Source organism: Jidongwangia harbinensis (genome assembly GCF_020216025.1).
Lineage (GTDB): Bacteria > Actinomycetota > Actinomycetes > Mycobacteriales > Micromonosporaceae > Actinoplanes > Actinoplanes harbinensis.
In genome coordinates this window covers 1-230,029 of sequence record NZ_JAIWNC010000001.1, presented here as the reverse complement: position 1 = coordinate 230,029, position 230,029 = coordinate 1, and the positions used below count along the sequence as shown (strand labels likewise).

The window sequence follows — 230,029 nt, the reverse complement described above, 5'->3', positions numbered from 1 at the left end:
CGTCCGGACTGATCCGGTGCCGCGCGGCGGACACGTCGACCGACAGCGTCAGCGCGCCGGCCGCCGCGGCCGGCGCCGCGGCCACCTGCGCGGTCGCCACCGTCGCCAGCAGCGACAGCGCTACCCCGGTGGCGGTGACCTGACGTCGGTTCCGATGCCGTCGAACGCGCATTCCGGGCCCCTTCACTGGCGACTATTCATCGATGTCCATCGAATGAAGGGTGGCCGGGCGCCCCCCGATAGTCAATGCCCGCCGCTCAGCGCACCCGGACCAGCCCCTGCTGGTAGGCGACGACGACCAGCTGGGCGCGGTCGCGGGCCCGCACCTTCGTCATCGCCCGGTGGATGTGCGTCCGGACCGTCAACGGGCTCACCACCAGCCGCTCGGCGATCTGCTGGTTCGACAGGCCGTGGGCGGCCAGGGCGGTGATCTCGCGCTCCCGGTCGGTCAGCGTCGCCAGCGACCCCCGGGGCGGCCCGCCGGCGCTGCCCGGACCGGACAGGAAGCGGTCGATCAGCGCGCGGGTCGCCGACGGCGAGAGCAGCGCCTCCCCGCCGACCACGGTCCGGATTCCGGCGAGCAGCCCCTCCGGCGTGACGTCCTTGCCGAGGAACCCGCTGGCCCCCGCCTCGAGCGCGCGGGCCACGTACTCGTCGGTCTCGAACGTGGTCAGGATCAGCACGCGCGTGCCCGCCAGGTCGGGCGTGGCGCAGATGCGCCGCGTCGCGGCCAGCCCGTCCAGGACCGGCATCCGGATGTCCATCAGCACCAGGTCCGGCCGGAGCCGCCGAGCGAGCTCGGCCGCTTCCGCACCGTCCGCGGCCTCGGCGACGACCGTCATGTCCTCGCACGAGTCGATCAGCAGGCGGAACGTCGAGCGCAGCAGCGCCTGGTCGTCGGCGAGCAGAATCTGGATCATCGGGCTACCTGGTCTTCCTGCCATGGGGCCAGCGGGATGGTGACGGAGACCTCGTACCGGTCAGGACCGGCCGGGCCCGCCCGCACCGACCCGCCGACCGCCAGCGCCCGCTCGCGCATGCCGATCAGCCCGTAGCCGCCCGTTCCCGCGGGACCGGGGCCGGCCGAGGTGTTGACCACGCGAGCGGAGAACTCCTCCGCGCCGTACGCCAGCGAGATGGTGACCGCCGGGCGGACCGCGTGTCTGGTGACGTTCGTCAGCGCCTCCTGCACGATCCGGAACGCGGTGAGGTCGACCAGCGCCGGCAGGCGCCGCGGCGTCCCGGCGCACACCACGGAGACGTCGATCCCGGCCCCCCGGCAGCCCTCGACCAGATCCGGCAGCTGGTCGAGGCCGGGCGCCGGCGTGGTACCCGCCGGCGGGTCGTCGCCCGGGTTGCGGAGCAGCCCCACGGTCGCCTTGAGTTCCCGCAGGGCCGCCGACGTCGAGCCGCTCAGCCCGGTGAGCAGTTCGGGGACCTGCTCGGGACGCTTCGCCAGCAGATGGGCCGCGGTCCCGGCCTGCGCGTTCGCGACGGCGAGGTGATGCGCCACGACGTCGTGCAGATCACGCGCGATGCGCAGGCGTTCCTCGCTCAGCCGGCGGCGCACGTCGTCGTCCCGGCCGCGTTCGGCGTCCTCGGCGCGGGCCTGGACCATCCGCAGGTACGCCCGCTGGGCATGGGTCATCCGTCCGGCGAACACCGCCGGCAGCAGCCACAGGGCGACGCCGACGGTCCGCAGGAGCAGGGACCCGCGCGTCGGGTCCGGGTCGCCCAGCGTTCCGCTCACGATCACCGCGCTCACCGCGATCCCGGTCCACCAGGCGTCCGCCGCCGGGCCGGCGAGAACCGTCAGCCGGTACAGGCATCCGATCAGCGGGGCCAGCAGCAACGGCGTCGGCAGGTAGCCGGCCGCGCAGGCCGCGGCCGCGCAGCCGATCGCCACGACGGTCGCGGCCCGGGGGTGGCGGACGGACGCGAACAGCGCCACGCTGGCGACCAGGCTCAGCACCGCACCGGGAAGCAGCTCGGCCGGCCGGAAGATGCCCTCGGTGCTGAGGCTCACGCCGAGGGCGGCGAAGACGAACGCGACCAGCGCGGTCAACACGTTCATCGGACCGACGGTACCCGGTTGATCAACGCGCGCTCAGCGCGTGCACCGGCTCCGGCTCCGGCCGCTGCCGGTTCAGCGACTCGCCCTCCACGTCGACGCGCGGCAGGACCCGGTCCAGCCATCGCGGCAGCCACCAGGCCCGCTCGCCGAGCAGGTGCAGGACCGCGGGCACCAGCGTCAGGCGGACCACGAAGGCGTCGAAGAAGACCGCGCAGGCGAGCCCGAGGCCCACCATCTTGATCAGCGGTTCGTCGGCCGCCGCGAACCCGCCGAACACCGCGATCATGATCACCGCGGCCGCCACCACGACCGTCGAACTCCGCTGGAAACCGGTGACGATCGCGTCGCGCGCCGGACTGCCGTGCGCGTGGGCCTCGCGCATCCGCGACACCAGGAAGACCTCGTAGTCCATCGCCAGCCCGAACACGATGCCCACCAGCAGGATCGGCATCAGGCTCAGCACCGGCCCGGTCTGCTCGACGCCCAGCAGGTCGGCCGCCCAGCCCCACTGGAACACCGCGACGATGACGCCGAGCGCGGCGAACAGCGACAGCAGGAAGCCGAGCGCCGCCTTGACCGGAATCCAGACCGACCGGAACACCACCAGCAGGAGCAGCACGGCCAGGCCGATCACGACCGCCACATACGGTACGAGCGCCGACCGCGTCTTGCCCGCCATGTCGATGTCCAGCGCGGTGCTGCCGGTGATCTCGTACCGGACCTGTCCGGCCGCCTGCACGCCCGGGCGCGCCGCCCGCAGCGTCTGCACCAGCTTCTCGGTGCGTTCGTCGGTCGGCCCGGTCGACGGCACGGCGGTGAGGATCGCCGTGTCGCCCCGCTGATTGAAGGTCGCCTTCGACACCGACACCACGCCGCCGGTGGCCCGGACGCTGTCCGCCACGGTCGCCACCGCGGCCCGCGGGTCCGCGGCACCCCGCGCGTCGACCACCACCGTCAGCGGACCGTTGTACCCGGGGCCGAACCTCTCGGCCCGCAGGTCGTACGCGCGCCGCTGGGTCTCGGTGACCGGCAGCGACGCGTCCCCGGGCGTGCCGAGCTGCAGCGACACGGCCGGAACCGCGATCGCGGCCAGCAGCGCGACACCGGTCAGGGTGAGCACCAGCGGGCGGCGCAGCACCAGCCGGACCCAGGAGCGCGCCACCGAACGGCGGGCCGGGGAGTGCGCCGCGCCACGGCGGTGCGCCCGCGCCAGCACCCGGTTCGGCGCGAAGCCCAGCAACGCCGGGACCAGGGTCAGCGCCACCAGGACGGCCACCACCACGGCGCCCGCGGCGGCCAGGCCCATCTTCGCCAGGGACGGGATCCCGACCACCGACAGGCCGGCGAGCGCGATCACCACGGTGGCCCCGGCGAAGGTGACCGCCGAGCCGGCCGTACCCACCGCGCGACCGGCCGCCCGCTCGGCGTCGTCGTCGTGGCCGTGGCGTTCCTCGCGGAACCGGGAGACGACGAACATCGCGTAGTCGATGCCGACCGCCAGCCCCAGCATCAGCGCGAGCATGCCGCTGGTGATCGCCATGCCCAGCGGGCCGGCCACCACCCAGACGCCGAGGAACGAGATGGCCACCCCGAGGACGGCCGTGAGGAGCGACAGACCCGCCGCCACCAGCGAGCCGAACGTCATCACCAGCACCACCGCGGCGACCGCGACACCGGCGAGTTCCATGGCACTCATCCTGGTGCCGGTCTTGAGCGCCGAGCCGGACATCTCCGCCGTCAGTCCGGCACCGCGCGCCTGTTCCACCGCGCCGGCCAGCGCGGCGCGGGACTCCTCGGTCACCTCGGCCGACGGCACCCCGTACGACACCGACGCGAACCCGGTCGAACCGTCGGCGCTGATGGTCCCGTCGGCCGAGGGCGGGACCACCCGCGACACCTGGGCCCCGCCGGAGACGGTGGCCAGTACCGCCTCGACGGTCTTCGCGTTCGCCGCGGAGGTCAGCGCCTGACCGGGTGGGGCGACGAACACGATGGTCGCCGCCGCCCCGTCCGCGGCGGCGCCGGGAAAGCGCTCCGCGATGAGGTCGAACGCCTGCTGCGACTCGACTCCCGGCATCGTCGCCCGGGCGCTGACCGGCCCCTCCGCCCGGGTGGTGAGCAGGACCGCCCCGCCGAGGGCGAGCAGCCACAGCGCGACCACCACCCACCGCCGGCGATAGGAAAAGCGACCTAGACGACTGAGCATGCCTGCCATGGCGCGACACTCCACTCCTCGGTGAACGTTGCGCCCAGCCTCCCGGCCCGGCCCCGGTCGCGTCGTCGTGCGGCTGCAGGCTCCGGATACGAAGATCGCAGTACGGCCGACGCAGGTCCGGTGGCGCCGCGAGTTACTGTGCGAGATCGCATCGATGCGCACCGTTGCCGTTCTGTGCGAGACTGATGGGCGGATGCTGGCTTGGGGGAGTGCGACATGGCTGATCCGATCATGGTTGCGGTGGCGACGGCGCTCGCGGTCCGAACGGCGGAGATGGCCGTCGCGAGCGGGCCCGTCGCCTGGCAGGCGCTGGTGCAGCTGGTGCGCCGCCGCTTCGCCGCCGACCGCACGGCGCTGACGATGCTGGCCGAGGCGCAGGCGCAGCCGGACGATCCGCAAAGGGTGCAGGCCCTGGCCGGATCCATCGACCGCATCGCCGCCGAGGACCGTGAGTTCGACACCGAGCTGCGCGCGTTGTGGGCGCAGGTAGGCCAGCAGGTGCAGGGCGAAAACTCGGTGGTGAACCAGAATTCCGGCACCGTCACCGGTTCGCTGTTGCAGGGCCGGGACTTCACGATGAACGGCAACCTGTACCTCGGTGGGTCCACGCCACCTCGATGACCGGGCACACCAACGCCGTCGACGGCACCGTTGTCGGGGCGGTGGTGCAGGCGGCGACCGTCCACGGCGGGGTACACGTTCATCAGGCTGCGCCGGCACCACCGCGCCAGCTGATCGCGCCTCCGACGATCTTCGTCGGACGGGATGCCGAGCTGGCCGCGCTGAACGCCACGGACGCGTCGCCGGTGATCCTGACCGGTCCGGGCGGAGTGGGAAAGACGACGCTGGCCCGGCGGTGGGCGCACGACCTCAGTTCGCGATACCCCGACGGCCAGCTCTACCTGGATCTGCAGGGATACAGCGAGTCCACCGCGGTGGACCCGGGCGAGGCGCTGGGTGTTCTGCTGCGCGCCGTGGGCGTACCGTCCGAGCGGGTGCCGGCCACGGTGGCCGAGCAGAGCGCTCGCTTCCGGTCGCTGACCGCCGGCCGGGCCCTGCTCGTCGTGCTGGACAACGCGTTCTCGGCGGCGCAGGTCCGGGTGCTGCTCCCGGGTGCCGGTCCCAGCCTGGTGCTGGTCACCAGCCGGTGGCGGCTCGCCGGCCTGGTGATCGACGGTGGTGCCGAGATCGAGGTGCGGCCGTGGAACGAGGACGATGCGGTCGCGCTCCTCGAGCGATCGCTCGGCGCAGAGCGGATCGACCGCGAGCGCGCCGAGGCCCGGGCACTCGCCCGGATCTGCGGCGGCCTGCCGTTGGCGTTGTCCGTGGTCGCCGCCCGGCTCGCTGCGCGTTCGAAGCACCCACTCGCCCGGCTCGCCGCCGAACTGGGCGAGGAGTCACATCGCCTGGCCGGTCTGCGCACGGTCGACGGGGTCTCCGTTCGCGGTTCCCTGGATCTCTCCTACCACGGGCTCGACGCCGCCGTGCGGGCGGTGTACCGGCGGCTCGCGGTGCTGCCCGGCCGCGACCACGGGCCGGGTGTGGTCGCCGCCGTGGGCGGCTCGGCCGAACGCGCGAGCGCCGCGATCGACCGGCTCCTCCAGGCCAATCTCCTGGAGGAGCCGGAGACCGACCGCTTCCGCCAGCACGACCTTCTCCTCCTGCACGCGCAGCACCGTCTCGACGCCGACGAGTCGCCGGCCGCACGGGACGGTGCCCGGCGGGCCGGCATCGAGTGGTACCTGGCCGCCGCGGCGGCGGCAGACCGCGCGATCACCCCGTACCGCCGCCGCCCGCTCCGGTACGAGTACGCCGGTGCGCCCGTGGCGCTGCCGTCGTTCACCCGGCCCGGCGAGCCGGTAGGCTGGCTCGACCACGAGCGACCCAACCTGCTCGCGGCCGGGCGGATGGCTCTGGCGTACGGCTGGAACGACCTGGCCTGGCACCTGTCCGACGTGCTGTGGCCGTTGTTCCTCTACCGGACCCACCGCCGGGACCGGATCGCCGCCGACGAGCGTGGCGTGACGGCCGCCCGGTGCTGGGGGAATCGCTGGGCCGAGGCGGACATGCGTAAACGGCTCGGCGACGCCTACGCGGGAAACGGCCGGGAGTCCGAGGCCGAGGACCAACTGCACCTGGCCGTCGCCGCGTTCCGGGACGCCGGCGACCCGCTCGGCGTGATCGACGCCGAGGAGCGGCTCGCCTCGCTGTATCGCGATACCGGCCGCGAGCCGGAGGCGGTCCGGATGTACCGGCGGCTCCTCGCCGCCAACCGGGCGACCGGCGACCCGCGCCGGACCGCCCTGACCCTGGTTCGGCTGGGCGGGGTGCTGACCGCGACGGGTGCACCGGCCGAGGCCGTCGACCACCTGGTCGAGGCCCGGGCCATCTTCGGTGAGCTGGGCGACGCCGACCCCTACAACCGGCAGCGCACCGAGATCGCGTTGGCGCGGGCGTACCTGGCCCAGCACGAAACCGCCGAGGCGGCGGAGACGGCGGCCGGCGCCGCGGCCGGAATGCGCGGTCTCGGCTCGCCGTTCGAGGAGGCGCAGGCCTTGGAGGTGCTGGCCCGCGCCGTCCGGCTCGGCGGCGATGCGGCCGGCGCCGACGCGCACGCGGCCCGTGCGTCACGTCTCTATGCCGGTCTCGGTCTGCCCGGCCCAGATGGCGTGGAAGGCGAGGGCGGCGCTGCGCACTGACACCGCCGGTTCGAGACGGACCGCCACCGTGGCGCCGTCCCGGGCGCGTGCGTTGACGAGGCGGCCGGGTGTGACGATGACGGCGAGGGTCAGGCCCGGGTACCGCGCGAACAGGGCGGCGAACTGCTCGGACCGGGGCCGGCCGTCACCCGCGGTGATCAGGACGTCGGCCATGCCGGTCGCCCGCCCCGGTCGGGTCAGCGGCGTGTCGTCGCGCACCACGTACGGATCCACCGGGCGCCTCATGGGACGGGCACCGGCTCGACCCGGCGATGCCTGCCCGGCGGGGACAGGTGGAGCAGGCGGTAGAGGACACGGCGCAGGCGTTCGCCGGCCTGCCCCGGGTGCGAGGTGACGCGGGCGGCGACGGCGCCGGTGTCCAGCGGCCGGGCGTCGCGCAGTTGCGGCTCCAGCGGGTCGTCGAGTCGCAGCCGGCCGGCCTTCTGCCCGACCAGGTGCTGCGCGGTGCCCGGCGCGCACCGCTGCGGCCAGTCCCCGTCGAGGCGGAGCGTCGGCAGGCCGGCGGCGGCTGCGTACGCGGTGACCGAGCCGTGATCACCGATGACGTGATCCGCCGCCGCGACCAGCGCCCGCCAGTCCTCGGTGGGTGCGGGCAGGATCAGCCCGGCGGCGCGGCAGTCGCCGGTCCACGCGCGCACCTGCCGCACGCCGTGCGCCCAGATCGCCGGGTGCAGCAGCGCGGCGACCCGGTACCGGCCGGCCGGCAGGCCGGTCATCAGGCGCGGCAACAGGTCGTGGGCGGCGCCGAACGACCCGTCCCGTCCCCAGGTCGAGCTCACCACGACGAGCCTTTCGGCGTTGCCGATGCCCAGGGCGTGACGATAGCGGTCGCGCTCCGACAGGCTCAGGAGCAACCGGTCGTAACAGATGTCCCCGGTGACCACGGCGACGGCCAGCGCCGGTGGGCACTGTCTTCGGAGGATCTCCCGCTCCGCCCGGTGCGCGAGGAGCAGGGCGGAGGGCAGCACCCGGCCGGCCCGCAGCAGTTCCTGCGGCTCGAGGCCGTAGACCGGGGGATCGGTGACGATCGGGCCGCCCCGGCTCGGTGGGCGGGCGGTCTTCCCGTGACCGGCGCCGTGCGCCATCAGCACCACCGGGGCATGGATCTCGGTCAGGCCGCCGGAGGAGGCGGCCAGGGCGAGGTGGAAACTCTCCCGGGTGGCCTGTGCCCACGGCACGACCAGCGCACCCAGCTCGCGCAGATAGCCGTCGACCCCGTGGTTGAAGACGTCCGGAGCCACGGTGAAGACGACCTGCACACGGGGGTCGGTCTCGATCAGGTCGACGACGTCGAGCAGGCGCTGGCAGCTGACCACGGTGTGCGCGACCGCTAGAACGGTTCGGCAGCCGCCGCGACTGACCCACCGGTCCGCGTCGATGCCGATTGGCACACTGGCCCATTCACGATTCATGGTTCCGCCCTAGTCCGGTCCGGCAGTTGCGTGACCAGGCTGCGGCGCCGTCCGGACAGGACGGTGGCCAATGAGCTTGCAATTCACTTGCACGAGAACTAGCAATCGCGTGTCCGATATTACGCACAGCGAACAGCGCGGATTGGCGGGAAACCGGAGCGGCCAACACACTGAGTAGTGGGGTCATTACGGTGGGGGTGCTTCGGGTGTGGTTCGCGATACTTGGTCCGACCGAGCTTCACGTCGGGGGAAAGGCGGTCCCGCTCGGTGCGGCGAAGCAGCGGGGGCTGCTGGCCGTTCTCCTGCTGTACGCCGGAAAGCCGGTGGCCGTGGACCGGCTGACCGACCACCTGTGGCCGGACGGCGGCACGGTCGACCGCCGGCAGACCCTCTACTCGATGGTCAGCCGGCTGCGCTCGGTTCTCGACCGCAGTGGCGTCGAGCATGAGCTGGCCCGGGTCGGCGCCGCGTACCGGCTCGACGTCGATCCGGCCACCGTGGACTTTCATCAGTTCCGCACCCTCGTCGAGCAGGCGCGCACCGCTCTGGGGAGCGATCGGCCCGTGGAGGCCGAGTCGGATCTGGTGCGGGCGGTCGGGCTGTGGCGCGGCGATGCCGTCGCGGACCTCCGTGGGTCCGCGGCCGAACACCTGCGCCGGCAGATCACCGAGGCTCTGGTGGACGCCCACCGGCTGCTGGCCGACGCCCGGCTGCGCACCGGCCGGCACCACGCGGTGCTGGTACAGCTGGAGGAACTGGTCCGTGAGTACGACGTGGACGAGTCGCTCGCCCGGCTGTGGATCAGTGCACTGTGTGCGGTTCGCCGGGAGGACGACGCGCGGCGGTACCTGGCGCAGTTCCGCAAGCGTTTCCGCCGTGAACTGGGGGCCGAACCGTGCATCGACCTCGACGTGATCCGGGCCCGGCCGCCGTACGGCGCCGACGCCCGGCCGCGTCAGCTGCCGTACGGCATCCCCGGCTTCGTCGGCCACGAAGACCTGCTCACCGAACTTGATCGCCTCGCCGAGCCGGGCGTTGACCGGCCCCACGGCGTGATCATCACCGGCATGCCGGGCGTGGGCAAGACGACCCTGGCCGTCCACTGGTCGCAGCGACGTGCCGGTCTGTTCCCCGATGGGCAGCTCTTTCTCGACGCCGGCGCGTTCGGGCCGGGCGAGCCGATCGCTCCCGGAGAGGCACTGGCGCACTTCCTGCATGCTCTCGGCGTGCCGGAGGAGCGGATCCCGGCCGGGAGCGACGATCGGCGGCACCGGTTCAACGAGGTGCTGGCCGGACGCCGGGTGCTGGTGTTCATCGACAACGCCGCCGATTCGGCTCAGGTACGCCCGTTGATTCCGGCGGTACCCACGTGCCTGGCCATCATCACCAGCCGGCGCCGGCTCAACGGCCTGACCGTCCGCGAGGGCGTGCACCAGTTCGTCGGGCAACCGCTCGGCGAAGCGGAGGCCGGTGCGCTGCTGACCCAGTTCGTCGGTGCGCGGCGGGCCGCCGCGGAGCCGGCGGCGGTGTCCCGGCTGGCGGCGATGGCGGGAGGCCTCCCGCTGGCACTCCGGATCGTCGGGGTGCAGGTTGCCGAGCGCCCCCGGGCCGGCATCGCCGAGCTGGCCGCGGAACTGCGGGACCGTCTGTTGTGGGCCCGCGCCGAGGACGACGACCTCAGCACCGTGTTCGCCTGGTCGTACCGTTCGCTACCGGCGGAGGCGGCCCGGGTCTTCCGCCTCCTCGCCCTCCACCCCGGCGCGCGGATCAGCCTGGACGCCGCGGCGGCGCTCGCCGGCGCGGACGCGCGGGAGACCATGCCGATCCTCGACCTGCTGGCCCGGATGAACCTGGTGGAGCACGACACCGCCCGCCACTATCGACTGCACGATCTGCTGCGCCAGTTCGCCGGCGCGATGGGCCAGGCGGAGGATCCGGCGGCGGAGACGGACGCTGCCCGAGCCGCGGTCCTCACCTGGTTCCTGCGCTCGGCGACGAACGCCGCCGCGCTCCTGTCGCCGCAGCTACCGCCGGTTCCCGACCTGCCTCCGGCGCCCCCGGGTGTGATGGAGTTCGCGACCGAGGGTGCCGCGATGGCCTGGTGCCGGTCGGAGCGGCAGAACCTGGCGACGGCCGTGCAGCGGGCGGTCCGGCATGGTCTGCACCGGCACGCCTGGCAGATCCCCGCGGCGGTGCACGATCTGTTCACCCGCACCGGTCGTTACGACGATCTGGTGCAGATGAACCAGATCGGTGCCGAGTCGGCCCGGCGCGACGGTCACGCCTACGGTGAGATCGCGAATCTGAGCAACGCGGGGTACGCGTACTGCGGCCTCCACCAGTTCGCCAGCGCCATCGCCCCGCTGACGGCCGCGCGGGCGCGTGCCGCGGAGGCCGGCGATCCCGCTGCGGAGAGCGTCTGCGCGCACAACCTCGGCTCGGCCTATCTCAACCTCGGCGACACCGGCCGGGCGGTGGCCATCTATCAGGAGGTGCGGGCCATCTCGCGGCGGCTGGGCAATCAGTTCGGCGAAGCGGCGACGTTGCATCGCCTCGGCGACGCCTATCGCCGGGAGGGGCGACCGGCGCTCGCGCTGGCCGCCTACCGGGAGGCGTTGCGCCTGCGGACGAAGATCGGGGCGGAGCGCTCCCAGGCTCTCACCCACACCGAGCTGAGCCGGTTCCACCTCGGTGCGGGACACCACGACCTGGCACACCGGCATTGTGCCGCCGCGCTCGCCGTCTACGACCGGATCGAGGACCCCGCCGGTGCCTGCGACGCCCTGATCACCCGCGCGGACATCGCCCGGGCCGAGGGCTCCGCCTTCGCGACGGTGTATGCCGAGACGGCGGTGGCCGCCGCCGCCGACCTCGGCGACTCGTTCCGGCACGCCGAGGCGCTCGCGGTGCTGGCGGATGCCCTGGCCGGGGCGGGTTCCCTCGCCGCCGCCATCCGGGTACGCGCCGAAGGGCTGGCCCTCGCCGCCCAACTGTCCGGACCGGATGCCGCGCCGCTCCGGGAGCGACTGCGGACGACGACTTCGGTCGCGGCGCCGGATCTGTTACGCTAGTCTCATGCCGAGTTGCTTGGCGACTAGAGGTTAGGGCAGCGGAAAGGGGCTGCGAGGCAAGCGCCGCGCAGCCCCCGGGGTGGTGAAGTGTCATGCGGAGGGAAATCGATCCAACACGCTGAGTGTGACGGTCACCAGAACCACCATGAGATACATTGCAGCGGCGTCAGGGCGATGGCCAGGTGGTTGGCCGCGTCTATAAGTTGTGGCACGAATTGCACGTAAGCTGCTCCCCAGCTAGACATCGACGTCAATGTTCGGCATCGAATTGTCCGGTCCGACGTCCTAGATCAGCTTAGCGTTGCGTGGCGGCCTGGATAGAGCAGGTTCGAATCGTTACTTTTCGTTGTCCTTGCCGTTCCCGTGTCCGATGACCACCGTTGGCTCCTGGACCGGGAAGTTCATGGCCAGCGATCGGCGGGCCCCGCCCGGCCTGACTTCCTCCACGCTCGCCGCTGGCATGGTCGAGCGGATTTGGCGGTTTCGTCCTCGCAGGGCGCGTTGCCCGATATCGTGTCAATCACACCGCCTGACCCGGAGGAACACGTGACACAGCTGTTGGATCGGGAGCACATCGGTGCCTATGCGCCGCCCGCCCTGGAGCGGCTCGGCCTACTTCGGGACCTGACCAGGGGTGCCGGACCTGGCGGGGAGCTGATCGTGATGGCGACCGGCAGGACCGTCTCCGAGTGGTCCGATGCCGTGATCCAGGACGCCCCGGCCATACCGGTCTAGCCTTCAACGGTCCCGACCGTGCGCGGCGTCGGCCCGGTGGGTGTCCGGCACCACGACGGGAAACCCGGTCACCGGTTCACCCGGGGAGCCGGCCACCGTCACCGGGCCGGCAGGGAGCGTCCACGCCGCGTCCACGGCCAGTGGTGACCACGTCTCGAAGAGCGCGGCGGCGCGTCCGGAGCCGGCCAGTTCCTCGTGCGCCGGCCGGTCCACGGCCGCCGAGGCCAGCAGGTGGAGCGGAAAGCGCTCGTCGTGCGGCACGCCGGCCGGCCGCTCGCCACGCCGGATCGCCTCCACCACGTCCACCATCAGCTCGGCGGCCAGCTCGTCGACGGCCGTCTCCAGATCCCGGAGCGCGGCCGGCCCGGCCGGTGCCGGCAGCAGGCGGCGGGCGATGACCGGGCCGGTGTCGATCCCGGCGTCGACGAAATGCACGGTCGCGCCCAGTGCGACCTGCTTCTCGAGCGAGTAACCCACCACGCCGCAGCCGCGGACCCACGGCAGCAACGCCGGATGCGCGTTCAGCACGCCCACGCCCGCGGTCGCGATGATGTGCGGCCGCAGGATTCCGCCACCGCCGAGCACGAGGTAGTCCGGCGCGAGCCGCTGCAGGTCCCGCTGCAGCCGGCAACTGTTCACCTCGCCGGTCGGCACGACCCGCCGGCACCTGGCCGCGAGCCACCGGTGGTGCCGGCGGTACAGGTTGATCCTCCGCCGGGCGGCCCGGACCACACTGATCGGCCAACGCGCGAGCCGGTGGACGCCACCCTCGTCCGGCCGGGCCGACGGTGGCCCGAAGCCGCCGGTGAGGACGAGCACCGCGTCGAGTTCGATCCCGCGCCGGTGCAGGCGATCGAGGAGCAGCCGCCCCCGCGGTCCCGCGGGCGTGGTCATGACGATCCGGATCACCACCCGAGGGTACGGAGCCGCGCACCCGCCGGGGCCGCGTGACCGGGATTCCGTCCCGCCGGGTCACCCCATCGGGGCACCGCGCCGGACGACCCGCCGGCGTACCCGTGCGGCCCGCCCTCCGGATGAGAGCGGGCCGCACGTGCCGAGCCGGCCGGGGGGCCCGGTCAGCGGCAGCGCCACCGGACCGGCTCGTTGCCGACCTTGTTGGCCACGCTGTAGACGCTGTATCCGGCGGCCGATCGTCCGTCCCGGCTGAACGCCCGCACCTGGTACTCGCGGCCTGCGTCGATGGGCAGATCCGTGGTCACCTTGCCGGACCGGATCGACGGAGACCTGCCGTTCACGCTCAGCACCGCGCCGTCCGCCGACAACAGGATCGACGATCCCTGGCCGGCGTCCAGCCGCTCGTAGCGGTTCGTGGCGATGTCGTAGGTCAGGGTGGCGAACGTCCGGGTCTCCCCGTCGTCGAACACCGCCACCCCGGCCACCGTCCCGGCACCGATCGACTCCGGCGAGAACAAGATCGCCTTCTTGCCGTTGACCTCGGGCAACGGCAGCGTCCGGCCGGTGCCGTCGGGCAGCCACAGGTGCCCGCTGCCCTCGCCCCGGTCCGACGGCTCGGCGACCGTGCCGACCACCATGCCGTCCTCGTCGACCAGCATCGCCCTGCCCTCGGTCATGCCGCGGGGCAACGGCAGCTTCTCCGGGGCCGCGCCGGGCGCCGCCCAGCGGAGCGGGTACCGCTCGAGCTCGCCACCGCCGCTGCCGACGATGACGCCCGCGTTGTTGATCGACGAGGCCGCCGGGTTCTCGCCGTCGAGCGCGGTGAACTTCCCGTCCCGCAGGACGAACGCACCGGTGCGGTCCTCGCCCACGTAGCTGGTGCCGACGCCGACACCGGAGGTGTTCAGGTCCTCGATCGTGGCGTCGGAGCCGGGCATCGCCTCCGTGGACAGGAGCTTTCCGTCCCGCCACACCACGGTCCGGACCTCCTCGCCGGGCGGGTACACCCGGCCGGCCAGGTACCGCCCGGTCGGGTCGCCCGAGGTCACCAGGGCCTTCTTGACCCGCCCGGTCGGCAGCTTGCTCATCGTGCAGGACAGTTCCCGTGACGGCTGGGTCGCCGGCACCGGGGCGACGACGCTGGGCAGCGGCTCAGGGCCGCGATCGTCGTCGCGCAGCGCCGTGGCGACGGCCGTACCGCCGCCCGCGGTCACCAGCGTCACGGCGGACACCGCGGCCGTCACGGACCAGCGCCGCAGCCGGCGCCGTCGCCGGCCGTCGGCCATCGCCCGGTCCACGTCGTATGCCGGGAGGCCGTAGGGCTCCCCGCGCAGCGGTTCGAGCAGTCGCTGCGGGTCATCGTCCTTGTTCATCGTGTTACCTCTCCTGATCGGTGCCGGGCGATGACGGGGGTGGGGATGCCGGGACGCTCGCCGAGCACCTCACGGAGACGGTGGAGACCGTGTGAGGTCTGGCTCTTGACCGTGCCGGCGCTGCATCCGAGGATCCGGGCCACGTCCTGCACCGACTGGTCGCAGAGGTAGCGCAGCACGAGCACGGCCTGCTGCCGCGGGGGTAGCCGGCGCAGGGCCGCCCGTACGGTCTCGCGGTCCTCGTACGAGCCGCCGGCCGCCGGTTCGGGATCCGGTGGCCCGCCGACCAGCCGGACCTTCCACCAGCCGCGCCGCCGGTCGTCGAGGAACGCCCGGACCAGGATCGTGTGCACGTACGCGTCGAGATTGTCCGCACGCACGGCCCGCGCCCACTGGGCGTAGAGCTTGGTCAGCGTCTCCTGCACTATGTCGTCGGCCTGGTGCATGTCGCCGCCGAGCAGATACGCCGTCCGGCGCAGGGCGGGTAACCGCCCCCGCACGTAGGCCAGATATTCACCGTCAGACCCGCTCGGCATCGTCGCCGCTCCTTGTCGCCGCCTTTACCCCTACCGACGGAGATCGGGCGGGAAAGGTTGTAGGCGATTTTGCCCGGCGCCCGGGTCGGCCCGGCAGGACGGCGCGGCCCGGGGCGTGGCGTCGCCCCGGACCGCGCGGTCTCAGCGGACGGCGACCGCGTGGCCGCCGATCCCGCGGGTCGGCCGGTTCAGCGGCGGGTCCACTGCTGGTTGGCGGCACCGGTGCAGGTCCACAGCACGATCGGGGTGTTGTTGGCGGTCTGGTTGTTGTAGACGTCCAGGCAGAGTCCGGACTGGTTCGCGCGGACCGTGCCGTTCGCCTGGAAGGTCCACTGCTGGTTCGCGCCGCCGCTGCAGTCCCAGATCGTCACCTTCGCCCCGGGGGCGGCCCCGACCGGCGCGTCGAGGCATCTGCCCAGCGACTGCAGGGTCTGACCGGACGCGGTCCACCTCTGGTTCGCGGCGCCGTTGCAGTCCCAGATGACCGGCTGGGTGTTGTTGGCGGTGTTGCTGTTCGGCACGTCGAGGCACCGCCCCGACGACGTGCTGACCAGAGAGTTCGATGCCGGTACCGGCGGCTCCGCGGTGGTACCGCCGCTGACCCGGTAGACCACCGTGCCGTGCGACGGCACGCTCGCGCTGATCGTGCCGCTGGTGGTCGTGGTCGCGCCGGTCCACGCGTCGACCAGGGAGTACGACGAGGCTCCGGTCTTCCCGACCGCCTCGGCCGTGGTGGAGATCGTCCGGGTGGCGCCGCTCTGGTTGAACAGGGCCACCGCGACGTCGCCGTTCGCCAGGCGCTTGGCGAGTACCCGTTGATTGGCGTCGCCCGCGACCTGGACCCCCTGCAGGCCGAGGGTGTCCTGGTTGATGGCGATGAGCCGTGGGTTCTTCAGGATCGTCTGGGTGGCGGCCGTCATGTTGCGGATGTCGTTGCCGGCGATCAGCGGCGCGGCCATGATCGCCCACATCGCGAAGTGGGAGCGCTGCTCGGTGTCGGTCAACGTGCCCCGGCCCACCTCCATCATGTCCGGATCGTTGAAGCCGCCCGGCCTCGCGTATCCGGCCAGCGGCACGTTCACGTTGATGATGTTCTGGATGCCCATCGGGTAGTCGTTGACCTGGTTGGTGTTCCAGACCAGCTGGATGTCCTCGGTGGTGCGCCAGATGTTCGCCACATCACCCCAGTTGCGCTGCGGCCCGGTCTTCGAGTGGATGCTGTTCGAGTTGATGCTGTACAGAATCGGCCGGCCGGTGGCCGCCAGCGCGTCCCGCATTCGCGCGAACGTGGTGACCTGGTCGTTGATGGTGCCGCTGGGTGAACACCAGTCGTACTTCAGATAGTCGACACCCCAGGCGGCGAACTGCCGGGCGTCCTGGGCCTCGTGCCCCTGGCTGCCGGTCGCCCCCGGGTAGGAACCGAAGTACTGCGCGCAGGTCCGGTCCAGCGGCGCGCCGTAGATGCCGAACTTCAGTCCCTTGCCGTGGATGTAGTCGCCGAGCGCCTTCATGCCGCTGGGGAAGCGGGTCGGGTCACCCTGCAGGTTTCCGCTCGAGTCCCGGTTCGGGTTCATCCAGCAGTCGTCGACCACCACGTACTCGTAACCCGCGTCGCGCATGCCGGAGCTGACGATGCTGTCGGCCATTCCCCGGATCAACGACTCGTTGATGTTGCAGAAGAACGTGTTCCAGCTGTTCCATCCCATCGGCGGGGTGCGGCCCACCCCGTTGTCCAGAGCCTGCGCCGACGGAGCGGTGGCGACGAACGCGGTGCTCGACAGCAGCAGGATTCCCACGGCGAGCATGGCTTTCCAGAGTCTCATGGTTATCGACCGGTCCAGACTTGGTTGGCGGCGGCGGTGCAGGTCCACAGGTGGACCACGCTGCCGGCGGCGGTGGCGTTGCCCTTGACGTCCAGGCACAGGCCGGACGCGGCGTTGCTGATCGTGCCGTTCGCGTTGCGGTTCCAGCGCTGATTCGTCCCGCCGGTGCAGTCCCACAGCTGTGCTCTGGTTCCCGCGGTGGCGTTGGTGGGTGAGTCGAGGCACTTGCCGAGTGACTGCAGGGCCTGACCGGTGGCCGTCCATCGCTGGTTGGCCGCGCCGGAGCAGTCCCAGATGACCGGCTGGGTGCCGTTGGCGGTGTTGCCGTTCGGCACGTCCAGGCAGCGTCCGGACCCGGCGTTGGCCAGAGCCCCGCCGGCCGGGACGTCGGACGGGTCGCCGATGGTGCCGGGAACCGACCGCAGCGCCGTGTACCAGGCGGCGGCCATCTTGTCGTAGCCACCGGCGGTGGGATGGACGCCGTCGATCAGGTCCGCGGTCGTCAACACGGCGTGCATGTCGACCAGGTGGACCCGCTTGCCGCTGTTCACCTTGCTCTGCACGATGCCCGGCAGCGCGGCGTTGAACGTGCGGGCGGCCGCCGCCTGGCCGGCCGAGGCCAGCGGAATGATCGTGGCCACGAACACGTCCGCCGCGGGCGCGGCCGCGGTGATGCGGTCGACCAGGGCGGAGAGCCGGCTCGGCGCGGACGGCACCTGATGGTTCTGCAGAATGTCGTTCGTGCCGAGATGCAGCAGAACGGTGCGCGGATCGGCGGTGCGCAGCCATCCGGTGACGGCGGCGTCGACCTGGTCGATCCGCCATCCCGGATGGCCCTGGTGGTCGTGGTCGCCGAGCGCGGCCGGACCGTTGAACTGGGTGCCGACGAGGTCGACCCGGTACCCGGCGCCGGACAACCGCTGCCAGAGCCCGATGCGGTAGCCGCCGGGAACCTGGGTGCCCTCGGTGATCGAGTCGCCCAGCGGCATGACCCGGACCCCGCCGTTCGACTCCGCCGCCGCCACGCCGGGAGGGGCGACGGCGCCGGCCAGGGCGAGTCCGGCGGCGAGAACGACGCGGCTGATCCATCTTCTTCGTCCGGGCATCCATGCTCCTTTCGGCGTTCCGCCGGATCGCGGCAACCGCAGCGGTGCCGGCGGGGTCGGGACCGCGTCCCCCGGGCCGCCGTGCGAGGCGCGGGTATGGCGGGTCTGCTGGCCCGCGATATGCGGCGACGGCGGCCGGGCGGTACCGGTCCGGACGAAAGTGTGAGCGCTAACATTGCGATTCACAAGGTTGCCAGAACGTATCAAGACATTCAAGTATGAAAATTCGTTCGAGCATTCTCGGTGATCGATCGCCGACCGTTCGGTTATGCCGCGCGTAACACTTTTCCAGCGACGTTCGCTCATTTATCGGGGTGATCCCCGGGCGTTTCGCCGGGGGTCAGGCCGGTTGCGGCCCGGTCGCCCGCAGCGGAAGACGGGTCAGTCCGCGGATCATGCCGGAGGCGCGCCGGCGTACCCGCCCGCCGATCCGGAGCCCGGGGAGCCGTTCGGCGAGCCGCCGGACGGCGACGGTCGCTTCCAGCCGGGCCAGCGGGTGACCCACGCAGTAGTGGATGCCGCCGCCGAAGGCCAGGTGGGCGGTGGTGGCGGGACGGGCCGGATCGAAGCGCCCGGGATCCAGGAAGGCCGCCGGATCCCGGTTGGCGCCGCCGATCAGGGTGACCACGTACTCGCCGGCCCGCACCCGGTGGCCGCCGAGCTCGACGTCCTCCCGCGCCACCCGTCCGGCCCGCTGGACCGGCGGGTCGAAGCGGAGCGTCTCCTCGACGGCCGCGCCGGCTCCGGCCGGGTCCGCGGTCAGTGCCGCCCACGGCCCGGCGTTGCGGAGCAGGGCGTGTACCGCGTTGCCGATCAGGTTGGTGGTGGTCTCGTAACCGGCCACCAGCAGCAGGTTGCACAGCGGCAGCAACTCGTCGTCGCGGACCTCGCCGGCGCCGTCGGTGACCAGGCGGCTGATGAGGTCGTCGGCGGGGTCGCGGCGGCGCAGCGCGAACAGGCCGGTGAACATCCGGTCCAGGGCCTGGGTGGCGGTACGCAGCCGGGCCGCCTGCGTCATCGACCGGACCCCGTCGATGGCTCCGCCGAGCACCGCCGCGTGGCGGTGGAAGGCCCGGTGCTGGTCCGCCGGGATGCCCAGGATCGCCGCCATCACCGCCAGCGGCAGCGGCCCGGCCACCGCGGTCATCAGGTCGAAGCGCCCGGCCCGCTCGGCGTCGTCGAGCAACCGGTCGACGGTACGTTCGATCAGCGGCCGGTAGCCGGCCACCGCCCGCGGTCCGAGGTCGGTCTGTACCGCCCGGCGCAACCGGGTGTGGTCCGGCGGGTCCATGCCGAGGAACGACGTCTCGAAGTCGTCGCGCAACGACTCGTCCACGGTCAGCCGGTCCGGTTGGACGCCGAACCGCCGGTCCCGCAACACGTCCCGGCACACCTCGTGGTCCACGCTGACCCACATGCCCGACCGGGTGCGGGACAGCCGGCCCCGGTCACGCAGCTCCTCGTACAGCGGATAGGGGTCGTTGCGCCACGGCGCCACGTGCAGCCGGGCGTCCGGGTCACCGTGCAGATAGCCGTCGGCGGCAAGGCTCCAGCGGCGCCGTTGCACGCCCCGGGTCAGCCGTACGAAGGTGCCGAAGGTGCTCACGTCATCGCCCGCCATTCGTCGGCCCGGATCCAGCTGCTGTGCGCGCCGACCGGGACCCGTACCGGCAACGGCACGACCGCCACCGGCGGTCCGGCCAGGTCGGCCGCCTCCCGCACGACGAGGGCGCTGGCGTCCGAGGCGAGGTCCGTCTGCAGGTGCAGCAGCCACCCGTCGGCCTCCGGCCCCCGCGCGGCCCGCGGCACGAACACGGGTTCGCCCGAGAGGGTCCCGGCACCCAGCTCGTGCACCTCGCCCCGGCCGTGCCGCAGATCGAACCGCAGCAGGCCGGACCGGTCGGAGGTCGCGTCCTGCGCGACCGCGTAGTAGTAGCGGAGCGGTTGGCCCTGGCGGCGCGGATCGGCCCGGGGCAACTCGTGCGGGCGGTCGTCCAGCGGGCGGGCCACGGCGTGGTCGGCGCCCGCCTCGGCCCGCCACTCCCACAGCGTCGCCGGCCGGCCGAGGGGGTCGCCGGCCGGGTCGTCGAAGAGCCGGTCGTACCGCAGTCCGCGCACGGTCAGTGTGCCGTCCGCGGTCTCCTCCGCGCCGACCAGGTGGTAGACGAAGCCCGGCTCGATGGCCAGCCAGCGCACCGGTCCGCCGGCCCGGGGCAGCACACCGATCCGGGAGCGGTGCCGGCCATGCCAACGGTAGGGGAACGCGCGGGCTGCCGCCCGCCGCACGTCGAAGCGGACCGGCAGATCCAGGAACACCAGGGAGTACGGGGTGAGCGCGATGTCGTGCACGAGCGGCCGGCCCCCGAGGGGTATCCGGTCGCTGCGGGTCACCCGGCCGTCCGCGGACACCACCAGGTATTCCGCCCAGCGGCGCAACGGCGAGTAGACCAGCGCGTGCAGCTCGCCGGTGGCCGGATCGACCTTCGGGTGGGCGGTGAAGCCACGGCGGAGCTGACCGTCGAAATCGGTGTACCGCACGGTTTCCAGGGTCTCGGAGAGCTGCACCGGCAGGCAGCCCGACTCGACCAGCGCGAGCAGCAGTCCGTGGTGGGCGACGACGTTGGTGTTGACCGTGTCGATCGGGAGGTGCCGTGGCCCGGGCGCCGGCGGCTCGCCGAGGGCTCGTGCCGCGCGGCGGGATCGGATCCACCGGTTGCGGAACCAGAGGGCGCGCCCGTGCCGCAGCCGGACCCCGCAGACCAGGCCGTCCTGCATGAACCACGGGTACGTACCGTCCAGTGCCCGGCGGGGCCGGCCGGCCGGCGCCGGGCCGATCTGGGTGAACAGGCCGTCCAGCTCGGGCGGCAGGTGACCGGTCACCGGCAGCGTGTGCTCGGTGTGCTCGCGGGGCACCGGCGCGAACGCGCCCGTCAGGTACCGGCTCACCCGGCGGCGAGGCGCAACGGCAGGGGACCGGCCGGGCGCAGCGTGATCGACGGGTCGGGGCGCACCGGTCCGTCCGGCACCGGCGTCACCCGGCAGCGCCGGGCCAGCGTGGCGACGGTCAGGCAGGCCTGGGTCATGGCGAGGCTGGATCCCGGGCAGGCCCGGGGTCCCAGTCCGAACGGCGCCAGCGAATGGCGTCGGTACGCGGTGCCCCGGCCGTGCTCCTCGGTGAAACGCCCGGGCCAGAAGTCGTCCGGCCGTGGCCAGACGTCCGGGTGCCGGTTACCGACGTACGGGCTCCAGGCGAGCCACGACCCGGCCGCGACGGGGTAGCCGCCGACGGTGTCGTCCGCCACCGCCCGGCGCATCATGATCCATACCACCGGATAGAGCCGCATGGCCTCCTCGACGACCCGGCGGGTGTGTGCCAGCGCCGGCAGGTCCGCCACGGTGGGCGCCCGCCCGCCGGCGACGGTGTCGATCTCGGTACGCAGCGCGGCCGCCTGGTCCGGGTGGGTGGCCAGCAACTGCCAGCACCACGCGAGGGTGTGCCCGAGCGTCTCGTGCCCGGCGAAGAAGAGGCCGAGCAGTTCGTCGGCCACCTGCTCCCGGGTGGATCCGCCGGACTCGGCGTCGGCGACCAGGCGCGCGATCAGTTCCGTGCTGGGCCGGGCGACCAGGGCGGCGATCGCGGCACGGACCCGGCGCATGGCGGCGTGGAAGCGGCGGTTGGCGGCGGTCGGCACGAACAGCGGCGGGAACGGCCGGGCCAGGTACCGGACCACGAAGTCGCACACCACCCGCAGATCGGCCGCGACCGCCGCGGTCTCGTCGGTCAGTTCGGTGCCGAACAGCGTGCGGCAGGCCAGGCGCATCGACAGGGTGGACATCTCGGCGGACGCGTCGACCGTGCCCGACCGTTCCGCCGTCGCGGCCCAGCGGTCGGCGAGGTCGCCCAGGCATTCCTCGGTGATCCGGGTGGCGATCGCCAGGCTCTGCGGTCCGAACGCGGGTTGCACCAGGCGCCGGCGCCGCAGCCAGTCGTCCCCGCCGGGCGACACGGTGAGGCCGGAACCGAGGAACGGGCGGGCGGCCCGGTACACCGGAGCGTCCTTCGTGTAGTTGCGGTGGTTGTCCCGCAGCACCCGCGCCACGTGGTCCGGATGGGTGATGAAGGTCAGCTCCCGGCCGAGTACGCCGGTGACGGCGACTCCGTCGGGCGCGGCGGCGACCTGGGTGAAGAGGCCCAGCGGATCGGTACGGAACGCGCTGAACGCCTTCCTCGCCGACATCCGGGCCGGGGTCCGCCTCATCTGTCCACCGGTCGCGGTTCCTCCACCGGTCCATCGAACCGGTCCCGGGCCGCGCCGTCGACCGGGTGGGGCGATCGCCCCTCCGGGTACTGCCCGGTCGGGCAACCGAGATACACCCCAGCGCCTACCTCGGCGGGTACCGGGACGACGGCCCGGGCATTCGAATTGTCCCGCCGGACACCATGTGAAAACGGCGGGAAAAAGTGTTACGCGGCTCCCGTCCGATCGCTCGCCGATAAGCGAAGTCGTCGCACAAATAATCGCTGCACATTGCCTTTCATCAATGCCCGTGAAATCGTCGACACGGTCTGCAATCCTGCCGTGATCGAGGAGGAAACGTACCGATGAACGACGTGCCCGCACGCCCGAAACGCCGCGCCAGACTGCTTCTCGGCGGTGTCTGCGCCGTGCTGGTCGCCGCGTCCTCGGTGGTGGTCGCCACGCTCGCGCACGCCGAGCCCAGCGGCCCGCCGGGCACCACCCTGAAGGCGGCGGCGGAACGCAGCGGCCGGTACTTCGGCATGGCGATGGGCGCGGACCGGCTCAGCGACGCGGGCTTCCAGACCATCGCGCGCCGCGAGTTCTCCATGTTGACCGCGGTCAACGAGATGAAGCCCGACGCGACCCAGCCCAACCGGGGCCAGTTCAACTTCAGGAACGGCGACGCGCTCTACGACTTCGCCACCCAGAACGGCATGCGGGTCCGTGGCCACACGCTCGCCTGGCACGCGCAGCAGCCGAACTTCTTCCGCAGCCTCAGCGGCAGTGCCCTGCGCACCGCGATGATCGAGCACATCAACGGCGTCATGGCCCACTACCGCGGCAAGATCTTCCAGTGGGACGTGGTCAACGAGGCGTTCGAGGAGAACGGCAGCCGGCGGGCGTCGAACCTGCAGGCCACCGGAAACGACTGGATCGAGGCGGCGTTCCGGGCCGCCCGCATCGCCGATCCGTCCGCGCAGCTGTGCTACAACGACTACAACATCGAGAACTGGACGTACGGCAAGACGCAGGGCGTCTACGCCATGATCCGCGACTTCAAGGCCCGTGGCGTCCCGGTCGACTGCGTCGGTCTGCAGACCCACTTCACCGGTGGCAGCTCGCTGCCGGGCAACTTCCAGCAGACGCTGTCCAGCTTCGCCGCGCTCGATGTGGACGTGGTCCTGACCGAGGCCGACGTCACCAACGCCTCGACCAGCCAGTACCAGGGCCTGACCCAGGCCTGCATGAACGTCCCCCGCTGCCTCGGGATCACCACGTGGGGCGTGCGGGACAGCGATTCGTGGCGCAGCAACGAGAGTCCGCTGCTGTTCGACCGCAACAGCAACCCCAAGCCGGCCTACACCTCCGTCCTCAACGCCCTCAACGCCGCCGCCACCTCGGTGCCGGGGACCAGCACCCCGCCGAGCACGCCGCCGAGCTCCGCACCGAGCACGCCGCCGAGCAGCCCGCCGAGCACGCCGCCGAGCACGCCGCCGGTCACCGGGGAACCGGGCGGCTGTACCGCCACGTTCCGCATGGCCAACAGCTGGGGCGGCGGCTTCCAGGGCGAGGTGACCGTGGCGAACAACGGCTCCGGCGCCCTCAACGGGTGGACCGTACGGCTGACGCTGGCCGGCGGGCAGACCATCGCCAACGTGTGGAACGGCGTGCACACCGGCACCAGCGGCGCGGTCAGCATCCGCAACGCCGCGTACAACGGTTCCGTCGGGGCCAGTGCTTCGACCAGCTTCGGCTTCCTGGTCAACGGCGGTAGCAACACCGCACCCGGCGACATCGTGTGCAGCAGCCCCTGACCCGTCGACGCGGTGCGCGGGTCGCGTGGAGCCCGCCCCCTATCGTGGGACGGGCACCGTCGACGCAGACCTCGAGGACGATTCATCCCGTGCAGCCACCCCCCGGCCTCCGCCGCTCGCCGGCGGCCGACATCGAGCCGTCCGGCACGGACGGCGGCGGAGGCCCACGACCACGCGGCCGGTGGCAACGGGAGGCCGCGGTCACGGCGACGGCGTTCGCGGTGTGCCTGTTCGGCGGCCTGGTGCAGTCCGACGGCACGCTGGCGCCGCCGACCGCCGCCGGGTACGTCGTCGCGGTCGTGTCCTGCGGCCTGCTGCCGGCGCGGCACCGGGCGCCGCTGGCCGTCCTGCTCGCCACGGCCGTCGTCGGCGTGCTGGCGTCGCCGCTGGGTCTGCTGCTGAGCCCGCTCATCGCGGCGCCCACCGTGGTCGCCGCGTACTGCTACGCGCTCACCGCCCGCACCGACCGGCGGGCGGCGAGCGCGGTGCTGCTGACCTCGGCGGCGCTGCTGGTCGCGTCCACCCCGCCGTGGGCGGAACACTCCTGGCAGGACCTCAGCCGGATGGGGGTGGTGGCGGCGTTCCCGCTGGTGGCCGGCGTGCTCGGACACTCGGTGCGGAACCGGCGGGCCTACCTGGCGGTGGTGGAGGAACGGGCCCGGCGGGCCGAACAGGACCGGGACGACGAGGCCCGCCGCCGAGTGGCCGACGAACGGGTGCGCATCGCCCGGGAACTGCACGACCTCGTGGCCCACCTGATCACCCTGGCCAATGCGCAGGCCACGGTCGCCGCCCACCTGTTCGACATCCGCCCCGAGCAGACCCGCAAGAGTCTGGGCGAACTCGTCGAGACCACCGGCCAGGCGCTCGACGAACTGCGGGCGACGGTCGGTCTGCTGCGTCAGGCCGGGGACGCGACCGGACCCGGCGAGCCGGCGCCCGGACTGTCGCAACTGCCCGCGCTCCTCGACTCGTTCCGCCGCGCGGGCCTGGAGGTCGCGGTGCACCGGGAGGGCACGGCCAGGCCGATCCCGCCCGGGGTGGATCTGACCGCCTACCGCATCGTCCAGGAGGCCCTGACCAACGTGACCAAGCACGCCGGCACGGGCAGCGCCGACGTCCGCCTCGCCTGGGCGCCCGATCGCCTGACGGTCACCGTGGCCGACGACGGAACGGACACCCGGACCGCGCGGCACCGGCCGCCCGGCTACGGTCTGATCGGGATGCGGGAACGTGCCACCGCGGTCGGCGGGGACCTCACCGCGGGCCGGCACCCGGGTGGCGGCTTCCGCGTCCGCGCCCAGCTGCCCCTCCAGCCCACGAAGGAGACCATGGAGCGCACCGACCGGCCGGGTGGCGCACCGTGACGCTGCGCGTGCTGCTCGCCGACGACCAGGCTCTGCTGCGCGAGGCCTTCCGGCTGCTGCTGGAGAGCGCCGACGACATCACCGTGGTCGGTGAGGCCGTCGACGGCGGCGACGCGGTGCGGCTGACCCGGGAGCTGCGCCCGGACGTGGTGGTGATGGACATCCGCATGCCCGAGACGGACGGTCTCACCGCCACCTCGCAGATCTGCGCGGACCCGGACCTGCGCAGCACCCGCATCCTGATCCTCACCACCTACGAGACCGATGAGTACGTCGCGCAGGCGCTGCGCGCCGGAGCCGGCGGCTTCATCGGCAAGGGCATCGGCGCCGGCGACCTGCTGGACGCCGTGCGCACGATCGCCGCCGGAGACACGCTGCTGTCCCCGGCGGCGACCCGGTCCCTGATCGCCCGGTTCCTGGCCACCCCGGACGAGACCCCGCCCGCGCAGCCCGGTCGGCTCGACGTGCTGACCGTGCGCGAACGCGAAGTGGTGGCGCTGGTGGCGACCGGACTGTCCAATCAGGAGATCGCGGAGCGGATGTTTCTCAGCCCGTTCACCGTCCGCGCCCACGTGCAGCGCGCCATGACCAAGCTGGACGCCCGTGATCGGGCACAACTGGTGGTCATCGCCTACCGGACCGGTCTGGTCCGTACGCCCCCCGAAGGTGGGCCGGAGGCGCGGTAGGTTCCGGCAGTACCAGGGCCGAGTGGGCCGGTCGCGCGGTCGCGGAGGGCAGGGCGGCGAGGTCGCGCAGCCGGGCGTTGCGCCGGGCCAGGTCGTCCGCCGTGGTGGGGAACAGCGTGGCCGCCCCGGTGCCGACCAGCGCCTGGTTCATGGCCACGAACGGCCGCAGGCCACGGTCGTAGGCGGCCAGGGCCGCGGTGTGGTCGCCGTCCCCGGCCAGGGCGTCGGCGAGCAGGTAGGCGCCGACCAGGGCAAGGCTCGAGCCCTGTCCGGTCAGGAACGACGGCGCGTAGGCGGCGTCGCCGACCAGCGCGACCCGGCCGGCGGACCAGCGTGGCATGCGGATCTGACCGGCGGTGTCACAGAACAGGTCGTCGGCGTCGCGCATGGCCGCGACGATGCCGGGCACCTCCCATCCCGCGTCCGAGTAGACCGAGGCGACCAGGTCACGCTGGGCGTCGGGGTCCCGGAGGAGCGCCCCCGGCGGTTCCGGCCGGTGGAAGTTCAGGAAGGCGTGCAGCTCGTCGTCGTCCCCGACGGCGTAGAGGGCCGCGGCCCGCCCCGGGGTGTTCCACAACACCAGTTCGCGGGAGAGACCGAACGTGTTCGGCATGGTGAAGTCGGCCCCGTGCCCGGACTGCTCCACGGAGTCGATCCAGGTGCCGAAGATCAGTTCCGCGTCGTCGCGGACCAGCTCGTGGAGGACGGCGGTCAGGTCGCCGCGGCGTACCTCCAGATCCTGCCCCTGGACGCTGCCGGCGACGGTATGCGGAGCCAGCGAGATCAGCTCGACCCATCCGCCGGACCACCTCGATCGCGGTGCCCCGCACGTCGATCGGGTAACCGCCGTCGCGCGGCGCATCCGCCTTCTCCACCACCGTGACCGCGAACCCGGACCGGTGCAGCCAGTACGCCGCCGCGAGCCCGGCGATGCCGGCGCCGGAGACCAGCACGGTGCGCTTCGTGGACGTCCTCATGCCCGGGCTCCGTTCCGGGTGAGGCGGACGGCGACCAGCGACAGGGCGGTGACGACACCGGCGGCGACGAACCCGGTGACGAAGGCCGACTCGGTCGGCAGGCCGGTGGCCCCGTCGGCTCCGGCGACGAGGATCGTGCCGGTGGCCTGGGCGCCCAGGATGACGCCGAACAGCCGGGTCACCACGAGCAGGCTGGTGGCGATGCCGGTGTCCGTGGCCTCGACGGCGGACGCGGTGCCGGCGAGCAGCGCCGTGGTGCCGGCGCCCGCGGCGAACGCGGTCAGCACCTTCGCGACGGCGAGCTGCCATGCGGCGTCGTGCACCGCCGCCAGGGCGACCAGCGTGACCGCCGTGACCACGATGCCCACGACGACCACGGCACGCGCACCGAAACGCCGCGCCGCGAACCCGCCGACCGAATCGCTCACCGCTCCGGCGATCGCGCCGGGCAGCAGGAGCAGTCCGATGTCGGTGGTGCTGAGCCCGAAGCCGTAGCCGTCGGCCGACACCGCGAACATCTGCGGGATCAGGATGACCACCATCCCGAACGTGATGGACATGACGAAGGTGAGCACGATCGCGCCCCGCACCGCCGGCCTCGCCAGCATCCGCAGGTCGACCATCGGCGCGGCGGCGCGGCGTTCCACGACGACCCATCCGGTGCCGAGGGCGGCCACGACCAGCACGACGGCGCCGACCGCGTACCACGGCAGGCCGCCGCCGGTCACCGTGAGCAGCCCGAGAACGAGCGCGAGCAGCGTGGTGCCGAGCAGGGCCACGCCGGGCCAGTCGATCCGGTCGCCGGAGGGCGCCGGCGGATCGTCCGGCATCCACCGGGCCACGGCCACCGTCGCGCCGACGATCGCGATCGTCGGCAGCGCGAAGATCCACTGCCAGGAGAGTCCGTGCGCGATCGGCCCGGCGACCAGCATCCCGATGATGCCGCCGCCGGTGAACAGGGCGAGGACCACGCCGATGGCGGCCTGCGACTCGCCGGCCGAGAGATGCCGGCGTACCAGGATGAAGGAGAGCGGCAGCGCGCCGACCATGACGCCCTGCAGGACCTGACCGGCCAGCAGGACCGGCAGGTTCGGTGCGACGCCGGCCAGCAGGCCGCCGGCCGAGACCACGGCCATCAGCCAGAGCAGTACCCGCTTGCCGCCGTAGCGGTCGCCGAGTTTGCCGGCCACCGGGGTGAGGACCGCGCCGGTGATGAGGAGCGCGGTGGTGATCAGAGCCCCGTCGGCGGGGCTCACCCCCAGCTCGCGTTGCAGCAGCGGGAGCGCGGGCTCCACCACCGACTGCAGCGTGCCGAGGGCGAGTGCCAGGGTGCCGAGAGCGCCGACGGACCGTCTGCCGAGACGGACCGGGGAGACGGCTCGCGCCGGGTGGACCGTGGTCGTGGACACGGAAGCTCCGTTCGTTCGAGGATGCGTCAACTCGTGCCTCGAACACTTCCGTCCGGCGTCCCGCGCGACATCGTCCCGCGTCACCGTCGTGGCCTGGTGCGCCGCAACCGGTGACCCCGGCGTCCTGGTGCGTACGCACCAGGACGGCGTGGTCTCAGTCGGTGCCGGCGGGCTCCAGGAAGAACTCGAGCAGCGCGTGCAGCTGGGTCTGCTGCCCGGGTTCCAGCCTGCCGATCGCGGGCGCGAGCGCGTGCCGGATCTGGACGTCCAGCCGTTGGGTGAGCTCGCGGCCGGCCGGGGTCAGGAACACGTCGACGGCCCGGCCGTCGTGCGGGCTCCTGCCGCGGGCGAGGAGCCCCCGGCGTTCGGCGCGGTCGATCAGGCCGGACATCGTCGACTTGTCCAGGCCAAGGTACGCCGCCAGCTCGGTCACCCGGGGACGCCGGTCGCGGAGGATGCCGAGCACCCGCAGCTGGGTGAGCGACAGGTCGTTCTCGGCACCGATGCGGGTGAGCACGCCGGTCACCCGGAAGGTGCTGCGGACGAGGGCGTCGATGAGCGCGCTCGCGGAGTCTTCGGCGGTCATGCCGTCATGCTAGTTGACATGGTTGGTATTCCAAACCATACTCAACTTAGTTGGTAATACGAACTACCTTGGAGGCGCCATGCACGCCGCTGTCCTGTCCGCGTTCGACACCCCGCCGGCCTACCGGGACCACCCGGAGCCGGTCGCCACCGGCGACCACGAGATGGTCGTGGACGTGCTCGCCGCCGGCCTGCACCACCTGACCCGGGCCATGGCCACCGGCGCGCACTACCGCGGCGGCGGCGGACTGCCGCTGGTGCCCGGCGCCGACGCCGTGGTGCGCGACCGGTCCGGACGACTGCGCTACGCGGCCCTCGACGGCACCGGGCTCGGGACGTTCGCCGACCGCACCGTCATCGACGTCCGCCGCAGCGTGGTGCTGCCGGACGGGGCCGACCCGGTCCTGATCGCCGCCGCGATGAACCCGGGGATGTCCTCCTGGGTCGCCCTGCGCCGACGCGTCGCGTTCAGCTCCGGACAGCGCGTGCTGATCATCGGCGCCACCGGCAACGCCGGACGGATGGCGGTGCAGGTCGCGAAGCTGTTCGGCGCCGCACACGTGATCGCCGCCGGACGCGACGCGGCCCGGCTGGCCGCGCTGTCCGCCCTGGGCGCCGACGAGACCTGCACACTCGACCGGATCGACCGTGCCGCGGACGTCGACGTCGTCCTCGACTACCTCTGGGGCGAGCCCGCCGCCGCGGCCATGGTGCCGATGCTCGCCGCCCGCGCCGACCGCACCGCACCGCTGACCTGGATCCAGATCGGGTCGATCTGCGGCCAGACCGCACCGGTACCGTCCGTCGCGCTGCGTTCCGCCCGGCTGCAGATCGTCGGCAGCGGTATCGGTTCCGTCCCCGCCCGCGACATGATCGCGGAGCTGCCCGCGCTCACCATCGCGGTGGCGGACGGTGCGATCGACGTACGGGCCCGGGCGATGCCGCTCGCCGACGTCACCCGGGCGTGGACCGCCGACACGGACGACCGTATCGTCCTGGTGCCGTAGCCACGGCCATGCAGAAGAGGTGCGCACCGGGGAGACCCCCCAGAAGGCCGGCCACCGCCGGCCGCGGGCACCCGGAACCCAGATGGGGAGGTAGATCCGGCATGACGGGTCCACGTACGGTCGTGATCACCGGAGCCAGTTCGGGCATCGGGCTCGCCGCGGCGGAACAACTCGCCGCCGGCGGCGACCACGTCGTGCTGGTCGGCCGCGACGAACACCGGCTGGCCGCTGCGGTCGACCGGGTCCGGGCGGCCGGGCGCGGTACCGAACCGGGACACGTCCGGGCCGACTTCGAGCGCCTCGCCGACGTGCGGGCGCTCGCGGACCATCTACTGTCCACGTACCCGGCGATCGATGCTCTGCTGAACAACGCCGGGATGGTGGCGACGTCGTACCGGCGCACCGTGGACGGACACGAGGCCACCATCCAGGCCAACCACCTGGGGCACTTCCTGCTGAGCGGCCTGCTGCGGGACCGGCTGAGCGGCGGCCGGATCGTGAACACCTCGGTGCGGCCCGGCCCCAACGTGCGGTTCGACCCGGACCGGCTGGACCCCGACGGGCAGCGCTACCACGGCCTTGCCGCGTACCAGAGTTCCAAGGCGGCGAACGTGCTGTTCGCGATGGAGGCGGCGCGCCGCTGGCCCGACATCCTGAGCGTCAGCGTGCACCCCGGCCTGGTCCGGACCGACATCGGCCGCGACTCGGCGTTGCGGTTCGTCTTCCGCTACGCGCCGTTTCTGCTCAGCCCGGAGCGGGCGGCGCGCCGGCTGGTGCGGCTGGTCACGGCGCCGGCCGGGGAGCTGCGCAACGGCGCGCTCTACGGTGCCGCCGAACCGCTCCGGCCGGACGCCCGCCTGTTCCACCCGGGGAACGCGGCGCGGCTGTGGGCCACCTCCGAGGCCGCCGTCGCCGGGCCGGCGACCTGAGTCCGGAAGCCGACACAGCCGCCGGGGACCGGCGAGCCGGGAACGTACGCTGGGTCCGCCGCACCGCATCGCGAGCCGTACCCCCGCGTGGTCGGAGAAACGGAGAGCGCAGGTGCCCGACGAGCCGGCCGGTCCGTCCCATCGCCTGGACCTCGCCGGCATCCGGACCCGCCAGGAGTTCGCCGACGCGCTGACGGCGGTCCGGATCGAGGCCGGGCTGACCGTGCGCGACGTGGGGAGGCGGACGGGCATCCCGTCCGCCACCCTGGGTGGCTACTTCGCCGGCCGCCACCTTCCCCCGCTCAAGCCGGCTGATCAGCTGCGCGGCATCCTGGCCGCGTGCGGGATCAGCGACGCCGCCGTCGTCGACCAGTGGCAACGGGCGCTGGTCCGGATCCGCCCGGCCCCGGGCCGGCGACCGGCGGGCACCCCGGCTCCGTACCGGGGCCTGGAGAGTTACCAGCCCGAGCACGCCCAGTGGTTCTACGGGCGGGAGGCGCTCACCGAGTCGCTGGTCGGGCACCTCGTCGAGCGGCACCGGTGGGGCGGCCCGCTGGTCGTGGTCGGCCCGTCCGGGTCCGGCAAGTCCTCCCTGCTGCGCGCCGGGATGATTCCGGCACTGCGCGCCGGCCGACTCGGTCTCCCGGGCTCGGCGGACTGGCCGGTGCTGCTCCTCACCCCGGGGACGGCGCCGTTGCGGGAGCTGGCCGGGCAGCTGGCCGCCGTGGTGGACCGCGGCGCGCCGGAGCTCCACGACGCGCTCCGCGACGACCCGGCATCCGTCGCCGCGATGCTCCGCGCACCGGCGGAGCCCGCCGCAGGCACCGGCCGGCGCGCCGTCGTCGTGGTGGACCAGTTCGAGGAGATCTTCGCCGCGGAGGTGGACGAGGGGGAGCGGAGCCGGTTCGTGGCGGCGCTCCGCACGCTGTCCGAACCCGCCGCCCCGGCGGATCCGCGGTCGCCGCCGAACGAGCCGGGATCGCCGCCGGCGGCGCTGGTCGTGCTCGGGCTCCGCGCGGACTTCTACGACCACACGCTCCGGTTGCGGGACCCCCCACTCGCGCCCGCGCTGCAGCAGGCGCAGGTGGTGGTGGGCCCGATGACCGCCACCGAGCTGCGGCAGGCCATCGTCGAGCCGGCTCGCCGCGCCCGGCTCGACGTGGAGGACGGGCTGGTCGAACTGCTCCTGAACGACGTGGCGCCGGCCGCGAACGGCGGGGCCCCGGCCGCCCACGACGCCGGGGCGCTCCCGCTGCTGTCGCATGCCCTGCGCGCGACCTGGGAGCGCGGGAACCGCGGCCGGTTGACCGTCGTGGACTATCGCGGGACCGGCCGGATCCAGGGCGCTGTCGCCGGTACCGCCGAGGCCGCGTACGGCGCGCTGGGACCGGCTCAGCAGCGCCTCGCCCGCCGGGTCCTGCTCCGGATGGTGAACATCTCCGACGACGCGGCCGACACCCGCCGCCGGGTGTTCCGGAGCGAACTGCCGGCCGGCGCCGACGCGCAGCTGATGCTGGACGAGTTCATCCGGCAGCGGCTGATCACGGCGAACGCGGACCGGCTGGAGGTCACCCATGAGGCTCTGCTGCTGGCCTGGCCGCGGCTGCGCGAATGGATCGACGACGACCGGGCCGGCCTGCGCGCGCACCGGCAGCTGACCGCGGCCGCCGAGGCGTGGCGGGACGCCGGCCGTGACCCGCACGCGTTGTACCGGGGGACCCGTCTCACCGCGGCCGTGGAATGGACCGCCGAACCCGGTCGCCTGGACGACCTCAACCCCTTGGAACGGGAGTTCCTCGAGGCGAGTGCCGACCAGCAGTCGGCCGAACGGCGCGCCGAACGGCGCCGGACGCGGCGACTGTACAAACTGGTCGCCGCGCTGACCGTGCTGTTCCTGGTGGCCGTCTCCTCGGCCGGCTACGCGTTCCGGCAGCGGGCCGCGGCCGACACCCAACGCGACATGGCCGTCTCGCGCCAGATGGCGATCACGGCGAACCAGCTGCGCGGCACCGACGTGTCGCTGGCCATGCAGTTGTCGCTCGCCGCGTACCGGGTGGCGCGGACCCCGGAGGCCACCGCCGGCCTTCTCGAGTCGTACCGCACCCCGTCCGCGAGCCGGCTGGTGGGCCCTCCCGGCGTCGTGCAGTCGGTCGCCGTCAGCCCGGACCGGCGGTTGCTCGCCGCGGGCGGTGCGGACTTCGCCGTCCGGCTGTGGGACCTGACCACCCCGGGCCGGCCGGCCGCGCTCGACCGGCCGCGCGCCGGGCACACCGACACCGTCTACGCCGTGGCGTTCAGCCCGGACGGCCGCACGCTCGCCAGCGGGAGCGGGGACCGCACGATCCGCCTCTGGGACGCCGGGCGGCCCGCCCGCGCCGCTCCGCCCGGCGCGCGTCCGGCCGGCACCGGTGGCACCGTGTACGCGCTCGCGTTCAGCCCGGACGGCCGGCTGCTGGCCTCCGGCGGCGCGGACCGGGCGGTCCGTCTCTGGACGCTGTCCGGTTCGGGCCCGGTCGCACTGGGCGGCCCGATCACCGGCGCGGGCGACTCCGTGCACTCGGTGGCGTTCAGCCCGGACGGGCGCCTGCTGGCCGCGGGCAGCCGGGACCGGTCGGTCCGGCTGTGGGACGTCACGAATCCGGCCGCACCGGTCGCCCTCGGACGGCCGCTCACCGGGCCGCGCAAGGCGGTGTTCTCGGTGGCGTTCCGGCCGGACGGGCACACCCTCGTCGCCGGCAGCGCGGACGGCACCGTCCGGCTGTGGGACGTGCGGAGCCCGGCAACGCCGAAGCCGGTCGCCGGGCCGCTCGACGGCCCGCAGAGCTGGATCAACTCGGTGACCTACAGCCCGGACGGGCGCAGCCTGGCGGCGGCCAGTTCGGACGGCAAGCTGTGGATCTGGGACGCGGCCGCCCGGCGGGTCAGCGCCCAGCTGCCCCACCCGGCCCCGGTCACCGGTGCGGTCTTCCTGAACGACCGGTCCGTGGCCTCCAGCGCCGCCGACGGCACCGTCCGGATCTGGACGCTCCCCGGGCCCACGATGACCGGCCACACCGGAGAGGTCTTCGGTGCCGTGTTCGGCGCCGGCGACCGCATCCTGGCCACCGCCGGCGACGACGACACCGCCCGACTCTGGAACGTCGCGGACCCCCGCAACCCGACCCCGCTCGGTGCCCGGTTGACGGACGCGAGCAGGACCGACCGGGCGTCCGGAGCCGGCGCGCTCAGCCCGGACGCGCGGACGCTGGCCGTCGGTGCGGTGGACGGCAGCGTCCAGCTCTGGGACGTCGCCGACCCGGCGTCGCCGGTCCCGATACCGGTACGACTGACCGGCCACACGGCGGGCATCCAGGGTCTGTCGTTCAGCCCCGGCGGGACCGTTCTCGCCGTGGCCAGCGACGACCGGACCGTCTCCCTGTGGAACCTCACCCGGCGCCACCAGCCGGTCCGGCTCGGCCGGCCGCTCACCGGCTTCACCAACTACGTCTACTCACCGGCCTTCAGCCCGGACGGGCGCCTGCTCGCCGCCGGCAGCGCGGACAAGACCATCAGGCTGTGGGACATCCGCGATCCGGCGCGGCCGGTCCCGCTGGGCAAGCCGTTGTCCGGCCCCACGAACTACGCCTTCGCGGTGACCTTCAGCCCGGACGGCCGGACGCTGGCGGTCGGCGGAGCGGACAACACGGTCCGGTTCTGGGACGTCGCCGACCCCGCCGCCCCGGTGTCGCTCGGACGGCCGTTGGGCGGCCCCAGCAACTACGTCTACGGCCTGGCCTACAGCGCCGACGGGCGCACGCTGGCGGCCGCCGCCGGTGACGGCACGGTGTGGCTGTGGAACGTGGCGGAAAAGCGCCGCCCGGCACTGATCGCGAAGATCGCAGCGCATTCCGGCGCCGCGTATTCCGCGGCGTTCGGCACGGACCGGAACGTTCTGGCGACGAGCGGCGCGGACGGCACGGCGCAGTTGTGGAACACCGATCCGGACGCCGTCGCGGCGTATGTCTGCGCCGTGGCCGGTGACCCGGTCAGCGCCGCCGAGTGGGCGAAGTACGTCCCGGACCTGCCGCACCGCCCGCCCTGCCCGCGCTGAGCGGACCGGGCCGGCGCGTACGACGTTGTACGGCCTTTTCCCGGCCGGTATCCCCAGGTGGCCGGACCGGCGAGGGTGATGGATGCGAGGCGGTGGACGCGACCACGGAGTCGCCGTGGGCCCCGCCCGGCATTCCCCGCGTCAGCGGATCTCTCGTTAAGGGGCCACCAGATGAAGACCGATGTCATCCTTCTCGTCGGCGGGCGCAGCACGGAACACGACGCCTCCGTATGCGGCTACGAAAATGTGCTGGACGAACTGACGCGATCCGCCGAGGTCGCGCTCACCGGTGTGTTGTACGTCGACCGGGACCTGTCATTCCGGCTGTTCACCGGGCCTCCGTGGCCCACCGGCGAGGCGACCCTCCGGGAGGGGATTCCGCTCACCCTGAATGCCGCGCTCGAATTCCTCCGGCGAGCACCGGGTCACGTGTTCTCGCTGCTCCACGGCACGGAGGGGGAGGACGGCTGCTGGCAGGGCCTGGCCGAGATTCTCGGCGTCGGAGGCAGCTTCGGGCCGGTGCTGCCGTCGGCGCTCGGTATGAACAAGCTGCTCCAGGCCGTCGTGGCCCGCGGCCTGGAACCGCAGATCCGTACGCCGAGATCCTGGCTCGTGCGGCCGGGCGACCCGGCCCGCGTCGCGGAGATCCTGACCGCGATGGACGGCGCACCGCTGGTGGTGAAGCCCAACCGGATGGGCGCCTCGCTGCACACCAGGCTGCTCACCGACTACGACGAGGCGACCTTGCGGTACCGCTGCGCGCAGATCTTCCCGTACGACGACCAGGTGCTCGTCCAGGAATACGTCCAAGGAGTCGAGATGACCTGCGGCGTACTCCGCACGCCGGCGCACGCGACCAGGCTCCCGGTGCTGCGCATCGACGCGCCGGACGCCTTCTTCGGGCATCAGGCGAAACACCGGCACGGCGGCGCCGCCGTCGACGTGGTGCCGGACGGCCCGACCGCGAAGCGCCTGCAGACGATCTCCGAGCGGCTGTTCGACGCCCTCGACATCTTCCTCTTCGCCCGGTTCGACTACCTCGTCCGCGGCACCGACGTGTTCTTCCTCGAGGTCAACACGCTGCCCGGCCTGATGCGGCACAGCCTGTTCCCCCGGATGCTCCGCGAGGTGGGCCTGACGGTCGCCGACGTGGTGGCGATCTCGGCCGCGGCGGACCGGGTCCGCCGCCGGCGGATCAAGGAGCTGCGCTACGACATCCACCGCGATCCCGCGCCCTCGGGCGTCCCGGCCTGAGGGGGACGACGGTGGCGGCTTCGAGGAATCGGGCAGGCGGACCCGTGGGTACGCGGTCCGTCGCCGGCCGGCGCGCGGACCGGCTGACGGAACCGATCGTGACCCCGCTGGTGGATCTGCCGCGGCACGGCTGGGGCCGGCTCCTGATCAAGGACGAGACGAAGCAGATCTCCGGGGCGTTCAAGTACCGGGGCAGCTTCCACAAGCTGAGCCGGTGCGCGGCCGGCCGGCAACTGGTCACCGCCTCGACCGGCAACCACGCCGCCGGTCTCGCGCACGCGGCGGCGGCCATGCGGTGGCCGCTGGTCGTCTTCCTTCCGGACACCACGCCGGCGAAGAAGATCGCCAACGCCCGGAACTGCGGAGCCACCATCCTGCTGCGGCAGGGCGACTACGACGCCTGCGAGGCCGAGGCCCGGGGGTACGCCGCCGCGGTCGGCGCGACGTTCGTGCACAGCTTCGACGACGAGGAGATCATCGCCGGCCACCGGACCCTGTTCCGCGAGATCGAGACCGCCGGGGGCCGGCCCGACACCCTGTACGTACCGGTCGGCGGCGGTGGCCTGGTGAGTGCCGCGATCCGGGAGTGGGGCGCGCGGCCGGTGCGGGTGGTGGGCGTGGAACACGCGGACGCACCGGCGATGCAACGGTCGCTGCGCGCCGGGCGGCGGCTGACGCTCCGCCGCGCGTCGGGTTTCGCGGAGGGACTGATGGTCCGTGCCGTGGGCCGGGTGACCTTCGAGGTCTGCGCGGACTACGGCCTGCCGGTGCAGACGGTGACCGACGCCGAACTGCGGCGGGCGATGCGGATCCTGCACGACGAGGCCGGCATCCGGGTGGAGGGGGCCGGTGCGGCGGCCCTGGCGGCGGCGCTGCGCGAGCCTGATCCGCGACGCCGCGCGGTGTGCGTAGCCTCGGGCGGGAACGTGTCGCCACGAGCATGGGATGACTTCACGCATGAGCCCTGAGACGCCGGTCGCCCCGCACCGCTCGCTCCCGCAGGTGCCGTACTTCTCGCAGTGGGAGTCCGCCGACCTCGTTCCCGCGCTGCTGGCCGGCACCGTGTCGGCCGCGGCCGACCCACGATGGCCGGCCTCCGGCGCCGAATCGGCGGAGGAGTACGACTTCTGGTCCTGGCGGGCGTGCGGGGTGGCCTGCCTGCGCATGGTGCTGAGCCACCGGGGTACGTCGCCGCCGCCGTCGCTGGTGCTGGTCCGGGAGTGCGTGGCGGCCGGTGCGTACGTCCAGCGCGACGCGCAGCGGGTCGACGGCCTGCTGTACGAGCCGTTCGTCCGCTACGTGCGGCGGCGATGGGCCCTGCCCGCCGAGGTCGCCGCCCCGCTGCCCCTCGCCGACCTGACCCGCCGGGTCCGGACCGGCGCCCTGGTCATGGCGTCCGTCCACCCCAGCATCCGTTCGCTCGCCCCGGAGCCGCCCGCCCGCGGCGGCCACCTGGTGCTCGTTATGGACGTGACGCCGGCCGGCGACCTCGTGCTGCACAACCCGTCCGGACTGCCGGACCGGTCGCAACGCTTCGCGGTGGTCGGCCCGGACGACTTCGGCCGCTTCTACGCCGAGCGTGGCGTGGTCCTCCCGCCGCCCTGACCGGAACCGCGCAGATAGCCGGTGATCATCGCGGTCAGCTCGTCCTCCAGCCGGGTCACGTCGACGGAGTTCGGTGCCGCCACGAGGTGGTGCACGATCGGCCCGAGGGCCGCCGTGGCGAGGCGGGCGGCGGTGTCCCGGTCCTCGACCCGGACCTCGGGGTGCCGGTCGATCAGGTCCCGCAGGTCGTCGACCATCTCCTGCTCCTGCCGGGTGACCCGGTCGAGCAGCTCGCCGGTACGGGGCGCCTGCTCGTACATGATCCGCAGCAGTTCCGGGTCGTCCAGGTGGTTCTCGATCTTCGTGCGGACGAACATCCGGATGATGTCCTCGAGCGAGTCGGGCAGGTCTGACTGGTCACGGTAGGTACCGGTGACCCGGACACTGTGGAGGTGGCGGGTCATCAGCTCGGCCAGGATCGCGTCCTTGTTCGGGTAGTACTGGTACAGCGAGCCGATCGAGATCCGGGCCCGCTCGGCGATCCGGTTCGTGGTGCCGGCGGCATAGCCGTACTCGGCGAAAATGTGAGCAGCCGCGGTCAGGACGCGCTGCCGGGTCAGTTCGGCCCGCACCTGGCGGGGCTGTTTACGTGGCTGAAGTCTGCGCGGCTCCGACGGCATGGCGCCCCCAGGGAATCGAGGTGAAAGCGAGTAGCGGGACAATTGAGTGATTACTCATAATTGTGCCATGAGCAGCACAAGTATCCGCCGGACCCGGCCCCGCCGGGTGTCCCTCGACGAGGTGCGCGCCCGGATCGGCGAGCCCGACGCGATGGTCAGGGCGAAGAAGCGCGACCACCTCGACCACCACTCGCGCCGGTTCATCGCGCATGCCCCGTTCCTGGCGATGGCCACCTCGGACGCGCACGGCCGGCCCGACTGCACACCGCGCGGCGACTATCCGGGATTCGTCAAGGTGCTCGACGAGCGTACCGTCGCGATTCCGGACCGCCCGGGCAACAACATCGCCGACTCGTTCCGCAATCTCGCCGAGAACGACGGGATCGGGCTGATGTTCGTCGTCCCCGGCGTGCGCGAGGTGTTGCGGGTCAACGGCCGCGGCTATCCCACCGACGAACCGGACGTGCTGGCCCGGATGCAGATCGAGGGCCGGGACGCGCAGCTCGCCATCGTGATGGAGGTGGCCGAGGCGTACTTCCACTGTGGACGGGCGCTGATCCGCTCCCGGCTGTGGGACCCGGCGAGCCAGGCGCTGGCGGGGGAGGTGCCGTCCATCGGCCAGATCGCGGTCGACCAGATGGAACTCGACATGGACCCGGCGGACGCGGAGAAGATCCTCGAAGCCGACTACCGGCAGCTGTACTGAGGCGATCCGGAGATGCAGCGAACAGTTCTGGAACGGATCGAGCCGGTCGCCGACGGCGTCGTGTCGCTCGTCCTGCGCGGTGCCGCCGGCCCGCTGGCGCCCTGGGAACCCGGCGCCCACATCGACCTCGCCCTGCCCAACTGGCTGACCCGGCAGTACTCACTGTGCGGGGACCCGGCCGACCGTGATGGGTACCGCGTGGCCGTCCGGCACGACCGGCTCAGCCGCGGTGGCTCGGAGTACGTCCACCGCTTCCTGCGCACCGGCCGCCCGCTCGACGTGTCGTTGCCCCGCAACCACTTCCCGTTGCGGCCCGCGCCGGAGTATCTGTTCCTGGCCGGTGGGATCGGCATCACCCCGATTCTGCCGATGCTGGCCGCGGCCACCGCGGCGGGCAGCACCGCGACGCTGGTGTACGCCGGCCGGTCGGCCACCACCATGCCGTTCGCCGACGACCTGCGGGCCCGCTACGGCGACCGGGTGACCGTCCACCCCACCGGGGAACGCGGCCGGCCCGACCTGGGCGCGCTGGCGGCCGCCCTCGGCCCGCGGGCGCTGGTCTACTGCTGTGGCCCCGCACCGATGCTCGACGCGGCGGCGGCGGCGTTCCCCTCGCCGCGGCTGCACCTCGAACGGTTCCGGCCGGCGGCCCGGACGTTCGCCGCCAACCGGCCCTTCCAGGTGCGCTGCGTCCGCTCCGGACAGGACGTCGACGTCGGTGCCGAGGAGTCCCTGCTGAACGCACTGCAGCACGCCGGTCACCAGATCCCGTCCGGATGCCGGGAAGGGGTCTGCGGCAGCTGCGAGATCGCCGTCGTCGACGGCGAGCCGGAGCACCGCGACGACATCGGCGCCCCGCCCGGGCGCATGTACAGCTGCGTCTCCCGCGCGCGGTCGTCCCGCCTCGCCGTCGACCTCTGACGCCCGACCACTAAGGACCCTCGCTGTGACCATCACTCCGCACCTGCGCACCGTCGGCGGCGGCCGGTGATCGACTGGCTGCGGCTGGCCGAGTCGCTCATCACCTCACCGTGGCTGTACGGGGTGCTCATCGCGGTCTCCCTGCTCGATTCCTTCCTCCCGCTGATCCCCAGCGAACCCGTCGTGATCGTCGCCGGGGTCTACGCCGCCACCGACCACACCAACATCGTGCTCGTCATCGCGGCCACGACGCTCGGCGCGTTCCTCGGCGACCTCGTCCCGTACCTCGCCGGACGGCTGTTGGGTGCGCGGATCCTCAAGCGACTGCCACCCGGCTCCCGGCGACGAGCGGCACACGACTGGTTCGCCCGTGAACTCGACCGCCGTGGCGGCTTCATCCTGGTCACCACGCGGTTCATCCCGGTCGGCCGCTACCTGGCCACGCTGTCCACCGGCCTCGTCGGCTACCCGCTGCGGCACTACCTGCTGTTCACCGCGCTGGCCACCTCGAGCTGGAGCGCCTACACCGCGCTGACCGGCTACCTCGGCGGCGTCATGTTCCGGGAGAACACGCTGCTCGGCATCGCGGTCGGCGTCGGGCTCGCGTTCGTGGTGACCGGCGTCATCGAAGCCGTACGCCACGTCCGGGGGCGCCGCGCCGCCGCGCCGGCCCCGGCCGGCGACTGAACCCGCACGAGCGGGCTCGATGTCCGTGCCCGGCCGTGCGGCGCCGGGCGGGTCCGCGCGACGGTCGCGCGGCTCGGCCGCCGGGCCGAGCAGTCCCCAGCGGTCCGCGCGGAGCAGCGCCTCGGTGCGGTTGTCGGCGCCCATCCGGCCGTACAGGCCGCGCAGGCGGCGGTACATCTCGCGCTGGGAATAGCCGGCCGCGCGGGCCAGGCCGGCCACCGTCCCGCCCGCCGCCAGTGCCCGCAGCCAGGACGTCTCCCCGCCACTCAGCGCCGGCCGCTCGTGGTCCGGCCCGGAACCGGCCCGCGCGACGGCGGCCGGCAGGCACACCAGTGCGCGGGCGGCCGCCCCGACCGCGGACACCACGTCCGCATCCGTGCAGTCGGCCGGCAGCGCGGTCTGGCCCGACGTCAGCAGTTGCCAGTACCGGGCCGGCGCCGGATCCCGGACCAGCACCACACAGGTGGTACCGGGGGCCGCGGCCAGCACCTCGGAGCGGAGCCGGTCCGCGTCCACGGTGTCGCCGGTCACCAGGACCGGCGGGCGGGCGGTGCCCGCCCAGGCCGCCGGCCGGGCGACGCGATAGCCGGCCTCCCGGAGCGCGGCACCCAGCCGCGGCCGGTCGGGCACGGCGGAGACCAGCACCACGACCTCGTCCGTCCCGGCGCGATTCGAAGTGGTCATACCGCCCTTATCCGCGACCTGCACCGGGCCGAGCCCCGGACGCCCCGGGAGCGTCGTACCCCGTCGATGCCGATGCACGCCCACCGCGGCGACCGAATCCGCGCCCGGGCGCCGGAACCGGTGCACCGGTCCCGGCGCCCGCCGGCGGTTCACCGCAGCGGCAGCAGGTCGGTCTGCGGTGTGCTGTGCACCCGCAGCAGACCCCACAACCCGGCATTGGTCTGGTTCACCTGATTGCCGTCGCGGTAGAGGAAGTCACCGCTGGTGCCCCGCGGCCCACCGGCACCGCCGACGAGGTCGTGCGACGACGCCTGGCTGGCGAGCATCACCCCACGCGCGCTGACCACCGTGGACGCCGGGTCGGCGGCCTGGTAGTTCCACCCGTGCCCGCTCAGCACGAAGGTGTGCGCGCGTCCCCGGTCACTGCTGATCAGCAGCCGGACCTTCACCGGGTCACCGGTGTAGGCCCGCAGCACCGGCGTCGCCGGGTCACCGTGCACGGTGGAACTGAGCACGTTGGCCTGCACCGGGTCCCGGGCCAGCCGCGGGGCGAACCGCTCGGTGCGGTAGTTCACCCCACGGTTGCCCAGCTCGTACGGGTCGTCGACATCGCCGGCCGGGGGGATCGCGGCGCCGGTGGCGGTGCGCAGGTTGAGTCCGTCCTGCCACTGCAGGGCGTGCTCGCGGAACACCTGCGCCCGGCCGTTGGCGTCGGTCCACCGGATCACCGCGGCGGGGCCGGTGACGATCGGCGCCCCGGTCGCCGGATCGGACCAGGTGGACCCCTTCGGCTCGATCAGCAGGCCGGCGAAGAGACCGTGGTGGCGGTGCCCGCGGCGGTCACCGAAGTCGACCAGGGTCGCGGTGCTGCCGGCCAGGTCCTCCGGTACGTACCAGTAGGCGGTGATGCTGCCGCCGGGTGCCACGGTCTGGTCGTAGTTGTAGCCGACCGTGGCCCCGTCCGCGCTGGTGGTGAGGTACTCCACGAGCGCCGGGTGCAGCGAGACCCGGTTGCCCCGGGGGAACGGCGCGTCGGCCGGCAGCGGTACGTCACCGGTGTGCGCCGGCAACCCGGCCGCGGGCAGCTTGTTGGTCAGCGTCACCTTGAGGCAGTCGCCGGCGTTGGCGCGCAGGTACAGCGGTTCGGTGGGCCGGGTGCCGGCCCGCACCGCCGCCTCGTGCTCGGCCAGCACGTACAGGGCACCGGCCGGATCGTGGTCACCGGTGGCCGCGTGGTAGACGATGTCCTTCTGGATCGCGGCGATGTCGTACGTGCGGTCCGCGGACTGGGCCGGGCACGTCTTGACCAGCCTCGGCGGAGCGGTGAGGGCCTCACCGGGCTTGATCGCCGGCCATTGCGTACCGCCGCCCGGGTTCTTCTGATCGGGCAGTTGCTGCAGGTCGGCCAGCTTCCCGCCGGGCACCCGGAAGATGCCCCACATGCCGAGCCACTGGTCGTCCAGCGGGGTGGAACCGTACAGGTAGTCGCCGGCCGGGCCGGCACCGCCGTTCAGGATGCTCGGCGCCCCGTTGGCGGACTCGTTCTTCGCATGTTTCAGCGTGCCCGGGGTGTTGCGTGGTTTCCGCTTCACCGTGGAACCGGTCACCTCGTAGTTGTAGTACTCGGCCAGCGCCAGGCTCTGCGTGTCCACCACCGTGGAGGCGGGATTGTCCGGCTCGTTCAGCCACCGGTGCCCGTGGATGTTGAACGTGTGCACCTCCTCGTGGGCGCCGTCGACGTTGCGGATGACCACCGGATCGTCCGGATAGGCGCGGAACACCGGGGTGGCCGGATCACCGTGCACCGCCGACGAGTACACGTACGCGGGATCGCCCTTGGGCCCGGAGGCGTTCGGCGTGGTGCGGATCTGGAACGGTTCGTTGCGGTAGTTCAGGGCGTAGCCGCCCTGGTCCGCGCCGTAGTCGTCGACCGCGGGCGGCGGGTTGACCGGGTCGCCGGTGCCGTTGTTCTTCCACATCGGGATGCGGTCCTGGTGGAACACGGTGATCTCGCGGAAGTCCGGGCCGCTGGCCGAGCGGATGTCGGCGACCGTACCGGTGCCGTCGGTGGCCGTGCCGGTCTTCGGGTCGTGCCAGGTGGCGTCCGCGGGTTCCACGTGCAGCGCGGCGAACAGCCCCTTCTGCTGGTGCAGGTTGGCGTACTGGTGGTCGTGGAAGAACACCGTGCGCAGGGGCTGGTCGACGAACCAGCGGTAGCCGTAGGTCTGCCCGGGCATGGCGCTGGAGCTGTAGTTCCAGCCCACGCTCGTGCCGTCCGACCCGAGCTCGTCGAACTTCACCAGGTGGACGTGGGTGGAGACCTCGCTGGTCTCCTCGGTGTGCATGAAGTCGCCGTCGAGCCGGTTGACGTGGTCCAGCGGCACCGCGGGATCCTCGTCCAGGTGCAGGTCGTTGGTGGTGTAGACCTGGATGCACTCGCCGAGCCGGGCCCGGATGGTGAACGGCTCGGGTTGCCGGGTGCCGGCCCGCACCGCGGCGGCCTGTGACTCCTCGACGTACACCCGCCCCTGTCTGTCCTTCCAGCCGGCGCTGTTGTAGACGATCGGCACGTCGACGACGTGTGGCCGGTACGTCCGGGTGGCGGCGCCGCTGGGACAGGGGTCGATGTACCCGTTGCCCGGCTTGGCGGCGTCCAGTGCCGGCAGCCCGGCCGCCTCCAGCGCCGTCGGCCCGCGCGGTGCGTCGCCGGGCCGGCGCAGGGCCGCGAAGTCGTCCTTGACCACGGCGAGCGGGGCCCGGTACGCACGCTGGCCGAAGTCGCCCTTCACGAACAGCGGGAACCCGGGCTGCGTGGCGGTCGGCGCGGGGGTCTGGCCGGCCCGGCCGGGCAGCTCGCGCAGCGCCTCGATCGGCGTGCCGTCGGCGTAGCTCTGGCTGCCGTTGCGGAGCCGGTCGAAGATCCGCAGATGTCCCCACATGCCCTGGGCGAAGTGCGGGTACAGGTGGCAGTGCAGGACCGAGTCGCCCGCGGTGCGCTGCACGCCGCCCGCGCCGCCCTCGAGCTCCATCCGGTACCCCTCGCCGGGGCCGATCGACTGCACGTCGTTGCGCGGCGAGTCGGGGTTGTTCGGGTCCTTGAACCAGCGCTGGGTGTGCTGGTGCCACGGATGGGTCTCCTTGGCGCCCGGGTGCACGACGTGGAACTGCACCGGGTCACCGACGTACGCCTTCGGGATGAGGTTGTCCGAGTCCACCACGACGGTGCCGTTGGCCAGCTTGCGGACCAGTTTGCCCTCGTCGCCGAAGACCCAGGACTGCAGGTGCGACTCCTCGCCCATGCACCGGGCGCCCGGGTCGGCGACCACCTTGCCCAGCTCCGGGACGTACCCGTCGCAGAAGTGGTCCGCCGGGGTGATCACCCGGCCGTTCGGCAGGGTGACGGTCCGAGCCGTGCCGGACGGGTTCTCCGGCGTCTTCGTGCCGCGGTGCTCCTGGATGGCGCGCAGGCGGTTGCGCAGCGGCTCGGAGCGGTAGTTGATACCGAACGTGGAGTCCGGCAGCCCGGTGGTCGGGAAGGTCGGCTGGCGGCCGTTGCGGTCCTTGACGTCCTCGTTCTCATCCATCAGGACCATCGCGTACGAGCGCAGCGCGCCGGCCGGCGTGGCGACGTCCGCGAAGGCCCGCGACTCCACCACCTGGCCGGTGGCCGGGTCGAGCAGGTTCGCGCCGGTGGTGGGATTCGTCCACACCGAACCCTGCGGATGGACCACGACCGCGCCGTAGAGGCCGTCCTGCACCGAGGTGTGCTCGTCGTCGGCGGCGTCGATGTTGGCGATGTCGCTGATCGGCGCCTCACCCTGCTTGTCGGCGTACCAGGTGTAGGTGGTGGTTCCCCCGGGCGGCACGGTGCTGTCCGGGTTCCGGCCCACCCGGGCACCGTCGGACGTCTCCGGGTCGAACTGCACCAGCCCGTCCGGGTGCAGCCCGACCCGGTGACCGAGGTCGTTGCGCAGATTGACCCGCACGCAGTCCCCGACGTTCGCGCGGACCACCAGCGGCTCGCTCAGCGCCGGGTTGGCCGTGATCTGCGCCTTGCCGACCCGGGCGTCGGCGCCCCGGAGCGCGTACACGGCACCGTCGGGCAGCTTGTCACCCCACCCGTTCAGCGGGATCACCAGGGAGAACGCGGCGATGTCGTAGGTGACGGACCGCGCACCGGCGGGGCACACGCCCGCGGCCGAGCCGGCCTGGGCCGGCCCGGCGACGACGACCACCGGCATCGCCGCCAGGACACACCCGAGCGCGCCGGCGAACACCGCCCGCCGCGGACGGCGGGGTCCGTCCACCTGCCACTCGGCCCGCACCGCCCGGGCCGCCCGGGCGAGGAACGGTGCGGCCAGCGCGACCGCGCCGGTCACCGGCAGGCAGAGCAGCAGGACGCGCAGGACGTACGCCTCGACGCTGCCGGCCGGTTCCCCGAAGAGCACGCCGTGACCGGGTGCCGCGACGGCGAGCGCCAGCCCGGCCGCGACGGCCCGGCCGGCCGCCGTCCACCACGGACCCCCGAAGGCGGGCCGGACCCGGGTCTCCGGGACGTCCGGCTCCTCGGTCAGCCGCCAGCGCCGGCCGCGGGCCCGGGTGAGGGCCCCGGCGAGCGCGGCGGTGAGCAGCAGGGCCACGAAGATGACGGGTACGGCCAGAGCGGCGTCCCGCCACCAGGGGGCGGCGCCGGACCCGGGACCGTCGTGGGTCCCCGCCGTCCGGTGCTGCGCCGGCGCCCCGTTGGTCGGCGCCGAGGGCCCGTCCATCTGGCCCGACACGATGGCCATCGCGGTGTGGTCGACGTGCCCGGCGGCGTCGCGCGGAGCCGACCCGGCGCCGTGGTCATGGCCGCCACCGGGGCCGGTGGGCCGGACGTCGCCGCCGGTCGTGGCGTGGGCGTGCGACGCCGGGGCATGGTGCCACAGGTGCAGCAGGCCGACGGCCGGGTACGCGAGCAGGATGCTGAGGAGCAGGGTGGCCGACGCGGTTCGGGCGAACGGCATCAGGCGGTACCGGACAGACAAGGAGGTCTCCAGAGCGGGAGCGAGCGAGCGTGGCGCCGAGGTTCGCGCGCTTCAAAGATAGATAGACGCCTACGTCGCGGTAGTCGTCCTAACGGCCAACCCGGAAAGCTGGCAGTGTTCTGCCACAACCGGCCGCAGCTGTTGCCGCGTGGCGTCGTCCCTGCTAGCGGCCCGGATCGACCGATGTCGAAATGAACGATCGGACGACCGGGCATCCACCCATGCGACGTCGCGCCGTTCCGCCGCGTCCGTCCAGACTGGTGCCCGGCCCGGTCGCCGCGTACCGCCGGCCGTGCCACGTCCGCGTCCACAGCGGACCCCCGGTCGAGGTGTCCCTCGGACACGACCACGAAACCCACCGCTCACGGCCCCGCACCACGTGGTGCCGTGGCGCCCTGCCGCGGCCCGAACCGCGGCGCACGAGACACGGAGAGACCCGAATGAGAAGAACGGCACCCAGGATCCTGGTGGCGGCCGGCGCCGCGGCGGTCACCGTCGTGGCCGCGGCCGCCGTCGCCTCGGCGGTGGCGATCCCGCCCGCGACGCCGCGGCAGGGCAGCCTGACCAAGGCCGGACCGCTGGCCGAACACGGCTTCCCGGCCTGGTACGCCGACAGCAACGGGGTACGGCTGGAGGCCTGCACCACGCTCGACGACCCGCTGTGCTCGGCGCTGCCCGACGAGGTGCCGAACCCCGGCGCACCCGTCTCCTACCCGGACAACTTCCCGGGCGAGTTCTTCTACCAGCTCGCCGGCGCCGAACTCACCCTGACCGGCGGGGCCCGCGCCACCGTCGGGCTGGACCTGGAGGGAGCCTGGGCCCAGGAGGAGGTCGTCGAGGGGGACCAGATGGTCTTCGGCCGGGTCCGGGTCCGGTTCCCGGCGCCGACCGGCGAGAAGTACCGGATCACCCACCCGTACGGCATCGACGAGATCGTCTCCGCCGACGGCGCGGTCAACTCCACCGAGGACATCGGCACCACGCCCGGCGCGTTCGGCGGCGCCCTGAACAGCCGGATCGGCCCGTTCCTCCGGTGGGATCCGGCGGTCGCCCCGGCCGCACCGGCCGGGTACACCGGCGACCCCGCGGTGGATCACCGGGTCGTCGGCAGCCCGTACGGCACGAACTTCGTCAAGATCGAGCGCATCGACGCGGCCGGCGCCGTGCTGGCCGAGGTCGGCCGGACCGACCTGTTCAGCGTGCAGGGCCGGTACGCGACCAACGCCGGGGTCACCATCGACCAGGCGACCTACACGGTCGGAGCGGACGGTAAGGGCTTCGTGGAGGTGTACGCCACCGCCGAGGCCGGCCAGGCCGTCGAGGTCACCGGCAGCACCGGGCTGGGCTTCCGCACCACCCGGCTGCGCGGCCAGGACGGCCGCTACTACGGGCGGCTGCCGGTGACCGGTTCGGTGCCGGCCGGTACCGCCGTGGAGGTGGTCAACGTCAGCGACAACCCGCCCACCCGCAAGACCCGCCCGCTCGCCGACGTGGTCACGGTGTCCCGGGCCGGATACGACGCCGGACTGCACACGCTGACCGTGACCGCCGAGTCCAGCGACCGGGACAGCACCCCCGGAGCCCTCACCGTGACCGGTTTCGGGGCGCTGTCGTCCACCGCCTTCGCCGACGTCCTCGCGCCGCCGGCCACCGTCACCGTGACCTCCTCGAAGGGCGGAACCACCACGGTCCCGGTGGTCGGCACCGGCGCCGCCATGCAGCCCGACCGCCCGGTCGCGTCCGCGCAGACCCCGGTGAACGGCTTCGTGGGCCAGACCGTCACGCTGGACGGGAGCGCGTCGCTGGGCGCGATCGACTCGTACGCCTGGCGGCAGACCGGGGGACCCGCGGTGACCCTTTCCGGCGCGACCACCGCCCGGGCCACGTTCGCGGCCGCCGCCGTCGGCACCTACACGTTCCAGCTGGTGGTCACCGGTCCCGGCGGCGTCTCCGACCCGATGACGGTGACCGCGGTCGTCGGCGCCGTCGTGCCGGCCGTGGCCAACGCCGGCCCGGACCAGACCGCGGTCCGCGGCCGCACCGTCACCCTGGACGCCTCCGCCAGCCAGGGCGCCACGTCACTGACCTGGCGGCAGGTCTCCGGGCCGGCGGTCACCCTGACCGGAGCCGGCACGGCACGGCCGACCTTCACCATGCCGGAGATCGCCCTGCCGGCCGCGCCGGGCCCCAACCCGGCCTACACGGTGAACAGCGCGCCGCCGGCCTTCGAGGTGACCGCCAGCGGCCCGAGCGGGAGCAGCACCGACCGGGTCGTGGTGAACGCGCAGGCCGAGGCGCTGTCCGGCCTCACGGTGCGCTACCGGACCCGGGGCGAATGGCGGATCACCGGTACGAGCAGCCTGGCGGCCGGGCAGCGGGTCACGGCCGTGCTCGGCGCCGACCTGCGGGGCCAGGTGGTCGCCACCGCCACCGTCGACGCGGCCGGGGCGTTCGACATGCGCCCGACCACGCCGAACCCCGGCACCACCACCACGGTCAGCATCATCGCGACCACCGGTGGGCAGGCCCTCGCCGTACCGATCACGATCACCAGCTGAGCGCCCGCCGGCACCGCCGGGTCTCCGGTCCCGAACGCAGCGCATGCCTGCGGACCGGCGGCCCGGCGGGTCAGTCCGCCCGGTACCAGGCGTCCAGTTCGGCCGCGTAGCTCTCCGGATCGTAGGAGTCGGCCAGCCAGGCGATGTCCTCGAGGATCTCGCGGGCCTCCGCGGTGCCCAGCGCCGTGCAGTACGCCGTCGTCTCGGCCACGCCCGCGCCGAGCATCAGTTGCCCGTCCACGGTGCCGGAGGCGTCCATGCTGGTCCGGCGGGCCCGATGGACCAGCAGGGCGTCCTCGACGGCGCCGGCGTGCCAGAGTTGCGCGGCGCAGATCCGCATCAGCTGGGTGTTGCCGGGGATGGTGCCCGTTCCGGCGTAGGTGTCCGCCTCGTGCCGGGTCTCCCGGACGAGGGTCTCGCGGACCGCCGGGAGCAGGCCGGCGTCGACGCGCAGGCCGTAGGTGGCCAGGTACCGGTCCGCGTCCCGCTCGTACCGGTCATAGATGTCCATCCCCATCCGGCCTTTCTACCAGGGCGGAGTGCGGGGTGAGGCGCTCGGCCGACGCCGGATCGCGGAAGACGGTGATGCCGGCGATCCCGTCCCGGCGGGCGCTAGACTCGCGGCCGTGGGATTGCTCACCTTCAGCCTCAACGTCACCCTGGACGGTTGCGTCGACCACCAGGAGGGGATCGCCGACGACGAGACGCACGCGTTCTTCACCCGTCTCCTGGACGCGGGCGGGGCGATGCTGTGGGGTCGCGTCACCTACGAGATGATGGAGAGCTACTGGCCGGCCGTCGCCCGCGGCGACGAGGAGGCACCGCCGGCCCTGCGCGAGTGGGCGGTCAAGCTGGACGCCAAACCCAAGTACGTGGTGTCGTCGACGCGCACGGACTTCCCGTGGTCCAACAGCCACCACCTCACCGGCGATCTGCGCGAGGGCGTGCAGAAGCTCAAGGACGCGACCCCGGCCGGGGTCCTTCTCGGCAGCGGCGCGCTCGCGACCGAACTCGACCGGCTGGACCTGATCGACGAGTACCGGCTGCTCGTCCATCCCCGGATCGCCGGCCACGGCCCGACGCTGTACCAGGGCGGGCTGCCCGGCACGCGCCGGCTCGAGCTGCTCTCGGCGGATCCGCTCCGCAACGGTGCGATGGCCATGCACTACCGCCGCGCGGACTGAAAGCACCGGTGCCCGCCGCCGGCTCACCGGCGGTGCGGCGCGTCCTCCTCGCGCCCGCCGCGCCGACCTTCCGGCCGGAAAGCCGACACCGAAACCGGGCGGACGGGCCGCACCGACTGCGATATCGTCCATGGCCGATGGACGGGGGAACTCGGATGAGGGCCAGGACGAACAAGCTTGCCGCGGTGTCGCTGGTGGCGACCGCCGCGGTCATGCTGAGCGGCTGCAACAGCGACGGCAACGGTGGCGCCGCGACCGGTGCGACCGCGCCGGCGGCGTCGACGACACCGGCCGCAACGCCGTCGGCGGCACCGGCCGCGGTGGACAACGGCATCGCGGCGCTGTCGTCGGACAAGATCCTCAAGCGTGCCAGGGCCGCCATCAAGGGCGTGAAGTCCTACCGCTTCACCGGCAAGGTCGATGCCGAGGGTGAGCGGATGGGCCTCGACTTCAAGGTCAGCGGCAAGGACATGGCCGGAACGATGGACCTGGGCAAGGCGAAGGTGCAGCTGCTCTCCGTCCGCGGCAACCAGTACCTCAAGGGCGACCGGCAGTTCTGGTCCGAGAGCACCGGCAGCGCCAAGGACGGCAAGACCATGGCCAAGCTGATCGGGGACCGCTGGGCCAAGATCCCGGCCGAGGAGGAGGGCCTCGGCGAGCTGTTCAACGCGGCCAGCATCGACGAGCTGCTGACGAGCAGCGGCAAGGTCACCAAGGGCGCGACCAAGGAGATCGGCGGCATTCCGGCGATCGGCCTGGTGGACAAGGGCCGGGAGGGCGGCACGCTGTACATCGCGACGGTCGGTGAGCCGTACCCGCTGCGGATCGAGGCACCGGACGGCGACGGCCAGATGATGACGTTCTCCGACTTCGGCAAGACCTTCCCGGAGATCAAGGCGCCGGCCGAGGCCGACGTGGTCGACTTCGGCGACATGACCGGATGACCTGACCCGGTGAGCGGAGAAGACGACGCCCGGCCCGGGCTCCCGGCGGAAACGGGCCGGCGCGATCCCGCCCGGGTCTTCGGCGAGGTCGCCGACGACTACGACCGCGTCCGGCCGGCGTACCCGGCCGCCCTGGTCGACGATGTGCTGGACTACGCCGGGTCCGCGGTCCGTGGTCGCCGGGCGCTGGAGGTGGGCGCGGGCACGGGCCGCGCGACCGTGGCGTTCGCGGCGCGGGAGGTGCCGATCGTCGCGGTGGAGCCGGACGCGGCGATGGCCGACGTGCTCACCCGCCGGATCGACGGGATGCGCGGTGTCGAGGTGGTCCGCAGCACGTTCGAGGACTTCCGGCCCGCCGAGCGCTTCGGACTGCTGCTCAGCGCGGAGGCATGGCACTGGACCGAGCCGTCGTCGCGGTGGGCGCGGGCGGCGGGCGCCCTCGCCGACACCGCCGCCCTGGCGCTGATCTGGAACAACGAGAGGGTGGACGACCCGGCCCGGAGAGCGGCGATGCTGCGGGTCTTCGCCGACCACGCGCCGTCGGTGGTGATCCGTGACGAGCCGGTCGTACCCGATGATGTCTGGCGGCAGTGGCCGGGGGAGGAGCTGTCCCGCCGGTCCGAGTTCCGCGATCTCGCCAGCCGGCACTACCGGGTGCGCCGCACCGTGTCGAAGGCCGCCTACCTCGGCCTGACCCGGACCCGGTCACAGTTCCGGATGCTGCCGGCGCCGACCCGCCGGGACCTGCTGGCCGCGCTGTCGGACCTGTTCGACGACGAGGTGCCACTGCTCGTCGACACGGCGCTCGTTCTCGCCCGCCGCCGCTGATCGGCGGGGGTGCGTCGCTCACCCCAGGGCCAGGACGAGGCCGGCCGCGACGAGCAGGACGGCCGTGATTCCGTGGATGCCCAGCGCGGTGGCCGGCTTCCCGCCGTTGGCGACCACGATGACGGCGTCCGCCGTCGGTGTCCAGGCCGCGGCGATCAGCGCCCAGCCGAGCGCCGTGCGACCGGCGGCCGCCCAGACGACGATCAGCACCAACCCGGAGGCGATGTCGCGGACGCCCTTGATCTGGGTCAGGGCGCGGAGATCGTCCGCGGCGACGCCGAAGTCGCGCGTGGCCCGGCGAGGTGTGAGCAGGAAGCGGCCGCCGATCACCATGATGGCGACACAGGCGACGAGCCCGACCGAAAGCGCGGCGATCTGCATGCGTGGTCCCTCCAGGGAATAACCTAGCGACGTTATCTAACGATGCTAGACTAGCCGGTGTGTCTCCTCGACCCGCTCCTGACCTGGCGCTCCGGCGTGACCAGGTGATCCGCGCCGCCCGCGACCTCGCCGCGGCCGGCGGCTGGGCCGCCGTCACGATGCGCCGCCTCGCCGGGGAACTCGGCGTCACCCAGCCGGTGCTCTACTCGGCCTTCGCCAGCCGCCAGGCGCTCATCGACGCGGTGGCGCTCCAGGGCTTCAGCGACGTCGCCGCCGCGCTCGCGGCGGTGGACGTGTCGCCGATCGCGCGGATGCGCGCCTACCTGGACTTCGCGGTGGCCCAGCCCCGGGTCTACGAGGCGATGTTCTCGCTGCCTTCCGGGCTGGCCTTCGCGGCCGACGACACGCCCGCGCCGCTCCGGCGCGCGTTCGCCGCGCTCCGCGACGCCTTCCCCGACGCCGACGGCACCCGGGCGGAGGTCGCCTGGTCGGCGCTGCACGGCCTGGCCACCCTGCAGGCCGGCGGGCGGCTACGCGCGGACCAGGCCCAGGCCCGGTTCGACCTCACCCACCGGATGCTCACGGAGGGTTCCGCGCACCGGCGGGCCGGGAGCTGACCGGGGCGGGGCCGGGTGGCCGGACGCCGGGAACTACTGTCGCGACCATGGCCGAACGCGATGCCCTCAGCGTCACCGTCGAGGCGTACGACGCCGCCGCGGACACCTATGCGCGGCTGTTCCGCGACACGCTGCGGGACAGTCCCCTGGACCGCGCGATGGTGAGCGCGTTCGCCGAGGTCGCCGGCGCCGCCGGGGACGGCCGGGTGGCGGACCTGGGATGCGGCCCCGGCCACGTCACCGCCCATCTCGGCGGACTGGGGCTGGCGGTGTTCGGGGTGGACGCCTCTCCGGCGATGATCGCGTCGGCCCGGCGGGCCTATCCGGACCTGCGCTTCGACCTGGGCACGATGGCCGCGGTCGACGTCGCCGACGGCGTGCTGGGCGGCGTACTCGCGCGCTGGTCCATCATCCACACCCCGCCCCGCGAGCTGCCCGTCGTCCTGGCCGAGTTCCATCGTGTGCTGGCGCCGGGCGGCCACGTTCTGGTCGGCTTCTCGGCGAGCGACGACGTGTCCCATCCGACGCAGGTCTTCGACCACAAGGTGGCGCCTGCCTACCGGTGGTGGCCCGACCACCTCGCCGCGCTGCTTCGCGAGTCCGGGCTGGCCGAGGTGGCACGGATGGTGTGCGAGCCGCAACCCACCGACCCGCGCCAGTTCCGGGCGGTTCACCTGCTCGCCCGCAAGACCTGACCCCGGCGCGGAGCCGGGCGGCGCCGGACCCGCCGGCACCGCCCGGACTGTCGCCGGTGTCAGCGCAGCGCCCACAACTGGTTGCCGCCGCGGTGGCATCCGTACTGCACCGCGTGGCTGCCGTCGCCGCCGTGCAGGATGTCGATACACAGGCCGGTGTAGCGGTTGACGATCTCGTAGTAGCCGTCCCGGACCGGGCTCAGGCGCCACTCCTGACGGGACTTGCGCTCACCGGCGGTTCGCCGGCAAGGCTGATTCCGTACGTCGGCACCGCCGGCGCCGAGGCCGGTCACGCAGCCCTCGTCGTACTGCGAGACGATCTGGAAGTACCCCGCGGCGGCCGGCTCGACCGGCTCGAACGTCCATCCCTGGTGGCTCCCGCCGTGGCACGGCCACTGGAACAGGAAGTCCACCCCGTCGCTTTCGAGCGGGGTTTCCAGACACCGCAGGCCCCACTCGAGAACCAGCTGGTACGGCTGACCCGGCGCCGGGGAGGCCGCCACCGCCCAACGTGACGTGGCCTGAGCCGGGGTCAGGGCACTGCCGAGGATCACCGCGGCCAGTCCGGCCGCGGTGACCATCCGCACGAGACTCCGGGTGATGTGGTTGGTACGCATGGGCGTTTCTCTCCTGTCGTCGGTGAGGGCACTGGCGACAGCGTCGTGGCTCGGCGGTGCCGGCGTCGACGACTTTCGGTCCTCGCCGAACACGGGCAAATTGGTTGGCGGCGACGGCGGACAGCGGCGACGATGGTGCTCGACGGGCAGGCCGAACCGTTCCTGGGAAGGTCCCATGCTGCGGGTTCATTTCACGGCGGACGATCTGACGCGTACGCGCATCGCGGCGGTCGGACCGGTGGACGAGACCGCCTGTGCCATCTGGCTGCTGCAGCGCCCCGAGTCCGCGGTGTTCTTCGAGGGGTGGCGGGAGCGGACCCGGGCCCAGCTGGAACCGGCGGCCCGGATGCTCGGCGCCCTGATACCCGCGGCCCGGTGCATCTCGCTGGACCTGTTCACGCTCAGCGGGGGACCGGCACACTCGCTGGACCAGGCCCTGGAGAACCTCCGCGCGTGCCCGGCCGACGATCTGCGGGTCGAAGCGCGGTACGCCGACCGGGCCCGGCCCCTGCGGTCGTGGGCCGCCGGCCTGACCGCCGCGGACGCGGAGGCGCGGGACCTCCTGGACTCGAGCCTCCGTGCCGCCTACGATTCCTGCGTCGCTCCATACTGGACACGGATCAACGCCCACTACGCCGCGCGTCGTTCGGCCTACGCCCGTGCCTTCGTCGAGGGTGGCGTGCACCAGCTCCTGCGTTCGCTGCACCCGTCGATCCGGTGGGACCCGCCGATCCTGGAGTTGCCGACGCCGTCGACGATCGTGCGCGACCCGGATCGGTACCTGGACGGCCGAGGCGTCGTCCTGGCGCCCGCATTCTTCGACCTGGAGCCCAGGATGACCTGGGATCTCGCCGACGAGGCCGCACCTCCGGTCCTGCACCTCCCGCCGGCCGACGCGCAGGACCGGCTGGAGACGATCTGGCCGGCCACCGCGTCCGGCGTGCTGGGCGCACGGCTGGCCGCGTTGCTGGGCCGGACCCGCGCCCAGGTTCTGGAGACCATCGCCAACGGCTGCACGACCTCGGAGCTGGCGCGCTCGCTGGGCATCTCCAACGCCTCGGCGAGCGAACACGCCACCGTGCTGCGCGCGGCCGGCCTGGTGGCCAGCCGGCGGCACCGCAACGCCGTCCACCACAGCCTCACGCCGATCGGGGTCAGCCTGGTGAACCACGGATAGCCGTGGTCCGGCGGCGTCGTCCCGGCCGGATGACCACGGGCGGGCCGGCCTGTACCGGCCCGCCCGTGGTCGGTGCTCCGCCGCTACCGCTGCAGGGTGAGCAGGCCCGGCCGCCACGGCAGGAGGTTGTACTCCCCGCCGGCGTTCGGGTCCTTGCCCTGATAGAGCAGTTGCAGGTTGCACGGGTCGACCGTCTTGGTCTGGTCCGGGTTGCTGCGGACCAGGTCACCGTGGCTGATGTCGTTGGTCCAGGTGGCACCGCTGTTGGCCTTGCCGGCGAACGGGTTGCGCTCGGTCGCGGCCTGCGGGGTCCAGGTGCCGTTCAGGCTGGACGAGGTGAACGAGCGGAAGTAGCGGCCCTGGCTGCCGATCGCCTCGACCAGCATCAGGTACTGGTTCTGGCCCTGCAGCTTGTAGACCTCGACGCCCTCGAACAGGTTCTCCCGGGTGTCGGTCATGATCGTGGTGTACGAGGCGCCGAAGCTGCCGGGGAAGTTGCCGATCGGCATGCTGGCCCGGTAGATCTTCCCGTTGTCGCCGGCGAAGAACAGGTACATGTTCTGGTCGTCACCGATCAGCGTCTGGTCGATCACCCCGTACGGCGCGTCCGAGATGGTGCCGGTGAACAGCGTCTGCGGCGCGGACCAGCCGTTGGCGTTGGTCGGGTCGGTGGAGGTCTTGTAGCTGAACGAGGTCGGCCCCCACTGGTACGCCAGAATCCAGATGTTCTTCGGGGCGAAGTGGAACAGCGTGGGTGCCACGGTGCCCTGGCTCATCGCGTTCTGGCCGGTCGTCGCCATCTCGGACCAGTTCGTGAACGGGGTGAAGTTCATCGAGCCGTAGTTCCCGGCGGTGTCGACCCGCGATCCGTAGACCAGGTGCCGGCCGTTGTAGACGACGTTGGTGAAGTCCTTCAGCGAGACCCAGCCGGACTTCGGATTCGCCAGCGGACCCGTCGACGTCCAGCGGTACGTCGAGGGCAGGGCGCAGGTGCCGGTCGGCGGCTCGGGCGGCGCGGACGGCGGCGCCGACGGTGTCGACGGTGTCGACGTCACGGGTGCGCCGGTGCAGGCCACGCCGTTGAGCGCGAAGCCGGACGGGGCCGGGTTGCTGCCGGTCCATGAACCGTTGAGGCCGAACGCGACCGACGCGTTGGTGCCGATCGCGCCGTTGTAGCTCACGTTCCTGGCGGTCACCGCGGCGCCGCTCTGGGTCAGGGTGGTGTTCCACGCCTGCGTCACGCTCTGCCCGGCCGGCCACGACCAGGTCAGGGTCCAGCCGGTCAGCGGGTCGCCGAGGTTGGTGATCGAGACGTTGGCGCCGAACCCGCCCTGCCATTGCGACGACACGGCATACGTCACCGAGCAGCCGGCGGCCGCCGCGCCCGCCGGCAGCGCCACACCGACCGCCGCCGAGGCCAGCACGGCGACGCCGGCGACCGACAACCCGATCCTGGCCGATCTGAATCCGGTCATTGCTTGTCTCCTGGGGATGCGGGGGAGTTGACGGGGTCCCGGGGATGGACGAATGTCGATCCCAGACTCGCAGAACCGATCCCTCTCCGCAAGGAAACGTTCAGCTTGCGCCCGGAGGCGCGGTGCTCTCCCGGACGATCAGGGTGGTCTCGACCTCGGCCCGGGTCTGCCGGAGCGGGTGCCCGGCCGCGAGCGCCAGCACCAGGCGGGCGGCGGTCGCGCCCATCTCGGCGAACGGCTGCCGCACGGTGGTCAGGGCCGGGCCACACCATTGGGCGTACGCGATGTCGTCGAAACCGATCACACTCAGGTCGTCCGGGACACGCAGTCCCACCTGCCGCGCCGCCTCGTACACGCCGAACGCCTGCAGGTCGTTGCCGCACACCACGGCGGTCGGGCGGTCGGCCAGCCGCAGCAGTTCGCGCCCGTGGTTCAGGCCGTCCTCGAAGGAGAACGACAGGCCGGAGCGCAGCAACCGGACGTCCAGGGCCCGGCCGGCGGCCTCCAGCGCGGTCCGGACTCCCTCCAGCCGGGCCTTCGCGGCCAGTCGCTCGGTCGGCCCGGTGATCACCGCAATCCGCCGGTGGCCGAGATCGATCAGGTGCCGGGCGGCGTCGATCCCGCCGCTCCAGTTGGTCGCCACCACCGACGGCACGCCACCCATCGGCTGATCCGACGGATCCAGGGCGACCAGCGGGATCGCGCCGGCGCGCAGCAGGAACTGCTGCGCCGGGGTGAAGCCCAGGTTGACCGTGATCACGCCGGTCGGGCGGCGGCGGAGCAGGCTCTCGGCCCACGAATGACCGGCGGAGATCTGCCGCATCACGTCGAGGAAACTCACCGCCAGCTGGTTCTCCGCGGCGACCTGCTCGACCCCGTGCATGATCTCGACGGCGAGGTCGTTCTGCATGCCGAAGAAGACCACCTCGACGCCCGGGGTCCGCTGCACCATCTCCGGGCGCTGGTAGCCGTGCTCGCGCAGCAGCGCCTCGACCCGCTGACGGGTCTCCGGTGCCACCCCGGCCCGCCCGTTCAGCACCTTGGACACGGTGGCCGCGGACACGCCCGCGATCCGCGCCACCGCGGCGACGGTGAGTTCGCCCCGGCGCCGCCCCCGCCGCGGGCCGCTGGCCGGCTCCCCGTCGCCGGTCGAGGCGGCCGCGCCGCCGGGTCCGGCGGCGCCCGCCCGCCGGTGGCTCCGGCGTCCCGCGACCTCGGCCAGCAGGCGGTCGCGGACCGCCGCCGCCTCGCGGTCGACGGCCGGCCCGGCCGGGACCGTCTCGACCAGGTAGCGCCGCTTCCTCGACACCGGGTCCAGGCCGTCGTACACCCGGACCCGGAGCGATCCGCTCGGGAGCCGCTCGATCTCACCGCGGGCCCGGCGCCTCGGCCGTGGAGCAATTGACATGGAGCAATTCTAGCGGACTGGCTCCATGTTGATGGCTCCACGGGGTGAGTGCGTCCCCGACGGTGGGAGGGCGGCACGGCGATGACGATGGCGGGCGGCGGGCGGTGCCGGGCGGCGGGCGGTGCCGGACGGTGGCGGGCGGCGGGCGGTGGCGGGCGTGCCGGGCGGGCGGTGGCGGGCGTGCCGGGCGGGCGGTGGCGGCGGGCGTGCTGGGCGGCAGGCGGACGGTGCCGGGCGGCGGCGGGTCGCGGGTAAATGCCGGGCGCCGGCAACGGGTGGCCGCTACCGTGCCGCCATGGTGGATGCGCACGAGCGGTTCGTGGCCTCCGGGCCGTTGCGGATCTGGACCGAGCGGGTCGGCGACCCCGGGCGTCCCGCGGTCCTGATGGTCATGGGGTCGGCCGCCCAGGGGGTCAGTTGCCCGGACGAGCTGGTCGGCCGGCTGGTCGAGCGGGGGGTGCAGGTGATCCGGTTCGATCACCGGGACACCGGCCGGTCCAGCGTCGTCGACTTCGATGCCGATCCGTACACGATCGGGGACATGGCCCGCGACTGCCTGGCCGTGCTGGACGGCTACGGACTGGACTCCGCGCACGTGGCCGGGGCCTCCCTGGGCGGAATGATCGCGCAGTGGCTGGGTGTGCACGCGCCGGACCGGGTGCGGTCCCTGACGGTGCTGTCCAGCTCACCGATGGGCCATGATCCGGGCCCGGCGCGGGCCCGGGCGCGGGCCGGGGAGCCGCCCGACCCGGACGACCTGCCGCCGCCGTCGCCGGAGTTCCTCGCGCATCTGGCCGCCGGCCTGCCGCCGGGTGTGGAGTCCGACGTGGCCCTGTTCCGGGTCTTCAACGGGCCGGTCCGGCCGTTCGACGAGCCGGCCGCCCGGGCGATGCTGGAACTGGCGCTGTCCCGGGCCACCGATCCGGCGGCCGCGGCGAACCATCACCGGGCCGTCTGGCGGGAAGACCCCAGCCTGCGCGCCCCGCTGTCGTCGATCACCGCGCCGACCTCGGTCGTGCACGGCGACCAGGACCCGATCTATCCGCTCGGACACGGTGCGGCCGTGGCCGCCGCGATTCCGGGCGCGGTCCTGCACGTCGTACCCGGGATGGGACACGTCCTGACCTCACCCGGCCTGCCCGAGGAGGTCGCCGACCTGATCCGGCTGTGACCGTGGGCCGGACGACGCCGGAATGCCGGTCGCGCCTCCCGGGTGGGAGGCGCGACCGGCCGGCCGGTCCGCGTGACCGGCGCCGTTCCTGGTCGACGCGAGGTTCAGAGGCTCCGGAAGAAGGCGGTGACGTCCTCGGCGAAGAGGGCGGGTTGCTCGGCCGGCAGGAAGTTGCCGCCGGCGGGCAGTTCGGTCCAGTGGGTGACCGGGTTGTCCCGTTCGGCGAAGCGCCGGACGGTGATGTCGGTGACGCCGAGCGCGACGCCGAGCGGGACCGCGGACTTCTCCTTCGGCGCCCAGGCGCCCGGGTCGTGAGCGGTCTCCCAGTAGAGGTTGGCCGAGGAGCCGGCGGTGCCGGTGAACCAGTAGAGGCTGACGTTGGTCAGCAGGAGGTCGCGGTCGACGGCGTCGTCGGGCAGGGCGGCGGACGGATCGGTCCACTCCTGGAACTTCTCGACGATCCACGCGAGTTGCCCCACGGGTGAGTCGTGCAGGCCGAACGCGAGGGTCTGCGGCCGGGTCGACTGGATGGCGTTGAAGCCCATCTTGTCGTCGCGGAACTCCTGGAGCCGGCGCAGCCGGTCCTGCTCGGCGGCGGTGAGGCCGTCGAAGTCCGCGGGGTCGCCGGACGGGAACGTGAGGTGACCGTTGACGTGGATCCCGATCACCCGGTCCGGCGCCTGCCGGGCCATCTCGGCGGCGATCGCGGCGCCGCCCCCGGTGCCCTGGACGCCGTAGGTGCGGTAACCGAGCCTCGACATGATCTCGTTGAGGGCGGCCGCGCTACGGGACGTGGTCCAGCCCGCCGTGGTGAGCGGGCCCGAGAAGCCGACGCCCGGGTTGCTCACCAGCACCAGGTGGAAGTGCTCGCGCAGCGCGTCGACGACCGGCAGGTAGAGCGCGAACGATCCGGGCCAGTCGTGGCTGATCAGCAGGGGCGTCGCGGCCGGGTCGGCCGAGCGGAGGTGCGCGAAGTGCACGGTCTGCCCGTCGACCTCCGTGACGAACTGGGGGAGGCGGTTGAGGGCGGCCTCGGCGGCGCGCCAGTCGTAGGTCTCGGCCCAGTAGGTGGCGAGGTCGCGCAGGTAGTCGACGGGCACGCCGCGGGTCCAGCCCTGGCCGGGGATCTCCGGTGTCCAGCGGGTGCGGGTCAGCCGGTCCCGCAGGTCGTCCAGCTCGGACTGCGGGACGGCGATCTGGAAGGGGCGGATCTCGCTCATGACCGGGCTCCTCTGTCTTCTGGAACGGACTACTTCGTTCCGTTCGACCTCAGCGTAGCAGTCCCGGCGCCGGAGCGGAATACTTTGTTCCGTTCGGCTATCCTGGCGTCCATGCCCAGCCCGACATCCGGCCGCGCCCGGCAGGCGGCCCGCAACCACGAGGCGATCCTCTCCGCCGCACGCGAGGTCTTCCTGGCCGATCCCCGCGCACCGATCTCCGCGGTCGCCGACCGCGCCGGCGTCGGCATCAGCGCCCTCTACCGCCGGTACCCGAGCAAGGAGGACCTGCTGCGCACCCTCTGCCACGACGGCCTGCGCACCTTCATCGCCGCGGCCGAACACGCCGCCGCGGCTCCGGACGGATGGACCGCCTTCGAGACCTTTCTCGGCGATGTGGTGGACGCCGACGTCCACTCCCTGACCGTGCACCTGGCCGGCACGTTCACGCCGACCGAGGAGATGAACGCCGACGCGGTGCGCGCGGGCGCACTGGCCGAGGCGCTGTTCCGGCGGGCCCACCCCGCCATGCGCGCGGACGCCACCAGCGGCGACGCCACCATGCTGCTGGAGATGTGCGCGGCCGTCCGGGTGCCGGACCCGGTGCGGACCGGGGAACTCCGGCGGCGGTACCTGACCGTCCTGCTCGACGGCCTGCGCGACGGGAGGACGCCGGCCGCGGCGGCACCCACCCCGGCCGAACTCAGCTGGCGCTGGCGGCCGCCGGCCGGCTGACCGCCGGCCGGCCCGTCACCACGCCCAGGCCTCCGGGGCCGGGCCGCCGTTGCCGACCGGTGGGAAGATCTCGTCGAGGGCGGTGCGGGTCTCCTCGGTGAGCGGGTTGCCGAACGCCGCGACGGGCAGGTCGAGTTGCTCCGGGGTACGCGGTCCGAGGACCGGTGCGGTCACCTCGGGGCGGGACAACAGCCAGGCGATCGCGACCGTGGTGGGCTCCTGCCCCAGGTCGGCGCAGAGACGCTCGTACCGTTCGAGGGCCGCCCGGTGCGGTGCCACCCGCTGCGGCGCGTGGAGCACCGTGCGTCCCGGCACGCCGTCGCGTTGTTTGCGCAGCGCGCCGGAGAGTGCGCCGAAGTGCAGCGGTGAGTAGGGCAGGATGCCGATGCCCAGATCGGCCGCCGCGGGCAGGACCTCCAGCTCGGCGTGCCGGGTGAGCAGGTTGTACTTGCACTGCTCGGCCACGACACCGAGAAAGTGCCGGCGGTCCGCGGCGGCCTGGGCGCGGCTGAGGTGCCAACCGGCGAAGTTGGACGATCCGACGTAGCGGACCTTGCCCTGGACCACCAGGGTCTCCATCGCCTGCCAGATCTCCGCCCAGGGGGTACGACGGTCGATGTGATGCATCTGGAACAGGTCGATCCAGTCGGTCCGCAGGCGGCGCAGCGACGCCTCGCAGGACGCGATGATGTGGCGGGCGGAGAGGCCACGGTCGTTGGGGCGGTCGGACATCGGGGCGTACACCTTGGTCGCCAGAACCACGTCCGCGCGCCGGCCGGTCCGGTCGAGCCAGCTGCCGATGAATCGTTCGCTGAGGCCGTCGCCGGTCTCCCTGCCGTACATGTTCGCGGTGTCCACGAAATTGAGGCCGGCCTCGACCGCCCGGTCGAGGATCGCATGGCTCTGCCGCTCGTCGATCTGCCAGCCGAAGTTCATGGTGCCGACGCACAGCCGGCTGACGGACAGGCCGGTACGGCCCAGGCGGGTGTATTCCATGCCGTGACGCTAGGGACCACCGTGGCCGTGGCGGAACTCGTTCGACGGTGGTCGAATCCGGGCGCGGGTGGAGGGTCGGCGCGGCGGGGCGCGGCCGCCGCGGACCGCCGCACGACCGGACGGCCCGGGCCGCTACGCGCCCTCGCGGCCGCGACCGTTCAGCGCTTCTGGTGGAACGCCTCGACGACCGAGCTGGGGATGCGGCCCCGCTCGGAAACCTCGTAGCCGTTCTTGACGGCCCATTCCCGGATGGCCTGGTTCTGATCCCGGTTCGCGCGACCGGACGACGCCGTCGCGGTACCGCGGGAGGCGATGCGGCCGGTGCTGCTGCGGCCCACCCGCGACGCCGCCGTCAGGTACGGATCGAGAGCCTTCCGCAGCTTTCCGGCGTTCTTCTCGGACAGGTCGATGGTGTAGTTCACGCCGTCGACGCCGAATTCGACCGTGCGGTCCGCCTCGCTGCCGTCGAGGTCGTCGGTCAGCAACGTGACAATCTGCTTCGCCATGGTGCGGTCACCCCTGAAACGTCATGAGGCACCTCGTGAATGCCTCCATTCCGAATAGCATAGCTTTGGCCGGGAGAACGCCATGCGGCACCGTCAATGCAGATTTTCTGGCATTGCGTGACCGGGGCGTCACGGTTCGGTGGTTAATGTCATGGTGGCCCAGGTAACATTGCGCGAAGAGTCGGCATGTGTGACTTTTGGTGCAGAGCTGAAGCCTGCTCCCGGACGAGGGTGCCGTACCCGGTCAGCGACAAGACGGCACGGGGAGATTCTCATGTCGTGGCTGGTTCTGGTCCTGTCCGGTGTGCTCGAAGCGGTCTGGGCCACGGCGCTGGGCAAAACTCAGGGGTTCACCCGGCCGGTCCCGTCGGCGATATTCTGCGTGGCGATTGTCGCCAGCATGGCCGGCCTGGCGTATGCGATGCGGACGCTGCCGGTCGGCACCGCCTATGCGGTATGGGTGGGCATCGGTGCCGTGCTCACCGTCGCTTATGCGATGGCCACCGGTACGGAGAGCATCTCGGCGCCGAAGCTCCTTTTCCTGGTCCTGATCATCGGTGGCGTGATCGGCCTGAAGGTCAGCCACTGAGGTGATCGTCGCCGGTGGGAACGGGACCGATCTGCCGATGACCCGGACGAGAGGGAACGGCCCGGGCGTGAGTTCTTGGCGCACGCCCGGGCCGTGCTGAGGAGTGGAGATCAGGGGAGGTCGACCGGGCGCAGGACCCGGTCGATGCCGTGGGCGATCTGGCGGTTGCCCTTGTTGATGTCGAAGCGGTTGATGCGCGGATTGCGGTCGCTGCGGTCGGCGTCGATCAGGGAGATGCGCTTGTGCCAGCGCGGCCCGTACACGTCGACCTTGATCGTGGATCCGGCCGCGGTTGCCAGCTTCGCGTTGTCGGACGCCAGCGCGGCCTTCTTGGTGATCGTGGCGCCCGGCACCACGTGGTACAGCAGCACCGTCTCGACGGTGTCGATGCCGAGGCCGGCGACCGCGGTGAACGCCTGCTGCTCGCCCGGCAGCCGCTTGGCCTTGGTGAGGTCCGTGACGAGCAGCTGGAAGGCCCGGTCGTTGGGCAGGAAGGCGGTCACCCGGGTCTTGCCGTCGGCGAGCACCGCGACCTTGCTGCCCGGCCTCGCCGTCAGGACCGCCTGCACGGCCGCGGTCAGGATGTCGTAGTCGTGCCCGTTGCGGTCGAAACCGCTCTTGTCCGCCGTGAGAACGGCGGCCAGGGACTTGGTTTTGAGGGGCTTCTTGCCGGTCGCCTGGGCCGGGGCGGCGCCCAGGGCGGAAGCGACGATCGCGGCGGTGGCTACGGCGGCGGCCTGCTTGCCGAGACGGGTGAACCTCATCTTCGAGCCTCTTTCCGATCGGGGACGGGTGGTGGCTACGACAGCCACCACCCGTACTTCGCGGGGACCCGTCCGGATGGATGCAGCAATCGTGGAAGAGTTACGGCGATGATCTCCGGACGGAACCTAGCCGGGTAGGGCCAGGAGCCCGGAGAAGAGAGCCACGTTGGCGACGCCCTGGGCGATGACGCAGGCGGCCACCGAGCCGGTGAGCAGGCGGGTGATTCCGAGGGCGAGACCCATCAGGAAGATGGAGCCGAAGCTGCTGACGATCACCATCGGGTGGTACGGATTCAGCCCGTAGTCGCCGAGGTGCACGACGGTCCAGGCGCAACTGGTGACGACGACAGCGGCGCGCGGGCCGAATCGCCTGCCGACGGCGTCGAAGAGGAAGCCTCGATAGCACAGCTCCTCGGCCACGGGTACGACGATGCCGAGAACGACCAGCATCGCCGCGGTCCGGACCGCGACCGGCCCGGGCACGAGCTGCTCGGCCAACCGGGGAATCCAGGTCAGCCAGTTGTCCTCGGTGCGGGCGAAGGCGGCGAACGACGCGATGACACCCACCGCGTAGGAGATCAGCACCAGGCCGACGCCGAGGCCCAGGGCCGGACGGGAGCGGCTGCGGCACACGCCCATCGCGCCCCAGTCCGGGCGGGGCGCGAGGAGCAGCACCGCCGGCGTCAGAGCCATGGAGAGCACCATGAGCACAGCGGTGTAGGCACCGCCGATCCGGGTCGCCGCCAGGACGGCGAAGCACCCGCCCGCGGTCGACAGCGGGGCCGCCACGTACCGGGAGCCGATGGCCGGTGTCATGTCCGCACCCGGCCTCAGGCGGTGGCCGTGCGCGGGCGGCGCCGCCACGGCCGGAGTCGTGGCATCCACCAGTTGTAGCGGCGCAGCAGCAGCAACAGGGCGGGCACCAGCAGCATCCGGATCAGCGTGGCGTCGAGCAGCACCGCGGTGCCGAGGCCCAGGCCGTACTGCTGCAGCATGAGCGTCGACGACAGCATCATGGCGCCGAGGCTGCCGGCCATCACCAGCCCGGCGGCGGCGATCACCCGTCCGGTGTCGACCACCGCGCGGGCGACCGATTCCTCGTCGCCGGCGCCTTCCCTCACCAGTTCCCGGATGCGGGTCACCAGGAAGATCTCGTAGTCCATGCCCAGCCCCATCATGAGGATGACCAGAAAGACCGGCAGATCGTTGATGAGGGCCTCGCCGCGCAGCCGGTCGAAGACCAGCGCGGTCACGCCGACCGCCCAGACGTTGCTGATCATGATGGTGGCCACCAGCTGGAGCGGGATGGCGATCGACCGGAGCGCGACCACCAGCACCAGGGACACCGCGACGGAGACCAGCAGCACCAGTTGCCAGAAGCTGCGGCTGAGTGCCTTGCCGTACTGGTCGTCGACCAGGGTCGAGCCACCCACCGCCAGGTCGCCCAGCGGGCTCCGATCCACCGTGGACCGGACCTGGTCCACCGCCCGCCGCGCGGAGTCGGAGTACGGGTCGTCGCGCAGGACGACGACCAGGCGCAGCACCCCCTCGTCGGACAGGAAGTCCCGGCGCAGGTCGGCCGGCATCGCACCGACGTCGGCGGGACTCCAGTTCCGGCCGAACGGTTGGGTGATCGCGTCGACGCGCTGGACGCCCGGCACCGCGGCCAGCTGCTCCGCGAGGTCCTGCACGCGTTCGTATCCGGCCGGCTGCAACCGGGGGCCGTCGGCCACCGCGCTGTCGGCCCGGCCGACGACGAAGGTGGGGAAGGCCTCGCTCTTGCCCCACTCGCGGGTCACCACCTCGGAGCCGTCCCGCGAGTCGGTGTCCGCGCTGAGCGCCACCGGATCCGCGCTCAGCGACGCGGTCGCGGTGATCCACGCGAACGGAATGGTGGCCAGCAGGAACAGCACGGTCACGGACCGGCGGTGGTGCTGCGACACCGCCGACAGCCTGCGGAGCTGGCGGGCCAGGCCGCCCTCGTTCTCGAGGTCGCTGATCGGTCGATGGCCCAGCGCGAAGAACCGGTCGCCCAGCAGGGCGATCAGGCTGGGCGTCAGGGTCAGTACCGCGAGGAAGATGATGGGGATGCCGACCAGGCCGCCGTAGCCCAGGGGCGGCACCCATTCGACCGGCGACAGGAGGGCGACGCCGAAGGCGATGATGACCGCTGCCGAGGCCAGCAGCACGCTCTCGCCGGCGCTCGCGGTGGCCTTGACGATCGCTTCTCGGGCGGGCAGTCCCGCGACCCGCTGCTGGCGATAGCGCGAGGAGAGCAACATGCTGTAGTCCACGCCGGCACCCAGCATCACGAACGTCATGATGGTGACCGTGAACTGGGTGAGGCTGACGTGGTGGCCGAGCACCCAGAGCGCCGCCTGGCTCACATTCGTGGCCGCGCCGACCAGCACCATGGTCAGGACGGCCGGGACGATCGCCCGGAAGAAGAGCAGGAGCACCACGCCGATGACGAGGTAGGCGGCCACCTCCATCACGGTGTTGTCCGCCTCGGCCCGTTCGTACGTGTCCGCGATGAGGGGCAGCTCGCCCGTGACGTGGACGGTGATCGGTCCACCGGTACCGTTGCCGAACTGTCCCGCACCCGCCCGGGCGGTTTCGCGGAGCCAGCTCACGTCGGGATCCGGTCCGTGCCGGTCGGCGAAGGTCACCGCGACGAGGCTCGCGTCGCCGTCCCGGGAGATCAGCGACCGGACGGTTTCCGGCGGCACCGCGATCGGGAAGCGCAGCCAGTTCGTCGCGGCGGCGAAGCGGCCGGCCTCGCCGGCCAGGTTGTCGGGAAGCTCCGGGCCGAGCCGGGTGAGCAGCGCGCGGAGTTCACCGGGTAGCTGCCCGGCGCGGATCGCGCCGTCGATGACGGCCGGCCACACCGCCGCCAGGGTGCCCGGTGCGGGCGCCTGGCGGGCGGCCTGCCGGCGCAACGCGGTATGCGCCTGCCGCAGGTACGCGACCGTGATGTCGCGGTACACCGTGTACGGCGACACGGTCGCGACGAACTCGCCGGTGTCGATCCGCTCCGCGATCCTGCGGTCGAGGTCCGCGAGGAACCGCCGGACCGCGGGATCGTACACATTGGACGCCGTGACGACGACGAAGACCTGGCGGCTGGATCGTTGCGGGAACGCCGCGGTCGCGAGGCGCTCGGCCGTCGCGCTCTCGGTGCCCGCCACGACCTTCGACGCCCCCTGCTGGTTCAGGACGTCCGGCATCTTGAGGGCGAACGGGGTAGCGCCGACGATCACCATCAGCCAGCCGAGGATGACGGCCTTGTGCCATCGCACGATGAAGCCGGCGCCGGCCAGCATGGCCCGGTCGAAGCGGTTGGGCGGTGCCTCGCCCCGGTGCCCGTTACCGCCGGTCAGCACGCTCGTCACGGAGATTCTCCTCTGCTGCTGGCCGACCGGGCCGGCGGGTTCCGGACAGCCCCCGCGGCTGGCCGGACGGCAGCTGGGCCACGCCAACCACGAACGTGTGCCGCAACCGCAGCGCCGGATCGGCCGTCAGGCGGTTGCTCAGCTCGGTGTGCAGCAGGCCGCGCGCCTCGTCCTGCCGGGACGGTTTGACGGCGTTCCGGAAGCCGGCCGCGGCCCCGGATCGTTCCACCCACTCGACCATCTGCTCGGCGGTGTCCCAGGGCAGCGCCTGCGCGCCCTCGCGCAGCACCCGCGGCCGCAGGCCGGCCCGGTCGAACCAGCGACGCAGCACCTGCGGGCCGCTGGGCAGGGACACGTGGACCACCCGCGTCATCATCGACGGGTCCTTCGCCAGCACCGCTTCCAGCGCGTGGCGCAGCGTGTCGAGGGCGTCCGCCTTGGTTTCGATGATGACCACGTGCCCATCGGGACGCAGAATCCGGGCGACCTGTCGCAGGATCCGGGCCGGGTGGGAGTAGCAGACCGCCCAGGCGCAGACCACGACGTCGGCGCTGGCGTCTTCCTGCCGCTTGATGAACGCCAGCATATCGTCCTGTTCGAGACTTATGTCTAAGTCACGAAACTTGTCCAACCGGTCGCGGGCCACCGCGAGCATGCCACCGGACATGTCCACTGCCCGGATGGCGCCCGCTCCGCCGAGGCGCCTGGCCACCGCCTCGGTGACGTACCCGGTGCCGCAGGCCAGCTCCACCACCCGGTCGCCGGGCCGGATCGGCAGTTCGTCGAGCGCGCCGATGCCGTGCGGGCCCATGACGTCGCTGAAATAGTCGTCGTAGCCCGTACTGGCCTGGTCGTAGTCCGGGATCGGGTCCGCGCGCCTGCCGCGCAGGTAGAGTTCCGCTGCCCGAAGCACCAGCTTGGTCGTTGGCATGATCACTCCTCGTTCTGGGAAAGGCCGGAGCGCGCCGAGCCGACGCGCAGGAGACGTGCATTCGACGGGACGGCGGCCTCGACCAGGACCAGGAACCCGCCGATCGCGACCGTGATACCGGCAGCCGCGTACACGGTCGTGGCGCGGCCCAGGCTGAGCCCGACACCCCCGGCCACCGGGCCCACCAGCATGCCGACGGCATAGGCGGCGTTGAACAGGGCATAGGTCGCGCCGCGACCCGCCCCGGTCCGGTCGCTGTAACCGGCGAGTTCCGGCAGCGCCGGTACGACGACAAAGGTCAGTCCGACGGCGACCACGCAGAGCCCGAGCGTGACCGTGTACAGCGAGCTCGCCAGCACCAGTGTCGGCAACGCCGCACCCGCCAGGATCAGGCCGGCGCCGGCGAGCACCGGATAACGGATCCGTCCGGACAGCCAGCCGACGCCGACCGCGCTCGCCGAATGCAGCAGGGTCGCCACGCCGAACGCCATGCCGATTCCCGCCACACCGGTCCCGAGCCGGACGGTGAGATCGAGCGGCAGGGTGGGTTCGAGGAACGTGAGCGCCGCCGACCCGAGCGCCACGGCCGCGGCCACCATCAGCGCCGGTCGGTAGGTCAGCAGCGACGGCAGCCCCGGTGCGCGGCGCCGGGTCGTCGTCCCGGTGGGCAGCACGACGAGTTGCAGGACGGCGTTGACCAGGGCCGCCGCCGCGGTGGTGAGAAACGGCGCCGACCGTCCGAACCCTTCGACCATCAGGCCACCCAGCGGCGGTCCGACAATCAGCCCGATCGAGGTGACGGCCATCGCCGCGCCCATCGCGCTGCCCAGCCGCCGCGCCGGGACCACGTCGGCGATCAGCGCCACCCCGGCCGTCCAGACCACGGCGGCACCGACTCCCTGCATCATCCGGGCGGACAACAGCAACTCGTACCGGTCGCCGAGCGCGAAGACCAGGGTCGCCGCGGCGATGCCGAACGAACCCACGACCATCGGCACGCGGAAGCCGACCCGGTCGACCACCGCGCCCGCCACGGGCGAGGCCACCAGCAGCCCGATCGCGTACGCGCCGAACAGCAGGCCGATCGCCCAGTCCGACGCGCCGAGCCGCTGGGAGTATCCGGGCAGGACCGGCACGGCGACGCTGTACAGCAGCGAGTCGACGAACAGCGCCTGACATACCAGCGCGAGTATCAGGTTCGGCCGGCGCGACGCCGGCGCGATCGACGTCATGACGCCGCGGCCAGGTCGTCGGCCGCTCCGACGGGCAGCAGCTTGCGGACCGCGGCGAACGCGGAAACCGCCTTCTTGAGCTGCTCGGGGCTGTGCGTCGCGGTGAAGCTCAGCCGCAGCCGCGGTGACGCGGCCGGTGGCAGGATGGCGTTGACGTACACGCCCTCGTCCAGCAGGGCCCGCCAGGCCAGCACGGTCGCGGTGACGTCGAGCGTCGGCACGCAGATGATCGGCGTCTCGGACGGCACGGTGTGGTAGCCCAGATCGTGCAGTTCGCCCTGCACGAACTGCGCGTTGGCCAGCGCCTGCTCGCACAGCCACGGCTCATTGCGCAGGACGTCCAGGGCAGCGAGGGCAGCGGCGATGTTGGCCGGCGGCGCGGCGGCGCTGAAGATCTGGCTCCGCGCGTGGTGCCGAAGGTATTCGATCACCTCCGGCGAGCCGAGCACCGCGCCGCCCACCGAGGCCAGCGCCTTGCTGAAGGTGATGGAGAGCAGGTCGACGTCCGCCGTCCGGCCGAAATGCGCCGGCGTGCCCCGGCCCTCGGCCAGCACGCCGAGTCCGTGCGCGTCGTCCACCAGCAGGCGGGCGCCGTACTCACCACAGAGCTCCACCAGCTGGGGCAGCGGGCACAGGTCCCCGGCCATCGAGTACACGCCGTCGACGACCACCAGGGTGCTGGCCTCGGCCGTGCAGGCGGCCAGCCGGCGCCGGAGGGCGTCCATGTCGTTGTGCGGGAACCGGCGCACCTTCGCCGGCGTCATGCTGCACGCGTCATAGATCGAGGCGTGCGCCTCACGATCGATGAGCACGACGTCGTCCCGGGCGAGCAAGCCGGTGATCACGCCGAGATTCGCCTGATAGCCGGTCGCGAACACCAACGCCGCCGGCATGCCGAGAAAGTCGGCCAGTTCCCGCTCCAACTCGTCGTGCAGCGGTGTGTTGCCGTTGAGCAGCCGGGAGCCGGTGCGGGAGGTGCCGTACCGGTCGATCGCGGCCTTGGCGGCCGCGCGGATGCGATGGTCCGCGGTCAGCCCGAGGTAGTTGTTCGACCCGCACATCACCACGTCCTCGCCCGTGGTCAGCCGGGCCGTCGTCGCGTCCGGACCGTCGAAAGCGGTGAAGTATGGGTACAGTCCCGCTTGGCGCGCGCCGTGTGCGAGGTCGAACGAGCGGGCGCGGTCGAAGATATCCATGCTCTCCGGATCACCCGGGTGGCGGACTAATACCGGTTCGGCAGGGATCTTTCCGGGCCGCGCGGGCCGGCCGGGCGGAACGCGAGCGCGACGTTGTGCCCGCCGAACCCGAACGAGTTCGACAGGGCCAGACCGCGGCGCAGCGTGCGCGGGCCGTCCCGGACGACGTCCAGGTCGATGTCGTCGTCGAGGCGGCGCAGCGTGGGACTCGCGGGCGCCCGTCCGGCACACGTCGACAGCACCGTGACGATCGCCTCCACCGCGCCGGCGGCTCCGAGCAGGTGACCCGTCATCGATTTCGTGGCGCTGACCGGAACCCGGCCGGCGGCCGGAAGGACGGCCCGGAGGGCGGCCGCCTCCGCGCGGTCGCCCAGCGGGGTGGCCGTCGCATGGGCGTTGACGTGTACCACCGCGGCCGGGTCCTCCCCGGCGTCGTGCAGGACGGCACGCATCGCGCGGGCCGCGCCGTCGCCGCCCGGTTCGGGCCGCACCGCGTGGTACGCGTCGGCGGAGTACCCGGCGCCGGCCAGCTCGGCGTACGCCGGACACCCGCGCGCCGCCGCGTGGGACGCCGACTCCAGGACGAGCGCGCCCGCGCCCTCGCCCAGCACGAACCCGTCCCGGTCCCGGTCGAACGGGCGGGAGGCGTCCTCGGGCGCGCCGGAATACCGCGACAGGGCCCGGATGGCGTCGAACGCGGCCAGGGGCAGCGGGTGGATGGCCGCCTCCGCGCCGCCGCAGACGACCACGTCGGCCCGTCCGGTGCGGATGACGTCCAGGCCGAGGGCGATGGACTCGGCACCGGACGCGCACGCCGAGACCGGGGTGTGGACGGCGGCGCGAGCGCCGAGCGCCAGGCTGATCGCGGTAGCGGCGCCGTTGGGCATGAACATGGTGATGCTGTGCGGCGAGATGTGCCGCGATCCCGACTCCCGCAGGACGTCATGCTGGTTCAGCAGGGTGATGACGCCGCCCACACCCGAGCCGAACACCACGGCGAACCGTTCCGGGGGCACCAGCGGGGCGCCCGCGTCGGACCAGGCCTCGCCGGCCGCGAGCAGTGCCATCTGCTGTACCCGGTCCAGGCTCCGGGCGCGGACCCGGCCGAGCCGGTCCGTCAGGTCGGCGGTCACCGGCGCGGCCAGGCTGACCGGCACCTGACCGGCCCAGCCGGCGTCGAGCCGGCGCACCCCGGACCGGCCCGCCATCAGCGCGTCCCACAGCGCGCCGGCATCGCCGCCCAACGGGCTGAGCGCGCCGACGCCGGTCACCACAACGCTTTCCTGAACAGCCATCGCCCGCACCTCCACCGGGGCCGTGTCTCGGCACCCACCCCCGGAGGTGCGGCGGCGTTGAGGTGATACCGCCGGTATTTGTCGGCGGGACTCCCGTCTCCGTGGGTGGTGAACCGCGTCGGCCGGTTCCTGATCCAGGGAGGACCCGCCATGTCAGGTCGGGAGATCGTGCTCGCCGGGAATCGGCGGCACCCGAATCGGCTCGGCCGCCGCGCCGCGGTGGCCGCCGGAATACTGGTCTGCGTCGGCGCGGGTGTCGCGGCCGGCGGCATCTGGCGCGCGGACGCGCAGGCCCGTGACGATCACCGGTGCGCCCCCGGCGCCCGCCCGCTGCACGTCGCCGCCGCGCCGGAGATCGCCGGCGTGGTGGCCGACCTGGCCGGCGCCGCGGGATCCGACGACTCGGCCGGCGGCTGCCCGCGGCCCGTGGTGACCGCGGTCCCGGCGGTGGAGGTGGCCGACGTCATCCGCAACGAGCGTGGAGACCGGCCGGACGTCTGGATTCCGGACTCCTCGGTCTGGGTCAACCGCCGGGCTCCGGCCGGCCGCGCCCTGCCGCCGAACAACCCCTCCGTGGCGCGCTCGCCCATCGTCGTCGCGGTCGCCGAGCGCACCGCCGCGGGTCTCGGCTGGCCGTCCCGGACACCGGAACTCGGCGACCTGCTCGTCCCCGACGACGGCGACGCGGCCGGCCCGGTGCGGTTCGTGCTGCCGGATCCGGGACGCTCGGCGGCGACCGTGGGCGTGCTTCTGGGCATGCAGTCAGACGTTGCCGGAGACCGCGACGGCCGGGCGACCCTCGCGCGGGTCCTGCGCGCCGCCACGCGCGGCAGCGAGCGTGCCGATCAGTTGCTGACGTCGCTGCGCCCCCGGCCCCGGCTCGCCGCGCCCGCGACCGAGCAGCAGGTGTGGAGCCACAACGCGGAGCACCCGCAGTCCCGCGTCGTCGCGGCCTATCAGCCCGGTCCGGGGCACGCCTTCGACTACCCGTATGTCGTGCTCTCCAACGAGGAGTCGCAGCGGCGGCAGGCGGAGCGGCTCCGTGCCGTACTCACCGGAGAGATCGGCCGCTGGCGACTGCTCGCCGCCGGATTCCGTGACCCCCTCGGCCGGGCCGGCGCCGACCTCGCCACCGATCCCGCGGTGGCGCCCGCGCGCCCGGCGACCGGGCCCGCGCCGGATGCCGAGCGCATCGACGACGCCACCCGGGCACTCCGGTCGCTCACGCTCGGCTCGCGCCTGCTGGTCGTCCTGGACGTCTCCGGCTCGATGGCCACACCGGTGCCGGGTGCGAACGGCCGGACCCGGCTCGCAGTGGCGCTCGAGGTGCTGATGAACGGTCTGGCGCTCTATCCGGACGGGGCCAGAGTCGGGTTGTGGACGTTCGCCACCAACCTCGACGGAAAGCGAGACCATCGCGAGGAGGTGCCCACCGTCGCGCTCGGGCGCAACGACGACGGCACCGTCGGCCGGGAGCGGCTGGCCCGGGCGTTCGGCGGCGTCACGGCGGTCCGTGGCGGCGGAACGGCGCTGTACGACACCGCTCTGGCCGCGGTCCGGGCGGTACGCCGGGATTGGGATCCGACGCGGGCGAACTCCGTCGTGCTGCTGAGCGACGGCCGCAACGACGACCGGCACGGCATCGGCCTGGACCGGCTGGTGGACAGCCTGCGGGCGGAGCACGACCCGGCGCGCCCGGTGCGGCTCACCACCATCGCCTACGGGCCGGACAGCGACCGGGCGGCCCTGTCCACGATGAGCCGGGCCACCGGGGGAGAGATGTACTCGGCGCCCACCCCGCTCCGCGTCCGTGAGGTCATCCTCGACGCGATCGGCCGGCGGGCCTGCCGTCCGGACTGCTGAGAACCACACCGCTGAACCCCACTGGAGGTCGGGTCCGTTGCACACCACACTTGAGCACACCACGCCAGAAGGAACCACGCCAGAAAACCGCACGCCAGCAAACCCCATGCCAGCGCAGCCCACGCCGGCGGCGGACGAGCGGGACCCGGAGGCGCGCCTGCGTGCCCTCGTCGATCGAGGCAGCCTGCGGCTGCTGGGTCCGCGCGACGATTCGGGCGCGCGGTGGGCGCGCGGCCGGGTGGACGGCACTCCGGTGATCGGGTACGCCACCGACGCCACCCGGATGGGCGGGGCCCTGGGCGCCGAGGGCTGCCGGCATGTCGTCGACGCGATCGAGGCCGCGGTGCGCGAACGCGTCCCGGTGATCGGCATCTGGCATTCCGGCGGGGCTCGTCTCGCCGAGGGGGTCGCGGCCCTGGACGGCGTCGGCCGGGTCTTCGCGGCGATGGTCCGGGCGTCCGGGCGGGTGCCGCACATCTCGGTGGTCCTGGGCCCCGCGGCCGGCGGTGCCGCGTACGGTCCGGCCCTGACCGACATCGTGATCATGAGTAGGGCGGGCCGCATCTTCGTGACCGGTCCCGAGGTGGTGCGCAGCGTCACCGGTGAGCAGGTCGACATGGAGCGGCTCGGTGGGCCCGAGCCGCACGGGCGGCGCTCCGGCGTCGTGCACATCACCACCGGGGACGACAAGACCGCCCTCGCCGAGGCGCGCGGGCTCGCCGGCCTGCTCGGCCGCCAGGGCCGGCTCACCCCGGCCGACGTGGCCGCCGGTGCCGGCCCCGGTGCCGCCTTGCCGGCCGGGACCAACCGGGCGTACGACGTGAAGGCCGTGGTCGCCGCGCTGCTCGACGAGCCCGGCGTGGAACTGCACGCCCGGTGGGCGCCGAACATCGTCACCACGCTCGGCCGGTTCGCCGGTCGCACGGTCGGCGTGATCGCCAACAACCCGCTGCGCCTGGGCGGCTGCCTGGACGCGACCAGCGCCGAGAAGGCGGCCCGGTTCGTGCGGATGTGCGACGCGCTCGGCGTACCGCTGATCGTGGTGGTCGACGTGCCCGGCTATCTGCCCGGCCTGGGCCAGGAGTGGGACGGCGTGGTGCGCCGCGGCGCGAAGCTGCTGCACGCCTTCGCCGAGGCGGTGGTGCCGCGGGTGACGCTGGTGACCCGCAAGGCGTACGGCGGCGCGTACCTCGCCATGAACTCCCGGGCGCTGGGCGCCACCGCGGTCTTCGCGTGGCCGGACGCGGAGGTCGCGGTGATGGGCGCCGGCGCGGCGGTGAACGTCCTGCACCGCAGGAGGCTCGCCGCCGCACCGCACGAGCAGCGCGACGCGCTGCGCGAGCAGCTGATCCAGGAGCAGACCCGGGTGGCCGGCGGCGTCGACCGGGCGTTGGAGATCGGTGTCGTCGACGCCGTGATCGAGCCGGAGGACACCCGGCGCCGCATCGCCGAGGCCCTGGCCGCGGCGCCGGCCGCGCGCGGCGACCACCGCAACATCCCGCTCTGACCGGGCGGTGGACCTCCGCGAAACTTCCCTTTCACCGGTATCAAGCCGGAGCCGGCGGGATCCTCATGGGGTGGACGAGACATTTTCCGTGACGGAGGTCGTGGCCGCGGCCGAGGATGGCGACGAGGCGGCCTGGCAGGACATCGTCGGCCGATACACCCCGCTCGTCGCCTCCGTGGCCCAGGGGTTCCGGCTCGGCAGACCCGACGTCGACGACGTGGCGCAGACGGTCTGGCTACGGCTGGTGGAGCATCTCGGGGAGCTGAAGGAGCCCCGTGCGCTGCCGAGGTGGATCATCACCACCACCCGGAACGAGTGCATACGGCTGTTCAAGGCGAGCAAACGAACGCGCTCGTTCGATCCGATCGCCGAGCGATCCGCGTGCGACGACGCGGCGGCCGGCGTCCAGCCGCTGCTCATCGGCGCCCATCCGGAGGATCCGGATGAGCACCTGATCCGGGCGGCCCGGCATCAGGCGCTGCTGGCCGCACTCGCCGAGCTGCCGCCACACCAGCGCGACCTGATCCTGCTGTTGATGGAGGACCCACCGCTGACCTACCAGACGATCAGCGAGCGGCTCGATATTCCGATCGGAAGTATCGGCCCGACCCGGGCGCGGGCCCTGCAACGGCTGCGCGAATGCCCGGAGATCGCCGAGTGGGGGAACCCGGCGGCCGAGACCAGTACGAAGGGAGGACAGGGCTATGACCACACAGGGCTGGGACGATGACGACGCGATCCTGCGGGAGGTGGCGACCGCGCTCCGCGAGGTCGAACACGTGGCCGGGCCGGTGCGGGCCGCGGGGGAGGCGGCCTACACCTGGCGGGGAATCGACGAGGAACTGGAACTGGCCAGCCTGGCGTACGACTCGCTGCTGGACGTGGGGCCGGCCGTGCGCGCCACCGCGGTGGACGGTGGGCGCACCCTACTGTTCACCGGTCCGTCCGCCTCGGTACAGGTGGAACACGACTCGGGCATGGTGGTGGGCCAGCTGATACCGCCCGGGCCGGGGCGGCTGACGGTCGAGGGCGGCGACGGCTACCGCGCCGAGTGGGAGGTGGACGAGGTGGGCTGCTTCAGCTTCCGGCCGCCGGCCGCCGAACCCGTCCGGCTGCGGGTCCGTGCCGACTCGGTGGAGCTGGTCACCGACTGGATCAGCTTCTGACGGGTGCCAGCCCGGCACCCAGGCAGATGAAGCCGGCCGCGGCCGCCAGCGCCAACGGGCCGGCCAGACGGGTCGTCCGCTGCGCGTCGGCCAGCGCCTCGGCCGGCGCCCGGCCGGCGGCCAGCCGGGCGTGGTAGGCGTCCATCAGGGCGGCGGTCTCGCCGTCCGGCACCGGAATCACCGGTGCCACCAGCGTGGGGGTCCCCTGACCGAGCAGCGCCGACGCGAGTCCGAGCACTTCGGCGCCGGCGACCGGTTGCCCCTGGCCGGCGTTGCACGCGGCCAGCACCACGTGCCGCGGCGCGCGGCCGAGCAATTCCAGGTCGTACACGGTGAACGGGCCGTCCGCGAGCCGGAGCGAGGAGAACAGCGGATTGTCCGACCGCAGGCATCCGTGCGCGGCGACGTGCACCAGCCGCGCACCGGCCATCGCCGCGGCGACCCGGGCGGCGCTCGCGTCCTCCTCGAGCAGCCGGACCGGATCGCGGTACCGCCCGGCCACCAGCTCGGCCTCCCGGCGGGCACCCGGCAGTCCCGGGCCCGCGACCACCACCGCCGGCCCGGACACCCCGCTCACCGGACGGCAGGCCTCCAGCCACAGCCGGGCCGACGGCACCACCGCGACCGGCCGGCCGACGCAGGACGGGAGGATCGACCACGGCAGCGAACGAAGATGCTCGCTCGGTGCCACCACCAGCGGGCTCTCCGCCAGCCGCAGAGGGGCGAGCAGCACCCGGTCGAAGGTCTCCGCCGTCCGGGTCAGCACCGTCAGGGCGGCCGCGGCACTGCCCGCGGTCGTGGCCTCGCTCGCCAGCCGGTGCAGGGCGAACGGAAGATGACGCAGACCGCTGAGCACCTTGTCGAGGGTGCCGAGGCGGTGCAGCCGGGTCCGGCCGCAGGCGATCGTCACCGCGTACAGCTCGTCGTCCAGCTCGACGTATTCGATCAGGGTGGCGCCGTCCAGCTGGGCGACGAGCTCCTCGGTGGACGGTGGCCCGAGCCGGTGCGGCCCCGCGCAGCCGCCCAGCTTCCGGCAGTGGTCGCGGATCTCCCGCTCGATGGCCGCCTGGCGGTGCACCAGCGTGGCCGCGGGCCCGCCGGTCTCGATCTCGGTCATCGTGGCGCGCAGGTCGGTGAGGAGCCCGGCCAGCGCCGGATCGCTCGGCGGGTGCACCGGCCGCAGCACCGCGGCGACCCCCCGCCCGCGCTCCGCCCATCGGTAGGTGTCGCGCGCGTCGCCGCCCTCCAACGCGGTCCGGATGCCGAGCTGGACCAGCGCGGCGCGATGCGCCGACATGTGCGCCCGCAGCTCGGTGGCGCCCAGGGTGGCCTGCTGCTCCTCCAGGATGCGCAGGCCCGCGGCGACCGCGCGCAGCGCTCCGTACCGGCGTCCGTCGGCCCGGCGCAGCAGTGCCTCGGCCAGCCAGGCACGGGCGCGTGTCTCGGCCGGGCCGGCCGACCGGGCCCGGCGGGCCCGGGTCAGCTCGGCCCGGGCCTCTGTGCGCCGCCCACGCTCCAGTGCCAGCGTGCCGGCCATCACCCGGGCCTCCAGTGCCGGCACCGGCCAGCCGGCCGCCGCCAGGTCGTCGGCCAGCCGGCGGGCCTGGTGCGGTGTCACGCTGCCCGGGTCCCGCATCATGCGCACCTGGAACCGGGCGTGCCGGGCGAGCGAGAGCAGCTCCCGGCGTTCGGTTCGGTGAAACTCCCGGGCCGCCTGCTCCGCCGCCTCCTCGGCGGCGTCCAGGTCGCCCTCGACCAGGGCCACGGTCGAGAGCAGCAACTGCGCCTCGGACACGTTGATCCGCTTCTGCCGGGCGTACGCCCGGACTGCCGCCTCGGCCGTGCCCCGCGCCTCGCCGACCAGGCGGACGGAGAGCAGCAGCCGGGCACGGTCCACCAGGAGCGAGCCGACCTCCATGCCGAGCCGGCGATAGTGCTCCTCGGCGCGGTCGAAACTGGCCAGCGCCGCCGGCACCTCGCCACGGCTGGCCCGCAGGCAGCCCAGGTTCTGCTCCGCGTACGCCCGCAGCAGGTCCAGGTCGTGCCGGGTGCACAGCGCGACGGCGTTGAGCAGGTCCGCCTCGGCCGCCGCGAACTCCCGTCGCTCGAGGTGCAGCAGGCTCCGGTTGTTGAGCGCCCGGGCCTCCCACTGGGCGTCGCCGGCCCGGCGCAGCACCGGCAGGGCCGGCCGCAACGACTCCAGCGCCTCGTCGACCCGTCCGAGCTCCTGGAGGATGGCGGCCTGCTGGACCCGGGCGCGGGCGGCCGCCGGTCCCTGCAATTCGCGCAGCGCCGCCCCGATCTGCCGAAACGCCAGCCCGGCGTTGCCGTGCAGGACGAGGGCCGAGGCGAGACTCATCCGGGCCTCGCCGGCCAGTCGGGTCGAGCCGGCCCGACGGGCCACGGCGACGGATCCGCGGAGCTGTGCGACTGCCTCGTCGAGGTCACGTAGCTGCATCGCGGCCACGCCGAGGGCGCGTTTGGCCACGCTCTGGGCGTTCCGGTCGCGGACGGTGCGGGCGGCCTGCTCGGCGGCGAGCGCGAGCTGGCGGGCCCGGGCCGGCTGCACGGAGGCCAGTCGGAGCGCCTCGGCGGCGTCGGCCGATACGACGGGATCTGAGGCCACCGCCCTCCTCCCGCATCGCTTGGCTGACTTCCGAGACTAGGACGGTATAAACCTTTTGTCATGTATAGCCTGACTTCATGAACTCACCCGCCGAACCCACCGACATGGTGGTCGCGCTGCCCCATCTGCAACCCGTACTGAAGGCGTTGGACGAGGCACGGGCGCGCTCCACCGACGGCGCGCTGTACGGCGATCCGAAGACCAGCGACATGCTGCAGCTCGCGCTGCTCCCGCTGCCCGACCCCGCCCGGGCCGCCCGGGACCTGCGGGCCTGGTCCGAGAAACAGTCCACGGCCGAGCGTCCGCGGCCGGTGGGCGACCGGCCGGCGCCCGGGAGCGACCGGCCGCCGCTCGACCACGTGCTCTGGCACCTGCGCGCCGGGTTCGCGGCGCAGTACCACGGCTGGACGCCGACCCTCGGCAAGAATCGCGCCGTGGGGGAGGTGCAGGGCGGGCAGCGGCCCGAACCCGGGGGCGTCTCCGGGGCCGGAGAGGTCTCGCACGGCGGCGGTGGGGCGCCCCGGGCGATCGACGAGCCGACCTGGGCCAAGGAGAGGCGAACCGTTTCCCCCAACGGCGTGTGCGTCGCTCTGGTGGACACTCCGGTGGTGGCGCACCAGTACCTCGCCGGCGCCTGGACCGGACCCTCCCCGGACCTGCCCGACGGTCCAATGCGTGCCGAGCACGGGCACGCCACGTTCATCGCCGGCCTGGTCCGCCGGTACGCGCCCGCCGCGACCCTGCAGGTGCATCCCGTGCTGGATCCGAGCGGGAACGCCGACGCCTGGGCGGCCGCCCACCAGATCGTCGCGGCCGGGCGGGCCGGCGCGGACGTCCTGAACCTCTCGTTCGTCTGCTACACCGACGACGGGGTGGGCCCGCTGGTCCTGGCCGCGGCCCTGGAGCGGTTGAGCAGCAAGACGGTGGTGGTGGCGGCGGCCGGCAACCACGGCTTCCTCGGCAACGGCGGGAAATACCGTCCGGCCTTCCCCGCCGCCTTCCCCAACGTCATCGCGGTCGGCGCGGACGGCGCCGGGTTCTCCGCGGAGGGCGCGTGGATCACCGTGCTGGCGCCGGGCACGGACCTGGAGAGCACCTACCTCGACGGAACGGTGTCGGTCTGGAAAGACCCGGACGGACCTGGTCCGGCGCTGCCGGAACGGCACGACGAGACATTCCGGGGCTACGCACGGTGGAGTGGGACGTCGTTCGCCGCGGCCCGGGTGAGCGCGATGATCGCCGAACGCACGGTGCCAGGGCGAAGGACGGCCGCGGAGGCCGCGGCCCGGCTTCTCGGACCGGAGGCGATGGTGGGCATCCCGGTCCGCCTCCCATGACGAACCGGGCCGGCCGGCCCGCGATCGGGCCGCCATCCGCGAACCGGTCCGGCGCCGTCCGCCGGTCAGGCGGACGAGACGGCGGTCGCGATGTCGCCGGTGCCGGCGGCGACCGCCGCCACGGCCAGGAAGGCGAGCGACAGCACGAAGAGCCTCGAGCTGCGGTCGAGGTCCTTCAGCGCGGTGGCCAGTGACGCGAGCGCCTCCCAGGAGCCCTTGTAATCGATGGCGGACTGCTGCTCGAGAGTGGTCGAGCTTTTGTTGTTCTCCTTGGCGATCGCCGCCGCGTTGGCCACGGCCTTCTTCGCCGTCTGGGTGGTGTGCCAGGACAGCGCGGTGTCCGCCATCCCCAGCAGGAACAGGAGTGCGGCCGCTACCAGCGACACCCACGCCACGTGGTCCGTCATCCGGCTCTCCTCATCGCAGTGTCGCGCCGGACTCGCGCGCGATGTATTCGGCATCCTGAATCAGGCTGTAGGCGGTGCCGTAGCCGGCCACGACATGTCCGACCACGGCTCCGTCGGCGCGGTGGACCGGTGCGCCGGAGTCACCGGAGCGGGAGATCGCGGCCGCGGTGATCGCCACGTGGCCCCAACTGCCCCAGTCCTGCCGGAGCGCGAACGACGGCGAGACGCCCAGGACGATCGTCCTGGCGTCGGCCTTCGCCAGCCGCACCTCGTCCAGCTGGCGGGCGGCGTCGACGTGACGGCCGATGTCCGTGTCGGCCTCGGTGCGCCGGTCGTCGATCCGGACGACCGCGACATCCGCGGTGGCGACTCCGGGAGGCACGTCGTCGAGGTCCATGCAGGACAGCACGGTGCCGAGGACGTCGCCGGCCTCGTCGCGCACCAGGGCGCCCGGCCCCGGAGCGGCGTGGCCCGCGGTCAGGATCGCCCGGTGCGCACCGGCGGCGGGGACCTGAACCCGCAGACCGAGCGTGGCGCGTCGCGAACCGACGGTCACGCAGGTCCCCGGCGCGATCGACGAGGCGCCGGATGCCCGCTGGAGCTGCGGGGGTGGCAGGGCCAGTGCGACCGTCCCGTCGGGCACGGTCATGCTCAGCTGCCGTAGCAACGAACCGGCCGGCGTCACCGCAGCGGGGGCGCTGCCGGACGGTGCCAGGCCCGGCTGGACGAAGATTGCCGGTCGCGGTGGCTCCCCGGGCAACGACCAGAGTCCGTACCCGTAGATGCCGGCGGGTGCCGTGAACCGGTCGGACACCCGGTCCGCCACCGTCGAACCCAGACTCTCGGCGACGGAGAGCACGGCGGGGTCGACGTCCCGCATCCGGACGACGATCGCGTCCAGCGCGGCAAGGTGGTCGTGCCATTCCGGCGCGCCGTCCAGCGCTGTGTCCCAGAGGGTCACCGGTCACCTCCCGCTTCGCCGTCGCTCCCGGGGCTCGCCTCATTCTCCCCCGGCCGGCGGTTCCGATACGTGGCAACGCCGGCCGGAACCGTTGCGCTGTCGTCCATCCGACTGCCGGCCAGCTCGTGCCGAGGTCGCCAGCCGGTCGGCGAGCGCGAGGACGCGGTCGCGCAGGTCGTCGGGGCGCTCGACGACGAACGGCAGGTCGAGCGCGGCGAGCACCGCGGGCAACCAGTCCAGACGCTCCGCCCGGATCTCCACGACCTGCCAGCCCTCGTCCGCGCCGTCGCGTACCTCGGCGACGCCGGCCGGTAGCCGCCGGCGGATCTGCTCGAGCGTCCCCTGGATCCGCAGCGTCACCTCGTGCCGGTACGGGGCCCGCGCCATCGAGGTGAGCAGGCGTTCCGCGGGTACGAGCCCGGCCGGCGGGGCGAACGAACCGGGCAGCGTCCGCGCGTCGGTGATGCGGTCGAGCCGGAAGGTTCGATCGTCCTCGACGGCCGGATCGGCACCCGTGACATACCACCGGCCCGCGTGGTTGACCAGCCCGAACGGATGCAGCGTGCGGGTGCTGTTCCGGCCGTCGCCCGAGGTGTACTGGATCGAGATCGGCCGGTGGTGGCGGACCGCGTCGGCGACGGTGAGCAGGACCTCCGTCCGGGGCGCGGGAACGCCGGCGGCCTCGCCGGTGAAGGAGAGGGACTGCAGTACGGCGTCCAGCCGGTCCGCGATCCGCGACGGCAGGACGCGACGGATCTTCGCGGTGGCCGTCTCGCCGGCCGTACCCGTGTCCGTTGTCGTCGCCAGCCCGGCGCGCCGGCCGGCAACCAGGCCGAGGAGCACGGCCAGGGCTTCGTCGTCGCTCAGCATGAGCGGCGGCAGGCGGAAGCCGGCGGCGAGCCGGTATCCGCCGTAGCGGCCGCGGACCGATTCGACCGGCACGCCGAGGTCGATCAGATGACCCACGTAGCGCCGCACGGTGCGCGGTTCGACGCCGAGGCGGCCGGCGAGCTCGGTCATGGTCCGGGTGCCGCCGGACTGCAGAAGCTCGAGCAGCGTGAGCACCTGGGCCGTCGGTCGCGCCATGCGCCGGACTCTACCGGCAATACTGGACCGTTTCTGTCCAGTATTCCTCCTAGCGTGGGTGCCGACCCGCAGTACGGACCTACCGGGCAAGGAGAAATCATGGATCTCGTCTCGATCCGCGTCATCACCGGCGACATCAACCGTCTCGTCGGCTTCTACGAGAAGGTCACGGGTGTGCCGGCGGACTGGGGCAACGCGGACTTCGCCGAGGTGCGGACCGCCCACGGCACGCTGGCGATCGGCAGCACCCGCACGGTCCCGCTGTTCGCGGCCGGTTCGGCCCGCCCGGCCGACAACCACACCGCGATCATCGAGTTCCGCGTGGACGACGTCGACGCGCTCTACGAGGACCTGCGGAGCGTGGTGGACGACGTCGTGAACGGCCCCATGACGATGCCGTGGGGCAACCGGGCCCTGCTGATCCGCGACCCGGACGGCAACCTGATCAATTTTTTCACCCCGGTGACCGCCGAGGCGATCGCGAGGTCCCGCCGCTGACGGCGGCGCCCGGCACCCACCACGGGACGGAACCTAGAGGCCGAGGCGGACCGGCCGGACCGGCAGGTCCGTGGTGAGCAGCGCCGTCAACGGGGTGGCGAGGTCGCGGGGCGAGAACAGCTCCGGGCCGGCGTGGCCGACGATCTCGGACAGCCGCCACCAGCGGAACCCGGCCAGGTGCTCGGCGGCGAGTTGGTCGTCGGGCAGCTCGCCGCGAGGCAGGAAGTGGTTCGTGCGGACGAGGAAGTAGTCGTTGATGATGCCGTCGTGTCCCGGCGCGTGCCCGGCACCGAGAACCTCCTGGTGCCAGACGTGTGGCGGGTCGGCGGCGATGATCAGGCCGGTCTCCTCGCGGAGTTCGCGGCGCAGGGCCGTCAGCGGGTCCTCGCCGGGTTCGATGCCGCCGCCCGGTGCCGCCCACACGCTCGTCGCCTCGCCGGGCACCGCCGGGTGCGGGAAGGCGAACCGGCACAGCAGGATGCGGTCGTCGTCGTCGAGCACGATCGCACGGACGGCGCGACGCGGGTTCGGCGTCATGGTGTGTCAGGGGCGGCGGGAGGGATGGTCGACACACCGGGAGACTAGCAAGGCGACCATCCTGGCCCGGCCGCCGATCGGCCGGGCGGACCGGCACCGCGTCGGCTACCGTCCCGGGTCCCGGCGAGGCAGGATGATCGAGACGAGAGGGGCCGGGCTTGGGTACGACGGGACTGTCCGGGAGGCTGGCGGCGGCACGCGCCGAGGCACTGGTGGGCCGGGAACCGGAGCGTGCGGTGCTCGACCGGATGCTGTCCGGAGCGGCGGACGCTCCGCCGGTGGCGTACCTGCACGGCCCCGGCGGCATCGGGAAGTCGTGGCTGCTGCGCTACGCCGCCCGGCAGGCGGAGCTGGCCGGGCGGCGGGTGGTGCACCTCGACGCCCGGTACCTCGACGCGGACCCGCGCCGGCTGGCGGAGGCGGCCGCCCTGGCGTGTGCCGAGCCCGGCGTCGTGCTCCTCATCGACACGTTCGAGCAGAGCCAGGTCCTCGAGCCGTGGTTGCGGGACACCTTCCTGCCCCGGCTGGCGGACGGCGCGGTCGTGGTGCTGGCGAGCAGGGCCGCCCCGGACGCCGAGTGGTCGCTGGATCCGGGCTGGGCGCAGCTGTTCACCGAGCTGCCCGTCCGGCCGCTCGACCCGGCCCGGTCCGAGGCCCTGCTCGCCGCCCGGGGCGTGCCCGCGGACCAGCGTGACGCGGTGGCGGCCTTCGCCGGCGGTAACCCGCTGGCGCTCTCGCTCGCCGCGTCCGTGCTCGCCGCCGGCGTACCGTGGGAACCCACCGGCGACGTCCTCACCACCCTGGTCGAGCGGCTGGTGGGCGACCTGCCGAGCCCGGTGCACCGGCGCGCCCTCGAGGTCGTCGGGCAGGCGTACGTCACGCGCGAGTCGCTGCTGCGCGCGGTGCTGGGCGACGAGGACGCCGCCGCCGTGTTCCCCTGGCTGCGCCAGCTGCCGTACGTCGAGGCCACCCCGGAAGGGCTGCATCCGCACGACGCGGTGCGTTCCGCGCTGGCCGCGGACCTGCGCTGGCGGGATCCCGACCGCTACGAGGAGATCCGGGTACGCGTCTCGGTCGCCGGCCTGCACGCCGCCCGCCGCGCCTCGGAGAGCGACGCGTTGCTGCGGGTCGCCGAGTGGATGTTCCTGTTCCGTGCCGACTGCGGCCCGGACGAACGGTACGACTGGCGGCCGTACCCGCACGTCGAGGACTCGCCGCTGCGGCCGGCCGACGTGCCCGCCGTGCGGCGCATGGCGCAGCAGGAGGACGGCCCGGAGGCGGCGGCCGCGGTCGCCCACTGGGCGGGCCGCCAGCCGGAGGGGTTCCGCGTCTACCGCTATGCGGGCTCCGCCGCGCCCGTCGCGTTCGTGTCCTTCCTTCAGCTGGAGGCACCGTCGCCGGAGGACCGGGCCGCGGACCCGGTCGTCGCGGCCCTCTGGGACTTCGTGGGAGCGACCGCTCCGCTGGAGCCCGGCGAACACCTGAGCGTACGCCGCTTCGCCGTGCAGTCCGGCCGGGCGGAGCGGGCCTCGCCGCTGATGGATCTGATCGGCCGGCGTGCCGTCGCGGGCGACATGCGGGCCCGCGGACGCGCGATGAGTTTCGCCGTGGTGGCGGACGCCGACCGGGTGCGGGGCTACTTCGGCACGGCCGGCCTGCAGGAGGTCGTGTCGGCGGACGTCGGCGGGCGCAAGCAGCACGTCTTCGGCCGGGACTGGCGGCGGCAGCCGGTGGAGCGGTGGGTGGAACACCGGGCCCGCGCCGGGATCGTGCCCTCGGCCGGATGGACCGACGCCGCGCCCGGCCGGGACGGGCCGTCCGGTGCCGCGTTCGAGGAGGCCGTGGTCGAGGCACTGCGCACCTGGCACGCTCCGCGGGAGTTCGCCACCAGCGCCCTGCTCCGCTCGCGCCTCGTGTCGCCGGGCTCGGACGATCCCGTGGCGGACCTGCGCGGCGCCATCACGGCCGCCCTCGACGCGCTGCAGGTGGATCCGGCGGGGGTGAAGGCGCACGAGGCGCTGACCGCCACGTACCTCTCGGCGTCCCGCACCCACAAGGCGGCCGCCCGGCGGCTGGGCGTGCCCTACGGTACGTACCGGCGGCATCTCGCCCTGGCCCGGGAGCGACTCGTCGAGCAGTTGCGGCGCCGGATGGGCTGAGCGGACCGGCCCGGGCCGGCGGGCGCGCGCGGGCACTGCTGGGCACCGGTGAGCACCGCGCGGCGTGGCACCCGGGCCGCGGTGCGGGGCAGGGTGGGTCGTAGCTTCGACTTCGAAGCAAACACCGAAGGTGAGATCCACGATGAAGGCAGTACGTTTCCACGAGTTCGGCGGCCCGGACGTCCTGCGCTACGAGGACGTCGACCAGCCCGTCCCGGGTGCCGGGCAGGTGCGGTTGCGGGTGGCCGCGACCACGTTCAACGGCGTCGACGCGAACATCCGCGGCGGCAACATGCGGGGACCGATCCCCGTCGAACTGCCGCACACCCCGGGCATCGACGTGGCCGGCACCGTCGACGCGCTGGGCCCGGGGGCCGACGGCGTCGCGGTCGGTGACCGGGTGATCGGGTTCCTGCCGATGACCGGTGCCGGCGCGGCCGTCGAGTACGTGGTCGCACCGGCCGAGGCCCTGACCGCGGCGCCGGCCACGGTTCCGCTGGCCGACGCCGCCGCGCTGCCGCTGGTCGGCCTCACCGCGTGGCAGGCGCTGTTCGACCACGCCAAGCTGACCGCCGGGCAGCGTGTGCTGATCAACGGCGCCGGTGGAGCGGTCGGCGACTACGCCGTGCAGCTGGCCCACCACGCCGGCGCGCACGTCATCGCCACCGCCGGACCGCGCAGCGGGGCGCGCGTCCGGGCGGCCGGCGCCGACCAGGTCATCGACCACACCGCCGCCGACGTCACCGCCGAGGTGACCGAGCCGGTCGACGTCGTGCTCAACCTGGCCCCGGTCGACCCGGCACGGCTCGGCGCGCTCGTCACCCTCATCCGGGACGGCGGCACGCTGGTGAACACGACGGTGTGGATGCCCGCCCCGGCCGACGACGCCCGCGGCGTCACCGGGATCAACCTGTTCGTCCGCAGCGACCGCGACCAGCTCGCCGGGCTGGTGTCCGATGTGGACGCCGGGCGGCTGCGGATCGGCATCGCCGAACGGGTCCCGCTGGCCGACCTCGCCGCGCTGCACGCCCGGGCCGCGGCCGGCACGCTGCCGGCCGGCAAGGTCACCGTCACGGTCTGAGCCGGCCGGCTCGTCGAACCGAATCCGCGAAGAGAGGGCCAACGATGATCCCCGACGACGATCCGGCACGTTCGCTGACCGTGGCGGACCCCGGCGATCCCGCCACCACGTTCGTGTCCCTGGTGGGCAACACGTACGCCATGCTGATCACCGGTGCGCAGACCGGCGGCCGGTACTGCCTGATCGAGATGCGCGTGCCCGACGGCGGCGGCCCGCCGCCGCACCGGCACGACTTCGAGGAGATGTTCACCATCCTGGAAGGGGAGATCGAGTTCACCTTCCGCGGTGACAAGCACACCGTGCGCGCCGGATCCACGGTCAACATCCCGGCCAACGCGCCGCACTTCTTCCGCAACGTCTCCGGTGCGCCGGCCCGCATGCTCTGCATGTGCACCCCGGCCGGCCAGGACGAGTTCTTCCTGCGGATCGGCGACGTCGTCGACGGCTGGGACGCGCCGCCGCCGCAGCTCACCGACGAGGAGCGGGCCGACCGGCGGCGCCGCGCGGGGGAACTGGCCGAGACCTACCGCAGCGAGTTCCTCTGACCGGTCGCGGGCCGGCCGGAGCGGCACGGCGTACGCCGGACGTGTGACGGTCCGGCGTCGTGCCGCCGGCCGGCCCGCGGCCGTGCCACCGTTCGTCCGGGGAGCCGACCCGACGAGCGGGAGACATCATGATCACGGTGCCGGCGGGCAGCACGCTCCTGCTGCGGTGCCCGGGTGAGCAGCCGCTGGCGCTGATCGTGCTGGCCGAGGCCGGCGCGGAGTTCGTGGCCGAGCTGCCGCCGATCGCGGTGCTCAGCCCGGACGGCCCGGGCACCCGCCGCTTCGGCATCCTCGAACTGGTCAGCAACGCCGGCGTCACCTGGGTCGAGGCGGAACTGCGCGACGGCGTCCTGACCCCGACCGGCGAGCCGCCCACCGACGTGGTCCAGCGGCGCGGTGCGGCCCGGCGCCCCGGCACGTACGCCGCCACCGGCACCGTCCAGCTCGACGGCGAACCGGGCCGCCGGCTGGTGGCGGTGTCCGGCCAGGTCGAGGACGTGTCCACCAGCGGCCTGCTGCTGCGCGCCGCGCCCGCCGGGGGCGTCCACCTGCCGCCCGGCATCGTGCGGACGTTGCTGCACATCGGCATGCCCTGGGGCGACATGGCGGCGACGGTCACCACCGTCGACCAACGCGCGGACCAGCTGCGCGGCACGTACGAGTGGATGGCCCCGGCCGACGAAACGGCCCTGCGCGCCTTCTGCGCGGCCCGCTGAGCGGGTGTGGGCAAAACGCAGAAACGGGCTCCCCGGCTTGAGAGGATGACCTTCTCGTCCAGGTTCGTACCGTTCCTGATCCGGAGGAAACACCGCCATGACAACACTGGCCGACCGCCTGGGCCCGGACAAGGTCAAGTTGGGCGTCTGCTGCACCCTCTGGTGGAACGACGATTTCCCGGCCATCGACGCCGGCATCCCGTTCGGCCAGGCGGTCAGCGAGATGGCACTCGCCGGCTTCCAGGGCTGCAGCATCGGGCACAAGTACCCCACCGACACCGCCGTCCTCAAGGCCGCCCTGGACCTGCGGGGCCTGCAGATCTCCGAGCCGTGGACGAGCACCTACTTCACGATCGGCAAGATGCGCCAGAAGACGATCGAGAGTTTCGAGGAGACCCTCGCCCACGTCAAGGCGCTGGGCGGGACCGAGCTGGTGGTGGCCGAGTTCGGCGCCTCGTCGCACCTGCTGCCGATCGACGTGTTCGCCAACCGGCCGGTGTTCACCGACGCGCAGTGGGACGCCCTGACGTCCGGCCTGGAGGAACTGGGCAAGATCGCCAACTCGGCCGGGATGCGGCTCAGCTACCACCACCACATGGGCACCGGCGTGATGACCCGGGCCGACGTCGACCGGCTGATGGCCTCGACCGATCCGGCCCTGGTCTCCCTGCTGCTCGACACCGCCCACATCGCGTTCGCCGGCGACGATCCGCTGGACCTGGCCCGGGCCCACGCGGACCGGATCGGCCACGTCCATCTCAAGAGCATCCGGCCGGAGGCGGTGAGCCGGGTGCGCGAGGAGGGCCTGTCGTTCCAGGACGGCATCGAACTCGGCGTCTTCACCGTGCCCGGTGACGGCGCGATCGACTTCCGGCCCATCCTGGAGGTGCTCGCCGACGCCGGCTACCGGGGATGGCTGGTCGTCGAGGCCGAGCAGGACCCGAACCGGGCCGTCCCGCTGGAGTACGCCAAACGGGCCCGGGCCTATCTCGCCGACGTGCTGGGCTGGTAGCCGTCATGAGCGACACGTTCCGGCGGGAGATCTACTTCAGCTTCTTCATGTTCACGGCCGATCTGCGGCCGGGCGACACGGGTTACACGCGGATTCTGATCGACCACCTCAAGGCCCTCACCGAGATGGGCTACGACGGCTTCGATCTGCACATCGCTCCCGGGCCGGAGACCGTCGACCCGCGGCTCGAGGTGGCGGCCTACGCCGGGCTGAAGAAGGCCTTCGACGCGGCCGGCCTGCAGGACACGAAGTTCACCACCAACGTGGGCACGACCCGGACCTTCGACCCGACCGCACCGTACGAGCAGCAGCGCGACCGGGCGATGACCTACCTCAGGTCCCGCGTCGACATCACCCGGCTGCTGGGCGGCGACTCCATCATGTCCGGGCCGTTCCTCTACCCCTACGGTGTCTTCCCGCTGACCGACCTCGGCGAGCCGATCTGGAGCGACGCCCTCCAGGACTTCATGGAGCCGCGCTACCGGGCCGCGCGCCCGCTCTTCCGGGAGTTGTCGGAGTACGCCGCCGGCCAGGGCGTGCAGCTCGCGCTGGAGCCGATCAAGAGCTGGGAGTCGCCCCCGCCCAACATGGTGTCGGAGGCGCTGGACTTCCTCGACGACGGCGGGATCACCCAGGGCGGCGTGACGGTGGACACCGCCCAGATCGTCATGGAGAGCCGGGGCCCCGCGGTCTTCCGGGAGAACGTGGCCCGGGCCGTGCGGCGGAACCGGCTGCTGTACGTCCACATCTCCGCACCGGACCGTGGTGCGGTGCGGGACAGCTGGATCCCCTGGGACATCGTGCTGACCGAACTCGAACCGGTCTACCGCGGGCCGTACCTGGTCGAGGTGTTCAACGCGATCCCGCCGTTCGACTCCTCGATGCGGATGGCGCGCCGGCGCTTCTGGCGACCGGGGGAGGACCCACCGGAACCCGGCCGGGACAGCGCCTACGACGTGGCCGGTGCCGCGCTGGAGGAACTGCGGGACCGCATCGCCGCCTCCGCCCGGGTACGGGCAGACCCGTCGCTGCTGGCCGCCGCCCACGCCGGACATGCCTGAACCCGTGCCGCTGCGAGAACCAGGGAGCTTCTGATGCTGGCTCAACTGCCGGACCCCGTCGTCATGATCGCCCGACAGGCGGGTGGGGTTCGGATCCACACCTTCGTCGCCGCGTTCACCGGCAACAACATCGCCAACGCCACCCACATCGTCGAGAGCGAGAACAGTCTCGTCCTCGTCGACGCGCAGTTCCTGGCCCCGTACGCGAGGAGGTTCCGCGCGTACGCGGACAGTCTCGGCAAGCCGATCGAGCGGCTCTACCTCTCGCACCGGCACCCGGACCACTGGTTCGGTCTGGGCGCCGCGTTCGGCGACGTTCCGGTGCACGCGCTGTTCGAGACCGCGACCTTCCTCAAGGAGCACGGCGAGGACTCGCGCAGCGACCACTGGAAGCTGGGGGACCTCGCGCCGGACCGGGTGGTCGTTCCGCAGGGCATCGCCGAGCCCGGCGAGTACCGCATCGACGGCGTGCGGTACGAGCTGTCCAAGGTGACCGAGACGGAGGTGGACTACCACCTCCTGATCAAGCTTCCCGACCTGCGGGTGTGCTTCGCCCAGGACCTGGTGTACAGCGGCACGCACCTCTACCTGACCCGGGACATGGCGCACTGGACCAGGGTCCTGGAGGGCCTGCTGACCTCGGAGTACGACCTGTTCATGCCCGGACACGGCCTCCCGGCGGACAAGATCGAGGTGGCCCGGAACGTGGAGTACCTCGCCGCCGCCCGGCAGGCGGTCGCCGACGGTCTGACCGGTGCGGCGTTCCAGGACTTTCTGGTGCGCCGATATCCCGAGCGCCGATGCACCGGCATCTTCGACATCTACCTGCCGCGGTTGTTCGGCGATACGCGGGACTACTGAGCGGCACCGGGCGGGGGCCTGAAACATGCAACCGGAATACACGGTAGGGCAGTACCTGGTCGACCGGCTCCACCAGCTGGGCCTGGCCCACCTGTTCTCCATCGCGGGCGACTATTCGATCGGCTGGGTGAACGGCTACGTCGAGCCGAGCCCGATCGAGGTGGTCGAGGAGGTGAACGAACTCAACGCCGGCTACGCGGCCGACGGCTACGCGCGGCTAAACGGCATCGGCGCGCTCTGCGTCACCTACTCCGCGGGCGCGCTGTCCGCGGTCAACGCCATCGCGGGCGCCTACGTGGAGAAGGTGCCGGTCGTCCTGATCAACGGCACGCCGAGCATCAAGAAGACGCTCGCCTTCGAGCAGACCGGCGTCAGTTCGCATCACTTCATCACCGGGCGCGAGACGGACCTGCAGTCGTTCGAGCACATCACGGCGGCGGCGGTGCGGATCGACAGTCCGGACGTCGCGCCGATGCTGATCGACTACGCGCTGACCACCTGCATCTCGGAGAAGCGGCCGGTCTACCTGGAACTGCTCCAGGACATGATCGACCTGGCCTGCCAGCCGCCGGACGGCGTGCTGGAACCGGCCCGGGCCCGGTCCGATCAGGCCAACCTGGAGCAGTCGGTCACCCGGATCGGCGAGCGGCTGACCGCCGCCGCCAGGCCGCTGGTCTGGGTGGGGGTGGAGGTCGACCGCCTCGGCCTGCACGACAAGGCGTCGGACCTCATCCGGCACCTGAACGTCCCGTACGTCACCGAGCTGCTGAGCAAGGCGGTGCTGTCCGAGGACGACGTGTTGTTCGCCGGGGTGTTCGACGGCCGGGCCTCGTCGCCGGCCGTCCAGGACCTGGTGACGGAGGCCGACTTCGTCCTGGCCCTCGGGGTCTGGCTGACCGACATCAACTCGCTGGGCTGGGACGTCGACTTCGGCAAGACCGCGTTCGTGTCGTGGGACACCGTCAAGGACGGCACCTACTTCAGTCCGCAGGTCGCCCTCGAGCACCTGATCGACGGCCTGCTGGCGAGCCGGCCCACGGTGTCGTCGCCGGGTCGGCCGCCGGCCGTCGCCCGGGACCCGCTCTCCCTGGGCCCCGCCGGTGACGAGATCACCTATCAGGGCTTCTACCAGACGATCCCGCAGTACGTCGACGAGAACACCATCGTGGGCAGCGACGCGAGCCTGAACTACTTCGGCAGCCTGCTGCTCAAGGTGCCCACGGCCGGGAGTTTCATCGCGCAGTCGTCGTACTCCGCGATCGGTTACATCGGCCCGGCCGCGACCGGTGTCTGTCTGGCGAAGAGCGACCGGCAGCGGGTCATGGTCTTCGCCGGGGACGGCGGGTTCCAGATGACCGCGCAGTGTCTCTCGGTGCAGACCCGCTTCGGGCTCGACCCGATCATCTTCGTCATCAACAACGGGGTCTACGGCGTCGAGCAGTGGCTCGCCGACGCGTCGGTCTTCAGCACCGCGAAGCCGTTCTACCAGTCCTGCGTCCTGCACCCGTGGAAGTACCACAAGCTGGCCGAGGTGTTCGGCTGTCAGGGCTGGCGGGTCAGCACCTACGTGGAACTGAAAGAGGCCATGGCGGGGGCTCTGGCCAATGTGGACAGTCCGTCCATCATCGAGGTCGTGGTCGCGGAGAAGTCGATCCCCGACAACGCCACATGGAAGAACGACTAGGCTGAGGAGCCGGACATGACGGCAACAACTCTGGCGGCCGGCACGCATGCCCGGGCCCGGACCGCACCCGAACTGGCCGGGCCCCGGGCCGGAAACGCCAGGGCCGTGGTGCAGCGCACCGACTTCCAGGTGATCGCGCAGCACATGCTCATCCTGATGATGCGCAACGTGGCCGCGGACGGCTTCCTGTTCGAGGACCCGGTGCAGCCGGGCCGGTTCGCCACACCCGGATGCGTCATCGCCGCCCCGTCGTACCCGGCGAACTCCCCGGGGGTCGACCAGGACTACGTGTTCAACTGGACCCGCGACGCGGCCATCACGGCGATGGAACTGGCCGCGACGAACATGCCGGCCAGACCGGGTGGCGGCGTCGGGCCGCTGGAGGACTACGTCCGGTTCGCCGCGATCTGCCAGGGCAACGCCATGCCGACCCTCGCCCACGCCTGCTTCACCATCGAGGGCAACTCGCGCCCATGGACCGAGCAGAACGACGGACCGGCCCTGCAGACCGTGGCGATCCTGCAGGCCTTCGCCCAGCTGGACGGGCCCACCCAGGACCTCGCCCGTCAGGTGATCGACCGCAACCTGGACTTCCTCGTCGGCGCCTACCAGCAGCCGACGACCAGCCTGTGGGAAGAGCACTCCGGCTACTCGTTCTTCGCCCGGGCCGTGCAGCTGCGCTGCTTCCGCGAGATCGCGGCCAACACCATCGGGGTCACCGTGCCCCCGGGTTGCCAGGAGGCGGCCGGCTGGCTGCAGGACGCGCTGGCCGGACACTGGGACGGCACCCGCTACCTCACCCTCATCGGCGACGCCGAGCCCCCCACCGACCCGGCCGGCCCGGGCTACGACCCGAACATCGACATCGTCATGGCGGCGATCTACGGTGCCGTGCCGATCGGCGACCCGCGCCTGCTCGCCACCGCGGCCGAACTCCGCCGGCAGTGGTCGGACCCGGCCGCACCCACGGTCTACCCGGTGAACCTGGCCGACCAGGACCTCGGCATCGGGCCGATGCTGGGCCGCTACCCGGCCGACACCTACGACGGCGACGTGGCGGACCCGGTCGAGGGCGGCCACCCCTGGGCGCTGACCACCTGCAACTTCGCGGAGCTGTACTACCGGCTGGCGAGCGCGGTGCGCGGCACCGGATCGGTCCCGTACCAGGAGCTCTCGGCGCCCTTCTTCGCTCAGGTCGGGGTCGCCGCGGACACCCCGCCGCAGGACGCGGCCGACGCACTGGAGCACGCCGGCGACCGGATGCTGCAGGCCGCCATCTACCACAGCGACAACCTCGAACTGAGCGAGCAGTTCGACGGCACCACCGGCTACTGCCGCAGCGTGAGCAACCTGACCTGGAGCTACGCCGCCTACCTGTCGGCGGTCCGGGCCAAGACCGGACTGGCCGTGCAGGGCTGACCGGGCAGGCTGACCGTACCGGGCTGACCGCCGCCGACCGACTCTCCGTACGTCCGAAGGAAGCTGCCGTGATCTTTCCCGAAGGGGCCAGCGCCCGCACCAGCCCGGCGGCCGTCGCCGGCCGGGTCTACGACGTCGTCATCGTCGGTGCCGGAATCGCCGGCGCGGTCATCGCCGACCGGCTCAGCCGCGAGGGCCGCTCGGTGCTGGTGCTCGAAGCCGCCCCGGCCGAAGACCTGACCATCAAGGGCTACGAGGCCTACCTGACCGACTTCTACGCCGCGGCGAGCAAGGACAACCAGTCGCCGTACCCGGTCATCGAGCCCGTTCCGATGCCCCGCAGCACCGACGCCCGCCCGATCCGGCCCGGCGGGCCCAACACGAACGGGTACCTGGTGCAGAACGGGCCGCACTCCACCGACACCACCTACACCCGGGTGCTCGGCGGCACCACCATGCACTGGGAAGGGAAGATCCTGCGGATGCTGCCGCAGGACTTCGAGCTCGCCGAGCAGCGCGGGCAGGGCCCGAAATGGCCACTCGGGTACGCCGACCTGGAGCCGTTCTACCGCGAGGCGGAACGCGAGATCGGGGTGTCCGCGGACATCGAGGATCAGCGGTACCTCGGGCTCACGTACCCGCCGAACTACGTGTTCCCGATGCGCGGGCTACCGCCGTCCTACCTCGACCAGATGGTCGCCCGGGGCGTCGACGGCACCCGGGTGGAGCTGGACGGCGAGGAGTTCTCGCTCAAGGTGCGCCCGTTCCCGCAGGGCCGCAACGGGATCCCGAACCCCGCCTACGACGCGGGACGCGGATTCGTGCCGGTGGGCGCGGTCAGCACCAGCCAGGTCGACGAGGGCGAACGGTGCCAGGGCAACAACAACTGCGTCCCGCTGTGCCCGGTGCAGGCGAAGTACCACGCCGGCAAGACCCTGGCGAAGGCCCTCGACCGGAACGTCGACCTGCTGGCCCAGTCCGTGGCCTACCAGGTGCACACCGACCCGGAGACCGGCCGGGTGACGCAGATCGAGTACCGCCACTACCACGATCCGAACTCCGCCGAGTACCAGACCGGATTCGCCCGCGGGCGCACGTACGTGCTGGCCACCAACGCGATCGAGAACGCGCGGCTGATGCTCGCGTCCGGTCTGCAGAGCCGCAGCGACCTCGTCGGCCGCAACCTGATGGACCACGCGTACCTGCTCACCTGGGCGCTACTGCCGGAGATCGCCGGCACGATGCGGGGGACGAACTGCACCTCGGGCATCGTGGACCTGCGCGGCGGCCGCTTCCGGCGGGACCAGGCCAGCTTCAGCATCGACATCCACAACGACGGCTGGGGCTGGCCCACCGGCGCCCCGGTGTCCGACCTGGTCCGGATCGTCGACCAGAACACCTACGGGTTCGACCTGCGCCGGTCGCTGGTCGACCAGGTCAGCCGGCAGCTGCTGTTCGCCCACATGATCGAGGTCCTGGCCGAACCGGAGAACCGGGTCACCGTCGACCCGCGCTACCGCGACCGGCTGGGCAACATGCGCCCGGTGATCTCCTTCCGGGTGCCCGACTACACCATGCGCGGTGCGGCCTTCGCCCGCCGGCTGTCCCGGCAGCTGTTCGAGCGGCTCGGGGCGCAGGACCACACCAGCTACGACCCGTCCGAGTACGGGTACGTGGAGTTCGAGGGGGAGGGCTACCGGATCCTCGGCGGCAACCACCTGGCCGGCACCCACATCATGGGCACCAGCCCCGGAACCTCGGTGGTGGACGACAACCAGCGCAGCTGGGAGCACGAGAACCTCTACCTGGTCGGCGGCGGCAGCATGCCCACCATCGGCACCGCGAACACCACCGTGACCGCCACGGCGCTCTGCCTGCGCACGGCCCGGCACCTGCTGCACGAGCTCCGGCACCAGGACCAGCCGGTGGCCCTCGCCACCCACTGAACGATAGGCGCGACATGACATCACAGACCCAGCTCCTGGACCGTCCGCTGCCGGCGGAGATCGACACCGTCGCCGACCTCGAGGCGTACCTCAACGCCGCCCTGCGCCTGGAACACGCCACGATCCCGCCGTACCTGACGGCGCTGTACTCCCTGCACCCCGGCACCAACTCCGACGCCCGGCACGTGATCCGGGTGGTGGCGGTCGAGGAGATGCTGCACCTGACGCTCGTGGCCAACGTGATGAACGCCATCGGCCGCCGGGTGGACCTCACCGCGGACGACTTCGTCCCGGCCTATCCCGCACACCTGCCCAGCGGCGAGACCGACTTCCTGGTGAGCGTGCAGCCGTTCTCGCCGGCCGCGGTGACGACGTTCCTGAACATCGAGCGCCCGGCGAAGGCACCGAGCGAGGGCAGGCGCCTGCTGCCGTACTCCGACGACCTCGGCGCCGGCACCGTGCTGGCGGCCAGCCCGCTCAACCCCGGCGTGCGGTTCTACAGCATCGGGGAGTTCTACGCCGAGATCGATCGCGGTCTGCGCCATCTCGACCACGAGTACCGGCAGCGGGGCGAGGAACTCTTCTCCGGTGACCCCGCCTGGCAGGTCACCGAGGAGTACTTCTACTCCGGCGGCGGCGAGGTGGTACCGGTGACCGACCTCGCCTCCGCGCTGCGGGCGCTGACCCTGATCGCCGAGCAGGGCGAGGGCCTCGGCGGCGGGATCTACGACGGCGAGGGCGAGCTGTCGCACTACTACCGGTTCGAACAGATCCAGCTGGCCCGCTACTACCAGAAGGGCGACGTCGCCGCCCGCCCCAGCGGGCCACGACTGGACGTCGACTTCTCCGCGGTCTATCCGGTCGCGATCGACACCGAGCTGGCCGACTACCCCGCCGGCACACCGGCGTTCGAGGCCGCGGAGACCTTCAGCCGGACGTACGCCGACTTCCTCGCCTACCTCACCGCGGCGTACCACGGCCAGCCGCACCAGCTGCTGGACGCCGTCGCCTGGATGTTCCGGCTGCGGGACGACATGAACCGGCTGATCCGCAACCCGTTCCCCGGCCGGCCCGGGGTGCACGCGTCACCGGTGTTCGGACGCGGCCCGCTGGAGCGCTCATGAGCCTCGACGACTTCGTCGCCTTCTCCTCGGAGGTCACCGGCTTCACCGAGTTCGACCTGCTCGGCACCGGTCAGGCGCAGTCCTACCGGGACACCGTGGCCGGGGTGGTCGGCGAACAGGGGCTCGCGGAGCTGCTGAGCGCGTACCGCCGGGAGGTGACCGAACTCTCCGACGAGCAGCTCCGCGCCGAGCAGCTCACCCGGTCGGTGCTCGGCGACCCGCGCCTGGGGCCGCTCGCCCGGAACATCATCAAGCTCTGGTACTGCGGGGTCTGGTTCGGCCTTCCCGGCCACGAGGACACGTTCACCGCGTCGCCGCAGGCGTACCCCCAGGGTCTGCTCTGGTACGCGATCGGCGCCAACCCGCCCGGCGCGCGCGCCCCCGGCTACGGCTCGTGGGCCGGGCCGCCGCGCATTCCGGCGCTGCCGGCATCGCCGATCCCGCGCTCCCTGACCCGGAACCCGTCGGCGGGCTGAGCCGCGGTCCCGCGTCCGGCCGCGCGGACCGGACTCAGGACGCCGGGCCGGCGGGCACCCGGTGGATGGCGAACGGAATGAACACCCGGTCGCCGGCCCTCGGGTGCAGGACGTCCTCGCTCTGCACGACGTAACAGTTGTCCGGGGTGTTCCGGCTGGTGTACAGGACGAGGTGCGCCTGACCGTCGGCGTCCGTGGTGGCGGTGTGGGTCGCCTGGTAGGAGTGGGTGTACTCGGCCGGACGCGGGTTGCAGGAGTACAGGTGCACCATGGTGGGCCGGCCCGGGGGCAGGCCGCCGAGCAGCACGTCGACGGGCGTGCCCGGAGTGAGGCGCAGCGGTGCCACCGTCATGATCGGGCGGTCGGTCGGCGTCGCGGCGAACCGGGCGAGCCGGTGCACATCGCCCTGGCTGGCGTCCACGATGTAGCGCCCCAGCGGGCTGCCGGGGGTGAGCGGGTACAACGGCTGCGCCTCGCCGTTCCGGTCGAGGGTCGCCATCAGGGTGTGCGTCCGCCCCTTCGGCGACGTGATCTCCACCCGCACCGGGAGCTGCGGGTCCCAGCCGACCAGGCAGACCTTCACCGCGCTCGGGCGGACCGCGACCTCCTTGATCCGGACCTCCTGGGTCATGCCGGCCCCGCTCGGTACGCAGTCCTGCGCGCCGCCGACGAAGAAGTCGAGCTGCGCGGCGACGCCCTCGGGCGGTGCCTGGTCGCGCCCGAGCAGCTCGTCCATCGACGCGTCGTGCGTCCTGGCGCGGGTGGCCGGACCGGTCCCGCCGGACCCGCCCGGCGGGGCGGTCGCGCCGGGCCGCGTTCCCGAGCCGGAACCGCGCGTCGAGCCGGTGGCGGGGGAGGACGCGGAACGAACCGGCGACGGCGCGTCCGCCCGCGCGGCGCCCTGCGACGCCGACCCGGACGGCGCCGGGACCGGCGGCGACGGCATCGGCGGGGACGGCATCGGCGGGGACGGCACCGGCGGGGACGGGACCGGCGGGGACGGGACCGGCGGCGACGGCACCAGCGGAGACGGGCCGGGGGCGGGGCCCGGGCCGGGCGGCCGGCCCGGGGAGGACGGGACGACTGTGGAGGGTGACACGGCGGGCTGCGCGCCCGGATCGTCGGCCGTCAGCCCGACCAGGAGGCCCGACGAGGCCACGGCGAGCGCCACCATCGGCACCACGACGCGGCGGTGCACCATGGAACGGATCACCGCGTCCCCCCACTCACCGGCGGGGAGAGAGAGCGGCCGGCCCGGTCGGGCAACGATCCGTGCTCCTCCGCGCCGCGTCGACGGCGCGCCGTACCGGGCATCTCCGCCATCGCCCCCCTGACGCCGTGCCGGAATCCTGGCAGTCTCCCAGCCGTCCGGCGGGACGCGCCAGTCCTGGGACTGTCCGATCAACGGCTCCCGGGACCGGTGCCGCGCTCCGGCGCCGGTCGCCGCCGTGCGCGTCGCGGCCGGCGATCGCGGTGCGGGCCGGATCACATGGCGGGAACTCGGCGGACATCGCGTGCGACAGACCCCGTGACACCGAACGAAGGACACGGACATATGCAGACAACATGGCGTACCGGCGCGCGACGCGGCGCGCTCGCTTCGACGGCGCTGGGGATCACGCTCGCGTTGGCCGGATGTGGCGACGGCGATGCCACGGCCGCGGCGCCCGCCCCGGCGCCGCCCGCGTCCGCGGCCGCGGCGCTGACCGTCAAGGACCCGTGGGTGAAGGCGACCGGAGCCGGCGTGATGACCGCCGCGTTCGGGGTGCTGGTGAACGGCACCGGCGCCGACGTCACAGTGGCGGGGGCCAGCTCACCGGCCTCGCCGATGGAGTTGCACGAGATGGCGGTGCAGGACGGCAAGATGGTGATGCGGCCGAAACCGGCCGGGTTCGTGGTGAAGGCCGGGAGCACCCACGAGCTGTCGCCCGGCGGCGACCACCTGATGTTGATGAACCCCGGCGCCGCCATCGAGGCCGGCGACGAGGTGGCGTTCACCCTGACCCTGGGGGACGGGTCCACCGTGCCGTTCACCGCGATCGCCAAGCCGTTCGCCGGCGCCGGCGAGAGCTACGCGCCCGGCATGTCGATGCACCCCTCGGGTACGCCGATGGCCCCGATGGCCGGCGCCACCCCGTGACCGCCCGGCCGGGACCGGTGAGCCGGCGGCGTCTGCTCACCGGCGGCGCGGTGGCCGGCCTGGGTGCGGTGACGGGCGCCGTGGCGACCGGCGTGGCCGCGTCCCGGCGGGACGGTGCCTCCCCGGTGGTCGCCGGGGACGCCGCCGCCGGGGTGGGTACCGGCACCGTGGCGTTCCACGGCCCGCGGCAGGCCGGCATCGCCGAGGACCCGCCCGCGCACGCCGCGTTCGTCGCCTTCACCCTCGCCCGGGACACCGACCGGCGCGCGCTGGCCCGGATGCTGCGCCTGCTCACCGACGACGCCGCCCGGCTCACCGGAGGCGTACCCGCGCTGGGTGACACGGACGCGGCGCTGGCGCTGCTTCCGGCCCGGTTGACCGTGACGTTCGGCTTCGGGCCCGGCCTCTACCGCGCCGCCGGCCTGGCCGCGCCGGTGGCCGACCTGCCCCGGTTCGGCATCGACCGGTTGCAGCCGCGGTGGTCCGGCGGCGACCTGCTGTTGCAGATCTGCGCCGACGACCCGCTGACCGTGGCGCACACCCAGCGGATGCTGATCAAGGACGCGCGGCCGTTCGCCACGGTGCGCTGGGTCCAGCAGGGGTTCCGCCGGGCGCCCGGGGTGCAGGCCGCCGGGCACAGCCAGCGCAACATCCTCGGCCAGCTCGACGGCACCGCCAACCCGCGCGGGGCGGTCCTCGACGCCGCGGTGTGGCGTCCGGACGGCTCGTCCACCGTGGTGGTCCGGCGGATCCGCGCCGAGATCGAGACCTGGGACCTGCTCAGCGTGGCGGACAAGGAGAACTCGGTCGGGCGGCGGATGGACACCGGCGCACCGTTCACCGGCCGGGCCGAGCACGACGAACCGGACTTCGCCGCCCTGGACGCGAGCGGCCTCCCGGTCATGCCGGACTTCGCGCACGTCACCCGCGCGCACGTCACCGACCCGGCGCTGAAGATCCTGCGCCGGCCCTACAACTACGACGGCGTGCCCGACCCCCGGGGCCGCCCGGACACCGGGCTGATCTTCGCCGCCTTCCAGCGCGACATCGTCCAGCAGTTCCTGCCGATCCAGCGGCGGCTGGCCGACAAGGACCTGCTCAACGAATGGATCACCCCGATCGGGTCCGCGGTGTTCGCCGTCCCGCCCGGGTGCGCGGCGGGTGGCTGGATCGGCGAACAGGTGCTCGGCTGACCGCCGGTCGCGGGCGGCGGCCCGGCGGCCCTGGCCTGGGCGGATGCGCCGGCGATCGGCCGGCGGTGCCGCCACCACAGTCCGGCCGCGGTGGATCACCGGGCGGCCGTTCGGCGGCGGCGCCACCCCGGCATGGCGGATCAGCCGGCGGTCGTCCGGCGGCGGCGCCACCCCGGCATGGCGGATCAGCCGGCGGTCGTCCGGCGGCGGCGCCACCCCGGCATGGCGGATCAGCCGGCGGCCGTCCGGCGGCGGCGCCACCACAGTCCGGCCGTGGCGGCGAGCAGGGCGGCGGTCCCGGCCGCGACGCCGCCGATCCAGCCCGCGGACGCGGTGCCGGGGCCGGAGGCGGAGACGGCCGGTGCGGCGGCGGTGGGTGCCGCGCCCCCGGACGGTGCCGGTGCCGTCGGTGCGTCGGCCAGGGCGGCGCGGTGGGTGAAGGCGAAACTGCCCTGCAGGGAGTGCCCGTCGAGGGACACGGTGCGCCACCCCACCCGGATCAGGCCGGCCGGTAACGCGGCAACCGCCTGCGTGACGGTGGCGTCGACCGCGACCGGGCCGCCGGTGCCGCGGGCGGTGCCGTCCGGACCGGTGACCCGTACCGTGGTGAGATCCTGCCGGACCGGCTCGCTGAACCGCAGCCGAACCTCGGTGACCTCCGCGGTGACCGTGGCGCCGTCCCCCGGGGCGGTGCCGAGCAGCCGGGCGTGGGCCGCGGCCGGCGAGGCCGGAACGAGCGTGACGGCCAGACCGGCCAGTGCCGCCGTGACCGCGGCAGCGACCCTGTGGTCTCTCATCTGGTTGGCGATCCTCTCCCGACGCGACCGGGGCGCCCCGTGGCGGGTACCCGACGGATTGGTCGTGCCGGAGACCGCCCAGGTTCCCGGAACTTCGCCGGCACCCGCGCCGACCAACCCAGGGTCGGACAGTGTTCGCTGATCGTGTCGCGTCGTCGTTGTCTGCCCCGGCAGGCCGGTCCCGCACCGGGTGGAAGCTGGCCGCCGACAACGACCGCGACGAGAGGCCCACGGGTGGACGACACCGACATCACGGCGGCGGCGCTGGCCGCCGGCCGAGGCGATCGCGCGGCCGCGACGGCATTCATCACCGCCACGCACGCCGGGCTGCGCCGGTTTCTGCGCCACCTGGCCGGGACGCGGGACGTCGACGACCTCGTCCAGGAGACGTACCTGCGGGCGTGGCGCAGCCTGCCGAGCTTCGCCGCCCGCTCGTCGGCGCAGACCTGGCTGTTCACCATCGCCCGGCGGGTCGCGGTCGATCACGTGCGCTCCGCGGTCGCCCGCCCGAGGAGCGCGCACCTGGAGGACTGGCAGGGCGCTGCCGAGACCGCGACGGCCGGGCGCGGCGTCCGCCACGAGGACAGCACGGTCCTGCTCATGCTGATCGACACGCTGGCACCGGAGCGGCGGGAGGCGTTCGTGGCGACGCAGGTGCTGGGCCTGTCATACGCGGAGGCGGCCGAGGTGTGCAACTGCCCGATCGGCACCGTCCGTTCCCGGGTGGCGCGGGCGCGGGAGGACCTGATCGAGGCGATGGCCGCCGACGGCCGGCCGGTGGTCAGGCGCGCGGCCGGTAGGGGCTGAAGAACGGCTGGTCGGTCCACTCCTCGGCCAGGGTGCCCGCCGACTCGCGGCGCCAGGCCGCCCATTTGTCGGTGCGGTGCAGTTCCACCCAGCGCGGGTCGCGGTCCAGGAAGTCGACCAGGCCCGCGGTCACCGAGGGCAGATGCAGGTCGTCGAGCACCAGCACGCCGCCGGTCACCAGGCGGCCGCCGGCGTAGAACCAGTCCAGCATCGCCATCGGGAAGCCGTGTCCGCCGTCGATCAGCACCAGGTCCAGCGGCGTCGGCTCGAGCGCGGGCAGGACCTCGTGCGAGTAACCCACCTCGACGCGCAACGGCCCGTCGTCCACCTGGCGCTCGGCCAGGTACCCGCGGAGCCGGTCGGCCTCGATGCGCCACGGCACCACGCAGGTGTGTACGCAGCCCCACATGGTGAACAGCGCGGTGGAGATGCCCAGCCCGGTCTCCAGGGTGCGGGACCCGGCGCCGCACTGCGCGGCCAGGAACTCGTAGCAGGACCGGCGGGTGCGCCACACCCCGCCGGGCGGCACCAGGCCGTAGACCGGATCGGCGAAGTGGACGTTCGGCGGGTCCGCCAGCACCTGCTCCACGGTCGCCAGCCGGCCCTCGATCTCCGTCGCGGTCATGACCCCCAAACTATGGGGACGGCAGGACGCCGGTCGTGTCCCGGTTTCCCGGGACTGGCCCGGCGGTGCCGACCTGTCCGGCGAGGTCCCGGACGAGCGCCTCGGCCATGGTGCGGTACCGCTCGTCCGGTACCGGCCGGAACCCGTTCATCGTGACGGCGAAGGCGCCGCCCGCGGTGGGCAGCGCGCCGGCCACCATGGTCCAGGCGTACCGCAGGCCGTCCGTGGTGAGCGTCAGCACCGAGCCCTGCGCACCGAAGGAGCCGTCCGGCGCGAACCGCTCGAACCCCTGGTCGTGCAGGCGCGCCGGGTATCCCATCGACCAGCGCAGCGTGGCACTGATGCCGCGGCGGAAGAAGTCCGGCCCGGGGTTCACGCTGGTGAGCAGCTGCGCCGCGAGCTGTCCGGGGCCGTCGCCGGCGCGGTCCGCGAGCACCGTGCGGTAGAAGTGGGCGAGCTGCGTGGGCGGACCGGCCAGCGCGGTCGCGAAGTCGCTGGCGGACATGACGCGGCGGATCCCGGGATTGCGCCAGACGGCCGGGTCGGCGTAGCGGGGGTTGAGGCCGGGCCGCAGCCACAGCCCACGGACCCCCATGGCGCCGAGCACGTCCTCGAACGCGAACACCGTGAACGGCAGGCCGGTCAGCCGGCGCACCAGCCCGGGCAGCAGGTCCCAGCCCGCGTTCGTGTACTCCGCGTCGACCTCGGGATTCCAGTCCCGCGGGCGGAACAGCGGCGGGTCGGTGGTGCACGGCAGATGCCCGGCCCCGGCGGAGCGGACCAGGCCGGAGCGGTAGGTGAGCAACTGGCGCAGCGTGACCGGTGGGCAGCCGGCCGCGGTGGCCAGCAGCGGGCGCAGGTCGTCGTCGGCGCCGAGACCGCCGGACAGCACGGCCCGCACCGCGACGTACGCGAGCACCGACTTGCCGGCGCAGAGCCAGTCGACCGACGGTTCGGTGCCGGAGTTCGCCGCCACCGCCGGTTCGGACAGCGCGAGCGGCGCCCCCACGACCGCGAACGCCGGCGGCCCGGAACCGGCGGCCGCGGCGTAGCAGATGCCGTCCGTCGCGCCGTCCGCGACGAGCGCCGCCGCGGCGGTGGCGGCATGGCCGAGACGCATCAGCCCGCCCGCCCGTTCGGCGCCGGAGGTACCGGGTCCCGCGGTATCCGCACGGCCGTGAGGATGTTCTGCGCGTACCACCAGGCGACTCCGGCGCGCCCGCGCAGCACCCGCCGCAGCTTCAGGCTGACCGCGAACCCCTGGTCCTCGAGCAGTTCGATCCAGTACTCCACCGGCCGCTCGTTGACGTGTCCCGGCCCGCCCTGACCGGGCACCGCCGCGGAGAACAGCAGCCGGTCGGCGCAGCGGCAGAGATCCGCCACGAACGACGGCCCGCGCCACGGCGGAAGATGTTCCGCGACCTCCAGGCACACCGTCAGGTCGGCCTGCCATCCGACGACCTCGGGCGGCAGGGGCTCGCGCAGGTCGTGCGCGACGAAGCACGTCTCGGGGACCCGCAGCCGGGGCCGGACATAGCCGCCGTCGACGCAGAGCACCGCACACCCGTGCGCCAGGAACTGCGCCGCCCAGGTGCCTTCCCCGGAGCCGATGTCGACCACCCGGCGGGTGGACATCATCTCCGTCACCAGCGGTACGACGGTCCGGGCGGAATTGTCGAAGTGCGCCCCCACGTCGTCGAAGAAGCCGGCGTCATAGATCTCGTGCGGCTCCCGGGTGTCGGCGCCGCGCTCCGGTGGCGTGACGGGCGAAGGTTCCCCTCCCACGGCTACGCCTCGACGCTCGGGGCCGGCACCCGCGGCGCCCGGCAGTGGTCGGTGAGCCAGCCGGGCAGCGAGCCCTCGTCGAGCAGGTCCAGGGCCACCGCCTTCGTGACCGACCCGGCGAAATGCAGCTGGGCCGCGCCGCTCGGCTCGGTCAGCAACTGGGGGAGACGTTCGCGTTCCCGCCGGTACGACGCGGCGGCCCGTCCCCGGTCATAGAAATCGTGCACGTCCCGCATCACCTCCCGGTGCACCACATCGGGAATGCGCGGACCGAGGAAATGGAACAGGGTGCCGTCCTGGTCGACGCCGATGGACGACTGTTCGAGGAGGCGCACCAGCGTCCAGAAATACTGATCGCTCCAGCCGTACAACTGGTCGGTGTCGTAACCGTGTGCGCGCAGCCGGGTCAGCGTTTCGAACCGGTGGACCGGTGGATCCTGGTACCGCCGGAGAAGGCGCGCGATATCCCCGGCCGGCCCGATGAATCCGCCGCTGTTGAGGTACGGGAAACGCCCGGCCGGAGGATGCGGATGCAAGGCCATGCCGATCGCGCCCAACGGCCAGCTGTTCGGCTCGCCGCTGAACACGATGCGCTTGCCGAAGCGCGCGTACGCTGTTTCGATAAAGTTCTGGCCGCGCAGGAAAAGGGTGTCGTAGGCGTCCGTGAAAACGACGATCTCGGCACCGTCCACGGTGGTGAGATACTCCGCCAGAACCCTGCGCTTGTCGGAGAATTCGAATTGCGCACCGGCCGGGTGCAGCACCACCAGATCGAGTCCCAGTGAGGCGCACGAGGGTGCCAGAAGCCGGGTGAGAAACGGATTTTCCGGATCGCTCGCAATGGTTACGATCTTCACCCGGACGAGGGAAACACGACCGTCGATGACTCGTCAAGGTGATGCCCGAGCCGCCGGGAAGTGACCGCCGGCGCGGGTGTCAAGTCACCGGTTCCGGTTTCCACCGACGTTCTTGCCCGGCCGTCCGGGCCAGGTCGATAGTGCTTGCAAGCGCTAACGGGCGCCGATTCGGACCATATTCGCGAGCGGACGGGGTCGGTCGAATTGGTGGAGATCGGCGGCGCCGCGTGGCCGCCCGCGGCGCAGAGCAGACACCTTCCGGCGGAGACCCGGCGGTGAGCACGCGGACCACGCGGCCGGCGCCCGCGCACCGGGCACCGGCCACCCGGCCGGACTCGCTCAGCGACGCGCTGCGGACCTGCGCCCGCGCCGCCGGGGACGAGATCGCGCTGGTCGCCCCGGACGGTTCTACCCTGACGTACCGGGAGTGGGACCGCCGGGCCGATCGGGTGGCCGCGGCGCTCCGCGGACGGGTTCCGCCGGGTGCCACGGTCGTCGTGCGGCTCGGCGAGCGGTCCGACGCCTGGTTCGCCGCCGCGCTGTTCGGCGCGGTCCGCTCCGGCTGCTTCCTGCTGGCGCTGGACGACGCCGCCGGACCGGACGACGTCTCCCGGGTCGCCACCCGGTACGGCGCCGTGGTCCTGACGCCGGACGACGTGCCGGCGGATCGCGGCCGGCCGGTGCTGCCGGAGCGCGCCCCGGCCGGAGGCGCCGTCGTGTTCACCGCCGGCACCACCGGCCCGCCCGCCGCGGTGCGGTGGACCCATGCCGACCTGCTCACCTGGCTGACCGGCTGGACCGGGACGCCGCAGCGGCGCCCGCACCTGAACGACTTCCCGCTGCACACCGACGCCGCGCTCGGCCGGGTGCTGCGGACCCTGCTGCGCTACCCGGGCATGCGCAGTCCCACCGGCCGTCCCGGGACGCTGGTGCGGGACCTGACCCGGCACCGGCCGGTCGACGTGCTCCTCACCGCCGCGGCCGGGCGCGTGTTCACCGGTCCCCGGCCGGCCGGACCGCCCGCGCCGGTCGCGGACGGGGTGCTGAGCGTCTACCTGGCGTTCGACTTCACCGGGCCGGAGGTGCTGCGCGGGCTGCGTACCGCGTTCCGCAACGCCGCGGTGACCAACGTGTACGGCGTCGCCGAGGCCGGACGCGGGCAGACCTGGCGTACCTACCCGGCCGGCCCGGACGGCGACCCTCCGCCCGGCGGGCCGGGCGGCGACCCGTTCTCCGATGTGGGCGTCCCCATCTTCGGCACCGAGGTCCGGGTCACCGGTCCGGCCGGTGCCCGTCTCGGCCCGGGCCGGGTGGGCCGGATCTGGCTGCGCCCGGGACTGGCCGGCACGCTGCGGTACTGCCCGCAGGACCGGCGGCCCGGCGTGTTCGCGGACGGCTGGGTGCGCACCGACGACGCCGGGCTGATCGACGAGGCCGGCCGGCTGTGGCTGGGCGGCCGGGCCGGCGATCTGCTCCCGGTGCCCGGCGGCTGGCTGACCGCGCAGCGGGTCGAGGCGGTCCTCGCCGCGATGCCGGAGGTCGCGGACGTGGCGGTGACCGGGCGCGCCGGGGAACCGCCGGTGCTGGTGGCGTCCGTGGTGCCCGGCCGGCCCGGCGACGCGGTCCCGCGGCTGATGCACCGGCGGTTGGCCGACCGGTTCGGGTCCGCGGCCGCCCGCGTGCGCGTCGAGCCGACCGGCGCGATCCGCCGGAACGCGCTCGGCAAGGCGATCCGGTGGCGGGACCCCGCAACGCGGGCGGCGGTCGAAGGACCCGGCCGGTGAGGAGCGGCGCGCTGTGCTGGGGACAGCAGTGGGCGTGGGAGCAGCAGCAGCTCCCGGCCGGCCGGCGAGCCCCGACGTTGCTGCTGCGCCGCCTGATCCCGGTACCCGACGACGCCGAGCCGGACGACCTCCGGCGCTCGGTCCTGCGCTCGGTGGCCCGCCATGCCGTGCTGCGCAGCACGTTCGCCGCCGACGGCTCCGGCGAGCCGCGGCAGCGGGTCTGGCCGGCGGAACCCGGCCGGTTGGCGTTCCGGGAGTTCACCGACGCGGCGGCGGGCGAGCGGTGGCTCGCCGGGCCGTACGACCTCGGCTCCGGCTGGCCCCTCCGCGCGGCCCTGCTGCGCACCGGGCGCCGGCGGTCCCTGGGCCTGTCGGTGCACCACATCGCGGCCGATCTGCACGGCGTCGCCGTGCTCCGCGACGAACTGCGCGGCGCACTGTCCGGCGGTCCCGCCGGTCGGCCGGAGGCGGCTCCCCGCCAGGCGCTGGACCTCGCCGCCTACGAGTCCTCGCCGGCCGGCGCGGCCACCACCGCGAAGGCGGTCCGCTACTGGCGGCGGCACGCCGGCGACCTCGACCAGATGATCCGGCGGCTGGCGGCCGGCGTCGACGGGACGCCCCGCGACGCCGGGCCCGGCTCGACGCACCGGGTCCGCACCCGGTGCGGCACGCCGTCCGCCGGTCGCCTGGAAACCGCCGGCGTGGTCGGCGCGATCGCCGTCGCCCTGGCCCGGTTCCTGCGCATCGACCGGGTGCCGTTGACGCTGCTGTCGCCGAACCGGCACCTGCCCGGCGTCCGCCGCTCGGTGTGCTCGCTCGCCCAGAGCGGGCTGTGTCCGATCGACGTGCCGTCCGCGCGGTCCCTCCCGGCCGCGGTGGCCGGCGCCTGGTCGGGGCTGCTGCGGGCACAGGCGCACGCGTACTGCGACGGCCGGGAACTCACCCGGGCGCTGGCCGGCGTGTTCACCGGCCCGCGCGGATACCCGATCACCGCGCCCAGCGTGAACATCCTCCGGGCGGAGACCGCGGACGTCCCCGGCGACGAGGGACTTGCCGGCACGTTCCCGGAGGCCGGTGCGACCGTGTCGGACCGGCCTTGCGCCGGCCTGAACTTCCACGTGCTGCTGTCCGCCCGGGAGGTGGTCCTCGAACTGCGCGCCGGAACCCACCTGATCTCCGCGGCGAGCTGCCGGGAGCTGGTGTCGGCCAGCATGCGGCTGATCCTCGACGGAGGTGACCTGGCGTGCCGGAGAGTCGCCTGAGCCCGGCCGGTACGTTCACCGGACAACTGCTGCGGCAGGTGCGGACCCGCCCGGACCACCCGGCCGTGATCTACACGGAGGACCCCGGAGCCGCCGGGGCCGAGGTCCGACTGAGTTACCGCCGGCTGCACGACGCGGCGTCGGCCCTGGCGGCACGGCTGCGGGCGGCGTACCCGGCCGGCGCCCGCCTGCTGCTCTGCTGCCCGCCCGGACCGGATTTCGTCATCGCGTTCGTCGCGTGCCAGTACGCCGGCCTGGTCGCGGTGCCCGCGCCGGGGCCGGACGGGAACACCTACCGGCGGCAGCGCCTGCTGGGCATCGCCCGGGACAGCGGCAGCCTGGCGGTGCTGACCGACGGCCGTTCCGCCGACGCCGTCCGGGCGTGGACCGACGCGGCCGGCATCGACCTTCCGGCGATCACGCCGCCGGCGGACCACGGCGCCGCACCCGCGGACCGGATCACGATCCGGTCCCGGCCCGAGGCGCTGTCGTTCCTGCAGTACACGTCCGGCTCGACCGGCGTACCCCGGGGCAGCATGATCAGCCAGCGGAACCTGGCGCGGCACTGCCGCATGTTCCGGTCGATGCTCGGCGTCACCGGCGCGGTCCCGATCGGCGGGTGGCTGCCGCTGTTCCACGACATGGGCCTCATCGGGCACGTGATCACCCCGTTGTTCTGCGGCGGCACCAGCGTGCTGATGCCACCGGCGGTGTTCCTGCGCCGCCCGGTGGCCTGGCTGCGCCTGGTGCAGCACTACGGCCTGCACATGTCCGCCGCGCCGAACTTCGCGTACGAGATGTGCACCGCCCGGGTGTCCGACGAGGAACTCCGCGACCTCGATCTGTCCCGGTGGGTGGTGGCGATCAACGGCTCGGAACCGGTGCAGGCGCGGACCGTCACCGCGTTCATCGACCGGTTCGCGCCCGCCGGACTCCGGCCGGAGACCGTCTGCCCCGGCTACGGCCTCGCCGAGGCCACGCTCGCGGTGAGCCTGAGCCGCGCCGACCGGCCACCGGCGATCACCCCGGTGGACCCCGGTGCCGTCGCCCACCACACGCTGCGGCCCACCGCCGCGGTACCCCCGGGTGCCGCGGCCGGCGGGCCGGCGCCCACCCGGCAGCTGGTCGGCAACGGCCCGGTGTCCGGGCTGGACGTCCGCATCGTCGACCCGCACACCAGGGCGGTCCGGCCGGCGGGCGCGGTCGGCGAGATCTGGGTACGGGGCCACACCGTCGCCGAGGGGTACTGGGCGCAACCCGAGGCCACCCGCGAGACGTTCGCGGCGGTCACCGCGGACGGGGAGCCCGGTTTCCTGCGGACCGGGGACCTGGGCACGTTCCACGGCGACGAGTTGTACCTCACCGGGCGGATCAAGGAGGTCCTCGTGGTGTCCGCCCGGAACCTGTACCCGCAGGACATCGAGGCGGAGGCCCGCACCTGCCACCCGGGGCTGACCGGGCTGGTCGGCGCCGCGTTCACCGTGCCGGCGCCGCAGGAGGAGGCGGTGCTGGTGCACGAGTGGCGGGCCGGCGCCGAGCGGGCGGACCCGGAAGCCGTCGCCGGCCGGCTGCAGCTGCACCTGTCCCGGGCGTTCGGGGTGGCGGTCAGCGTGGTGCTGGTACCACCGCGCACGGTGCCCCGGACGACCAGCGGCAAGGTCCGCCGGGCCGACACACGCGGGCTCTTCCTCGACGGCGCGCTGGCGCCCGCGGCGATCCGCCTGACCGTGCCGCTGGCCCGCGCCGCCGCCGGCGCCCGGTACCTCGACCCCGCACCGGCCCGGCCGCCCGGGGACGCCGCCGCATGACCGCACGCTCCTCGACCCGCGACGTGCCGGTCTACCCCGGACTGCGCCGCCTCGCCGCCGGCATCGCCGCCGCCACCACCGGGGACGGCGCCGTGTTCTCCCCGGCCGCCTGCGTGGCGCTGGACGACGCGGAGACCTTCCCGGCCGACATCTGCCGCCGGCTGGACGCGCTCGGGGTGCCGGCGTTCTACGTACCGGACCGGCTCGGCGGCGCCTGGCGCGGCCACGACGAACTGATCCACCTGATCCGGATGCTCGCCCGGCGGGACCTGACGGTCGCGATCGGGCACGCCAAGACGTTCCTGGGTGCGGTCAGCGTGTGGCTGGCCGGTGATCCGGCACAGCAGCGCCGGCTCGCCCGCCGGGTCCTGGCCGGCGCGCCCGTCGCGTGGGGACTGACCGAACCGGACCACGGCAGCGACCTGCTGGCGACGGCCACCCGGGCCGATCCGGCGCCCACCGGCTTCCGGCTGACCGGGTGCAAGTTCCCGGTCAACAGCGCCACCCGGGCCGACCTGGTCTGCCTGCTCGCCCGCACCGGCGCGGACCGCGACCCCCGGGGACTCAGCCTGCTGCTGATCGACAAGGGCCGGCTGCCGGACGGTACGGTCCGCTGCCTGCCCCGCGCCCGTACCGTCGGCATCCGCGGCGCGGACATCAGCGGTCTCGAACTGCTCGGCGCGCCGGCCGGGCCGGAGACGCTCGTCGGGCCGGCCGGCAGCGGCCTGGAAACGGTCCTGCGGGCGCTGCAGCTGACCAGGGTGGCGGTCACCGGCCTGTCGCTGGGCGCCGCGGACCACGCCCTGCGGCTGACCCGGGACGTGGTGCTGCGGCACCGGTGGCGCGGCCGCCCGCTGGCCGAGGTCCCGCACGTACGGCGGGCGCTGGGCGAGCAGTGCGCCCGGGCGTTCGCCGCCGAGGCGGTCGGCGTGTTCGCCGGCCGGCTGACCCACACCACCCCGGACGAGCTCCCGGTGGTCTCCGCGCTGGCGAAGGCGTTCGTACCCATGGCGGTGGACGAGCTGATCGCCGGCTGCGCCGACCTGCTCGGTCCCGGACCGTTGCCGACCGGCCGGGTGCCGGCCGGCGCCTTCGCCAAGCTGGAGCGGGACCACCGCATCGTCGGCATCTTCGACGGCAGCACCGTGGTCAACCGGGCCGCCGTGGCGCACCACTTTCCGGTGCTGGCGCACGGGTGGCGGTCCGCCGCCGGATCGCACGCCGCGGTCCGGCGGGCCGCGGACCTGCGCGCCGGCCTCGGGCCGATCGGCGCGCTGCCCCTGACCTCGCGGACCGGCTGTTCCGCGGTGCAGTCGCTGCCGGCCGCGGTCGCCGAGCTGGACGGGCCCGCCCGCGACCTGGGCACCGCCCTGGTCGCCGCCGCCGACCGGCTGCACCACGACCTGGCGCGCGCTCCGTCCACCGTGCGGGGGGTCTCGGCGGAGGCGTTCGACCTGGTCGAGCGGTACGAGTGGTGCTTCGCCGCGGCGGCGGCCGTGCACCTGTGGCTGGCCAACCACACCGCGCGACGGGAAGGCCCGGAGAGCGCGGGCGGCTGGTGGGACGACGCGCGGTGGCTGCGCGCGGTGCTGACGCTCACGCTGTCCCGGCTCGGGTGCCCGGTCCCCGCCGCCACCGCCACGGTCTTCGACGAGCTGTCCACGGTGCTGGCCGGACACGGCCCGCCGACCCTGCTCGCCGACGCCGACGCCGACGCCGACGCCGACGCGGATACGGCCGGAGGCGAGCGATGACACCGGGAGGGACCGCCCGGGTGGCGGAGCTGGAGCGGCTGCTGAGCGACCTCTGGGAGGCCGGCGGGCCGTTGCCGTACACCGCCGTCCTGGCCGCCGACGAACGTGCCGAGCTGTGCGCCGAGGGCCGGCGCCTGCTGCACCGGGCGGGGTTCACCGCCGAGTTCGTCCCGGCCGCGCTCGGTGGCCGGCTGGCGCGGCTCGACGAGCTGGTCGCGGCCGCCCGGACGGTGTGCCGCCGCGATCCGACGCTGGCACTGGGGCACGGGCTGGGCTCGTTCCTGGCCGCCGCCACCGTGTGGACGTCCGGGACCGCGGACCAGCGCCGGCGGGTGGCCGCACTGGTACTGGCCGGCGGCACGGTCGCCACGGTCTGCCCGGACCTGGCGCACGGCGACGATCCGTACCGCGGCACGGTGACCGCCCACCCGGACGGCACCGGAAACCTGCGGGTGAGCGGTCGTGCCGACGCCGTGCCGGACGGCGGCCGGGCCGACGCGCTCGTCCTGCTCGCCGACGTGGGCCGGCCGGCCGACGCCGACGGCGCCGGCCTGGCCCATCTGCTGGTGGACACCGCGACGCTGCCACCCGGTGGCGTGACGCGCCCGGCCCGGCCGGCCACCGCCGGCCTGCGCGGGCTGGCCCTGGGCGGAGTGCGGTTCCGGGACTGCCCGGTGCCCGGCTCGGCGCTGCTCGGCACGCCCGGCGGGGGCGCCGACGCGGCCGCGCGGGCGGCCCAGGTCACCCGCGCGTGCCTGGCCGGGACGCTGCCCGGTGCGCTCGACACCGGGCTGCGCACGGTGCTGCGGTTCGCCACCCGGCGGCGGCTCTACGGGCAGGGCATGGATGCCCTGCCCGCCGTCCGTGCCGCGCTCGCGGACGCGTTCGCCGACCTGCTCATCCTCGACGCGGTCGGCACCGTGACGGCCCGCGCGCTGCACGTCCTGCCCGAGCAGGCGGGCGCACCGGCCTCCGCGGCGCTGTACACCGTGGGACGACGGCTGACCGCGGCCATGGACCGGCTGTCCCGCGTCCTCGGCGCCCACTCCTACCTCCGGGACGGCGAGTACGGCATCTTCCAGAAGGTGCGCCGGGACGCGGCCCTCGCCGTGTCCGGCTACGCCGCGCCCACCACCTGTCTGCGGACCGTGCTGCGGTACCTGCCGGGACTGGCGGACCGGACGCCGGCCGGGACCCCGCCGCCGGTCGCCGGCCAGGTGTACCGGGACGGGGCCGCGGTGCCGGAGCTGTCCTTCGACCGGCTCACCACGCGCGCCGGCCGCGTCGACGCCCTGGCCGGTGCCCTGCATCACGGCCGCCGGGCCGCGGCCGGTGCCGATCCGGAGCTGCACCGCCTCGCCACGGCGTTCTGCGCGGAGCTGGCCGGCCTCGGCCGGCAGGGCGCACGGCTGCGCCCACCGGATCTGGGACCGCACGCCCGCCCGGAGGCGCTGGCCCTGGCCGCCCGGTACGCCACCGTGCTGGCCGCGTCCGCCTGCCTGAACGTCTGGGCGCACCGGCCCCGGGACGGCTTCCTCGGCGATCCGGCGTGGGCGGTCGCCGCATTGCACCGGCTGGCCGGCGCGGCGGGGCTGCCGGCCGGCGCGGCACCGGGGCCCGCCGCCGCGTACCGCCCGGCGCTGTACCGCGAGCTGACCGACCGGTTCGCCGGCCGGCGCACGTTCGACCTGGCCGACCGGCCACCGGCCGGGTGACCGGCCGACTTCGACCCGGGGAGGGTGCGATGACGAGTTTCGCCGCCGGCGACGCGGCCGCGTCCCTGCGCTCCTGGCTGACCGCGCGGGTCGCCGTCTACCTGGACTGTCCGCCCGGGCAGATCGACCCGGCCCGGTCGCTGGCGGAGTACGGGCTGCACTCGGTGCTGGCGCTCGCGCTGGGCGCGGACATCGAGGACCGGCTGTGCATCGGGCTGGAGCCCACGTTCATCTGGGACCACCCGACCATCGACGATCTGGTGGCGCACCTGTCGGACGCCGTCGCGAAGCAGCACCAGCCGTGACCGCGATCGAGGAGGTGGCCACGTTCGTCCCGGCGGCGCGGACACCGATCGGCGACCTCACCGGCCCGGGCGGCCTCGGCCCGACGGACGTGCGGGTGTTCCAGCGCTACTTCGGACTCCGCGAGGTGGCCCGGGATCCGGACGGCGGGCTCACCCACCTGCTGCGCGCCGCGGCGGACGGCCTGACCGGGCTGCGCGGGCGCGAGGACCGGATCCGGTACCTGATCCACGCCCGCACGGTGGAGTCGGCGCAGCCGTACCCGGTCTGTGCGGTCGAGGAGGTCCGGGACGGCCTCGGCCTGGACGGCGCCATGGCCTTCACGGTCACCCAGCACGCCTGCGCGTCCGGCCTGCTCGCGGTGGATCTGGCCGGGCGGCTGCTGGCCCAGGACGGCGACCCGGCGGCCCGGGCGCTGGTGCTGTCCGGGGAGAAGGCGTTCACCGCGGACGTCCGGACGATCCCGGAGACGTCGGCCATGGGCGAGGCGTCGGCCGCGGCGCTGGTCCGCCTGGACGGCCGCACCGATCGGGTGCTGTCCTACGCCACCCGGACGGAGGGCCGGTTCCACCTCGGACGGCGGCTGCCGGAACGCCTCGCCGAGCAGTTCCGGGCCGAGTACTTCGACCGCCTGGCCGGCGTCGTGCGGGCCGCGGTGCGCCGGGCCGGACTGCGGCTGGCGGACCTCGCGGTGATCCTGCCGCACAACGTGAACCGGCACTCCTGGATCCGGCTGTGCCAGGTGCTGCCGTTTCCGGTCGACCGGGTGCTGCTGACCAACGTGCCGTTGCTCGGGCACTGCTTCTGCGCCGACCCGTTCCTCAACTACCGCACCGCGGTCGAAGCCGGGCAGCTGCGACGCGGCGACCGGTACCTGATGGCGTCGGTCGGTCTGGGCGCCACGTTCTCGGCGATGGTCCTACAACACTGACGGGGGTACGGATGCGGGACTTCCTGGACCGGCTGCGCGAGTCGCTGCTCACCGACCGCGCGGCGCCCATGGTCGTGGTGGGCAACTTCGAGGTCGAGCGCCAGTGGGCCGCGGGCGAACCCGGGCTGCCCGGCACCGGACTCACCACCAGCACCGCGGTGGTGCACCGGATGGACGAGTTCGCGCTGTTCCTGGCCGGGGAGAAGGACCACGTCCTGGTCAAGGCGCCGCCCGACCCCGACTTCCTGAGCTACCTGTGCGAGCTGGGGGTGGACCCGCCCCAGGTGCTGTCTCCCGCCGCGCCGGAGCCGCACCGGGTGGTGACCGCGGACGCGTTGGCCGACCCGCGGCTGCTGGACCGGCTCCGGCAGCTGTCGCCGGCCGGCGCGCAGCTGGTGCCGCACGGTGTCTCGGCGCTGGAGGAGGATCTCGCCCGGGCCTGCGGCCTGCCGCTCGCGGGCAGTCCCGCCGCGGTCTGCAAGGCGGTGAACAGCAAGATCTACAGCCGGCGGCTGGCGGACGCGCTCGGCCTGCCCCAGCCGACCGGATGGACCTGCGAGAACCTCGCCGACTGGGCGGCGGCCTGCCGGTACGCCCGGCCGCTCGTCGCGGACGGTGTCACGGTCGCGGTCAAGGAGGCGTTCGGGGTGTCCGGCAAGGGCATCCTGATCGTCGCGGACGCGGCCCGTCTGGACCAGGTGTCCCGCAAGTTCGCCCGGCGGGCCGAGCGCACCGGCGACGACCGGCTGGCCGTCGTCGTCGAGTTCTGGGTGGATCGCCGGACCGACCTGAACTACCAGGTCACCGTGGGCGCCGACGGCGCGGTCCGATTCGACTTCGTCAAGGAGGCGGTGACCGACGGCGGAGTGCACCGGGGACACCGGTTCCCGCCCGATCTGACCGGCGGGCAGGAGTCGGTGCTGCGCGACGCGGGCGAGGCGATCGGCCGGCGGCTGGCGGCCGACGGGTACCGCGGCGTCGCCGGGATCGACGCGCTCATCACCGAGGACGGCCGGTTGTTCCCGGTCATCGAGATCAACGCCCGGAACAACATGTCCACCTACCAGCTGCGCCTCGAGGAACTGCTGGGCGCCGGGCGGCGGGCGCTGGCCCGGCACCATCCGGTCCGGCTGGCGGCCCGGGTGCCGTTCGGCACGCTGCGCCGGGAACTCGGCGGACTGCTGCACACCCGGCACGGCGACGGCGGAGTCGTGGTGCACAACTTCGCCACGCTCAACGCGGCCGCGGCCGCGACCGAGGGCGCCGGGCCGTTCGACGGGCGGCTGTACGTGCTCCTGCTGGCCGATTCGGAGGCGCGGTTGCGCGCCCTGGACCGGGAACTGGCCCGGCGGCTCGCGGTGCTGGGGGAGGCGGCGGAGCGATGACCGCCGAATTCGCGATCCAGGGACTGCCCGTCGGCCGGCTGGCCGGCACGTTCGGCACCCCCCTGTACCTCTACGACGGCGAGATCCTGCGGCGGCGATGGGCCGGCCTCCGCGCCGGGCTGCCCCCGGCGATGGAGGTGTTCTACTCGCTCAAGGCCAACCCGAACCTGTCGATCTGCGCACTGCTGCGCGGGCTGGGCGCCCGGGCCGAGGTCTCGTCGCTGGCCGAACTGGTCACCGCGCAACGCGCCGGGGTGCCCGCGGGGCACATCGTGTTCCTGGGCCCGGGCAAGACCGTCGACGAGGTGGACGCCTGCCTGCGGGCCGGCGTCGCGGCGATCGTCTGCGAGTCGTTCGGCGAACTCGACCTGATCGACGAGCGGGCCCGGGCGCACGGCACGGTCGCGCCCGTGATGCTGCGGGTGAACCCCGGCTTCGCGGTGAAGGGCTCGGCGCTGACCATGGGTGGCCGGCCCGGTCAGTTCGGCATCGACGAGGCCCACCTGCTGGCGACCGGACCCGGCCGGCTACGCCGCCCGGGTGTCCGCCTGACCGGGATCCACACGTACGTGGGCACCCGGATCCTGAACGAACAGGTCGTCGCGGAGAACACCGCCCGCATCCTCGAGCTGGCCGATCGCCTGAGCCGGCACGGCGGCTTCCCGCTGGAGATGGTGGACGTCGGCGGCGGCCTCGGCATCGCCTACTTCGACGGCGAACGCGACCTGGACCTGGACCTGCTCACCGGCCTGCTCACCCCGATCGTCGGCGACTTCGCGGCCCGCCACCCGCGGACCCGGATCCTGCTCGAGGTCGGCCGCTACCTGGCCGGACCCGCGGGCGTGTACGTGACCCGGGTCAACTACACCAAGACCTCGCACGGCGAGAACTTCGCGATCGTGGACGGCGGCACCAACCACCACATGGCGGCCGTGGGCGTCGGCACCCTGGTCAAGCGGAACTATCCACTGGCGCTGCTCAACCGGATGGACGAGCCGCGCACCGAACGGTGGCACGTGACCGGGCCGCTGTGCACGCCCAACGACACCCTCGGCAAGGCGGTCGGCCTGCCGCCGGTCCGGGTCGGCGACCTCGTCGGGGTGCTGCGCTCCGGCGCGTACGGGCCGTCCGCCTCGCCGGTGCTGTTCCTCAGCCACGGCCACCCGGCCGAGGTGCTGGTCGACCGCGGCCGGGCTTACCTGATCCGCCGCCGGGACACCGTGGACGACCTGCTCCGGGCCCAGCACCTGAGCGACGACCTGATGGCCGGGACGCCGCATCCGATGACCGAAGGAGCCGCACGATGACCGATCGCCGCACCACCTCCGCCGTCCAGCCCGGCGACGGGCACCTGGACCTGGTCCGCCGGGTGGTCGCCCGGGTGCTCCGGCGCGGAGTGGGCGAGATCGGGTACGACGACCGCCTGCTCGACGAGCTCGGCGTCGACTCGATCAGCGCGCTGCAGCTGATCCTGGAGATCGAGGCCGGCCTGGACGCCGACTTCGACCTGGACGACCTGGAACAGCACCACTTCGCCACCGTGCGGTCGCTGGCCGGGTACGTGCACACCCAGGTGAGCGGTCCGCCGTGCTCGTGACCGCCGCCGCGCCCGCACGCCGCCCCGGCGGGACCGCGGCGCTGCCGCTGCGCCTGGTCGCCGCGTACGACCGCGGTTTCGGGCCGCCGGGCGCCGACCGGCCGGGTCCCGGGGCGGAGGAGTACCTGTCCGACCTCGTCGCGAGCGGCGGCGGCCGGTTCCGGCCGGAGATCCTGCGGGCCGGTGGATACACCGCGTTCACCACGATGGCCCGGCGGCTGGTCGACGAGCTGGGTCCGGGCTGGTCGTCGGTGGACCTGGTGATCCTCTGCCACGCCGTACCGGATCTGGACCACCGCCGGTTCCCCGGCACGTTCCTGACCGGCGCGCTGCCCGCCGCGCCGCTCGGTCTGACGCTCTGCGACCAGGGCTCGGTGGTGCCGTTCAGCGCGCTGCGGGTCGCCGGTGCGTACGCCGCCACCGTCCCGCTGCGCCACATCCTGGTGCTGATCCTGGACCAGGCCACCGTCCCCTGGCACGTCGCCGACCGGACCGGTCTGCCGGCCACCGACCGGGCGGTCGCGCTGCTGCTCGAACCGGCGCCCGGGCCGGGCCGTCCCGGCCTGCCGTTGCGGCAGTTCCCGGGCGTGGCTCCGGACGAGGTCGGTGCGCTCCTCAAGGCGCACCTGCCGGACCTGGCCGGCGAGCACGACCGGGTACGGGTGATCGCCTCCCCGGCGGTCCCGGCGGACCACCTCGGCTCCGTCGCGTCGCCGGTGACCGTGGCCCGCCCCGGGCAGCTGTGCACCGCGGGCTGGTCGCAACTGGCCCGGGCCGGCCGGACCCGCGCGCCGGGGCGGACCGTCCTGATCGGATACGACGCCCGGCTGCGGCACCTCTGCCTGGCCGCGGTGGACTCCGACGAGCAGCCGTGAGCGCGCTGACCGACACCGTGGCGTACGGGATCGCGCTGCACCGGCGGCGGGCCCGCCTGGCCGTGCACGCGCTGGCCCGCCGGGACCCGATGGCGCAGCTCGAGGTGTGGCCGGGCCGGTTCGATCCGTACCCCCGCTACGACCGGATCCGGGCCACCGGGCCGATGGTGCGCACCCGCACGGGCGCCTGGGTGACGACCAGCCACGCGCTGTGCGACGAGATGCTCCGCGACCGCCGGTACGGCGTGCAGGCCCGGGACGAGCCGCCCGCCGACAGCCCCACCGAGCTGTCCTTCCTCGACCGGGACCCGCCCGACCACGGCCGGCTGCGGCGACTCGTCGCGCCGGCGTTCACGCCCCGCCGGATCGCGCAGTTCCGGCCGCGGGTCGAGGACATCACCGCCCGGCTCGTGGAGAGCGCCGCCGGCCACCGCTCCTTCGACCTGATCGCGGCGGTCGCGGTGCCGCTGCCGATCGCCGTGATCAGCGACCTGCTCGGCCTGTCCGGCGCGGACCGGGCCGCCCTGGTCCGGTACGGCCGGACCATCGGCGACGGCCTGGACGGTGCCCGGTCACTCGGCCAGGCCAGGCGGTTGCGGCTGGCCCGGGCCGCGCTCGACCGGACCTTCGCCGAGCTGATCGTGCGGCGCCGCCGGGCACCCGGCGACGACCTGGTCAGCCGGCTGCTCGCCGCCGAGGGGGAGCAGCTCAGCCCGGCCGAGCTGCGGGCGCTCTGCACGCTGCTGCTGGTCGCCGGGTTCGACACGACGGTGAACCTGCTGGGGAACGCGGTCCACGCGCTGCTGAGCCACCCGGACCAGTGGGCGATGCTGCGGGCCGACCCGGCCCTGGCCGCCCGCGCCGTGGAGGAGACGCTGCGCTACGACGCGCCGGTCCAGCGGGTCGCCCGGGTCACCCACGAGGCGGTCGAGCTCGGCGGCGTGCCGTTGCGGCCGGGCGAATGGGTCTTCGCGTTGCTGGGCGCGGCGAACCGCGATCCGGCGGCGTACGCCCATCCGGACCGATTCGACCTCACCCGCCCGCCGGCCGCCGAGCACCTGGCCTTCTCCGCCGGCCCGCACTTCTGCCTCGGTGCGGCGCTGGCCCGGCTGGAGGGGGAGGTGGCGCTGGAGGTGCTGGCCCGCCGGCTGGACCTGCGCCCGGGCGGTTCCGGGCGGCGACGGCGCAGCGCGACGATGCGGGGCTTCCGGCGGCTGCCCGTCGTGGCGCGCCCGGCCCGGGACCGCTGATGGACGGGCCCGCCGACCGGCCGGACGTCGTCGTCGTCGGGGCCGGCCCGGCCGGCCTGTACCTGCTCCACCGCCTGCGCCGGCTCGGCCTGACCGCGGTGGTCCTGGAGGCCGCGGACGACCTCGGCGGGACCTGGTACCGGAACCGCTATCCGGGTGCCCGCTGCGACGTGGAGAGCCTGCAGTACTCGTACTCCTTCTCCGCCGACCTGGAGCGGGAGTGGGACTGGTCGGAACGGTTCGCCGGCCAGCCCGAGATCCTCCGCTATCTGCGGCAGGTGGCCGACCGCTTCGATCTGCGTCGCGACATCCGGCTCGGCACCCGGGTGGTCGCGGCACACTACGACGAGGCGGTGCGGGTGTGGCGGGTCCGCACGAGCCACGGCACCACCGTGTCGGCCCGGTACTGCGTCCTGGCCACCGGCTGCCTGTCGGTGCCGAGGTGGCCGCGGATTCCGGGCCTGGACGGCTTCCGCGGCCCGGTGCACCACACCGCCGAATGGCCGCCGGACGGCGTCGAGGTCGCCGGCCGGCGGATCGGCGTGATCGGCACCGGCTCGTCCGCCGTGCAGGCCGTTCCCGTGCTCGCCGAACAGGCCGGCCGGCTGAGCGTCTTCCAGCGCACCCCGGCGTACAGCGTTCCGGCGCACAACCGGCCGCTGAGTGCCGCCGAGCGGCACCGGTTCACGGCACGGCACGACGAGTTCCGGCGCCAGCAGCGGCTGTCGTCCTCCGGCATGGTGACCGGGTATCCGCCGGCGACCCGGTCCGCGCTCGACGTCGACCCGGACGAGCGGGCCGGCACGTTCGAACAGCGCTGGCGGTCCGGCAGCCTGATGGCGCTGATGACCGCGTACACCGACCTGATGACCGACCGGCCGGCCAACGACACGGTGGCCGGCTTCGTCCGCTCGAAGATCCACCGAACGGTCCGCGACCCCGGCGTCGCCCGGCTGCTGTGCCCGGACTACCCCTTCGGCACCCGGCGGATCTGCCTGGACACCGGCTACTACACCGCGTTCAACCGGCCCAACGTCCAACTCGTCGACGTCCGGGCCGACCCGCTGGTCCGGGCGACCGCGCACGGGCTGCGCACGGCGAACCGGGAGTACCGGCTGGACGTCATCGTGGTCGCCACCGGCTTCGACGCGATGACCGGCGCGCTGGCGTCGATCGACCTGCGCGGGCGCGGCGGCCGGTCGTTGCGCGACGAGTGGGCGGCCGGGCCGCGCACCTACCTCGGCCTGGCGATGGCGGGATTCCCCAACCTCTTCACGGTCACCGGGCCGGGCAGCCCGTCGGTGCTCAGCAACATGCTGGTCTCCATCGAGCAGCACGTGGAGTGGATCGCCGACTGCCTGGACGCGCTGCGCCGGCGCGGCCTGACCACCATCGAGGCCACCCGGCCGGCGGTGGACGACTGGGTCGGCCAGGTCGACGCCGTCGCCCGCGGCACGCTGTACCCGACGGTCGACTCCTGGTACCGGGGCGCGAACGTGCCCGGCCGGCCGCGGGTCTTCATGCCGTATCTCGGCGGCGTCGGCGGGTACCGGAAGATGTGTGACGAGATCGCCGCCGCCGGCTACCGCGGCTTCGCGCTGAGCGCCTGAGGTGCACCCGAATGAGGATCGTCCGTACCGGCCCGCTCACCTGGGGCCAGCAGCTGTTCTGGTTCTACAACCACACCTGGTGGACGGACCATCCCGGATCACGTCCGGAGATGACCTGGCAGCTGGCCGTCCCGGACGGGACCCGGGTGGCGGACCTGGGGGCGGCGGCCGCCGCGTGCGCGGAACGGTTCGAGGCGCTGCGGACCGTCTACACCGAACCCGGCGCCGGCCGGCCGGAGCAGTGCGTGCTGTCGTCCTACGACGTGCCGGTGCTGAGCCGCGCCGAGGCCGAGCGGACCGACTTCGGCATCCTCGACCGGCCCGCGGTCCGGGTCGTCGTACCGCGGTCGCGGGGCCGGACCGACGCGGCCGAGCTGACCGTCAACTGCGCGGACCTGGACGGATTCTCGCTGGCCACGGTGGCGAGACTGATCGAGGCGCGGCTGGACCCGGCGCCGGGCGGCCCGGCGATCCGGTACGACGACCAGTTCCACAACATCGACTGGGCGCACCTGGAGACCGGCCGGCTGCGGGGACGGAGCGAACGGGGAATGCGCTGGGCGGAGGAGTTCCGCCGCGCCGTACCCCGCAACGTGCTGCTGGGCCGGGGCGACCGGGAGCGCATCGGCGGCACCCGGCAGCGCTCGGCCGCCATGGTGCAGGTGGTGGACCTGCTGCCCGCGCTGACGTCGGTGGCCGAACGGTGCGGCGTGACGGTGGCGGCCGTGGTCCACGCGACCGCCGCGATCGTGCTGTCCGGTCTGGCCGGCGGGGGCGACGCCCACTTCCATACCGCGGTGGCCAACCGGTGGCGGCGCGAGACGCGGCACATGGTCGGGCGGGTGGCCACGGCGACCGTCTGCCGGGTGCCGGTCGACCCGGCCCACACCGCGCGGCAGCTGTGCCGGGACACCCAGGGCATCCTGTTGCGGGCCTACCAGCACAGCCAGCGCGACTTCGGCGCCTGCCGGATGAACGGCGTCCGGGCGGACGCCGAGTTCGGCGGTACCCTCGTGGTCCCCGCCATGATCGAGTACTTCGGCTATCTCGGCGAGCAGGCCGACGACCGCCCGCGTGTGCTCTTCGACGACGCCCGGGTCGAGGTGCGGGACGGCGGGATCGACGAACTCCGTTTCGAGGTCGCCCCGCTGTGGCCGGGCCTGCGGATCGACCTCGTCGCGGACACCGCCGTCCTGCCGCCCGGGCCGGCCGTGGACACCCTGCACCGGATGGTCGGCCTGCTCCGCGCGGTCGCCGAGGACCCGGACCGTCCCGTCGCCGACCTGCTGCGCGGGGTCCCGCCGATCGGGACCGGCGACCGGCCGGGGCCTCCCGTCGCCGACGCCGCGCAGCTCGGCCGCCGGATCGCCGCCCACGACGGCGTGGACCGGGCGGCGGTCTTCGTGGACGACGCCGGACCGTCGCCGGTCCGCGCCCACCTCAGCGGGACCGGCGTCGACCTGACCGCGCTGCACGAGGACCTGATGCTCGCCGCGGCCGGCAACCCGCTGCTGCGCGTGCCCACCTCGTACCGCCTGGTCCGTTCGGCGCCGGACCGTCCGGCGAGCGAGGCGGCGTGGCGCGGGTGCGAGGCGACCGGGCGGTTCCGTCCCCGGGAGGACTACCGGCGCACCGCCGCGGACGACGAGCGCATCGCGGCCCTCGTCGCGGTGTTCCAGCGCTGGCATCCCGGCGTCCGCTGCGACCCGTCGCGGTGCTACGCGCAGGCCGGCGGCGAGTACCTGCTGATCCCGTCGATGATGGTGGGCCTGCGGACGGCCGGGTACGCCGGCGCCCAGCCGGCCGACTTCATCGGGCTGGCGTCGCTGGCGGCGGTGGCCCGGAAGTTGTCGCGTATCCCCGGGTGCTGACCGCGTGCAGCGCGGCGTACCGGCCGCCGGCGGCGATCAGCTCGTCGTGGTTGCCCGCCTCGGCCAGCCGGCCCCCGTCCAGCACCAGGATCAGGTCGGCGTCGGCCACCGTGGCGAACCGGTGCGAGACGATCAGCGTGATCGCACCGGCGTCCCCGGCCGCGTCGCGGGCCCGGCGCAGGTAGCGGTCGAAGACGGCCCGCTCGCTCGGCGCGTCCAGCGAGGCGGTCGGCTCGTCCAGCACGAACAGCAGGGGCGACCGGCGCATGCAGGCACGCGCCAGGGCGGTCTTCTGCCACTGGCCCTCGGACAGCTCCACGCCGCCGAAGTCGCGGCCCAGCGGCGTGGACAGCCCCTGCGGCAACCGGTCGAGCAGGTCGTCCGCCCCGGCCGCGCGGACGGCCGCCCGGATCCGGTCGTCGTCCGCCAGGTCGCCCGGCTCGCCCAGCCCGACCGCCTCCCGGAACGGTGCCTGGTAACGGCCGAAGTCCTGGAACGCCACCGCCATCCGGCGCCACCAGCCGCGGGTGTCCAGCCCGGCCAGGTCCACGCCGTCCACCAGGATCCGGCCACCGTCCGGTCGGTGGAACCCGCAGAGCAGCTTCACCAGCGTCGTCTTGCCGGATCCGTACTCGCCCACCACCGCGGTGACGCTGCCGGCCGGGAGGTGCACCGTGACGCCGTCCAGCGCGTTCCGGCCGGTGCCCGGGTACCGGTACGTCAGGTCGACCAGCGAGATGCCGTCGGTGAGCCGGCGCGGCGCCGCCCGGTGTCCCGCCTCGCCGCCCCGGGCCTCGGCCGCGTACCGGCGCAGCCACAGGTACGGCTCGACCAGGACGCCGGACTCCGCGGTCTGCGCCGACTTCGCCACCGTCTGCTGCACCAGCCCGCGTACCGTGGTGGCGACGCTGACCGCCAGCACCACGTCGCCGACCGTGCCCTGCGCCCGGTCCGCCCGCAGGATCACCAGGGCGAGGGCACCGGCGAACCCGAGCGTGAACACCGTCCAGGCGCCGGCCCGCCAGGCCGCGCTCACCAGCTGCGCCCGGAACCGGGCGTCGTGCACGTTCCGCCAGGCGCGGGCCTGCCGGCGGACCAGGTCGGACGCGGCCCCGGCGACCCGGATCTCCCCGCCCGGCGCCGCCCGGGTGGCCAGGTCGAACAGGTGCCGCTGCAGCCGGTCGTCCTCGGCGGTGGCGAGTTCGGTCCGGGTCAGCACCCGCCGGCCCCGCACGTCGAACCAGAGCGGGACCGCCGCGAACACCAGCAGCAGCGTCAGGTACGGCGTGACGGTGCCGAGCAACGCCAGCACGATCCCCAGCCGGGCCAGGTTCACCAGCGAGTCCAGCGCGTTCCAGGCGGCCGCCACCAGCCCCCAGGCCGCCCGGTCCAGGGTGGACACCCGGTCCAGATAGTCACTGCGTTCCAGATGGTCCAGCCCGTCGATGCCGCAGATCTCGCCCAGGATCTCCGGCTCCAGCAGCAGCAGGCCGGTCCGGTCCACGACCACCAGGCCGAGCCCGTGCCCGACGCCTTCGACGGTCGCGTTCAGGGTGTACGCGAGCGCGGCCGCGGCGGCGCCGACCAGCGCCGTGGACCGCAGCCCGGCGCCGCTCGCGTTCACCGCCCAGCTCAGCGCCAGCCCGGTCGCGGGCACCGTGACCAGGCTCAGCAACCGGCAGGTCAGGGCCGCCACGGCCACCCCCGGACGGGCCCGGAAGGACAGCCGGAACAGGCGCCACCACAGGCCCGGGTACCGCCTCACACGTCGACCCGGTCCGGGTGGCCGGGCCGGAAGCGCTCGGCCTGGGTCCGGAACATCCGGGCGTACCGGCCGTCGAGCCGGATCAGGTCGTCGTGGTGTCCCGACTCGGCCACCCGCCCGCCGTCCAGCAGCACGATCCGGTCGCTGCGGCGGACCGTGGCCAGCCGGTGCGAGATGAGCACCACGGTCACGCCGGCCGGGCGGTCGCGCAGCCGGTCGAACAGCTCCGCCTCGCTGCGCACGTCGAGATGCGCCGTGGGTTCGTCCAGGACCAGGATCCGGGCGCCGGTGTGCACCGCGTACAGCGCCCGGGCCAGCGCCACCTTCTGCCACTGACCGCCGGACAGGTCGACCCCGCCGGACCGGCCCCGGGACAGCGGCGTGGCCCAGCCGTCCGGCAGCCGGGCCAGCACCTCGGCGAGCCCGGCCTCGGCGGCGGCGCGGTCGCGCGCCACCGGATCGGGGGGAACCGACGCCCGGCCGAGCGTGACGTTGTCCGCCATCGGCAGCTCGTAGCGGACGAAGTCCTGGAACACGACGGCCAGCTGGTCGCGCCACCGGGGGAGCCCGACGTCGCGGAGATCGACGCCGTCCGCGCGGATCCGCCCGGCGGTCGGCTCGTAGAGGCCGGCCAGAAGCTTGGTGAGCGTCGACTTCCCGGCACCGTTCAGCCCGACCAGCGCCAGCATCTCGCCCGGGCGGATGTGCAGATCCAGGCCGTCCAGGACCGTGCGGCCGGTGCCCGGATACCCGAAGCCGACGTCCTCGAACGTGACCAACGGTGGCCGGCCGTTCCGGGGGGCGACCGGTGCGGTCGCCGGGCGCCGGTGGACCGGCGCCAGCACGTCGCGCAACTGCTCCGCCGCGGCCATCACCCGCAGGGCGCCCTCGGTCTCCAGCGCGTCCCAGGTCGGCCCGAGCGCGACGTACACGCCCAGCCCGGCCAGGAACACCGCCACCTGGACGCCGACCGGGGTCCGGCCGTCGACCACCGCGACGGTCACGGCCGCGTAGGCGACGGTGAGCGGCAGCAGCATCAGCAGCGCGCTCGCCGCCCCGGAGCGCTGGACCCGGAGCGTGGTCGCCCAGATCGGGCCGTACATGGCGCGGACCGCGGTGAGCACCTGGGCGACCGCCCAGTCGCCGAACCCGTACACCCGCTGCTCCTTTCCGGTGGACGGCGACAGCACGGTCCGCTTCCAGTAGTCGGCCCGGCGCCCGTCGCCGGCGCCGTGCGCCCAGACCCGCACCACCCGGAGCAGGTCGCGGCGCCGGATCGCCCGGCTCGCCAGCGCCGGCACGGCCAGCAGCGGGACGAGCCACCAGGCGAACACGACCAGCACCGCGGCCGCCGACGCCGCGGCGAGCCAGCGCGCCAGCACACCCACCTGGGCGACCGCGCCGTCCCCGGGCGTCTGCTCGGTCCAGCTCTGCGGATCGCCGGACGCGGTCCGGATCAGGTCCTGCACCGCCGGTCGTTCCAGGACCGCGACGGTGGGCGCGCCGGCGACCAGGGCGGCCACCGTGGCCCGGTGCGACCCGTTGACCCGGGCCCGGACCAGGTAGCGCAGCGGTTCCAGCGCCGCGTCGATCAGGTGCCCGGCCAGGACCGTACCCACGAACAGCGCCAGCGCCGGCAGCCACACCGCCGGTGCGCCGGACGCCTGGCGTACCCGGTCGACCAGCAGACCCATCGCGACCGCCGATCCGGCCGGCAGCAGCGCGAAACCGCCGTATCCGAGGCAGAGCAGGGTCACCGGAACGGTGCCGCCGGGCCGGAGCGCGCGCAGCAGCACCCACCGGTCCCGGACGGTGCGCGGGAGAGACGGCAAGCTGATCCCCGTGAGTCGACGGCACTTGAGTGCGGGTGCCGCATCCGACGACACTCTACGGACATCGACCGGCGACACTGAAGGACGGAGCAACGGTGATCCTCGAGGAGATCGACGGATTCGCCGACACCTATCTCGACTGCGTCACCAACACCTACACGCGGCAGCTCCGGCACGCCGGGCTCTGGCCGCTGGTTCTCGGTGACGACTGGGGACACTGGTACTCGCCCGGCCTCGAACCGTGGCCGCTGGCCGGATGGTGGGGGGTCGGCCGGCCGCCGGAACAGGCGCTGACCGACTGGTACGGCATCGCCCCCCGGCTGACCCGTCACCGGAGCGCCGCTCAGGTGTGGGCGCACGTCGACCGGGTGCTGGCCGACGGGCGCCTGCCGGCCGTGGTGCTCGACGTGCACCACTATCCCCGCTCCCCGTACGCCGGGCGGCACCACTACCCCCACCGGGTGGTGATCGCCGCCCGGGACGACGCGACGGCGCTCGTGCTGGACGGGAGCGGACCGGGCCGGGTCGCCGCCCGGTTCCCCCTGACCACGCTGGAGACGGCGATGGCGGAACCGGAGCTCGCCGACGGCGCCTGGGGGTACGACGCCCGCCGGCTGACCATCGACCTGCCGGATCCGGACCCGGACCGTCGCGACCTCCCGGATGCCGCCCTGCGGGCCCGGCTGGACGCGAACGTCCGGCGGTACCGGGCCGGGACGGGGCTGGCCGGGCCGGCCGCGGTGGAACGCTTCCACGACGACCTCGCCGCCTACCTCGGCGGACCGGAACCGGCCGGCGACCTGCTGCCGGCCGGGGTGGTCACGTTCGGCACGCTGACCACCGGCCGCAAGCTGAACGCCATGTTCGTGGCACACGCCGGGGACCGGCTGGGCATCGACCTTACGACCGTCGCGACCCAGCTGCACACCAGCGCCTACCGGTGGAACGTCCTGCTGCACCGGTTCATGCTCGGGCACCGGCAGGGCCAGCCGGTCGGCGCGCTGGTGCGGGGGTTCGTGCCCCGGCTGCGGCAGATCACCGACCTGGAGACGGCCGCGTTCGAGGAACTGCACCGCCGGATGCGGTAGTCCCTGGTGATCCACTGACACCCCGGCCGGGGGACCACAAATGCGGCGATTAACCGGTTCCACCACGTGTTGACGGGTCTCGATCATTCTGCGACTCTCGCACTGGCGATCCGGGCGATCGAGCAATCGGGGGATGCTGCAGCATGGACAGCCAGAATCAGCTCATACCTGCGCGCCGTACGCCGCCCGGACCGGGCGGCGCCGCGCTGGAGGTCAACGAAACCCTGGCGGAGACGCGGCGGTTGCTCGCCTACGCCAGACACGAACTCGGCGAGGTGCACACGCTGGCGCAGGCGGTGCTCACGGTGCGGCGCACGGACGCCATGGAGAAGGTGCTCTCCGACGCGCTGCGGGTCTGCCAGCTCCTGGAGCGCGAGCAGTTCGAGTTGAAGCAGGACGCCGCCGAGGCGCATCTGCGCACCCAGCGGCGGGCCGGCGAACTGCTGACGGCGCGCGCGAAGCACCGCGGCGGCCGGCCCAGAACCGCTTCCACGGGGGAAGGGGTTGTCGTTCCGCGCCCGCCCACGCTGCGGGAACTCGGCATCGAGGTGCACGAGTCGCACCGGTGGCAGCGGGTGGCCGGCATACCGGCCGCGACGTTCGAGGAGTTCGTCCGCCGGTGCCGGGAGGAGCGGCGGGAGATCACCGCGTCCGCCGCGCTCGCCCTCGCCCGGCGGCTGCTCGAGGCGGAGGACCGCGCCGAGGCCCGTACCCAGCCGCCGGCCGGGGCGGAGACGGCCCGCGGGGAGTACTACCGGAGCCGGCTCTACATCGGCAATCTGATCCGGCTCGATCCCCGCGCCCTGGTCACCGACCTGCGGGGCGAGGAACGCCGGCAGGCCCTCGCCGAACTGGACCAGCTGCAGCAGTGGCTCGCCGGGTTCTCCGCCGCGCTCAAGCGGGCCGGAGTGTCCTGACGACCTCCCGCCAGAGGTCCGCGGCGGACGGTCCGGGCGGGGCGCCGAGCAGGGTGGCCGGTATCTCGACCCCGAACGTCTCCTCCACGTCGTAGACGATGCCCACCAGGTCCAGGGAGTCCAGGCCCTGCGCGGCCAGCGGGGCGTGCGGGTCGATCGGCGCCGCCGGGTCGGCCCGCGTGCAGTACCGGCGCAGGACGGCCTCGAAGCGTTCGTCCCAGTCGGGCGCGGGCTCGGGTTCGGCGTGGTGCGGCGCTCCTGTGCTCACGCCCGGAACGCTATAAGCTCCAGCGGCGTACCGCATCGTTTGTCGCAGAGGTGGCCCGTGGTCCCTGAAATGGCACCGTCCACCGTGGACATCGTCCCGGACGACTACCGCCGGGCACTGCGCGCCGGCACCGGGCACGACCCGGATTCGGTTCTGCTGTTCCTCGACGACGGGACCGACGTCACCCGGCGCCGGATCGGCGCCCTCGCCGACGACTGCCGGACCCTGCTCCGCGACCACGGCGTGGCCTCCGGCGACGTGGTGGTGCTGGAGTTCGACGGCCGGGCGTGGCCGCTGTTCGTGGGGGCGTACCTCGGATGCCACCTGGCCGGCGTGGTCCCCGCCCTGGTCACCGCGGGCGGCGGCGACGACCGCCGGCAGGCACTGCTGGACCGGCTCCCGGTGCGGTGCCTGGTTCGCGGGCACCCCGGCGGGAGCGGCTACCAGGTGGCCGAGGTGTCCCCGCCGGACCGGGCCCGGCCGGCCGGCGACGTGCTGGAGTATCTGGTCTCCTCCGGCACGACCGGCGAGCCGGCCGTCGTCGCCGTCACCGCGGCGGCCCGGATGGCGGCCACCGGCCGCCCCGGCGGCGAACCCCGCGGGCCGGTCGCGCTCACCGCGCCGCCGGGCACCACCGCCGCACACACCGCCCTGGTGGACGCGCTCCTGGGCCGGTCCGGCGGGCTGGCCTGCTGCACCACCTGGTCGCCGTCCGGATTCGCCGCCCTGGCCGAACGCGCCGGGGCCGGCGCGGTCCTGCTCGCACCGGCGCTGGCGGCACAGCTGCTCGCCCTGCCGGAGGCGGACCTGCGACGACTGCGCGGCGTCCGGGTGCTGCGCCTCGGCATGGCACCGGCCGCCGCGGACCTGGTCGAGGACGTCGCCGACCGGCTGCCCTGGCTCACCGTGCTCAACGTCTACACCACCAGCGAGGCCTGGCCGGCCGGCACGGTGATGCGGTACGGCCGCGACGACCCCCGATCGGTGGGCCGGGCGTTGGCCGGCACCCGGATCCGGATCCTCGGCGCGGACGGCCGACCGGTGCCGGCCGGCACGCCGGGGGCGATTCAGCTGGCGTACGCCCCGGACGGCCCGGTGACCCGGTGGGTGGACACCGCGGACGTCGGCCGGCTCGAGGCCGACGGCACCCTGGTGTTCGAACGCCGGGACGCCGACCTGGTCAGCGCGGGCGGTGCCGTGGTGTCGCTGGCCGCCGTGGAGATGGCGGCACTGGCCTCGGGACTGGCCGTCGACGCCGGAGCGGCCGTCGTCGAACGGGCGCCGGGTGACCGGCTCGCGGTCGCCGTGGTGTGGCGGGGCGAGGCGAGGGACGAGGAGCTGCGCCGGCACCTGCGGGACCGGCTCGGCGCGGCGGCCACCCCGGCCGTCGTCCTCGGCGTGGCCGAGGTGCCCCGGGACGGGCAGGGCAAGCTGCGCCGCGCCGACATCGCCCGCCGGGCCGAGGATCTGGTCCGGGCGGCGCCGGCCACCGGGGAGGACCCGGTCGCCGGCACGGTGCGGGAGATCTGGACCGAACTGCTGGGCCGCCCGGCGATCGGGCCGGACGACGACTTCTTCGCGCTCGGTGCCGACTCCCTGCTCACCGTGCTGTGCAACTCCCTGGTCGAGGAGCGGCTGGGCGTGATGCTGCCGCTGTCGGTGCACTACGACCGGCCACGGTTCGCCGAGTTCACCGAGGCGGTCCGGGCGAGCCGGCCCTGAGCCGGGCTTTACCGGCGCCGGATCAGCCGGTCCGCCAGCACCAGGAAGTCGAGGCCCAGCCCGACGAACGTACGGACCGCGTCGGCGGCGGTGTCCACGATGGGCTCCGCCGCACCGTTGAACGACGTGTTGACCAGGACCGGGGCGACACCGGCCGAGCCCAGACCGGCGAGCAGGCTCTCCACCACCGGCGCGTGGCCGGTCGGGACGGTCTGCGGCCGGGTGGTGCCGTCGACGTGGGTGGCGGCGGGCAGCTCGCGCCGGCCCGCCGCGGAGACGACCGCCGAACCGACCATGTACAGCTCCCGCCGCCCCTGGCCGGGCCAGAACCGCGGCGCGTGGCCGGCGTCGGCCACCGGCGCCAGCGGCCGCCACGGCTCCCGGCCCTTGATGGTGTTGATCCGGTCCCGGACGGCCGCCGGGCGCGGCAGCGCGATGATCGAGCGGTGGCCCAGGGCCCGCGGCCCGATCTCGGCGCGCCCCTCGGCCACCGCGCCGATCCGGCCCGCGAGCAGCAGGTCGACGACCGCCTCCGGAGCGAACGGGCGGACCGTGAACCCGGACTCCGGCAGGTCCGGCACGTCCCCCGGTGCGATGTCGGTGCCGAGGTAGGGCGTGATCGGCTCGGCGGCCGGCCGCGGCGGGCGGACCGTCCAGGCGGCACCGAGCGCCACCCCGGCGTCGTGCGGGAACGGCGGCACGTAGAGCGGTTCCGGGAGGCGGCCGTTCGCCACGCAGTTGAGGGCGACCCCGCCGGCGAGGCAGATCGCCGGCTCGCCGGTCAGGCACCTCGTCTCGGTGTAGAGCGCCCGGATCGCCTCCTCGGTGGTCCGCTGGGCACTCGCCGCCACCCGCACCGCCACCGGGTCCTGGTCCAGGTCCGCCGGTGCCCGGGTGACCTTGCCGAAACGGTCGGCCAGATGGTCCCGCCACCGGCCGGTGAAGTCGCCGTAGGAGAGGTCGGCCGGCCAGTCGAACAGCGGGCTGCCGTCGCCGACCAGGTCCCCGACCGGGAGCAGGGCGCTGTCGTGCCCGTCGCCGTACGCGGCCAGTCCCATCGTCTTGCCGGCGTTGAGGTCGCCCAGGCCCACCACGTGCGTGGCCGCCTCGTACATCGCGCCCAGCGAGAAGGCCCGCGGCCAGTGGCGCTTGCGGGCCAGCCCGCCGGGGCCGGCGGCGTACACCGAGATCGCGTCCCGCTCGCCGGCGCCGTCCACCACCAGCACACCCGCACGGGTGAAGCCGGAGGCGTGGAAGGCGGACGCGGCGTGCGCCAGGTGATGGTCGACGAACGCGAGGGCGGGCTTCCGCGCCCCGGCGGCGGCGCGGCCGAACAGCGCAACGTACAGCTCGTCCCGGTCCGCGTCGGTCCACGGCAGCAGCTGCGGCAGGTCCCACCCGATCACCACGGTGTCCAGGTCCGGCCAGTCGATCCCGGCGCGGTCCAGGCAGAACCGGGCGGCCCGGACCGGGTACGCGCCCCAGGCGTGCTTCACCCGGGTGAACCGTTCCTCCTCGGCCAGGGCCCACAGCCGCCCGTCGCCGTCCACCAGGGCGGCGGCGCCGTCGTGCCATTTCCAGTTGATGCCCAAGGTCCACATGGGTAGCCCTTCCGCAGCCGGGCCCCATGGTCCCCAACCGCCGAGGGCCGGGCACGTCACGAGAAGAGGGGACGGCCGGCGCGGCGGCCCGCACGGTCCGTGAAATACTGCCGCGATATGGCGCGCTACGGGTTGTTGATCCTGCCGGCCACCAACCGGGTCTACGCCGAGTCCTCGGTCGACCTGACGAGGGCCGAGCTGGCGCTGTTCAGCCGGTCGGTGCTGGGCGGGCGGATCGGTGAGTCGGACGTGGCGACCATCGGCGGCGCCCGCTACGTCACCTTCGAGGCGGACCGGCTGGACGAGCGGGACACGGCGTTGCTGGGCAACCTGTCGTCGGTCTACGCGCTGTTCGAGTTCGTCGGTGATCTGCTGCGGCCGGTGGAGCTGCGGCGGCTGGACCGGTTCGACGACGACCTGATCACCATCCAGAAGTACTCCGGCAAGACCAACGAACAGTTCACCAAGCTGCTGCTCAACGCGACGCTGCTCGCCTCGGACCGGGCCGGTGAGATGCTGGAACGCCGGTTCCGCGTGCTCGATCCGCTGTGCGGCCGGGGCACCACGCTGAACCAGGCGCTGATGTACGGCTTCGACGCCGCCGGGGTGGACGTCGACCAGAAGGACTTCGAGGCGTACCAGGCGTTCATCACCACCTGGCTGAAGCGCAAGCGGATCAAGCACCGGGTGCTGGAGTCCGGCCCGGTGCGGCGCGAACGGCGGGTGGTGGGCCGCCGCCTGCGCGTCGAACTCGCCCCCTCGAAGGAGGAGTACCGGTCCGGCGACGTCCTCCAGCTGGACGTGGTGAACGCCGACACCACCCGGGCGGGTGAGTTCTTCCGGCCGGCCACGATCGACCTGGTGGTGGCGGACGCCCCGTACGGCGTGCAGCACGGCAGCCGGACCGAGGCGAAGGGCCTGTCCCGGGATCCGCTGGCGTTGCTGGCGGCCGGTGCGCCGGTGTGGGCGCGGCTGCTGCGGCCGGGCGGTGCGCTCGGCATCTCCTGGAACACCTACGTGGCCAGCCGGGACGACGCCGCCAAGGTGCTGACCGACGCCGGCCTGGAGGTCATGGACGACGGGCCGTACCTGAACCTGCGGCACCGGGTGGACCAGGCGATCATCCGGGACGTCCTGGTGGCCCGCAAACCCGCATCGGGCAGGCACTGAGACCGACTGTCACGTCTATTGGGGACGTGCGCCGGGCGCACCGGTGACCGGATCGTGGCCACCGAGGGGGTGTCCATGGCACGCGCCAGCCACGACGTCACGGTCTTCGTTCCGGCCCGCAACGAACAACGCACCCTGGCCCGCTGCCTCGCCGCCGTCGCCGCGTCGACCGTCCGGCCGGCCCGGGTGGTGGTGCTGGACGACCGCTCCACCGACCGCACCGCGCGGATCGCCCGCGCCGCCGGCGCCGAGGTGGTCCAGGTGCCCGGCGCCGGTGGCCTCGGCGTCGCCCGCAGCCTCGCCCTGGACAGTTGCACGACCCGCTACCTCGCCTTCCTCAACGCCGACTGCTATCCGGAGCCGGACTGGCTGGACACCCTGCTGCCCGTGCTGGCCGACGGCGCGGCGGTGGCCGGCGGACGGCAGGAGGAACTGCGGGCGGAGACGCTGGCCGAGCGCTGGAAGGCGGTTCACCTCCGGCAGGACCGCGGTACCACCGATCTCGACGACCCCGATCACCTCTCCGGCGGCAACCTGCTGCTGGATGTGACCCGGCTGGCCGGCGTCCGGTTCGACCCGCGCTACACGATCGCGTACGAGGACGTGGACTTCTGCCGCCGGCTGCGCGCGGCCGGCGGCCGGTTGGCGTACCGCCCGGCCGCCGTGGTCTGGCACGACCATCGCGAGACGCTGCGCACCCTGCCCCGCAAGGTGTGGTCCTACGGCGCGTTCAGCCATGCCGTGAACGCCGGTTCCCCGGGGGTCGGCCCGGTACGCGCGGCGCTGCGAATGCACCGGCGCCCGCACGACCAGATCCGCACCGCGATCGGCGCGGACCTGCGCGCCCGGCGTCCGGCGTTCCTCGCGGTAGACCTCTTTCTGCTCATCGCATCGGTGAGCCTGTTCGTCGTGCACGGCCGCGGATCGACCGCCGCACCAGCGGCGGGCCCCGCGGCGCCCACCGACCGGCCATCTCGGGAGGAACGCCAGTGAGCAGCTACCCACGGGTCATGATTTTCCCGATCACCATGACCTGCAACAGCAAGTGCCGCAGCTGCGGCATCTGGCGGCTGCCCGAGACGGCGAAGGAGCACTCCGGCGCCGATCTGCTGACCCGGGTGGCCGGCGACGAGTTCCTGCGCGCGCACGTGGAGTCGGTCAACCTCAGCGGCGGCGAACCGTTCATCCACCCCCGGATCGCGGCGCTGACCAGCGAGATGATCAGCGGGTACGCCAACCTGCGGGAGATCTGCATCAACACCGACGGCCACCTGCGCCCGCAGATCGAGGCGACGCTGGAGCAGGTGCTGCCGCAGTGCCGGGACCGCGGCGTCAAGCTCCGGGTGTACATCTCGCTCGACGGACTCGGCCAGGCCCACGACCGGCACCGCCGCCACCCGGGCGCGTTCGAACGGGCCGACGAGGCGCTGCGGTTCCTGGGCGAGGCGACCGGACGGTGGCCCGACACCCTGCGGGTCACCGCCAGCTTCACCATCACCGACCGCAACGCCGACCAGATCCTCCCGGTCCTGCACTACGTGCGCGCGCTCGGCGTACGGGTGGACTACAACCTGGCCGCCCGGCCCGAGGTCTTCATCGGGGGAGCGGGGCTGGAGCGCCGCTTCCAGGTCACCGACGAGCAGTTCGAGATCGTCCGGTCGGCGATCAGCGAGGTGTGCCGCTACCCGGAGAGCATCAACTTCTCCAGCCGCTTCTACGCCACCATGCTGGAGACGCTGCGCACCGGCCGGCGCAGCCGCGGCTGCTTCTTCCCGGACAAGGGCTTCGTGCTGATGCCGGACGGCAAGACCTACATCTGCGGCACGTTCCTGGACTTCTACATCGGTGACCTGCTCACCGACGACTTCGAGACGATCTGGCGCGGGGCCCGGCGCAAGAGCTGCCAGGACACCCTCATCCCGGGCAAGTGCGAGTCCTGCTTCTCCAACTCCTACGAGGACTGGGATCTCGCCGTGGGAGCGCTGGTGTGACCGTCGCCGAGCAGGCCGAGCGGACCCCGGCCGGGGCGCGGCGGGCCCGCGGCATCCTGATCGCGTCGCTGGCCAGCGCCTGCGGATGCGACTGCGTGTTCTGCGGCCTGCCGGACAGCCGCCCGCACACGGTGCTGCCGGCCGGCGCCCTGCGCACCGCGCTGGCCCGGCCGCCGGGCCAGGCCGACCGGTGGGAGGAGGTCAACCTCACCGGCGGCGACCCGCTCGTCATCCCCGCCGCCCGCCGGCTCTTTCCGGTGCTCGCCGCCGCCCGGTCCCGGTTCGAGCGGCTGAGCGTGAGCACCGCCGGCGTCCCGGTGACGGCGGCGCTGACCGGCCTGTCCGAGCTGTGCGGCCACCTCGGCGGCACACCGCTGGACCTCTACGTGTCGCTGGACGGCGTCGGCGAGGTGCACGACCGGGTGCGCCGCCGGCCGGGCGCGTTCGCCGACGTCTCCCGGTTCCTCGCCGAGGCCCGCCGCCATCCCGGGGTGGCGGTCGCGCTCACCTGCGTCATCAACAAGCTCAACGTGTCGGCGCTGGACGAGCTGGCCGACCACGCCGCCGAACTGGCCCTGCCGGTCTCGTACGCCGTGGTGAACCGGTCCGACCACTACATCAACAGCCTGCCGCTCTACCGCGACGTGCGGCTGGACGCCGAGCAGTCCGCCCGCGCCGCGGACTTCCTCACCCGGCGCAGCACCCAGCGGCTGGACACCGATCTGCGGCGGGTGCTGCGGGGCGAACCGCGCACCGTGCCCTGCCGCCTGCTGCACAAGGGCGTGCTGCTCACCTCGGACGGCACCACCGCGATCTGCGGCACCAGCCAGCGGATGGTCCTCGGCGGACCGCTGCCGGCCGACGGTACGGCCCAGGCGTGGGACGAGGCGCTGGCCCGCCGCCCGCAGCTACTCGCCGAGGGCGCGGCCGAGACGTGCCGGACCTGCACCACGAACTGCTACGCGTGGAGGAACTCGGATGGCCCTGCCCCACGCTGACCCCGCGGTCGGCTGGCCCGAAGTGGCCGTCGTACCGGTGACGTACCTCTGCAACGCCAACTGCGACATGTGCGCCCTCGGCGACCTGAACCAGCGGGACCAGCTCTCCGACGACCACCTCGCGGAGATCTTCGGGCACCCGTCGGTGGCGGGCACCCTGCGGGCGATCAACTTCACCGGCGGGGAACCCACCCTGCGCAAGGACCTGCCGCAGCTCGTCGCGCGGCTGGTGGACTGCTGCCCGCGCCTGGAGAGCTTCTCGCTCAACTCCAACGGCATGCTGCGGCCGAGCTTCGCGCGGATCCGCGGTGTCATCGACGTGGCCCGGGACCGGGGCAAGAAGCTCTACCTGTTCATCAGCCTGGACGGGGTGGGCGACCTGCACGACGAGATCCGCGGCGTGCCCGGCGCCTTCGCCCGCACCGTGGCCACGATCGACGCGATCCGCGCGCTGGACCGCCCGTCCACCGAGCTGAGCCTGGGCGTGTCCGCCACCGCCACCTGGAAGAACATCGACCACCTGGACGACGTCCTGCGGTTCGCCGTGGACCGGGACATCGCCGTCTCGTTCACCTTCCCGATGCAGACCGACGTCTACATGAACAACGCCGACCGGGTCGAACGGTTCAGCGCGGACCGGGAGATGGTGGACCGGTTCATCGCGTTCCTGGACACGCTGGAACCGCACGCCGGCCGGATCAGCCCGCCGCTGTCCTTCTACCGCAGCCTGCAGGCCACGCTGCGCGGCGAGCGCCGCAGCGCACCGTGCATCTTCCAGCGCGGCGGGTTCTTCCTCGAGCCGAACGGCGACGTACGACCCTGCTGGCGCTCGTCCGACCTGCTGTTCGGGTCGCTGACCGAGGAGTCGTTCGAGCAGATCTGGCACGGTGAGCGCCGGCTGCGGATCGTGCAGACCATCGAGGAACGCTTCTGCTCCAGCTGTCCCAGCCCTTGCTACGTCGGCTTCGGCTCACCGCTGCTCGGACCACCCGGACCGCGCCCATGAGCGGACCGACCGGCGTGAGCGTGGTGGTGATCTGCCGCGACGAGGCCCGCTACATCGACGGCTGCCTGACCGCGATCGGCCGGGCGGCCGCGGCCCGCACGGTGCCGGTCGAGGTGCTGGTGGTGGACGGCGCCTCCGCCGACGACACGGTGCACCGGGCCGGCACCTGGTCCCGGCGCACCGGCGCGCCGGTCCCGGTCCGGGTGGTCCGATGCCACCGGCCCGGGTACGGCCACCAGCGCAACGCCGGCGTCGCCGCCGCCCGGTACCCCTGGGTGGCGTTCCTCAGCGCCGACGTCCGGGTCGGCCCGGACTGGCTGACCGAGGTGGCGGCCGCCGTGGAGCAGCCGGTCGACCTGGTGCTGGGGCGGTTCGACCTGGTGACGCCGCCCGGCCGCCGGCCCTGGCTGGCCACGCTCGTCCCGACGCTGTACCCGACGTGCGACGACGGGGTGGTGGCCCGGTGCAGCACGGTGCATCTCGTGGCGCGCCGCGCGGCCCTGCCGCCCGGCCCGTTCGACGAGGACCTCGCGGCGTGCGAGGACAAGGAGCTGGCGTACCGGCTGCGCCGCTCCGGCCGGTTCCGCGGCGCGACCACGCTCGGCCACCGCCCGGCGCACCTGGCCCGGGAGGGCGTCGGGGCGTTCCTGACCAAGGTGGCCGCGGAGGCCCGGGCGCTGGGGCAGCTCGACCGGCGTACCCGTGGTGCCTTTCCCGACTGCTTCGGGTGGCGGCGCCGGGCCTTCCGGACGGCCGGCGTGACGGCGATCGCCGCCGTCGCCGTGGCGGCCCGGCCGCGTTCCCGGTTCGTGCCGGTGCTCGCGGCGACGGCCGTGCTGGCCACCGGCGGCCGGCACGCGACCGGTTGGCGGCGGCGGGACCCGGACCGGCCGGTCCTGCCGCAGGCGGCGCTGCACGCCGCCGCGATGCTGACGATCTCGGCCGGCTACCTCACCGGCCGGTTCGCCCCGCGCACTGCCCGCCGGTCCGCGAACCGCCGACGCGCTGGAGGCACCGATGCTCCCCGAGAAGGTCTACTCGATACCGGCGCAGATCTCCGCGGTGAGCCGCGGGGCGACCCTGCTGCGCCGGTTCCGCGACCTGCTGGCGGAGATCCGGCCGGAGCGGGCGTTCGGGCCGCGTGACAAGATCGCCGTCAAGCTGCACGTCGGCGACGCGGACAGCTACACCACCGTGCACCCGCAGTTCGTCCGGGCGCTGGTGGAGCGCTTCGACGCCTCGGACGCGTTCGTGTACGTGGTGGACGAGCACCGCGCCGCCCGCAGCGCCTGGAAGCGCGGCTACAGCAGGGAGACGCTCGGCGCGCCGGTCTACCCGATCTCCGGCGTGGTGGACCGGTATCTGGAGGAACGCCGGGTCGACGACTCGCCGTACTTCGACGCGATCCAGGTCGCCGGCATGGTCGCGCACGCCGACGGGCTGATCGTCGTCTCGCACGCGAAGGGTCACGCCTCCTGCGGCTTCGGCGCGTCGATCAAGAACATCGGGATCGGTTGCGTGGCACAGAGCACCCGCAACCACATCCACACGTTCGAGGGGCACGACGGCTGGCGGCACGAGGTCGTGGAGTCCGCCGCCGTGCCGCACGAGGCGCTGTCCGCCGGGGTGGCGCGCGGGCGGTACTTCTCCGCCGCGCTGGCCCGCTCCGCGCACGAGGTGCTGCGCGGCCTGCCCGCCGAGAAGGTGCTCTGTCTCAACGTCGCGCTCAACGTCCACCCCTACTGCGACTGCTGGGGCCTGTCCTCGCCGGCCTTCGTCCCGGACATCGGGCTGTTCCTCGGCAACGATCCGGCCGACGTCGACGAGGCGACCCTGCTGGCGGTCCAGGAGGCGCCGTTCCTGCCGGCGGCGCTGCCGGAGTTCCTGCCCCCGGCCGCGGCGGCGGAGACGGAGTCGGGGCACCGGCTGGAGCGGATGCACGGCAAGAACCCGTGGTACGCGATCGAGGAGTTCCGCCGCCTGCGTGCGGGCCCACCGGAGAGGGAGTGAACCGTGGACACGGTGATGAGGCGGATCCGGGAGCACCCGGAGGAGTTCCGCCAGGCGTACCGGGAGCTGCGCCCGATCGGCGCGCTGGAGCTGGAGGTGCGGCTGGACTGGCGATGCAACGCCAAGTGCAAATTCTGCGGCGTGTGGAAGTACGACCGGGCGGGCATGCTGCCGGTCGAGCGGTGGCGGGAGATCTTCACCGACCTGGCCGCGGCCGGCCTGGCCCACGTGCTGTTCACCGGCGGCGAACCGATGCTGTACCCGGACTTCCTGGACATCATCCAGCACGTGGACGGTCTCGGCGTGGGCACCGCCATCATCACCAACGGCAGCATGCTGGACGAGACCCGGGTGGCCCGGCTGGCCACGCTGACCGGGCTACGCCAGATCACGGTGTCGCTGGACAGCGCCGACCCGGTGGTGCACGACGAGGTCCGCAAGATGCGCGGCCTGTTCCAGCGGGCCACCCGCGGCATGGCGCTGCTGCGGTTGCGCGCGCCGCACGTCCGGCTGGTGGTCAACACGGTGGTGTCCGCGTCCACCGCGCACACCGTCCGGGACCTGCTGACGCTGCCGGTGCTCCCGGACCACCTGCGGGTGTTCCCGGTCGGCCTGGACATGCGCTGGCTCCGCTCGCTGTCCGGCCGCGAGGACAACGACTGGGGCCCGTGGGCGGAGGAGGCGAAGGGCGAGAAGTTGTCCGCCGACTCGCTGGCCGACGTGCGCCGGGCGCTCGCCGACCTGGCCGAGCGTGCCCGGGCGGCCGGGGTCACGCTGGAACTGGACCGGCTGCGCCACGACGGCCCGTTCACCGGCGACTGCGTGGTGCCGATGGGCCACTTCGTGATCCAGCCGGACGGCGACGTGTACCCGTGCTGCCACGTACAGGACCGGCCGAACCGGATCGGCTCGCTCGCCGAGACGTCGGTGGCCGACCTGCTGGGCGGCGAGGGTTACCAGGACACCCTGCGCCGGCTGCGCCCGGCCCGCCTGCCGTCCTGCGGTGCGTGCTCCCGTTACCGCGACTTCAACGAGGCGGTGGGGCCGGTCCTGCTGGGCATTCCGGTCCGGCCGGGTGAGCGGGCGTGACGCACGCCGCCGGGGTCACGGTCATCGTCCCCACGTTCGAGGCGTGGCCGATCGCGCACCGCACGCTCGCCGCGGTCGCCGCGGACTGCCGGGCCTCCGGCCGGCCGTGGGAGGTGCTGGCCGTCGACAACGAGAGCGGGCCCGGCTTCCGGCGGGCGGCGCGCGGGTTCGCCGCCGCGCACCCCGGCGTGCGCTTCGTCTTCCGCACCGGGCTCGGCGGCCGCAACTTCCAGCCCGGCGCGGCCCGCAACATCGGCATCGAGCAGGCCCGCCATCCGTGCCTGGTGTTCCTGGACGCGGACTGCGTGCCCTCGACCGGGCTGATTCCGGCCTACGCGGCGGCCGTGGCCCGCTCCCACCACACGGTCTTCCTCGGCCACCGGGTGTTCGTCGACCCGGCCGGGCTGGCGGCCGCCGACGTCGCCGCGGACCGCCGCCTGCTCGACCGCCTGCCGCCGGTCCGGTCCACCTCCAACTACGGGCTGGACGTGGAACGGCGACTGCCCGAGCTGCACGCGCTCGCCGCGCACGACCGTCCCTACGACCTGATGTACGCCAGCGACATGGCCATGCACCGCAGCTGCCTCGGCGACGAGCGGTTCGAAGCGGTGTTCGACGGCCGCTGGGGTTACGAGGACATCGAGCTGGGCTACCGGCTGCACCGCCTCGGCCGGTCGTTCGCCTACCTGCCGGACGCGCACGTGTACCACCAGGAAGGCGGCTCGCTGAGCCCGGACGAACGCGCGCGGGGGAGGCGCCGCAACTTCGCCATCGCCGAGGAGATGATCGACGGCTTCGGCCCCTACCGCCACGGCAACGCCCGGGCGGGCGCCCACCCCGAGCGGGACACCGGCGCCGCCGGCCCGGGACGCCGGTCAGCCGCCGGCCGCGGCGGCGGGTAGTCCCCGGACCTCCGCCACCAGCCGGGCCACCCCGTCGGCCAGCCGCAGCCGGGGCCGCCAGCCGAGGTGGGTACCCGCGGCCGTGATGTCCAGGCACACCCGCCGCGCCTCGCCCGGTGGCGCGGCCCGGTGCTCGACCGGCGGTTCCCGGCCGGCGCCGGCCGCCCCGGCGACGATCCGCAGCAGCCGCAGCACGCTGGTCTCCACCCCGGTGCCGATGTTGAGGAACGTGCCGTCGCCCCGGTCGCAGGCCGACTCGAAGGCCCGCGCCACGTCGGTGACGTGGACGAAGTCCCGGGTCTGCCGGCCGTCGCCGTGCAGCACCGGCCGGTGCCCGGCGAGCAACGCGAACACGAACCCGCCGACGACGTTGGCCGGGCGGCCGCCGTCCAGGCGCGGGCCGTACACGTTGCCCAGCGCCAGGCTGGTGAAGCGCAGGCCGTGCAGGCGCTCGTGCAGGCGCAGGTACCGGTCCGCCGTCGCCTTGCTCAACCCGTACGGGCTCTCCGGGCGGTGGGCGGTCTGTTCCGTGGCGCGCGCCAGGCGCGGCGGCAGCGAGCCGTACACCGTCCCGCCGCTGGAGGCGAAGACCACCTTGCGGACGGCGGCGCGGGTCGCGGCGGTCAGCACGTTGAGCGTGCCGAGGACGTTCACCTCCGCGTCCAGCAGCGGATCGCGGACCGAGGCGGCCACCGAGGGCTGGGCGGCGAGGTGGATGACGACCTCCGGGTCCCACGCCGCGACCCGGTGCGGCAGTTGCCGGTCCCGGATGTCGCCGACCAGCACGTCGTCCGTCCGCAGCCCGAGCTGGATCGCGGGTTCCAGGTTCGCCCGGGTCCCGGTGACGAAGCTGTCCAGCACACCGACCCGGGCGCCGGCCGCGCACAGCCGGAGGACGACGTGACCGCCCAGGTAGCCGGCGCCGCCGGTCACCAGCACCCGTGGCGCCATCGTCACCCGCTCCGCCGTACCGGCTCCGGTGCCGGCCCGGCGAGCATCCGGTCCAGGTACCGGGCCACGCCGTCGTCCTGGTTGGACGAGGTCACCGTGGTGATCCGGGCCAGGACGGCGGGATGGGCGTTGGCCACCGCGACCCCGGCACCGGACCACTCCATCATGGACAGGTCGCAGGGCATGTCGCCGAAGGCGGTCACCCGGGCGGCCGGGATGCCGGCCGCGGCCGCCAGCCGGGACACCGCGGCGGCCTTCGTCACGCCCGCTCCGGTCATCTCCAGGACGCCCGGGCAGCGGGTGGTGCCGACCTCGACCACCCCGTCCAGCGCGGTTCCGACGGCGGCCAGCAGGTCGTCCGGGTCCTCGTCCCGGACCTTCGCCAGGAACTTGCACACCGGCCGGCGGATCAGGGCGGTCAGGCCGATCCGCCGCGACCACGGCGTGCGCGGGTCCAGCGGATAGGCCGGCTCGTACATCAGCCATCGCCCGCCGTCGACCTCGGCCGCGAACACCACGTCCGGGAACAGGTGCCGCAGCCGGTCGACCGCTTCGGCCAGCGCGGCCGGCGCGACGGCGGCCCGGGCGAGGACCCGGTCGGCGTCCGGGTCGTAACAGGCCGCGCCGTTGACGCAGACGACGAGTCCGGGTGCGCGGAGGTACCGCAGCGCCGCCGGCAGCGTGCGCACCGGGCGGCCGGTGACGACCAGGAAACCGATCCCGGCGGCGGCCAGCCGGTCGAGCGTGCGGCGGGTGGCCGGGCTGACCGTGCCGTCGTCGCGCAGCAGGGTGCCGTCGAGGTCACAGGCCACCAGCTGCCCGCCGGGCAGGAACGGGGTCGTGTCGCGTTCCGGGACCATCCCCGCGTCAGGCCCTTCCGGCCGGTGCCGCCGCGCGGCGCGCCGGCGGCCGGGTCGCGATCCGGCCGTAGGCGGCACAGAGCCGGGCGGCGACCGGGGCGGCGGCGAACCGGCCGGCGGCGTGGCGGGCGCGCAGGCCGGTCGCCGCCAGGCCGGCGGTGTCGCGGGTGTGCTCGGTCAGCGCGTCCGCGAGCGCGTCCGGGTCGCCGGGCGGCACCAGGAACCCGGTCCGGCCCGGCGAGATCATCTCCGGGAAGCCACTCCCGGTGGTGGCCAGGACCGGGCGGCCCCGGGCCATCGCCTCCAGGCCCGCGTAGGCGAAGTTCTCGTACAGCGAGGGCAGCACCACCAGATGCGCGCGGTCGATCAGCGCGGCGACGGCGGCCGGCGGACGGGACGGCAGGAACCGGCAGCGGTCGCCGTGCGGACCGAGGATCTCGCGCATCCGGTCCCGCATCGACCGGCCCGCCCATCTGGTGTCCGCCCCGGCGAACGTGAGCCGGGCGGCCGGTTCGGCGGACAGCCACCGCCGCGCCGCGGCGGCGAGCGTGAGCACGCCCTTGCGGTACTCCAGGCGGCCCAGATAGAGCACCCGCGCCGGCCGCGGCGGCATCGGTGCGCAGGCCGGCGGGATCGGCACCGGATTGGGGATCACCACCGGCGGGCTGATCGGCCCCCACAGGTTCCGGGCCTCCCCGGCCAGCCACCGTGACGGGCTGGTCACCAGCGCGGAGCCGCGCACCTGACGCTCCTCCAGGGCGCACCGCTCGGCGTCGTCGCGGTAGATGCGCCGCCCCTCGTTGCGCGCCAGCAGCGTCGCCAGCGGGGTGTGCAGGCGGGTGGTCACGGGCACGTCCACGGCGGACAGTTCCGCCGCGACGCCACCGAACTCGGCGGCCTCCATCACGTCGATCCGGCCGCCCTCCGCGCGGAACCGGTCGAAGCGGGCGGCGAACGCCCGGGCCGCCTGCCCCGCGGGGAGCCCGCCCACCGGCACCGGGATCACGGTGAGCCGGTCCTGCGGTCGCCGTACCCGCCGGGCCCGTCCGGTCGCGGCGAACACCACCACATGGTGGCCGGCGGACACGGCCGCGCCGGCCAGCACCCGGCAGTACGTGCCGATGCCCCCGCCGGCCTCGTCCGCGTACCACTCGGGAGTCATCAGTCCAAGCCGCAGCGGCATGCGTCCAGTATCGGTGCGCCCCGGCCGGCCCGGTCGTCACGTAAAGGGGGGACGTGGATCTCCACGTCTTGCCGAGTCGCGACACGTACCGCAGGATAGTGACAACGGTCGATCAAAGCCGATTCCTGCCGGCATCCTGGTGTGCCGCGGCGGCTGCCTTCCGTCTACCTATCGATCACGGGGAAGGATTGTGATAGGGATGGGAATGGGCGTGGTCGAAATATTTGAGACGTGCCCGACGTTCGCTTACGGCCTCCGCCGAATATGTATTGAACAGGGATTCCAGGTCGTCGTTTTCCGGTCGTCGCCGCTGGAGGGACCGTCGGAGCGGGCGGACATGGTAATTGTCGATCCGCGAATGGCGGGCCAGATGTTCGGCCGGTTCCTGACCGGTGCCCGGGCGGTCGCCCCGGTCCTCGTGACGACCGACGCGCCGGACCCCGACGCGCTCGCCGAATACCGGCGGCAGGGCGCGAACGGCGCGGTGCACCGGGATGCCGACGTTGTGGTCATCGCGGACGCGCTCCGCGCCGTGGCGCTGGGTGGTGACTACTGGCCCGCCCCGGCGGCCGCGGACGGGTCGGTCGACCCGGGCCGCCCGGTGCTCTCCCATCGGGAGCGGCAGGTCCTCGGGCAGATCGCGCTCGGGCGCACCCACGCGCAGGTGGCGCGCACGCTCGGCATCAGCCAGCACACGGTCGACACCTACGTGAAGCGCATTCGCAGCAAACTCCGACTGGGAAACAAGGCGGAACTGACCCGGGCCGCGGTACTGGACCAGCATTCACTGATTTAGCACCGGGCGGCCCGCGTTTCCGTCCGAACGGCCGGGCGATACCTTCCGGCCGGATGTGCCATGCGTCACGGAAAATGCGAGGTCGAGCGCGCGGCGCTGATCGGTACGTCGGTATTCGTCCCTTCGGTGGAGGTAGCCGCGACGCGGGCCCTCGTACGGTTGCACCCGATTCGCACCCCGAATCCCACGAATCCGCAACCGTTTCCGGAGCCTTGATGCCCCTTGCTTTCCGCGTTCGTCGCGCCGTTGTCCTGACCGCCCTCGCCGTGGCCCTGCCGGCCGCCTCCGCCGCCGTGGCCACCCCCGCCACCGCCGCGCTGCCGGACGCCCCGGCGTACACGCTCGCCTCGACGCTGAGCCCGGCGCCGCTCGGCGCGGACGCCTGCGCGGCGGACCCGGCCTGCGTCGTGGCCGCCGCCCCGCGCGGCGGAGACCTCGACGACTACACCGCCCTGCTGCAAGCGGTGAGCACCGCCGCGACCCGCACCCGCCCGGCGGTCATGGCGGCCGACGGCTCCGTGCTGACCCCGCCGGTCACCGCGACCGTGCGGCTCGCGCCGGGCGTCTACCGGCTCACCAGCAGCCTGCGGCTACCGCCGAACGTCGACCTGCGCGGTGCCGGGATCGCGGCCACCAGCCTCGTCATGGACGCGACCCTGAACTGGCGCAACTTCAGCTACGGCTTCCTCGTGCGGGCCAGTGACAAGAAGGAACCCGGCAGCGCCAACCTGGTGGCCGACCTCACGGTCAACGGCAACTGCCGCACCGGTGCCGGGGCGCCCGAGCCCGCGGACCTCCCGGGCCGGCCCGGCCAGCCGTGCGACCTGCGCGCCGCGCTCGGCGCGCACACCAACACCGGCGGCGGCATCGCGGTCGGGAACCGGTGGACCGTGCGCCAGGTCCGGTTCACCAACTTCGAGTACTTCAAGCTCTGGGTCTCCGGCACCGAGGGGGTGCGCATCGTCGACAACCGCTTCGACAACTGGGGCGGCGCGGAGTCGGACGGCGAAGACAACATCGGCGGCGGCGGCCGCAACGACGGCACGGTGATCGAACACAACCGGTTCGACCGCACGGTGCGCGGCAACAGCTTCGACTTCACCAACGCGATCCGCACCACGGTACGCAACAACGTGGTGCACACCGACCCCGCGGTGGCGGCGTCCCGGGACGAGTCCGAGTACGGCAACATGTACTTCGAGGGCGTGGTCGGCGCCGCGGTGACCGGCAACGTGCTCTTCGGCGCGCACATCGTGCTGACGTCCAACGCCGGGTACGCGCACTCCGGAACGAACAAGGACATCACCAACCCGCGGGACATGCTGGTGGCGGGGAACCGCATCGTCGACTCCGCGACCGTCGGCGTGGCCGTCGGATACGCCGACTACCCCGACGCGGACGGCACCGGCGGCACGCCCGGCGGGTGGACCGACGCCAGCACGGGCCCGGCCGACCACGTCGTGCGGCCCGGCGGCAACAACATCGTCCGGGACAACCTCATCGAGCGCCCGCGCCAGTCCGGGATCATCGTGTACGGCACCGCGCACGCGAAGAACGCCCCCGACGCGGTGCTGGGCAACCGGATCGTGAACGCCGGCTTCGGCGGCTCCACCACGTACAACACCGGCTCCGGATACTTCGACACCGCGGGCATCGGGCTCTCCGTGGGCCGGGGCGACGCGATCCACGGCAACGCGGTGGTCGACGACCAGGAACACCCGACCACCTGGTACGGAGTCCAGCTCGGCGCCCGCAGGTCCGCGGCGCGCCCGAGCGACACCTCGCTCACCGGCCCGGACGGAGTCACCAACACCGCGGACGGCATCATCGCCACACCGCTGCGCACCGCCGCCCTCGCGCCCGAGGCGCCGGGCAACCTGACGGCCGACGGCGCCGTGCTGACCTGGGACGAGGCGTACCCGGCGGGGAACCCGATCGCCGGCTACCGGGTGTACCGCGACGGCGTGCCGGTGGCCGATCTGCCGGTCGGCAGCGCGGCGGTGCCGGGCAACCTGCTGGACCCGGACGCGGCCGACCTGGAGTCCGCGGCCGCGGGCACGGCCGGGTGGACCGCGGGCGCCCTGACCCGGGTCTCGCGTACCGACACGGCCGGCGCCGTCGGCACGTCATCGCTTCTGCTCAGCGCCACCGGCGCCGGCCAGTTGAGCGCGTCCGGCCGCAAGGTCACGGCGGTGGCCGGCGACACGTACACCTCGGTCGGCTCGTTCCGCGCGGGCGGGGCCGGCCGCCGGGTCCGCGCCGGTCTCGCCTTCACCGACGCGGCCGGCAAGGTCACCCGTCTGGGCAGCCACAACTCGGCCACCGTGGACGGCCCGGCCGGCTGGACCACCAGCTCCTACACCGCGAAGGCGCCGTCCGGGACGGTCGCGGTCCAGGCGTTCATGATGGTCGAGGGCGCGGTGGCGGGCGAGGTCCATCTGCTGGACCGGCTCGGCCTGGTCGCCGGCACCGCGACCGAGCAGTGGGCCGACCCGTCCGGCACGGCCGGGCGGTTCGACGTCGTCGCGTACGGCGTCGTGAACGGGGAGAACTCGGCAGTCACCAGCCTCACCACCTCCTGATCGACCGCGACCCACGGGAGCAATCCTGCCGGTCCAGGCTCAAGAACGGCTCCGGGCCGGCTCCGGAGACGCGCAGATCCTGGGCCGGCCGTGCGCGCGCCGGCACCCGGGCCGGACCCGGTACGCCCGGCCCGGACCGGGTGCCCCGCATGACGACGTCGGTGTGTCGCCGAGGTGGGCGGTGACAGTCCGCGATCATCTCACTGCTACATCCCTCCGGAGATCTGGTGCAGGTGGGCTGTGTCGCGGCCGCCATGGCACGAGCGACCGCCGGCCACCGGGGCGCGCCGATCACCCCACCACCAAGTTGCCTCTCCCACGGATCTCTTCACTCGATCACCCCTTTCGGTCGAGCTTCTCGGGACAATTCGATTCCGGGATTGGATTGGCGGCCGGTGTCGGGAATTGTGCAGATCATCTGTCGGGTTCGACGGTCCGGGCGGTGTCGTGGTCGGTCTTTATCTGATTAAGTCAAAGGTGTTGTCCGGTCTGCTGCGATTTAGTACCCGGCGGCCGGCGATTGATGCTCTTGAATTCCTTTGACCGACTGATCGGAAGTTGGGGCCGAGGAGGGCGGAATGACGGAACTGGTGTACGGGCGCGGAACCCGCTCCGCCGACGAGGTTCAGCGCGAGATCGATCGGTTCTGGGCCGAGCTGGAGCACGACGACAAGCTGCAGGCGGAGCTGCGGGCGGCCGGGCTGGATCTGCGCGCCGTCCCGCCGGAACGACGGCCGGAGGCCATTCAGGTCCGGGTGCGCGGCGCCGGGCTGGACCCCACCTCGGTGGCGCTGATCGTGGCCTTCGCTCCGGTCGCGAACGCCGTGCTGGTCTCGTTGTGGGAGCAGGTGCTGCTGCCGAAGATCCGTGACCGGTTCGGCCGTGACGCCATACGGGACGAGGAAACGACCCAGCCGTGAGCACCAGGCGTCTGCTTCCCCTGCATGCCCAGAAGGCCGTCGTCGGGCGTGCGCTCGTCTACCGGGCGCTGGATCTGTATCACGTCGAGCTGGACTCGGCCGGGTACGGAGTGCTGTGGACCGGGATCCGCAGCCGGGTCCTGGACTCGACGCTGTACCAGGTGGAGTTCTGCCCGACCGGCTCGCTGAGCGAATACCTGCATCAGCTGGGTGCCGAGATCAGAGCGAATCTGTCGTTTCCCGACGCCGATGCGCGCGGGGTCTGCGAGCCTCTCCTCGACGAGATCGATCAGGTCCTGGACGAAGCGGGCCGCGCCACCGATGACCTGTTGACCGGCGCTTTCGGTGACGCGGTGACGGCGGCCGTCGAACTGTACCGGTGCCACGGCCTGGACCTGCCGGACGATCTGCGTCAGCGGATCACCGCGTCGTTCGAGTACCAGTCCGAGCCGGTCCGCTCGGAACTGCCCGTCGCGCTCACCGCGACGACCGTGCTGCAGGATCTCGCCGACGGGCCCTCCGCCTGCGTGGCGGTCCGGGTCAACGCGCAGATGCTGGACGAGCTCACCGTGTTCTCGCTGCCGTACGTCCTGCTGCACGAATGCGTCTGTCACGTCCTGCAGGGACCGTGGCAGCCGGGCCGGCGCCAGCCGGATGCCAGCAGCCGGTTCGCCGAGGGCTGGATGGACGTGGCGGCCTTCGTGGCGCATCAGATGCTGGACCGCCTGCGGCCTCCGTCCGGGTCGCCGCTCGATCTGCTCGTGGCCCCGCGGCCGGCGGCGCACGCGGAGGCCGCGGAGCGGGTGCACGCCGCCCGGCACGCGCAGAGCAGCTGGGACCGGGCCTGGAGCCAGCGGGCCAAGGGTGCCCGGGCGGCGCGGGCCGTGCAGGCGCTGCTGGGCCGGCTCCCCGAGGTCCGGCACCTCGATCCGGCGGCCGTCTTCCTCATGCTGAGCGTGCAGCTCAACACGTCGAGCTTCGACAACAAGCAGCGGGACCTGTTCGCCACCGAGGTGTACCGGGCGACGCTGGGCCGGATCCACCCCGGCCTGGTGGCGGAGCTGCGCACGTACGTGGAGACCCGGGACCTCGGCCGCCTTGTCAAAGAGGTGACCGGGTTGTTCACTTGACAAACGAATAACGATGGACGAGGCTGATGCCACGAAGGAACGGTCAGGGGCAAGCCAGCCAGCGCAGAGGGTCGGGTCATGATTCACCGCTACCGGGTGCTGAACGGCATCCTGGCGTTACGCCAGTTCACCGTCGCCGACCTCGCGCGCTACAGCGACGTCAAGGACACCACCGTACGCACCGTCCTGGCGCGGGAGGCGCGGTTCGTCGAGCGGGCCGGCACCCGGTCCGAGGGGCGCCGTGGCGGCCAGTCGATCCAGTACCGGCTACGCGCCGACGCGGAACAGGATCTCGTCGATGTGCTGGGCGAGCTCGAGGAACTCGGCAAGAAGGTCTCGCCTCTGGTTTCGGATCAGGAGGACCCGGTGATCCTGTCGCTCATCGCCGCCGAGGACGTCCTCCTCCGTCAACTTCCGCAGGCCAGTCAGGCGGACCGGGCCGGCCTGGTCGAACTCGCGAACTCCGACTACGGGGCGGCCAACCTGGTCCGCTCGGACCATCACGAGGCGGGGACGCACCGCCGGGTCGTGGAACTGCTGCTCCGGCTCGCCGTGGTCGAGCAGACCGCGCTGGAGATGGCCGCGGTGGCGCTGCCGACCGTGGACATCGGAGCACGGGACTGGCCGGTGCAGGCCACGCAGGTGATCCGGAGTGAGCCGATGGGCGGCAAGGAGCTGGACGCCCTCGGCCGGGACCTGCAGGAGCTGCTCCAGTCCTGGCCCCAGCTGAGCGACCGGAACCTGCTGCCCGACCTGGTCACCCGGGTCGGCGGCAGCTGGTTCGGCTCCGCCATCTTCCAGGCCGGCCGAGGGGCGCCTTAGCGACGAGGGTCGATGCCCCCGCGTCCCCTCCGCCGGCCGTCCGCTGACGGTCAGGCCACGTCGATCGCGTCGATCTCCGCGAAGTGCGCGCCCTTGCCGTACGCGATCGTGTTCCGGCCCGCCGTGAGGGTGATGCCGCGTTCGGCCGTCTGCCAGTTGTCCCAGCCGGTGACGGGGTAGTCCACGGTGCCGGCCGCGGTGTCGTTCACGACCAGGGTGTGGCTGGCCGCGCCGGCGTCGGATCCGTTGGCGTAGCGGGTGTACAGCCGGTAGGTGCCGGCCCGGGGTACGTGCACGGTGAACGTGACCCGGCTGTCGTCGAAGTCGATGCCGCCGACGACCACGCCGTTGCTGGCACCGGGCGCGTACCGGGCGTTGGCACGGGCGAACGTGGCGTCCTCGGCCTCGTACCGCACCTTGGCACCCGCCACGACGGGCCGGCCGCCCTGCCAGTCGAGTCGCTGCGAGTACATCGCCCGGTAGCTGAAGCCGGGGTTCCAGCCGTGGAAGATGATCCGGTCCTGGCCGTCCGGGCCGGTCACGATGTCCTGGCCGCCCGGGCCGCGGACCGACCCGGCGAACGCGTCGGTGGTCATCAGCGGCGCCGGTGCCTTGGTGTACGGCCCACGCAGCCGGGTCGCGGTGGCGTAGCTGCTCAGGTAGCTGCCGTTGCCGAAGAAGTTGGCGGAGTAGAACAGCACGTACCGGCCGTTGTGCTTCCACAGCGTCGGCGCCTCGACGAGGATGCCCTCGAACGGCTTGTCCTGTTTGATCAGCGCGGTCTCGGTGCCGGTCCGGCGCAGCCCGTTCGCGGTGACCTGCTGCAGGTGCAGCCAGGTGTCCTGGGCACAGCAGTTGCCGTCGTTCTTCCATAGCAGGTAGCGGCGCCCGTCCTCGGTGAACGAGGAGGCGTCGATCACGCCGCCGGTCTCCGGGGTGCAGACCAGGGTGGTGTCGCGGGGGACGAACGGCCCGCCGGGCGTGGTGGCGGTGGCGGCGCCGATGCACTGCTTGCCGGAGGCGCGGTCGTGCGCGGTGTACCACATGACGAAGCTGGCCGGCCCGGTCGCGAACACCTCCGGTGCCCAGACGCCGTGGTCGCCCGGCCCGCCCGGCGGGAAGGACCAGGCCGGGTCGGCCCACGCGCCCAGGGACGGCAGCGCGTCGCTCTGCTGCGCGGTCCAGCTGACCAGGTCGGTGGAGGTGGCCCACCGGATGTTCCGGCCGTCGCTGTTGGTGGCGTACGCGTAATAGGTGCCGCCGACCTTCATGACGTCCGGGTCGGCGAAGTTCTGGTCGATGACCGGTCCGGACGCGACGGCGACCGACGGCGTGGCCGTGGCGGTGAGCAGGCCGGCGGCCAGGGCCAGGGCGGCGGTGACGGCGGTCGCCAGGCGCAGGGAGCCGCGCCGGGCATGGGACAGGGTCATGGATTCTCCACTGAGGTCGGCGGGTGTTACATCATGGCGGTTTCCTTTGGTTTTCTGTCAAGTGATGTTCGTAATTTGGCGACTACACCCTGCGGTAGATATCTCCCTGTTTCGGCCACGCCTGCTTCTTGCCTGCCATATTGTCCGGTTCATGCAACTTTCTTCATTCCTGCGTAGTTCGTTCGGCGTGCTGCTCGCTGCGGCGGTCGCCGTGGCCGGGACGCCCTCCCCGGCGGTCGCCGCCGTACCCCTGGTGTCCGCCGCGCCGGCCCCCACCGTCGGCTTCGACGGCCTGGTGTACGCCAGCGCACGTGTCGGCTCCACCGTGTACGTCGGCGGCAGCTTCCGGAACGCGATCGTCAACGGCCGGTCGGTGCCCCGCAAGCGACTGGCCGCCGTGGACACCCGGACCGGCAAGCTGCTGCCGTGGGCGCCCGAGACCAACGGCACGGTGCTGGCGCTCGCCGCGTCCGGCTCCGCGCTGTACGCCAGCGGCAAGTTCACCACCGTCGCCGGGCAGCCGCGCGCCGGCCTGGCCGGCCTCCACCCGGCCAGCGGCGCGGTCGGCCCGCTCCGGCACACCGTGAAGGGCGAAGGCACCGCGCTGGCGGTCGGCGGCGGACGGCTCTACCTGGGCGGCACGGTCACCGCCGTGGACGGTCGCCCGGTTCGCAACCTGGCGGCGTTCCGGCTGTCCGACGGGGCGCACGACACCACGTTCGTCGGCGGCGCCGACGGGCAGGTGCGGGCGCTGTCCGTGGCCGGGTCCCGGCTGTACGTCGGCGGCGGCTTCAAGCGTCTCAACGGGACGGAGGGCACCGCCCGCCTCGCCGCCCTGCGCCTGGCCGACGGTCAGGTGGACCCGGGGTTCCGTCCGGCCACCCCGTACACCGCGTTCGCGCTCGCCATCACCGCGGGCCGGGTGTACGCGGGGCTGGCCGGCCCGGGCGGCCGGGTGGCGGCGTACGAGCCCACCGGGAACCTGGTCTGGAGCACCGTCACCGACGGCGACGTCCAGGCGCTCACCACCCTGCGCGGCACGATCTACGCCGGCGGGCACTTCACCGTGGCCTGTGACCGGCCGTCGCGCACCGCCACCTCGTGGTGCCCGACGACGCTGCGCACCCAGCCGAAGCTGGCCGCCCTGAACCCGGAAACCGGCCGCCTGCTCGACTGGAATCCGCGCAGCAACGGCCGGTGGGGCGTGCTGACCCTGACCGCCGCGGCCAACGCGATCGCGGTCGGCGGCGAGTTCACCGCGTTCGGCAGCGTCAAGCGCCCGCACTTCGCCCAGTTCCAGGCGTGCTTCTACGGGTGTGGTGGCCGCACCCGGTAGGCGGATGCCCGGCGTGCCCGGCGTGGTCGTGGCGGGGCCCGCTCGCCCTCAGATCACGATCCGGGCACGCCGCGGAACCGGTGCCCCGCGACCCAGACGCCGGTGATGTTCCGGGTCGCCCCGATGTCGGTCGTGGGGTCGCCGTCGACGAGAAGCAGGTCGGCCCGTCGCCCGGCGGTGATCTCGCCCCGGTCGGCGAGACCGAAGACCTGCGCGGGCCGGACCGTGGCGGCCCGCAGCGCCTCGACCGGTGACAGGCCGGCCTCGACGAGCAGTCCCAGTTCCTGGTGCATCGCCTCACCGTGCGGCGGCGAGAACGGCGTGGCCGGGTCGCGGTTCGCGTCGGTGCCGGCGAGGACGGTCGCGCCCGCGTGGTGCAGCCGCCGCACGGAGTCGAGGGAGTTGGTGAAGTCCATCCGCGGCATGACCCGCAGGGCCGCGAGCGCGCGCAACGCCGGGCGGCGCCCGATGGTGGCGCAGATCCCGCGCATCATGACAAGCGTGGGGGAGACCACGAGCCCGGGCCGGGCGGCCTCCCGGCTCACCACCGCCTGGACCGGCACGTGGGTCACCACGTCCGCGCCCGCGTCGACCGCCGTCCGGAACGTCGGGCCGGTGACCGTGTGGGCGATCACCGTGAGCCCGTGCCGATGGGCGGCGTCGACGAGCGCCTGCACGGTGGCCCGGTCGAGCGCCTTCGTGCCGGGCTGCTTCGGGTCCTCGACCAGGATCTTCACGTAGTCGGCGCCGTCCCGTACCCGGGCCGCGACGTGCTCCTCGGCACCGGACGGGTCCGCCACGCCGATGCTGGGCGGATAACCCATCTTGCGGATCGCCGTGGCACCGGGGGCGACCGCCGGGTGGCCCGCGCTGAACAGGTCCGCCACCGCGTCGAGATGGCGCAGCGGCATGGTGCGGTCCAGGTGCGGGGTGCCCATGTCGAGCACGGTGGTGACACCCCAGTGCGCCGACGCCTCCAGGTCGGCGCGATCCTCGACGTGGACGTGGGTGTCGATCAGCCCGGGCAGCAGCGTGCCGCCACGGGCGTCCACCCGGCGCGCGGCGTCCGGCGGTGCGGACACAATGCGACCGCCGTCGAGGTGCACGGAACGCGGCTCAGTCCGGCCGGCCCCGTCGAAGACCCGGACATTGTCGATCGTGGTGGCTTCCCACATCGCGGCGACTCCCGACGTCCGGACGACAGAATAGACCGACAAGCTACCCGCCGTTCCCGGCCGGCCGGGAACGGCACCTCGGCAGCTGACCGTTGCCTGATACTCAGATGATCTCTATATTGGGTGCATGGCTGCCCCGATGCGTGAACCCACCTTCTGGATCCTCACCGCACTGGCGTCGGAACCCCGGCACGGCTACGGCATCATCCAGGAGGCCACCGCCCTGTCCGGCGGCGCGGTCAACCTGCAGGCCGGCACGCTGTACGCGGCACTCGACCGGCTGGCCGCCGACGGCCTGGTGGAGATCGACCGGGAGGAACTCGTCGGCGGGCGGAACCGGCGCTACTACCGGCTCACCGACCACGGCGCGGGCGCCCTGGGCGCCGAGACTGAGCGGTTGCGGACCAGTGTCCACGCGGCCACCACCCAGCTCAAGCGCTTCGGGCTCGGCTCGGCGGGCGCACACCGGCTGGGCGGGCGGGTGGCGTGGTGACCGTGCTGACCGCCTCGTCGCGCACCGTCGACCCGCGACTCGTTCGGGCGTACCGCCGGCTGTTGTGGATCTATCCGCCGGGCCCGCGCCGCGACGAGTTGCTCGACACCCTGGTCGAGTGCGCACCGCCCGGCCGGCGCCGGCCGGCCCTCCGCGAGCGGGTGAACCTGGCGCGGCACGGCGGCCGGGCCCGGCTCGGCCGGCCGAACAGCCGGGGGATCGTCGTGCTGGCCCTGTTCTTGGCGCTGGCCGGCGGGTTTCTCGGTGCCGGCGGCACCAACTGGCTGGGCTGGCAGGCGTCCCGGCCGCTGCCCGTCGGCGCCGAGGCCGCCGAGATCAGCCGGACGATCTTTCCGGGACTCACGGTGTGGGGCGGCGGCGACGCCGCCGACGTCGTCAGCCAGGCCGACGGCGAGGGCATCGAGTACGGGTACGCCGTCTCGTGGGTCAGGCACACCACCGCCACCCGGGACGTCGCCGCCTACACCGCGGGCGTCCGGGCCCGGCTGGAGGCGGCCGGCTGGACCGTGACCAGTGTCGACCCGCCGCTGGATCAGACCGACGTGGTCGGCGCGCATCCGGGCGACCGGGCGGCGGGCTTCACCGCCGCCCGTGGCGAGCTGGGGCTGCGCTTCGCCGACCACTACTGGCCCGGGCGGCCCGCCTACGACGGCGATGGCAACGCCCTGTACTACCTCTGGCAGCAACCGCCACCGTGGCTGGCGGCGGTGACCTGGCTCGGTTTCCTGCCCGGCGCGGTCCTCGCCTGGTTGCTCACCGGGTGGGCGAGCCGCCGCCTGGAGGCCAGCCCGGTGATGTCCGCCCTGGCCACGGTCGGCGCGGTGCTCGCGGTGCTCTGCGTGGTGCCGTTCGCGTTGCTGGCCCTGGCGGGTGGCACGGGGCTGGCGGACGAGTCCGCCGCGGCGTCCTGGGCGGGGCTGGCCTTCGTCACGGCCGGTGCGGCGGTGCCGTTCGGGGTGCTGGCGGCGCTGGTCCTGCTCGTCGCGGCGGCGCAGCGACCGCGCCCCCGGTTCCCGCGCGGGCGGCGGTGGGCGGCGACGTGGCTGGGGGCGGTACGACGCCGGTCGCCGCTCGCCGTCGGGCTGACCACCGTCGCGTCCCTGCTGGCCGTGCTGGGCCTGTACGGCGTGGTCGACCGGCACCTGATGCCGGGATCGTGCACCCCGTCGGTGCCGGCCGGCATCGTGGATCCGCCGAGCGCGCGGATGGGCGACCGGGCCCGGGTGTTCATCGACGCGCGGGCCACGCAGGACCAGCGCAACCTGGCCGAGGCGGCGATCTGGCGCGGGCTCGGCGGCAGCCCGGAGTTCTCCGGAGATCCCCGGTCGGGCGGCTTCGCCGGTCCGTTCTGCGAGCACGGACGGGTCCGGGCCGAGGCCGCCGAGACGCTGCCCCGGTACTGGACCGTCGAGCTGGCCAGCCCGGGCCTGTTCGGTGGTCTCGCCGCCGAGACGATGGCGATGCCGGGCGTGGTGGCCGTGCAGCACTTCTAGGGCCTCCGCGATCCGTGCGGATCGTGTGCCTTCTCGATGAACGCCACGGACCATCCTGGGCGCACTCGAGGCTCGAGCCGACATGTGGCGGAGCCGAAATCCGTGCCACCGGAGGTCTTCATGCATCGACTCAACGCGGGCAGGTCCATCGGCGCGGGGCTCGTCCTCATCGCCGCCACCGCGGTGGCGTTCACCGGCGGCGGCGTGGCGGACGCCGACCCGGTGACCGTCGCCGCGCCCTGGGACCGGGACGCTCAGGAGGTGGCCGCCACCAAGCACGTTCCCGGTTTCGGCGGGGCCTACCTGGACGCCGACGGATCCACGACGCACGTCCTGTTGACCCGGCCCGACGAGGAGGGCGCGGCGCGGTCCCGTGCCGCGCTGGCCGGGCTCGGCCTGTCCGGTGGTACGGGCAAGACCGTCGTGCACCGGGCCGACTACACGTTCGCCCAGCTGAAGATCTGGCGCGACGCCACCAGATCGGTGTTCGCGCTGCCAAGCGTGACCTCGCTGGAGATCGACGAACGCCGCAACCGGGTGGTCGTGGGGCTCGAGGATCCGGACCGGCACTCGGCGGCGGTCCGTGCGGCGGTGACCCGACTCGGTATCCCCGAGGCCGCGGTGACCGCGGTGCGGCGGGGAGCGGTGACGATGACGGTGCGGGATCAGACCCGGCCGCTGCACGGCGGTACCCAGATCGTCTCCACCGCCGCGCTGCCGACCTGCACCCTGGGATACCCCGCGACCCGTCAGGGCGTCGCCGGTTTCGTGACGAACTCGCACTGCTCGGCCAACCGCGGCGTGGTCGACAACGGCCGGTTCTGGCAGCCCACCCGTCCCGCCGGGGACGGCGGTGTGGTCGGCCTGGAGACGGCGGACACCGCGGTCAACGCCGGCCTGTTCGACTGTCCGGTCAACCGGCGGTGCGCGAGCGCGGACGCCAACTTCGTGGCCGCGCAGACCGGCGTGAACATCTCCCAGGGCAGGATCGCCCGCCCGGCGGTGAACAGCACCAACTGGAACGGGACCGACACGTTCCGGGTGACCGCGGCCGACGGTGGCGCCGCCCTCAACTCCGCGGTCCAGAAGGTCGGGCGGACCACCGGCCGTACCACCGGCACGGTCACCGGCACGTGCGTCGACTTCACCGTCAACAACACCGACATCTACCTGTTCTGCCAGCAGACCGCCAGCTATAACTCGGCCGGCGGGGACAGCGGTTCGCCGGTCTTCAGGGTCACCAACTCCCCGGCCACGAACGACGTCACCGCGGTGGGCGTCAACTGGGGCAACTTCGTGAACGGCGCCGGGGTCACCAACGGCATCTTCAGCGGATTCGGCCCGGTGGAGCGGGAGATCGGCGCGCTCAACATCTGTGCCGCCGGATTCGCCTGCTGACGCGAACCGGCGACGGCCGGTGCCGGTGCCCTCCGTGGAGCGCACCGGCACCGGCCCGTCAGGTCACCGCGCCGGGCCGGCGCCGTTGCGCGGTGGCGGGTACCGGCGCAGGATCCACATCTGCTGCCCGAACCCGAACAGGCTCTGCGTCAGCCAGTAGAGGACCACGCCGATCGGGAAGAACGCACCCGAGACGAGCAGGGACAGCGGGACGCCGTACAGCATCAGCCGCTGCACCGTCCGGGCCTGCGGTTCGGGCGCCCAGCCGGTGCTGCGGATGGTCATCCGGCTGGTGAGGTACGTGGTGGCGGCCATGAGTGCGATCAGCACCGCCGCCACGACGGTGACGGTGGGCCGGCCGGCGCCGAGCGGCTGCAGCTGGGCCGCGGTGGCGTTGAACGTCGCGGCGATCGGCGCGCCGAACAGCGTCGCCTGTGACGCGCTGTCGAACTGGGCCAGGGTCCAGCCGTACAGGGTGCGGGCGGCGTCGCTGGCGATGGACGGCCTGAGGTGGCGCAGCACGTGCAGCAGTCCGATCAGGACGGGCGCCTGCAACAGGATCGGCAGGAAACTCATCAGCGGGTTGACCTTCTCCGCCCGGTAGAGCGCGGCCAGCTCCTGCTGCAGGGCGACCCGGTCGCCCCGGTGCCTGCTCTGCAGCGCGGCGACCTTCGGCTGCAGCGCCTGCATCGCCCGTTGCGCGGCCATCTGCCGGTTCACCACCGGGATCAGGGCGGTCCGGACGGTGAGGACCAGGAAGACGATGCCGAGCACCCAGGACCAGTCCGTGTGCCATCCGCTCGCGTCGCCCAGCAGGCGCTCCCAGACGGCGTGCCAGAACAGCAGCACCGCCGAGATCGCCGAGTAGACCGCGGCCATCAGGGGACTGAACAGGGCGCTCATCGGGCCGCCCGCCGAACCGTGGTGCGGACGGCCGGCGTGCGGCGGCAGGGATTCAGGACAGCGGGCATGGTGGACCTCTCGTACGACGACCGGTGGCTGGATCAGGACCTGACGGGTCACCAGCGGCCGCGACGAGCGGTGGGGGAGGAGCCGAGCGATCGATGTGCGAGAAAGGAGACGCTCAGGCGGCCGCGAGGGGCCGGGTGGGCCCTCGCGGCCGGACGCGCCCGGAGGCGTCGGGATCACGGTGGCGGGGTACGCCGGTGCGCCGGGTCCGCTCCCGCAGCACCCGGCGCGTGACGTGCGGGCCGATCGCGGCCGGGCGGCGGCCCAGCCGCACACCCGCGGCGACCACCGTGCCCAGCAGCACGCCGGCGACGGCACCCGCGCCGGCGAGAAGACCGGTCGGGCCGGCGTCGGTCAGCACGCTGACCAGGTGCCAGAACGCCTCGAGCCAGGTCACCCGGTCAGCATAGCGACGACGCTCAACCGCCCGGACCGTCCGTCCGGGCGGGCGGCTACCAGTTCAGGACGCCGTTCTCGTCCTGGAGCGTGCCGGTCGGGCCGTCCGGGCCGAGCGTGGCCAGGCGCACGACCGTCCGGGCGCTCTCCGCGGGCGGCCGTCCGATGCCGAACGCGGCGGTCATGTCGGTGGCGGTGGGGCCGGGTTCGAGCGCGTTGAACTTGATACCCGGCTGGGACTTGGCGTACTGGACGGTGAGCATGGTCGCGGCCGCCTTGGACGCCGCGTAGAGCGCGAGCGGCAGGCCGAACTCGGGCCGGTCGGGATTGGTCACCGCCCAGAACGATCCCATGCTGCTCGACACGTTGACCACCGTCGGGTTGGCGGACCTGCGCAGCAGGGGCAGCGCCGCCTCGGTGACCCGGACGATCCCCACCGCGTTGATGTCGAAGACCCGCAGCGCCGCCGGGCCGTCGACCGGTCCGGCCCCGAGGACGCCCGCGTTGTTCACCAGGACGTCGAGCCGGCCCTCGGCCGCGTCGATGGCCGCCAGCGCGTCGCGTACCGACGCGTCGTCGGTCACGTCGAGCTGGACGAACCGTGCGCCTAGGTCCGCCGCCGCCTTCTCGCCCCGCCCGGCGTCGCGGGCGCCGAGGTAGACGGTGTGGCCCAGCTCGACCAGCTGCCGGGCGGTCTCGAAGCCGATGCCCTTGTTCGCGCCGGTGATCAGTGTGACGGTCATGGTTCTCCTTTTGTACCGCTCGGTTGTGCAGCCACCGTAGCAAGTTCTGTACCGATCGGTTGGTGACCCCCGTCACGATGTGTACCGAGCGGTAGAGTTGCCTCATGAGCAGGGAGACGCCGGCCATCGGACGACCGCGGGCCTTCGACGAGGCGGTGGTCCTCGACCGCGCCACCGAGGTCTTCTGGCGACACGGCTACGAGGGGGCGTCGCTGAACGTCCTGACCGCTGCGATGGGCATCAACCGGCCGAGCCTGTACGCCGCGTTCGGCAGCAAGGAGGAACTGTTCCGGCGGGCCTTCGCCCGATACCACGAGACCAAGGTGGCCGACGCCCGCGCCGCACTCGACCAGCCCACCGCGTACGCCGCCATCGAGGTCTTCCTGCGTTCCAGCGCCAACGGCCTCACCACCGGCGACCACCCCCGGGGCTGCCTGTCCATCCAGGGCGGACTGGCCTGCTCGCCGGAGAACACCCACGTCGCGGAGGTGCTGGCCGCCGGCCGGGCCGCCACCGAGCAGGCCCTGGAGGAACGGCTGCACCGGGCGGCGGCGGAGGGCGACCTGCCGGACGGCGTGGACGCCCGGGCACTGGCCCGGTTCGTGATGACGCTCAGCGAAGGCCACGCCGTCCACGCCGCGGCCGGCGCGAGCTGCGAGGAACTGCAGGCTTCCGTCGACATCGCCCTGCGCGCCGTCGGCAGGCCCGGCTGACGGCGTACCCGGCGGTCAGCCGCCGGCGGTGAGCGGCCCGGCCGGGTCGGCCGCGGTCACGGCCGCCTCCGGGTCCAGGTCCCAGCCGCCGGCGTACGCCGCGGCGAACGCCTCGGGGCCCAGCGCGGCCCGGCACCGGCGGGTGAGTTCGCGGACCTGCGGATCGGTGTGGTCGTGCGTGCCCCGCAGCCGGGCGGCGGTGCCGAGCAGCACGGCCGCGTCGGGTGGCCGGCCGCGGGCCGCGGCGAGCGCGGCCGCGTGCACGGCCACCGGTGCCAGGACCGGCAGTTCCCGGGTGGCCCGGGCGGCCGCGTACGCCGCCCGCAGCGCCCGGTCCGCGCCCGGCGGGTCGTCCCGCGCCAGGCAGAGCGCCGCCCGGGCGCCGGCGACCAACGGCCGAGCGGCGTCCGCGGCGCCGTCGGCCAGTGCCCGTTCCGCGGCGCCGAGCAGGTCGCCCGCCCGGTCCAGGTCGCCGAGCCGGATCCGGAGCCCGGCCTCCCACGTGTCGATCAGGATCAGCATCTCCGTCGCGGAGGCGTGCGGGGCGCGTTCCCGGGCGGCGTCGAGCATGGCCATCGCCTGGCCGGTCTCGCCGCGCCGCAGGTGCACGTCGACCCAGCGCAGGTCCTGGTGGAGCTGGTCGCCGAGGCTGGGCGTGCCGAACTCGTCGGCCAGCGCCCGGGCCGCCCGCAGGTCGTCCAGCGCGCCGTCGAGGTCGTCGTACCGCCGCAGCTGGGCGCGCATCGCCAGGGTGGCCGCCCGGCCCCAGTGGTCGCCGGCCTGCCGGAAGCGGGCCAGAGACGCCTCCACGTGCGCGCGCATCGGCCCCAGCGCACCCGCGTTCCCGGCGATCTCGGCCAGGAACATGTGGGCCAGCCCGGCCAGCCACCCGTCGTCGCCGCCGGCCAGGCTCCGGAAGGGGGCGTGCGCCTCCGCCGGGTCCAGCAGGAAGAGCAGCACCGGACCGAACACGCGGTACTGGGCCGGCAGCTCCGGACGGGCGAGCAGCCGGCCGGCCAGCTCGCGCATCTCGGCCCGGTCGGCCGCGGCCGGCCCGGCGGCGATCCCCGACGAGTTGTCCGTGCGGGTCAGCAGGTGCACGGCTCGGGCGCAGTCGCGCTCCGGTGCCGGCCCGCCGCCCGGCACCGCCAGCGCGGTGTCCAGCCAGGCGGCGCCGTCCGGCTCCCGGCCGGACATCTGCCAGTACCAGGTCAGGGCCAGGGCGAGGGCGACCGCACCGGCGGCGTCGTGGGTGTCGCAGCGGTGGCGCAGGGCGGCGAGGGTGTTGTCGTACTCGGCGCCGATGGCCCGCATGGCCGCCAGCTGGCCGGGCCCGCGCAGCTGCGGGTCGTACCCGGCGATCAGCTCGGTGACGTGGGCGGCGGCCAGGTCGCGGGCCACGCCGAGGGCGCCGGTGCCGGCCAGGCGGGCGGCGCCGTACTCCCGGATGGTCTCCAGCATGCGGTAGCGGCCGGTGCCGGGCGCGAGCTGCAGCAGCGACCGGTCGACCAGCGCGGCGAGCAGGTCGGGGATCTCGCTCGCGGGCACCGCGGTGCCGGCGCAGACGGCGGCGGCCGAGGCCGGGGTGACACCGCCGGGCAGCACCGAGATCCGTTCCGCGACGGTGCGCTCACGCTGGTCGAGCAGGTCCCAGCTCCACGCGATCACCGCGCTCAGGGTGCGGTGCCGGGGCGCTGCGGTCCGGCTGCCGGTGCTGAGCAACCGGAACCGGTCGGCGAGCCCGGCGGCCAGGTCGGGCAGCGCCAGGGTACGCAACCGGGCGGCGGCCAGCTCCAGGGCCAGCGGCAGGCCGTCCAGCCCGCGCACCACCCGCACGATGTCCGGCAGGGTGGTCCCGTCGACGTCGAAACCGGGTCGGACGGCGGCGGCCCGCTCGGTGAACAGGCGCACCGAGGCGGTCTCGCGGGCCTGGCCGACACCGTCGTCCGGACCGGGCAGCGCCAGCGGGCCCAGCGGGACCAGCGCCTCGCCGCCGACCGCGAGGGGTTCCCGGCTGGTGGCCAGGACACGCAGCCCGGGGCAGCGCGGCAGCAGACCGGCGACCAGATGGGCGACGGCGTCGATCAGGTGCTCGCAGTTGTCGAGCACCAGGAGGCACTCCCGGCCGCCGAGTTCGCCGGCGAGGACGTCCCGGTCGTCCTGCCCGGCCGGCCGGGGCGCGTCGAGCAGCGCGCCGCGGCGCAGCCCGATGCCGGCGAGCACGGCCGAGGCCACCTTCGCCGCATCGGTGACGGACGCGAGATCGACGAGCCAGGCGCCGTCGCGGTGGTCGGGGTGGTGGCGGCGGGCGGCCTCGACCGCGAGGCGGGTCTTGCCGGCGCCGCCCGGGCCGAGGACGGTGACCAGGCGGCCGGTGGCGAACAGGGCGCCGATCCGGGCGAGTTCGTCGTCGCGGCCGATCAGGCCGGTCACCGGCGCGGGCAGGCCGGCCGGGTGGATGCGACCGGGGCCGCCGGTGGGCTGCCGTTCCCCGGGCGGGCCGGCCGTCCGGTTGCGGCCGGGTCCGGGCGCCGGCTGCCATTCGTGCCCGGCCGGAGCGCCCGCTGCCGGAGTGCCGGCTGCCGGAGCAGCCGCTGCCGGAGTGCCGGCTGCCGGAGTGCCGGCTGCCGGAGCGCCCGGCGCGGGGGCGGTTCGGGCCGGGCCGAGCAGGCGCCGATGGCGTTCCCGCAGGGCGGTGCCCGGGTCGGCGCCGAGGACGTCGGCCAGGGACGCGCGGACCCGCTCGTAGACGGCCAGCCCCTCGGCCTCCCGCCCGGCGGCGGTGAGCGCGTCGATCAACAGCGCGGCGGCCCGCTCCTCGACCGGCCGTTCGGCCAGCAACCCGGTCAGCCGGGCGGCGGCGGCCTCGATGTGCCCCAGCGACAACTCGGCGTCGGCGAGGTCGGCGACCGCCCCGACCGACAGCTGCGCCAGCCGCGCCGCGACCGTCGGCGCGACCGCGGCGACGACCGCGGGTTCCGCTCCGGGCCGGGCGCCCCACAACGCCACCGCCCCGGCGAGCGCGGCGTTCGCGGCGTCCGGGTCGCCGGCCCGCAGCCGCTCCCGGCCGGCCGCGGCGAGCCGCTCGAAACGCAGCGCGTCCACGTCGTCCGGGTCCACCGCGAGCCGGTAGCCGCCCACCACCTGGGCGACCACGCCGTCGGCCGGGCCGGTCGCGGTGAGGGCGCGGCGCAGCCGGGAGACCAGGGTCTGCAGGGCGGGCCCGGGACCGGCCGGCGGGTCCTCGGCCCAGATCGCGTCGACCAGCACGCCCGGCTCGACCGCGCGCCCGCCGGCCAGCGCCAGCCGGACGAGCAGGCCCTGCAAACGGGTGCCCGGCACGGGCAGGGCGGCGCCGTCCCGGGTCACCTCGAACTCCCCGAGCAGCGTGACGCGCAACCGTGCACCCCCGTCCATGGCCTGATCTTCGCGCGCGCACCCGCAGGGCCCAAATCGGGTGGCCGTACCAGCGCGGTGTTGGTGCCGTGTCAGCGGCCCGCCGCAGTCTTCGCATGCCGGGCCGCGATCGCGGGTCCGGACGACACCACCACCGGAGGAAACGTGAACGACGTCAGGCCCGAACCGTCCCCGGTCCCGCGGAATCGTGGAGCGGGAGTGGCGCTCATGGCCGCCGCCGCCATCTACTTCGCCGCCGAGTTCATCACCGCGGCGGCCTGGACGGATCCGCCCTACAGCTACACGTACCACTTCATCAGCAACCTCGGGGTGCACGGCCCCGCCACCGCGTTCGGGCAGTTCATGTACTCGCCGCTGGCCTGGGTGATGAACACCGGGCTGGTGCTGTTCGGCATCGCCGTGCTGGCCGGGGTGCTGATGCTGCGGGGACTGCCGGCCGGGCGTCGCTGGGCGCTGGCCGGGACGGCCACGTTGCTGGCGGCCGGCATCACCCTGGTGGCGCTGTTCCCCGGCTCCGGCGAGTCCGGTGGCGGCCCGGTCGATTTTCACGCTCTGGGCGCCTTCACGGCGTTCACCGGCGGCAACGTGCTGGCGATCCTGGCCGGCCGGGCGCACCGCTTCCTCGGCGTCTCCCGCACCCGGGGGCGGGTCCTGGTGGGGCTGGGACTGCTGGGCTTCGGCTCGCTGGCCGTCTTCATGGCCGTCGTCGCGTCGGAGGGCGCCCTGATCGGCCTCGCCGAGCGGGGCATCATCTACCCGTTCATGATCGGCTACCTCGTGCTGGGAGCGGCGCTGGTGCCGGCCCGGCCGCGACCGTGACCGGGCGCACCGGCGAGGTCGTCCGGCCGGAGCGCCGGCGCGGTCACCCCTGGGCCGCCCGCCGGGTGTAGTGGCGGCGGGCCTTCATCCGGTTGCCGCAGACGGCCATCGAGCACCAGCGGGCGTTGTTGCTCTTGGAGTGATCGACCAGGAACAGGCTGCACTCGTCGTTCGCGCAGGCCCGCAGGCGCCCGGGCGGGCCGGCCGCCAGCGCGTCCCAGGCGAGGACCGCGCGGGCCGCCGGCATCCGCTCGGCGGGCCCGGTCAGGGTCCAGGTCACGGCGCCGCCGGCGAGCGCCGGCCGGGCGCTGATTCCGGCGAGCGCGGCGGCGAGGGCGTCCGGTTCGCCGGTCGCCCGCACGGTGTGCTGCAGCGCGTCCCGGGTGGCGCGCAGCAGGCCGGGATCGACGCGGGAGGGCGGATCGGTCAGGTGCCGGCGCACCCAGTCGCGCACCGCGCCGTCGTCCGCCAGCTGGTCCCGGCGGGCGCCGTCGACCGTCGGCGTCGTGTTCAGCAGCGCGAGCAGATACGCCTCGTCCCGGGATGACTGCCCGACCATCGCCTAACCTCCAAAAGCTTCTTGACAGGTTACCCGACGCCTGGTCGACTCTAACCATCAAAAATAGTTACGGAGGTTAGAGGAATGAGCGCCGTCCATCACCGCTACGCCACCGTCGACCGGCAGCAGATCTTCTACCGGGAGGCGGGGCCGGCCGACGCGCCGGCGGTCGTGCTGCTGCACGGCTTCCCGACCAGCTCGTTCATGTTCCGCGACCTGATTCCGCGGCTGGCCGGCCGCTATCGCGTGATCGCGCCGGACTTCCTGGGCTTCGGGCTGTCCGACGCCCCGCCGGTCGAGGCGTTCGACTACACGTTCGACGCCCTCGCGGAGCTGACCGCGGCACTGCTGGCGCGGCTGGGCGTGGCGCGGTACGCGATCTACGTCCAGGACTACGGTGCGCCGGTCGGCTGGCGGCTGGCGCTGCGCCACCCGGCCGCGGTCACCGCGGTCATCAGCCAGAGCGGCAACGGGTACGACGAGGGTTTCGTCGAGGACTTCTGGCGCGACATCCGCGCGTACCAGGAGAAGCCGACGCCGGAGCTGGAGGCGACGATGCGGGCCGCGCTGACGCTGGACGCGATCCGCTGGCAGTACACCGCCGGCGTGCCGGACGAGAGCCTGGTCAGCCCGGACACCTGGCACCACGACCACGCGCTGGTGTCGCGTCCGGGCAACGCCGAGGTCCAGCTCACGCTGTTCCGCGACTACGCGACCAATCCGCCGCTCTACCCGGCGCTGCACGCCTGGCTGCGCGAGCGGCAGGTGCCGGTGCTGGCGGTGTGGGGCCGCCACGATCCGATCTTCGGCCCGGACGGCGCGCGGGCGTTCGCCCGCGACACCGGCAACGCCGAGGTGCATCTGCTGGACGGCGGCCACTTCCTGCTGGAGAGCGCGGGTGAGGAGGTCGCCGCCCTGATCCGTACGTTCCTGGGCAGGCACGCGCCGCACTTCTGACCGGTCCGGCCCGGCAACCGGAGGTCGCTCGACGCGCCGGTGACGAGGACGGTTCTGCTCATCAGACGACGCCTCCGTTGCACGCCATGCCGTCCGCGGCGAGCCGGTTCGCCACCGCGCGGCCGATGCCACCGGAGCCTCCGGTGACGAGGGCGATCCGTGAGTCGGACACTCTTTCTCCTTCGGGCTTCGCAGGGTCGGCCCGGATGAGCCGGCAGCCGGACGGCCGCACCCGACCTCTTGCCCGCTCGGGCCGGACAAGATCGGCGGAATCTTGCGGCAAGACCGCGGTTGATTGCGGAACCTGGCGAGCCGCCGAACGACGTTCGGCCGGGAACGGCGTTACGGCGAATCCGCCGAACGAGGTTCAGAATCGCGCGGCGGAGTCCGTCCATCCGGCTAGATTTCGCCGCCATGTCCACTCAGACAGATCGCGTACGACCGGCGGCCCGACGTCCTGCCGGAGCACACCGCCTGGGGCTGGGGGAGGGCACCGCCCTCCTCGTCGGAGCGGTACTCGGCCCCGGGGTGATGGTGCTTCCCGCCCTCGCGGCGAAGGCGGCCGGACCGGCCTCGATCCTGGCGTGGGCCGTGCTGCTGGTCTTCAGCGTGCCGGTGGCCGCCACCTTCGCGGCGCTCGGCGCCCGCCATCCCGACGGCGGCGGCGTCGCCACCTTCGTCGCCCGCGCCTTCGGCCGCCGTCTCGCGGCCCCGGTCGGCTGGTGGTTCTTCTTCGCCGTGCCGGTCGGGGTGCTGGCCGGGGCGCTGGTGGGCGGTGAGTACGTCGCGGCGGCGCTCGGCGCCGGCCGTACCACCGCGGTGTGGATCGGGGTGGCGATCCTCGCCGCGGCGTTCGGCGTCAACCACGTCGGCCTGCGCCTGAGCGGCCGCGTACAACTCGGGACGGTCGGCGTGCTGGCCGTCCTGCTGCTGGTCACGATGATCGTGGCCGCGCCGGCCGGCCGCCCGGTGAACTTCACCCCGTTCGCACCGCACGGCTGGATGGCCGTCGGCACCGCCGCCGGCGTGCTGTTCTACGCCGTCTCCGGCTGGGAGGCGGCCAGCCACCTCTCGGCCGAGTTCCGCGACCCGCGCCGCCACCTGCCCCGGGCCACCGGACTGACGCTGGCCGTCGTGTCGGTGCTCTACCTGTCGCTCGCGGTCACCACCATCGGCGTCCTCGGTGCCGCCGCCGGCACCACGCCGGTGCCGTTGAGCCGGTTGCTGGAAACCGCGTTCGGCGCGGGCGGCCGGACGGTCACCGCCGTCGCGGCGGTCTTTCTCAGCTTCATCGCGGTGAACACCTACCTCGCCGGCGGCGCCCGGCTGGGGGCGGCGCTGGCCCGGGACGGGGCGCTGCCGCGGGCACTGGCGAAGGGCGGCACCCCGGGCGGCGTACCCCGGCGCAGCCTCACCGTCCAGATGGTGCTGTGCGCGGTCGCCGTCGTCGGTGCGGCCGTGTTCGGGATCGGCCTGGACGGCCTGATGCGGGTCACCTCCGCCTGCCTCGCGGCGGTCTCCTGCGCCGGCATGGCCGCCGCGCTCCGGCTGCTGCCGGGTCGTTCCGTCCTCTGGTACGGCGCCCTCGCCGGGCTCGCCTTCACCGCCCTGGTCCTGGCGTTCAGCGGCGTGCTGCTGTTGATCCCGGCCGTCCTGGGCCTGGGTGCGCTGTGCGCGGTCGGCTCGGCACCGAGGGGCTGAACCCGGTTGTGCAGAGTGGACGGTCTCGGCATACTGCCTTCGGTTCGCTGTGATCGACGGGGAGAAGTATGCGAATTCGTGCTGCCATGGTCGTCCCGGTTGCGCTCGGAGTCGTGCTGGCCGCGTGCGGTGACAACGCTGATCCCGAGCCCGCCGCCACCCCGCAGGAGGCGCTGACCCGCCTCATCGGCTACATCGCCGACGACAAGGGCGAGCAGGCCTGCGCGTCGATGATCGTCGCGGCCCGGGAGAAGTTCGGACCGGACAACGACGCGAAGGACTGCGAGACCGCGGTCAGCAGCCTGTCCAGCCGGATCACCGACAAGAAGGCTTTCCGGGAGATGGTCCCGTCCGGCCTCGAGATCGACGGTGACACCGCGGAGGTCAGCGGCTACTGCGGTGAGGGCTGGACCCGGGCCGACGGGAGCCGGAGCACGCTCCGGTTCGACCCGAACGACCTGGGCACGCTGGAACTGCAGAAGACCGGCGACGGCTGGGTGATCTACGACTACACGGGTCAGAAGCACTACTCATCCTGCGGCGGCTGACGACTCACCCGCCGGGCCGCCCGCATCCGGGTGGGCGTCGGCCTCGGCGAGCTGGTCGCCCAGCCGGGTGCGCTGGTAGAGCAGCCGCCGCCCGGCGCGTTCGGTGGCCGCCAGCCCGGCGTCGCGCAGCGTCGTCAAGTGGTGTGACGCCGTTCCGGCGGCCAGTCCCAGGCGCTCGGCGACGTCGCGGGTGCAGTGCGGTGCGGCGAGAAGTTCCAGGACCGCGGCCCTGGTCGGGCCGAGCAGTGCGGACAGCGGCCGGTCCGCTCCGTCCGGGGTCCACAGGTTGCCGAAGCCCCGGGGCGCGTACCAGAGGCTGCGGCCGGTCGGTGAGCCGGTCAGCGCGTACACCTCGGTGCCGGCGAAACCGGTGGGCAGCAGGGTCAGGTCGTGGCCGTCGAGAGTCCACCGTCCCTGCTTGTCCGGGTAACGCAGGAGCAGCGCGGACCCGTCCCAGTCCACCTTCGTGTGCAGGCCGTGGACCAGCATCCGGGCGCCGCGCTCGGACGCCGCGCGGGCGCGGGTGGCGATCTCGGCGTCCGCGGCCGCGCGCAGCCGCGGCCAGAGCGGCCTGACCGCGACGGTGAAGTACCCGCGGATCTCGTCGAGGAGGTCCGCGAGCCCGTTGCGCGGGTCGCGGGCGAACCGGTCGATCTCCGGCGGCGCGTCGTGCCCGGCCCAGCCGGCGAGGACCTCCTCCGCGACCTGGTCGAGCGGGGTGGCGGCGACCTCGGCCAGCTCGTCGGCGAGCGTCGGGCGGGCGGTGCGCGGCACCGGCGTGAGGAAGTCCGGCAGGTATCCGCGCGGGCCGAGCAGCACCGCCCGGAACGTGGGCCGGGCGGGCAGGGACGTGGTCACCCGGGACCGCCACGACGCCGGCAGCCAACCGGCGGAGCCGCCGCGCAGCGCGAAGGCACTGGCCGCCACCTCGGCCATCGGCGAGTGCGCGAACCGTAGGCCGGCCAGGTCCGCGGCGCGGAACTCCCACTCGATCACCGGGCCATTCGAGCACAGTCGATCGGCCCGGCGCCACGCCGGGCGTCACCGGCAGCGGGCGGCGCCCATCCGGATCTCCCGGATTCCGGCCGGCCCGGTGTCGGATCCGGGGCGGGCCGATCGTGGGGTAGGTGCGCGGGCCGGCCGGAGGGGCCGCCCGGATCGGGAAGGGATGTCGACATGACCGCCGTCTACACCTGGGACGTCTTCGCCACGCTCGACGGTTACGGCTCGTACGCCGAGGGCGCCGACTGGGGCGGCTACTGGAGCAGGCAGGGCCCGGAACTCCTCGCGCACCGCGCCGCGCTGTTCGACACCCGGCAGCGGATGGTCTTCGGGGCCACCACGTTCCGGGAGACCGCCGCGATCATGTCCTCGGGCATCGATCCGCACGCGCTCGACGAGTGGAACGTCCGGACGATGCGGATGCCGGCGACGGTGATCTCGTCCACGCTGGGCGACACCCTCGGCTGGCCGGACGCGACCATCGTCAGCGGTGACGCGGCGGACATCGTCACCCGGCTCAAGCAGGAGTCGGACGTGCCGTTGCGGTCGCCGGCCAGCCTGTCGCTGAACCGGGCACTGATGGCCGCCGGCCTGGTCGACCGCGTCCAGGTGACGATCTTCCCGGTCGTCTCCGGACGGACCGGGACCAGCCCGGTCTTCGCCGGTGCGGCCGACTTCGACCTCGAACTGCTCGAGAGCCGCACACTCGACGGTCACATCCAGGAACTCGTCTACCGTCCCACGCTCCGGCCGGCCCGTTGAACCGCAGGGGTATGGCTAGCACCACCTACCGGGCTGCGGCTGACGGAACCGTCAACCGGCCAGTTGCCAGGATCAAGATCGCCCGGCCGGATCACTAGCGTTCTGCCAGGACAGCGGGCCGCCGGAGATCAACGGCGGCCCGAGACGGCAGAGGGCCGAAGGAGCAGACGGTGACGCTGACAGCGACGTCGGGACACGCCACGGGGCAGGCCGCGCCGGTCGCCGCCCGTGCGGATCAGGTATGGAAGGTGTACGGCAGCGGCGAGGCCGAGGTGACCGCGCTGCGCGGGGTGAGCGTGTCGCTGGAACGGGGCGCGTTCACCGCCATCATGGGCCCGTCCGGCTCCGGCAAGTCGACCCTCATGCACTGCCTGGCCGGGCTGGACTCGGTCAGCCGCGGCACGGTGCACATCGGTCGCACGAAGGTGACCGGGCTCGGCGACAAGGCGCTCACCCGGGTGCGCCGCGACCAGGTGGGGTTCATCTTCCAGCAGTTCAACCTGCTGCCGACGCTGACCGCGGAGGAGAACATCACGCTTCCGCTGACCATCGCCGGACGCCGGCCGGACCGGACGTGGTTCGACACCGTGGTCGACACCGTCGGACTCCGGAACCGGCTCCGGCACCGGCCCGCCCAGCTCTCCGGCGGCCAGCAGCAGCGCGTGGCCTGCGCCCGGGCCCTGGTCGCCCGGCCCGAGGTCATCTTCGCCGACGAGCCCACCGGCAGCCTCGACTCCCGCTCCGGTGCCGAGGTCCTCGGCTTCCTGCGCGACTCCGTCCACCGGTTCGGGCAAACCATCGTCATGGTCACCCACGACCCGGTCGCCGCCGCCTACGCCGACCGCGTCGTCTTTCTGGCGGACGGTGCGCTCGTCAGTGAACTGCACGCGCCCACCGCCGACTCCGTGCTCGACACCATGCGGCGCCTGGACGCGGGGGTCTGAGCGATGGTGCGGGTGATGCTCAGGAGCGTGCTGTCGCGCAAGCTGCGGCTTGTGCTGTCCGGCCTGGCGGTGGTGCTCGGGGTGATGTTCGTGTCCGGGGCGTTCGTGCTCACCGACGCCCTCGGCCGGTCGTACGAGAACCTGTTCGCGACGGTGCACCAGAACACCGACGTGCAGGTGCGGGCCGGGTCCGGATCGGACCGTCCGGACGGGCCGGCGGCGATCACGGCCGGGACGCTGGCGAAGGTGCGCGGGCTGTCCGGCGTGGCGTCCGCCACCGGGGTCGTCTCCGTCGACGGCGCCCGCGTCGTCGGCGCCGACGGGAAGGTGGTGGCGGGCTTCGACGCGCCACGCCTCGGCTCGAACTGGACCGGCGAGGACGACCTCGTCCGGTTGCGGTCCGGGCGCGGCCCGGACCGGGCCGGCGAGATCGTGGTGAACGCCGGCCTCGCCGAGGCCGCCGGCCTCCGGGTCGGCGATCGGGTGGGCGTGCTGACGACCCGGCCCAAGCAGGTGTTCACGCTGGTCGGGATCACCGGGTACAGCGGCGGCCGGGACAGCCTCGGCGGCGCCCACGAGGTGTCGTTCCACGAGTCGGAGGCCGCCCGGCTGATGCTGGGCAGGCCTGCGGTGTTCTCCGCCGTCGACGTGACAGCCGCCGCCGGGACCACGCCCGAGCAGGTGCGCGACGCGGTACGCACGGCGCTCGGAGACTCGTTCCGGGTGCGCACCGGCGCGGAGTTGCGGAAGGCGGAGACGGACGAGTTCAAGGACACGCTCGGCTTCTTCACCATGGTGCTGCTGGGCTTCGCCTCGGTGGCGCTGTTCGTGGGCACCTTCCTGATCCTGAACACGTTCTCGATCCTCGTGGCGCAGCGGACCCGGGAACTGGCGCTGATGCGGGCGCTCGGGGCCAGCCGCCGGCAGACGCGCAACTCGGTGCTGGTCGAGGCGGTCCTCATCGGGCTGTTCGCCTCGGGCCTCGGGCTCGCGGCCGGTGTCGCGGTGGGGTACCTGCTCGCCTGGCTGTTCAGCACCCGGACCGGCGCCGACCTGGAACTGGCGAGCGTGGCGGTGCCGGTCCCGGCCGTGGTCGCGTCGTTCTCGGTCGGACTGGTGATCACCGTCGTGGCGGCGCTGCTGCCGGCGGTGCGGGCTTCGCGGATCCCGCCGATGGCGGCGCTGCGCGAGGCGGCCACCCCGGACCGCCCGCTGACCAGGCTGACGGTCGCCGGCTCGCTGGTCGCGGTGGCCGGTGGGGTGCTGCTGGTCCTCGGCCTGACCGGCGACGACGGAACCGCCGTGGTGAGCGTCCTCGGCGGTGTCCTGCTGACCTTCGTGGGGGTGGCGCTGCTGACGCCGATCCTCGCCCGGCCGGTCGTGGGGGTCATCGGGCGGGCTCTGTCGTGGAGCGTTCCCGGCAAGCTCGGCCGGCTGAACTCGGCGCGCAACCCGCGCCGGACCGCGATCACCGCGGCGGCCCTGATGGTCGGCGTCGCGCTGATCACCGGCGTCACCACGATCGTCAGCTCGATCGAGGCCACCATCACCTCGGTGTTCGACAAGGAACTGTCCGCCGAGCTGATCATCTCCGGCGACCCGTCCGCCGGCCGCCCGCCGACCTTCGACCCGGCGGTGCTCGAGCGGGCGAGGGAGATCCCCGGCGTGACCGGGCTCGCCGGTGACTACACCGACGTCGCACAGACCCTCGGCGAGGAGGACAACATCACGATCATCTCCGACCTGCCGGCGTACGCGCGGATGTTCAATCTCCGCGCGGCCGAGGGCACGATCGGGACGCTCGGTCCCGGCGAGGTCCTCATCGACGCGGCGCGCGCCACGAGACACCACCTCCGCGTCGGATCGACCACCGACGTACGGCTCGCCCGCGGCAAACCGCGCACCATGACGATCGCCGGGATCTACGCCGACAGCCAGACCACCCACGGGCTCATCCTGCCGCCGAACCTGATCGGCGAGCTGCGGGTCCCGCAGCCGTCGTGGGCCTTTCTGGACGTGGCCGACGGCACCGACGTCGAGGCGGTCCGCCGGCAGGTCGACGCGTTGCTCGCGGACAGTCCCGAGGTGACGGTCTCGAACCGGTCCGCGTTCGTCGGGCAACAGACGGCGCAGCTCGACTCGGTGCTGCGGATGGTGCAGATCCTGCTGGCGCTGGCGGTACTCATCGCGGTGCTCGGCATCGTCAACACGCTCGCCCTGTCGGTCCTGGAACGGACCCGGGAGATCGGGCTGCTGCGGGCGATCGGGCTGCGCCGCGGCCAGGTCATGCGGATGGTCACCGTGGAAGCGGTCGTCATCTCCCTGTTCGGTGCGCTGCTCGGCATCGTGCTCGGCGGCGGACTCGGGGCGGCGGTGATGAAGACGCTGGAGTCCGGTGGCCTGTCGACGTTCGCGATGCCGTGGGCGGCGATGGGAACGTACCTGGTGCTCGGCGGGCTGATCGGTGTCGTGGCGGCGGTGCTGCCGGCGATCCGGGCCGCGCGGGTGAACGTGCTGCGGGCCATCTCGTACGAGTAGCCCACCGGACGGGCTCCGGCTGATCACGAGATCTCTGTGGCATGATGGGTCGTCGTTTTCCCATTCACCGAGCGCGCGCCGGCCCTCGGAATGGGTCTGGTGTCCGTTCGCGGAGAGCAACATGCCGAAGTTCACGCCAAGCCCGGCGAGGGCACCGGACGGGATCGGACAGCGAGGCGTCGTCGAGTATTTCCTCCGCAACAGGCTTCACCTTCTCCCGGTCGCCGCGCTGATCATCGTGGGCGGGCCGCCGGCACTTTTCGAATCGAGTCCGTCGTGGCGCGCATTGCCGCCGGTCCTGCTGGCGGGATTCGGGGTATATCAGTTGAATCGCGTGTTCGACGGAGCGGAAGACCGGATAAACGACCCCGACGGGTACGCCAAGACGGTGGCCGCCAGGCCACTCGTCACGGGGGCCGGCATCGGCGCGATAACGGCGAGCGTTCTGTCGTCCCTCATCCTGATGAGTTATGCCGCCACCGTCGTACTGTCGATTATTCTGCTGGCCGGTGTCCTCTATTCGCTTCCGTTCCTGGAGGCCGGGGGGCACCGGGTCCGGCTCAAACAGGTCTTCGTCGTGAAGAACGTCGTGCCGTCGGTCGTCTGGCCCGCCACCACGGTGGGATATCCGGTGCTGGCCGGGACCGACGTCGGCGCGCTGCCACTGGTGCTGGCCGTGACCGCGCTGGCGTGGGGGGTGTGCACGATCGAGATCGCCTGGGACGTCCGGGACGCACACGGTGATCGAATGGCGGGCATCCGTACCCTGGCGACCGTCTGGGGTGCCCGCCGGGCACTCATTGTTCCGCTTCTCGGCGCCGGCGGCGAGGCGCTGATCATTGTGACCCTGGTCCACCTCGGCAGGCTGGCGGAGATATGGCTGCTGCCGGCCGCCCTGCTGGTATTTCTGCCCGCGATCGCCTTCCTCTGGAGAGATTCCCTGGCCGCCAAAGCCCTTAGAGATCAACACTTGGGCGATGCTGCTTGTCATCGCGCTGATCCTGGAAAAATCGTCGGGCGCGGTCGTCTCCATTGTGAAGACACCGGGGCACATCGATGTCAAGGTATGGGCCGCGGTGTGCACCATGGCGCTGGTGTTCGGCCTGTTGCTCGCCACCACCGTCGGCCTGCTGGTGCTGCATGTGCGTTTCGACGCCCCGTACGGCTACTGGTACGTGGTCCTGGACAATCTGTTCCTCACCGTCCCGCTGTACCTCGCGGTGCGGTTCATCGCGGCGTCCACCGGCTTCGACCAGACACCGGCGTCGCCCAGCGGCCTCAACCAGGGTCTGTTCCGGACCGGCGTGCTGCTGATCGCCGCGTCCTTCATCTACCTGTTCGTCCGCGACCTGCGGGTCCTGCCGAAGATCCGGGACCACATCTCCGTACCGCCGCTGGTCGCCGTCAGCACCCTGCACCTGCTGGGTGCGCTGCTGTTCCTGTCGGCGGCCGTCGCCCCCAGCCTCATCGTGTACGTGGCCGGGATCGGCGCGATCGGGCTCGCCTTCTTCTTCACCGGGATGGCGGCGATTCCGTTCATCGAGTCGCGTTATGCGGCGCGCCGCCCGGCCGCCGGACCGGACCAGCCCGCCGCCGGTTCTCTAGGCTGAGGCGATGAAGGTTCTGTCCATCCAGTCGGCCGTCGCCCACGGTCACGTCGGGAACTCGGCGGCGGTGTTCCCGCTGCAGCGCATCGGTGTCGAGGTCGTCCCGGTGCCGACCGTGAACTTCTCCAACCACACCGGCTACGGCGCCTGGCGCGGGCCGCTCATCCCACCACCGGACGTGGCGGAGATCCTCCTCGGTGTGCAGGAGCGCGGCGTGTTCCCGCAGATCGACGTCGTGCTGTCCGGATACCAGGGCGGGGTGGGCATCGGCGACGTCATCATCGACGCGGTGCGCCGGGTGAAGGCCGCCAACCCCGCGGCCGTCTATGCCTGCGACCCGGTGATGGGCAACGCCAGATCCGGGTGTTTCGTCGCACCGGAGATCCCCGACCTGCTCCGCGACCGGGTGGTGCCGGTGGCCGACATCATCACCCCGAACCAGTTCGAGCTCGGTTTCCTGACCGGCACCGAGCCGGCCGGCATCGAGTCGACCCTCGCCTCGGTCGACCTGGCCCGCGCCATGGGCCCGTCGACCGTGCTGGTCACCAGCGTCGAGCGGCCCGACCGGGCGGACGACGTCATCGAGATGCTGGTCGTGGACGGCACCGGCGCCTGGCTGGTCAGCACCCCGCACCTGCCGTTCAAGGCGAACGGGTCCGGTGACGTCACGGCGGCGCTGTTCACCGCACACTACGTCGGGACCGGCGACGCCGCGGTGGCGCTGGAACGCACCGCCTCCAGCGTCTTCGATCTGATCGAGACCACCTACCGGTCCGGCGAACGGGAGCTTCAACTGGTGCAGGCCCAGGAGTTCTACGCCGCGCCGCGCATGCAGTTCCGGGCCGAACGGGTGCGCTGAACGCCGGCCGCGATCAAGGAGTGGGCGATGATCGATCTGGACCGGCCGGCGCGGTACCCGGCGGACCGAACCTCGCCGGGCGGGTGGCGCCGGCTCGCTACCGCGCGGGCGCTGGCCACGGTTGTGGCAGGGGCGTTGCTGACCGGCGCGGTGCTGGGCGGCGTCGCGATGTACCTCGGGTGGTACCGGCCGTTGGCGGCGTCGGTGGAACAGGCGGAGCGGGCCGACGGATCCGCGGTCGCGCTGCTGCTGTTCGCGGAACCCGGGGTGCGGACGGGACCCGCCGAGCCGCGGCGGGTACGCATCGCGGCGCAGGTGACGGTCGTGAATGCCGGACCGGAACCGGTCGACGTCCGCGCCGTCCGCGTCGACCAGCCGGGCGTCACCGTACGCAGCCCCGAGACGGAACGCCAGATCCATCCGGGTACGGCGGTTCCTGTCGACGTGGTGGTCGAGTGGACCTGCGCGGCGGACCCGCCCCGGACGCTCGCCGGGTCCGTCCACGTGGAGACCGTGGACGAACAGGTCCGGACGGTGTCGCCGGTGGAGATCCGCGGCACGTCGTGGATGGAGACCGGGTCCGCCGGTTGCGCCGCACCGGGCTGACCCACCGGCCGCCGGTGTGCCCGCCGGCAGATCGTCCAGCGGCGCTCAGACCGTCTCGATGACCGGTTCGTCGGCCTGCCGGAGGACGTTGTAGACCCGCGGCGGCACGCGGAATCGCCTGGTGCGGTAGCGGGCACGACTGTCGGCGGCGGTGCCGGGGACCGCGGTCACCGCGCAGCGCGAGGTGACCCCGTTCCAGTACTCGACCACCCAGTGATCGCCGTACCGGCCGGGGGTGAAGTACCGGGCGAAGCCGCAGCGGGCCCGGGCCGGGATGCCGTGCGCGCGTAACGCGGCGACCGCGAGGACGGTGAAGTGGCGGCAGCACCCGGCCAGCCGGCGGGCCGGTGCCCGCGGTTCCCCCAGGGGTCTCGGGTCGGCCGTCAGGATGTGGCCGAGAATCTGGTGCGCCGCGCGAAGGTGGCCGGTGGCCGACCGGGCGGACCCGGGCTCGTGGACCAGGAGCCCTCGAACGGCGGCGAGCACGCCGGGCACGGTGGACGGAAGTGCGATTTTCACCATTCGGATCCGAGCCCGGCGCCGCACCCCGGCCGAGTGGTACCCGACCGGGGGACCCCCGCCGCATGGCGTGCGGCAGCGACGCTCCGCCGCCCTAATTTGGATCTTGTCTGATCCGGAGTGAGGGAGCCGTCGTGAAACATCGTGTCCTGTCGTGCGCCGTGGCCGCCGTGCTGGGCGTCGGCGCGGAGGCCGCCCCGGCCACCGCCAAGAGCCCGGACGAGTGGGGTCAGGCCGCCGCGCACGCCACCGGCGACTCGTTCAACCCGGGGGAGAGCAGGCTGACCCCGGCGCTCGCGGCCGAACTCGCGCCGCGGTGGACGGTTCCGATGCACACGGTCAAGTGCGCGGAGCCGTCGGTCCCGCTGGTCGGCGCGCGCCGGCTGATCACCGCCGAGGGCTACCGGATCAGCGGGTACGACGCCGGAACCGGCGCCCTCAAGTGGCGCACCCCGGTCGACGGCAACCGCGACATCGATCTCGCCGCCGTGGTCGGCGGAACGCTGATCGCCCAGTACCGGAAGTGCACCTCGGGCAAGGCGTACCTGATCGCGCTCGACGCCAGGACCGGCAAGACCCGCTACACCCGGCAGATCGCCGCACCGATGTACGGGCTGCTGGCCGACCGCGGCATCCTGGTGGGCGGCGCCTGGGACGCCACGATCAGCAAGTACGTGCTGCGGGGCTACCGGATCGCGGACGGCGCACCGGTCTGGTCCCGCGTCGGCTCGGTGCACGGCGCGACGGTGTCGGCCCGCGGCCGGATGGTGGTGTTCGGAGACGACGGACCGGCCACCGCCATCGACATCACCACCGGCAAGACGGCGTGGCCGGCCGGTAACGGCTGCTTCACCCCGATCGGGGCGTCCACCGACGGCGCCAGGTTCTACGTCCGCTGTGACCCGGACGACCGCATCCGCACCGTCGACGCGCTGACCGGCAAGGTGCTCGGGACCTTCCCCGACCACGGCGCGACGTTCGGCTTCGCCACCGACGGCAAGCGGGTCTACCTGCACACCTTCTCCGACGACGGGGTGCTCGCGGTGGACGCGAAGACCGGGAAGAAGGCCTGGCGCGCCTCGTTCGCCGACCACGGCCCGATCGAGTTCACGCTCGGCGGCGGTGTCGTCTACGGCTGGCGCGGCGACGGCAGACCGCTGGCCGCGTTCGCGACCGGCACCGGCAGCCCGATCAAGCTGACCACGAAGACCGCGGCGTTGCAGGGCGCCCCGGTGGTGGCCCACGGCCGGTTGTACGGCCGGACCGGCGCGACGCTGACGTCCTTCGCGCCGTAGCGCCGGCGGGCCCGTGCGGCACCGCCCCCGGCGGGGGCGCACGGCCCGGGGCGGCGGGCCCCGCAGGCCGGACGGGCGGTGGATGCCCGGGCGCGCCCCCGCGGCCGCGGGCCGGGCCGCGCCGGGGGCCGCGGCCCCCCCCCCCCCCGCCCCCCCCCCACGGCCCGGTGCGTCGGTCAGCGCAGTCCGTACGCTCGGATGATGGTCTGGTCGACGCTGTTGCCGGCGGCGTCGGTGGCCCGGGCGCGCAGCGAGACGAATCCCGACGCCGGGTGGCGCAGGGTCGCGAACCACCGGTCACCGGTGCGGGTCAGCCGGAGCGGCTGCCAGGTCGTCCCGTCGTCGAACGACGCGTCGACGGTGAGGCCGGTGACCTCCGCGGGTGGTGCGTCGGGGTGCTGCGGATCGGGGGCGGTCTGCTGCACGGTGACCGGGAACTGGACCGTCCGGCCGCCGGGTGCCCGGATCTGCTCGTCGACCTCCGGGTCGGCCCGCACCGTCATGATCGGGAGGTACACGACCGGACTGGTCGCGCCCGGCGAGGCGAACGTCCACGAGCCGGTCACCCGGGTGGACGTGTCGAAGACGCTCTGGGTGGCCTCCGTCTCCAGCCGGTAGGTCGCGGCGGCCTGTCCGACCTGGGCGGAGATCTGGCCGGCGGTGGGCCTTTCGAGCAGCTTCACGCCGTCGCGGTACAGCGTGGTGCGGGCGGTGTCGGTCTTCGTCTGTCCATAGTGGCCGGGGCGGTCGCCGTGCAGCGGCACCGTCACGCGCATCGAGCCGAGATTCTGATAGGCCCAGTGGTTCGGGTGCAGCAGGCTCGGGCCGAGCACCCCGGACCACCACCGCTCACGGTACGTCCGGCCGGGTCCGAACTGCCGTTCGCCGGTGGACTGGAGCGCTTCGTACACCGGCACGCCGTCCACCATCCGGTTCCGGTCGACGGTGGTGAACCAGTCGATGCCCTCGGTGGTGAAGTATTCGGTGAGCTGGTGCGGGAGCCGGAAACTGTTCTCCAGGTACAGCCGCCGGACGACTTCGCCGCGCGGCACGGCGGCCGAGCTGGTGGCCACCGCCCAGCCGGCCCCACCGGCGTAGTCGGAATGGACTCTGGCCAGCTCGGACGCGGCCGGACGGCGGATCAGCCCGTCGAAGTTCCGTCCCGTGCGGTAGTAGCTGAGGTGGTAGACGTACGGGCTGGTGCTCATGCCGCCGTCGCCGCCGGGCTCCAGCCAGTCGCCGGTCACCTCGGCCCGGAACCGCTTCGGGTCGCCGGCCGCTCCCACGTGCCCGCTGAACACGCGCTGGAAGCTGCCCTGGGCGACCATGCCGACGGAGGCCGAGGCGCTCAGGCCGGAGAGGTCGAGGTGCGCGTAGCCGAACGGCATCCGGGCCGAGGGCCGGGGCGGGCGCAGGTCGATGGGCTTGGCGGCGCGGGCGTCGAACGTCACCGCGGTGTCGCGGGTGAGGTCGATCGTCGGCGTACCCATGATCGCCACGTCGTCGTTGGCCGGATCGTCGTCGCGTGCGGTGACGACGAGGGCGGCCATGCTGAACTCGCCGCGCGGCAACCGGTACGTCGTGGTGCCGCGCGGGGTCGAGTACCGGACGGCGAGGTAGCGGGCGAGGTTGCCGATGATGAAGCCCCCGGCGACGTCGGCCGGCTGCCCGTCCCGGCCGATGTGGTGCACCGTGAGGTCGTAGCTCTCCTCTTCGCGGTGCGCCCCGACGGCGGTGCTCACCAGCGTCTCGCCGTCGCTGGTGGCGACGACACGGGCGGAGTAGTCGCCCTCGGCGCCGTCGACCCGGGTGTGGACGGTGACCGCGACCCGCGCGGAGCCTCCGGCGGGGACCGTGAGGCGGTCGGTGTCCAGGGTGAACATGCCCTCGGGGGCCGGGGCGCCGCCCGGGCCGGTGGCGACGACGGACAGGGCGACCTCCAGCGGCTCGGCCGCGTCGTTGCGGTAGGTGATCGGGGCGGTGACCGGCGCGTCGTCGGCGTGCGGCCACGGCTGCCCGGGCAGGCTCACGCTGGGCGGATCGGCGACGAGCGGCTGGGCGAGCGCGCGGGCCACGTCGACCCGGCCGGCGCCCTGCTGGAAGACGGTGCTGGACGGGTGCGGCCGCGCCGACGCCATCAGGCGGGCCTTCAGGTCCGCCGCGGTCCATTCCGGGTGGGCCTGGGCCAGCAGCGCCGCCGCCCCGGCCACGTGCGGGGTGGCCATCGAGGTGCCGGACAGGCGGGCGTACGTGTCGTCGACCGGGTTGGCGTCGCCGTTCGGGGTGCCCTTGACCCGGGCCGCCACGATGCCGGCGCCCGGGGCGGTGATGTCGGGCTTGACCGCGCCGTCGCCGAGGCGCGGCCCCGCGCAGGAGAAGAAGGCCAGGGAGTCGTCGCGGTTCACGGCCCCGACGGCGAGCGCGGCCTGGGCGCTGGCCGGGGAGGCGACCTTGTCCTGCACACTGCACTCACCGGTGTTGCCGGCGGCGACCACGAACAGCGCGCCGGTCCGCTCGGTGAGCCGGTTCACCGCCTCCTCGATCGGGTCGGTCCCCGCGTCGTCGGGGCCGCCGAGGCTGAGGTTGATCACCCGCGCCCGTTGTTGCGCGGCCCATTCCATGCCGGCCAGCACCGCCGAGTCCGGGCAGCCCTGCGGGCCGCACACCCTGCCGTTGAGCAGGCTCGCCTCCGGCGCCACGCCCCGGAAGCGGCCCTGCGCGGCGGCGCCCGTCCCGGCGATGGTGGAGGCCACGTGGGTGCCGTGGCCGACCGCGTCGCCGGGCTCCCCGGACACGAAGCTGCGCGCCTGCGTCACCTGACCGGCCAGATCGGGGTGGGTGGTGTCGATGCCGGTGTCGAGCACCGCCACGGTGACGCCCTTGCCGGTGAGGCCGGCCTGCCAGGCGGCCGGCGCGCCGATCTGCGGCACGCTCTGCTCCAGCAACGGCCGGCGCATCCCGTCCAGCCAGATCTTTCCGCCCGCGGCCGCCAGGGAACGCCAGGCCGCCGGGGCGTCCGCCTTGGCGATCCGGGCCACCGATCCGTCCACCACGGGCAGCTGCGCGGTGACCCGCAGGCCCCGGGTGGCGGCCGCCGCACGCGACGACCCGGTCATGATCAGGCCGAGGTCGTCGCGGTCGGCGTCGCCGTACCCGTCCGCGAGCAGCCCGGTCACGTCGAACAGCCGCTCGTCCAGCCGCCCGGCGGCGACCAGACGCGCCGCGTCGGACGGCACCACCAGCAGTCGCTCGCCGGCGTGCTGGACCATGAAGTTGATCGTTCCGCGGCCCGGTGCGGGTCGGGTACGCAGCGCCCGGCCGTCCCGGCCGACGGTCACCTGGTCGCCGGTGATCAGCGTGACCGTGCGCTCCGGGCCGGTGCCCGGGTGCACGGCCGGCGGTCCCGGCTCGGCGCCGGCCGGGCCCGCGGTGCCGACCACCAACACGAAGGCGAGCCCTGCCGCGGCCCGGGCGACGTTTCCGCTCTCCCGCATGGAAACCCCTTTCGATCAGAGAGGGGCATCCTTTCATGGATGAGCGTCGATCAGCCGTGCATTGTGGAGAGCTTCGGGACACCTACCAGCCCGTGGTCTCCGGGCCGCCCTTGAACGGGCCGGTGATGCCCGCGGTGATCCAGCCGCCGTAGAAGTCGCCCTCCTGGGGCCGGACCAGCTCGCCGGACACCCGGCATTCGTCGACCCGGCCCGGGTAGAACGCGACGGCTCCGGCGATGTCCGTGTAGCCGGGCGTGGGGTGTTCGTAGGACCAGCCGGCCCGGCGCACCCGGGTGTGCCCGGCGACCAGGTCCCAGTAGCCGGCGACCCCCTTGAACTCGCAGTACGAGCGGCCCGTGCCGGGCTCCAGCACACCGTCGGCGACGGCGTCGCGGGGGACGTAGTAGACCGGCGGGTGCGAGGTCTCCAGGACCCGCCAGCAGCGGTCGCTGTCGACGATCACCAGCCCGGCGTGCACCACGGTCACCCGGGCGGCGGTGCGCTCCAGGCGCGGCGGACGCGGGTAGTCCCAGACCGATTCCATCCGCCCAGCCTGCCACCCCGGCCGTCCCGCCGCCCGGTCCGCGCGGGCTTCATCAACCGCGACGATCTCAACAACCCGCGGCATCTCGGTGCCGGCCGGGTCGCCGTGCGGCGGCCGGGGCCCGGCCTCGGCGTCACGGCGTCGACGGTGGCCCCGGGGCGCACCGCGGCGCCCGGCCGGCGGTGCTGTCCACCGTCACGTCGGACCATCCGCTGCTCTGGTAGCCCTCGGTCGCCATGATCATGTAGCCCATGGTGGTGCCGAGGGGCATGCCGGCGGCGGCCCACGCGTCGAAGTGGTCGCCGGTGTTGATGGTTCCGGCGGACCGCTTCTCCTGGCGGACGCTGAAGTACGTGTAGTACTGCGGGGAGCCGGGTGGGCTCATCCGCCGGACCCGGTAGATGTCGTAGGTGGCGCCCAGGCTGACCAGGGTGCCCATCGAGTCGCCGATCGGGCGGTAGGTGCCCCAGTTCTCCACGATGTAGAACTCGACGTACGGCTCCCGGGTGGATCCGAAGAGAGTCAGATACGCGTTGCCGCCGGAGTGCAGGGTGCCGCAGTAGGTGAAGGTCCGGCGCCCGCCGGTGGCCCAGCCCTTGCCGCCGAACCAGTTGTTGACCTGGCTCCATCGGGTGCTGTATCGACCGTCCGAGCGCAGGGTCAGCGCCGCGTCGCCGGTGTCCTGCCAGAAGGCGTAGAAGTACCCGTCGTGGGTGCCGGTCTGATTGGTGGTGATGACCGGGCGCTCCGGGGGGCCGGCGGCGTGGGCGCGCGGGGCGGCCGCCACTGCGGTGACCGCCAGTACCGCCGCGCAGGCGACGCCGGCGATCTGCCTGATCCGGCCGCTCGAGCCTGATGTCTGGTCCATGCCGCACCTCCGGGAAGCGCATCCATCGACAACTATAGATGCAAGTGCGACCGGTGGCCCGCCGGGCCCGGAGGATTCAGCCGTTCGCGGTCGTGATGACGTTGTACGACTTGTTGGTACGGCGCGCGGCCTCCTGCAGATCGTGCGACAGCGAGGTGTAGACGCTGTACTCCTGCGGATGGGCCGGGTCGCACGGCTCGCTCCGGGGCGGGCCGCCGGAGAGGACGCCGTACGCCTTGCTGTCCAGCTGGCTGAACAGCGGTCCGCCGCTGTCGCCCTTGCGGCTGCAGATGTCGACCTTGACGCCGTGGCCGCTGTTGCCCTGCAAGAAGTAGTCCTCCATGTTCTTGGCCTTGATCTCACCGCACCGGCTGCCCCACTGATAGCCGGCGCTGTCGGGGTAGATGGTGCCGGTGCCGGTCGCGCAGGCCACGGTGCCGGGAACGATCTGCTCCCGGGTCCGCACACCGCTGATCGCGTACGTGTCACCGCTGCACGGCCTGCTGCTGGGCGTGGTGCAGCTCGCCCCCACCAGGTTGTTGCCGCCACGCCCGTTGAGCCAGTAGCCGCTCCAGTTCATCCCGTCGGTCTGGAACGGCATCAGCGCGTAGTCGTGGAAGGTTCCGCCCGGCTCATTCATGAAGTACGCCGCATCCGGTGGCGCGTTCTGGTCGTGTTCGTCGTACCCGGGCGCCGCCTTCTCCCAGGCCAGCGGTAGGCCGGCGTGGTAGGCGTACTGCCGCTTCGGGCCGGGGCCCTCCACGCGGTGCCCGGCCGCCAGCAGGTAGGCCCAGCCGTCGCTGCCCCGCACCGTGAAGCCCACGGTGCACGAGCCCCGGCGACCGTTCTGCTGGTGGTCGGGGTCCCGGCGGATGTGCATGCGCATGCCGCCGCGCACCGTGGGACCGCAGTTCAACAGCTGACACGACCGCTGGTCGGCCTTCGGCGACGGTCCGGAGGCGTCGACGGTCACCGGGACGCCCGCATCGGCCACCGTGCCGGCCGACCGCCGCACCCGGGCTTCGACGCCGTCGTCCGTACCCCGGTAGGTGACCTTGATGGTCTCGGTCGCCGGGTCCGCCCACACGCCGACGCCGGCACCGGGGCCGGCCGGCAGCCGCTTCGCCACGGCGGTCCGCGCGGCCGCGAGTTCCGCGGCCGTGTGCCGGCTGGGCACGATCCTGGCCTCGGCCGCGGCGGCACCGAGTGCGCGTGTCGCGACGTCGGGCCGGCTGGTACGGAACGTGAGCTTGCCCTCCCGCTGGTCCATCCGGACGTCAGCAGCTCCGTGCCGACCGCCCGGCGAACGGCGCCGACGATGTCGTCGGACCGGGACTGCAGGCGCAGGCGCCGCAACGCCTCGTCCTGCGAGAGCTGATACTTCCGCAGGTAGATGTGCCAACTGCCATGGGTCTACCAGCGGAATCGCGGTGTTCGGCGGCCGATCGCGATCGATCAATCAATGCCGGACAACAAAACCCGGGACGAGCGGGGCGGCCGGTCCGGTCACGCGCGGGACTGCTCCCACATCGCGGTGTACGCCTCGGCGCCGTTGAGCAGGTGGGCGCGCAGCAGTGTCGCGTCCGGACCCGACTGGCCGATCAGGTCGACGATCCAGTCGGCGTAGAGGCCGTACTGGGCGACGCCGTCGGTGTTCAGGTCGAACGTGCGCGAACCGTAGACGTGCCGGGCGACCTGGGTGCCGTTGGTGGCGGTGAACGGGTAGCCGAGCGGACGGGCCGCCGCGTCCAGGCGTGGAGCGGCCTGCGTACCCAGGCCGTTCACGTCGGTGCCGACGCCGTACCCGGTGATCCTCGCGCCGTTGGCCAGGTCCCGGTTGGCCCGCCACTGGTCCAGGAAGGTGGGCGTGCCCTGCCCGTCGTCGCCGGCCGCGAACGCGTAGCCGGCGACGAACCCGCCGACCCCGAGGATCCGGTTGACCATGGTGGGGTCGGACCAGCTGTGCACCGAGGCGACGCCGGGATACCCGGCCTGCTCGGCCAGGTCCAGCACGGCGGACGCGGTCCGCACGCTCATGTGGTCGAGGTGGATGATCATTCCCCGGTCCATCATCCGCTCGATCAGGTACCGGCCGAGGTCGGTGAGGCCGCGTACGTTGCAGATCTTGCCGCTCGGATAGACCGGCAGGATGGCGCCGGCCGGCAGCCCGACCCCGAGCTGCAGCAGCCGGGCGAAGTCGTCGCTGACCAGGGGTTGCTCGTTGTCCGACGGGCCGGTGCAGGAGGTCGCCTGCCACCAGTGTCCGGTGGAGATCAGGTTGCCGAGGTTGATCGCGGCGCCGGTGACGCCGGAGTCGAAGCGGGTGCCGCCGAGCGCGTTGTCGAACTTGTGCACCGGGTAGAGGCCGCTGACGCCCATGCCGGCCAGCTCGTCGAGGCCGGCGTCGATCTGCGCCCGGGTGCACTGCGGCACGTCGTTGATCTCCCGGCACCCGAAGATCTCCGAGTTCTCCACCCCGATGGTGACGGCCAGCTTGCCCGCCGCGGCGATCTGGCGCACCTCGGCCGGCGTGGTGGCCAGCCGGAACCAGCCCTTGCCGGGGCCGCCGCTGCGGGCGTCCACATAGTCCTGCATCCGGCGCAGATAGGTGGACTGGGCCCGGATCTGGTCCATCTCGTCGCACGAGGTGTGTTGCGGGGTCAGGTCGCAGATCATCCGGTTCGCCACCAGCAGCACGTTGAGCACCCGTTGCCCGGACTGCCAGGCACGTTCCAGGCTGCGGAAGTACGAGGCCTCGTGCAGCATGGTGTCGTACTGCGGCCAGTCGTTGAAGGTGGACCAGCCGTCCTCGGCCGAGTTGATCGGGTCGGTGCCGGCGATGATCGCCTCGAGCAGGGCGCCCCAGCCGAGGGTGGCGTGCGAGGGGCAGCCCCGCAGGGCGACCGGTGCGCCGCCGGGCGCGTACGCGTCACCGCAGTGCAGTGATCCGCCGAACGCCTCGGCCGCGGTGATGTGCGCGTGGGCGTCGATCCAGCCGACCAGCCTGCCGTCGGCGTCCACGCCGGGGGACGGGGTGCCGCTGACGCCGGTGGTGATGTCCGGGACCGCGGCGCATCCGCCGGCCGGGGCGAGCGCGACGGTCGAGTCCGCGTTGCTGGCGCCCAGCCCGCCGAGGTACCCGCCCATCCGCCGGCCGGTCGCGGTCGAGACGAAGCGGTAGCGGCCGTCCGCGGCGGTGACCGTCCAGTCGGCCCGCTCGCCGTACGCGTCGCCGGCCCACACCCAGCCGAGCACGCTCTGGTACGGCGGCCTGCCCGCGGAGTCCCGGAGCAGGTAGCGGCCCAGCTGGGTGGCCTCGAACCGGAACGGCTCGGCGTCCGACGCGGTGCCGGTGAAGCCGTAGCCGACGGTGGTGCGCCGGACGTACCCGCGTGCGGTGGACCCGTCGAACACCTGCAGCGTCACGCACGCGCCTTCCAGGTCGTACGCGGGCGTCCACTCCGCGGCCACGGCGGCCGGTGCGGGTAGTCCGACGAGAAGACCGAGCGCCAGCAGGCCCGCCGTCGCCGTGCGCCATCGAGCCACCGGAACCCCCTTGTTCGATCACCCGTCGTACACAAGGGAGTGTAAGAAGCGTCACATCGGAGTTCTAGGGGTAAAGATGAATTTTCCTCTCAGACGCATGCCGGTCATCCGGCCGGCACCCCGATCACCCGCGGCGCGTCCGCCGGCCCGAACGCCAGCGTCCCCAGCGGTGCCGGCGCCGCGGCCTGCGGCGGGCCCAGGGCCACCAGCATCTCCACCCAGTACCGCACCATCGCCCGGCTGGTGCTCTCCTCCCGGGTGACGCCCGCGTCGAGCCGGCGCCGGGCGGCCGCCGGGTCGGACAGGGCGAGGTCGGCGGCGAACAGGTCGCCCCACACCCGGGGCTCCCGGCCGACGTCCCGCCGGCGGGCTTCCCCCGGCCCGCGGTAGAACGCCCCGGCGGTCAACGGCAGCAGTTGGATGCCGACCACGGACTCCGGCTTCGGGTCGAACCAGGTGGCAAAGTCGATCTTGGCGTCCCACACGATGCCCGCGGCCGTGTGCGCGTACCCGGCCGGGCGGGTCACCCCGGCACCGAGCCAGTACATCCGGGCCGTCGCCGCCTCCAGCGCGTAGTGCGCGACGCCGTACCCGGTCATCTCCGGCCGGCCACGCACCAGGCCCCAGCGGACCACCGCCTCCCAGGCCGCCACCGCCTCGCTGGACGACTCCTGGTTGTTGCCGTCCGCGAACGGCGCGAACCCGGAGGCGGCGGAGCTGCCCAGGTACGCGTTGAAGGCGCGGAACGGCGGCAACCCGCTCGGCGGGCCGATCGCGAGCGATCCGGCGTAGTCCCGGACGATCAGGTCGACCACGTCGCCGTAGTCGCGGGCGAACCCGGGATCGGCCGCCGCCAGCACGGCGGCCGCGCGGACCAGGTAGCCGTACTGGAAGTGGTGGTCGTTGTAGTCCTGGGCACCGAACTCGGCCGGCACCGCGATCAGCCCGCCCCACGTCCGGTCGTAACCGAAGTACCGGCCGTCGGACGGGCCGCCGTAGGTCAGCCAGTCGACCAGCTGCGGGCGGAGCCGGTCCAGCGCCGTCCCGCGCGGCGCGTCCGCGCCGGCGGCGGCCGCCACCTCCGCGACGGTCGCCAGCCGGCCCAGCTCCTTGAGCCCGAAGTAGCTGCCCCCGGCGCCGGGCGGGTCGGCCAGGTCGCGCTCCAGATCCGCGTGTACGGCCCGGGTCGCCGCCGCGCCCAGCGGCACCGTGGGCACGGCCGTGAGCAGCCCGGGCATCGGCACCCGGACCTGCACCGCGGCGGCCGCCACGAGCGTCATCGGGCCCCGGGAATTCGGGTAGCTGCCGGTCAGCGGCGCCGGTCCGGCGACCAGCCCGGCCCGTTGGTGCGGCAGCAGGGCCCACACCCCGGTCCCGCCGGCCCGCCGGGCGGTGAGCGTCTGGGTGACGGTGCCGGCCGTCGCGTCGTACGCCGCCGTGGCGGTGGTCTGCACGACCGGATCGCCCGTGCTGGCGCGTTCCCAGCTCGCCCGGTCGGCGCCGTCCGGGACCCGGGCCACGGCCAGCCGCTCACCCGTCCCGGTGACCGTGGACCCGGCCAGGGCCAGGCCGGCGCCGAGGACGTCCCAGCGCCCGCCCGCGATGTCGAGCCGGGCCCGGCCGGCCGAGCTGCCGGCGTCGCGGAAGGCGCCGGTCAGGGTGGGCACGGCGCCCCGGAAGCGCAGCCACAGCACCGGGCTGCCCTGCACCAGGGTGGCCTCGACCGAGCCGCCGCCGGCCAGTCCGACCCGCAGGACGACGTGGAAGGCGCCGTAGCCGGCCACACTGACCGCCCCGGTGGCGCCGCCGACGGTGAGAGCGGGCTGGAACGGGGTGATGACGGCGTTCGCCGAGGCGGTCACGTTCGCGCCGCTGACCTGCAGACCGGCCGCGGCGGCGTGCACCGCGAGCGGATGGGTCCAGATCGGCTGGGTGCGGGGGCCGGTCAGGGCGGAACTCCACCACTGGTTGGTCGGCACCGCCTGCCCGGCCAGGGCACCGGCCTGGGCCGGGCCCTTCGTCGGGGCCGAGCCGGCCGGCAGGGTGCCGGCGATGCTGCCGCGGCCGGTCACCGTGGGCACGGCGAGCGGCGTCGCCGCGGCCTCCTGCGCGACCGGGCCGGACCGTGTTCCCCCGGCCTCCTGCGCGACCGGGCCGGACCGGGTCCCCGCGGCCGGACCCGGCGGCGGGGTGGCCGGCCCGGACGTGCACGCGCCGAGCGCGGCGAGCGCCACGACCGCGGTCAGGACCGATCGCCGGCGACTCACGCGCTGTTCACCGCGGGGGTGCCGCCGACGGCCGTGGTGGTGTCCACGACCACGGCGAACCGCAGCCCCGGCACCAACGTCCGCACCGTCGCCAGAGCGGCCGGGTCGGGCCGCAGCACCACGGTGAGCCGGTCCGGGGCGGCCGCCGCCTGGCCCTTGTCGACCTTCGGCTCCACCTTCTCCAGCGTGGTCTCGATCCGCCCGGGCAGTCCCGGCCCGGTCACCTGGGCCGTCATCCCGAGCCGCAGCTTGCGCAGCGTCTCCAGCGGCACGTCCACCTCGAACGCGAGCTTGGCCGGGTCGTACAGGGTGACGATCGGCTCACCGGCCCGGGCGATCTGCCCCGGTGCCACGTTGATCTCGGCGACCACGCCGGCGGCGGGGGCGCGCAGGTTCTGCACCCGGGGACCGTCGCCGTCCGCGGTCAGCGTGATGGTGGCCAGGACCGCGCCGGCCGTCACGCTCATCCGCTCGGTGGCCAGCAACCGGGTGACCACGGCGGCGTCGGCGGACCCCACGGTGATCGGCTGGGCGGTCAGCACGGCCGTGCCGGTGTCCACCATGGTCCGTTCGGCGAGGCGCTGCCGCACCACGTAGGTGCCGCCGGTGACGGCCGCGGCCGTCAGGATCATCACCACCACCACGGTACGCAGGACGCGCAGGGCCCGGCGCAGCCGGTGGCGCGGTGGCGGCGGGGGTGTGGCGCCGGGGCTCTCCGGCACGGTGGGGCTCTGGTCCTGGTCGATGGCGGCGTCGATGGTGGTGGTCATGGTCGTGCCTCTCTCGGCGGGGGGGTGGCCTGGGTCAGGCGGCGGCCGCAACGGACTGCGGCTGGGGGTCGAGCCGTCCGCCGATCGGCGGGTACAGGTGCGCGGGCCGCGCGGCCGGGGCCGCGGTGCGGTGCCGGATCCGGCCGCCGGTGACCGACTCGATGATCATCCGGCCGAGAACCAGGACGATCATGCCGGCCCACCCGACGGACAGCCAGGTCGGCGCCGGGTCCGCCATCACGAGGACGCCCACCACGATCGCGGTCACGTTCAGCAGCAGCAGTGCGACCAGGGGCATGACCGCCCACAACGACCGGTCGGCGCGGCCACCGGCGTTGGTGACCTTCCACTTCGCCGGCCGGCCGATCAGCACGCCGCCGAGCGCCCGCAGATGCACCGGCACCGCGCCGATGCTGGCCACGATCGCGGACAGCTTGAACCCGCCGGACTGCAGCCAGGTGACCAGCAGCACGGCCGCCTGGAACGGCAGGTAGTGGGTGGCCCAGGCGACCCCGTCGGCGCGGATCGGGCTCAGCGCGAACAGCAGATAGAGCGCCGGGAAGAACATGAACGTCAGCATCGCCACGGACAACAGGTAGTGCGTGCCGCAGAAGAGATACTGCAGGCGCTGGTCGATGGTCAGGCCGATGCCGCGCTTGAACAACCGCCCGCGCAGCAGTACCTCGAAACTCCCGCTGGCCCAGCGCAACTGCTGTTTCAGGTACGACGGGACGTCCTGCGGTGCCAGGCCCCGGGCCAGCACCTGCGGCACGTAGATCGACTTCCAGCCCCGCTTGTGCAGCTCGATGGACGTCCAGATGTCCTCGGAGTTGCTGCCCGTCCAGATGCCGCCGATGCTGTCCAGCGCCACCCGGCGGAACATCACGTTCGTGCCGACGCAGAACGCGGCGTTGAAGTGGTTCTTGCCCGGGCAGACCAGCTCGTAGAAGATCCGCTGCGCCTCGCCGGAGCCGGTGGCGACCAGGTTCACGTTGTTCGTGTACGACTGCGGCGACTGCACGAACGCCACGTCCGGGTCGTGGAAGTGCGGCAGGATGCTGAGCAGGAAGCCGGGCTCGGGCACATGGTCGGCGTCGAAGATCACCACGAACTCGCCGTCGGTGCGGGCGAGCCCCGCATTGACGTTGCCGGCCTTGGCGTGCGCGCCGCCCGGGCGCCGCAGATAACCCACCCCCGCGTCGTCGGCGATCCGGCGCAGTTCGTCGCTGTCGCCGTCGTCGAGCAGAAAGGTGCGGTGCGGCAACTCCATGTCCCGGGCCGCGAGCAGCGTGCGCCGGACCAACGTGGGTTCCTCGCCGTACGCGGTGATGAAAACGTCGATGGACGGCACGTCGGCGCCGGCCCGCAGTCGATTGCGCCAGACCGTGGCGTCCACCGGCTCGGGCCGGTCGTCGTGCGCCAGAATGGTCCACCAGGTACCGATCAGATGCAGCGCGGTCAGCCCCTCGGCGGCCAGCATGGTGACCCACAGCCAGCCGGGACCCCGATACGCGGGATTGAGCAGGAACAGCTGGTAGAACACGGTGGCGGCGAGCGCCGCGATGATCGCGACCCGCGTCGAGCGCTGCAGCGGCCGCCAGGCCAGGCGGGCTCCGGCCCGGACCGGTGGTGCGGACGATGCCGTCATGAAGGCTCCCGGAAACGTTGATATCGAGCGTCGTGACATCGGCGTCGCTATCAGGGAACAGCAGCGCTTCGGGATGCGCGAGTCCTGGTCACCACATTTCCGTCGGGTCACGAACCTTAGGCCGGAATGGAATGCAGGATTTGCTTCGGCGACATTTCCCGGACGATGCGGAATGGTGCCTGAGGCGGCTTTCCTCGGTCCGCCGGGTTACCGAGGTGGAAAATCGGTAGGGCGCGGTTCTCCGTCCGCGGGTGGCGCGGTGAGCGACGTTACAGCGGTGCCGGATCGGCGATCAACGCTGGCGAAACGCGGACGAAATCGTGGCGGTATGCGGGGCGGGGGTTGGTGAAGTGCGCGCCGACGGGTGGCTCGGCGCCGATGGGCAGCTCCCGATGCCCGGGCTCCCGATGCCCGGGCTCCCGGTGCCTGGGCTCCCGGTGCCCGGTGCCCGGTGCCCGGTGCCCGGCTCTCGGTCCCCGGCTCCCGATACCTGGCGCGCAACTTGCCCGGAATGCCGCCTTGTTCCGACGAGGTCTTGGAGGCGTCGGCAGATACTGGCGGCGCCACGCCCCCAGAGAGAGGGGCCGGCGCGCGCCAAGAACTGGGCCGGCCTCCAAGATTTATCGCGCACCGTCATTCACGGAACGGCCCGCACGTCACCACGATGCGGAGAAGCCCGACCTCGGGCCCTCCGCAAGAGCTTCCGCTCCGGCGGCGCCAACCGGCACCTGCCCCGGCGCGCCAGTGCCCGAACTGTCGGCTTCGTCTGCCGCCTGACTATCCGTTCGGGCGCGGGCGAACTCCACCCATCCGCCGACGCCCGCCGCTGTGGGGACTTGCGGCATCCACCGCACCGGAATTCGGCACGCGTCGGCCGTGCGTGTGCGTTGTGGGGACTTGCGGCATCGACCGCACCGGAATTCGGCACGCGTCGGCCGTGCGTGTGCGTTGTGGGGATTTGCGGCATCGACCGCACCGGAATTCGGCACGTGTCGGCCGTGCGTGTGCGTTGTGGGGATTTGCGGCATCGACCGCACCGGAATTCGGCACGTGTCGGCCGTGTGTGCGTGTTGTGGGGATTTGCGGCATCGACCGCACCGGAATTCGGCACGTGTCGGCCGTGTGTGCGTGTTGTGGGGATTTGCGCCATCGACCGCACCGGTAAACCACACGCGCCCGCGAAGATCTCGTCGAGGCGCGGTGGCATATCGGGCAAAACCGCGTGCCGGGCGAAAGTCGCGTGCCGGACAAGGCGCCGGGTCAGGACGACGCCACATATCGTCACCCGGGGCGAGACCATGTGCACCGTCAGGCCGGTGTCCACGGCGAATGCCGGGGCGCGACGCGGGATTGGCCGACTCGGGGCGTGCCGGCTCGGCGGCCGTGGGACCTGCTCGCGGTCGGTGCTCAGGACGCCTGGCGGATGCGCATGTCGGCCAGCCACACGTCGGCCAGGTCGCCGAGCGGGACGTCGAGGGCCTGGCTCAGGCAGACCACCGTGCCGAACGCCGGGGCGGGCAGCCGGCCCGCCTCGATCTTGCGCAGCGTCTCGGGGGAGATGCCGGCCGCCAGCGCGACCTCGCCGAGGCTGCGCCCGGCCCGGGCGACCCGGAGGGCGGCCCCGAGGCGCTGCCCCGCGGCGATCTGTTCGGCGGTGAGTGGTTGGCGAACCATGCCCGCAGGATACCCGCCGAACGCCTCCGGCCCTGCGTGGTATAAAAATACCGCAACCGGAGAGGGAGGCTGTCGTGATCGAGCTGAAGTCCGCCGAGGAGATCGGCCGGATGGCGGTCGCCGGGCAGTTCGTCGGCGAGTTGCTCGCCGAGCTGAGCGGCGTCGCCGCGGTCGGCGTCAACCTGATGGAGATCGAGCGCCACGCCCGCCGCCGGATCGAGGAGCGCGGTGCGGAATCCTGCTACTGGGACTACGCTCCCTCGTTCGGCCGCGGCCCGTTCCGCAACGTGCTGTGCCTGTCGGTCAACGACGCCGTGCTGCACGGCCTGCCGCACGACTACCCGCTGCGCGACGGCGACCTGCTCAGCATCGACATGGCGGTCGGCATCGACGGCTGGGTCGCCGACTCCGCGCTCTCCGTCATCGTCGGCACCCCCGACCCGGCCGACCAGAAGCTGATCGAGGCCACCGAGGTCGCGCTGGAGGCCGGCATCGCCGCCGCCCAGCCCGGTGGTCGGCTGGGCGACATCTCCGCCGCGATCGGCGAGGTCGCCCACGCGTACGGCTACCGCGTCAACGACGAGTTCGGCGGCCACGGCATCGGCCGCACCATGCACGAGGCGCCGCACATCCCCAACCAGGGCCGCGCCCGCCGCGGCATGAGACTCGATCCCGGCCTCACCGTCGCCATCGAGCCCTGGTTCTGCCGTTCCACCGACCGCATCATGTTCGACCCGGACGGCTGGACGATCCGCTCCGCCGACGGCTCCCGCACCGCCCACTCCGAGCACACGGTCGCCGTCACGGCTTCCGGCCCGCAGGTCCTGACCCGCCGTCCCGGGCACCGCGCCACCGCCGCCGATGCCACGAGGGCCGCCGCCGCGGAGGTCACGAGGCCCACCACGTTCCTGCCGGGATGACGGCCGGTGTCCGGGTCAGTGGTCCGCGCGCGGAATGAGAACCCAGAGGACGAGGTACCCGAGTTCCCCGACGCCGAAGAGGCCGAACAGCACGAACGCCACCCGGACCAGCCCGCGGGTAATGTGACGCTTCAGCGAGAAGGGAGGTGAGCCCGGTGCACGTCCAATGTCACGTCAGGGCGCTCCACCCGGCCGTCCCGGCCCGCTGATCCTGCACCGGGGAGCGTCCTCCTGATCGGAGGAACAATGACCGTCTCCCCGTTCCGCATCGACGTGTCCGACGAGGTCCTCGACGACCTGCGGACCCGGCTGGCCCGGACCCGCTTCACCGACCGCACCGGCGACCGGCCGTGGCAGGCCGGCGTGGACCCCGACTACCTGCGAGACCTGGTGTCCTACTGGGCCGAGAGGTTCGACTGGCGGGCCCGCGAGGCCGAACTCAACGCCCTGCCGCAATTCCAGGTCCGGATCGGCGGCCGGCGCATGCACTTCCTTCACCTGCCCGGCACGCGGCCGGCCGGCGCACCGGCGCCGCTGCCGCTGCTGCTGAGCCACGGCTGGCCCAGCAGTTTCGTGGAGATGCTGCCGCTGGCCGATCGCCTGACCGACCCTGCCAGATACGGGAGCGACCCGGCAGACTCGTTCGACGTGGTGGTGCCCTCGCTGCCCGGGTTCCTCTACTCGGAGCTGCCGGAGGGCCCACTCACCTGGGCGTCGATGGCGCGGACGCTGCACCTGTTGATGACCGAGGTGCTCGGCTGTCCGCGGTACGGCGCCTTCGGCGGCGATGTCGGCGGCGTGGTCACCGGCTGGCTGGGCGCGCTGTACCCGGAGCAGGTAACCGGCATCCATCTGATCCACCCACCGTTGCCGGCCCGCTTCGACAGCCATCCGATCTCCGTGGCCGAGCAGGCGCATCTGGATGCCCTGGCGGCGTACGACGAGACCGACGGCGGCTACAGCGCCATCATGGAGACCCGGCCGGACACCATCGCCGCGGCGCTGACCGACTCTCCGGCCGGGCTGGCCGCCTGGCTCGTCGACAAGTACCGGGACTGGAGTGACAACCACGGTGACCTGGAGAGCCGTTTCGACCGGGACACCCTGCTCACGATCATCACCCTGTACTGGACCAGCGGTGCCATCGGCTCGTCGTTCCGGCAGTACGTCGACGCCGGCCGCAACAGCGCGCGACCCGACATCACCGTGCCGGCCGCGTTCACGGTGAGCGCCGAACCCGCGTGTGCCGGCCGTCCCCGCGAGATGGCCGAGCGCGCCTGCACCGATGTCCGGCACTGGAGCGAACCCGGCCGGGGCGGGCATTTCATGCCGCTGGAGGAGCCGGATCTGCTCGCCGCCGAGCTGAGGCGGTTCTTCACCTCGCTGCGGGCGGACTGAACCGGTGCACCGCACGCGCGGACCGCCACCGCCTCCTGACCGGTGTGGCCGTCCGCGTCACGGAACGACGGCCATGGCGGGCACCGCCGCCAGGAACTGTCGTGCCACGGCGGTGTCGCCGCGGACCTCGACCGGCACCCGTGCCGGATCGCGCCGGTCGCCGGCCAGGCGGCAGAACTCGACGACGTCGACGGAGATCACCGCGGCCGGCCGGCCCCGGCCGGGCACCGTCGCGCGGAGCGGCACGGTCCACGAGCCGCCGCCGTCGCCGGTGAGGTGCAGCCGCACGGACCGGTCGTGCGGCGGCGGGACGTGCCGGAACAGGACGTGGGGGAGTATCCGGGCGGCCAGGTCGGCCATGGGGTGGAGGTGCTCGGGGAGCGGCGGAAGGGGCCGGCGCCCGGCCGCGGCGGCGATGTCCTCGCCGTGGATCCAGGTCTCGAAGGCCCGGGCCGTCAGCGCGTCCACCAAGGGGACGGGCCGGTCCAAGGTCACCGTGACGGTGCCGGGCGCGGCCTGCCCCACCAGCGCGTGGCACAGCGCGTCGGCCTGGGCCCGCCAGGACTGCCGGACCCGGTCGACCGGCCACCCGCGCTCGGCATGCAGCACGGCCGCGGTACGCGCGGCGAGCGTCTCGCCCGGCACCGCCGGCGGCCGGACGGTCAACCCGAGCCCGGCGGCGACCAGCCCGTCGCTGGCGGCCAGATGCACCACCAGGTCACGCACGCTCAGCTCGCCGTACGCGGCGATCCGCGGCCAGTCCCGGGGCTCCAGGCCGGACAGCAGCAGGTCCAGTGCCGCGACCTGGGCGGCGTACGGGGCCGCGTACCCGGGGACCGCGGTCGCCGGGGGGCGCCGGCCGGCGGCGGCCGCGCGCAACCCGGCGAGCCGACCGGGCGGCGGGCGCAGGTACGCGCCACCGAGATCGGCGGCGGCCTCCCGCAGTTCGCCGGCCTCCCGCGCACAGGCCGGGCACCCGCCCAGGTGCGCCTCGACGAGGTCCCGCTCCGCGGGCGAGCAGGCGTCCAGCGCCCACGCCGCGATGAGACCGACGACCGTCGAGTGGCTCTGCGTGCCGGTCACGGTCCCTCCCCGTCCTGAGCGTGGATGCTCTGCAGCGCCACGGCCAGCCGCCGCAGCCCTTCGCGCAGCCGGGACTTGGCGGTGCCCTCGGGTACGCCCAGTTCGACCGCGACCTCACGGTAGGTGCGGCCCTCCAGGTACGCCAGGGTGACCGCCCGGCTCAGGTGCTCGGGCAGGGCCCGTAACGCGGTGCCGAGCCGCTCGGCCGCGTCGGCGTCGGACACCTGGTCGCCGACCGGATCACCGTGGCCGAGGGGCTCGGCGTGCAACCGTCCGTCCAGGGTGGTGCGGCGATGGGCCTCCTCCCGGCGTACCAGGTCGACCGCGCGACGGTGCGCCATCATCGCGACCCAGCCGCGCAGGCTGCCCTTGGCGGGGTCGAAGGCGAGCGGACGCTGCCACACCGCCAGGAACACCTCCTGGGTGACGTCCTCCGCGGCCCGGCGGTCCCGGGTCACCCGCGCGGCGATCGTGTACACCAGGGAACTGAACCGCTCGTACAGATCGATGAAGGCGGTCTCGTCGCCGAACACGAGCCGGTCGCGCAGCCTCGCGTCGTCGCGGGCCGCACCGGTGGAACGCTGCTGCAACAAGGCGCTCACCCCTACCTGGCCCTCACCTTAGGCCCGGCCGGCCGGCCGTGTCACCGGGCGCCGACGCACATCTTCTCCAGCCGGTCCGTCGACGCCGCGACGTCGTCCAGGTAGCGCGGTTCGGCGGTCCGGCTGTCCAGCCGCAGGCGCAGCTGGCCGATGGCGAGGACGACGGCGTCCATCGGCTCGCGCACGCCCGGAGCGGCGGCCGGCCGGAGCGTGACGAGCCGGTCCTGCACCCGGCGCAGTTCGGTGCGGTCGGCCGCGGACAGCGCCGCGACGTCGCCGCGGTGGGTGAGCCGGGCCAGCGAACGTACCGACTCGGCGGCGTCCCGGCAGGCACCCGGCCGAAACTGGTCCACCGCCGGCAGGACGAGCCGCGGCGCAGGCGGCGCACTGCGGCGGACGATCAGCGCGGCCGTTCCGATCAGGACGGCCGCCGCGGTCAGGGCGACCGCCACGAGGATGGGACGCTTCACGATGGGCTCCCTTCCGGGGCGCCGCCGTGCGGCGCCCCGGGTCGTCCGGTCAGTTCTGGTTCACCGCGATCACGTTCGGCAGCGCGACGTACGGGAACGTCGTGCGGAACGGCACCGCGTTGCCGTCCACCGCGTCGCCGAGCCCGTCGACCGCCGCCGGATGGTTTGGCAGCAGCACGCCTTCGGCCACCCGCAGGGTGACGTCGGTGACGTCGTCGGCCAGCCGGCGCCCGTTCGGGAACCCGGCGTTGTCGCCACCGAGCACGCCCAGCCGGTTCGGGGTGGCCGACGGCGGCACCGACATGTTGAGCCGCAACTGCTCGCTGGGCACGAACCGGGCCGGGTCGGCGTCCCGGTTGAGCCGCTGCGAGTTCAGGTCCACCGCGACCGGCCCGCAGGCCCGGCACAGACCGGTGAGGAACACCTCGACGAGGTCCTGGCGGGGCGTGGCCGGCGCCGGAATCCGGTAGATGCCCTCGATCAGGCGCGGCACCTCGGGACTGGTCACGAACGGCAGGAACCGGGAGTCGTTGCGCGGGGCGGTCGCGTTGAACTCGTCCTTGCGGCCGACCGGGATGACCACCTCGTTCACCAGCGGCATGCCGAGCCGGGACACCTGCTGCCAGCCGCCGTACCGCTCGCGGTTGTTCTGCGTGTCGACCACCTCGACGCGCTGCCGCGAGGTGGTGGACCAGATGCCGACGACCGGGTTGCGGGCCGCGTCGCCGCGCAGCGCCAGCGCGTTCCGGGGCACCTGGATGGCGAGCGTGTTCGTGTTGTAGCCGCGCACCGTGTCCTGTCCGACCTCGGAGAAGTCCCCGCCGTACAGCAGGTCGAAGATCCGCAGGTCGAGGAAGAACGGGTCGTCCGCCTGGCCGGCGAACGTGCGGCCGCCGCCCGGCAGCGCGGTGATCGCCGCGTCGGCGAGCGCGCCGTAGTTCGGCATCGACGCCCGGCCCACCCGGGACGGCGCGACCCGGCCGTTGTTCACCAGGACGGTGCTGCCGGACGCGGTGACCGCCTCCAGCCGGTAGGTCTGCCGGTAGTTCAGGTCCGGGTCGTCCAGCGAGGTCACCACGCCGGTGTTGTAGAGGAACGTGTTCCGGTTGCGGTAGGTGTCGGTGAACGTCCACCGGTAGATCAGGTCGGCCCGGGCGTCGCCGTCGTTGTCGATGTTGATGTCGTACGCCGCGTCGGTGGCGAACGGGTAGAAGTTCGGCCCCCCGTTGGGCTCCTCGAACGGCACCCAGTTGGCGATCATCGTGACGGTGTCCGGGGCGTCCGGGCTGACGAACGCGTACACATCGGTGTTGTCCAGTTGCGGTTCGCCGGCGACCAGCGGGGCCTCCCGGTGGCTGGACGCCTGCGACACGGCCGGCGCCAGCGCGGCCAGGCAGGCCGCGGCGGCGAGGGCCGCGACGGCGCCGGACGCCGGTCTGCGGCTTGGGCGATGGAGCATGTGGTCCTCCTCCACGGAGCCGGTGCGGCCCATCAGCGGGCCACGGTGGCTGTCGGAGGTCGTTCGCAGGCGGTGCACCGGGCGGATGAAAGGAGTCGGCTTGGCGACTGCGCGTCATCCGGGCGGCGGCCGGGTGCGAATCCCCTCATCGACGACACCCGCCGACCAAGGAGGCGCCCATGCGCCGCGTGACCATGCTCCTCGTTGTCCCCGTCCTCGGAATCGCCCTCGTGGTGACGGCCGGCGCGCTGCTCGCACCGTGGCGGGACCGGGCGCCGGTGAGCCGGGACACCGCCCGCGACACCGACCCGATCGCCGCCGCGCAACGCCGGCTCCAGCGCCTGCCCGGCGACTGGAACACCTGGGCGGAACTGGGCCTGGCGTACGTGCAACGGGCCCGGGTCACCGGGGACCAGGCCGACTATCCCCGTGCCGAGCAGGCGCTCGGCCGGTCGCTGGAGATCCGCCGGAACGACAACGCCGTCGCCCTGGCCGGCCTCGGCGCGCTCGCCGCCGCCCGGCACGACTTCCCGGCCGCGCTCCGGCACGGCCGGGCCGCGCTCGCGGTGGACCCGTACCGGGCGGCCGCGCTGGGCGTCGTCGCCGACGCCCTGACCGAGCTGGGCCGCTACGACGAGGCGTTCCGGACGGTCCAGCGGATGGTGGACCTGCGGCCGGACGCCGCCTCGTACGCCCGGGCGTCGTACACCTGGGAACTGCGCGGCGACGTCGGCCGCGCGACGGACGCGATGCGCCGGGCCCTGGACGCCGCCGCCGAACCGGCGGACCGCGCGTTCGCGCGCCGGCACCTGGGCGAGCTGGCGTTCGGGACCGGTGACCTGGGCACCGCCGCCACCCACTTCACCGAGGGGCTGCGGCTGCTGCCCGGCGACCCGCCGCTGCGGACCGGTCTGGCCCGGGTACGCGCGGCGCGCGGCGACACCGGGGCGGCCATCGCCGAGTTCCGTGCCGTCCTGACCGCGGTGCCGGAGCCGGCGTACGTCGCCGAGCTGGGCGACCTGCTCACCGCGGGCGGCGATCCGGTGGCGGGGGCGGCGGAACACGCGCGGGCCCGGGCGGCCTGGGCCGCGGAGGCCGCCACCGGTCACCCGCCGGAGGCCGACCCGGTGCTGTTCGCCGCGGACCACCGGGACCCGGCGGCGCTGGACGCCGCGCGCCGGCTCTACACCCGCCAGCCCGGCATCGCCGGCGCGGACGCGATGGGCTGGGCGCTCCGTGCCGCGGGCCGGCCGGCGGAGGCGCTGCGCCACGCCGACCAGGCCCTCAAGCTGGGTACCCGCAGTGCGCTGGCCCACTACCACCGCGGCATGATCCTCGCCGACCTGCGGCGGACGGCGGACGCACGCGCGGAGCTGGAGACGGCGTTGCGGCTCAACCCGTACTTCTCCACCCGGCACGCCCCGATCGCGCGCGCGACGCTGGCTTCGCTCGGCCGCTGAACCTGTGGGACGACCGGAAACCTTGTGCCCCAGTGCCCGGGCGGGCGGCTGCAACGCGACGGGAACAGCACCGGCTGGAGAGCGCCGCCGGGCGGCTCTTCGCGGCCGGGATGCGCCGTTGGGTGGTCACCGCCGTGATCCTGCCGACCGCGGGGGCGCTGGCCTCCGCGGGCTACGTCGGCGTCCCCACCGTCGGCGGCTGGCCGGCCATGAACGACCGGATCCCGCCCGGCACGCTGGTCAGCTTCCTGCTGTTCCCGCCCGGCCTGTTCGGACCGGTGTGGACGGTCGGTCAGACGTTCACGGCGCTGCAGAACACGAAGGCGGGCCTGGTCCGCCTGTTCGGGATCTGCGGCGCGGAACCGGCCATCGCGGACCCTCCGGCCGTCTGCGCCCCTCTCGGAGGTGGTGCGGGCGGCTTGACGGAGCCCCGGCGACAGACCGCGAAGGGCCCGATCAGCCGCAGATGGAGATCGGCCGAGGTTGCCGCGACATGGGCATCTCCCTCCCGGCTCGCCATTGGACCAGGGGCTTTACACCGGAACTGCACGGATCCGTTCATCGCCGTCCTCGCACACTCGCGACCTTGGCCGTGGTGCGCGTACGGTCAAGCTGCTCGCACCGTCGAAGGGCAGGGCAGTCGTGGAATTCGACGTCACGATCGAGATTCCCAGGGGTTCGTCCAACAAGTACGTCGTCGACCGGCCGACCGGCCGGATCAGGCTGGACCGCACGTTGTTCACCGCGACCCGGTACCCGGCCGACTACGGCTTCATCGACGACACCTCGGGTTCCGACATCGACGCCCTGGACGCGCTCGTGCTGGTCCGGGAGCCGACGTTTCCCGGCTGTCTCATCCGGTGCCGGGCCTTCGGCGTGTTCCGGATGCACGACGAGCAGGGGCCGACGCCGAAGGTGATGTGCGTGCCGGCCGGTGATCCGCGGCTGACCCATCTGCTCGACATCGGCGACCTGGACCACTTCTACCGTCTGGAGATCCAGCACTTCTTCCTGATCTACAAGGCACTCGAACCGGGCAAGAGTGTCGAGGTCGAGGGGGACGCCTGGGCCGGGCGGGACGTCGCCGAAGAGGAGATCCGCCGCGCCCGGCGGCGCGCGGTGGCGTGACGGGCGGTGTGCGGGTCAGCGGTCCGAGCGCGGGATCAGGACCCACAGGACGAGGTACACGAGTTCCCCGACGCCGAAGAGCCCGAACAGCACGAACCCCACCCGGACCAGCCCGCGGGACAGGCCGAAACGGTCGGCCAGGCCGGCGCACACACCGGCGATCATCTTGCCGTGACGGGGCCGCACCAGGTTTGTCTGCATGGCAGTTCCTTACCCGCCGCCGCGCGCCGCCACACCGGCCGGCACGCCCGCCGTCCGATGGTTGCTCGGCGGCCACCGCGCCATCATGCAGACCCGCCCGGACACCATCGCCACGGCGTTGACCGGCTCGTCCAGCCGGGTCACACCGGCCGGATTCCGAAGCGGGGCCGGTGTGGCGATGGACACGAATGCGCCACTTCCCCGACACGTGGCGGTAATACCACGTAGCGTTGAGGGCTGCCCCGGGCGGGACCGCATACCGCACGCCTGGTAGACGCTGACCCGTGAGGTGAAGATGGTGCACGCCCGGTGACCGTGACGACGACCGTACGGCAACCGGTGGCACTGCCGCCGTTGGTCACCGCACCGGCGGCCCCGGCGTTGTTCCGGTCCTCCGCGGCACCGGTGCGCCGCACGCTGGTCGACATCCTCGACGCGACCGTGCACGCCCACCCGGGTGCCCGCGCCCTCGACAACGGCACCGCGGCGCTGACCTACCGCGAACTGGCCGACGAGGTGGAGGCCGTGCGCGTCTCGCTGGCCGGGTACGGGATCGGCGTGGGCGACCGGGTGGGCGTCCGGATCTCCTCCGGTACGACCGACCTGTACCTGGCGATCCTCGGCGTGCTCGCGGCCGGTGCGGCCTACGTGCCGGTCGACGCGGACGATCCGGAGGAACGCGCCGAACTGGTCTTCGCCGAGGCGGGCGTCTGTGCGGTGCTCGGGGACGGGCTGGCGTTCACGCCGCGGCGTACCCCCGGGGGCCGGACCGCCCGCCCCGGCCCGGCGGACGACGCCTGGATCATCTTCACCTCCGGCTCGACCGGCACCCCGAAGGGGGTCGCGGTCAGCCACGGCGCCGCGGCGGCGTTCGTCGACGCCGAGGCGCAGCTGTTCCTCGCCGGTGAGGCCAGCGACGCGATCGGCCCGCGGGACCGGGTCCTGGCCGGTCTGTCGGTGGCCTTCGACGCGTCCTGCGAGGAGATGTGGCTGGCGTGGCGGCACGGCGCCTGCCTGGTGCCGGCCGCGCGCTCCCTGGTCCGCAGCGGCGTCGACCTCGGCCCGTGGCTGGCCGAGCAGCGCATCTCCGTGGTGTCCACCGTGCCCACGCTCGCGGCGCTGTGGCCGGACGAGGCCCTGGAGGACGTCCGGCTGCTGATCTTCGGCGGGGAGGCCTGCCCGCCGGAGCTGGCCCAGCGCCTGGCGGTCGAGGGCCGCGAGGTGTGGAACACGTACGGCCCCACCGAGGCGACCGTGGTGGCCTGCGCGGCGCGGATGACCGGCGACGGGCCGGTCCGCATCGGGCTGCCGCTGGCCGGGTGGGACCTCGCGGTGGTCGACCGGTCCGGCGACCCGGTTGCGATGGGCGACACCGGCGAACTGGTGATCGGCGGGGTGGGGCTCGCCCGCTACCTGGACCCGGCCAAGGACGCCGAGAAGTTCGCGCCGCTGCCCGCGCTCGGCTGGTCGCGGGCGTACCGGAGCGGCGACGTCGTCCGGGCGGAGCCGGAGGGCCTGCTGTTCCTCGGCCGCGCCGACGAGCAGGTGAAGCTCGGTGGCCGCCGGATCGAGCTGGGTGAGGTCGACGCCGCGCTGCAGGCGCTGCCGGGGGTCGCCGGTGCGGCCGCCGCGGTGCAGCGGACCGCCGCCGGCAATCAGCTGCTGGTGGGCTACCTGGTGCCGCGCGAGGGGACCGCGTTCGACGCGGCGACGGCGGCGCTGCGGATCCGCGAGCAGCTGCCGGCCGCGCTCGTGCCGCTGCTGGCCGTGGTGGACGCGCTGCCCACCCGGACGTCCGGCAAGGTGGACCGGGCCGCGCTGCCCTGGCCGCTGCCCACCGCCGAGGACGCGGCGGACCAGCTGACCGCCACCGAGGCGTGGCTGGCCGGCGGCTGGGCGGAGATCCTCGGCGTCCGTCCCGCCGACGCGGACGCGGACTTCTTCCACCACGGCGGCGGCAGCCTGAACGCGGCGCAGCTGGTGGCCTGGATCCGCCGCCGGTACCCGCAGGTCTCGGTGGCCGACATCTATCTGCACCCGCGGCTGTCCGGGCTCGCCGCGGTGCTGGACACGCTCGGCACCGCGGCCACGACCCGCCGGGAGGTCCGGCCGGCGCCGCGGCGCGCCGGGCTGGTCCAGGCCGTGCTGACCGTGCCGATGCTGGCGCTGGTCGGGTTGCGCTGGCTGACCGTCCTGGCCGCGCTGGGCAACGTCCTCGCGCTGGTCGCCCCGGCACCCCGGGTGCCGGCGGCGTCCTGGTGGTGGGTGGCGCTGGGCTGGGTGCTGCTGTTCAGCCCGCTCGGCCGGATCGCCGTGGCGGCCGGCGCGGCACGGGCGTTGCTGCGCGGCGTACGCCCGGGCAGCTACCCGCGCGGCGGCAGCGTGCACGTGCGGCTCTGGGCGGCCGAGCGGATCGCCGAACTGTCCGGCGCCACCAGCGTGGCCGGCGCCTCCTGGCTGATCACCTACGCGAAGGCGCTCGGCGCGCAGATCGGCCCGGACGTCGACCTGCACTCCGCACCGCCGGTCACCGGCCTGCTGAAGCTCGGCCGGGGCGCGGCGATCGAGCCGGAGGTCGACCTGGCCGGCCACTGGGTGGACGGGGACGTCGTCCGCATCGGCAAGGTCCGGGTGGGCGCCGGCGCCCGGGTCGGGTCCCGCAGCACGCTGATGCCGGGCGCCCGGGTCGGCAAGGGCGCCCGGATCGGCGCCGGCTCGACCGTGGCCGGCGCGGTACCGGCGAACCAGCGCTGGGCCGGCGCACCCGCCGCGCCCGCGGCCAAGGACCCGGCCGGCTGGCCCGCGCAGCGCCCGGTGCGGTCGCGCTTCCGGTCCCGCTTCTGGGCCATCGGGTACGGCCTGACCGCGCAGCTCCTCGGCCTGGTGCCGGTCGTGGCCGCCGTGCCCGCGCTCGCGCTGCTCGGCTGGACGCTCACCGTCCGGCCGGCCCTCGGTGCGGTGCTGGCCGCGGTCGCGGTGGCGACCGTCGCCTACGTGCTGAGCTACGCGCTGATCGTGCTGGTGACGGTCCGGGCGCTCAGCATCGGGCTGCGCGCCGGCTACCACCCCGTGCAGGGCCGGGTGGCGTGGCAGGTGTGGGCCACCGAGAAACTGATGGGGATGGCCCGGGTCGGGTTGTTCCCGCTCTACGCCAGCCTGTTCACGCCGGTGTGGCTGCGGCTGCTCGGCGCGAAGGTGGGGCGCGGGGTGGAGGCGTCCACGGTGCTGGCGCTCCCGGCGATGACCACGATCGCGGACGGGGCGTTCCTGGCCGACGACACCATGGTCGCCACGTACGAGCTGAGCCACGGGTGGCTGCGGGTCGCCCCGGCCCGGATCGGCAAGCAGGCGTTCCTCGGCAACTCCGGGATGGCGGCGCCCGGTCGTTCGGTGCCCAAGCGCGGCCTGGTGGGCGTGTTGTCGTCGGCGCCGCGCAAGGCGAAGAAGGGATCCTCCTGGCTCGGCGCGCCGCCGATGCCGCTGCGCCGTACCGTCGAGGCGGCGGACACCAGTCGCACGTTCGACCCGCCGCGGCGGCTGAAGCTGGCCCGGGCCGCGATCGAGCTGTGCCGGATCGTCCCGGTGATGTGCGCGGGCGCCCTGGCGACCGGCGTCCTGGTCGTGCTCGCCACGGTGGGGCAGGCCGCCGGGTGGTGGGTGTCGGCGCTCGTCGCCGGGCCCGTGCTGCTGGCCGCGGCGCTGATCGCCGCGGCGACCGCGACGGCCGCGAAGTGGCTGCTGGTCGGCCGGTTCCGGGTCGCCGAGCGGGCGCTGTGGACGTCCTTCGTGTGGCGCAACGAGCTGGCCGACACGTTCGTCGAGGTGCTCGCGGCGCCGTGGCTGGTCCGGTTCGCGACCGGCACGCCGCTGCTCGCGGCGTGGCTGCGCACGCTCGGCGCGCGGATCGGCCGGGGCGTCTGGCTGGAGACGTACTGGCTGCCCGAGTACGACCTGGTACGCCTGGGCGACGGCGCCACGGTGAATCGCGGCTGTGTCGTGCAGACTCACCTGTTCCATGATCGGGTGATGAGCATGGACGACGTGACACTGGGCGCCGGGGCGACACTCGGCCCGCACGGCATCGTGCTGCCCGGGGCGAGCATCGGTGCCCGGACCACGGTCGGCCCCGGTTCGCTGGTGACCCGCGGCGACGCCGTGCCGGCCGACGGCCGCTGGCTCGGCAACCCGATCGCCACCTGGCCGGCGCCGGCCGCGCGCCGGGCATGACCCCCCGGGCGCCGGGCTTCGGCGGTGCCACGCCCGGTGCGGACCGCTCCACCGACTCGTACCTCCCCGAGCACGGCAACGGGGGATACCAGGTGCTGCACTACGACCTCGACCTGGACTACCGGGTGGTGTCGAACCGGCTCGCCGGCCGGGCCGTGCTCACCGCGGTGGCGGTCCAGCCGTTGTCCCGGTTCACCCTCGACCTCGGCCGCCTGCGGGTCCAGGACGTCCGGGTGGACGGCCGCCCGGCGAAGTACGCCCACCGGCCGGACAAGCTGCAGATCCGGCCGGAGCGGCCGATCGGCGACGGGGACACCTTCCGGGTGGAGATCCGGTACGCCGGCAAACCGGTGCCGGTCTCCGGCCGGTGGGGCGACCTGGGCTGGGACGAACTCACCGACGGGGTGCTGGTGGCCAGCCAGCCGAACGGTTCACCGTCCTGGTTCCCGTGCGACGACCAGCCCGGCGCCAAGGCCACCTTCCGGGTGGCGGTCACCACCGCCTCGCCGTACGCCGTCCTGGTCACCGGCGATCCGGTGTCCCGGCACCGCCGGGCGGGCACCAGCACCTGGTTGTACGAGCGGCACGAGCCGACCTCGCCGTACCTGATGAGTGTCCAGATCGGACGGTACGAGATGGTGGACCTGGCGGTGGGCGGCGTGGTGCAGCGCGCCGCGGTCCCGCCCGCCCTGCGCCGCCACGTCGCCCACGACTTCGGCCGGCACGGCGAGATCATGGCGGCGCTGCAGCGGTTGTTCGGGACGTACCCGTTCCGCGAGTACGTCGTGGTGGTCACGGACGACGACCTCGACGACCCGGTCGAGGCGCAGGGCATGGCGGTCTTCGGGCGCAACCACGTGGACGGGCGGCGCACCCACGAGCGGCTGGTCGTGCACGAACTGGCCCATCAGTGGTTCGGCAACAGCCTCACGGTGGCCGACTGGCGGCACATCTGGCTCAACGAGGGCTTCGCCACGTACGCCGAATGGTTGTGGTCCGGCGTCTGCGGCGACCTGCCGGCGGACGCCCTGGCGGCGCAGTGGTACGCCCGGGTCGCGGCCCGCCCGCGCGACGTCGTCGTCGCGGACCCGGGTGTCGACCGGATGTTCGATCCGCTGGTCTACAAGCGCGGCGCGCTCACCGTGCACGCGCTCCGGAAGCGGGTCGGCGACGAGGCGTTCTTCGCGTTGCTGCGGGCCTGGGTCGCCGAGCACCGGCACGCGACCGTGACGACCGAGCAGTTCCGCGCGCACGCCCAGCACTACGCCCGGGAGCCGCTGGACGACCTGTTCGCGGCCTGGCTGGACCGCCCGGCGCTGCCCCCGCTGCCGCGCTGACGCCGGTTCGACCCGGCAGCCGGCCAGCCGGGCCGGCTCGGCGATCACCGCGCGCAGGCCCGCCTCGTCCATCGGGCCGACCAGCACCTGCCGGTCACGCAGCGCGGCGACCAGCCCGGCGTGCCGCGCGCAGTGCGCGTAGAAGTCGGCCCGCACACCCGGCACCACCCGGGCCCGGCCGGCGCAGCCCTTGGCGACCGCGAGCAGGCAGTCCAGGAACCGGGTCCGGGTCCGCTCGTCGCGGCAGAGCGTGAACACCTCCTCGAACTGGTCGATGACCAGCACCAGACGGTGCCCGTCGGCCGCCTGCCGTATCACCGGCCCGATCGCGGCCGGATCGGCGCGGAGCGTGGCGTACAGGTCGGCGGCCGCACCGCCGGTCGCCCGGGCCAGCGCGGCGGCGAGTTCCTGCACCGGTTCCGCGCCGGGGGTGAACAGCACGGTGGGCGGGTCCAGGGTGGGCAGCAGCCCGGCCCGCAGCAGCGACGACTTGCCGCTGCCGGACGCGCCGAACACGGCCGGCAGCGGGGCGGTGTCCAGCCTCCCGGTCAACTCGGCCACCAGGTCCGCGCGGCCGAAGAAGCGGTCGGCGTCGCCGGTGTCGAAGGTGGACAGCCCGAGGTACGGCGAGTCGTCGCCGGACGGCTCCCGGCCGCCGCCGCCCCCGCCTGCTCGGCCGCGGACCGATTGTCCGGCATTGATTGATCGATGCGAAACCCCGCCGAACGGTCTGCGGGAGTCGTGATCCCGGCGCGGTGGAGAGCCCCGGACACGGGAGGGTGACCCTGGCGCCGCGGGCGTACGCTCGATGGTGGTCCACCACACACCGGTGACGCTGGCTCGGTCGATGGCAGGTGAGGGCGGAATGAGCAGGTCCCGTCAGCAGGAGGTCACCGAGGCGCTGGTGGACCTGTCCGACACGCTGGTCGTCGACCTCGACGTGGGGGAGTTCCTGCGCCTGCTCACCGGCCGGTGTGCGCAACTGCTGGACGTGCGGGTGGCCGGCGTCCTGGTGGCCGACGCGCGCGGAAAACTGCGGCTGGTGGCGGCCTCGTCGGAGTACACCCGGCTGCGGGAACTGTCCGGCCTCGGCGCCGCGCCGGGTGTGCTGTGCTTCGCGACCGGTGCGCCGGTGTCGGCCGACCTGGCCGAGCACGACGCGCGGTGGCCGCGGTTCAGCCGGCGCGCCCGGGCCGGCGGCTTCCGGTCGGTGCACTCGTTTCCGATGCGCCTGCGCGGGCAGGTGATCGGCGTGCTGGACCTGTTCCGGGACCGGGCCGGGCCGCTCGGCGCCGGTGACGCGCGCCTGGCGCAGGCACTCGCCAACGTCACCACGGTGGGCCTGCTGCAGCACCGCGGCGACGTCCACCGGCGGGTGCTCGCCGAACAGCTGGAGCATGTCACCGCCACCCGGGTCCTGGTCGAGCGGGCCGGCGGGGTGCTGGCCGAGCGACTCCGGATCGACGCCGACGCCGCCCTGGACGAACTGCACCGCCACAGCGCCCGCACCGGCCGCACGCTGCGCGAGACGGCCGCGGCGATCGTCGGCGGCGACCACGTCACCGGCCCGGCGCGCACCGCCGGGCCGGCCGATCCGGTCCTGCTGGTCCGGGCGTTCGACCGGGCCGGCCTGGCCTCGCTGCGTGCCCTGGTGCGCGGCCGGCTGGCCGCGGCGGGCCTGCGCAACCTCGCGTTGTACCGGTTCCTGCTGTCGGTACACGAGGCGGCGGCCAACGCGGTCGTGCACGGCGGCGCCGCTGGTCGGCTGTGGCTGTGGCGTCACGGGGACAGCCTGTGGTGCGAGATCAGCGACGACGGTCCCGGTCTGCCGGACGACGTACGGCCACCGTTCCGCCCGTCCGGCCCGGGGTCGCCCGGCGGACGGGGACTGTGGCTGATCAACGAGAACTGCACCAGCGTGGACATCGCCGCGGGCGCCACCGGCGGGACCCGGCTGCTGCTGCGCTACCTCTTACCCGGATAGCACCCCGCGGCCGGTCAGCGGCGCAACGGAACGGCGCGCAGCGACGCCTTGCGGACCTTGTTGGAACCGGTCCGGGGCAGGGCGTCCACCACGTCGACGTAGCGGGGCACCTTGTAGCGGGCGAGGCGGCCGGCCAGGAACGCGCGGATCTCCTCCGCGTCCACCCGGTGACCCGGCGCCGGCACCAGGAAAGCCCGGCCGGTCTCACCCCAGGCCGGATCGGGTACGCCCACCACCGCGGCCTCGGCCACCGCCGGATGCTCGAAGAGCGCCGCCTCGACCTCGGCCGGGTAGACGTTCTCGCCGCCGGTGATGTACATGTCCTTGAGCCGGTCGACGATGTGGAACTGGCCGCGTTCGTCGACGATCGCGATGTCGCCGGACCGGAACCAGTCGCCGGCGAACGTGGCGCTGGTGGCCTGCGGATCGTTCCAGTAGCCGGGCGTGACGTTGGGGCCGCGGACCACGACCTCACCGGGCTCGCCCGGGCCGGCGTCGCTGAGATCGGGGCGCACGCACCGGACGTCGGTGAAGAAGACCGGTGCGCCGGCCGAACCGGGGTGGCCCGCCGCCTCCGGGGCCTCCAGGAACGTGGCGCCGGGCGCGGTCTCGGTCATGCCGTAGCCCTGGCAGAACGCGAGATCCCGGTCCTGGAACGTGCGGATCAGCGCCTCCGGGACGGCCGCGCCGCCGACCAGGAGCCGGCGGATCGAGCTGAGATCGGCGGACGGCCAGCGCGGGGAGGCGGCCAGCGCGGCGTACATGGCGGGTACGCCGAACATCCAGGTGATCCGGTAGCGGGCGATCAGCTGGTAGCAGTCGTCGACGTCCCAGGCCGGCATGATGACGGTGCAGCCGCCCTTGAGGATCGTCGGCAGCAGGCACTGGTGCAGCGCGGCGACGTGGAACAGCGGCGCGCTGACCAGGGTCACGTCGTCGCCGGCGACGTCCACGCCGACGAGCAGGTTGTAGGTGTTCCAGACGACGTTGGCGTGGGTGAGCACGGCGCCCTTGGGCCGCCCGGTGGTGCCGGAGGTGTAGAGGATGCAGGCCGGGTCGTCCGGAGCCACCGCGACGTCGAGCGGGGTGCCGGCACCACCGGCGAGCCAGGCCTCGTACTCGCCGAGCGGGACCGCGGTGAGTGCCGGCACGCGCTTGCTGGCCTGGACCGCCGGCGCGCACTCGGGAGCGTGGACGAGCAGCCGCGCGCCGCTGTGGTCGAGCATGTAGTCGATCTCCGGCGCGGCGAGCCGGAAGTTCAGCGGGACGAAGATGCCGCCGGCCGCGTAGGTGGCGAACATCGTCTCCACGAAGGCGGGGTGGTTGGGGCCGAGGTAGGCGACCCGGTCGCCGGGCCGCACACCGGCCTCGCGCAACCGGCCGGCGAGCCGGTTCACCCGGTCGGCGAGCTGGGCGTACGTGGTGGCCTGCCCGGCGAAGACGAGGGCGGTGCGCTCGGGGGAGATCCGGGCGCGCCGGGCCGGCCAGGTACCGAGTCCCGCGTTCCGCATGGCGGCGGCCCGGTCAGGCGTACTGCCGGTAGATGACGCGGGCCACGCACGCGGGTTTGTCGGCGCCGTCGATCTCGACGGTGAAGTCCAGGTCCAGCTGTACGCCGTTGCCGGGCACCTCGGTGACGGCGGCGACCCGGGCGGCGAGGCGGATCTTCGCGCCGACCTTGACCGGGTTGGGGAAGCGGACCTTGTCGAGCCCGTAGTTGATGCCCATCCGGACCCCGTCGATGGCCAGGAGTTCACCGAAGAGCGGGATCACCAGGGACAGCGTGAGGTAGCCGTGGGCGATGGTGGTGCCGAACGGCCCGCCGCGGGCCCGTTCGGCGTCGACGTGGATCCACTGGTGGTCGCCGGTGGCGTCGGCGAACGTGTCCACCCGCTCCTGGGTGATCTCGATCCAGGAGCTGTGGCCGAGGTCGCGGCCGGCCAGGGTCAGGAGTTCGTCCAGTCCGGTGACGCTGATCATGAGGGGGTCTCCTTGTCGACGGCGGTGAGGCCGAGCAGCCGCGCGGCGTTGTCCTTGAGGATCCGGGGGCGTACCTCGGGCTTGATGTCGAGCGTGGCGAAGTCGGCGAGCCAGCGGTCCGGGGTGAGGACCGGGTAGTCGGAGCCGAAGAGCACCTTGTCGCGCAGCAGGGTGTTGGCGTAGCGGACCAGCTGGGGCGGGAAGTACTTGGGGGACCAGCCGGAGAGGTCGATGTGCACGAGCGGTTTGTGGGTCGCCACGGCCAGGGCCTCGTCCTGCCACGGGAACGACGGGTGGGCCAGGACGATGCGCAGGTCCGGGAAGCTCGCCGCGACCTCGTCGACGAGCATGGGGTTGGAATACCGCAGGCGGATCCCGGCGCCGCCCGGCACGCCGGCCCCGATCCCGGTCTGCCCGCTGTGGAACAGTGCCGGGACGCCGAGTTCCTCGATCGCCTGGTACAGCGGGAAGGCCATCGGGTCGTCCGGGCTGAAGCCCTGCAGGCTGGGATGGAACTTGAAGCCGCGGACGCCGTACCGCTCGGCGAGCCGCCGGGCCTCGCGGACCCCGGCGCGGCCCTTGTGCGGGTCGATGCTGGCGAAGGGGATCAGGACGTCCGGGTGGCGCGCGCAGTCCTCGGCGATCTCCTCGTTCGGGATGCGCGGGTGCCCGGTCGCGTGCTCGGCGTCCACGGTGAACACCACGGCGGCCATGCGGCGCTCGCGGTAGTAGGCGGCGATCTCGTCGATGCCGGGCTGTCGCGGGCCCTGCGCCCGGAAGTGTGCCGCCGAGGCGCCGAGCAGTTCGGCGCTCAGCGACCCGCGGCCGTCCCGCCCGATCTCCGCGTGGGTGTGCACGTCGATGGCGGTCAGCCGGTCGACGTCCACGTCAGGCCGCCGGTGCCGGCGGAGCCGGGATGCCGTACGTCTCGGGTTCGGCGCCCACGCCGGACTTCCACTGTGCGGCGATGGCCTCGGCGGACCAGCCGCCGTCGGCGAACGCGACCGCCTTCTCCGCCGGGTGGGACCAGAGCGCGAGCCGGTCGCCGCCGACGCCGATCGCCTGGCCGGTGATGTCGGCCGCGGCGTCGGAGGCCAGGAACGTGATGAGGCCGGTGGCGTCGTCCACGGTGCCGAGCCCGGCGCCGCGGCGCACCCAGTCGGGCAGGGGCGCGCCGGTGCGCTCGGACTCGGCGATGACCGGCGCAAACGCGGGGATGGTGCGGGTCATCTCGGTGGCCGCGACCGGCACCACGGCGTTGACCGTGATCCGGGCCTTGGCCAGCTCCATCGCCCAGGTGCGGGCCATCGCGACGATGCCGGCCTTGGCCGCCGCGTAGTTGGTCTGCCCGAAGTTGCCGCGCTGCCCGGCCGGCGACCCCACCAGGATCAGCCGTCCGCCGTCGCCCTGCTCCCGCATCCGGATCGCCGCGGCGCGGGCGCAGGTGAAGGTGCCGCGCAGGTGGACCCGGACCACGGTGTCGAAGTCGTCGTCGGTCATCTTCCAGAGCACCCGGTCGCGCAGCACGCCGGCGTTGGTGATGAGCACGTCGAGCCGGCCGAACTCCCGCACGGCCGTGTCCACCAGGCGCTCAGCGGTCGCGGTGTCGCCGACCGCGCCGGGCGCGCCGGTGGCCGTACCCCCGGCCTTGGTGATGTCGCCGACCGCGGCCTGGACCGCCGCCGGGTCCAGGTCGTTGACCACGACGGCGGCGCCGGCCGCGGAAAGGGCCCGGGCGTAGCCCAGGCCGAGGCCGCGTCCACCGCCGGTGACGAGAGCGACCCTGCCGTTGAGTTCCATCACTTCCCCCAGATCGAAGGTCTGCCTCGCCGGACACGGGCGCCGTCGAGGACCGCGGGCACGATGCCGCGGGGCAGATAGAGCACGGTGGCCACCAGCAGCAGGGCGTAGACGGCGTAGGAGAGCACGCTGGGCGCGTAGCCGGGCATGCCGGGCTGGGTGCCGAGCGTGTTGAGCGCCTGCACCAGCAGCACGATGACGGTGGCGCCGACGACCGGCCCGGCGATGGTGCCGATCCCGCCGACGACCGCCATCACCACGAACTCGATGGACAGCAGGATCGGGAACGAGCCCGGCGCCAGGTAGCCCAGATAGAACGCGTAGATGCCGCCGGCCAGGCCGGCGAACGCGGCGGACAGGGCGAACACGGCCAGCCGGTAGCGGGCGATGGCGACGCCGTTGGCCGCCGCCGCGATCTCGCTGGTCGCGCTGGCGCGCAGGCCGCGGCCGGCCCGGGAGGCGACCACGTTGCGGCAGATCACCAGGACCACGGCGAGCACGACCCAGATCAGGTACGCGTAGCCGAGGTCGCCGCCCACCGGCAGCTGCGGGATGCCCTGCAGTCCGATCGCGCCGCCGGCCCAGTCGCCCTGCCCGAGCAGCGACAGCAGGATCAGCTGCAGCGCGAGCGTGGCGAAGGCGAGGTGGTGTCCGCGCAGCCGCAGCAGGGGAGCACCGAGCAGGACCGCGGCCAGGGCGGCGACCACCGGCGCCGCGAGCAGGCCGGCGACCGTCGGCACGCCGTGCACGGTGAGCAGTCCCGCCGCGTACCCGCCGATGGCGTAGAACGCGGCCTGCCCGAGCGACACCTGCCCGGCGTACCCCATCAGCATGGACACCCCGGCGGTGACCGTCGCGGCCAGGCCGAGCAGCACGTACGTCGCGAGGTGGCGTTCCGGCAGCAGCGGGGGCAGCGCCAGCGTGACGACCGCCAGGGCGGCGAGCATCCGGCGGTTCACCGGGCCATCTCCGGTACCGCGCCGCGCCGGGCGGCCTGCACGATCATCGCGGTGAGCATCAGCACCAGCGCGACCTCCAGTTGGTACGCGCCGGCGCCGTACCCGGCGATCATGGTCTGGGCGACGCCGAGCAGCAGTCCGCCGGCCAGCGCGACCACCGGGCGGGTCAGGGCGCCGAGGACGGCGGCGGCGAGGCCGTTGACGATCAGCGTCACGTCGCTGTCGAACGTGACCTGCTGCACCGGGGTGGTCAGCACGCCGGCCAGCCCGCCGAGCGCGCCGCCCAGCGCGAACGCGAACAGGCCCATCCGGCGGGTGTCGATGCCGACGACGCGGGCCGCGTAGGGGTTCGACGCGCAGGCGGACAGCGCCTTGCCCAGGTCGGTGCGGGCGAAGAACGCGGCCATGGCCACGAAGACCGGCACGGTGACGCCGAGGATGAGCAGGTAATGCGCCTGCAGCCGGGCTCCGCCGACGACCGCGACCCCGGGCAGGCCGGGAAAGGACCGCGGCTGGTCACCCCAGATGACGATCTCGACCGCGTACGCGAACACGGCGAGCCCCAGCGTGACGATCAGCGACGTGCCCGGGGTGGTGCCCGGCCGTCCGATCGCGACGGCACCCACCAGCAGCCCGGCGAGGGCGGCGGTGAGCACGGCGGCGAGTTCCGCGAGCCCGTGCGGAAGCCCGGCGCCGAGCAGCGAGGCGGTCAGCATCGCCGCCACGACGGCGAACGCGCCCTGGGCGAAGTTGACCACCCGGGTGACCCGGTAGATGGCCACCAGGCCGCTGGCCACGAGCGCGTAGCCGGCGCCGATGCCCAGTCCGGTCAGCAGGTAGCCGATGAAGTCGCTCACCGGGCCGGGCCCTCCGCGGTCACGTCACCGCCGAGGTACGCGGCCGTCACCCGGGGATCGCGGGCCAGGTCGCCGGCCGGGCCGTGCAGCACGACGCGGCCGGCCTCCAGGACGTACGCGCGGCGGCACAGCCCGAGCGCGAGCCGGGCGTTCTGCTCGATCAGCAGCACGGCCAGTCCCCGTTCGGCGTTGAGCGTGCGCAGGTGGCCGACGAGTTCGGTGACCACCAGCGGCGCCAGCCCGAGGCTGAGTTCGTCCACCACGAGCACGTCCGGGCGGGCCATCAGGGCCCGGCCGATCGCCACCATCTGCTGCTGGCCGCCGGAGAGCAGCCCGGCCCGGTTGCGCCGCAGGCCGTCGAGCCCGGGCAGCAGCCGGTAGATCTCGGTGGTGTCGCGGCCGTGCCGGCCGTTGCGCCAGCCACCGAGGCGCAGGTTGTCGTCGACGCTGAGGTCGCCGAACATCTCCCGGCCCTCGGGCACCTGGGCCAGCCGGCCGCGGACGGTGACCTGGCCCGCGGCCGGGCGGACCAGCCCGGACAGGGCCTTGACCAGGGTGGACTTGCCGGCGCCGTTCGGGCCGATGAGCGCGACGAGTTCGCCCTCGCCGACGTGCAGGTCGACGCCGTCGAGGGCGGTGGCGCCGGAGTAGCGCACGGTCAGGCCGGTCACCTCGACGGCGTTCACGCGGGTACGCCCGTGCCGAGATAGGCGGTGACCACGCGGGGGTCGGCGCGGACCTCGGCGGCGGTGCCGTCCGCGATGGTCCGGCCCAGATCGAGCACGGTGACCCGGTCGGCGAGGCGCATGACGAACGCCACGTCGTGTTCCACGAGCAGGATGGTCAGCCCGGATCCGCGCAGGTCCTCGATGAGCGTGGCGAGCCGGTCGCGTTCCGCCGCGCGCAGCCCGGAGGCCGGCTCGTCGAGCAGCAGCAGTCGCGGCCGCCCGCACAGCGCCCGGGCCAGTTGCAGCGCCCGCTGCTGTCCGAGCGGCAGTTCCTCCGCGGGCCGGTCCGCCCAGTCCTCGATTCCGGTGCGGTGCAGGCATTCGGCGGCGCGGTCGCGGATCTCCCGTTCCTCCCGGCGGTGGGCCGGCAACCGCAGCGCCGCGGCGGTGAACCCGGCCCGGGTGGTGGCGTGCGCACCCACCATGACGTTCTCCAGCGCGGTCATGCCGGGAAAGACCCGGGCGGCCTGGAACACCACGCCGATACCGAGCCGGGCCCGCCGGTGCGCGGGCAGCCGGTCGATCCGCTGGTCGTCGAGGTGTACCGTCCCGGCGTCCGGGGCGAGCTGCCCGCCGATGAGGGCGAACAGCGTGGACTTGCCCGCGCCGTTCGGCCCGATCACGGCGCGCAGCTCGCCCGGCGCGACGCTGAGACCGACGTCCCGTACGGCGTACACGCCGCCGAATGCACGGGACACCCCCGAGACGGTCAGCGCCGCGCCTGCGGTCACCGGCCACCGACCGTGGCGAGCTTGGCCTTGGCGTAGTCGGTCGGAACGATCTTGCCGCCACGCACGGTGTTGAGGGAGATGTAGTCGGTCGTCAGTCCACTGTGGTTGGCCGCCGAGTAGGTGTAGGTGCCGTTCGGCGTGGTCAGCGTCAGCCCTTCCAGCGCGTCGCGGACCTTGTCCCGGTCGGTGCCGCCGGCCTTCTCGACGGCGGCCTTGAGCAGCTTGACCGCGCTGTAGCCGTCCTGGGCGAACTGCGGTGGCGGGTAACCGTGCTCGGCGGTGAACGCGTCGGACAGCTCCTTGATCGCGGTCTTCTGCGCGCCGTCGGGCAGGGCGTCGCCGACCACGCCGATGGAGCTGGCGATGGTGACGCCCTCGGCGGCCGGGCCGGCCGGGTCGAGGAACAGCTTGCTGGCCTGTGCGCCGGTGAGCACCAGCGGGATGCGCAGGCCGGATGCGGCGTACTGCTTGGTCAGCGCGACCGCCGGGGCCCCGGTCGCCCACACCATCAGGGCCTGTGCCGAGGAGGACCGGACGTGGGTGAAGACGGCGCCGAACTCGGTGGCGGTGGTCTGGAACTCCTCCATCGGCGCGAGGGTCACGCCGTACGTCGCGGCCTTGTCCTTGAGCCCCTTCACCCCGGCGGCGGCGTAACTGCTCTTGGTGTCGTGCGCGACGGCCAGCCGGGTCACGCCGGTGGCCTGGAAGTACTGCAGGGCGGCCTCGGCGTAGGTGCCGGAGGTGGCCGGGACGACGAAGACGTACGGGTGGACGGGCTGCACCTGTTCGTCGGCCGGGGTGAGCGACAGGTACGGCACCTTCTCCCGGTCGACCAGCGGGATGGTGGCCAGGGCGGAGTTGGAGAACGGTGACCCGATCACCGCGTCCGCCTCGCCCTTCACCTCGTTGAAGGCCAGCACCGCCTGGTCGGGCAGGCTCTTGTCGTCCCGGACGGTGAGTTCGATGCGGCGCCCGCCGATCCCGCCGGCGTCGTTGATCTGCCGCACGGCGAGCGCCACGGACTTCTGGTTCTCGCTGCCCAGCGGCGAGTAGTTGCCGGTCAGGGAGACGATCTGGGCGACCCGGATCGGGTCGTCGCCGCCGCCGGCGTCGTCGCCGCAGCCGGCCATGGTGGTGGCGAGGGCGAGGGTGAGTAGAAGCGGTACAGGTCGGCGCACGAGTACCTCCTAGTACCGCGAGCGTTTCGGTCCCGTTACGTGCTGTCCTGAAGTTAGGCGCATTCGTCACGGCCGTCAATATTGTGACTAACATCGTCGGCATGGCACCGGACGCCGCCGACCACTCGCCCCGCCCGCAGACCCTGCTGCTGATGCTGCTCGGGGATTTCGTGCTGGACCGCGACGTGTGCGTCTTCTCCGGCAGCGTCATCGAGACGCTCGCCCGGCTCGGCATCTCCGAGCACGCGTCCCGCTCCACGCTGACCCGGATGGCCGGCCGGGACCTGCTCCGCCGCCAGCGGCACGGCCGCCGGATGTACTTCGGGCTGACCGCCAGGTCGACCGCGATCCTGCGGGACGGCCGCACCCGGATCTGGGAGACCGGCGCGGTCAACGACCGGTGGGACGGCAGCTGGACCCTGCTGTGCTTCTCGCTGCCCGAGGCGTGGCAGCGCCAGCGCCACGACCTGCGGGCGCAGCTGGGCTGGTCCGGGTTCGGCCCGTTGCAGGGCGGACTGTGGATCGCCCCCGGCGAGGTGCCCGCCCGCGACATCGTCACCAGCCTCGGCCTGGAGGCGCACGCGCGCGTCTTCCGGGCCCGTGCCGACGACCTGACCGACCTGGCCGCCATGATCTCCGACGCCTACGACCTCGCCGAGGTGGCCGCCCGCTATCAGGGATTCCTCGCCCGGTGGGAGGCGGCGCCGGCCGCGGCCGACCCACTGGCGGCCAGGTTGCGGCTGATCGCCGAGTGGCTCGGCGCGATCCGCCGGGACCCGCGCCTGCCGGTCGAGCACCTGCCGGCCGGCTGGCCGGCGGTCGGTGCCCAGAAGCTCTTCCGCGAGCTGGAACTCGCCTACGCCGACCCGGCCCGGGCCGCGGCCGCCGCCCTGTTGGACCTGCGGCCGGTCGAGCCGGCCGGGTGACACCCGCGGCACCGGGTGGTCAGGCGGGCCCGCCGTCGGCCGGCGGCATCGCGGGCAGCAGCACCCGGAAGGTGGCCCCGGCCGCGGTGGTGTCGAGTTCGACCCAGCCGCCGTGGCCGTGCACGATGGCGGCCACGATGGACAGCCCGAGGCCGGAGCCTCCGCCTCCGTCGCCCCGGGTGCGGCTCGAGTCCGCGCGGTAGAGCCGTTCGAAGACCCGTCCGGCGTGCTCGGGCGGCACGCCCGGTCCGTTGTCCCGGACCTCCAGCACCGCCAGCGTGGCGTCCGGGTCGACCCGCACCGGCCGGGAGCGCACCGACCGGCCGGAGTCCGGCGGTCCGGTCCGCCGGCCGACGCGCACGACCACCTCGGCCCGTGCCGGCGTGTGCTGCATCGCGTTGGCCACCAGGTTGGTGGTGACCTGACGCAGGCCGTGGTCGTCGCCCAGCACGGTCACCGCGTCGAAGGTGCCGGTGTCGTCGCGCAGTCCGGCCAGCCGTACCGGTCGGCCGGGCTGACGGGCGTGCGCGTCGCGCACGGTGTCCGCGGCGATCGCCAGCAGATCGACCGGGCGCAGCTCCGGCGGCCGTTGCTGATCCAGGCGGGCCAGCAGCAGCAGATCCTCGACCAGCACGCCCATCCGCGCCGCCTCGCCCTCGATCCGGCTCATCGCCTCGTCCAGCCGGGCTCCGGGCGGCGCCCCGCCGCGACGGTAGAGTTCGGCGAACCCGCGGATCGAGGTCAACGGGGTACGCAGCTCGTGCGAGGCGTCCGCGACGAACTGGCGCAGCCGCCGTTCCGACGCGGTGCGCGCGGACACCTCCCGTTCGATGCGGGCCAGCATGTGGTTGAGGGCGAGACCCAGCCGGCCCGGCTCGGTGTGCGGGTCGGTGCTGGACACCCGCCCGGACAGGCTGCCCGCCGAGATGTCCGCGGCGACCCGCTCCATGACGGTCAGCGGGCGCAGGCCGATCCGGACCACGAACGCGGCCGACGACGCCAGCAGCGTCAGCAACAGGAGCACCACGGCGAGGTCGATCAGCAGCAGCTGGCTGGTCGTCTGCCGCACCTCGGCCAGGGACGCGCCGAACAGCGTGACGGCACCGGTGCCGGGGACCGCCACGGCCAGCATCCGCCAGTCGACGCCGTCGGTGCCGGCCACGGTGAACGGCCGCCCGTCCGCGGCGCGGTCCCGCAGCTCCGCGAAGTCCGGCGGCACCGGGCCCGGGCCCGCGGCGACCAGACTGCGTTCCACGTCCAGCGTGCCGTCCGGGCGGTACACGAGGACGACCTGCGTGCTGCTGGACCGGGGCAGCCGCTCCGGCGACGGCGGGGCGCGGAACCGGCCCGGCGGAACCGGGACCACACCGGAACGCAGCGGACCGGCCATGGCGGACAACCGCTCGTCCACGCGATCGGAAAGATAGGTGCGGATGAGCAGCAGGCCGGCGGCATCGGCGAGGATCAGGGCCACCGCCGACAGCAACGCGACGACCAGCACGAGCCGCGAGCGCAGCGTCCAGTGTCCCCACCGGCGGGGCCGCCACCGGTGCCGGATGCTCATTCCTCCGCGCCGCGGGGCAACCGCAGCGCGTACCCGATGCCCCGGACGGTGTGGATGAGCGGCGGCCCGGTGTTGTCGATCTTGCGGCGCAGGTAGTACACGTACGACTCGACGATGCGCCCGTCGCCGCCGAAGTCGTAGTGCCACACCCGCTCCAGGATCTGCGCCTTGCTCACCACCCGGCCGGCGTTGGCGAGCAGATACCGCAGCAGGTTGAACTCCGTCGGGGACAGGTCGATCGGACGTCCCGCCCGGCGTACCTCGTGGGCGTCCTCGTCGAGTTCCAGGTCGGCGTAGCGCAGGACGGTGGTGCCGGCCGGTTCCGCCGGCCGGGGCCGGCTGCGGCGCAGAACGGCACGGATCCGCAGCACCACCTCCTCCAGGCTGAACGGTTTCGTGACGTAGTCGTCGGCGCCGGCGCTCAGCCCCGAGATCCGGTCCCGGACCGCGTCGCGGGCGGTCAGGAACAACACCGGTACGCCGCATCCGGCGGTGCGCATCCGGCGGGCCACCTCGAAGCCGTCGAGGTCCGGGAGCATCACGTCGAGCACCACGAGATCGGCGTCGAACTGCTCCAGGGCGGCGAGCGCGCCGTACCCCGAGTCGGCCACCCGGACCTCGAAGTCGGCCAGGCCCAGGGTGGCCGAGAGCAGAGCGCGGATGCTGGGCTCGTCGTCGACGATCAGCACCCGCCCCGCGGACGGCGGATCGTCGGCGCGACCCGGCGTCGGCGGGCTCGGGGCGGGCGAAGGATATCGAGGCGACTGCACGATGAACGAATACCAGTCGGTCCTGTGAATTCCAGGTGAACGACCCGGGAGCCGGCTGAGGGCACGCGTTCAGTCCCCGGTCACCACCTCGTCGGTCTTCAGGCTCGCGGTGCGTTGCTGGATGACGGTGCGCAGCTGCCCGGCCTCGCTCGACACGGCCGGCCCGTCGTGGCCGTCCACGGTGGCCAGTACCCGGGCGGCGGAGTCGACCGCGGCCAGCGCCGCCCCACCGGCGTAGATCTGCCGGTACAGCTCCCGGTACGCCTCCTCGTACACCGCGGCGAACGCCGGGGTGGCGAGGAAACGTTCCTTCAGCTTGTGGCCGCCGGCCGGGCCGCCGCGCACCACCTGCCCACCGGGTGGCGGCTGGTCGGCCGGCGGCTGCCTCCCCTCGGGCCGGGCGGCGCCGGCCGGAAGGCCGCCCATCCGGCCCACGTCGTGCGGCCCCTGCTCCGGGTCGCCGCTGAAGGTCAGGTTGTAGTCCCAGCCGATCACCGTGAACCGGCCGGTGCCCAGGTCGTACCAGAGGTAGTAGTTGCGGCCCGGCCCGGCCATGTCGTCGAAGTTCAACAGCAGGTTCTGCAGCGCGGCGTACCGCGCGAAGGCACGGACGTCGAGACGGTCGTCCAACCGCGCGGCGAACTCGGCGTCGCTGCTGCGGTGCACCCATCGGATCAGGTCGATCACCGGTTGCAGGTCCTGGCTGCCCTTCATGGTGATCTGGTCGAAGTCGTCCTGGTAGCCGGTGGGGTCGTCGCCCTGGTCGGTGAACTGGCCGCCGGCCAGCGACTTGTACAGCACGCCGCGGCCGCCCAGGTCCTCGGCGAAGTTCTCGTCCGGGTGCTCGACGATGAGCCGGGCGGTGGTGGGCCGGTCGTTGACGGTGAAGCCGGTGTACGCGTACCGCTGGCCGACCTCACCGACCCGGCCGAGCACGGTGAGCGTCACCGCCTCGTTGAGTGCGGTGGAACCGCCGCCCATCCCGCCGACGCGGACCGCGATCTCCCGGTGGCCCTGGTAGCGGCGGCCGTCGACGAACTCGTCGAACCGGATGAGCCAGGGCAGCTTCTCCGGCTCCTCCGCCTTGAGTGCCGTCCGGGCGAGGCCGCCACCCGGCCGGGCCGCCCCACCCTGAGCCGCCCCACCCTGAGCCGGGCCGTCCTGAGCCGCCCCACCCTGAGCCGGGCCGTCCTGTGCCGGGCCACCCCGGGCCGGGCCGGGTGGGGCCGGGCCGGGTTGGGCCGGGCCGGGTTGGCGGCCGCCGGAGAGGCCGAGCCGGCCGATCGGCTCGCCGTCGCGGGTGAGCCCGCCCAGCGTGGAGTTGCCCTTCAGCCGGACGCCGACGCTCGGGACGGTGGTGCCGTCCACGGTCAGATCGGCCTCCAGGTACTGCTTCTCGCCCTCGTCCGCGTAGCTGTCCAACATCCGCTCGTAGTCGGCGGTGCGGAAGGTCAGTTCGAGGCGGTGCGCGACGGTCGCGTCGAACAGGTCCACGCTGCCGGCGACGTCCTGGGTGATCTGGTCGCCGGTCACGTCGCTGCCGCTGGTCACGTACGGCTGGATCCGGACCGTGCTGAACACCACGGTGAGCGCCACCACGAACGCCACGCATCCGGCGAGCAGCTTCCAGTAGTGCCGCACGCGAACCGGGACGCGGTGCAGCAGCCGGCGGCCGGCGGAGTAGCGGGGCGGCGTCATCACAGGTCCGTCTGGTCGTAACCGGTCAGGACGGTCACCCGCTGACCCGAGGTGCGCTCGCCGAGCGCGGCGATCAGCTCACCGGGCTCGGTGCCCTTCCTGAGCCGTACCGTGTACATCACCTCGGTCAGCGCCCCGCCCCGGATGGACTCCATGCTGACCAGCTCGAACTCGGTGGTCAGCCGGATCAGCACGTCCTGGATCGCCGCGGCGTGGTTGCCCTCGGGCGGTACCTGCACCTTGACGACCTGGCGCTGCACGTTGAGGGCGAACCAGTTGAAGCGGTACATCACCACGATGATCAGGCTGATCGCCACGGCCGCGATGATCGCCAGGGTGTAGAAGCGGGTGCCGCAGGCCATGCCGACGCCCATCACCAGGAAGATGAAACCGACGTCGCGGGTCTCCTTGATGGCGTTGCGGAACCGCACCACCGACAGCGCGCCGACCAGAGCGAAGGCCCGGGCGATGTTGGAGCCCACCACGAGCATGATCAGCGAGATCAGCATGCCGAGGATGATCAGCGTCTGCACGTAGGACTGGCTGTACGAGATGTTGCGGTGGGTGAACCGGTACACCCAGCCGATCATCGCGCTGAGCACGAAGGACAGGGACAGGGCGATCGCGATGTCGCCGACGCTGAACGTGCCGGACAGGTCCTGGAAGTCGAACGGCATGGTCTCCTCATTCTCCGATGCTGGTCAGGGACGGGGTCAGGGACGGGGTCAGGCCGGCGGCCGGATCGTCGTCGACGACGTGGAACACCGAGCGCGGCGCGCGGCCGAACGCCTCGACGCTCTGGCAGTACTTCGACATCCGGACCACGGACAGGTTCGAGCGGGCGGCCAGGTCGGTCAGCCAGTAGGGCACGCGCTCGTTGGCCTTGAACTCCGCCACCGCGAGCCGGCCCGGCACGATGAGCCGGTTCGCCGCGTCCGCGCCGAGGTGGAAGTCGCGGTCGCGCCCGCGGACCCGGTGATCCAGGGTGACCCGCAGTCCGGCGTCGGCGTCGCGGCCCACGAAGGCCTCGCGCTGGTATCCGGTCATCGCGACCGGACGCAGATCCAGCCCGGACACCAGCTCGAGGACCTCCTCGACGAACGCGCGCTGCGCCGGGTCGTGGTCGACCAGCACGCGGCGGTCACAGAGCTCCCGGGCCGACCGGTACGGCAGCGCGACCCGGCGTTTCTGGGTCACCCGGTTGACCCGCTGCTTGATCTCCACGTAGACGGTGGTGTCGTCGCCGATCGTGGACCGGTCGCCGTAGTGGCGGATCCGCAGCTTGCGCCGGAACCGCAGACCTTCGATCTTCTCCCAGTAGAAGCGGAGATCGGGGGTGTCGTAGTAGACGCTCCAGACGCCGTACCCGCGTCGGCCGCCGTGGCTGTCGGCGTCCATCCGGCCGGACAGTTCCTCGCGTACCGCCGGCACGTCCGTGCTGGGCAGCAGGTACTTGATCTCGTACCGGTTGAAGGCGTGCAGTGTGCTGGGTGCCCGCAGGGCATGACCGGCGTGATCGTCACCGGGGACGGCCGCGTCCGGTCGCCCGGCGGGTGCGGCCGGATCGCGGCTGCCGGCGGGTGGCGACGAGGGCCGGCGGTGGAGCGAGAATCGCATGGTGAGGTCCATCCGTGTGCGGAACGAGGCGGACGTGAGCCAAACAGGCCTACCTCAAAGTCGGCTTTGAACCACCTCTGAACTTCGCATGAACCCGCGGCCGACCGGGGCCACCCGGCGCGGCGCCGACGGGCGGACCAGAATGGATCCATGAGCGACGTTCCTGATCTGGGCCCGCTGCCCCGGCGCATTCCGGTCGACGCGGACCTGGTGCGCCGGCTGGTCTCGGCTCAGTTCCCACGGTGGGCCGGCCTGGAGATCGAGCCGGTCGCCGACGGCGGCTGGGACAACTGGACGTTCCACCTCGGCGGCGACAAGCTGGTGCGCCTGCCCAGCGCCGCCGAGTACGCGCTGGCGGTGGAGAAGGAACACCGGTGGCTCCCGGCCCTCACCGCCCGGCTGCCGCTGCCCGTCCCGGCGCCGCTGGCGAAGGGCGAGCCGGCTGCCGGCTACCCCTTCCCGTGGTCGGTCTACCGGTGGCTGGACGGCGAACCCGCGCGCGCGGACCGGATCGCCGACCCGGTGCGGTTCGCGCGCGACCTGGCCGGCTTCCTGGCGGCCCTGCAGCGCGTCGACCCCGCGGACGGCCCGCAGCCGGGTACCCACAACTGGTTCCGGGGCGGCACGCTGCGCACCTACGACTCCGAAGTCGAACGGGCGCTCAGCGCGTTGGGCGGCCGCGTCGACGCCGGACGGGTGCGCGAGGTGTGGGCGGGGGCGCTCGACGCCCGTTGGGACGGTGTGGACCGCTGGTTCCACGGCGACGTCGCGCCGGGGAACCTGCTGCTCGCCGGCGGCCGGCTGGCGGCGGTCATCGACTTCGGGACGTGCGGCGTCGGCGACCCGGCCTGCGATCTGGCGGTCGCCTGGACGTTGCTGACCGCAGAGGGCCGGCAGGCGTTCCGCGAGCGGCTGTCGGTGGACGATGCGACGTGGGCGCGCGGGCGCGGCTGGGCCCTCTGGAAGACGCTCGCCACCTGCAGCTACACCGTGGAGGACCCGGAGGACGCCGAGGAGTACGGGAACGGGCGGCGGGTCCTCGACGAGATCTTCGCCGAGTACGCCGCCGGCGCGCCTCGCCCCTGACGGTCCACCGGGTGTCGTGGACGCCGGACGCCTCCCCGGCCGGTGGTGCCGGCCGGGGAGGCGTGCGGGGTGGTCAGGCGGTCAGCGGCGCAGGGTGAGGAGTCCGGGGCGGTAGGGGAGGCGGCCGTAGTCGCCGCCGGAGTTGGGGTCGCGTCCTTGGTAGAGCAGTTGCAGGTTGCAGGGGTCGATGGTCATGGTCTGGTCGGCGTTGGTGCGGATGAGTTCGCCGTGGCTGATGTCGTTGGTCCAGGTGGCGCCGCTGTTGGCTTTGCCGGCGAAGGGGTTGTTCTCGGTGGCGGCTTGGGGGGTCCAGTTGCCGCCGAGGCTGGTGGCGGTGAAGGAGCGGAAGTAGCGGCCGTTGGCGCCGATGGCTTCGACGATCATGAGGTACTGGTTCTGGCCCTGGACCTTGTAGACCTGGGGTGCTTCGAACAGGTTGTTCGTGGTGTCGGTCATGATCGTGGTGTAGCTGGTGCCGAAGTTGCCGGGGAAGTTGCCGATCGGCATGGAGGCGCGGTAGATGCGGCCGTTGTCGCCGGCGAAGAACAGGTACATGTTCTGGCCGTCGGCGATGAGGGTCTGGTCGATGGGTCCGGTGCCGGAGTTGCTGATGCTGCCGGTGAACAGGGGTTGGGGTGCGGACCAGCCGTTGGGGTTGGTGGGGTCGCTGCTGGTGCGGTAGATGAACGGCCAGGCGCCCCACTGGTAGGCCAGGACCCAGATGTTCTTCGGCGCGAAGTAGAACAGGCTGGGTGCGACGGTGGAGTTGTTCATCGCGTTCTGGCTGGCGGAGCCGAGTTCGGTGAAGTTGTTGACGAGGCTGAAGTTCATCGAGCCCCAGGTGGTGCCGGTGTCGTGGGTGGTGGCGTAGACGAGGTGCCGGCCGTTGTAGGGGGCGGTGGTGAAGTCCTTGAGCGAGACCCAGCCGGAGCGGGGGTTGGCCAGCACGCCGGAGGAGCTCCACCGGTAACTCGACGGCAGACTGCAGTTGCCGGACGGCGGCGGGGTGGTCGGCCCGGTGGGCGGGGTGTCGCCGCCGACGCGGACGAGCTGCCATTGCTGGTTGTTGCCGCCCCAGTCGTCGTACTGGACGATGTTGGCGCCGTCGGCGGTGGACGCGCCCTGCACCTCGACGGCCCGGTTGCTGTTGCGGTTGATCAGGCGGACGTAGCCGTCCGGGGAGTCGGCGAGGCGGAACTGCTGGTTGGTGCCGTTGCTGTCGGACCACTGGACGACGGCCGCGCCGTTGGCGGTGGAGAGGTTGTAGACGTCGAGGACCTTGCCGGAGTGCCGGGAGCGCAGGCGGTAGTAGCCGCCGCCGGAGTCGACGAACTGCCACTGCTGCTGGGCGCCGTCGTTGCGGGACCACTGGGTGATCCGGGCACCGTCGTTGGTGGCCAGGTTGTAGACGTCCAGGGCCTTGCCGCTGCCGCGGTTGACCAGAATGTACGAGGCGCTGGTGTCGACGGTGGCGGCGCTGGCGTCGGTGGCGGTCACGGCGGTCACGCCACCGGCGGTCAGCGCGGTGAGGACCGCGACGGCGGCGCCCCACCAACGGCGGCGCCGCGGGCGTGCGGGTGCCGGTGGCTCGGGAACCGCGCCCGGCGGGTGGGCGATGTGCGATGTCATGGGGATTCTCCTCGGATGCTGGCCGTTGCGGGTCGGTGCCGCCCGGGGCCGGTGGCGTCCGGTCCCGGGCGGCGGGTGGTTCAGGCGGCGCTGCAGCCCGGCGTGCCGGCGGGCGGCGTGCCGGTGCCCTGGAAGCCGAACTCGGTGCTGCCGCCGGCGGCGATCCGGCCGTTGTAGTCCACGTTGCCGAACGCCACCGTGCCGGTCGTTCCGCCGGCGCGGGTGCTCCACGAGCCGGTGACGGCGGTGCCGGCCGGTAGCGCCACGGTGACGGTCCAGCCGCTGATCGCGGTGGCCGCGGACACCCGGACGGTGGCCACGAAGCCGCCGGTCCACGCGTTCATCGACACCGATGCGGTGCAGCCGCCGGCCGGCGGCGGGGTCGTGCTGCCCGGCGGCGGCGTGGTGCTGCCGGGCGGCGGCGTGGTGCTGCCGGGCGGGGGCGTGGTGCTGCCCGGCGGTGTGGTGGTGCCGCCGGCGTTGAGGGCGTCGAGGACCGCGGTGTAGGCGGCCTTCTTGTTGCCGGCGCAGTCGAACAGCAGCGGGTTCGCGCCGGTGCGCCAGGAGTCGCAGTCGCGCACGCCCCACACCGTGATGCCGGTGCA

Annotated in this window: 196 protein-coding genes, 3 pseudogenes and 1 riboswitch (1 of these 200 cut by a window edge); of the genes and pseudogenes, 104 read left to right on the top strand and 95 right to left on the bottom strand. The window is 73.5% G+C overall.

What is annotated here, in order from left to right; genetic code table 11:
• The 4 genes from LDL48_RS00990 to LDL48_RS00975 all read right to left on the bottom strand — a co-directional run.
• Positions 1-172 carry the 5' portion of a glycoside hydrolase family 44 protein gene (locus LDL48_RS00990; RefSeq protein WP_225253014.1) on the bottom strand. The gene continues 1,478 nt to the left of window position 1, outside the view, so only the first 172 of its 1,650 coding nucleotides appear in the window; its start codon is at positions 170-172; its stop codon lies beyond the left edge, outside the window.
• An 85-nt stretch (positions 173-257) separates the two neighbouring features.
• Positions 258-920: a response regulator transcription factor gene (locus tag LDL48_RS00985; protein WP_225253013.1), complete on the bottom strand. Its 663-nt coding sequence runs from the start codon at positions 918-920 to the stop codon at positions 258-260.
• The gene (locus LDL48_RS00980) at positions 917-2,074 is read right to left on the bottom strand and encodes a sensor histidine kinase (protein ID WP_225253012.1); all 1,158 of its coding nucleotides are present in this window, start codon (positions 2,072-2,074) and stop codon (positions 917-919) included. Before LDL48_RS00980 ends, LDL48_RS00985 begins: the two co-directional genes overlap by 4 nt.
• 22 nt (positions 2,075-2,096) lie before the next feature.
• On the bottom strand, positions 2,097-4,280 hold the full coding sequence (locus tag LDL48_RS00975) for an MMPL family transporter (protein WP_225253011.1): 2,184 nt from the start codon (positions 4,278-4,280) through the stop codon (positions 2,097-2,099).
• A 225-nt stretch (positions 4,281-4,505) separates the two neighbouring features.
• Between LDL48_RS00975 and LDL48_RS00970 the strand changes: the two genes are divergently transcribed.
• Together LDL48_RS00970 and LDL48_RS00965 are read left to right on the top strand one after the other, a co-directional pair.
• Complete coding sequence (locus LDL48_RS00970) at positions 4,506-4,910, top strand: hypothetical protein (protein ID WP_225253010.1); 405 nt, start codon at positions 4,506-4,508, stop codon at positions 4,908-4,910.
• Entirely contained in the window at positions 4,907-6,988 is a 2,082-nt protein-coding gene (locus LDL48_RS00965; RefSeq protein ID WP_225253009.1) for a tetratricopeptide repeat protein, read from the top strand. Before LDL48_RS00970 ends, LDL48_RS00965 begins: the two co-directional genes overlap by 4 nt.
• Here the strand turns inward: LDL48_RS00965 and LDL48_RS00960 are convergent.
• Both LDL48_RS00960 and LDL48_RS00955 read right to left on the bottom strand, forming a co-directional pair.
• Positions 6,917-7,234, bottom strand: a complete 318-nt coding sequence (locus LDL48_RS00960) for a hypothetical protein (RefSeq protein WP_225253008.1) — start codon at positions 7,232-7,234, stop codon at positions 6,917-6,919. The genes LDL48_RS00965 and LDL48_RS00960 overlap by 72 nt on opposite strands.
• A complete protein-coding gene (locus tag LDL48_RS00955) occupies positions 7,231-8,421 on the bottom strand; it encodes a hypothetical protein (RefSeq protein WP_225253007.1) in 1,191 nt (396 codons plus the stop codon). The genes LDL48_RS00960 and LDL48_RS00955 overlap by 4 nt, the downstream gene beginning before the upstream one ends.
• A 206-nt stretch (positions 8,422-8,627) precedes the next feature.
• Between LDL48_RS00955 and LDL48_RS00950 the strand changes: the two genes are divergently transcribed.
• Both LDL48_RS00950 and LDL48_RS00945 read left to right on the top strand, forming a co-directional pair.
• Positions 8,628-11,492, top strand: coding sequence for an AfsR/SARP family transcriptional regulator (locus LDL48_RS00950; protein WP_225253006.1), 2,865 nt, complete (start codon positions 8,628-8,630; stop codon positions 11,490-11,492).
• A gap of 546 nt (positions 11,493-12,038) precedes the next feature.
• Complete coding sequence (locus tag LDL48_RS00945; protein WP_225253005.1) at positions 12,039-12,227, top strand: hypothetical protein; 189 nt, start codon at positions 12,039-12,041, stop codon at positions 12,225-12,227.
• 3 nt (positions 12,228-12,230) lie between these two features.
• Here LDL48_RS00945 and LDL48_RS00940 read toward each other — a convergent pair whose 3' ends face one another.
• From LDL48_RS00940 to LDL48_RS00905, 8 genes are all read right to left on the bottom strand, one after another.
• The gene (locus LDL48_RS00940; protein ID WP_225253004.1) at positions 12,231-13,136 is read right to left on the bottom strand and encodes a formyltransferase family protein; all 906 of its coding nucleotides are present in this window, start codon (positions 13,134-13,136) and stop codon (positions 12,231-12,233) included.
• A gap of 167 nt (positions 13,137-13,303) precedes the next feature.
• Complete coding sequence (locus LDL48_RS00935; protein ID WP_225253003.1) at positions 13,304-14,515, bottom strand: hypothetical protein; 1,212 nt, start codon at positions 14,513-14,515, stop codon at positions 13,304-13,306.
• Positions 14,512-15,051, bottom strand: coding sequence for a SigE family RNA polymerase sigma factor (locus LDL48_RS00930; RefSeq protein ID WP_225253002.1), 540 nt, complete (start codon positions 15,049-15,051; stop codon positions 14,512-14,514). Before LDL48_RS00930 ends, LDL48_RS00935 begins: the two co-directional genes overlap by 4 nt.
• A gap of 188 nt (positions 15,052-15,239) precedes the next feature.
• On the bottom strand, positions 15,240-16,874 hold the full coding sequence (locus LDL48_RS00925; protein ID WP_225253001.1) for a glycoside hydrolase family 27 protein: 1,635 nt from the start codon (positions 16,872-16,874) through the stop codon (positions 15,240-15,242).
• A gap of 2 nt (positions 16,875-16,876) precedes the next feature.
• Complete coding sequence (locus tag LDL48_RS00920; protein WP_225253000.1) at positions 16,877-17,980, bottom strand: ricin-type beta-trefoil lectin domain protein; 1,104 nt, start codon at positions 17,978-17,980, stop codon at positions 16,877-16,879.
• Positions 17,981-18,320: 340 nt separating this feature from the next.
• Positions 18,321-19,586 carry a cytochrome P450 gene (locus LDL48_RS00915; RefSeq protein ID WP_225252999.1) on the bottom strand — a complete coding sequence of 422 codons (1,266 nt, stop codon included), beginning with the start codon at positions 19,584-19,586 and terminating at the stop codon, positions 18,321-18,323.
• Positions 19,583-20,926, bottom strand: a complete 1,344-nt coding sequence (locus LDL48_RS00910) for a carotenoid oxygenase family protein (RefSeq protein WP_225252998.1) — start codon at positions 20,924-20,926, stop codon at positions 19,583-19,585. The genes LDL48_RS00915 and LDL48_RS00910 overlap by 4 nt, the downstream gene beginning before the upstream one ends.
• Positions 20,923-22,239 (bottom strand): cytochrome P450, encoded by a 1,317-nt coding sequence (locus tag LDL48_RS00905; protein ID WP_225252997.1) that lies wholly within the window; start codon positions 22,237-22,239, stop codon positions 20,923-20,925. The genes LDL48_RS00910 and LDL48_RS00905 overlap by 4 nt, the downstream gene beginning before the upstream one ends.
• Before the next feature lie 344 nt (positions 22,240-22,583).
• On the opposite strand from LDL48_RS00905, the gene LDL48_RS00900 reads away from it, so the two are divergent.
• From LDL48_RS00900 to LDL48_RS00890, 3 genes are all read left to right on the top strand, one after another.
• Complete coding sequence (locus tag LDL48_RS00900; RefSeq protein ID WP_225252996.1) at positions 22,584-24,035, top strand: endo-1,4-beta-xylanase; 1,452 nt, start codon at positions 22,584-22,586, stop codon at positions 24,033-24,035.
• Positions 24,036-24,124: 89 nt separating this feature from the next.
• Complete coding sequence (locus LDL48_RS44360) at positions 24,125-25,402, top strand: sensor histidine kinase (protein WP_225252995.1); 1,278 nt, start codon at positions 24,125-24,127, stop codon at positions 25,400-25,402.
• On the top strand, positions 25,399-26,088 hold the full coding sequence (locus LDL48_RS00890) for a response regulator transcription factor (RefSeq protein WP_225252994.1): 690 nt from the start codon (positions 25,399-25,401) through the stop codon (positions 26,086-26,088). The genes LDL48_RS44360 and LDL48_RS00890 overlap by 4 nt, the downstream gene beginning before the upstream one ends.
• On the opposite strand, the gene LDL48_RS00885 is transcribed toward LDL48_RS00890, so the two are convergent.
• The 4 genes and pseudogenes from LDL48_RS00885 to LDL48_RS00870 all read right to left on the bottom strand — a co-directional run bounded on the left by LDL48_RS00885 (position 26,027) and on the right by LDL48_RS00870 (position 29,060).
• Complete coding sequence (locus tag LDL48_RS00885) at positions 26,027-26,950, bottom strand: Rossmann-fold NAD(P)-binding domain-containing protein (RefSeq protein WP_225253322.1); 924 nt, start codon at positions 26,948-26,950, stop codon at positions 26,027-26,029. The two genes, LDL48_RS00890 and LDL48_RS00885, sit on opposite strands and share 62 nt — an antisense overlap.
• Before the next feature lie 31 nt (positions 26,951-26,981).
• Positions 26,982-27,065, bottom strand: a pseudogene (locus LDL48_RS00880) (hypothetical protein); the annotation flags it as partial.
• Positions 27,062-28,474, bottom strand: a complete 1,413-nt coding sequence (locus LDL48_RS00875) for an MFS transporter (RefSeq protein ID WP_225252993.1) — start codon at positions 28,472-28,474, stop codon at positions 27,062-27,064. The gene LDL48_RS00875 and the pseudogene LDL48_RS00880, both read right to left, overlap by 4 nt.
• 154 nt (positions 28,475-28,628) lie before the next feature.
• The gene (locus LDL48_RS00870) at positions 28,629-29,060 is read right to left on the bottom strand and encodes a MarR family winged helix-turn-helix transcriptional regulator (RefSeq protein ID WP_225252992.1); all 432 of its coding nucleotides are present in this window, start codon (positions 29,058-29,060) and stop codon (positions 28,629-28,631) included.
• Positions 29,061-29,139: 79 nt separating this feature from the next.
• Between LDL48_RS00870 and LDL48_RS00865 the strand changes: the two genes are divergently transcribed.
• The 6 genes from LDL48_RS00865 (at position 29,140) to LDL48_RS00840 (ending at position 37,944) form a co-directional block, all read left to right on the top strand.
• A complete protein-coding gene (locus LDL48_RS00865) occupies positions 29,140-30,066 on the top strand; it encodes a zinc-binding alcohol dehydrogenase family protein (protein ID WP_225252991.1) in 927 nt (308 codons plus the stop codon).
• Between the two features lie 101 nt (positions 30,067-30,167).
• Positions 30,168-30,995, top strand: coding sequence for an SDR family NAD(P)-dependent oxidoreductase (locus LDL48_RS00860; RefSeq protein ID WP_225252990.1), 828 nt, complete (start codon positions 30,168-30,170; stop codon positions 30,993-30,995).
• Between the two features lie 112 nt (positions 30,996-31,107).
• Entirely contained in the window at positions 31,108-35,085 is a 3,978-nt protein-coding gene (locus LDL48_RS00855) for an nSTAND1 domain-containing NTPase (protein WP_225252989.1), read from the top strand.
• Between the two features lie 171 nt (positions 35,086-35,256).
• The gene (locus LDL48_RS00850) at positions 35,257-36,339 is read left to right on the top strand and encodes a D-alanine--D-alanine ligase family protein (protein WP_225252988.1); all 1,083 of its coding nucleotides are present in this window, start codon (positions 35,257-35,259) and stop codon (positions 36,337-36,339) included.
• Between the two features lie 44 nt (positions 36,340-36,383).
• Complete coding sequence (locus LDL48_RS00845; protein ID WP_225252987.1) at positions 36,384-37,307, top strand: threonine ammonia-lyase; 924 nt, start codon at positions 36,384-36,386, stop codon at positions 37,305-37,307.
• Positions 37,297-37,944 carry a cysteine peptidase family C39 domain-containing protein gene (locus tag LDL48_RS00840; RefSeq protein WP_225252986.1) on the top strand — a complete coding sequence of 216 codons (648 nt, stop codon included), beginning with the start codon at positions 37,297-37,299 and terminating at the stop codon, positions 37,942-37,944. The genes LDL48_RS00845 and LDL48_RS00840 overlap by 11 nt, the downstream gene beginning before the upstream one ends.
• Here the strand turns inward: LDL48_RS00840 and LDL48_RS00835 are convergent.
• Positions 37,908-38,516 (bottom strand): TetR/AcrR family transcriptional regulator, encoded by a 609-nt coding sequence (locus LDL48_RS00835; RefSeq protein WP_225252985.1) that lies wholly within the window; start codon positions 38,514-38,516, stop codon positions 37,908-37,910. The two genes, LDL48_RS00840 and LDL48_RS00835, sit on opposite strands and share 37 nt — an antisense overlap.
• A 115-nt stretch (positions 38,517-38,631) precedes the next feature.
• Between LDL48_RS00835 and LDL48_RS00830 the strand changes: the two genes are divergently transcribed.
• The 3 genes from LDL48_RS00830 to LDL48_RS00820 all read left to right on the top strand — a co-directional run bounded on the left by LDL48_RS00830 (position 38,632) and on the right by LDL48_RS00820 (position 40,878).
• Positions 38,632-39,270 carry an MSMEG_1061 family FMN-dependent PPOX-type flavoprotein gene (locus LDL48_RS00830; RefSeq protein ID WP_225252984.1) on the top strand — a complete coding sequence of 213 codons (639 nt, stop codon included), beginning with the start codon at positions 38,632-38,634 and terminating at the stop codon, positions 39,268-39,270.
• A gap of 12 nt (positions 39,271-39,282) precedes the next feature.
• Positions 39,283-40,191, top strand: a complete 909-nt coding sequence (locus LDL48_RS00825) for a PDR/VanB family oxidoreductase (RefSeq protein ID WP_225252983.1) — start codon at positions 39,283-39,285, stop codon at positions 40,189-40,191.
• Between the two features lie 66 nt (positions 40,192-40,257).
• Entirely contained in the window at positions 40,258-40,878 is a 621-nt protein-coding gene (locus tag LDL48_RS00820) for a DedA family protein (protein ID WP_225252982.1), read from the top strand.
• Positions 40,879-41,711: 833 nt separating this feature from the next.
• On the opposite strand, the gene LDL48_RS00815 is transcribed toward LDL48_RS00820, so the two are convergent.
• Positions 41,712-46,568 carry a multicopper oxidase domain-containing protein gene (locus tag LDL48_RS00815; protein ID WP_225252981.1) on the bottom strand — a complete coding sequence of 1,619 codons (4,857 nt, stop codon included), beginning with the start codon at positions 46,566-46,568 and terminating at the stop codon, positions 41,712-41,714.
• A 461-nt stretch (positions 46,569-47,029) separates the two neighbouring features.
• Between LDL48_RS00815 and LDL48_RS00810 the strand changes: the two genes are divergently transcribed.
• Positions 47,030-49,147 (top strand): PKD domain-containing protein, encoded by a 2,118-nt coding sequence (locus tag LDL48_RS00810; RefSeq protein ID WP_225252980.1) that lies wholly within the window; start codon positions 47,030-47,032, stop codon positions 49,145-49,147.
• A gap of 70 nt (positions 49,148-49,217) precedes the next feature.
• Here the strand turns inward: LDL48_RS00810 and LDL48_RS00805 are convergent, their stop codons facing one another.
• Positions 49,218-49,664 carry a hypothetical protein gene (locus LDL48_RS00805; protein WP_225252979.1) on the bottom strand — a complete coding sequence of 149 codons (447 nt, stop codon included), beginning with the start codon at positions 49,662-49,664 and terminating at the stop codon, positions 49,218-49,220.
• A 109-nt stretch (positions 49,665-49,773) separates the two neighbouring features.
• Here LDL48_RS00805 and LDL48_RS00800 point away from each other — a divergent pair, with 109 nt between their 5' ends.
• The 3 genes from LDL48_RS00800 to LDL48_RS00790 all read left to right on the top strand — a co-directional run bounded on the left by LDL48_RS00800 (position 49,774) and on the right by LDL48_RS00790 (position 52,103).
• On the top strand, positions 49,774-50,331 hold the full coding sequence (locus LDL48_RS00800; RefSeq protein WP_225252978.1) for a dihydrofolate reductase family protein: 558 nt from the start codon (positions 49,774-49,776) through the stop codon (positions 50,329-50,331).
• A 155-nt stretch (positions 50,332-50,486) separates the two neighbouring features.
• Positions 50,487-51,275, top strand: a complete 789-nt coding sequence (locus tag LDL48_RS00795; protein ID WP_225252977.1) for a hypothetical protein — start codon at positions 50,487-50,489, stop codon at positions 51,273-51,275.
• A gap of 9 nt (positions 51,276-51,284) precedes the next feature.
• Positions 51,285-52,103 (top strand): class I SAM-dependent methyltransferase, encoded by an 819-nt coding sequence (locus LDL48_RS00790; RefSeq protein ID WP_225252976.1) that lies wholly within the window; start codon positions 51,285-51,287, stop codon positions 52,101-52,103.
• Between the two features lie 18 nt (positions 52,104-52,121).
• On the opposite strand, the gene LDL48_RS00785 is transcribed toward LDL48_RS00790, so the two are convergent.
• A complete protein-coding gene (locus tag LDL48_RS00785) occupies positions 52,122-52,484 on the bottom strand; it encodes a DUF4267 domain-containing protein (RefSeq protein ID WP_225252975.1) in 363 nt (120 codons plus the stop codon).
• Between the two features lie 59 nt (positions 52,485-52,543).
• Between LDL48_RS00785 and LDL48_RS00780 the strand changes: the two genes are divergently transcribed.
• Together LDL48_RS00780 and LDL48_RS00775 are read left to right on the top strand one after the other, a co-directional pair.
• The gene (locus LDL48_RS00780; RefSeq protein WP_225252974.1) at positions 52,544-53,101 is read left to right on the top strand and encodes a TetR/AcrR family transcriptional regulator; all 558 of its coding nucleotides are present in this window, start codon (positions 52,544-52,546) and stop codon (positions 53,099-53,101) included.
• A 47-nt stretch (positions 53,102-53,148) separates the two neighbouring features.
• Positions 53,149-53,796, top strand: a complete 648-nt coding sequence (locus tag LDL48_RS00775; protein WP_225252973.1) for a class I SAM-dependent methyltransferase — start codon at positions 53,149-53,151, stop codon at positions 53,794-53,796.
• 59 nt (positions 53,797-53,855) lie between these two features.
• On the opposite strand, the gene LDL48_RS00770 is transcribed toward LDL48_RS00775, so the two are convergent.
• Positions 53,856-54,413 carry an RICIN domain-containing protein gene (locus LDL48_RS00770; protein WP_225252972.1) on the bottom strand — a complete coding sequence of 186 codons (558 nt, stop codon included), beginning with the start codon at positions 54,411-54,413 and terminating at the stop codon, positions 53,856-53,858.
• Positions 54,414-54,588: 175 nt separating this feature from the next.
• Here LDL48_RS00770 and LDL48_RS00765 point away from each other — a divergent pair, with 175 nt between their 5' ends.
• Positions 54,589-55,590, top strand: a complete 1,002-nt coding sequence (locus LDL48_RS00765; RefSeq protein WP_225252971.1) for an ArsR/SmtB family transcription factor — start codon at positions 54,589-54,591, stop codon at positions 55,588-55,590.
• Positions 55,591-55,673: 83 nt separating this feature from the next.
• On the opposite strand, the gene LDL48_RS00760 is transcribed toward LDL48_RS00765, so the two are convergent.
• A complete protein-coding gene (locus tag LDL48_RS00760) occupies positions 55,674-57,065 on the bottom strand; it encodes a non-reducing end alpha-L-arabinofuranosidase family hydrolase (RefSeq protein WP_225252970.1) in 1,392 nt (463 codons plus the stop codon).
• A gap of 100 nt (positions 57,066-57,165) precedes the next feature.
• On the bottom strand, positions 57,166-58,473 hold the full coding sequence (locus LDL48_RS00755) for a LacI family DNA-binding transcriptional regulator (protein ID WP_225252969.1): 1,308 nt from the start codon (positions 58,471-58,473) through the stop codon (positions 57,166-57,168).
• Positions 58,474-58,768: 295 nt separating this feature from the next.
• On the opposite strand from LDL48_RS00755, the gene LDL48_RS00750 reads away from it, so the two are divergent.
• On the top strand, positions 58,769-59,644 hold the full coding sequence (locus tag LDL48_RS00750; RefSeq protein ID WP_225252968.1) for an alpha/beta fold hydrolase: 876 nt from the start codon (positions 58,769-58,771) through the stop codon (positions 59,642-59,644).
• Positions 59,645-59,748: 104 nt separating this feature from the next.
• Here LDL48_RS00750 and LDL48_RS00745 read toward each other — a convergent pair whose 3' ends face one another.
• The gene (locus tag LDL48_RS00745; RefSeq protein ID WP_225252967.1) at positions 59,749-60,864 is read right to left on the bottom strand and encodes an epoxide hydrolase family protein; all 1,116 of its coding nucleotides are present in this window, start codon (positions 60,862-60,864) and stop codon (positions 59,749-59,751) included.
• A gap of 111 nt (positions 60,865-60,975) precedes the next feature.
• Here LDL48_RS00745 and LDL48_RS00740 point away from each other — a divergent pair, with 111 nt between their 5' ends.
• A complete protein-coding gene (locus LDL48_RS00740) occupies positions 60,976-61,596 on the top strand; it encodes a TetR/AcrR family transcriptional regulator (protein ID WP_225252966.1) in 621 nt (206 codons plus the stop codon).
• Positions 61,597-61,611: 15 nt separating this feature from the next.
• Here LDL48_RS00740 and LDL48_RS00735 read toward each other — a convergent pair whose 3' ends face one another.
• Both LDL48_RS00735 and LDL48_RS00730 read right to left on the bottom strand, forming a co-directional pair.
• Positions 61,612-62,592: an aldo/keto reductase gene (locus LDL48_RS00735; protein WP_225252965.1), complete on the bottom strand. Its 981-nt coding sequence runs from the start codon at positions 62,590-62,592 to the stop codon at positions 61,612-61,614.
• A gap of 158 nt (positions 62,593-62,750) precedes the next feature.
• Positions 62,751-63,098, bottom strand: coding sequence for a histone-like nucleoid-structuring protein Lsr2 (locus LDL48_RS00730; RefSeq protein ID WP_225252964.1), 348 nt, complete (start codon positions 63,096-63,098; stop codon positions 62,751-62,753).
• Between the two features lie 197 nt (positions 63,099-63,295).
• A riboswitch (guanidine-III (ykkC-III) riboswitch) is annotated at positions 63,296-63,363 on the top strand.
• Positions 63,364-63,372: 9 nt separating this feature from the next.
• On the opposite strand from LDL48_RS00730, the gene LDL48_RS00725 reads away from it, so the two are divergent.
• Entirely contained in the window at positions 63,373-63,687 is a 315-nt protein-coding gene (locus LDL48_RS00725; RefSeq protein WP_225252963.1) for a DMT family transporter, read from the top strand.
• Between the two features lie 110 nt (positions 63,688-63,797).
• Here the strand turns inward: LDL48_RS00725 and LDL48_RS00720 are convergent, their stop codons facing one another.
• The 7 genes from LDL48_RS00720 to LDL48_RS00690 all read right to left on the bottom strand — a co-directional run bounded on the left by LDL48_RS00720 (position 63,798) and on the right by LDL48_RS00690 (position 72,497).
• Positions 63,798-64,451 (bottom strand): fasciclin domain-containing protein, encoded by a 654-nt coding sequence (locus tag LDL48_RS00720; protein WP_225252962.1) that lies wholly within the window; start codon positions 64,449-64,451, stop codon positions 63,798-63,800.
• 126 nt (positions 64,452-64,577) lie between these two features.
• Positions 64,578-65,267 (bottom strand): CPBP family intramembrane glutamic endopeptidase, encoded by a 690-nt coding sequence (locus LDL48_RS00715; RefSeq protein WP_225252961.1) that lies wholly within the window; start codon positions 65,265-65,267, stop codon positions 64,578-64,580.
• 14 nt (positions 65,268-65,281) lie between these two features.
• On the bottom strand, positions 65,282-67,843 hold the full coding sequence (locus LDL48_RS00710; protein ID WP_225252960.1) for an MMPL family transporter: 2,562 nt from the start codon (positions 67,841-67,843) through the stop codon (positions 65,282-65,284).
• Complete coding sequence (locus tag LDL48_RS00705; RefSeq protein ID WP_225252959.1) at positions 67,818-68,774, bottom strand: class I SAM-dependent methyltransferase; 957 nt, start codon at positions 68,772-68,774, stop codon at positions 67,818-67,820. The genes LDL48_RS00710 and LDL48_RS00705 overlap by 26 nt, the downstream gene beginning before the upstream one ends.
• A gap of 2 nt (positions 68,775-68,776) precedes the next feature.
• Positions 68,777-70,006, bottom strand: coding sequence for an MFS transporter (locus LDL48_RS00700; RefSeq protein ID WP_225252958.1), 1,230 nt, complete (start codon positions 70,004-70,006; stop codon positions 68,777-68,779).
• Positions 70,003-71,202, bottom strand: coding sequence for an aminotransferase class I/II-fold pyridoxal phosphate-dependent enzyme (locus tag LDL48_RS00695; protein ID WP_225252957.1), 1,200 nt, complete (start codon positions 71,200-71,202; stop codon positions 70,003-70,005). Before LDL48_RS00695 ends, LDL48_RS00700 begins: the two co-directional genes overlap by 4 nt.
• Before the next feature lie 26 nt (positions 71,203-71,228).
• Entirely contained in the window at positions 71,229-72,497 is a 1,269-nt protein-coding gene (locus LDL48_RS00690; RefSeq protein WP_225252956.1) for a beta-ketoacyl-[acyl-carrier-protein] synthase family protein, read from the bottom strand.
• A gap of 150 nt (positions 72,498-72,647) precedes the next feature.
• Here LDL48_RS00690 and LDL48_RS00685 point away from each other — a divergent pair, with 150 nt between their 5' ends.
• The 4 genes from LDL48_RS00685 (at position 72,648) to LDL48_RS00670 (ending at position 77,033) form a co-directional block, all read left to right on the top strand.
• A complete protein-coding gene (locus LDL48_RS00685; protein WP_225252955.1) occupies positions 72,648-74,360 on the top strand; it encodes a substrate-binding domain-containing protein in 1,713 nt (570 codons plus the stop codon).
• 106 nt (positions 74,361-74,466) lie between these two features.
• Positions 74,467-75,867: an acyl-CoA carboxylase subunit beta gene (locus tag LDL48_RS00680; protein ID WP_225252954.1), complete on the top strand. Its 1,401-nt coding sequence runs from the start codon at positions 74,467-74,469 to the stop codon at positions 75,865-75,867.
• Between the two features lie 100 nt (positions 75,868-75,967).
• Positions 75,968-76,597, top strand: a complete 630-nt coding sequence (locus LDL48_RS00675) for an RNA polymerase sigma factor (protein WP_225252953.1) — start codon at positions 75,968-75,970, stop codon at positions 76,595-76,597.
• Complete coding sequence (locus LDL48_RS00670; RefSeq protein WP_225252952.1) at positions 76,572-77,033, top strand: hypothetical protein; 462 nt, start codon at positions 76,572-76,574, stop codon at positions 77,031-77,033. Before LDL48_RS00675 ends, LDL48_RS00670 begins: the two co-directional genes overlap by 26 nt.
• Here the strand turns inward: LDL48_RS00670 and LDL48_RS44355 are convergent.
• Positions 77,023-79,659, bottom strand: coding sequence for a CHAT domain-containing protein (locus LDL48_RS44355; RefSeq protein ID WP_225252951.1), 2,637 nt, complete (start codon positions 79,657-79,659; stop codon positions 77,023-77,025). The two genes, LDL48_RS00670 and LDL48_RS44355, sit on opposite strands and share 11 nt — an antisense overlap.
• Positions 79,660-79,736: 77 nt before the next feature.
• Between LDL48_RS44355 and LDL48_RS00660 the strand changes: the two genes are divergently transcribed.
• Positions 79,737-80,996: a S8 family peptidase gene (locus LDL48_RS00660; RefSeq protein WP_225252950.1), complete on the top strand. Its 1,260-nt coding sequence runs from the start codon at positions 79,737-79,739 to the stop codon at positions 80,994-80,996.
• Positions 80,997-81,061: 65 nt separating this feature from the next.
• Here the strand turns inward: LDL48_RS00660 and LDL48_RS00655 are convergent, their stop codons facing one another.
• From LDL48_RS00655 to LDL48_RS00645, 3 genes are read right to left on the bottom strand one after another with little or no spacing between them, the layout of a single operon-like run.
• Positions 81,062-81,403 carry a hypothetical protein gene (locus LDL48_RS00655; RefSeq protein ID WP_225252949.1) on the bottom strand — a complete coding sequence of 114 codons (342 nt, stop codon included), beginning with the start codon at positions 81,401-81,403 and terminating at the stop codon, positions 81,062-81,064.
• 10 nt (positions 81,404-81,413) lie between these two features.
• Positions 81,414-82,364: a hypothetical protein gene (locus LDL48_RS00650; RefSeq protein ID WP_225252948.1), complete on the bottom strand. Its 951-nt coding sequence runs from the start codon at positions 82,362-82,364 to the stop codon at positions 81,414-81,416.
• A 39-nt stretch (positions 82,365-82,403) separates the two neighbouring features.
• Positions 82,404-83,450 (bottom strand): helix-turn-helix transcriptional regulator, encoded by a 1,047-nt coding sequence (locus LDL48_RS00645; RefSeq protein WP_225252947.1) that lies wholly within the window; start codon positions 83,448-83,450, stop codon positions 82,404-82,406.
• A gap of 99 nt (positions 83,451-83,549) precedes the next feature.
• Here LDL48_RS00645 and LDL48_RS00640 point away from each other — a divergent pair, with 99 nt between their 5' ends.
• Positions 83,550-83,948 carry a VOC family protein gene (locus LDL48_RS00640; RefSeq protein ID WP_225252946.1) on the top strand — a complete coding sequence of 133 codons (399 nt, stop codon included), beginning with the start codon at positions 83,550-83,552 and terminating at the stop codon, positions 83,946-83,948.
• Between the two features lie 33 nt (positions 83,949-83,981).
• On the opposite strand, the gene LDL48_RS00635 is transcribed toward LDL48_RS00640, so the two are convergent.
• On the bottom strand, positions 83,982-84,485 hold the full coding sequence (locus tag LDL48_RS00635; protein WP_225252945.1) for an NUDIX hydrolase: 504 nt from the start codon (positions 84,483-84,485) through the stop codon (positions 83,982-83,984).
• 158 nt (positions 84,486-84,643) lie between these two features.
• On the opposite strand from LDL48_RS00635, the gene LDL48_RS00630 reads away from it, so the two are divergent.
• The 12 genes from LDL48_RS00630 to LDL48_RS00575 all read left to right on the top strand — a co-directional run bounded on the left by LDL48_RS00630 (position 84,644) and on the right by LDL48_RS00575 (position 98,569).
• Entirely contained in the window at positions 84,644-86,644 is a 2,001-nt protein-coding gene (locus tag LDL48_RS00630) for an AAA family ATPase (protein ID WP_225252944.1), read from the top strand.
• Between the two features lie 142 nt (positions 86,645-86,786).
• On the top strand, positions 86,787-87,725 hold the full coding sequence (locus LDL48_RS00625; protein ID WP_225252943.1) for an NADP-dependent oxidoreductase: 939 nt from the start codon (positions 86,787-86,789) through the stop codon (positions 87,723-87,725).
• A gap of 44 nt (positions 87,726-87,769) precedes the next feature.
• The gene (locus LDL48_RS00620) at positions 87,770-88,270 is read left to right on the top strand and encodes a cupin domain-containing protein (RefSeq protein WP_225252942.1); all 501 of its coding nucleotides are present in this window, start codon (positions 87,770-87,772) and stop codon (positions 88,268-88,270) included.
• Positions 88,271-88,398: 128 nt separating this feature from the next.
• Positions 88,399-88,986, top strand: coding sequence for a hypothetical protein (locus tag LDL48_RS00615; protein WP_225252941.1), 588 nt, complete (start codon positions 88,399-88,401; stop codon positions 88,984-88,986).
• Positions 88,987-89,083: 97 nt separating this feature from the next.
• The gene (gene iolE, locus LDL48_RS00610; RefSeq protein WP_225252940.1) at positions 89,084-89,998 is read left to right on the top strand and encodes a myo-inosose-2 dehydratase; all 915 of its coding nucleotides are present in this window, start codon (positions 89,084-89,086) and stop codon (positions 89,996-89,998) included.
• A 5-nt stretch (positions 89,999-90,003) separates the two neighbouring features.
• Positions 90,004-91,059, top strand: a complete 1,056-nt coding sequence (locus LDL48_RS00605) for a sugar phosphate isomerase/epimerase family protein (RefSeq protein WP_225252939.1) — start codon at positions 90,004-90,006, stop codon at positions 91,057-91,059.
• A 33-nt stretch (positions 91,060-91,092) separates the two neighbouring features.
• On the top strand, positions 91,093-91,920 hold the full coding sequence (locus LDL48_RS00600) for an MBL fold metallo-hydrolase (RefSeq protein ID WP_225252938.1): 828 nt from the start codon (positions 91,093-91,095) through the stop codon (positions 91,918-91,920).
• Between the two features lie 25 nt (positions 91,921-91,945).
• Entirely contained in the window at positions 91,946-93,604 is a 1,659-nt protein-coding gene (locus LDL48_RS00595) for an alpha-keto acid decarboxylase family protein (protein ID WP_225252937.1), read from the top strand.
• A 15-nt stretch (positions 93,605-93,619) separates the two neighbouring features.
• Entirely contained in the window at positions 93,620-95,023 is a 1,404-nt protein-coding gene (locus LDL48_RS00590) for a glycoside hydrolase family 15 protein (protein WP_225252936.1), read from the top strand.
• 68 nt (positions 95,024-95,091) lie between these two features.
• Positions 95,092-96,969, top strand: coding sequence for a GMC oxidoreductase (locus LDL48_RS00585; RefSeq protein WP_225252935.1), 1,878 nt, complete (start codon positions 95,092-95,094; stop codon positions 96,967-96,969).
• A gap of 14 nt (positions 96,970-96,983) precedes the next feature.
• On the top strand, positions 96,984-98,093 hold the full coding sequence (locus LDL48_RS00580; protein WP_225252934.1) for a ferritin-like domain-containing protein: 1,110 nt from the start codon (positions 96,984-96,986) through the stop codon (positions 98,091-98,093).
• Positions 98,090-98,569: a hypothetical protein gene (locus tag LDL48_RS00575; RefSeq protein ID WP_225252933.1), complete on the top strand. Its 480-nt coding sequence runs from the start codon at positions 98,090-98,092 to the stop codon at positions 98,567-98,569. The genes LDL48_RS00580 and LDL48_RS00575 overlap by 4 nt, the downstream gene beginning before the upstream one ends.
• 34 nt (positions 98,570-98,603) lie before the next feature.
• Here the strand turns inward: LDL48_RS00575 and LDL48_RS00570 are convergent, their stop codons facing one another.
• A complete protein-coding gene (locus tag LDL48_RS00570) occupies positions 98,604-99,782 on the bottom strand; it encodes a hypothetical protein (RefSeq protein WP_225252932.1) in 1,179 nt (392 codons plus the stop codon).
• A gap of 342 nt (positions 99,783-100,124) precedes the next feature.
• On the opposite strand from LDL48_RS00570, the gene LDL48_RS00565 reads away from it, so the two are divergent.
• A complete protein-coding gene (locus tag LDL48_RS00565; RefSeq protein ID WP_225252931.1) occupies positions 100,125-100,709 on the top strand; it encodes a copper chaperone PCu(A)C in 585 nt (194 codons plus the stop codon).
• Between the two features lie 17 nt (positions 100,710-100,726).
• Positions 100,727-101,902, top strand: coding sequence for a Dyp-type peroxidase (locus tag LDL48_RS00560; RefSeq protein ID WP_225252930.1), 1,176 nt, complete (start codon positions 100,727-100,729; stop codon positions 101,900-101,902).
• A gap of 230 nt (positions 101,903-102,132) precedes the next feature.
• Here LDL48_RS00560 and LDL48_RS00555 read toward each other — a convergent pair whose 3' ends face one another.
• Complete coding sequence (locus LDL48_RS00555; RefSeq protein ID WP_225252929.1) at positions 102,133-102,699, bottom strand: copper resistance CopC family protein; 567 nt, start codon at positions 102,697-102,699, stop codon at positions 102,133-102,135.
• Positions 102,700-102,933: 234 nt separating this feature from the next.
• Between LDL48_RS00555 and LDL48_RS00550 the strand changes: the two genes are divergently transcribed.
• On the top strand, positions 102,934-103,506 hold the full coding sequence (locus tag LDL48_RS00550; protein WP_225252928.1) for a sigma-70 family RNA polymerase sigma factor: 573 nt from the start codon (positions 102,934-102,936) through the stop codon (positions 103,504-103,506).
• Here LDL48_RS00550 and LDL48_RS00545 read toward each other — a convergent pair.
• Genes LDL48_RS00545 through LDL48_RS00530 form a run of 4 tightly spaced genes read right to left on the bottom strand, consistent with a single transcriptional unit; the run spans position 103,481 to position 106,773 of the window.
• Positions 103,481-104,131, bottom strand: a complete 651-nt coding sequence (locus tag LDL48_RS00545) for a class I SAM-dependent methyltransferase (protein WP_225252927.1) — start codon at positions 104,129-104,131, stop codon at positions 103,481-103,483. The two genes, LDL48_RS00550 and LDL48_RS00545, sit on opposite strands and share 26 nt — an antisense overlap.
• A gap of 10 nt (positions 104,132-104,141) precedes the next feature.
• Positions 104,142-105,251 carry a serine hydrolase domain-containing protein gene (locus LDL48_RS00540; protein WP_225252926.1) on the bottom strand — a complete coding sequence of 370 codons (1,110 nt, stop codon included), beginning with the start codon at positions 105,249-105,251 and terminating at the stop codon, positions 104,142-104,144.
• Positions 105,251-105,916 (bottom strand): class I SAM-dependent methyltransferase, encoded by a 666-nt coding sequence (locus LDL48_RS00535; protein WP_225252925.1) that lies wholly within the window; start codon positions 105,914-105,916, stop codon positions 105,251-105,253. Before LDL48_RS00535 ends, LDL48_RS00540 begins: the two co-directional genes overlap by 1 nt.
• Before the next feature lie 2 nt (positions 105,917-105,918).
• Entirely contained in the window at positions 105,919-106,773 is an 855-nt protein-coding gene (locus LDL48_RS00530) for a glycosyltransferase domain-containing protein (protein WP_225252924.1), read from the bottom strand.
• Between the two features lie 275 nt (positions 106,774-107,048).
• On the opposite strand from LDL48_RS00530, the gene LDL48_RS00525 reads away from it, so the two are divergent.
• From LDL48_RS00525 to LDL48_RS00460, 14 genes are read left to right on the top strand one after another with little or no spacing between them, the layout of a single operon-like run.
• Positions 107,049-108,557 (top strand): class I adenylate-forming enzyme family protein, encoded by a 1,509-nt coding sequence (locus tag LDL48_RS00525; RefSeq protein WP_225252923.1) that lies wholly within the window; start codon positions 107,049-107,051, stop codon positions 108,555-108,557.
• Entirely contained in the window at positions 108,554-109,819 is a 1,266-nt protein-coding gene (locus LDL48_RS00520) for a condensation domain-containing protein (protein ID WP_225252922.1), read from the top strand. The genes LDL48_RS00525 and LDL48_RS00520 overlap by 4 nt, the downstream gene beginning before the upstream one ends.
• The gene (locus LDL48_RS00515; RefSeq protein ID WP_225252921.1) at positions 109,801-111,627 is read left to right on the top strand and encodes a fatty acyl-AMP ligase; all 1,827 of its coding nucleotides are present in this window, start codon (positions 109,801-109,803) and stop codon (positions 111,625-111,627) included. The genes LDL48_RS00520 and LDL48_RS00515 overlap by 19 nt, the downstream gene beginning before the upstream one ends.
• The gene (locus LDL48_RS00510) at positions 111,624-113,381 is read left to right on the top strand and encodes an acyl-CoA dehydrogenase family protein (protein WP_225252920.1); all 1,758 of its coding nucleotides are present in this window, start codon (positions 111,624-111,626) and stop codon (positions 113,379-113,381) included. Before LDL48_RS00515 ends, LDL48_RS00510 begins: the two co-directional genes overlap by 4 nt.
• Positions 113,378-115,096: an acyl-CoA dehydrogenase family protein gene (locus LDL48_RS00505; RefSeq protein ID WP_225252919.1), complete on the top strand. Its 1,719-nt coding sequence runs from the start codon at positions 113,378-113,380 to the stop codon at positions 115,094-115,096. Before LDL48_RS00510 ends, LDL48_RS00505 begins: the two co-directional genes overlap by 4 nt.
• A 29-nt stretch (positions 115,097-115,125) precedes the next feature.
• The gene (locus LDL48_RS00500) at positions 115,126-115,401 is read left to right on the top strand and encodes an acyl carrier protein (RefSeq protein ID WP_225252918.1); all 276 of its coding nucleotides are present in this window, start codon (positions 115,126-115,128) and stop codon (positions 115,399-115,401) included.
• Positions 115,398-116,330: a 3-oxoacyl-[acyl-carrier-protein] synthase III C-terminal domain-containing protein gene (locus LDL48_RS44350; protein WP_225252917.1), complete on the top strand. Its 933-nt coding sequence runs from the start codon at positions 115,398-115,400 to the stop codon at positions 116,328-116,330. The genes LDL48_RS00500 and LDL48_RS44350 overlap by 4 nt, the downstream gene beginning before the upstream one ends.
• Before the next feature lie 11 nt (positions 116,331-116,341).
• Complete coding sequence (locus LDL48_RS00490) at positions 116,342-117,715, top strand: preATP grasp domain-containing protein (RefSeq protein ID WP_225252916.1); 1,374 nt, start codon at positions 116,342-116,344, stop codon at positions 117,713-117,715.
• Entirely contained in the window at positions 117,712-119,022 is a 1,311-nt protein-coding gene (locus tag LDL48_RS00485; RefSeq protein WP_225252915.1) for a type III PLP-dependent enzyme, read from the top strand. The genes LDL48_RS00490 and LDL48_RS00485 overlap by 4 nt, the downstream gene beginning before the upstream one ends.
• Complete coding sequence (locus LDL48_RS00480; RefSeq protein WP_225252914.1) at positions 119,019-119,312, top strand: acyl carrier protein; 294 nt, start codon at positions 119,019-119,021, stop codon at positions 119,310-119,312. Before LDL48_RS00485 ends, LDL48_RS00480 begins: the two co-directional genes overlap by 4 nt.
• Entirely contained in the window at positions 119,303-120,187 is an 885-nt protein-coding gene (locus LDL48_RS00475; RefSeq protein ID WP_225252913.1) for a beta-ketoacyl-[acyl-carrier-protein] synthase family protein, read from the top strand. Before LDL48_RS00480 ends, LDL48_RS00475 begins: the two co-directional genes overlap by 10 nt.
• On the top strand, positions 120,184-121,437 hold the full coding sequence (locus LDL48_RS00470; RefSeq protein ID WP_225252912.1) for a cytochrome P450: 1,254 nt from the start codon (positions 120,184-120,186) through the stop codon (positions 121,435-121,437). The genes LDL48_RS00475 and LDL48_RS00470 overlap by 4 nt, the downstream gene beginning before the upstream one ends.
• Positions 121,437-123,047, top strand: a complete 1,611-nt coding sequence (locus LDL48_RS00465; protein WP_225252911.1) for a flavin-containing monooxygenase — start codon at positions 121,437-121,439, stop codon at positions 123,045-123,047. Before LDL48_RS00470 ends, LDL48_RS00465 begins: the two co-directional genes overlap by 1 nt.
• Positions 123,048-123,058: 11 nt before the next feature.
• Entirely contained in the window at positions 123,059-124,918 is a 1,860-nt protein-coding gene (locus LDL48_RS00460) for a condensation domain-containing protein (protein ID WP_225252910.1), read from the top strand.
• Here the strand turns inward: LDL48_RS00460 and LDL48_RS00455 are convergent.
• Both LDL48_RS00455 and LDL48_RS00450 read right to left on the bottom strand, forming a co-directional pair.
• A complete protein-coding gene (locus LDL48_RS00455) occupies positions 124,857-126,683 on the bottom strand; it encodes an ABC transporter ATP-binding protein (protein WP_225252909.1) in 1,827 nt (608 codons plus the stop codon). The two genes, LDL48_RS00460 and LDL48_RS00455, sit on opposite strands and share 62 nt — an antisense overlap.
• Complete coding sequence (locus LDL48_RS00450; RefSeq protein WP_225252908.1) at positions 126,680-128,515, bottom strand: ABC transporter ATP-binding protein; 1,836 nt, start codon at positions 128,513-128,515, stop codon at positions 126,680-126,682. Before LDL48_RS00450 ends, LDL48_RS00455 begins: the two co-directional genes overlap by 4 nt.
• Before the next feature lie 95 nt (positions 128,516-128,610).
• On the opposite strand from LDL48_RS00450, the gene LDL48_RS00445 reads away from it, so the two are divergent.
• A complete protein-coding gene (locus tag LDL48_RS00445) occupies positions 128,611-129,603 on the top strand; it encodes a BtrH N-terminal domain-containing protein (RefSeq protein WP_225252907.1) in 993 nt (330 codons plus the stop codon).
• Positions 129,604-129,746: 143 nt separating this feature from the next.
• The gene (locus tag LDL48_RS00440) at positions 129,747-130,520 is read left to right on the top strand and encodes a hypothetical protein (RefSeq protein ID WP_225252906.1); all 774 of its coding nucleotides are present in this window, start codon (positions 129,747-129,749) and stop codon (positions 130,518-130,520) included.
• On the opposite strand, the gene LDL48_RS00435 is transcribed toward LDL48_RS00440, so the two are convergent.
• Positions 130,498-130,788, bottom strand: a complete 291-nt coding sequence (locus LDL48_RS00435; RefSeq protein WP_225252905.1) for an acyl carrier protein — start codon at positions 130,786-130,788, stop codon at positions 130,498-130,500. The genes LDL48_RS00440 and LDL48_RS00435 overlap by 23 nt on opposite strands.
• Before the next feature lie 69 nt (positions 130,789-130,857).
• Between LDL48_RS00435 and LDL48_RS00430 the strand changes: the two genes are divergently transcribed.
• Positions 130,858-132,510, top strand: a complete 1,653-nt coding sequence (locus LDL48_RS00430) for an AMP-binding protein (protein ID WP_225252904.1) — start codon at positions 130,858-130,860, stop codon at positions 132,508-132,510.
• Positions 132,511-132,518: 8 nt separating this feature from the next.
• Here the strand turns inward: LDL48_RS00430 and LDL48_RS00425 are convergent, their stop codons facing one another.
• The gene (locus LDL48_RS00425) at positions 132,519-134,111 is read right to left on the bottom strand and encodes a carbamoyltransferase C-terminal domain-containing protein (protein ID WP_225252903.1); all 1,593 of its coding nucleotides are present in this window, start codon (positions 134,109-134,111) and stop codon (positions 132,519-132,521) included.
• 117 nt (positions 134,112-134,228) lie between these two features.
• Between LDL48_RS00425 and LDL48_RS00420 the strand changes: the two genes are divergently transcribed.
• From LDL48_RS00420 to LDL48_RS00380, 9 genes are all read left to right on the top strand, one after another.
• Positions 134,229-135,281: a TRM11 family SAM-dependent methyltransferase gene (locus LDL48_RS00420; RefSeq protein WP_225252902.1), complete on the top strand. Its 1,053-nt coding sequence runs from the start codon at positions 134,229-134,231 to the stop codon at positions 135,279-135,281.
• A 75-nt stretch (positions 135,282-135,356) separates the two neighbouring features.
• Positions 135,357-136,274 carry a glycosyltransferase family 2 protein gene (locus tag LDL48_RS00415; protein WP_225252901.1) on the top strand — a complete coding sequence of 306 codons (918 nt, stop codon included), beginning with the start codon at positions 135,357-135,359 and terminating at the stop codon, positions 136,272-136,274.
• A 17-nt stretch (positions 136,275-136,291) separates the two neighbouring features.
• Entirely contained in the window at positions 136,292-137,272 is a 981-nt protein-coding gene (locus LDL48_RS00410) for a radical SAM protein (protein WP_225252900.1), read from the top strand.
• Positions 137,269-138,270 carry a radical SAM protein gene (locus LDL48_RS00405; protein WP_225252899.1) on the top strand — a complete coding sequence of 334 codons (1,002 nt, stop codon included), beginning with the start codon at positions 137,269-137,271 and terminating at the stop codon, positions 138,268-138,270. Before LDL48_RS00410 ends, LDL48_RS00405 begins: the two co-directional genes overlap by 4 nt.
• Complete coding sequence (locus LDL48_RS00400; RefSeq protein ID WP_225252898.1) at positions 138,251-139,276, top strand: radical SAM protein; 1,026 nt, start codon at positions 138,251-138,253, stop codon at positions 139,274-139,276. Before LDL48_RS00405 ends, LDL48_RS00400 begins: the two co-directional genes overlap by 20 nt.
• On the top strand, positions 139,273-140,421 hold the full coding sequence (locus LDL48_RS00395) for a glycosyltransferase family 2 protein (RefSeq protein ID WP_225252897.1): 1,149 nt from the start codon (positions 139,273-139,275) through the stop codon (positions 140,419-140,421). Before LDL48_RS00400 ends, LDL48_RS00395 begins: the two co-directional genes overlap by 4 nt.
• Positions 140,339-141,286: a DUF362 domain-containing protein gene (locus LDL48_RS00390; protein WP_225252896.1), complete on the top strand. Its 948-nt coding sequence runs from the start codon at positions 140,339-140,341 to the stop codon at positions 141,284-141,286. The genes LDL48_RS00395 and LDL48_RS00390 overlap by 83 nt, the downstream gene beginning before the upstream one ends.
• 3 nt (positions 141,287-141,289) lie before the next feature.
• Entirely contained in the window at positions 141,290-142,375 is a 1,086-nt protein-coding gene (locus LDL48_RS00385; protein WP_225252895.1) for a radical SAM protein, read from the top strand.
• The gene (locus LDL48_RS00380) at positions 142,372-143,277 is read left to right on the top strand and encodes a glycosyltransferase family 2 protein (RefSeq protein ID WP_225252894.1); all 906 of its coding nucleotides are present in this window, start codon (positions 142,372-142,374) and stop codon (positions 143,275-143,277) included. The genes LDL48_RS00385 and LDL48_RS00380 overlap by 4 nt, the downstream gene beginning before the upstream one ends.
• Here LDL48_RS00380 and LDL48_RS00375 read toward each other — a convergent pair.
• From LDL48_RS00375 to LDL48_RS00365, 3 genes are read right to left on the bottom strand one after another with little or no spacing between them, the layout of a single operon-like run.
• Entirely contained in the window at positions 143,251-144,228 is a 978-nt protein-coding gene (locus LDL48_RS00375; protein ID WP_225253310.1) for an NAD-dependent epimerase/dehydratase family protein, read from the bottom strand. The two genes, LDL48_RS00380 and LDL48_RS00375, sit on opposite strands and share 27 nt — an antisense overlap.
• Positions 144,229-144,230: 2 nt before the next feature.
• On the bottom strand, positions 144,231-145,088 hold the full coding sequence (locus LDL48_RS00370) for an HAD hydrolase family protein (RefSeq protein ID WP_225252893.1): 858 nt from the start codon (positions 145,086-145,088) through the stop codon (positions 144,231-144,233).
• A 7-nt stretch (positions 145,089-145,095) separates the two neighbouring features.
• Entirely contained in the window at positions 145,096-146,271 is a 1,176-nt protein-coding gene (locus LDL48_RS00365; protein ID WP_225252892.1) for a glycosyltransferase family 4 protein, read from the bottom strand.
• 205 nt (positions 146,272-146,476) lie between these two features.
• On the opposite strand from LDL48_RS00365, the gene LDL48_RS00360 reads away from it, so the two are divergent.
• The 5 genes from LDL48_RS00360 to LDL48_RS00340 all read left to right on the top strand — a co-directional run bounded on the left by LDL48_RS00360 (position 146,477) and on the right by LDL48_RS00340 (position 152,521).
• Positions 146,477-147,067: a helix-turn-helix transcriptional regulator gene (locus LDL48_RS00360; RefSeq protein ID WP_225252891.1), complete on the top strand. Its 591-nt coding sequence runs from the start codon at positions 146,477-146,479 to the stop codon at positions 147,065-147,067.
• Positions 147,068-147,282: 215 nt separating this feature from the next.
• Positions 147,283-149,649 carry a right-handed parallel beta-helix repeat-containing protein gene (locus LDL48_RS00355; protein ID WP_225252890.1) on the top strand — a complete coding sequence of 789 codons (2,367 nt, stop codon included), beginning with the start codon at positions 147,283-147,285 and terminating at the stop codon, positions 149,647-149,649.
• Between the two features lie 578 nt (positions 149,650-150,227).
• Positions 150,228-150,569: a hypothetical protein gene (locus tag LDL48_RS00350; protein ID WP_225252889.1), complete on the top strand. Its 342-nt coding sequence runs from the start codon at positions 150,228-150,230 to the stop codon at positions 150,567-150,569.
• Positions 150,566-151,699 (top strand): hypothetical protein, encoded by a 1,134-nt coding sequence (locus LDL48_RS00345; protein ID WP_225252888.1) that lies wholly within the window; start codon positions 150,566-150,568, stop codon positions 151,697-151,699. The genes LDL48_RS00350 and LDL48_RS00345 overlap by 4 nt, the downstream gene beginning before the upstream one ends.
• A gap of 78 nt (positions 151,700-151,777) precedes the next feature.
• Positions 151,778-152,521, top strand: a complete 744-nt coding sequence (locus LDL48_RS00340; RefSeq protein WP_225252887.1) for a hypothetical protein — start codon at positions 151,778-151,780, stop codon at positions 152,519-152,521.
• 50 nt (positions 152,522-152,571) lie between these two features.
• Here LDL48_RS00340 and LDL48_RS00335 read toward each other — a convergent pair whose 3' ends face one another.
• Positions 152,572-153,951 (bottom strand): family 43 glycosylhydrolase, encoded by a 1,380-nt coding sequence (locus tag LDL48_RS00335; RefSeq protein WP_225252886.1) that lies wholly within the window; start codon positions 153,949-153,951, stop codon positions 152,572-152,574.
• A gap of 151 nt (positions 153,952-154,102) precedes the next feature.
• Here LDL48_RS00335 and LDL48_RS00330 point away from each other — a divergent pair, with 151 nt between their 5' ends.
• Positions 154,103-155,287, top strand: coding sequence for a PQQ-binding-like beta-propeller repeat protein (locus LDL48_RS00330; protein WP_225252885.1), 1,185 nt, complete (start codon positions 154,103-154,105; stop codon positions 155,285-155,287).
• Between the two features lie 53 nt (positions 155,288-155,340).
• Here the strand turns inward: LDL48_RS00330 and LDL48_RS00325 are convergent, their stop codons facing one another.
• Positions 155,341-156,462, bottom strand: a complete 1,122-nt coding sequence (locus LDL48_RS00325; protein WP_225252884.1) for an amidohydrolase family protein — start codon at positions 156,460-156,462, stop codon at positions 155,341-155,343.
• Positions 156,463-156,589: 127 nt separating this feature from the next.
• On the opposite strand from LDL48_RS00325, the gene LDL48_RS00320 reads away from it, so the two are divergent.
• The 3 genes from LDL48_RS00320 (at position 156,590) to LDL48_RS00310 (ending at position 159,867) form a co-directional block, all read left to right on the top strand.
• Positions 156,590-156,955 carry a PadR family transcriptional regulator gene (locus LDL48_RS00320; RefSeq protein WP_225252883.1) on the top strand — a complete coding sequence of 122 codons (366 nt, stop codon included), beginning with the start codon at positions 156,590-156,592 and terminating at the stop codon, positions 156,953-156,955.
• Positions 156,952-158,469 (top strand): hypothetical protein, encoded by a 1,518-nt coding sequence (locus LDL48_RS00315; RefSeq protein WP_225252882.1) that lies wholly within the window; start codon positions 156,952-156,954, stop codon positions 158,467-158,469. The genes LDL48_RS00320 and LDL48_RS00315 overlap by 4 nt, the downstream gene beginning before the upstream one ends.
• Before the next feature lie 120 nt (positions 158,470-158,589).
• Positions 158,590-159,867 (top strand): hypothetical protein, encoded by a 1,278-nt coding sequence (locus LDL48_RS00310; RefSeq protein ID WP_225252881.1) that lies wholly within the window; start codon positions 158,590-158,592, stop codon positions 159,865-159,867.
• A gap of 63 nt (positions 159,868-159,930) precedes the next feature.
• Here LDL48_RS00310 and yidC read toward each other — a convergent pair whose 3' ends face one another.
• The 3 genes from yidC to LDL48_RS00295 form a co-directional block, all read right to left on the bottom strand.
• Entirely contained in the window at positions 159,931-160,770 is an 840-nt protein-coding gene (gene yidC / locus LDL48_RS00305) for a membrane protein insertase YidC (protein WP_225252880.1), read from the bottom strand.
• Positions 160,771-160,951: 181 nt separating this feature from the next.
• Positions 160,952-161,233 (bottom strand): DUF6412 domain-containing protein, encoded by a 282-nt coding sequence (locus LDL48_RS00300; protein WP_225252879.1) that lies wholly within the window; start codon positions 161,231-161,233, stop codon positions 160,952-160,954.
• Between the two features lie 55 nt (positions 161,234-161,288).
• On the bottom strand, positions 161,289-161,975 hold the full coding sequence (locus tag LDL48_RS00295; RefSeq protein ID WP_225252878.1) for an SDR family NAD(P)-dependent oxidoreductase: 687 nt from the start codon (positions 161,973-161,975) through the stop codon (positions 161,289-161,291).
• 104 nt (positions 161,976-162,079) lie between these two features.
• Here LDL48_RS00295 and LDL48_RS00290 point away from each other — a divergent pair, with 104 nt between their 5' ends.
• Positions 162,080-162,688: a TetR/AcrR family transcriptional regulator gene (locus LDL48_RS00290; protein ID WP_225252877.1), complete on the top strand. Its 609-nt coding sequence runs from the start codon at positions 162,080-162,082 to the stop codon at positions 162,686-162,688.
• Between the two features lie 15 nt (positions 162,689-162,703).
• Here the strand turns inward: LDL48_RS00290 and LDL48_RS00285 are convergent, their stop codons facing one another.
• Positions 162,704-166,105 (bottom strand): AfsR/SARP family transcriptional regulator, encoded by a 3,402-nt coding sequence (locus LDL48_RS00285; RefSeq protein ID WP_225252876.1) that lies wholly within the window; start codon positions 166,103-166,105, stop codon positions 162,704-162,706.
• A 207-nt stretch (positions 166,106-166,312) separates the two neighbouring features.
• Here LDL48_RS00285 and LDL48_RS00280 point away from each other — a divergent pair, with 207 nt between their 5' ends.
• Positions 166,313-166,924, top strand: coding sequence for a DUF998 domain-containing protein (locus LDL48_RS00280; protein WP_225253309.1), 612 nt, complete (start codon positions 166,313-166,315; stop codon positions 166,922-166,924).
• Between the two features lie 43 nt (positions 166,925-166,967).
• On the opposite strand, the gene LDL48_RS00275 is transcribed toward LDL48_RS00280, so the two are convergent.
• Entirely contained in the window at positions 166,968-167,483 is a 516-nt protein-coding gene (locus LDL48_RS00275; RefSeq protein ID WP_225252875.1) for a CGNR zinc finger domain-containing protein, read from the bottom strand.
• Positions 167,484-167,567: 84 nt separating this feature from the next.
• Between LDL48_RS00275 and LDL48_RS00270 the strand changes: the two genes are divergently transcribed.
• From LDL48_RS00270 to LDL48_RS00260, 3 genes are all read left to right on the top strand, one after another.
• On the top strand, positions 167,568-168,440 hold the full coding sequence (locus LDL48_RS00270) for an alpha/beta fold hydrolase (RefSeq protein ID WP_225252874.1): 873 nt from the start codon (positions 167,568-167,570) through the stop codon (positions 168,438-168,440).
• A 414-nt stretch (positions 168,441-168,854) separates the two neighbouring features.
• Complete coding sequence (locus LDL48_RS00265) at positions 168,855-170,141, top strand: APC family permease (RefSeq protein WP_225252873.1); 1,287 nt, start codon at positions 168,855-168,857, stop codon at positions 170,139-170,141.
• A gap of 68 nt (positions 170,142-170,209) precedes the next feature.
• Positions 170,210-170,689, top strand: a complete 480-nt coding sequence (locus LDL48_RS00260) for a hypothetical protein (RefSeq protein ID WP_225252872.1) — start codon at positions 170,210-170,212, stop codon at positions 170,687-170,689.
• Here the strand turns inward: LDL48_RS00260 and LDL48_RS44345 are convergent.
• Positions 170,672-171,685, bottom strand: a complete 1,014-nt coding sequence (locus LDL48_RS44345; protein WP_225252871.1) for a winged helix-turn-helix domain-containing protein — start codon at positions 171,683-171,685, stop codon at positions 170,672-170,674. The genes LDL48_RS00260 and LDL48_RS44345 overlap by 18 nt on opposite strands.
• Before the next feature lie 180 nt (positions 171,686-171,865).
• On the opposite strand from LDL48_RS44345, the gene LDL48_RS00250 reads away from it, so the two are divergent.
• The 7 genes and pseudogenes from LDL48_RS00250 (at position 171,866) to LDL48_RS00220 (ending at position 179,007) form a co-directional block, all read left to right on the top strand.
• Complete coding sequence (locus LDL48_RS00250; RefSeq protein WP_225252870.1) at positions 171,866-172,453, top strand: dihydrofolate reductase family protein; 588 nt, start codon at positions 171,866-171,868, stop codon at positions 172,451-172,453.
• Positions 172,454-172,629: 176 nt separating this feature from the next.
• Complete coding sequence (locus LDL48_RS00245; RefSeq protein WP_225253308.1) at positions 172,630-173,397, top strand: ABC transporter ATP-binding protein; 768 nt, start codon at positions 172,630-172,632, stop codon at positions 173,395-173,397.
• A gap of 3 nt (positions 173,398-173,400) precedes the next feature.
• Positions 173,401-175,935: an ABC transporter permease gene (locus tag LDL48_RS00240; RefSeq protein ID WP_225252869.1), complete on the top strand. Its 2,535-nt coding sequence runs from the start codon at positions 173,401-173,403 to the stop codon at positions 175,933-175,935.
• A gap of 121 nt (positions 175,936-176,056) precedes the next feature.
• Positions 176,057-176,818: pseudogene (locus tag LDL48_RS44945) on the top strand (UbiA family prenyltransferase); the annotation flags it as partial.
• A gap of 94 nt (positions 176,819-176,912) precedes the next feature.
• Positions 176,913-177,545 (top strand): hypothetical protein, encoded by a 633-nt coding sequence (locus tag LDL48_RS00230; protein WP_225253321.1) that lies wholly within the window; start codon positions 176,913-176,915, stop codon positions 177,543-177,545.
• A gap of 4 nt (positions 177,546-177,549) precedes the next feature.
• On the top strand, positions 177,550-178,401 hold the full coding sequence (pdxY, locus tag LDL48_RS00225; RefSeq protein ID WP_225252868.1) for a pyridoxal kinase PdxY: 852 nt from the start codon (positions 177,550-177,552) through the stop codon (positions 178,399-178,401).
• A 27-nt stretch (positions 178,402-178,428) separates the two neighbouring features.
• Positions 178,429-179,007, top strand: a complete 579-nt coding sequence (locus LDL48_RS00220; protein WP_225252867.1) for a hypothetical protein — start codon at positions 178,429-178,431, stop codon at positions 179,005-179,007.
• Positions 179,008-179,052: 45 nt separating this feature from the next.
• Here LDL48_RS00220 and LDL48_RS00215 read toward each other — a convergent pair whose 3' ends face one another.
• A complete protein-coding gene (locus LDL48_RS00215; protein ID WP_225252866.1) occupies positions 179,053-179,526 on the bottom strand; it encodes a transglutaminase-like domain-containing protein in 474 nt (157 codons plus the stop codon).
• A gap of 134 nt (positions 179,527-179,660) precedes the next feature.
• Between LDL48_RS00215 and LDL48_RS00210 the strand changes: the two genes are divergently transcribed.
• Positions 179,661-180,821 (top strand): outer membrane protein assembly factor BamB family protein, encoded by a 1,161-nt coding sequence (locus LDL48_RS00210; protein WP_225252865.1) that lies wholly within the window; start codon positions 179,661-179,663, stop codon positions 180,819-180,821.
• 176 nt (positions 180,822-180,997) lie between these two features.
• Here the strand turns inward: LDL48_RS00210 and LDL48_RS00205 are convergent, their stop codons facing one another.
• The 9 genes from LDL48_RS00205 to LDL48_RS00165 all read right to left on the bottom strand — a co-directional run bounded on the left by LDL48_RS00205 (position 180,998) and on the right by LDL48_RS00165 (position 195,632).
• Positions 180,998-184,315: a S8 family serine peptidase gene (locus LDL48_RS00205; protein ID WP_225252864.1), complete on the bottom strand. Its 3,318-nt coding sequence runs from the start codon at positions 184,313-184,315 to the stop codon at positions 180,998-181,000.
• A gap of 82 nt (positions 184,316-184,397) precedes the next feature.
• Complete coding sequence (locus tag LDL48_RS00200) at positions 184,398-184,859, bottom strand: DUF427 domain-containing protein (protein ID WP_225252863.1); 462 nt, start codon at positions 184,857-184,859, stop codon at positions 184,398-184,400.
• 133 nt (positions 184,860-184,992) lie between these two features.
• A complete protein-coding gene (locus LDL48_RS00195) occupies positions 184,993-185,727 on the bottom strand; it encodes a glycoside hydrolase family 11 protein (RefSeq protein WP_225252862.1) in 735 nt (244 codons plus the stop codon).
• Positions 185,728-185,803: 76 nt separating this feature from the next.
• Positions 185,804-186,997 (bottom strand): chymotrypsin family serine protease, encoded by a 1,194-nt coding sequence (locus LDL48_RS00190; RefSeq protein ID WP_225252861.1) that lies wholly within the window; start codon positions 186,995-186,997, stop codon positions 185,804-185,806.
• A gap of 236 nt (positions 186,998-187,233) precedes the next feature.
• On the bottom strand, positions 187,234-189,273 hold the full coding sequence (locus LDL48_RS00185; RefSeq protein WP_225252860.1) for an amidohydrolase family protein: 2,040 nt from the start codon (positions 189,271-189,273) through the stop codon (positions 187,234-187,236).
• A gap of 104 nt (positions 189,274-189,377) precedes the next feature.
• A complete protein-coding gene (locus LDL48_RS00180; protein WP_225252859.1) occupies positions 189,378-191,540 on the bottom strand; it encodes a glycosyl hydrolase in 2,163 nt (720 codons plus the stop codon).
• Positions 191,537-192,310 carry an HlyD family efflux transporter periplasmic adaptor subunit gene (locus tag LDL48_RS00175; protein WP_225252858.1) on the bottom strand — a complete coding sequence of 258 codons (774 nt, stop codon included), beginning with the start codon at positions 192,308-192,310 and terminating at the stop codon, positions 191,537-191,539. Before LDL48_RS00175 ends, LDL48_RS00180 begins: the two co-directional genes overlap by 4 nt.
• A 34-nt stretch (positions 192,311-192,344) precedes the next feature.
• The gene (locus LDL48_RS00170) at positions 192,345-193,958 is read right to left on the bottom strand and encodes a glycosyltransferase family 2 protein (protein WP_225252857.1); all 1,614 of its coding nucleotides are present in this window, start codon (positions 193,956-193,958) and stop codon (positions 192,345-192,347) included.
• 1,407 nt (positions 193,959-195,365) lie between these two features.
• The gene (locus LDL48_RS00165) at positions 195,366-195,632 is read right to left on the bottom strand and encodes a helix-turn-helix domain-containing protein (protein WP_225252856.1); all 267 of its coding nucleotides are present in this window, start codon (positions 195,630-195,632) and stop codon (positions 195,366-195,368) included.
• A gap of 74 nt (positions 195,633-195,706) precedes the next feature.
• Between LDL48_RS00165 and map the strand changes: the two genes are divergently transcribed.
• Positions 195,707-196,552: a type I methionyl aminopeptidase gene (gene map, locus LDL48_RS00160; RefSeq protein ID WP_225252855.1), complete on the top strand. Its 846-nt coding sequence runs from the start codon at positions 195,707-195,709 to the stop codon at positions 196,550-196,552.
• A 15-nt stretch (positions 196,553-196,567) separates the two neighbouring features.
• On the opposite strand, the gene LDL48_RS45430 is transcribed toward map, so the two are convergent.
• Complete coding sequence (locus tag LDL48_RS45430; protein ID WP_504785483.1) at positions 196,568-196,663, bottom strand: hypothetical protein; 96 nt, start codon at positions 196,661-196,663, stop codon at positions 196,568-196,570.
• A gap of 135 nt (positions 196,664-196,798) precedes the next feature.
• On the opposite strand from LDL48_RS45430, the gene LDL48_RS00155 reads away from it, so the two are divergent.
• Positions 196,799-197,950: an epoxide hydrolase family protein gene (locus tag LDL48_RS00155; RefSeq protein ID WP_225252854.1), complete on the top strand. Its 1,152-nt coding sequence runs from the start codon at positions 196,799-196,801 to the stop codon at positions 197,948-197,950.
• Positions 197,951-198,007: 57 nt separating this feature from the next.
• On the opposite strand, the gene LDL48_RS00150 is transcribed toward LDL48_RS00155, so the two are convergent.
• Genes LDL48_RS00150 through LDL48_RS00135 form a run of 4 tightly spaced genes read right to left on the bottom strand, consistent with a single transcriptional unit; the run spans position 198,008 to position 201,564 of the window.
• Complete coding sequence (locus LDL48_RS00150; protein WP_225252853.1) at positions 198,008-199,033, bottom strand: maleylpyruvate isomerase family mycothiol-dependent enzyme; 1,026 nt, start codon at positions 199,031-199,033, stop codon at positions 198,008-198,010.
• Entirely contained in the window at positions 199,030-199,635 is a 606-nt protein-coding gene (locus LDL48_RS00145; RefSeq protein WP_225252852.1) for a sigma-70 family RNA polymerase sigma factor, read from the bottom strand. Before LDL48_RS00145 ends, LDL48_RS00150 begins: the two co-directional genes overlap by 4 nt.
• Before the next feature lie 41 nt (positions 199,636-199,676).
• Positions 199,677-200,105, bottom strand: coding sequence for a hypothetical protein (locus LDL48_RS00140; RefSeq protein ID WP_225252851.1), 429 nt, complete (start codon positions 200,103-200,105; stop codon positions 199,677-199,679).
• 49 nt (positions 200,106-200,154) lie between these two features.
• The gene (locus tag LDL48_RS00135) at positions 200,155-201,564 is read right to left on the bottom strand and encodes a DUF4331 domain-containing protein (RefSeq protein ID WP_225252850.1); all 1,410 of its coding nucleotides are present in this window, start codon (positions 201,562-201,564) and stop codon (positions 200,155-200,157) included.
• A gap of 179 nt (positions 201,565-201,743) precedes the next feature.
• Here LDL48_RS00135 and LDL48_RS00130 point away from each other — a divergent pair, with 179 nt between their 5' ends.
• Both LDL48_RS00130 and LDL48_RS00125 read left to right on the top strand, forming a co-directional pair.
• Entirely contained in the window at positions 201,744-203,024 is a 1,281-nt protein-coding gene (locus LDL48_RS00130; protein WP_225252849.1) for a tetratricopeptide repeat protein, read from the top strand.
• 642 nt (positions 203,025-203,666) lie between these two features.
• On the top strand, positions 203,667-204,152 hold the full coding sequence (locus tag LDL48_RS00125) for an inorganic diphosphatase (protein ID WP_225252848.1): 486 nt from the start codon (positions 203,667-203,669) through the stop codon (positions 204,150-204,152).
• Between the two features lie 15 nt (positions 204,153-204,167).
• On the opposite strand, the gene LDL48_RS00120 is transcribed toward LDL48_RS00125, so the two are convergent.
• Positions 204,168-204,353: a PspC domain-containing protein gene (locus tag LDL48_RS00120; RefSeq protein ID WP_225252847.1), complete on the bottom strand. Its 186-nt coding sequence runs from the start codon at positions 204,351-204,353 to the stop codon at positions 204,168-204,170.
• A 9-nt stretch (positions 204,354-204,362) separates the two neighbouring features.
• Complete coding sequence (locus LDL48_RS00115) at positions 204,363-204,539, bottom strand: hypothetical protein (RefSeq protein WP_225252846.1); 177 nt, start codon at positions 204,537-204,539, stop codon at positions 204,363-204,365.
• A gap of 123 nt (positions 204,540-204,662) precedes the next feature.
• On the opposite strand from LDL48_RS00115, the gene LDL48_RS00110 reads away from it, so the two are divergent.
• The gene (locus LDL48_RS00110) at positions 204,663-208,580 is read left to right on the top strand and encodes a Pls/PosA family non-ribosomal peptide synthetase (protein ID WP_225252845.1); all 3,918 of its coding nucleotides are present in this window, start codon (positions 204,663-204,665) and stop codon (positions 208,578-208,580) included.
• Positions 208,577-209,917 carry a M1 family metallopeptidase gene (locus tag LDL48_RS00105; RefSeq protein WP_225252844.1) on the top strand — a complete coding sequence of 447 codons (1,341 nt, stop codon included), beginning with the start codon at positions 208,577-208,579 and terminating at the stop codon, positions 209,915-209,917. Before LDL48_RS00110 ends, LDL48_RS00105 begins: the two co-directional genes overlap by 4 nt.
• A 48-nt stretch (positions 209,918-209,965) precedes the next feature.
• On the opposite strand, the pseudogene LDL48_RS44940 reads toward LDL48_RS00105, so the two are convergent.
• Positions 209,966-210,742: pseudogene (locus LDL48_RS44940) on the bottom strand (ATP-binding protein); the annotation flags it as partial.
• 40 nt (positions 210,743-210,782) lie between these two features.
• Between LDL48_RS44940 and LDL48_RS00095 the strand changes: the two are divergent.
• Positions 210,783-211,901, top strand: coding sequence for an ANTAR domain-containing protein (locus LDL48_RS00095; RefSeq protein ID WP_225252842.1), 1,119 nt, complete (start codon positions 210,783-210,785; stop codon positions 211,899-211,901).
• A 14-nt stretch (positions 211,902-211,915) separates the two neighbouring features.
• Here the strand turns inward: LDL48_RS00095 and LDL48_RS00090 are convergent, their stop codons facing one another.
• Genes LDL48_RS00090 through LDL48_RS00050 form a run of 9 tightly spaced genes read right to left on the bottom strand, consistent with a single transcriptional unit; the run spans position 211,916 to position 220,134 of the window.
• On the bottom strand, positions 211,916-213,412 hold the full coding sequence (locus LDL48_RS00090) for an acyl-CoA synthetase (protein ID WP_225252841.1): 1,497 nt from the start codon (positions 213,410-213,412) through the stop codon (positions 211,916-211,918).
• A 13-nt stretch (positions 213,413-213,425) separates the two neighbouring features.
• On the bottom strand, positions 213,426-213,881 hold the full coding sequence (locus LDL48_RS00085; protein WP_225252840.1) for a MaoC family dehydratase: 456 nt from the start codon (positions 213,879-213,881) through the stop codon (positions 213,426-213,428).
• Positions 213,878-214,768 (bottom strand): amidohydrolase family protein, encoded by an 891-nt coding sequence (locus LDL48_RS00080; protein WP_225252839.1) that lies wholly within the window; start codon positions 214,766-214,768, stop codon positions 213,878-213,880. Before LDL48_RS00080 ends, LDL48_RS00085 begins: the two co-directional genes overlap by 4 nt.
• Before the next feature lies 1 nt (position 214,769).
• Complete coding sequence (locus LDL48_RS00075; RefSeq protein ID WP_225252838.1) at positions 214,770-215,681, bottom strand: SDR family oxidoreductase; 912 nt, start codon at positions 215,679-215,681, stop codon at positions 214,770-214,772.
• On the bottom strand, positions 215,681-216,640 hold the full coding sequence (locus LDL48_RS00070; protein ID WP_225252837.1) for a branched-chain amino acid ABC transporter permease: 960 nt from the start codon (positions 216,638-216,640) through the stop codon (positions 215,681-215,683). Before LDL48_RS00070 ends, LDL48_RS00075 begins: the two co-directional genes overlap by 1 nt.
• A complete protein-coding gene (locus LDL48_RS00065) occupies positions 216,637-217,497 on the bottom strand; it encodes a branched-chain amino acid ABC transporter permease (protein ID WP_225252836.1) in 861 nt (286 codons plus the stop codon). Before LDL48_RS00065 ends, LDL48_RS00070 begins: the two co-directional genes overlap by 4 nt.
• Positions 217,494-218,183 carry an ABC transporter ATP-binding protein gene (locus tag LDL48_RS00060; RefSeq protein WP_225252835.1) on the bottom strand — a complete coding sequence of 230 codons (690 nt, stop codon included), beginning with the start codon at positions 218,181-218,183 and terminating at the stop codon, positions 217,494-217,496. Before LDL48_RS00060 ends, LDL48_RS00065 begins: the two co-directional genes overlap by 4 nt.
• Positions 218,180-218,956: an ABC transporter ATP-binding protein gene (locus LDL48_RS00055; RefSeq protein WP_225252834.1), complete on the bottom strand. Its 777-nt coding sequence runs from the start codon at positions 218,954-218,956 to the stop codon at positions 218,180-218,182. Before LDL48_RS00055 ends, LDL48_RS00060 begins: the two co-directional genes overlap by 4 nt.
• Complete coding sequence (locus tag LDL48_RS00050; RefSeq protein ID WP_225252833.1) at positions 218,953-220,134, bottom strand: ABC transporter substrate-binding protein; 1,182 nt, start codon at positions 220,132-220,134, stop codon at positions 218,953-218,955. The genes LDL48_RS00055 and LDL48_RS00050 overlap by 4 nt, the downstream gene beginning before the upstream one ends.
• A 101-nt stretch (positions 220,135-220,235) precedes the next feature.
• Between LDL48_RS00050 and LDL48_RS00045 the strand changes: the two genes are divergently transcribed.
• Positions 220,236-221,060: a PaaX family transcriptional regulator gene (locus LDL48_RS00045; protein ID WP_225252832.1), complete on the top strand. Its 825-nt coding sequence runs from the start codon at positions 220,236-220,238 to the stop codon at positions 221,058-221,060.
• Positions 221,061-221,079: 19 nt separating this feature from the next.
• Here LDL48_RS00045 and LDL48_RS00040 read toward each other — a convergent pair whose 3' ends face one another.
• The 5 genes from LDL48_RS00040 to LDL48_RS00020 form a co-directional block, all read right to left on the bottom strand.
• Positions 221,080-222,624, bottom strand: a complete 1,545-nt coding sequence (locus LDL48_RS00040) for a sensor histidine kinase (protein WP_225252831.1) — start codon at positions 222,622-222,624, stop codon at positions 221,080-221,082.
• Positions 222,621-223,313 carry a response regulator transcription factor gene (locus LDL48_RS00035; RefSeq protein WP_225253307.1) on the bottom strand — a complete coding sequence of 231 codons (693 nt, stop codon included), beginning with the start codon at positions 223,311-223,313 and terminating at the stop codon, positions 222,621-222,623. The genes LDL48_RS00040 and LDL48_RS00035 overlap by 4 nt, the downstream gene beginning before the upstream one ends.
• Before the next feature lie 150 nt (positions 223,314-223,463).
• On the bottom strand, positions 223,464-225,092 hold the full coding sequence (locus LDL48_RS00030) for a CotH kinase family protein (protein WP_225252830.1): 1,629 nt from the start codon (positions 225,090-225,092) through the stop codon (positions 223,464-223,466).
• Positions 225,092-225,769, bottom strand: a complete 678-nt coding sequence (locus LDL48_RS00025; RefSeq protein ID WP_225252829.1) for a DUF4956 domain-containing protein — start codon at positions 225,767-225,769, stop codon at positions 225,092-225,094. Before LDL48_RS00025 ends, LDL48_RS00030 begins: the two co-directional genes overlap by 1 nt.
• A gap of 7 nt (positions 225,770-225,776) precedes the next feature.
• On the bottom strand, positions 225,777-226,709 hold the full coding sequence (locus tag LDL48_RS00020) for a polyphosphate polymerase domain-containing protein (RefSeq protein WP_225252828.1): 933 nt from the start codon (positions 226,707-226,709) through the stop codon (positions 225,777-225,779).
• Positions 226,710-226,859: 150 nt separating this feature from the next.
• Between LDL48_RS00020 and LDL48_RS00015 the strand changes: the two genes are divergently transcribed.
• Positions 226,860-227,795 (top strand): aminoglycoside phosphotransferase family protein, encoded by a 936-nt coding sequence (locus tag LDL48_RS00015; RefSeq protein WP_225252827.1) that lies wholly within the window; start codon positions 226,860-226,862, stop codon positions 227,793-227,795.
• 81 nt (positions 227,796-227,876) lie between these two features.
• Here the strand turns inward: LDL48_RS00015 and LDL48_RS00010 are convergent, their stop codons facing one another.
• Positions 227,877-229,424: a non-reducing end alpha-L-arabinofuranosidase family hydrolase gene (locus tag LDL48_RS00010; RefSeq protein ID WP_225252826.1), complete on the bottom strand. Its 1,548-nt coding sequence runs from the start codon at positions 229,422-229,424 to the stop codon at positions 227,877-227,879.
• Positions 229,425-229,504: 80 nt separating this feature from the next.
• Positions 229,505-230,029, bottom strand: a 525-nt coding sequence (locus tag LDL48_RS00005; protein ID WP_225252825.1) for a cellulose binding domain-containing protein, incomplete at its 5' end; no start/stop codon positions are given.

Bases quoted from the DNA above. Each gene is read 5' to 3' on its own strand.
- LDL48_RS00170 (WP_225252857.1), bottom strand. From the start codon at position 193,958: ATGACGGCATCGTCCGCACCACCGGTCCGGGCCGGAGCCCGCCTGGCC.
- LDL48_RS00360 (WP_225252891.1), top strand. From the start codon at position 146,477: ATGGGCGTGGTCGAAATATTTGAGACGTGCCCGACGTTCGCTTACGGC.
- LDL48_RS00290 (WP_225252877.1), top strand. From the start codon at position 162,080: ATGAGCAGGGAGACGCCGGCCATCGGACGACCGCGGGCCTTCGACGAG.
- LDL48_RS00975 (WP_225253011.1), bottom strand. From the start codon at position 4,280: ATGCTCAGTCGTCTAGGTCGCTTTTCCTATCGCCGGCGGTGGGTGGTG.
- yidC (WP_225252880.1), bottom strand. From the start codon at position 160,770: ATGAGCGCCCTGTTCAGTCCCCTGATGGCCGCGGTCTACTCGGCGATC.
- LDL48_RS00720 (WP_225252962.1), bottom strand. From the start codon at position 64,451: ATGAGGTTCACCCGTCTCGGCAAGCAGGCCGCCGCCGTAGCCACCGCC.
- LDL48_RS00765 (WP_225252971.1), top strand. From the start codon at position 54,589: ATGCTGCGGGTTCATTTCACGGCGGACGATCTGACGCGTACGCGCATC.
- LDL48_RS00700 (WP_225252958.1), bottom strand. From the start codon at position 70,006: ATGACGTCGATCGCGCCGGCGTCGCGCCGGCCGAACCTGATACTCGCG.
- LDL48_RS00770 (WP_225252972.1), bottom strand. From the start codon at position 54,413: ATGCGTACCAACCACATCACCCGGAGTCTCGTGCGGATGGTCACCGCG.
- LDL48_RS00935 (WP_225253003.1), bottom strand. From the start codon at position 14,515: ATGAACAAGGACGATGACCCGCAGCGACTGCTCGAACCGCTGCGCGGG.
- LDL48_RS00505 (WP_225252919.1), top strand. From the start codon at position 113,378: ATGACACCGGGAGGGACCGCCCGGGTGGCGGAGCTGGAGCGGCTGCTG.
- LDL48_RS00735 (WP_225252965.1), bottom strand. From the start codon at position 62,592: ATGGAATACACCCGCCTGGGCCGTACCGGCCTGTCCGTCAGCCGGCTG.
- LDL48_RS00295 (WP_225252878.1), bottom strand. From the start codon at position 161,975: ATGACCGTCACACTGATCACCGGCGCGAACAAGGGCATCGGCTTCGAG.
- LDL48_RS00440 (WP_225252906.1), top strand. From the start codon at position 129,747: ATGGACAGCCAGAATCAGCTCATACCTGCGCGCCGTACGCCGCCCGGA.
- LDL48_RS00510 (WP_225252920.1), top strand. From the start codon at position 111,624: ATGACCGCACGCTCCTCGACCCGCGACGTGCCGGTCTACCCCGGACTG.
- LDL48_RS00135 (WP_225252850.1), bottom strand. From the start codon at position 201,564: ATGCTCCATCGCCCAAGCCGCAGACCGGCGTCCGGCGCCGTCGCGGCC.
- LDL48_RS00595 (WP_225252937.1), top strand. From the start codon at position 91,946: ATGCAACCGGAATACACGGTAGGGCAGTACCTGGTCGACCGGCTCCAC.
- LDL48_RS00575 (WP_225252933.1), top strand. From the start codon at position 98,090: ATGAGCCTCGACGACTTCGTCGCCTTCTCCTCGGAGGTCACCGGCTTC.
- LDL48_RS00090 (WP_225252841.1), bottom strand. From the start codon at position 213,412: ATGCGGAACGCGGGACTCGGTACCTGGCCGGCCCGGCGCGCCCGGATC.
- LDL48_RS00965 (WP_225253009.1), top strand. From the start codon at position 4,907: ATGACCGGGCACACCAACGCCGTCGACGGCACCGTTGTCGGGGCGGTG.
- LDL48_RS00905 (WP_225252997.1), bottom strand. From the start codon at position 22,239: ATGAGGCGGACCCCGGCCCGGATGTCGGCGAGGAAGGCGTTCAGCGCG.
- LDL48_RS00625 (WP_225252943.1), top strand. From the start codon at position 86,787: ATGAAGGCAGTACGTTTCCACGAGTTCGGCGGCCCGGACGTCCTGCGC.
- LDL48_RS00740 (WP_225252966.1), top strand. From the start codon at position 60,976: ATGCCCAGCCCGACATCCGGCCGCGCCCGGCAGGCGGCCCGCAACCAC.
- LDL48_RS00825 (WP_225252983.1), top strand. From the start codon at position 39,283: ATGCAGCGAACAGTTCTGGAACGGATCGAGCCGGTCGCCGACGGCGTC.
- LDL48_RS00970 (WP_225253010.1), top strand. From the start codon at position 4,506: ATGGCTGATCCGATCATGGTTGCGGTGGCGACGGCGCTCGCGGTCCGA.
- LDL48_RS00985 (WP_225253013.1), bottom strand. From the start codon at position 920: ATGATCCAGATTCTGCTCGCCGACGACCAGGCGCTGCTGCGCTCGACG.
- LDL48_RS00500 (WP_225252918.1), top strand. From the start codon at position 115,126: ATGACGAGTTTCGCCGCCGGCGACGCGGCCGCGTCCCTGCGCTCCTGG.
- LDL48_RS00870 (WP_225252992.1), bottom strand. From the start codon at position 29,060: ATGACCGCCGAAGACTCCGCGAGCGCGCTCATCGACGCCCTCGTCCGC.
- LDL48_RS00840 (WP_225252986.1), top strand. From the start codon at position 37,297: ATGAGCCCTGAGACGCCGGTCGCCCCGCACCGCTCGCTCCCGCAGGTG.
- LDL48_RS00885 (WP_225253322.1), bottom strand. From the start codon at position 26,950: ATGCGCCGCGCGACGGCGGTTACCCGATCGACGTGCGGGGCACCGCGA.
- LDL48_RS00275 (WP_225252875.1), bottom strand. From the start codon at position 167,483: ATGGTCGGGCAGTCATCCCGGGACGAGGCGTATCTGCTCGCGCTGCTG.
- LDL48_RS00420 (WP_225252902.1), top strand. From the start codon at position 134,229: ATGGCGCGCTACGGGTTGTTGATCCTGCCGGCCACCAACCGGGTCTAC.
- LDL48_RS00175 (WP_225252858.1), bottom strand. From the start codon at position 192,310: ATGACCACCACCATCGACGCCGCCATCGACCAGGACCAGAGCCCCACC.
- LDL48_RS00230 (WP_225253321.1), top strand. From the start codon at position 176,913: ATGCTGCTTGTCATCGCGCTGATCCTGGAAAAATCGTCGGGCGCGGTC.
- LDL48_RS00165 (WP_225252856.1), bottom strand. From the start codon at position 195,632: ATGGTTCGCCAACCACTCACCGCCGAACAGATCGCCGCGGGGCAGCGC.
- iolE (WP_225252940.1), top strand. From the start codon at position 89,084: ATGACAACACTGGCCGACCGCCTGGGCCCGGACAAGGTCAAGTTGGGC.
- LDL48_RS00330 (WP_225252885.1), top strand. From the start codon at position 154,103: ATGCAACTTTCTTCATTCCTGCGTAGTTCGTTCGGCGTGCTGCTCGCT.
- LDL48_RS00670 (WP_225252952.1), top strand. From the start codon at position 76,572: ATGACCACACAGGGCTGGGACGATGACGACGCGATCCTGCGGGAGGTG.
- LDL48_RS00015 (WP_225252827.1), top strand. From the start codon at position 226,860: ATGAGCGACGTTCCTGATCTGGGCCCGCTGCCCCGGCGCATTCCGGTC.
- LDL48_RS00270 (WP_225252874.1), top strand. From the start codon at position 167,568: ATGAGCGCCGTCCATCACCGCTACGCCACCGTCGACCGGCAGCAGATC.
- LDL48_RS00340 (WP_225252887.1), top strand. From the start codon at position 151,778: ATGATTCACCGCTACCGGGTGCTGAACGGCATCCTGGCGTTACGCCAG.
- LDL48_RS00655 (WP_225252949.1), bottom strand. From the start codon at position 81,403: ATGACGGACCACGTGGCGTGGGTGTCGCTGGTAGCGGCCGCACTCCTG.
- LDL48_RS00075 (WP_225252838.1), bottom strand. From the start codon at position 215,681: ATGGAACTCAACGGCAGGGTCGCTCTCGTCACCGGCGGTGGACGCGGC.
- LDL48_RS00760 (WP_225252970.1), bottom strand. From the start codon at position 57,065: ATGACCGGATTCAGATCGGCCAGGATCGGGTTGTCGGTCGCCGGCGTC.
- LDL48_RS00355 (WP_225252890.1), top strand. From the start codon at position 147,283: ATGCCCCTTGCTTTCCGCGTTCGTCGCGCCGTTGTCCTGACCGCCCTC.
- LDL48_RS00280 (WP_225253309.1), top strand. From the start codon at position 166,313: ATGGCCGCCGCCGCCATCTACTTCGCCGCCGAGTTCATCACCGCGGCG.
- LDL48_RS00490 (WP_225252916.1), top strand. From the start codon at position 116,342: ATGCGGGACTTCCTGGACCGGCTGCGCGAGTCGCTGCTCACCGACCGC.
- LDL48_RS00775 (WP_225252973.1), top strand. From the start codon at position 53,149: ATGGCCGAACGCGATGCCCTCAGCGTCACCGTCGAGGCGTACGACGCC.
- LDL48_RS00365 (WP_225252892.1), bottom strand. From the start codon at position 146,271: ATGCCGCTGCGGCTTGGACTGATGACTCCCGAGTGGTACGCGGACGAG.
- LDL48_RS00635 (WP_225252945.1), bottom strand. From the start codon at position 84,485: ATGACGCCGAACCCGCGTCGCGCCGTCCGTGCGATCGTGCTCGACGAC.
- LDL48_RS00465 (WP_225252911.1), top strand. From the start codon at position 121,437: ATGGACGGGCCCGCCGACCGGCCGGACGTCGTCGTCGTCGGGGCCGGC.
- LDL48_RS00980 (WP_225253012.1), bottom strand. From the start codon at position 2,074: ATGAACGTGTTGACCGCGCTGGTCGCGTTCGTCTTCGCCGCCCTCGGC.
- LDL48_RS00425 (WP_225252903.1), bottom strand. From the start codon at position 134,111: ATGTGGACCTTGGGCATCAACTGGAAATGGCACGACGGCGCCGCCGCC.
- LDL48_RS00105 (WP_225252844.1), top strand. From the start codon at position 208,577: ATGACCCCCCGGGCGCCGGGCTTCGGCGGTGCCACGCCCGGTGCGGAC.
- LDL48_RS00320 (WP_225252883.1), top strand. From the start codon at position 156,590: ATGGCTGCCCCGATGCGTGAACCCACCTTCTGGATCCTCACCGCACTG.
- LDL48_RS00155 (WP_225252854.1), top strand. From the start codon at position 196,799: ATGACCGTCTCCCCGTTCCGCATCGACGTGTCCGACGAGGTCCTCGAC.
- LDL48_RS00755 (WP_225252969.1), bottom strand. From the start codon at position 58,473: ATGTCAATTGCTCCACGGCCGAGGCGCCGGGCCCGCGGTGAGATCGAG.
- LDL48_RS00325 (WP_225252884.1), bottom strand. From the start codon at position 156,462: ATGTGGGAAGCCACCACGATCGACAATGTCCGGGTCTTCGACGGGGCC.
- LDL48_RS00375 (WP_225253310.1), bottom strand. From the start codon at position 144,228: ATGGCGCCACGGGTGCTGGTGACCGGCGGCGCCGGCTACCTGGGCGGT.
- LDL48_RS00565 (WP_225252931.1), top strand. From the start codon at position 100,125: ATGCAGACAACATGGCGTACCGGCGCGCGACGCGGCGCGCTCGCTTCG.
- LDL48_RS00045 (WP_225252832.1), top strand. From the start codon at position 220,236: ATGGCACCGGACGCCGCCGACCACTCGCCCCGCCCGCAGACCCTGCTG.
- LDL48_RS00785 (WP_225252975.1), bottom strand. From the start codon at position 52,484: ATGCAGATCGCCGCGCTTTCGGTCGGGCTCGTCGCCTGTGTCGCCATC.
- LDL48_RS00010 (WP_225252826.1), bottom strand. From the start codon at position 229,424: ATGACATCGCACATCGCCCACCCGCCGGGCGCGGTTCCCGAGCCACCG.
- LDL48_RS00095 (WP_225252842.1), top strand. From the start codon at position 210,783: ATGAGCAGGTCCCGTCAGCAGGAGGTCACCGAGGCGCTGGTGGACCTG.
- LDL48_RS00600 (WP_225252938.1), top strand. From the start codon at position 91,093: ATGCTGGCTCAACTGCCGGACCCCGTCGTCATGATCGCCCGACAGGCG.
- LDL48_RS00745 (WP_225252967.1), bottom strand. From the start codon at position 60,864: ATGAGCGAGATCCGCCCCTTCCAGATCGCCGTCCCGCAGTCCGAGCTG.
- LDL48_RS00860 (WP_225252990.1), top strand. From the start codon at position 30,168: ATGACGGGTCCACGTACGGTCGTGATCACCGGAGCCAGTTCGGGCATC.
- LDL48_RS00540 (WP_225252926.1), bottom strand. From the start codon at position 105,251: ATGCGTCTCGGCCATGCCGCCACCGCCGCGGCGGCGCTCGTCGCGGAC.
- LDL48_RS00430 (WP_225252904.1), top strand. From the start codon at position 130,858: ATGGCACCGTCCACCGTGGACATCGTCCCGGACGACTACCGCCGGGCA.
- LDL48_RS00810 (WP_225252980.1), top strand. From the start codon at position 47,030: ATGAGAAGAACGGCACCCAGGATCCTGGTGGCGGCCGGCGCCGCGGCG.
- LDL48_RS00830 (WP_225252984.1), top strand. From the start codon at position 38,632: ATGAGCAGCACAAGTATCCGCCGGACCCGGCCCCGCCGGGTGTCCCTC.
- LDL48_RS00480 (WP_225252914.1), top strand. From the start codon at position 119,019: ATGACCGATCGCCGCACCACCTCCGCCGTCCAGCCCGGCGACGGGCAC.
- LDL48_RS00925 (WP_225253001.1), bottom strand. From the start codon at position 16,874: ATGAGACTCTGGAAAGCCATGCTCGCCGTGGGAATCCTGCTGCTGTCG.
- LDL48_RS00660 (WP_225252950.1), top strand. From the start codon at position 79,737: ATGAACTCACCCGCCGAACCCACCGACATGGTGGTCGCGCTGCCCCAT.
- LDL48_RS00795 (WP_225252977.1), top strand. From the start codon at position 50,487: ATGAGGGCCAGGACGAACAAGCTTGCCGCGGTGTCGCTGGTGGCGACC.
- LDL48_RS00805 (WP_225252979.1), bottom strand. From the start codon at position 49,664: ATGGGGATGGACATCTATGACCGGTACGAGCGGGACGCGGACCGGTAC.
- LDL48_RS00580 (WP_225252934.1), top strand. From the start codon at position 96,984: ATGACATCACAGACCCAGCTCCTGGACCGTCCGCTGCCGGCGGAGATC.
- LDL48_RS00205 (WP_225252864.1), bottom strand. From the start codon at position 184,315: ATGCGGGAGAGCGGAAACGTCGCCCGGGCCGCGGCAGGGCTCGCCTTC.
- LDL48_RS00750 (WP_225252968.1), top strand. From the start codon at position 58,769: ATGGTGGATGCGCACGAGCGGTTCGTGGCCTCCGGGCCGTTGCGGATC.
- LDL48_RS00350 (WP_225252889.1), top strand. From the start codon at position 150,228: ATGACGGAACTGGTGTACGGGCGCGGAACCCGCTCCGCCGACGAGGTT.
- LDL48_RS00220 (WP_225252867.1), top strand. From the start codon at position 178,429: ATGATCGATCTGGACCGGCCGGCGCGGTACCCGGCGGACCGAACCTCG.
- LDL48_RS00485 (WP_225252915.1), top strand. From the start codon at position 117,712: ATGACCGCCGAATTCGCGATCCAGGGACTGCCCGTCGGCCGGCTGGCC.
- LDL48_RS00850 (WP_225252988.1), top strand. From the start codon at position 35,257: ATGAAGACCGATGTCATCCTTCTCGTCGGCGGGCGCAGCACGGAACAC.
- LDL48_RS00685 (WP_225252955.1), top strand. From the start codon at position 72,648: ATGTCAGGTCGGGAGATCGTGCTCGCCGGGAATCGGCGGCACCCGAAT.
- LDL48_RS00545 (WP_225252927.1), bottom strand. From the start codon at position 104,131: ATGACCGCGACGGAGATCGAGGGCCGGCTGGCGACCGTGGAGCAGGTG.
- LDL48_RS00085 (WP_225252840.1), bottom strand. From the start codon at position 213,881: ATGATCAGCGTCACCGGACTGGACGAACTCCTGACCCTGGCCGGCCGC.
- pdxY (WP_225252868.1), top strand. From the start codon at position 177,550: ATGAAGGTTCTGTCCATCCAGTCGGCCGTCGCCCACGGTCACGTCGGG.
- LDL48_RS00190 (WP_225252861.1), bottom strand. From the start codon at position 186,997: ATGGACCAGCGGGAGGGCAAGCTCACGTTCCGTACCAGCCGGCCCGAC.
- LDL48_RS00020 (WP_225252828.1), bottom strand. From the start codon at position 226,709: ATGCGATTCTCGCTCCACCGCCGGCCCTCGTCGCCACCCGCCGGCAGC.
- LDL48_RS00415 (WP_225252901.1), top strand. From the start codon at position 135,357: ATGGCACGCGCCAGCCACGACGTCACGGTCTTCGTTCCGGCCCGCAAC.
- LDL48_RS00705 (WP_225252959.1), bottom strand. From the start codon at position 68,774: ATGCCAACGACCAAGCTGGTGCTTCGGGCAGCGGAACTCTACCTGCGC.
- LDL48_RS00310 (WP_225252881.1), top strand. From the start codon at position 158,590: ATGCATCGACTCAACGCGGGCAGGTCCATCGGCGCGGGGCTCGTCCTC.
- LDL48_RS00680 (WP_225252954.1), top strand. From the start codon at position 74,467: ATGCCAGCGCAGCCCACGCCGGCGGCGGACGAGCGGGACCCGGAGGCG.
- LDL48_RS00555 (WP_225252929.1), bottom strand. From the start codon at position 102,699: ATGAGAGACCACAGGGTCGCTGCCGCGGTCACGGCGGCACTGGCCGGT.
- LDL48_RS00695 (WP_225252957.1), bottom strand. From the start codon at position 71,202: ATGGATATCTTCGACCGCGCCCGCTCGTTCGACCTCGCACACGGCGCG.
- LDL48_RS00620 (WP_225252942.1), top strand. From the start codon at position 87,770: ATGATCCCCGACGACGATCCGGCACGTTCGCTGACCGTGGCGGACCCC.
- LDL48_RS00370 (WP_225252893.1), bottom strand. From the start codon at position 145,088: ATGGTCCCGGAACGCGACACGACCCCGTTCCTGCCCGGCGGGCAGCTG.
- LDL48_RS00590 (WP_225252936.1), top strand. From the start codon at position 93,620: ATGACGGCAACAACTCTGGCGGCCGGCACGCATGCCCGGGCCCGGACC.
- LDL48_RS00690 (WP_225252956.1), bottom strand. From the start codon at position 72,497: ATGGCTGTTCAGGAAAGCGTTGTGGTGACCGGCGTCGGCGCGCTCAGC.
- LDL48_RS00900 (WP_225252996.1), top strand. From the start codon at position 22,584: ATGAACGACGTGCCCGCACGCCCGAAACGCCGCGCCAGACTGCTTCTC.
- LDL48_RS00955 (WP_225253007.1), bottom strand. From the start codon at position 8,421: ATGAATCGTGAATGGGCCAGTGTGCCAATCGGCATCGACGCGGACCGG.
- LDL48_RS00865 (WP_225252991.1), top strand. From the start codon at position 29,140: ATGCACGCCGCTGTCCTGTCCGCGTTCGACACCCCGCCGGCCTACCGG.
- LDL48_RS00960 (WP_225253008.1), bottom strand. From the start codon at position 7,234: ATGAGGCGCCCGGTGGATCCGTACGTGGTGCGCGACGACACGCCGCTG.
- LDL48_RS00285 (WP_225252876.1), bottom strand. From the start codon at position 166,105: ATGGACGGGGGTGCACGGTTGCGCGTCACGCTGCTCGGGGAGTTCGAG.
- LDL48_RS00815 (WP_225252981.1), bottom strand. From the start codon at position 46,568: ATGCCGTTCGCCCGAACCGCGTCGGCCACCCTGCTCCTCAGCATCCTG.
- LDL48_RS00120 (WP_225252847.1), bottom strand. From the start codon at position 204,353: ATGCAGACAAACCTGGTGCGGCCCCGTCACGGCAAGATGATCGCCGGT.
- LDL48_RS00640 (WP_225252946.1), top strand. From the start codon at position 83,550: ATGGATCTCGTCTCGATCCGCGTCATCACCGGCGACATCAACCGTCTC.
- LDL48_RS00040 (WP_225252831.1), bottom strand. From the start codon at position 222,624: ATGAGCATCCGGCACCGGTGGCGGCCCCGCCGGTGGGGACACTGGACG.
- LDL48_RS00920 (WP_225253000.1), bottom strand. From the start codon at position 17,980: ATGCCCGGACGAAGAAGATGGATCAGCCGCGTCGTTCTCGCCGCCGGA.
- LDL48_RS00395 (WP_225252897.1), top strand. From the start codon at position 139,273: ATGAGCGGACCGACCGGCGTGAGCGTGGTGGTGATCTGCCGCGACGAG.
- LDL48_RS00730 (WP_225252964.1), bottom strand. From the start codon at position 63,098: ATGGCGAAGCAGATTGTCACGTTGCTGACCGACGACCTCGACGGCAGC.
- LDL48_RS00250 (WP_225252870.1), top strand. From the start codon at position 171,866: ATGACCGCCGTCTACACCTGGGACGTCTTCGCCACGCTCGACGGTTAC.
- LDL48_RS00725 (WP_225252963.1), top strand. From the start codon at position 63,373: ATGTCGTGGCTGGTTCTGGTCCTGTCCGGTGTGCTCGAAGCGGTCTGG.
- LDL48_RS00645 (WP_225252947.1), bottom strand. From the start codon at position 83,450: ATGGCGCGACCGACGGCCCAGGTGCTCACGCTGCTCGAGCTTCTGCAG.
- LDL48_RS00200 (WP_225252863.1), bottom strand. From the start codon at position 184,859: ATGGAATCGGTCTGGGACTACCCGCGTCCGCCGCGCCTGGAGCGCACC.
- LDL48_RS00195 (WP_225252862.1), bottom strand. From the start codon at position 185,727: ATGGACCAGACATCAGGCTCGAGCGGCCGGATCAGGCAGATCGCCGGC.
- LDL48_RS00930 (WP_225253002.1), bottom strand. From the start codon at position 15,051: ATGCCGAGCGGGTCTGACGGTGAATATCTGGCCTACGTGCGGGGGCGG.
- LDL48_RS00265 (WP_225252873.1), top strand. From the start codon at position 168,855: ATGTCCACTCAGACAGATCGCGTACGACCGGCGGCCCGACGTCCTGCC.
- LDL48_RS00260 (WP_225252872.1), top strand. From the start codon at position 170,210: ATGCGAATTCGTGCTGCCATGGTCGTCCCGGTTGCGCTCGGAGTCGTG.
- LDL48_RS00335 (WP_225252886.1), bottom strand. From the start codon at position 153,951: ATGACCCTGTCCCATGCCCGGCGCGGCTCCCTGCGCCTGGCGACCGCC.
- LDL48_RS00460 (WP_225252910.1), top strand. From the start codon at position 123,059: ATGAGGATCGTCCGTACCGGCCCGCTCACCTGGGGCCAGCAGCTGTTC.
- LDL48_RS00025 (WP_225252829.1), bottom strand. From the start codon at position 225,769: ATGCCGTTCGACTTCCAGGACCTGTCCGGCACGTTCAGCGTCGGCGAC.
- LDL48_RS00605 (WP_225252939.1), top strand. From the start codon at position 90,004: ATGAGCGACACGTTCCGGCGGGAGATCTACTTCAGCTTCTTCATGTTC.
- LDL48_RS00240 (WP_225252869.1), top strand. From the start codon at position 173,401: ATGGTGCGGGTGATGCTCAGGAGCGTGCTGTCGCGCAAGCTGCGGCTT.
- LDL48_RS00715 (WP_225252961.1), bottom strand. From the start codon at position 65,267: ATGACACCGGCCATCGGCTCCCGGTACGTGGCGGCCCCGCTGTCGACC.
- LDL48_RS00030 (WP_225252830.1), bottom strand. From the start codon at position 225,092: ATGACGCCGCCCCGCTACTCCGCCGGCCGCCGGCTGCTGCACCGCGTC.
- LDL48_RS00400 (WP_225252898.1), top strand. From the start codon at position 138,251: ATGGCCCTGCCCCACGCTGACCCCGCGGTCGGCTGGCCCGAAGTGGCC.
- LDL48_RS00410 (WP_225252900.1), top strand. From the start codon at position 136,292: ATGATTTTCCCGATCACCATGACCTGCAACAGCAAGTGCCGCAGCTGC.
- LDL48_RS00615 (WP_225252941.1), top strand. From the start codon at position 88,399: ATGATCACGGTGCCGGCGGGCAGCACGCTCCTGCTGCGGTGCCCGGGT.
- LDL48_RS00130 (WP_225252849.1), top strand. From the start codon at position 201,744: ATGCGCCGCGTGACCATGCTCCTCGTTGTCCCCGTCCTCGGAATCGCC.